This is a genomic window from Aurantibacter aestuarii, assembly GCF_003008425.1.
Lineage (GTDB): Bacteria > Bacteroidota > Bacteroidia > Flavobacteriales > Flavobacteriaceae > Aurantibacter > Aurantibacter aestuarii.
Genome location: NZ_PXOQ01000007.1, coordinates 922,742 through 1,153,427 on the forward strand (window position 1 = coordinate 922,742; position 230,686 = coordinate 1,153,427).

Annotated in this window: 217 protein-coding genes, 4 tRNA genes and 1 riboswitch (1 of these 222 only partly in view); of the genes, 111 read left to right on the top strand and 110 right to left on the bottom strand. The window is 32.6% G+C overall.

Annotation, left to right across the window (positions count from 1 at the left end; genetic code table 11):
- The 19 genes from C7H52_RS05265 to C7H52_RS05360 form a co-directional block, all read right to left on the bottom strand.
- Positions 1-51 carry the 5' end (the start) of a hypothetical protein gene (locus C7H52_RS05265; RefSeq protein WP_106462830.1) on the bottom strand. 402 nt of this gene lie to the left of the window's left edge, so only the first 51 of its 453 coding nucleotides appear in the window; its start codon is at positions 49-51; its stop codon lies off the left edge, out of view.
- Between the two features lie 451 nt (positions 52-502).
- Positions 503-949, bottom strand: a complete 447-nt coding sequence (locus tag C7H52_RS05275; RefSeq protein WP_106462832.1) for a hypothetical protein — start codon at positions 947-949, stop codon at positions 503-505.
- Positions 950-1,026: 77 nt separating this feature from the next.
- Positions 1,027-1,986 (bottom strand): tRNA dihydrouridine synthase, encoded by a 960-nt coding sequence (locus C7H52_RS05280; RefSeq protein ID WP_106462833.1) that lies wholly within the window; start codon positions 1,984-1,986, stop codon positions 1,027-1,029.
- Positions 1,987-2,061: 75 nt separating this feature from the next.
- On the bottom strand, positions 2,062-2,751 hold the full coding sequence (locus C7H52_RS05285; RefSeq protein WP_106462834.1) for a TIGR04283 family arsenosugar biosynthesis glycosyltransferase: 690 nt from the start codon (positions 2,749-2,751) through the stop codon (positions 2,062-2,064).
- A 27-nt stretch (positions 2,752-2,778) separates the two neighbouring features.
- A complete protein-coding gene (locus tag C7H52_RS05290) occupies positions 2,779-3,582 on the bottom strand; it encodes a DUF547 domain-containing protein (RefSeq protein WP_106462835.1) in 804 nt (267 codons plus the stop codon).
- Between the two features lie 51 nt (positions 3,583-3,633).
- Positions 3,634-4,536, bottom strand: a complete 903-nt coding sequence (locus C7H52_RS05295; RefSeq protein WP_106462836.1) for a sterol desaturase family protein — start codon at positions 4,534-4,536, stop codon at positions 3,634-3,636.
- 114 nt (positions 4,537-4,650) lie between these two features.
- Positions 4,651-5,619, bottom strand: coding sequence for an arsenosugar biosynthesis arsenite methyltransferase ArsM (gene arsM / locus C7H52_RS05300; RefSeq protein WP_106462837.1), 969 nt, complete (start codon positions 5,617-5,619; stop codon positions 4,651-4,653).
- A 76-nt stretch (positions 5,620-5,695) separates the two neighbouring features.
- Positions 5,696-6,508 (bottom strand): purine-nucleoside phosphorylase, encoded by an 813-nt coding sequence (locus C7H52_RS05305; RefSeq protein WP_106462838.1) that lies wholly within the window; start codon positions 6,506-6,508, stop codon positions 5,696-5,698.
- Positions 6,505-7,110, bottom strand: coding sequence for a TIGR04282 family arsenosugar biosynthesis glycosyltransferase (locus C7H52_RS05310; RefSeq protein WP_106462839.1), 606 nt, complete (start codon positions 7,108-7,110; stop codon positions 6,505-6,507). The genes C7H52_RS05305 and C7H52_RS05310 overlap by 4 nt, the downstream gene beginning before the upstream one ends.
- Complete coding sequence (locus tag C7H52_RS05315; protein WP_106462840.1) at positions 7,107-7,616, bottom strand: rhodanese-like domain-containing protein; 510 nt, start codon at positions 7,614-7,616, stop codon at positions 7,107-7,109. Before C7H52_RS05315 ends, C7H52_RS05310 begins: the two co-directional genes overlap by 4 nt.
- Positions 7,617-7,619: 3 nt before the next feature.
- Complete coding sequence (locus C7H52_RS05320) at positions 7,620-8,444, bottom strand: metallophosphoesterase family protein (RefSeq protein WP_106462841.1); 825 nt, start codon at positions 8,442-8,444, stop codon at positions 7,620-7,622.
- Positions 8,429-9,766 (bottom strand): sodium:solute symporter family transporter, encoded by a 1,338-nt coding sequence (locus C7H52_RS05325; RefSeq protein WP_106462842.1) that lies wholly within the window; start codon positions 9,764-9,766, stop codon positions 8,429-8,431. The genes C7H52_RS05320 and C7H52_RS05325 overlap by 16 nt, the downstream gene beginning before the upstream one ends.
- Positions 9,767-9,815: 49 nt before the next feature.
- Positions 9,816-11,255, bottom strand: a complete 1,440-nt coding sequence (locus tag C7H52_RS05330; protein ID WP_106462843.1) for a SusD/RagB family nutrient-binding outer membrane lipoprotein — start codon at positions 11,253-11,255, stop codon at positions 9,816-9,818.
- An 11-nt stretch (positions 11,256-11,266) separates the two neighbouring features.
- Positions 11,267-14,455, bottom strand: coding sequence for a SusC/RagA family TonB-linked outer membrane protein (locus C7H52_RS05335; protein ID WP_106462844.1), 3,189 nt, complete (start codon positions 14,453-14,455; stop codon positions 11,267-11,269).
- Positions 14,456-14,524: 69 nt separating this feature from the next.
- Positions 14,525-15,205 (bottom strand): DUF2064 domain-containing protein, encoded by a 681-nt coding sequence (locus C7H52_RS05340; RefSeq protein ID WP_106462845.1) that lies wholly within the window; start codon positions 15,203-15,205, stop codon positions 14,525-14,527.
- Between the two features lie 15 nt (positions 15,206-15,220).
- Entirely contained in the window at positions 15,221-16,276 is a 1,056-nt protein-coding gene (gene arsS / locus C7H52_RS05345) for an arsenosugar biosynthesis radical SAM (seleno)protein ArsS (protein ID WP_106462846.1), read from the bottom strand.
- 56 nt (positions 16,277-16,332) lie between these two features.
- Positions 16,333-16,668 (bottom strand): arsenosugar biosynthesis-associated peroxidase-like protein, encoded by a 336-nt coding sequence (locus C7H52_RS05350; protein WP_106462847.1) that lies wholly within the window; start codon positions 16,666-16,668, stop codon positions 16,333-16,335.
- Between the two features lie 73 nt (positions 16,669-16,741).
- Positions 16,742-17,548 carry a T9SS type A sorting domain-containing protein gene (locus tag C7H52_RS05355; protein WP_106462848.1) on the bottom strand — a complete coding sequence of 269 codons (807 nt, stop codon included), beginning with the start codon at positions 17,546-17,548 and terminating at the stop codon, positions 16,742-16,744.
- Positions 17,549-17,589: 41 nt separating this feature from the next.
- Entirely contained in the window at positions 17,590-20,865 is a 3,276-nt protein-coding gene (locus C7H52_RS05360) for a M43 family zinc metalloprotease (protein WP_106462849.1), read from the bottom strand.
- 137 nt (positions 20,866-21,002) lie between these two features.
- Here C7H52_RS05360 and C7H52_RS05365 point away from each other — a divergent pair, with 137 nt between their 5' ends.
- The gene (locus C7H52_RS05365) at positions 21,003-23,651 is read left to right on the top strand and encodes a zinc-dependent metalloprotease (RefSeq protein ID WP_106462850.1); all 2,649 of its coding nucleotides are present in this window, start codon (positions 21,003-21,005) and stop codon (positions 23,649-23,651) included.
- Between the two features lie 116 nt (positions 23,652-23,767).
- On the opposite strand, the gene C7H52_RS05370 is transcribed toward C7H52_RS05365, so the two are convergent.
- Positions 23,768-23,840: transfer RNA gene (locus C7H52_RS05370), tRNA-Phe, on the bottom strand.
- A 99-nt stretch (positions 23,841-23,939) separates the two neighbouring features.
- On the opposite strand from C7H52_RS05370, the gene C7H52_RS05375 reads away from it, so the two are divergent.
- The 7 genes from C7H52_RS05375 to C7H52_RS05405 all read left to right on the top strand — a co-directional run bounded on the left by C7H52_RS05375 (position 23,940) and on the right by C7H52_RS05405 (position 33,442).
- Positions 23,940-24,665, top strand: coding sequence for a type III pantothenate kinase (locus C7H52_RS05375; protein WP_106462851.1), 726 nt, complete (start codon positions 23,940-23,942; stop codon positions 24,663-24,665).
- Positions 24,665-25,969, top strand: a complete 1,305-nt coding sequence (locus tag C7H52_RS05380; RefSeq protein ID WP_106462852.1) for a hypothetical protein — start codon at positions 24,665-24,667, stop codon at positions 25,967-25,969. The genes C7H52_RS05375 and C7H52_RS05380 overlap by 1 nt, the downstream gene beginning before the upstream one ends.
- A gap of 20 nt (positions 25,970-25,989) precedes the next feature.
- Positions 25,990-27,342 (top strand): tetratricopeptide repeat protein, encoded by a 1,353-nt coding sequence (locus C7H52_RS05385; protein ID WP_106462853.1) that lies wholly within the window; start codon positions 25,990-25,992, stop codon positions 27,340-27,342.
- A gap of 6 nt (positions 27,343-27,348) precedes the next feature.
- Positions 27,349-27,903 (top strand): LPS export ABC transporter periplasmic protein LptC, encoded by a 555-nt coding sequence (gene lptC, locus C7H52_RS05390; protein WP_106462854.1) that lies wholly within the window; start codon positions 27,349-27,351, stop codon positions 27,901-27,903.
- Between the two features lie 227 nt (positions 27,904-28,130).
- Positions 28,131-29,417 (top strand): hemolysin family protein, encoded by a 1,287-nt coding sequence (locus C7H52_RS05395; RefSeq protein ID WP_106462855.1) that lies wholly within the window; start codon positions 28,131-28,133, stop codon positions 29,415-29,417.
- Between the two features lie 191 nt (positions 29,418-29,608).
- Complete coding sequence (locus tag C7H52_RS05400) at positions 29,609-31,732, top strand: peptidylprolyl isomerase (protein ID WP_106462856.1); 2,124 nt, start codon at positions 29,609-29,611, stop codon at positions 31,730-31,732.
- Positions 31,733-31,900: 168 nt separating this feature from the next.
- Positions 31,901-33,442, top strand: coding sequence for a tail fiber domain-containing protein (locus C7H52_RS05405; protein ID WP_106462857.1), 1,542 nt, complete (start codon positions 31,901-31,903; stop codon positions 33,440-33,442).
- A 32-nt stretch (positions 33,443-33,474) separates the two neighbouring features.
- Here C7H52_RS05405 and folK read toward each other — a convergent pair whose 3' ends face one another.
- Positions 33,475-34,611, bottom strand: coding sequence for a 2-amino-4-hydroxy-6-hydroxymethyldihydropteridine diphosphokinase (gene folK / locus C7H52_RS05410; RefSeq protein WP_106462858.1), 1,137 nt, complete (start codon positions 34,609-34,611; stop codon positions 33,475-33,477).
- Between the two features lie 70 nt (positions 34,612-34,681).
- On the opposite strand from folK, the gene C7H52_RS05415 reads away from it, so the two are divergent.
- The 3 genes from C7H52_RS05415 to rpsU all read left to right on the top strand — a co-directional run bounded on the left by C7H52_RS05415 (position 34,682) and on the right by rpsU (position 38,479).
- Positions 34,682-35,386, top strand: coding sequence for a queuosine precursor transporter (locus C7H52_RS05415; RefSeq protein WP_106462859.1), 705 nt, complete (start codon positions 34,682-34,684; stop codon positions 35,384-35,386).
- A gap of 77 nt (positions 35,387-35,463) precedes the next feature.
- On the top strand, positions 35,464-38,160 hold the full coding sequence (locus tag C7H52_RS05420) for an AsmA family protein (RefSeq protein ID WP_106462860.1): 2,697 nt from the start codon (positions 35,464-35,466) through the stop codon (positions 38,158-38,160).
- A 124-nt stretch (positions 38,161-38,284) separates the two neighbouring features.
- Positions 38,285-38,479 carry a 30S ribosomal protein S21 gene (rpsU, locus tag C7H52_RS05425; RefSeq protein WP_106462861.1) on the top strand — a complete coding sequence of 65 codons (195 nt, stop codon included), beginning with the start codon at positions 38,285-38,287 and terminating at the stop codon, positions 38,477-38,479.
- Positions 38,480-38,535: 56 nt separating this feature from the next.
- On the opposite strand, the gene C7H52_RS05430 is transcribed toward rpsU, so the two are convergent.
- Complete coding sequence (locus tag C7H52_RS05430) at positions 38,536-39,330, bottom strand: DUF2797 domain-containing protein (protein ID WP_106463084.1); 795 nt, start codon at positions 39,328-39,330, stop codon at positions 38,536-38,538.
- Positions 39,331-39,406: 76 nt separating this feature from the next.
- On the opposite strand from C7H52_RS05430, the gene C7H52_RS05435 reads away from it, so the two are divergent.
- Together C7H52_RS05435 and C7H52_RS05440 are read left to right on the top strand one after the other, a co-directional pair.
- A complete protein-coding gene (locus tag C7H52_RS05435; protein WP_106463083.1) occupies positions 39,407-40,915 on the top strand; it encodes a GH3 auxin-responsive promoter family protein in 1,509 nt (502 codons plus the stop codon).
- A gap of 215 nt (positions 40,916-41,130) precedes the next feature.
- Complete coding sequence (locus C7H52_RS05440) at positions 41,131-42,720, top strand: OmpA family protein (protein ID WP_106462862.1); 1,590 nt, start codon at positions 41,131-41,133, stop codon at positions 42,718-42,720.
- Between the two features lie 53 nt (positions 42,721-42,773).
- Here C7H52_RS05440 and clpX read toward each other — a convergent pair whose 3' ends face one another.
- The 6 genes from clpX to C7H52_RS05470 all read right to left on the bottom strand — a co-directional run bounded on the left by clpX (position 42,774) and on the right by C7H52_RS05470 (position 48,375).
- Complete coding sequence (gene clpX / locus C7H52_RS05445; protein WP_106462863.1) at positions 42,774-44,006, bottom strand: ATP-dependent Clp protease ATP-binding subunit ClpX; 1,233 nt, start codon at positions 44,004-44,006, stop codon at positions 42,774-42,776.
- A gap of 71 nt (positions 44,007-44,077) precedes the next feature.
- A complete protein-coding gene (clpP, locus tag C7H52_RS05450) occupies positions 44,078-44,755 on the bottom strand; it encodes an ATP-dependent Clp endopeptidase proteolytic subunit ClpP (protein ID WP_106462864.1) in 678 nt (225 codons plus the stop codon).
- A 203-nt stretch (positions 44,756-44,958) separates the two neighbouring features.
- Positions 44,959-46,287: a trigger factor gene (gene tig, locus C7H52_RS05455; RefSeq protein ID WP_106462865.1), complete on the bottom strand. Its 1,329-nt coding sequence runs from the start codon at positions 46,285-46,287 to the stop codon at positions 44,959-44,961.
- Positions 46,288-46,371: 84 nt separating this feature from the next.
- Entirely contained in the window at positions 46,372-46,725 is a 354-nt protein-coding gene (locus tag C7H52_RS05460; RefSeq protein ID WP_106462866.1) for a phage holin family protein, read from the bottom strand.
- Positions 46,726-46,740: 15 nt separating this feature from the next.
- Positions 46,741-47,508 carry an alpha/beta fold hydrolase gene (locus tag C7H52_RS05465; protein WP_106462867.1) on the bottom strand — a complete coding sequence of 256 codons (768 nt, stop codon included), beginning with the start codon at positions 47,506-47,508 and terminating at the stop codon, positions 46,741-46,743.
- 138 nt (positions 47,509-47,646) lie between these two features.
- Positions 47,647-48,375: a pyridoxine 5'-phosphate synthase gene (locus C7H52_RS05470; protein WP_106462868.1), complete on the bottom strand. Its 729-nt coding sequence runs from the start codon at positions 48,373-48,375 to the stop codon at positions 47,647-47,649.
- A 90-nt stretch (positions 48,376-48,465) separates the two neighbouring features.
- Here C7H52_RS05470 and C7H52_RS05475 point away from each other — a divergent pair, with 90 nt between their 5' ends.
- The 8 genes from C7H52_RS05475 (at position 48,466) to murI (ending at position 56,684) form a co-directional block, all read left to right on the top strand.
- Complete coding sequence (locus tag C7H52_RS05475; protein ID WP_106462869.1) at positions 48,466-49,125, top strand: CBS domain-containing protein; 660 nt, start codon at positions 48,466-48,468, stop codon at positions 49,123-49,125.
- A 16-nt stretch (positions 49,126-49,141) separates the two neighbouring features.
- On the top strand, positions 49,142-50,011 hold the full coding sequence (locus C7H52_RS05480; RefSeq protein ID WP_106462870.1) for an NAD kinase: 870 nt from the start codon (positions 49,142-49,144) through the stop codon (positions 50,009-50,011).
- 100 nt (positions 50,012-50,111) lie between these two features.
- The gene (gene porG, locus C7H52_RS05485) at positions 50,112-50,804 is read left to right on the top strand and encodes a type IX secretion system protein PorG (protein ID WP_106462871.1); all 693 of its coding nucleotides are present in this window, start codon (positions 50,112-50,114) and stop codon (positions 50,802-50,804) included.
- Positions 50,805-51,545, top strand: a complete 741-nt coding sequence (locus tag C7H52_RS05490) for an isoprenyl transferase (protein ID WP_106462872.1) — start codon at positions 50,805-50,807, stop codon at positions 51,543-51,545. It begins immediately after the preceding gene.
- Between the two features lie 10 nt (positions 51,546-51,555).
- A complete protein-coding gene (gene bamA, locus C7H52_RS05495; RefSeq protein ID WP_245918546.1) occupies positions 51,556-54,156 on the top strand; it encodes an outer membrane protein assembly factor BamA in 2,601 nt (866 codons plus the stop codon).
- A gap of 153 nt (positions 54,157-54,309) precedes the next feature.
- Complete coding sequence (locus tag C7H52_RS05500) at positions 54,310-55,293, top strand: OmpH family outer membrane protein (RefSeq protein ID WP_106462874.1); 984 nt, start codon at positions 54,310-54,312, stop codon at positions 55,291-55,293.
- Positions 55,294-55,326: 33 nt separating this feature from the next.
- Positions 55,327-55,836, top strand: a complete 510-nt coding sequence (locus C7H52_RS05505; protein ID WP_106462875.1) for an OmpH family outer membrane protein — start codon at positions 55,327-55,329, stop codon at positions 55,834-55,836.
- Between the two features lie 68 nt (positions 55,837-55,904).
- Positions 55,905-56,684: a glutamate racemase gene (gene murI, locus C7H52_RS05510; protein WP_106462876.1), complete on the top strand. Its 780-nt coding sequence runs from the start codon at positions 55,905-55,907 to the stop codon at positions 56,682-56,684.
- 5 nt (positions 56,685-56,689) lie between these two features.
- Here the strand turns inward: murI and C7H52_RS05515 are convergent, their stop codons facing one another.
- Entirely contained in the window at positions 56,690-57,223 is a 534-nt protein-coding gene (locus C7H52_RS05515; protein WP_106462877.1) for an RNA methyltransferase, read from the bottom strand.
- 149 nt (positions 57,224-57,372) lie between these two features.
- Between C7H52_RS05515 and mutS the strand changes: the two genes are divergently transcribed.
- The 4 genes from mutS to C7H52_RS05535 all read left to right on the top strand — a co-directional run bounded on the left by mutS (position 57,373) and on the right by C7H52_RS05535 (position 61,318).
- Positions 57,373-59,988: a DNA mismatch repair protein MutS gene (mutS, locus tag C7H52_RS05520; protein WP_106462878.1), complete on the top strand. Its 2,616-nt coding sequence runs from the start codon at positions 57,373-57,375 to the stop codon at positions 59,986-59,988.
- Positions 59,989-60,072: 84 nt separating this feature from the next.
- Positions 60,073-60,144 (top strand) — tRNA-Gly (locus C7H52_RS05525).
- Between the two features lie 29 nt (positions 60,145-60,173).
- Positions 60,174-60,258 (top strand) — tRNA-Leu (locus C7H52_RS05530).
- Positions 60,259-60,478: 220 nt separating this feature from the next.
- Positions 60,479-61,318 carry an alpha/beta hydrolase family protein gene (locus C7H52_RS05535; RefSeq protein ID WP_106462879.1) on the top strand — a complete coding sequence of 280 codons (840 nt, stop codon included), beginning with the start codon at positions 60,479-60,481 and terminating at the stop codon, positions 61,316-61,318.
- Here the strand turns inward: C7H52_RS05535 and C7H52_RS13415 are convergent.
- From C7H52_RS13415 to tamL, 7 genes are all read right to left on the bottom strand, one after another.
- Positions 61,308-61,922 carry a hypothetical protein gene (locus C7H52_RS13415; RefSeq protein ID WP_221405030.1) on the bottom strand — a complete coding sequence of 205 codons (615 nt, stop codon included), beginning with the start codon at positions 61,920-61,922 and terminating at the stop codon, positions 61,308-61,310. The genes C7H52_RS05535 and C7H52_RS13415 overlap by 11 nt on opposite strands.
- A gap of 67 nt (positions 61,923-61,989) precedes the next feature.
- Complete coding sequence (locus tag C7H52_RS05550) at positions 61,990-62,523, bottom strand: hypothetical protein (RefSeq protein ID WP_106462881.1); 534 nt, start codon at positions 62,521-62,523, stop codon at positions 61,990-61,992.
- 241 nt (positions 62,524-62,764) lie between these two features.
- A complete protein-coding gene (locus tag C7H52_RS05555; RefSeq protein WP_106462882.1) occupies positions 62,765-65,002 on the bottom strand; it encodes a polyribonucleotide nucleotidyltransferase in 2,238 nt (745 codons plus the stop codon).
- 191 nt (positions 65,003-65,193) lie between these two features.
- Positions 65,194-65,463 carry a 30S ribosomal protein S15 gene (gene rpsO / locus C7H52_RS05560; RefSeq protein ID WP_106462883.1) on the bottom strand — a complete coding sequence of 90 codons (270 nt, stop codon included), beginning with the start codon at positions 65,461-65,463 and terminating at the stop codon, positions 65,194-65,196.
- A 169-nt stretch (positions 65,464-65,632) separates the two neighbouring features.
- On the bottom strand, positions 65,633-66,490 hold the full coding sequence (gene accD / locus C7H52_RS05565; protein WP_106462884.1) for an acetyl-CoA carboxylase, carboxyltransferase subunit beta: 858 nt from the start codon (positions 66,488-66,490) through the stop codon (positions 65,633-65,635).
- A 63-nt stretch (positions 66,491-66,553) separates the two neighbouring features.
- Positions 66,554-67,621 (bottom strand): class II fructose-bisphosphate aldolase, encoded by a 1,068-nt coding sequence (fbaA, locus tag C7H52_RS05570; RefSeq protein ID WP_106462885.1) that lies wholly within the window; start codon positions 67,619-67,621, stop codon positions 66,554-66,556.
- A gap of 69 nt (positions 67,622-67,690) precedes the next feature.
- Positions 67,691-70,213, bottom strand: a complete 2,523-nt coding sequence (gene tamL, locus C7H52_RS05575) for a translocation and assembly module lipoprotein TamL (RefSeq protein ID WP_106462886.1) — start codon at positions 70,211-70,213, stop codon at positions 67,691-67,693.
- Positions 70,214-70,333: 120 nt separating this feature from the next.
- Here tamL and C7H52_RS05580 point away from each other — a divergent pair, with 120 nt between their 5' ends.
- Complete coding sequence (locus C7H52_RS05580; RefSeq protein WP_106462887.1) at positions 70,334-71,056, top strand: RNA methyltransferase; 723 nt, start codon at positions 70,334-70,336, stop codon at positions 71,054-71,056.
- Between the two features lie 2 nt (positions 71,057-71,058).
- Here C7H52_RS05580 and porT read toward each other — a convergent pair whose 3' ends face one another.
- Positions 71,059-71,781, bottom strand: coding sequence for a type IX secretion/gliding motility protein PorT/SprT (porT, locus tag C7H52_RS05585; protein WP_106462888.1), 723 nt, complete (start codon positions 71,779-71,781; stop codon positions 71,059-71,061).
- 5 nt (positions 71,782-71,786) lie between these two features.
- Positions 71,787-72,512 carry a bifunctional demethylmenaquinone methyltransferase/2-methoxy-6-polyprenyl-1,4-benzoquinol methylase UbiE gene (ubiE, locus tag C7H52_RS05590; protein WP_106462889.1) on the bottom strand — a complete coding sequence of 242 codons (726 nt, stop codon included), beginning with the start codon at positions 72,510-72,512 and terminating at the stop codon, positions 71,787-71,789.
- A gap of 143 nt (positions 72,513-72,655) precedes the next feature.
- Here ubiE and trkA point away from each other — a divergent pair, with 143 nt between their 5' ends.
- From trkA to C7H52_RS05625, 7 genes are all read left to right on the top strand, one after another.
- On the top strand, positions 72,656-74,005 hold the full coding sequence (trkA, locus tag C7H52_RS05595; RefSeq protein ID WP_106462890.1) for a Trk system potassium transporter TrkA: 1,350 nt from the start codon (positions 72,656-72,658) through the stop codon (positions 74,003-74,005).
- A gap of 3 nt (positions 74,006-74,008) precedes the next feature.
- On the top strand, positions 74,009-75,514 hold the full coding sequence (locus C7H52_RS05600; RefSeq protein WP_106462891.1) for a TrkH family potassium uptake protein: 1,506 nt from the start codon (positions 74,009-74,011) through the stop codon (positions 75,512-75,514).
- Positions 75,515-75,517: 3 nt separating this feature from the next.
- On the top strand, positions 75,518-75,682 hold the full coding sequence (locus C7H52_RS13420; RefSeq protein WP_181256208.1) for a hypothetical protein: 165 nt from the start codon (positions 75,518-75,520) through the stop codon (positions 75,680-75,682).
- 3 nt (positions 75,683-75,685) lie between these two features.
- On the top strand, positions 75,686-76,291 hold the full coding sequence (locus C7H52_RS05605) for a hypothetical protein (RefSeq protein ID WP_106462892.1): 606 nt from the start codon (positions 75,686-75,688) through the stop codon (positions 76,289-76,291).
- A gap of 325 nt (positions 76,292-76,616) precedes the next feature.
- The gene (locus C7H52_RS05610; RefSeq protein ID WP_106462893.1) at positions 76,617-77,165 is read left to right on the top strand and encodes an REP-associated tyrosine transposase; all 549 of its coding nucleotides are present in this window, start codon (positions 76,617-76,619) and stop codon (positions 77,163-77,165) included.
- Between the two features lie 362 nt (positions 77,166-77,527).
- Entirely contained in the window at positions 77,528-78,328 is an 801-nt protein-coding gene (locus tag C7H52_RS05615) for a hypothetical protein (protein WP_146130008.1), read from the top strand.
- A 459-nt stretch (positions 78,329-78,787) separates the two neighbouring features.
- The gene (locus C7H52_RS05625; RefSeq protein ID WP_106462895.1) at positions 78,788-79,051 is read left to right on the top strand and encodes a hypothetical protein; all 264 of its coding nucleotides are present in this window, start codon (positions 78,788-78,790) and stop codon (positions 79,049-79,051) included.
- Between the two features lie 56 nt (positions 79,052-79,107).
- Here the strand turns inward: C7H52_RS05625 and C7H52_RS05630 are convergent, their stop codons facing one another.
- Both C7H52_RS05630 and C7H52_RS05635 read right to left on the bottom strand, forming a co-directional pair.
- On the bottom strand, positions 79,108-80,301 hold the full coding sequence (locus C7H52_RS05630; RefSeq protein WP_106462896.1) for a pyridoxal phosphate-dependent aminotransferase: 1,194 nt from the start codon (positions 80,299-80,301) through the stop codon (positions 79,108-79,110).
- Between the two features lie 10 nt (positions 80,302-80,311).
- On the bottom strand, positions 80,312-81,412 hold the full coding sequence (locus tag C7H52_RS05635) for a fatty acid desaturase family protein (RefSeq protein ID WP_106462897.1): 1,101 nt from the start codon (positions 81,410-81,412) through the stop codon (positions 80,312-80,314).
- A 128-nt stretch (positions 81,413-81,540) separates the two neighbouring features.
- Between C7H52_RS05635 and rsmG the strand changes: the two genes are divergently transcribed.
- Entirely contained in the window at positions 81,541-82,173 is a 633-nt protein-coding gene (gene rsmG, locus C7H52_RS05640; RefSeq protein ID WP_106462898.1) for a 16S rRNA (guanine(527)-N(7))-methyltransferase RsmG, read from the top strand.
- A 345-nt stretch (positions 82,174-82,518) separates the two neighbouring features.
- On the top strand, positions 82,519-83,175 hold the full coding sequence (locus C7H52_RS05650; protein WP_106462900.1) for a hypothetical protein: 657 nt from the start codon (positions 82,519-82,521) through the stop codon (positions 83,173-83,175).
- Between the two features lie 53 nt (positions 83,176-83,228).
- Here the strand turns inward: C7H52_RS05650 and metK are convergent, their stop codons facing one another.
- Positions 83,229-84,518 (bottom strand): methionine adenosyltransferase, encoded by a 1,290-nt coding sequence (gene metK, locus C7H52_RS05655; protein WP_106462901.1) that lies wholly within the window; start codon positions 84,516-84,518, stop codon positions 83,229-83,231.
- A 415-nt stretch (positions 84,519-84,933) separates the two neighbouring features.
- Between metK and C7H52_RS05660 the strand changes: the two genes are divergently transcribed.
- The 19 genes from C7H52_RS05660 to C7H52_RS05750 all read left to right on the top strand — a co-directional run bounded on the left by C7H52_RS05660 (position 84,934) and on the right by C7H52_RS05750 (position 108,157).
- The gene (locus C7H52_RS05660; protein ID WP_106462902.1) at positions 84,934-85,824 is read left to right on the top strand and encodes a branched-chain amino acid transaminase; all 891 of its coding nucleotides are present in this window, start codon (positions 84,934-84,936) and stop codon (positions 85,822-85,824) included.
- Complete coding sequence (gene ilvD / locus C7H52_RS05665; protein WP_106462903.1) at positions 85,817-87,490, top strand: dihydroxy-acid dehydratase; 1,674 nt, start codon at positions 85,817-85,819, stop codon at positions 87,488-87,490. The genes C7H52_RS05660 and ilvD overlap by 8 nt, the downstream gene beginning before the upstream one ends.
- A 27-nt stretch (positions 87,491-87,517) precedes the next feature.
- A complete protein-coding gene (gene ilvB, locus C7H52_RS05670; protein WP_106462904.1) occupies positions 87,518-89,230 on the top strand; it encodes a biosynthetic-type acetolactate synthase large subunit in 1,713 nt (570 codons plus the stop codon).
- A 53-nt stretch (positions 89,231-89,283) separates the two neighbouring features.
- A complete protein-coding gene (gene ilvN / locus C7H52_RS05675) occupies positions 89,284-89,811 on the top strand; it encodes an acetolactate synthase small subunit (protein WP_106462905.1) in 528 nt (175 codons plus the stop codon).
- An 11-nt stretch (positions 89,812-89,822) separates the two neighbouring features.
- Positions 89,823-91,298: a ketol-acid reductoisomerase gene (gene ilvC, locus C7H52_RS05680; protein WP_106462906.1), complete on the top strand. Its 1,476-nt coding sequence runs from the start codon at positions 89,823-89,825 to the stop codon at positions 91,296-91,298.
- Between the two features lie 9 nt (positions 91,299-91,307).
- Positions 91,308-92,573, top strand: coding sequence for a threonine ammonia-lyase IlvA (gene ilvA, locus C7H52_RS05685; RefSeq protein ID WP_106462907.1), 1,266 nt, complete (start codon positions 91,308-91,310; stop codon positions 92,571-92,573).
- A 158-nt stretch (positions 92,574-92,731) separates the two neighbouring features.
- Positions 92,732-92,856: riboswitch (SAM riboswitch) on the top strand.
- 125 nt (positions 92,857-92,981) lie between these two features.
- Complete coding sequence (locus tag C7H52_RS05690) at positions 92,982-94,274, top strand: O-acetylhomoserine aminocarboxypropyltransferase/cysteine synthase family protein (RefSeq protein WP_106462908.1); 1,293 nt, start codon at positions 92,982-92,984, stop codon at positions 94,272-94,274.
- 65 nt (positions 94,275-94,339) lie between these two features.
- Positions 94,340-95,266, top strand: coding sequence for an alpha/beta fold hydrolase (locus C7H52_RS13565; protein WP_317045562.1), 927 nt, complete (start codon positions 94,340-94,342; stop codon positions 95,264-95,266).
- A gap of 3 nt (positions 95,267-95,269) precedes the next feature.
- Positions 95,270-97,690 carry a bifunctional aspartate kinase/homoserine dehydrogenase I gene (gene thrA / locus C7H52_RS05700; protein ID WP_106462910.1) on the top strand — a complete coding sequence of 807 codons (2,421 nt, stop codon included), beginning with the start codon at positions 95,270-95,272 and terminating at the stop codon, positions 97,688-97,690.
- Between the two features lie 191 nt (positions 97,691-97,881).
- Positions 97,882-99,048 (top strand): trans-sulfuration enzyme family protein, encoded by a 1,167-nt coding sequence (locus C7H52_RS05705; protein ID WP_106462911.1) that lies wholly within the window; start codon positions 97,882-97,884, stop codon positions 99,046-99,048.
- Positions 99,049-99,182: 134 nt separating this feature from the next.
- Positions 99,183-100,184: a homocysteine S-methyltransferase family protein gene (locus C7H52_RS05710; protein WP_106462912.1), complete on the top strand. Its 1,002-nt coding sequence runs from the start codon at positions 99,183-99,185 to the stop codon at positions 100,182-100,184.
- Between the two features lie 2 nt (positions 100,185-100,186).
- A complete protein-coding gene (metH, locus tag C7H52_RS05715; protein WP_106462913.1) occupies positions 100,187-102,979 on the top strand; it encodes a methionine synthase in 2,793 nt (930 codons plus the stop codon).
- Positions 102,980-103,107: 128 nt separating this feature from the next.
- Positions 103,108-104,064 carry a methylenetetrahydrofolate reductase [NAD(P)H] gene (metF, locus tag C7H52_RS05720; RefSeq protein WP_106462914.1) on the top strand — a complete coding sequence of 319 codons (957 nt, stop codon included), beginning with the start codon at positions 103,108-103,110 and terminating at the stop codon, positions 104,062-104,064.
- A gap of 31 nt (positions 104,065-104,095) precedes the next feature.
- A complete protein-coding gene (locus C7H52_RS05725; protein WP_106462915.1) occupies positions 104,096-104,500 on the top strand; it encodes an RrF2 family transcriptional regulator in 405 nt (134 codons plus the stop codon).
- A gap of 33 nt (positions 104,501-104,533) precedes the next feature.
- On the top strand, positions 104,534-104,854 hold the full coding sequence (locus C7H52_RS05730; RefSeq protein ID WP_317045563.1) for a DUF2061 domain-containing protein: 321 nt from the start codon (positions 104,534-104,536) through the stop codon (positions 104,852-104,854).
- A 5-nt stretch (positions 104,855-104,859) separates the two neighbouring features.
- A complete protein-coding gene (locus C7H52_RS05735; RefSeq protein ID WP_106463086.1) occupies positions 104,860-105,471 on the top strand; it encodes a phosphoadenosine phosphosulfate reductase domain-containing protein in 612 nt (203 codons plus the stop codon).
- A gap of 9 nt (positions 105,472-105,480) precedes the next feature.
- Complete coding sequence (cysD, locus tag C7H52_RS05740) at positions 105,481-106,371, top strand: sulfate adenylyltransferase subunit CysD (RefSeq protein WP_106462917.1); 891 nt, start codon at positions 105,481-105,483, stop codon at positions 106,369-106,371.
- A 102-nt stretch (positions 106,372-106,473) separates the two neighbouring features.
- Positions 106,474-107,721, top strand: coding sequence for a sulfate adenylyltransferase subunit 1 (locus tag C7H52_RS05745; RefSeq protein WP_106462918.1), 1,248 nt, complete (start codon positions 106,474-106,476; stop codon positions 107,719-107,721).
- 106 nt (positions 107,722-107,827) lie between these two features.
- Positions 107,828-108,157 carry a 2Fe-2S iron-sulfur cluster-binding protein gene (locus C7H52_RS05750; protein WP_106462919.1) on the top strand — a complete coding sequence of 110 codons (330 nt, stop codon included), beginning with the start codon at positions 107,828-107,830 and terminating at the stop codon, positions 108,155-108,157.
- 59 nt (positions 108,158-108,216) lie between these two features.
- On the opposite strand, the gene C7H52_RS05755 is transcribed toward C7H52_RS05750, so the two are convergent.
- Complete coding sequence (locus C7H52_RS05755) at positions 108,217-108,633, bottom strand: hypothetical protein (RefSeq protein WP_106462920.1); 417 nt, start codon at positions 108,631-108,633, stop codon at positions 108,217-108,219.
- 27 nt (positions 108,634-108,660) lie between these two features.
- Positions 108,661-109,074, bottom strand: coding sequence for a hypothetical protein (locus C7H52_RS05760; protein ID WP_106462921.1), 414 nt, complete (start codon positions 109,072-109,074; stop codon positions 108,661-108,663).
- A 150-nt stretch (positions 109,075-109,224) separates the two neighbouring features.
- On the opposite strand from C7H52_RS05760, the gene C7H52_RS05765 reads away from it, so the two are divergent.
- Together C7H52_RS05765 and C7H52_RS05770 are read left to right on the top strand one after the other, a co-directional pair.
- On the top strand, positions 109,225-110,337 hold the full coding sequence (locus C7H52_RS05765; protein WP_106462922.1) for an acyloxyacyl hydrolase: 1,113 nt from the start codon (positions 109,225-109,227) through the stop codon (positions 110,335-110,337).
- A 4-nt stretch (positions 110,338-110,341) separates the two neighbouring features.
- Entirely contained in the window at positions 110,342-111,091 is a 750-nt protein-coding gene (locus C7H52_RS05770) for a head GIN domain-containing protein (RefSeq protein WP_106462923.1), read from the top strand.
- 28 nt (positions 111,092-111,119) lie between these two features.
- On the opposite strand, the gene C7H52_RS05775 is transcribed toward C7H52_RS05770, so the two are convergent.
- Positions 111,120-111,965: a hypothetical protein gene (locus tag C7H52_RS05775; RefSeq protein WP_106463087.1), complete on the bottom strand. Its 846-nt coding sequence runs from the start codon at positions 111,963-111,965 to the stop codon at positions 111,120-111,122.
- Positions 111,966-112,026: 61 nt separating this feature from the next.
- Complete coding sequence (gene gldA, locus C7H52_RS05780) at positions 112,027-112,920, bottom strand: gliding motility-associated ABC transporter ATP-binding subunit GldA (protein WP_106462924.1); 894 nt, start codon at positions 112,918-112,920, stop codon at positions 112,027-112,029.
- A gap of 234 nt (positions 112,921-113,154) precedes the next feature.
- Between gldA and C7H52_RS05785 the strand changes: the two genes are divergently transcribed.
- The 15 genes from C7H52_RS05785 (at position 113,155) to C7H52_RS05855 (ending at position 126,772) form a co-directional block, all read left to right on the top strand.
- Positions 113,155-113,979, top strand: coding sequence for a prephenate dehydratase (locus C7H52_RS05785; protein WP_106462925.1), 825 nt, complete (start codon positions 113,155-113,157; stop codon positions 113,977-113,979).
- Complete coding sequence (locus tag C7H52_RS05790) at positions 113,976-115,118, top strand: pyridoxal phosphate-dependent aminotransferase (protein ID WP_106462926.1); 1,143 nt, start codon at positions 113,976-113,978, stop codon at positions 115,116-115,118. Before C7H52_RS05785 ends, C7H52_RS05790 begins: the two co-directional genes overlap by 4 nt.
- A 2-nt stretch (positions 115,119-115,120) precedes the next feature.
- Complete coding sequence (locus tag C7H52_RS05795; protein WP_106462927.1) at positions 115,121-115,969, top strand: prephenate dehydrogenase; 849 nt, start codon at positions 115,121-115,123, stop codon at positions 115,967-115,969.
- Between the two features lie 69 nt (positions 115,970-116,038).
- Complete coding sequence (locus C7H52_RS05800) at positions 116,039-117,115, top strand: bifunctional 3-deoxy-7-phosphoheptulonate synthase/chorismate mutase type II (RefSeq protein ID WP_106462928.1); 1,077 nt, start codon at positions 116,039-116,041, stop codon at positions 117,113-117,115.
- 78 nt (positions 117,116-117,193) lie between these two features.
- Complete coding sequence (rsgA, locus tag C7H52_RS05805) at positions 117,194-118,144, top strand: ribosome small subunit-dependent GTPase A (RefSeq protein WP_106462929.1); 951 nt, start codon at positions 117,194-117,196, stop codon at positions 118,142-118,144.
- Between the two features lie 3 nt (positions 118,145-118,147).
- Positions 118,148-118,600, top strand: coding sequence for a D-aminoacyl-tRNA deacylase (gene dtd, locus C7H52_RS05810; protein ID WP_106462930.1), 453 nt, complete (start codon positions 118,148-118,150; stop codon positions 118,598-118,600).
- A 302-nt stretch (positions 118,601-118,902) separates the two neighbouring features.
- Positions 118,903-119,229 carry a nucleotide pyrophosphohydrolase gene (locus tag C7H52_RS05815; protein WP_106462931.1) on the top strand — a complete coding sequence of 109 codons (327 nt, stop codon included), beginning with the start codon at positions 118,903-118,905 and terminating at the stop codon, positions 119,227-119,229.
- 13 nt (positions 119,230-119,242) lie between these two features.
- On the top strand, positions 119,243-120,481 hold the full coding sequence (locus C7H52_RS05820) for a 3-phosphoshikimate 1-carboxyvinyltransferase (RefSeq protein ID WP_106462932.1): 1,239 nt from the start codon (positions 119,243-119,245) through the stop codon (positions 120,479-120,481).
- Between the two features lie 63 nt (positions 120,482-120,544).
- A complete protein-coding gene (gene queA, locus C7H52_RS05825; RefSeq protein WP_106462933.1) occupies positions 120,545-121,594 on the top strand; it encodes a tRNA preQ1(34) S-adenosylmethionine ribosyltransferase-isomerase QueA in 1,050 nt (349 codons plus the stop codon).
- A 150-nt stretch (positions 121,595-121,744) separates the two neighbouring features.
- On the top strand, positions 121,745-122,785 hold the full coding sequence (rlmN, locus tag C7H52_RS05830) for a 23S rRNA (adenine(2503)-C(2))-methyltransferase RlmN (protein WP_106462934.1): 1,041 nt from the start codon (positions 121,745-121,747) through the stop codon (positions 122,783-122,785).
- Positions 122,786-122,816: 31 nt separating this feature from the next.
- Entirely contained in the window at positions 122,817-123,227 is a 411-nt protein-coding gene (locus C7H52_RS05835; protein ID WP_106462935.1) for a PKD domain-containing protein, read from the top strand.
- 64 nt (positions 123,228-123,291) lie between these two features.
- A complete protein-coding gene (locus tag C7H52_RS05840; RefSeq protein ID WP_106462936.1) occupies positions 123,292-124,269 on the top strand; it encodes a polyprenyl synthetase family protein in 978 nt (325 codons plus the stop codon).
- A gap of 159 nt (positions 124,270-124,428) precedes the next feature.
- Positions 124,429-124,992, top strand: a complete 564-nt coding sequence (locus C7H52_RS05845; protein ID WP_106463088.1) for an RNA polymerase sigma factor — start codon at positions 124,429-124,431, stop codon at positions 124,990-124,992.
- Complete coding sequence (locus tag C7H52_RS05850) at positions 124,979-125,680, top strand: hypothetical protein (RefSeq protein ID WP_106462937.1); 702 nt, start codon at positions 124,979-124,981, stop codon at positions 125,678-125,680. Before C7H52_RS05845 ends, C7H52_RS05850 begins: the two co-directional genes overlap by 14 nt.
- Before the next feature lie 24 nt (positions 125,681-125,704).
- Positions 125,705-126,772: a hypothetical protein gene (locus C7H52_RS05855; RefSeq protein ID WP_106462938.1), complete on the top strand. Its 1,068-nt coding sequence runs from the start codon at positions 125,705-125,707 to the stop codon at positions 126,770-126,772.
- A 65-nt stretch (positions 126,773-126,837) separates the two neighbouring features.
- Here C7H52_RS05855 and C7H52_RS05860 read toward each other — a convergent pair whose 3' ends face one another.
- On the bottom strand, positions 126,838-128,505 hold the full coding sequence (locus C7H52_RS05860) for a hypothetical protein (protein WP_106462939.1): 1,668 nt from the start codon (positions 128,503-128,505) through the stop codon (positions 126,838-126,840).
- Positions 128,506-128,676: 171 nt separating this feature from the next.
- On the opposite strand from C7H52_RS05860, the gene dnaG reads away from it, so the two are divergent.
- Positions 128,677-130,644: a DNA primase gene (gene dnaG, locus C7H52_RS05865; RefSeq protein WP_106462940.1), complete on the top strand. Its 1,968-nt coding sequence runs from the start codon at positions 128,677-128,679 to the stop codon at positions 130,642-130,644.
- A 158-nt stretch (positions 130,645-130,802) separates the two neighbouring features.
- Here the strand turns inward: dnaG and C7H52_RS05870 are convergent, their stop codons facing one another.
- Both C7H52_RS05870 and nadE read right to left on the bottom strand, forming a co-directional pair.
- Entirely contained in the window at positions 130,803-131,426 is a 624-nt protein-coding gene (locus tag C7H52_RS05870; RefSeq protein ID WP_106462941.1) for a response regulator, read from the bottom strand.
- Positions 131,423-132,211, bottom strand: coding sequence for an NAD(+) synthase (gene nadE, locus C7H52_RS05875; RefSeq protein WP_106462942.1), 789 nt, complete (start codon positions 132,209-132,211; stop codon positions 131,423-131,425). Before nadE ends, C7H52_RS05870 begins: the two co-directional genes overlap by 4 nt.
- A 95-nt stretch (positions 132,212-132,306) precedes the next feature.
- Here nadE and gldB point away from each other — a divergent pair, with 95 nt between their 5' ends.
- The gene (gene gldB / locus C7H52_RS05880) at positions 132,307-133,269 is read left to right on the top strand and encodes a gliding motility lipoprotein GldB (RefSeq protein WP_106462943.1); all 963 of its coding nucleotides are present in this window, start codon (positions 132,307-132,309) and stop codon (positions 133,267-133,269) included.
- Positions 133,269-133,601, top strand: a complete 333-nt coding sequence (gene gldC, locus C7H52_RS05885; protein WP_106462944.1) for a gliding motility protein GldC — start codon at positions 133,269-133,271, stop codon at positions 133,599-133,601. The genes gldB and gldC overlap by 1 nt, the downstream gene beginning before the upstream one ends.
- 127 nt (positions 133,602-133,728) lie before the next feature.
- Here gldC and C7H52_RS05890 read toward each other — a convergent pair whose 3' ends face one another.
- The 15 genes from C7H52_RS05890 to C7H52_RS05960 all read right to left on the bottom strand — a co-directional run bounded on the left by C7H52_RS05890 (position 133,729) and on the right by C7H52_RS05960 (position 151,384).
- Positions 133,729-134,295, bottom strand: coding sequence for an SRPBCC family protein (locus tag C7H52_RS05890; RefSeq protein ID WP_106462945.1), 567 nt, complete (start codon positions 134,293-134,295; stop codon positions 133,729-133,731).
- Between the two features lie 178 nt (positions 134,296-134,473).
- Positions 134,474-134,923, bottom strand: coding sequence for an SRPBCC domain-containing protein (locus C7H52_RS05895; RefSeq protein WP_106462946.1), 450 nt, complete (start codon positions 134,921-134,923; stop codon positions 134,474-134,476).
- Positions 134,924-135,203: 280 nt separating this feature from the next.
- Positions 135,204-135,812 (bottom strand): hypothetical protein, encoded by a 609-nt coding sequence (locus C7H52_RS05900; protein WP_106462947.1) that lies wholly within the window; start codon positions 135,810-135,812, stop codon positions 135,204-135,206.
- 149 nt (positions 135,813-135,961) lie between these two features.
- Positions 135,962-136,675 (bottom strand): DUF4240 domain-containing protein, encoded by a 714-nt coding sequence (locus C7H52_RS05905; protein WP_181256209.1) that lies wholly within the window; start codon positions 136,673-136,675, stop codon positions 135,962-135,964.
- Between the two features lie 338 nt (positions 136,676-137,013).
- Positions 137,014-137,568, bottom strand: a complete 555-nt coding sequence (locus tag C7H52_RS05910; RefSeq protein ID WP_106462949.1) for a DUF2199 domain-containing protein — start codon at positions 137,566-137,568, stop codon at positions 137,014-137,016.
- A 235-nt stretch (positions 137,569-137,803) separates the two neighbouring features.
- Positions 137,804-139,642: a PLP-dependent aminotransferase family protein gene (locus C7H52_RS05915; protein WP_106462950.1), complete on the bottom strand. Its 1,839-nt coding sequence runs from the start codon at positions 139,640-139,642 to the stop codon at positions 137,804-137,806.
- 83 nt (positions 139,643-139,725) lie between these two features.
- Positions 139,726-140,865 (bottom strand): PepSY-associated TM helix domain-containing protein, encoded by a 1,140-nt coding sequence (locus tag C7H52_RS05920; protein ID WP_106462951.1) that lies wholly within the window; start codon positions 140,863-140,865, stop codon positions 139,726-139,728.
- Positions 140,866-140,924: 59 nt separating this feature from the next.
- Positions 140,925-143,348, bottom strand: coding sequence for a TonB-dependent receptor (locus C7H52_RS05925; RefSeq protein ID WP_106462952.1), 2,424 nt, complete (start codon positions 143,346-143,348; stop codon positions 140,925-140,927).
- A 181-nt stretch (positions 143,349-143,529) separates the two neighbouring features.
- Positions 143,530-144,816 (bottom strand): rod shape-determining protein RodA, encoded by a 1,287-nt coding sequence (gene rodA / locus C7H52_RS05930; protein WP_106462953.1) that lies wholly within the window; start codon positions 144,814-144,816, stop codon positions 143,530-143,532.
- Complete coding sequence (locus tag C7H52_RS05935; RefSeq protein ID WP_106462954.1) at positions 144,809-146,740, bottom strand: peptidoglycan D,D-transpeptidase FtsI family protein; 1,932 nt, start codon at positions 146,738-146,740, stop codon at positions 144,809-144,811. Before C7H52_RS05935 ends, rodA begins: the two co-directional genes overlap by 8 nt.
- Complete coding sequence (locus C7H52_RS05940; protein WP_106462955.1) at positions 146,740-147,246, bottom strand: rod shape-determining protein MreD; 507 nt, start codon at positions 147,244-147,246, stop codon at positions 146,740-146,742. The genes C7H52_RS05935 and C7H52_RS05940 overlap by 1 nt, the downstream gene beginning before the upstream one ends.
- Positions 147,236-148,054 (bottom strand): rod shape-determining protein MreC, encoded by an 819-nt coding sequence (gene mreC / locus C7H52_RS05945; RefSeq protein WP_106462956.1) that lies wholly within the window; start codon positions 148,052-148,054, stop codon positions 147,236-147,238. Before mreC ends, C7H52_RS05940 begins: the two co-directional genes overlap by 11 nt.
- An 11-nt stretch (positions 148,055-148,065) precedes the next feature.
- On the bottom strand, positions 148,066-149,094 hold the full coding sequence (locus tag C7H52_RS05950; RefSeq protein ID WP_106462957.1) for a rod shape-determining protein: 1,029 nt from the start codon (positions 149,092-149,094) through the stop codon (positions 148,066-148,068).
- Positions 149,095-149,258: 164 nt separating this feature from the next.
- Positions 149,259-150,791: a bifunctional phosphoribosylaminoimidazolecarboxamide formyltransferase/IMP cyclohydrolase gene (gene purH, locus C7H52_RS05955; RefSeq protein WP_106462958.1), complete on the bottom strand. Its 1,533-nt coding sequence runs from the start codon at positions 150,789-150,791 to the stop codon at positions 149,259-149,261.
- 137 nt (positions 150,792-150,928) lie between these two features.
- On the bottom strand, positions 150,929-151,384 hold the full coding sequence (locus C7H52_RS05960; protein ID WP_106462959.1) for a GAF domain-containing protein: 456 nt from the start codon (positions 151,382-151,384) through the stop codon (positions 150,929-150,931).
- 64 nt (positions 151,385-151,448) lie between these two features.
- On the opposite strand from C7H52_RS05960, the gene xrtF reads away from it, so the two are divergent.
- The 7 genes from xrtF to C7H52_RS05995 all read left to right on the top strand — a co-directional run bounded on the left by xrtF (position 151,449) and on the right by C7H52_RS05995 (position 156,711).
- Complete coding sequence (gene xrtF / locus C7H52_RS05965; protein ID WP_106462960.1) at positions 151,449-151,988, top strand: exosortase family protein XrtF; 540 nt, start codon at positions 151,449-151,451, stop codon at positions 151,986-151,988.
- A gap of 4 nt (positions 151,989-151,992) precedes the next feature.
- On the top strand, positions 151,993-152,427 hold the full coding sequence (locus tag C7H52_RS05970; protein ID WP_106462961.1) for an exosortase F system-associated membrane protein: 435 nt from the start codon (positions 151,993-151,995) through the stop codon (positions 152,425-152,427).
- 38 nt (positions 152,428-152,465) lie between these two features.
- Entirely contained in the window at positions 152,466-152,882 is a 417-nt protein-coding gene (locus C7H52_RS05975; RefSeq protein ID WP_106462962.1) for an HYC_CC_PP family protein, read from the top strand.
- Between the two features lie 67 nt (positions 152,883-152,949).
- On the top strand, positions 152,950-155,220 hold the full coding sequence (locus tag C7H52_RS05980; protein ID WP_106462963.1) for a TonB-dependent receptor: 2,271 nt from the start codon (positions 152,950-152,952) through the stop codon (positions 155,218-155,220).
- A 17-nt stretch (positions 155,221-155,237) separates the two neighbouring features.
- Positions 155,238-155,585 carry a heavy-metal-associated domain-containing protein gene (locus C7H52_RS05985; protein WP_106462964.1) on the top strand — a complete coding sequence of 116 codons (348 nt, stop codon included), beginning with the start codon at positions 155,238-155,240 and terminating at the stop codon, positions 155,583-155,585.
- A gap of 16 nt (positions 155,586-155,601) precedes the next feature.
- A complete protein-coding gene (locus C7H52_RS05990) occupies positions 155,602-156,030 on the top strand; it encodes a heavy-metal-associated domain-containing protein (RefSeq protein ID WP_245918550.1) in 429 nt (142 codons plus the stop codon).
- 78 nt (positions 156,031-156,108) lie between these two features.
- Positions 156,109-156,711: a hypothetical protein gene (locus tag C7H52_RS05995; RefSeq protein WP_106462965.1), complete on the top strand. Its 603-nt coding sequence runs from the start codon at positions 156,109-156,111 to the stop codon at positions 156,709-156,711.
- A gap of 81 nt (positions 156,712-156,792) precedes the next feature.
- Here C7H52_RS05995 and groL read toward each other — a convergent pair whose 3' ends face one another.
- The 7 genes from groL to miaB form a co-directional block, all read right to left on the bottom strand.
- Positions 156,793-158,427 carry a chaperonin GroEL gene (groL, locus tag C7H52_RS06000; protein ID WP_106462966.1) on the bottom strand — a complete coding sequence of 545 codons (1,635 nt, stop codon included), beginning with the start codon at positions 158,425-158,427 and terminating at the stop codon, positions 156,793-156,795.
- Positions 158,428-158,531: 104 nt separating this feature from the next.
- Positions 158,532-158,810: a co-chaperone GroES gene (locus C7H52_RS06005; protein WP_106462967.1), complete on the bottom strand. Its 279-nt coding sequence runs from the start codon at positions 158,808-158,810 to the stop codon at positions 158,532-158,534.
- Between the two features lie 149 nt (positions 158,811-158,959).
- On the bottom strand, positions 158,960-159,310 hold the full coding sequence (secG, locus tag C7H52_RS06010) for a preprotein translocase subunit SecG (RefSeq protein WP_106462968.1): 351 nt from the start codon (positions 159,308-159,310) through the stop codon (positions 158,960-158,962).
- Between the two features lie 2 nt (positions 159,311-159,312).
- Complete coding sequence (locus tag C7H52_RS06015) at positions 159,313-160,266, bottom strand: hypothetical protein (protein WP_106462969.1); 954 nt, start codon at positions 160,264-160,266, stop codon at positions 159,313-159,315.
- A gap of 1 nt (position 160,267) precedes the next feature.
- Entirely contained in the window at positions 160,268-160,771 is a 504-nt protein-coding gene (locus C7H52_RS06020; RefSeq protein ID WP_106462970.1) for an LptE family protein, read from the bottom strand.
- A 49-nt stretch (positions 160,772-160,820) separates the two neighbouring features.
- The gene (locus C7H52_RS06025) at positions 160,821-162,092 is read right to left on the bottom strand and encodes a sigma-54 interaction domain-containing protein (RefSeq protein ID WP_106462971.1); all 1,272 of its coding nucleotides are present in this window, start codon (positions 162,090-162,092) and stop codon (positions 160,821-160,823) included.
- Between the two features lie 81 nt (positions 162,093-162,173).
- Positions 162,174-163,619: a tRNA (N6-isopentenyl adenosine(37)-C2)-methylthiotransferase MiaB gene (gene miaB, locus C7H52_RS06030; RefSeq protein WP_106463090.1), complete on the bottom strand. Its 1,446-nt coding sequence runs from the start codon at positions 163,617-163,619 to the stop codon at positions 162,174-162,176.
- 157 nt (positions 163,620-163,776) lie between these two features.
- Between miaB and topA the strand changes: the two genes are divergently transcribed.
- The 6 genes from topA to porN all read left to right on the top strand — a co-directional run bounded on the left by topA (position 163,777) and on the right by porN (position 172,280).
- Positions 163,777-166,296 (top strand): type I DNA topoisomerase, encoded by a 2,520-nt coding sequence (topA, locus tag C7H52_RS06035; protein ID WP_106462972.1) that lies wholly within the window; start codon positions 163,777-163,779, stop codon positions 166,294-166,296.
- A gap of 40 nt (positions 166,297-166,336) precedes the next feature.
- Positions 166,337-167,503 carry a formimidoylglutamase gene (locus C7H52_RS06040; protein ID WP_106462973.1) on the top strand — a complete coding sequence of 389 codons (1,167 nt, stop codon included), beginning with the start codon at positions 166,337-166,339 and terminating at the stop codon, positions 167,501-167,503.
- Between the two features lie 166 nt (positions 167,504-167,669).
- The gene (porK, locus tag C7H52_RS06045; RefSeq protein WP_106462974.1) at positions 167,670-169,025 is read left to right on the top strand and encodes a T9SS ring complex lipoprotein PorK/GldK; all 1,356 of its coding nucleotides are present in this window, start codon (positions 167,670-167,672) and stop codon (positions 169,023-169,025) included.
- 61 nt (positions 169,026-169,086) lie between these two features.
- Entirely contained in the window at positions 169,087-169,722 is a 636-nt protein-coding gene (porL, locus tag C7H52_RS06050; RefSeq protein ID WP_106462975.1) for a type IX secretion system motor protein PorL/GldL, read from the top strand.
- 46 nt (positions 169,723-169,768) lie between these two features.
- On the top strand, positions 169,769-171,340 hold the full coding sequence (gene porM, locus C7H52_RS06055; RefSeq protein WP_106462976.1) for a type IX secretion system motor protein PorM/GldM: 1,572 nt from the start codon (positions 169,769-169,771) through the stop codon (positions 171,338-171,340).
- 43 nt (positions 171,341-171,383) lie between these two features.
- Positions 171,384-172,280, top strand: coding sequence for a type IX secretion system ring subunit PorN/GldN (gene porN / locus C7H52_RS06060; protein WP_106462977.1), 897 nt, complete (start codon positions 171,384-171,386; stop codon positions 172,278-172,280).
- Between the two features lie 446 nt (positions 172,281-172,726).
- Here the strand turns inward: porN and C7H52_RS06065 are convergent, their stop codons facing one another.
- The 5 genes from C7H52_RS06065 to C7H52_RS06085 form a co-directional block, all read right to left on the bottom strand.
- Positions 172,727-175,486, bottom strand: a complete 2,760-nt coding sequence (locus C7H52_RS06065; protein WP_106462978.1) for an outer membrane beta-barrel protein — start codon at positions 175,484-175,486, stop codon at positions 172,727-172,729.
- 174 nt (positions 175,487-175,660) lie between these two features.
- Positions 175,661-176,968, bottom strand: a complete 1,308-nt coding sequence (gene der, locus C7H52_RS06070; RefSeq protein WP_106463091.1) for a ribosome biogenesis GTPase Der — start codon at positions 176,966-176,968, stop codon at positions 175,661-175,663.
- Positions 176,969-177,137: 169 nt separating this feature from the next.
- On the bottom strand, positions 177,138-178,658 hold the full coding sequence (locus tag C7H52_RS06075; protein WP_106462979.1) for a choice-of-anchor I family protein: 1,521 nt from the start codon (positions 178,656-178,658) through the stop codon (positions 177,138-177,140).
- Between the two features lie 92 nt (positions 178,659-178,750).
- Positions 178,751-179,632 carry a GTPase Era gene (gene era, locus C7H52_RS06080; protein WP_106462980.1) on the bottom strand — a complete coding sequence of 294 codons (882 nt, stop codon included), beginning with the start codon at positions 179,630-179,632 and terminating at the stop codon, positions 178,751-178,753.
- 27 nt (positions 179,633-179,659) lie between these two features.
- Positions 179,660-180,118 carry an RNA methyltransferase gene (locus C7H52_RS06085; RefSeq protein ID WP_106462981.1) on the bottom strand — a complete coding sequence of 153 codons (459 nt, stop codon included), beginning with the start codon at positions 180,116-180,118 and terminating at the stop codon, positions 179,660-179,662.
- A gap of 107 nt (positions 180,119-180,225) precedes the next feature.
- Between C7H52_RS06085 and C7H52_RS06090 the strand changes: the two genes are divergently transcribed.
- Positions 180,226-180,822 carry a methyltransferase domain-containing protein gene (locus C7H52_RS06090; protein WP_106462982.1) on the top strand — a complete coding sequence of 199 codons (597 nt, stop codon included), beginning with the start codon at positions 180,226-180,228 and terminating at the stop codon, positions 180,820-180,822.
- A gap of 53 nt (positions 180,823-180,875) precedes the next feature.
- On the opposite strand, the gene C7H52_RS06095 is transcribed toward C7H52_RS06090, so the two are convergent.
- The 3 genes from C7H52_RS06095 to C7H52_RS06105 form a co-directional block, all read right to left on the bottom strand.
- On the bottom strand, positions 180,876-183,716 hold the full coding sequence (locus C7H52_RS06095; protein ID WP_106462983.1) for a trypsin-like peptidase domain-containing protein: 2,841 nt from the start codon (positions 183,714-183,716) through the stop codon (positions 180,876-180,878).
- Between the two features lie 110 nt (positions 183,717-183,826).
- Positions 183,827-184,192: a rhodanese-like domain-containing protein gene (locus tag C7H52_RS06100; protein WP_106462984.1), complete on the bottom strand. Its 366-nt coding sequence runs from the start codon at positions 184,190-184,192 to the stop codon at positions 183,827-183,829.
- A gap of 1 nt (position 184,193) precedes the next feature.
- Positions 184,194-184,502, bottom strand: coding sequence for a rhodanese-like domain-containing protein (locus tag C7H52_RS06105; RefSeq protein ID WP_106462985.1), 309 nt, complete (start codon positions 184,500-184,502; stop codon positions 184,194-184,196).
- Positions 184,503-184,818: 316 nt separating this feature from the next.
- Between C7H52_RS06105 and C7H52_RS06110 the strand changes: the two genes are divergently transcribed.
- From C7H52_RS06110 to C7H52_RS06150, 10 genes are all read left to right on the top strand, one after another.
- Positions 184,819-186,213, top strand: coding sequence for an anthranilate synthase component I family protein (locus C7H52_RS06110; RefSeq protein WP_106462986.1), 1,395 nt, complete (start codon positions 184,819-184,821; stop codon positions 186,211-186,213).
- A gap of 235 nt (positions 186,214-186,448) precedes the next feature.
- Positions 186,449-187,015, top strand: coding sequence for an anthranilate synthase component II (locus C7H52_RS06115; RefSeq protein ID WP_106462987.1), 567 nt, complete (start codon positions 186,449-186,451; stop codon positions 187,013-187,015).
- A 148-nt stretch (positions 187,016-187,163) separates the two neighbouring features.
- Positions 187,164-188,156 (top strand): anthranilate phosphoribosyltransferase, encoded by a 993-nt coding sequence (trpD, locus tag C7H52_RS06120; protein WP_106462988.1) that lies wholly within the window; start codon positions 187,164-187,166, stop codon positions 188,154-188,156.
- Between the two features lie 78 nt (positions 188,157-188,234).
- Positions 188,235-189,020 (top strand): indole-3-glycerol phosphate synthase TrpC, encoded by a 786-nt coding sequence (gene trpC, locus C7H52_RS06125; RefSeq protein ID WP_106462989.1) that lies wholly within the window; start codon positions 188,235-188,237, stop codon positions 189,018-189,020.
- A 96-nt stretch (positions 189,021-189,116) separates the two neighbouring features.
- Positions 189,117-189,761, top strand: coding sequence for a phosphoribosylanthranilate isomerase (locus C7H52_RS06130; RefSeq protein ID WP_106462990.1), 645 nt, complete (start codon positions 189,117-189,119; stop codon positions 189,759-189,761).
- The gene (gene trpB / locus C7H52_RS06135) at positions 189,751-190,932 is read left to right on the top strand and encodes a tryptophan synthase subunit beta (protein ID WP_106462991.1); all 1,182 of its coding nucleotides are present in this window, start codon (positions 189,751-189,753) and stop codon (positions 190,930-190,932) included. Before C7H52_RS06130 ends, trpB begins: the two co-directional genes overlap by 11 nt.
- 293 nt (positions 190,933-191,225) lie before the next feature.
- The gene (gene trpA / locus C7H52_RS06140; protein WP_106462992.1) at positions 191,226-191,993 is read left to right on the top strand and encodes a tryptophan synthase subunit alpha; all 768 of its coding nucleotides are present in this window, start codon (positions 191,226-191,228) and stop codon (positions 191,991-191,993) included.
- 95 nt (positions 191,994-192,088) lie between these two features.
- Positions 192,089-192,232, top strand: a complete 144-nt coding sequence (locus tag C7H52_RS13425) for a hypothetical protein (protein WP_181256210.1) — start codon at positions 192,089-192,091, stop codon at positions 192,230-192,232.
- Positions 192,233-192,300: 68 nt separating this feature from the next.
- The gene (locus C7H52_RS06145; protein WP_106462993.1) at positions 192,301-192,753 is read left to right on the top strand and encodes a tRNA (cytidine(34)-2'-O)-methyltransferase; all 453 of its coding nucleotides are present in this window, start codon (positions 192,301-192,303) and stop codon (positions 192,751-192,753) included.
- A gap of 428 nt (positions 192,754-193,181) precedes the next feature.
- Complete coding sequence (locus C7H52_RS06150; protein WP_106462994.1) at positions 193,182-193,523, top strand: EF-hand domain-containing protein; 342 nt, start codon at positions 193,182-193,184, stop codon at positions 193,521-193,523.
- A gap of 28 nt (positions 193,524-193,551) precedes the next feature.
- On the opposite strand, the gene C7H52_RS06155 is transcribed toward C7H52_RS06150, so the two are convergent.
- Genes C7H52_RS06155 through C7H52_RS06170 form a run of 4 tightly spaced genes read right to left on the bottom strand, consistent with a single transcriptional unit; the run spans position 193,552 to position 195,501 of the window.
- Positions 193,552-193,788, bottom strand: a complete 237-nt coding sequence (locus C7H52_RS06155) for a VF530 family protein (RefSeq protein WP_106462995.1) — start codon at positions 193,786-193,788, stop codon at positions 193,552-193,554.
- Entirely contained in the window at positions 193,788-194,498 is a 711-nt protein-coding gene (gene lipB, locus C7H52_RS06160) for a lipoyl(octanoyl) transferase LipB (protein ID WP_106462996.1), read from the bottom strand. Before lipB ends, C7H52_RS06155 begins: the two co-directional genes overlap by 1 nt.
- 3 nt (positions 194,499-194,501) lie before the next feature.
- On the bottom strand, positions 194,502-195,314 hold the full coding sequence (locus tag C7H52_RS06165; RefSeq protein ID WP_106462997.1) for a hypothetical protein: 813 nt from the start codon (positions 195,312-195,314) through the stop codon (positions 194,502-194,504).
- Between the two features lie 28 nt (positions 195,315-195,342).
- Complete coding sequence (locus C7H52_RS06170; protein ID WP_106462998.1) at positions 195,343-195,501, bottom strand: YqaE/Pmp3 family membrane protein; 159 nt, start codon at positions 195,499-195,501, stop codon at positions 195,343-195,345.
- Between the two features lie 100 nt (positions 195,502-195,601).
- Between C7H52_RS06170 and lysS the strand changes: the two genes are divergently transcribed.
- Together lysS and C7H52_RS06180 are read left to right on the top strand one after the other, a co-directional pair.
- Positions 195,602-197,296, top strand: coding sequence for a lysine--tRNA ligase (gene lysS, locus C7H52_RS06175; protein ID WP_106462999.1), 1,695 nt, complete (start codon positions 195,602-195,604; stop codon positions 197,294-197,296).
- 143 nt (positions 197,297-197,439) lie between these two features.
- Positions 197,440-198,495 carry an NAD(P)/FAD-dependent oxidoreductase gene (locus C7H52_RS06180; protein WP_106463000.1) on the top strand — a complete coding sequence of 352 codons (1,056 nt, stop codon included), beginning with the start codon at positions 197,440-197,442 and terminating at the stop codon, positions 198,493-198,495.
- Between the two features lie 3 nt (positions 198,496-198,498).
- On the opposite strand, the gene C7H52_RS06185 is transcribed toward C7H52_RS06180, so the two are convergent.
- Positions 198,499-198,891 (bottom strand): DUF983 domain-containing protein, encoded by a 393-nt coding sequence (locus C7H52_RS06185; RefSeq protein ID WP_106463001.1) that lies wholly within the window; start codon positions 198,889-198,891, stop codon positions 198,499-198,501.
- Positions 198,892-198,990: 99 nt separating this feature from the next.
- Here C7H52_RS06185 and C7H52_RS06190 point away from each other — a divergent pair, with 99 nt between their 5' ends.
- From C7H52_RS06190 to C7H52_RS06220, 7 genes are all read left to right on the top strand, one after another.
- A complete protein-coding gene (locus C7H52_RS06190; RefSeq protein ID WP_106463002.1) occupies positions 198,991-200,901 on the top strand; it encodes an ABC-F family ATP-binding cassette domain-containing protein in 1,911 nt (636 codons plus the stop codon).
- A gap of 82 nt (positions 200,902-200,983) precedes the next feature.
- Positions 200,984-202,123: an efflux RND transporter periplasmic adaptor subunit gene (locus tag C7H52_RS06195; RefSeq protein ID WP_106463003.1), complete on the top strand. Its 1,140-nt coding sequence runs from the start codon at positions 200,984-200,986 to the stop codon at positions 202,121-202,123.
- Positions 202,123-205,320, top strand: coding sequence for an efflux RND transporter permease subunit (locus C7H52_RS06200; protein WP_106463004.1), 3,198 nt, complete (start codon positions 202,123-202,125; stop codon positions 205,318-205,320). The genes C7H52_RS06195 and C7H52_RS06200 overlap by 1 nt, the downstream gene beginning before the upstream one ends.
- On the top strand, positions 205,310-206,623 hold the full coding sequence (locus C7H52_RS06205; protein ID WP_106463005.1) for a TolC family protein: 1,314 nt from the start codon (positions 205,310-205,312) through the stop codon (positions 206,621-206,623). Before C7H52_RS06200 ends, C7H52_RS06205 begins: the two co-directional genes overlap by 11 nt.
- Before the next feature lies 1 nt (position 206,624).
- Positions 206,625-206,807 carry a CPXCG motif-containing cysteine-rich protein gene (locus C7H52_RS06210; RefSeq protein ID WP_106463006.1) on the top strand — a complete coding sequence of 61 codons (183 nt, stop codon included), beginning with the start codon at positions 206,625-206,627 and terminating at the stop codon, positions 206,805-206,807.
- Positions 206,808-206,913: 106 nt separating this feature from the next.
- Positions 206,914-206,986, top strand: a tRNA-Met gene (locus tag C7H52_RS06215).
- A gap of 48 nt (positions 206,987-207,034) precedes the next feature.
- Positions 207,035-208,366, top strand: coding sequence for a site-specific integrase (locus C7H52_RS06220; RefSeq protein ID WP_146130010.1), 1,332 nt, complete (start codon positions 207,035-207,037; stop codon positions 208,364-208,366).
- Positions 208,367-208,582: 216 nt separating this feature from the next.
- On the opposite strand, the gene C7H52_RS06225 is transcribed toward C7H52_RS06220, so the two are convergent.
- The 19 genes from C7H52_RS06225 to C7H52_RS06315 all read right to left on the bottom strand — a co-directional run bounded on the left by C7H52_RS06225 (position 208,583) and on the right by C7H52_RS06315 (position 222,609).
- Positions 208,583-209,239, bottom strand: a complete 657-nt coding sequence (locus tag C7H52_RS06225) for a hypothetical protein (RefSeq protein ID WP_106463008.1) — start codon at positions 209,237-209,239, stop codon at positions 208,583-208,585.
- 157 nt (positions 209,240-209,396) lie between these two features.
- On the bottom strand, positions 209,397-212,036 hold the full coding sequence (locus C7H52_RS06230) for a zincin-like metallopeptidase domain-containing protein (protein ID WP_106463009.1): 2,640 nt from the start codon (positions 212,034-212,036) through the stop codon (positions 209,397-209,399).
- Between the two features lie 2 nt (positions 212,037-212,038).
- Entirely contained in the window at positions 212,039-212,506 is a 468-nt protein-coding gene (locus C7H52_RS06235; RefSeq protein WP_106463010.1) for a hypothetical protein, read from the bottom strand.
- Positions 212,503-213,132, bottom strand: a complete 630-nt coding sequence (locus tag C7H52_RS06240) for a hypothetical protein (protein ID WP_106463011.1) — start codon at positions 213,130-213,132, stop codon at positions 212,503-212,505. The genes C7H52_RS06235 and C7H52_RS06240 overlap by 4 nt, the downstream gene beginning before the upstream one ends.
- 2 nt (positions 213,133-213,134) lie before the next feature.
- The gene (locus C7H52_RS06245) at positions 213,135-213,641 is read right to left on the bottom strand and encodes a M23 family metallopeptidase (protein ID WP_106463012.1); all 507 of its coding nucleotides are present in this window, start codon (positions 213,639-213,641) and stop codon (positions 213,135-213,137) included.
- A gap of 2 nt (positions 213,642-213,643) precedes the next feature.
- On the bottom strand, positions 213,644-214,195 hold the full coding sequence (locus tag C7H52_RS06250) for a hypothetical protein (RefSeq protein WP_106463013.1): 552 nt from the start codon (positions 214,193-214,195) through the stop codon (positions 213,644-213,646).
- Between the two features lie 12 nt (positions 214,196-214,207).
- On the bottom strand, positions 214,208-215,374 hold the full coding sequence (locus C7H52_RS06255; RefSeq protein ID WP_106463014.1) for a leucine-rich repeat domain-containing protein: 1,167 nt from the start codon (positions 215,372-215,374) through the stop codon (positions 214,208-214,210).
- 2 nt (positions 215,375-215,376) lie between these two features.
- Positions 215,377-215,745: a hypothetical protein gene (locus C7H52_RS06260; RefSeq protein ID WP_106463015.1), complete on the bottom strand. Its 369-nt coding sequence runs from the start codon at positions 215,743-215,745 to the stop codon at positions 215,377-215,379.
- Complete coding sequence (locus C7H52_RS06265; protein ID WP_106463016.1) at positions 215,705-216,376, bottom strand: glycoside hydrolase family 108 protein; 672 nt, start codon at positions 216,374-216,376, stop codon at positions 215,705-215,707. Before C7H52_RS06265 ends, C7H52_RS06260 begins: the two co-directional genes overlap by 41 nt.
- Positions 216,377-216,379: 3 nt before the next feature.
- On the bottom strand, positions 216,380-216,802 hold the full coding sequence (locus C7H52_RS06270; RefSeq protein ID WP_106463017.1) for a peptidase associated/transthyretin-like domain-containing protein: 423 nt from the start codon (positions 216,800-216,802) through the stop codon (positions 216,380-216,382).
- 11 nt (positions 216,803-216,813) lie between these two features.
- Positions 216,814-217,359: a hypothetical protein gene (locus C7H52_RS06275; RefSeq protein ID WP_106463018.1), complete on the bottom strand. Its 546-nt coding sequence runs from the start codon at positions 217,357-217,359 to the stop codon at positions 216,814-216,816.
- 6 nt (positions 217,360-217,365) lie between these two features.
- Positions 217,366-217,560: a hypothetical protein gene (locus tag C7H52_RS06280; protein WP_106463019.1), complete on the bottom strand. Its 195-nt coding sequence runs from the start codon at positions 217,558-217,560 to the stop codon at positions 217,366-217,368.
- Positions 217,547-218,365, bottom strand: coding sequence for a hypothetical protein (locus C7H52_RS06285; protein ID WP_106463020.1), 819 nt, complete (start codon positions 218,363-218,365; stop codon positions 217,547-217,549). The genes C7H52_RS06280 and C7H52_RS06285 overlap by 14 nt, the downstream gene beginning before the upstream one ends.
- Before the next feature lie 15 nt (positions 218,366-218,380).
- Positions 218,381-218,650, bottom strand: a complete 270-nt coding sequence (locus C7H52_RS06290) for a hypothetical protein (RefSeq protein ID WP_106463021.1) — start codon at positions 218,648-218,650, stop codon at positions 218,381-218,383.
- Positions 218,632-219,000, bottom strand: a complete 369-nt coding sequence (locus C7H52_RS06295; RefSeq protein ID WP_106463022.1) for a hypothetical protein — start codon at positions 218,998-219,000, stop codon at positions 218,632-218,634. The genes C7H52_RS06290 and C7H52_RS06295 overlap by 19 nt, the downstream gene beginning before the upstream one ends.
- 75 nt (positions 219,001-219,075) lie before the next feature.
- Positions 219,076-219,663, bottom strand: a complete 588-nt coding sequence (locus C7H52_RS06300) for a hypothetical protein (RefSeq protein ID WP_106463023.1) — start codon at positions 219,661-219,663, stop codon at positions 219,076-219,078.
- Positions 219,664-219,724: 61 nt separating this feature from the next.
- Complete coding sequence (locus C7H52_RS06305; RefSeq protein WP_106463024.1) at positions 219,725-220,198, bottom strand: hypothetical protein; 474 nt, start codon at positions 220,196-220,198, stop codon at positions 219,725-219,727.
- A 48-nt stretch (positions 220,199-220,246) separates the two neighbouring features.
- Positions 220,247-221,143, bottom strand: coding sequence for a hypothetical protein (locus C7H52_RS06310; protein WP_106463025.1), 897 nt, complete (start codon positions 221,141-221,143; stop codon positions 220,247-220,249).
- A complete protein-coding gene (locus C7H52_RS06315; protein ID WP_106463026.1) occupies positions 221,143-222,609 on the bottom strand; it encodes a hypothetical protein in 1,467 nt (488 codons plus the stop codon). Before C7H52_RS06315 ends, C7H52_RS06310 begins: the two co-directional genes overlap by 1 nt.
- Before the next feature lie 183 nt (positions 222,610-222,792).
- Here C7H52_RS06315 and C7H52_RS06320 point away from each other — a divergent pair, with 183 nt between their 5' ends.
- A complete protein-coding gene (locus tag C7H52_RS06320; RefSeq protein ID WP_106463027.1) occupies positions 222,793-223,776 on the top strand; it encodes a hypothetical protein in 984 nt (327 codons plus the stop codon).
- A 161-nt stretch (positions 223,777-223,937) separates the two neighbouring features.
- On the opposite strand, the gene C7H52_RS06325 is transcribed toward C7H52_RS06320, so the two are convergent.
- From C7H52_RS06325 to C7H52_RS06350, 8 genes are all read right to left on the bottom strand, one after another.
- Entirely contained in the window at positions 223,938-224,204 is a 267-nt protein-coding gene (locus tag C7H52_RS06325) for a hypothetical protein (RefSeq protein ID WP_106463028.1), read from the bottom strand.
- 58 nt (positions 224,205-224,262) lie between these two features.
- Entirely contained in the window at positions 224,263-224,433 is a 171-nt protein-coding gene (locus C7H52_RS13430) for a hypothetical protein (protein WP_181256211.1), read from the bottom strand.
- Positions 224,434-224,620: 187 nt separating this feature from the next.
- On the bottom strand, positions 224,621-225,394 hold the full coding sequence (locus C7H52_RS06330) for a DNA methyltransferase (RefSeq protein WP_245918553.1): 774 nt from the start codon (positions 225,392-225,394) through the stop codon (positions 224,621-224,623).
- A 2-nt stretch (positions 225,395-225,396) separates the two neighbouring features.
- The gene (locus C7H52_RS06335; protein WP_106463029.1) at positions 225,397-225,588 is read right to left on the bottom strand and encodes a hypothetical protein; all 192 of its coding nucleotides are present in this window, start codon (positions 225,586-225,588) and stop codon (positions 225,397-225,399) included.
- Positions 225,585-226,382 (bottom strand): hypothetical protein, encoded by a 798-nt coding sequence (locus tag C7H52_RS06340; RefSeq protein WP_106463030.1) that lies wholly within the window; start codon positions 226,380-226,382, stop codon positions 225,585-225,587. The genes C7H52_RS06335 and C7H52_RS06340 overlap by 4 nt, the downstream gene beginning before the upstream one ends.
- A gap of 105 nt (positions 226,383-226,487) precedes the next feature.
- Positions 226,488-227,402 carry a DUF1376 domain-containing protein gene (locus C7H52_RS06345; protein ID WP_106463031.1) on the bottom strand — a complete coding sequence of 305 codons (915 nt, stop codon included), beginning with the start codon at positions 227,400-227,402 and terminating at the stop codon, positions 226,488-226,490.
- Positions 227,403-227,594: 192 nt separating this feature from the next.
- The gene (locus C7H52_RS13355) at positions 227,595-227,804 is read right to left on the bottom strand and encodes a hypothetical protein (RefSeq protein WP_146130011.1); all 210 of its coding nucleotides are present in this window, start codon (positions 227,802-227,804) and stop codon (positions 227,595-227,597) included.
- Between the two features lie 3 nt (positions 227,805-227,807).
- Positions 227,808-228,068: a hypothetical protein gene (locus tag C7H52_RS06350; protein WP_106463032.1), complete on the bottom strand. Its 261-nt coding sequence runs from the start codon at positions 228,066-228,068 to the stop codon at positions 227,808-227,810.
- A 165-nt stretch (positions 228,069-228,233) separates the two neighbouring features.
- Between C7H52_RS06350 and C7H52_RS06355 the strand changes: the two genes are divergently transcribed.
- Genes C7H52_RS06355 through C7H52_RS06365 form a run of 3 tightly spaced genes read left to right on the top strand, consistent with a single transcriptional unit; the run spans position 228,234 to position 230,587 of the window.
- Complete coding sequence (locus C7H52_RS06355) at positions 228,234-228,878, top strand: S24 family peptidase (RefSeq protein WP_181256212.1); 645 nt, start codon at positions 228,234-228,236, stop codon at positions 228,876-228,878.
- Positions 228,879-228,894: 16 nt separating this feature from the next.
- On the top strand, positions 228,895-229,278 hold the full coding sequence (locus C7H52_RS06360) for a hypothetical protein (protein WP_106463034.1): 384 nt from the start codon (positions 228,895-228,897) through the stop codon (positions 229,276-229,278).
- Positions 229,271-230,587, top strand: coding sequence for a hypothetical protein (locus C7H52_RS06365; RefSeq protein ID WP_106463035.1), 1,317 nt, complete (start codon positions 229,271-229,273; stop codon positions 230,585-230,587). The genes C7H52_RS06360 and C7H52_RS06365 overlap by 8 nt, the downstream gene beginning before the upstream one ends.
- Positions 230,588-230,686 lie beyond the last annotated feature (99 nt).

The window sequence follows — 230,686 nt, forward strand, 5'->3', positions numbered from 1 at the left end:
GTCTGTTTCAAAGATTACTTTCGGATTATATGTGAATTCGGTTTTTCTCAAATTGATTATGACTACTTGTTAGGGTTATAAAGTTTAGGATTCAGTCCAGTAATTGTTGAAATTACTATAACTGTTATGATTAAAAATCCAACGCCTAAATAAAAGGCTTTATAATAGTATTTTTTAATTCCGCTTTTAGGGTCAATCTCATTTAGAATTTGGTCATATGTTATTCTCTTGCCTTTGAGTTTATAGTAAATCATTAAAAGTGAGGCTCCAATGCAACCAGTAATAAATTGTTTAATTAAAATGTTGAAAAGTTGATTCACTCGGTTTTCTCAAATTGGTTACAACTCGTTATATAATTAATTTTATTACTTATATCCCGTAAATAAGTTAGGATATCGTAAAATTTGAGTTAGTGTTATCCCGTAAAGATAAATTTTTTAAAGAACAAATACATATTGGTACAAATGCTAATTCTTTTTAACCTTTTGCTTAAATAAAGATACTATTTTGTTATTCTGGTATAAGGAATTCCAGGTTTATTTTTAGCGTATATCATAAATAACGTATCTGCTTTTATTACAAATGGGCTACAAATTTTTTTATCTTCTAAAATTATATAGTTTTGTTGTAAGTCTTTAGAGGTATTGTTGGTAAATGGACAGATTTTAAAAAAACTAAAAGGCTCAAATTCTGCTGGTTTTACAGCGCCTTCACCTGGGCTAATTTTAATTTTCGTGTCTTTCACTTCAATTGTTCCGTAAGGATATGTGGTACGTTTCCATGTGCCTTGTAAGGTTAAAATATAACTTTCGGCAGTATGACTTTCAGCATCAATCTCGGGTACAATTTCTATGGATTCTTTAGGGAGATTTTCTACCTCATTTTGCTTGTTGTTTTTACAAGCGGTTAAAAGTATAAGTAAAGCAATAGTTGGGATGGATAGTTTCATGGTTCTGTTTTTTTCTAAATTAAATAATTATAAGAAAACAGCGTTGGGCTTTAACTTTTTTTAGGAAAGCTTAGAGACTAAGGGGTAAGTTTCATTTCATTAGAAATAATAGAGTCTACTGCTTTTCTGTATTTAACGGGATTTGTTGCTTTCTTTATAGCTTTATATGTTTTTTGTGGATTAGTAGTGCTCTGTGAGAAAAATTCCCAGAAGCCGAGCATTTTCATTTTTATAGGAGTGGGACCAGATAAGTAAGCGTCATACTGTTGGTAAATGGTATCGTGAAATTCCGCGAAAACAGACCAGCGATTTTCAGGATATTTTGTGCTATTGTTTTTTATCATGGCTGGTAAAAAAGGATCTGCTATTAAACCACGTCCAATCATAAAATGGTCTATGTCAGGAAAACGGGTTTCTATGGCTTTAAAAACAGAAACGCTGGTGATGTCGCCGTTATAATATAATTTATGCTTAGTTGAGGTAATGCATTTTTCAAAAGCATCTAAATCTACTGGACCTTTGTACAGCTGTTTGCCAATTCTGGCGTGTATAGCAATATTTTTTAGCGGATATTGGTCCAAAACAGAGAAAGCGTCTAAAATCTCTCCCGCATGTTCGTAACCCATGCGCATTTTCATAGAAACTACAATATCAGACTCGTTATGGGCTTTGTGCAGTACGTCGTTAATTCTAGTTGGATTACAAATTAAACCAGAACCCATGCCAGATTTTGTAACCATTGGATAAGGGCAACCTAAATTCCAGTTTAGTTCTTTATACCCTAAACTTTGAACGTATTTTACCACAAATAAAAATTCGTCAGGATCATTAGTCATAACCTGCGGAATCACATTTAATGTGGTATTGTTTTCGGGTTGTAAATCGTTTTGATAGGATTGTTTAATTTTTAACTTCCCATTAAGCCTAATGTATGGTGCATAAAAAGTGTCTATGCCGCCAAAGTAATGTTGAAACGCATTACGAAATCTAAAGTCTGTAAAGCCTTGTAAAGGCGATGAGAGTAATGTAACGGACATAGTAATGTTTAGAGCCGTAAATATAGACGATTTTTAATTTGGAGGCTTTTCATTTTCATCTCAAAATTAAACAGACTAAGCAATATGTTTTTTATAATAGGACAGTAGGTCGTCTGCACTTGCTCCAAACCATTTTTTTACATAAATGGTCCAAAAGTGGTATTGTAATTTCCAGACACCATGACGCTCGTATAAACGTGCAGAAGTTCTAATTTCTTTATTTATAACTACAAACTCTTTACGTGCAAAAAGCTCGTTTATTAAAATATTGTCTTCATAAATAATATAGCTTTCATCAAAACCGCCAATATCATTAAATAAATCTTTGGTAATAAATTGGCTTTGGTCTCCACCGCGACACGCACGCCATGAAAATTGAGTTAGCCAGCTTGCTAGACGTAACCACCAATGATCATTATCAAAACGTAAACGAAAACAGCCTGCTAAATTATTTTTATGATATTCTTGTATAATAAAAGCATCATATCGATTTGGAGGAAAAGAATCGGCGTGTAAAAAATACAAAATGGTACCTTTAGAGGCTTTAGCTCCTGTATTCATTTGTTTGGCGCGACCTTTTTGAGATGAAATAAGTCTGACGTTTAAACCTAGATTTATAACTAAATCTTGTGTTCCATCGGTACTACCGCCATCTACCACAATAATTTCAGTTATATTTTCTAGAGAAGCGTTGTCTATTAAATGATGGAGTAACTCCTCAATAGTTTCAGCTTCGTTTAAAACAGGAATAATTATACTTATCATATAAATTTATACGAAAAAAGAGCGAAATTAGTTTTTATCATTTAAACTCCAGTCGTAATCTTTATAATTAATTTCTGTATTAGCATTTATTTTTGTTTTGCTGAATTGATTGATGTAATCTATAAGCGTTCCATTCTCGGTAAAGTCATTTTTATACCATTTAAAAATTTCTGAGATTTTTATGTTGCTTGATGCAATCTCGTTTTTATCAGTATTATTTATAAATTCGACAGTCGCTTTTTCCATTAAATCCATAACATTTTTAGCGGTATAAGCTTCGTTTAATAATTTTGGACAAGAAGCTGAAGCGCAATTAATGGCAAAGTGAATACGAGGTTCATTCATTTTACGTAAGATACCATTTTCAATATCTGCTAACGAAAACTCTTCATCACCAATTTTAATGCGGTTTTTTAACCATGGACTGCTTATATCTTTTATACTTTTTAAAGGATAGTTGTCTATAATTAGTTTAATGGTGTTGGCATTATAAACGTTTATAAAATAAGCCAACTGTTCTTGTACTGTCCATGTTTGTTGAGGCACTTGTTTAGAAAGATAATTAACGTAATCTTCTAAAGCTATTTTGTCGGCTTTAAAACCTTTGTAGTCCACGTCGCCATTTTCTTGTACATGTTTTTTTAATAATTTATTCCATGCCGAGTGATCTAAATTAGCATTAGAAACCATTTTAGGTTTAATGACTTCATTTTCTTCCATTGTAGGATTATCCATTGGCTCTGAATCTGGAACCGATTTTACGGGTAAGCCTTTAGAAGAAAAACAGCCTGAAAGACTTATTGATAATACAAAAATGATGATATATTTCATAGTTAGTTTTTTAAAAATTCGCTTTTAAATATTTACGAATTATAGAGTGGTTTAGTTTTTAGGAACGTTCTTTTTAAAGTGTAAAGGGTAAATTTCCTGAGAGAAAAATCCTGTTGGAAACTCTTCGTCTTTAACAAATCCTAACTCTATATCCTTTCCACTGTAAGGTACATAATTGGTTTTAAAAAGATAGTCCCAAACGCTTAACGTTAACCCAAAATTAACACCTTTAGGCAGGTGTTTGGGTAAAGTCTTTGCATGATGCCAGATATGCATTTTAGGATTGTTAAATACATATTTAAAAAAACCATAATCCCAGCCCAGATTAGCGTGATTTAAATGCCCTATGGTAATTGCAAAAAAATGCACTATAGCCACATCTTTTGCGGTAAAACCTCCAATTATGGCTATGGGAATATAAAGCAAGCTCTTATAAACAATTGGTTCCATCCAGTGGTAACGTAAATGCGCAGCAAATCCCATTTGTTTAACACTATGGTGTACTTTATGAAAATTCCATAGAAATGGTACTCTGTGTAACACATTATGTGTGCACCATTGTACAAAGTCGCTCACTATAAAAAATATAAATAAACTCCAGAATTTTGGTAGTGTATTAATGTCTACTAATCTAAAGGTGTTTAAATCCAGACCAATGTGTAATAATATGCTGTTAACTACACTTGCTGTGGCGTTAGACAAAGCAATTAAAACAATAAGATTAAGTAAAAAGAAATTAAAAAACATGTAGAAGGTGTCTAGCCAGAAATCTTTTCTAAATACCGGTTGATTTTTTCTCCAAGGAAAAAGTAATTCCAAAACAAACACCAACAACGAAATAGCAATTAACCCATAGAAGTAATTGTCCCAGTTAGACTGAAATAAAATCTGATTTTTAAGATAATTCCAATAACCAGAATAGGATTGAGATATGTTATTTAAAAAATCCTGCACGTTTTTATTTTTAGGTCGATCGTATTTTAAAAACCTTTCAATTTGCAGGTTTAAAATAAAAACTCCCGAGTTATTAATTTCATCGAGAGTTTATTTTATTAAAATAAATTTTGTTTAACAGCAACCGCCACCATCATAATTAAAATTAGAACCACTAATATAAATATCGTCTCTATGTAACGCGGTTAGGGCTAAAGCCGTTTTATCGCAAATAGCTAGGGGCTGATTATTTAAGAGAATATGACCGTTGTTGTCATCAAAATAAGGTTCTGTACCATAATAAATTGCTGTACGGCCTGTAAATACACATGGACCGTCTTCTGGCATTGGATCTTTAATAGCCGCTACCTCAATAGATTCAATAAAAATAAGTTCGTCTGTAGGATAGTGTTCTGGATCTAAAATACGGTAGGGTTTACGTGCTCTAATTTCAATAGTTCCAAAACCAGCATCGGTTAAAATCTTCACATATTCGGCAATTGGAATACTTCCACTAAGACATAATGCTCTTAATCTATCGTCATTTCGTAACTCATCATTCATGGGTTGCTCGCAAGTGGGATCGCTCATTACTAATTTGCCATGAGGTTTCAAAACGCGATACATTTCAGCTACAGCTTTTTTAAGATCGTCTAGTTTAAAAATATTAAACAAACAATTTTGAGCCGCAACGTCAATAGAACTATCTGCTACATTTAAGTTTAACGCATCACCTTTTACAAGTTCAACAAAGTCGCTTTTAAACCAGTCGTTTTCTTGCTCTGCAACTTTAAAGTTTTTGCGAGAGGCTTCCAGCATTTCATCGACTACATCTACACCAATAACGCCACCTTTTGTACGGTTAAAATAAGAGAATTGTAATAATTCCATACCGCCACCAACACCAACATATAGCATTTTAGGGTTATTAGATAAATCCCGAGCATGAACTGTAGAACCACAACCGTAATTCATTTCTTGCATAATTTTAGGAATTTTTAAGCCTGGCAATTCCCAAACAGGATTTGTAGTACAGCATAAACCTACGTCTGGTGTTAATGCAGCTTCTTTGTAAAGGTTATGTGTTTCGTCTAAATAGCTCATATGTTTAGTTTTTAGTAATCAGTCTTCAGTCTTCAGTAGGCAGTACACAGTCAGTAGTTAAACTTACTGCAATTTGTTAAATGCTTTTAATAATCTCTTTAAAAAGGGTAATCATTTCAGGTTCTGCTTTTGCGGCCATAGCTATAATTTCCGAGATATCTACAGGTTTTAAATGGTCTGGATCACACTCGTCTGTTAATACAGATACTGCTGCAACGTTTAAGTTTAACTGGTTGGCTACAATAATTTCTGGAACTGTACTCATTCCAACCGCATCGGCACCAATAATTTTAAGCATTCTATATTCGGCACGAGTTTCTAACTGCGGACCAAAAACACTTGCATACACTCCTTCGTGTAAATTAATGTTATTCTTTTTTGCAATAGATCTAAACTTGGCATTTAAATCGGCATTGTAAGGCGCACTCATATCTACAAAACGCTCTCCAAATTCTTCCACACCTTTAAAGGCTAATGGCGAATTTCCTTGTAAATTAATATGGTCTTCTATTAGCATTAATTCTCCCTTTTTAAAGTTTAAATTAATAGCTCCGGAAGCATTGGAAACTAGTAAGGTTTTAATCCCTAATTCTCCCATCACACGAACCGGATACGTCACGTCTTGTAACGTATAGCCTTCATATAAATGAAAACGACCTTGCATTACCACTACTTTTTTACCTTCAATTTTTCCAAAAATTAGTTTTCCCTTATGAAACTCTACCGTAGCAGTTGGAAAATTTGGAATGTGGTTATAGCTTACTTCTGAAATGATATCAATTTCATTAACCAGTTGTCCTAATCCTGTTCCTAAAATAATTCCTATTTCGGGCTGGTCGAAGCCTTTATCTTTTAAATAATCTGCGGTTTGATCGATGTATTTTTTCATTGGTATAAATATTCTAATGCTTTATATGGTTTGATATCTTCAAAAGTATCAATATCATTTAAAGCTTTGGTTAAATGAATGTTATAATTTTCTAAGTCTTTTAAGGTGTCTTCAAATACAGTTTCTGTGCCCCAATCTTTTTGGTTAAATACATTAGGTAACACTTTTTTCATTCCAAATAAATAGTAGCCACCGTCTAAAGCGGGACCTACGACAGCATCGTGTGTGTCTAATTTTTGGTAAGCTTCTTCAATATATTTGGCATCTAAGTCATATAAATCACTTCCAATAATAACTACTTTTTCATGACCTAAATCGAAAAGCTCCTGAAACGCATTTTGCATGCGTTCTCCCAAATGTTCTCCTTTTTGTTGTTTTTTGCTGAAGTATTCCTGCTCCCACAAATCATTTTCTTGAATGTTTACAGAGTAATACGCATAGCGTGACGCTTCTACTTTTTTTGCCACATTTGCCGTGTGCTGAAGTAAAAACTTATAAACACGTAAAGCTGCCTCGTCACCAATAGTTTTAGCAAGACGGGTTTTGCATTTCCCTAATTCTGGATTTCTGGTAAAAATAATTAACGCGTTTTTGGAACTCATTTTTTGTCTTTTGTTGAATATATTTTTTCTCCGTTTTTAAGCCACTTGCTCCATGATTTTGAAAAGGCATGGACTTTTTCTGTAGCTTTATTATTGGAGTCTATTATTATAAATTCTTTGTTTTTCCACTCAAAAATGCCACCATATAAATTTCTCACATTAGTATAACCAGCGTCTTTTATTTTTTCTCCAATAGTCTCGCTTCTAATACCCAAAGAGCAGTATACTACAATAGGTGTATTTTTGTCGCTAATTAACTCGTCTATTTTTTTAATATCAAAATCTGAATAGCCTACATAAATGGCATTTTCTAAGTGGCTGATTTCGTACTCTTCAAACTCTCGACTATCTAAAATAATGGCATTTGTTTTTGGCATAGCCAATTCTTCCACCGAAATATATGGCACACCATTATTGTTATATTTTTTTAATAACTGGTCTAAGTCTTTTTGTGCCCAAACATTTGCACAGAACAAAAAACTTAATAAAATTAATAGATGTTTCATGTGTTATAAATTTATGCCATAACCTTGTAAACCACTTTCTACGGGTGGTAAAATTTCGCAATTATCCCATAACCCAGTTACTAAAGTTCTGGCATATTCCTGTGGTAATAAACCGTTTTGCATGAAAGCACTTGCAGTCTTATAGTCGTAATCGTAATGGTGATGTTTAAATGACAATGAGCCATTTTTTTCATCTAAAATTAGATACCAAACTCTAGGAGTTCCATCGTTTGCAGGCATACCTATTACACCAGCATTAATCCATAATTTATCATCTTTTTCATGATAAAAAGGCAATCCACAATGTCCACCAACAATTACATCGGCTTTGGTTTCTATAAAATTAGGTAATTTCTTTTTCCAGGCGGTCGATTTAAAAATAAATTCAGACACCTGAAAATATGATCCGTGTAATATCATAATGTTTTTCCCACCATAGTTGAAGCTAAAGTGGTCCGGTAAAGTTTCCATAAATTCTAAGGAATCTTTAGATAGTTTACTTTGCGCATAAGGATACCATAATTGAGAAAAACCATCACAACGTGACCCTTCTCTAAAATCGCAACCACAATTTTCGGCACCTTCCCGTAATTGAATTTCGACATTCCCAGAAATCCCTCGCGCACCCCAAGACTTAAACAACTGAACGGTTTCTTCGGGTTGCGCACAATAGCCAACCAAATCTCCGGTGCTAATACAGTTTTCTGGCGCAATATTTTGCGCATCTGCAATTTGCTTTAATGTTGTTAAAGCCTGATAGTTGCTATAAGCACCACCAAAAATAAGGACTTTTCCTTTTAACTTAAGATGTTCTATTTTTTTATCCATAATGGTAATACATATAAAATAATACACGATAAAATACCCCAGACATTTACCCATAATAAGTCGGCATATTTTCCTGTGGTAAAAATCAATTGTTCCGGGAAGCTATTAAATACTAATAAAAAACCAAAAACAATACCACAGATTACACTAAGGTAAAAACTAATTTTTGGTGTTTTTAAATTCCAAAATAAAAATATAGGTGTTAAACCAATAACCATAGTTCCTGAAACTGTTGTTGCCGATAAAATCTCGGCACCTAAAAAAATAGGAATCGTACCTAAAATAGCAACTGCTACCATAACTAAGCGACCTGTTTTAAGATTTTTTCCCAGTTTTAAATCGATAGCAACCAGTTTTGAAGATGATGAAAACGTAGAGTCTAGTGTTGATGCAGCTGAGGTAACCATAATAAAATTTATGACCAATAAAATGACCACACCAAAAGCTTTACCTACTTCTACCGCAGCCTGACCTTCCATATTTTGGGTTTTGGCGTAAACACCAATGATACTAAATAGAACAATACATAAGGCGCCAAAAATACTAGCCCAGAAAAAACTTTGACGCGTTGTTTTTGGATTGCTAATAAAGGCTCTGTCGGTTAATACAGGATCGTGAAAAGGATAAGAAAAGCATTGTAACAATGCTGCAAATAATAAGTTTAAACCCATTTCAAAACTCCATGTGCCTGTACTTACTGCTTTTGAAACGGTAAAGTCTTCCGAAGAAAAAATTGCACCTAAAATAACTACAAGTAAAATGGCAAATAGTCCCATTTGAATCACATCGGTAAAAATAGAACTACTTAAACCGCCTTTTAACGCATAGGCTAAAGTTAACACGGTAAAAACAATAATAGCCCAAAAATAACCTTGAGTGCCAATTTCACCAAAATAACTTCCTATAACCATGGTATTACTCCAAACTTCATTAAAAAGACGGATAATTATTAATACAGAAAACAAACGCATGGCGCCCTTACCAAAACGAGAGGTTAAAAACTCATGAATACTATGAAAGCCACCTTTGGTACGAATGTTATAAATGATAACTCCAGCAATTGCAAATGACAGGTAGTAGGCCGCATAGGCGAAGCCACCAACAATCCCAAAGCTTAAGCCTAAATTGGCAGCATTGGTGATGCTTTTAGCCATTATCCACGAGATAATTAAGCTACCCGCAAGCATAAAACCGTTAGGGGCTTTTTTACGATGCGTCGCTTTAAAAAATTCGTTCGTGGTTTTGGCTAATGGTGAAATGAAAAATAGGATTAGACTTGAGCTAATCACTAAAATCCACTGCCATAAATAGATGTCGTCCATATATTGTATAGCACTGTGACGTTGTGGTCGCAGAGCATTGAGTTTTAAATTATTCTGCCCACCACACTGGTACGTTGATGCTATTGTTATTAGTAGCAGCAGCTGCCTGATCGTAATTAGCCGCATTTAAAGCAGCTTCTTCTGCAGGATAAGGCATTCTTACTGGAATTAAATCGTTATTTAAACTGGCTTGCAATGTTTTTAACACGGGAAATCCAGTACGTCTAAATTCTGTCCAACCTTCATAACCATTAATGACATTTCCAATCCATTTTTGAGTGATAATTTGCTCTAAAGGTGTTGTTCCTGCCGCATTAAACGCAGCAGTTCCAGTTAAATAGTTAGCAGGTAAATCGGTTTGCCAATATTCGAATGCTTGTGCAACTCCTGTTTCGTATAGATTTTGGGCATTTGCCGTAATTAGTCCTTTTTGCGCAGCTTCAGCTAAAAAGAAAGAAGTTTCCCAAGCTGTAGAAAAGTTAGCATCTAAAACCGAAGTATCTTCACGAAATGCGGTTCCAGACAATGAATAATCGGCTAAGGTAATTGAGGTTGAAGTCGCATCTACACCATTTAATAAGCCATTAAATTCCCCATTTGTGCTATTTCCAAAAGGTCTAAAGAAAAAACCAATACGTGTATCGTTATAATTAGTTAAGATTTCTTCCATAGTTTCGGAAAGCACATAATTATTGAAATCTCCAATACGTAAACGAGCCATTCTAAAACTGTTTGGCGCGCTATTAGTAAAATCGAATACTGCATTTTCAGCATTAGAACTAATGTAATTTCCTTCATCAAAAATGGCTTGTAATTCTGCCGATACATCCATTTTATCCGAGATACGCATTAAGGCTTTTATTTTTAATGAGTTGGCAAATTTTACCCAACCATTTAAATCGCCATTAAATAACAAGTCGCCTTCTAAAGTTTGGACTCCAGAATAATTATTTATGGCCTCAATACCTTTATTTAGGTTGTCTAAGATGCCGTTAGGATTCAAGTAAATATCTTCCTGCAAATCGTACTTAGGTGTTACGGTCCCATTAACGCCATTAAAGGCTTCAGAATAAGGGACATCACCAAATAAATCGGTTAAGCCTGCCGCTAAATAAGCTTTTAATATAAGAGCCGGACCTTCATAAACTTTAAAAGCTAAGGTGTTTTGAGATTGATTAATAATAATTTGATTATCTCTTAAGTTTTTGTAAAAGATAGGCCAAGGGTTTCCTCCTAATTGAGGCGATTTCAAATCGTGGCGTCCAAACAGATTAAAATCCAATGCCGTACGATATTGACTCAACAAATCTCCTGCAGCAAAACCTTCATAACTCATTTGCTCACCAAAATCGTAAATGACCTGACGTAACAATAGACTTGGTTGCGCATTAATTGGTGCATTTGGGTTGGTGTTAATGTCTTCAAAATCTTTAGTACAACTTGTTAATACAAGTAATACCATGCTTAATATATATAAGATGTTTTTCATTTGTTTATGTATTAAAAGTTAAAACTTGCTTTAAAACCAATGCTTCTTGTGGTGGCATAACTCATGTCTTCCACACCGCTAACAAATCCATTTCCTTGGACAGCTAATTGTTCTGGGTCGAAATGCGGATTTTCTGTAATAACGAATAAGTTATTTCCAATAATTGAAAAGTTTGCTGAAGCACCTTCTTTAAGGCCTAAAAAGCCTGGTTTTAAATCTAAATCATAACCTATTGACAATTGACGTAATTTTAGGTATGAGGCATCATAAACGTTGTTTTCTTCATGATTTCTATCGTAAAACTGTCGGTAGTATGATTCTGCTGTAACAGCAACAGTATTAGGTAAACCTGTATTCACATTTACTCCTTGTGGTATTATGCCTTCTGGTCTAAATTCGGTTTCGGCTAATTGTCCACCAACATTTCCTAAAGCACGCGTACGTGACACAATTTCTCCGCCTTGTCTCCAGTCGAATAAAAAGCCTAAATTCCAGTTTTTATAGTTGAAATTATTAGAGAACCCTAAAGTGAAATCTGGATTGTAATTTCCAATTTTTCTTAAGGTATTATCGGCTATATATCTTCCTGCGTCAGTAATTAAAAAATTTCCGTTGGCATCTTTTTGATAACCCGTACCATAAATGTCTCCAATTTCTCCGCCTTCTTCCACTTGAAACCAAACGGTTTGGTTAGCACTGTCATAAATACGACTGTAAGCTAAAGTTAAGCGTCCGTCATTTTGTGGTAAGCTCTTAATGGTTGATTTATTCGTTGCGAAGTTGAATGTGGTATTCCACGAAAAATTATTCGTTTTAATTGGTGTTAGTCCTAGAATAATTTCAACACCTTCAGAATTAACTTCACCGCCATTAACCACTTGTTGATTATAACCAGAAGATACTGGAATTGGTAAAGAAATAATTTGATCTTTAGTAGTCGCGTTATAATACGTGTAGTCTAAACGAATACGATCTTTAAAAAATCTAAAGTCAAAACCTGTTTCAAAAGACGTGGTACTTTCTGGTTTTAAGTTGGCATTAGAAATAAAGCTCTGGTCACTTAAGGTTGGTTGTCCGTTAACTGGGGTTTGCGATACAAACGCACCTGTAGTTTGGTACGGATTGGTATCATTTCCAACTTGTGCAACGGAAGCTCTTAGTTTTGCAAATGAAATAACTTCAGGTAAATTAAACGCATTGCTAACTACAAAACTTGTAGAAACCGATGGGTAAAAAAACGAAGTGCCATCTACAGAAAAAGGAGTCGCTAAGGCACTAGACCAGTCATTTCGGCCAGTAATATCTAAGAATAAATAATCCTTATAACCAAATTTAGCTAAACCGTAAAGTGAATTAATACGTTTATTAGCTTCATATTGAAATACTTCTAAAGGTGAAGCGGCATTATTCAAATTAAAAATTCCTGGTTGCGCTAAATTAACTGTTTGGGTTTGTTTTGTTGAAGCAAATTGATCAAAACGATTTCCTCCAGCTGAAATATCGAAACTAAAATCGCCAAAGGTTTGATTGTAATTTAAAAGGAAATCAGTATTTACTTCTCTGTACACCACATCATGTTCTGCATAACCTCCATTTTTAAAACGGTTAGAGCTAAAAGCACGACGAAGTTTTCTGGTTTCACTACTATAATCCATTCCGGTTCTAATGGTAGCAGAAAAATGTTCTCCAAATTGTTGTTTTAAAGCAACGTTTCCGAATACACGATCGCGGTTAAACGAGTTTCTGTTTTCGTATAATATAAAATACGGATTATCAAAAAAGGTATAGTTAAATGAATACTGCTGTCTATCTTCAAGTCCAGGTTGCCAATATGCTTTTAAATTATTAATATCTAAATTTCTAGGACCCCAAGCCACTAAAGAATAATTTACGTTTTCACTACCATAGCCGTTTGAAGGTCTGTTGTCACTACTAGAGTTAACATAACTTATGCTAGACGTTACTGTAGTTTTTGTAGTAGGTTCAAATTTTAATTTAGCACTTACTGTTTGGCGATCTAAATTAACTCCTGGTATGATAGATTCACTTCTTAAATCGGTAAAAGACAGTCTGTAATTTCCTTTATCAAAATTATCTCCAATAGAGATGTTATTGATGGTTGTTACGCCAGTTTCATAAAAATCCTTTAAATTATCTGGATTAGATTTAAATAGAGTAGGAGTTATTGCATTTCCAGAATACAATGATGTATCTCCACCACGAACTACTGAGCCATCTGGTAAGAATACAGGACTATCAAATTGCGGAATAAAAATACCAGCATCTAGTCTTGGACCCCAAGAATAGGTAATATTATCATTGGTTCCGCCACCTAAACCATCAACATACTCAAATTGGCCAGAATTTCCCTGTCCATAAGAATTTTGAAAGTCTGGTAATCTAAAAGCGGTGTCTATAAATACAGAGGTGTTTATACTTATGCCTAAACCTTTACTTTTACTTCCGTCTTTAGTAGTAATTACAATGACACCATTGGCAGCTCGTGTACCGTAAAGTGCAGCAGCACTTGGACCTTTTAAAACAGAAACATTTTCAATATCATCTGCATTAACTTCCATTGCACCATTTCCAAAATCAATTTCCTGAAAACCTGCAGCAGCTTCACTGGTGTTATTAAATACTGTGTTATTATTTATAGGAATTCCATCTACCACAAATAGCGGATTATTATTAGAGAAAGATGCTTCTCCACGAATGGTTATTTTAGATGATGAGCCTACACCTGTTGCACCTTGCGATATTGTTACCCCTGCAAATTTCCCTGCTAAATTATCTAAAAAATTAACGGTTTTTACTTCTGTTAATTTATCGGAAGATATGGTTTGAACCGCATAACCTAACTCTTTAGATTCGCGTTCTAAGCCTAAGGCAGTTACAACAACTTCGTCTAGATTAGTCGTATCATCTTCTAATAAAATAGTAATGTTTTTTTTGTTTCCTATAAGAATTGACTGTGTTTTAAAACCTATGGAAGAAATGGTTAGAGTAGTCTCTGTAGTTGCGCTAATTGAGAAATTACCGTCATCATCACTAATGGTATTTTCGCCATTACTGGCTTGAATGGTAGCGTAAGGAATTGGTAAGCCGTCTGTTTTAGACATTACGGTTCCCGAAATAGTAGTTTGTGCATAACTAAAGCCACATAGCAATAGGAATACAACGACATATAGTTGTTTCATATTTATGAATGGTTGCTTCTGAATTTTCTTCAGAAAAAAATAAAAAGGTTAATAAAGTTCTAGCGGAAGTTAGGCTAGAGTAGGAGAACCTTTATTAAAACCAAAGTCGGGAATAAATTGAGAGGTATTACAAATAACATCTGTTATATATATACGAATGTTATTAAGACTTTGTAATATGGATAGTTGAAGTTGTTTTGATAGAGAACCAAAACACGTTAAGAAATAAGATAAGTCTAAAACTGTATTTAAATCTTTTAAACTTTTTAAAAGAATCTGCTTTTTATCGTTTTTAAAACTACTGACAAAACGTTTTCTAATTTTAGAGGTTTGCCAAGGTAGTTTTACAAAAGTCTCAAAATCGAAATTAGATTGATGTAAAGCTAATAAGTAAAAACCACCATTTTGAGATGGGCCAAGCACAAAATTATCTTCTGAAACCTGAGTATTAGCTTTAAGAATTTGAGAGGTTTTAAGTTGAGGTGTATCATTACCTACAGAAATAACCGTGTCATAACCTTTATTATAAATGCCTTGAATGGCATTTGCAAATCGTTCACCAAAGGTTCTACCAATTTGTTCATGCTCATCAACTATAAAATAAGGTAAATTGGTTTTTTTTACCTTAGAAATAATCTCAGAATTTAGGGTGCTAAAAACCGCTTCAGCATTAACAAATGGTTTTAACCGTGCTTCTCTTGCTGAAGAGTTTGCGAAAATTAATATGGCGGTTTTTGGGTTGGTAGTCATTTCAGTTAAAACAAATTAAGCAACCGTACCTTGGCAACTACTACCAGCACCTGCGGTACAACCATAACAATGTTGAGAAATAGTTATATTTCTGCCTTCTAAAAGTTCTTCATTATACTCGCTGATGTGTTTTGCTTTACTATTTACAGGTAATTCTAACATCTGGTTAAAATCACAATCAAATAAATAACCGTCCCAACTTATAGATAAGGTGTTGGTACACATTACATTTTCTACTGCAGAAGGATTATAAGCATCTACTAAAGCATACATATAATCATCATAATTTTCTGAAGCTATTAAATAGTCTAAAAAACGTGCAATTGGTAAATTAGTGATTGCAAAAAGATTGTGGAACTGAATATTAAAATCTTCCATTAATCCTTTTTTAAAGTCTTTTTCCATTGCAGCTTGGTCTCCTGGTAAAAAAGCACCAGAAGGATTATAGACTAAATCTAAACGTAAGTCGCTTCCTGGCATTCCGTAACCACGTTCGTTTAATTCCTGTAAGGCTTTAATCGATTTGTCAAAAACACCATCACCACGCTGTTTATCGGTTTTACCTCTTGTCCAATGTGGCATAGAGCTTATAACGTGTACGTTGTGTTTTTTAAAAAAATCAGGTAAATCGTAATATTTTTTATTGGCTCTAATTATTGTAAGGTTAGATCGTACTATAAAATCTTTAATACCAGCTTTTGAAGCTTCTTCAACAAACCATCTAAAATTAGGGTTCATTTCTGGAGCGCCTCCAGTTAAATCTAAAGTATGTGCGCCCGTATTTTTTATAACCTCTATACATTCCTGCATGGTTTTTTTGGTCATAATTTCTTTACGGTCCGGTCCTGCGTCTACGTGACAGTGTTCGCACACCTGATTACACATGTAGCCAACATTAATTTGTAAAATCTCTAATTTTTTTGCTTTTAAGGGAAACTGGTTCGTTTCAGAAATTTTCTCCTTAAAGGTTGGCAACTCGCCATTTGCGAAAATACCGTTGGATAATAATTCTAATTGTTTGTTTGATTGTGCTAAATCGCTATGTCTTTTTTGTAATGAAGTTTGTGCCATAAATAGATTGTCGGGATGCTTTATAATAACTTACGAAAAATGAGTTGAAATGGTTTTTAAAGATCCAGTTTGTTCACTTTATTCATCATTTGAACGCCATGAACCAATGTTGCTCCGCTTTTTATAGCAGCTCCAACGTGAATAGCTTCCATCATCTCTTCTTTAGTTATGGCTTTTTGTAAGCCGTCTTTGGTGTAAGCATCAATACAGTAAGGACATTGCTCGGTATGTGCTACAGCTAATGCGATTAAAGATTTCTCTCTAGCCGAAAGAGCACCTTCTTTAAAGACTTCACTATAATAGTCGAAAAATTTATTTCCAAGCTCTTCGCTCCATTCTGTTATTTTTCCAAATTTTCTAAGGTCTTTATCGTCGTAGTAATTGCTCATAATTATTTTTTAGCTAATTTAATTCAAAAAAAAAAGCTCGCAATGTTTTGCGAGCTTTTTGTGTATTAAAAAGGTGTTATTCTTTTACAATTTTAATAGTTTTAGAAGCTTCAGTAGTCTCTAAGTTAATAAAATAAACACCTGGAGATAAAGACGACGTGTTAATCGTTTTTAAACCATCTGTTTGAAAGATAACCTTCTGACCAGTTACATTATAGATAGACACTTTTTTAAGTTCATTATCTAAACCTTTAATGTTTAGTTCATTTTTTACAGGATTAGGATAAATATTGATATTTTCTAATCTATTGCTAGTTGTTCCTAATGTTGCAAAATTATAACTATTTTCGCTTGTAGATTGTGAACCGTATCTATCGGTTGTAGAAGGGCCATCCGTCATGTTTATATAATCTGGAAGAAACCCAAGTCTAGAACCGTCTCCTGGTGGCAATAACCTTAAAAAGCCTGATGTTGGAGGTGTGGTTCCAATCACATCAAAAAGAACTAGTTGAATAGCTGTTCCAGTAGTAAAGTTAAAAAAAATGTTTGAAGTTGGAACTTGTCTATTTACATAAAATGTAGGGTCACCAGCGTCAGAATTTAAACCGTAATCGTCAGCTAAAAATTCTGTAGAAGGAATTCCAGAATTTCCATTTTCAAAATTTCCAATACTATAACCTGTAGGTACAGAAATCATAGAAGCCATATCACTTGATAACTGATTAGTTACATCTGCATCAGGCGTAGCTACTAACGCAAATTGATAATTACCTGTACCGCTATTAACTCCTATATATTGTATAGAGAATTCATATTGTTCTGTTTGTGCATATGTTACTACACTTAAAAATAATAGTGCTATTAAGCTATAAAGTTGTTTCATTTTCTTGTTTTAAAATTTATTAATGTTCTTTATTATTCAAATTAAGGCAATTGTTGATTTATAGGGTAAAATACACTTCCTGTGGTGTTTCCAGGGAAATTAGATATTATTGACTTTAATATATTAGAATCATTACCTGGACCCCCAAAACGAACTTGACCATTCATATCTAAATCAAAATTATCATACGCATTGTATGGAAAGAATACCGACCCAGTAGTATTGGAAGGATGATTAACTATGGTAGTTTTTAAGATGTTAGTGTCATTATTTGGACCCGCAAATCTAATAACGTTATCTCCATTTAAATCTCCAGCCCATAATCCAAACACGCCACTACCCATGTCTTTTTGAGCATTAGTTCCGAAAGTCGAAACAGAACCATTAGTGAAATCTACTGTTGTAGCCGTTCCTGATAAAGCAATTGTGTTTAACGACATAGCTCCTAAATGGTTTCTATGGTTAACGACAACAAAGTAGTTCTTTCCAGTAACATTTATTAATACAGGAGAAGTTCCATCTACATCAACTACATCACCATCTCTTTGTAATAAAGCAGATCTGCTAGCTGAAATTGTTGTATTTGTAGCCGCATCTCTAAGTTCTAGCCAAACCCAGTCTACAATAGCATTTGCACCAGTAGTGTTGAAAACAGTTGCGTTAACAGTTAAACCATCTGTGTAAGGAGATGTAGTTGGTAAGTATCCACCTGACCTAAGTGCATCACTCATTAAGCCAGCTGAAAAAGTTGGCCCTGATAAAAACATCTTAGGAGAAATTCTCAATCTAAATGCACCTTCAGCACCTAAATAATAGGTTCCACTTAAATCTGTAAAGTTACCAGTTAATTTAAAATCTGATCCAAAAGCAGAAGTTGTTAGAGCCACAAGATCATTACTACCTTCTCTATACGCAAATAAATCGTTAGATGTTAAACCAGTTGTAGATGTAAACCCATTCATCTCTGCAGCAGTGATATAAAAATCAACAGATAGGTTTCCAGAAGCTGGAGAGTTCGTTGTTGAGATTTTGAATGTTTTGTCTAACACTAAATTAGTACCAGTACTACCATTGTATGTTTGAGTGCTGTTACCTGATCTATTAACTGAAACATTTACACAACCATAATCGTTACCAGTATTATTGGTGATATCAAGCATTAAATCTGTTGTAGAAAGATCAGATGTATAGATCGTTCCTGAACCAGCTAAATTAACCTCGTATGCACTAGTGTTTTCATTAACTGCTGTTTGAATAAATTTAGCTGTTGTAGCTTCTAATAAGATGTTGTCTACTAATAGTAAACCATCAGTTCTACCATTACCTGGATTTGTTCCTGGGCTTAAATGTCTAAAAGCTAAATACCCAGTTTGACCGCTAAATGCATCCATGTTAATAGTTATAACTTGTCCTCCTCCATCTAAAGTGTTTCCAGAGGCAATTTGAGTACCAGTTGTTCCACCAATTATAGTAGCTACTGAAGTATCGTCAGTTGTCCAATAGACTCTATACGGTTCACTATCTTGAAACCCTCCGATACCAAAAGACAAACTAACGTTTGTTGCTCCGTTGGGAATAACAATAGCATCAGATAATAAAAAGTTATCCGGTGTATAGTTTCCAGGTGTACCTAAGGCACTACCGTTTGATGCTGAGTAAAAGAAATCTCCAGTAATTCCTGGGTATGTCAAACCACTAGCACCAGCAAAGTTTCTAGTGTCGCCATCATTATCAATAATAAACCAAGGAGTAGTATCTGTTGCTTCAACATCTGAATTTATAAGTGTTACTGTTTGCGTATTTATTGGGACAGAATCGTCATCATTTATAGTAAATGTTAAATTGTTGTTACCTACAGTAGCATCTCCGCCATTCACGTTTAAAGTAAATGTTAAGTCTAAAGTTTCATTTCCTTCAACAAAGCCATCATTAAAAACCCTAACAGTTACATTTTGATTAGCTGTAGAACCCGCTGCAAAGGTGACACTGTTGTTAATTAACAAATAGTCTGTTCCGCTTGTTGCAGTACCTCCATTTACCGATAAATTAGCTGTAGTATTTTGTGACGCTCCAGAAGCTATGCTTAAAGAGACAGTATAGTCTGTAAAAGAACAATCCGTACTTTCACTAGCAGATAACAAAGAATTTGCAAAAGAAACTACGGGAGATGTAGCGCCTGTATTAGAGTTAGGTAATTCTTGACGACCTGGAGAGTTTGCAAGTACTACAGCCATTCTCGCTACTTGATCAGCGGTGAATAAGTTCATGCAAGTATCATAGCTGTAATCCATAAAGTTTTCTACCATATCTCTACCGCCACCTGCACATGAGTCTTGGGTTGTAGGACATCCTGCACTAGAGGTGCCTTGAGCAGGAGTGTCAGCGCAAAAATCGTCTACATTACAACCACCATCACCCCAGATATGTCTTAAACCAATCCAGTGTCCAATTTCATGTGTTAAAGTTCTTCCTGCTGCATAAACACCACCTTGAGGATGAGGTGTTGCAATTGATCCTATGGATGAGTATAAACAAACAACACCATCTGTTTGAGTAGACCCTCCAGCACCTCCTGGCATTCCTGGAAGCGTTGAGTTGTCAGGAAACTGGGCATAACCTAAAAGTCCTCCACCTAAGTTTCCAGTCCAATTATTACAATATTTTGTTCTATCCCAGATAGTAGCAGGTTTTATTGTGCTATCAAATGTGGTTCTAGCAAGTTGTCCTGGATAACCATAAACACGGTTAATTCCAGGTTCTGCTAGCGGATTTCCATTAGGGTCAATTTGTGCAGGGACAAATACAATTTGAGCGTCTGCAGCAACCGCAGCCCAAGGACCGGTTGCTCCTCCTGCTTGATTACCAAAATCTAAGTTTAATTGATCTATTTGTGCGTTAACATATATTGCATCTAAATCTGCAGCATCTCCGGGCGATCCTGAAACAACATGAAAAATTATCGGAATTTCTACAACTGCTTGTACAAATGTTCCGTTAGATTTCTGTTGTGCAACTCGCTGTTTGTGCTCTTGAAGTAAAGGAGCTAACCAGTTTTCAAATTCATCCTTACTTTGTCTGTTAGGGTTTGAGAGTCTGTAGGACTCATTAACTTCTTCCGTAAGGCATCTAATAACGCCATTTTGGTTATAGAAGTTCTGGTTTTCTTGGTTTAATTGTAAGCCAAGTCCATTAGAATTTTGAGCATTAGTGCTAGATAAAACAGTAGTGCTATTTTTATTTAAAGCTTCCTTATTTTGAGCGGTTGTCAAAAAAGAAAAACAAATAAATAAAAGAAAGCAAAGTGTAATTTTTCTCATATCAAGTTATTTTAATGTTAAAAAATAGTTAACAAATATAATTCAATTATGATTATATGCAAGTTTTATCGGTGAAATATCTTTTTTGAGTTTTGGTTCGATTTTGTATATTGCTTAAAATTTAAAAATAATATAACATGAAAAAAATTATTTTTTCCTTGTGTTTGCTTGTTTTTAGCATAACATTAGGCTATTCACAAAATTTATTAAAAGACGCAAAACTATCTGCGGATGATATTAGATATCTCAATTCTATTGAAGTTCCTTCTGATGGATTTACATTCTCTGTAAATGTTAACGATTTACAGCAATACTTGGCTTTGTCAAATGAAATGACTCTAGAATTACCGTTTAACGATGGTGAAAAAGTGAAATTTAAAGTTAAAGAAGCTTCAGTTTTTGCAGATGAACAACAAGCTTTGTATCCAGAAATTAAAGCTTATTTAGGATATGGAATTGATAATCCAGGAGATTATTTAAGATTTACGGTAACACCATACAACGGTGTTAATGGTATAATTGTAACTGCTGATCGTTCAGAAACACAAGTTATCCAAAGTATAAAAGGAACCAATAAATCTGTTGTTTATAAAAGAAGTAATAGAAAGTTCGGAAAAGATTTTGATTGTACAACCGCTTCTGAGGAATCTGAAGAACTTAACATTTCAGAGTTTTCGGTCGCAGCAGATGACGGTGTTTTAAGAATATTTGATACTGCAATATCTACAACCGGAGAATATGCTGCTTTTCATGGTGGTACTTTAGCAAGTGTAAATGCAGCTTTAGCCACATCTCTAGCTAGAATAAATTCTGTTTATGAAATTGATTTTGCAGTGCGATTAGTTTTAAGAGCAGGAAATAACAGTGTGGTTTTCTTAAATGGAAACACAGACCCTTATGATAGTGCTAGTGATAATAATTATAATACTGCATTAGCAAACACTTTGGATGCAGCTTATCCAGGTGGTGCAGGCTACGATGTGGGGCATTTATATGCAGGAATTGGAAACAATGGAAATGCAGGATGTATCGGTTGTGTTTGTATAATTGGTGGTGGAAATCATAAAGGTAGTGGCTATACAACCAGTACAAATCCAATTGGAGATCGTTGGGATATAGATTATGTAGCTCATGAGTATGGTCATCAATTTGGTGGAAGACATACATTTACCCATGCTAGTGAAGGAAATGGTATTGCTCAAATGGAACCAGGTTCAGGTACAACTATTATGGGGTATGCTGGTATTACTGGAGCAACGGATGTTCAGCAGGTTTCAGACCCATATTTTCATGCTATCAGTATTCAACAAATTACAGCTCATGCGAAATCTAGAACTTGTGATGTAGAGAATCCTACAGGAAATGCTATACCGGTAGCTAATGCGGGAGCAAATTTAACTTTGCCTATAGGTACTGCTTTTATTTTAACAGGATCTGCAACAGATGGTAATACAGGAGATGTATTAACTTACTGTTGGGAACAATATGATGAGAATAATGCAGCTCAAGCTTATCCTAGTTCAACTAGTACAAATAGTAATGAACCTTTATTTAGATCTTATAATCCAACAACATCCACTACAAGAACATTTCCAAAGTTAGAGGATTTAGTTCAAAATGGTGTAAACGGAAACGTCTGGGAAAAAATACCTACAGTAGGTCGATTTGCAGATTTTAGATTGTCTGTTAGAGATAACAGAGCTGGTGGTGCTGGAAATAACTTTGATGATATGAGAGTGACTTGGGACGCTACAAGAGGACCATTAGCAGTGACTTCTCAGAATATAGATGGAATTATGTGGAGTTCGGGTACGACTGAAACAATTACTTGGAGTGTAAACAATACTAATACATTTGCAGGAGCATCGAACGTAAATATATTGTTATCTACAGATGGTGGATTAACCTACTCGACTACTTTATTGTCTAATGTGCCAAATAATGGTTCTGCGACTATTACAGTGCCTAATACACCAGCGCCTTATTGCCGAATCATGGTACAACCAACCTCAGCGCCATTTTTTGCAATTAATACAAATGATTTCTCTATTGACTTTATTGTAACTGAAGATTGTACTGAAGTTTATACTTCTAATGCAAATTTTGCAATACCAGACAATGCTACAGCTTATTCTGGATTAGGTTTAAATATAACAACCTCTGGAGAAACTTTAGGAGGTAATGTTTATTTAAAATTAGGATTAGATGTAACGCATACTTATGTAGGCGATTTGCAATTTTTATTACAATCCCCAGCGCCTTCTCAAATACAAGTTGTTCCTTGGTCTCAAGGAACTTGTGGAGCAAACGATAATTTAAATATACAGTTGTTTGATGAGGCACCTGCCGTAACTTGTGCTACACCAACAGTTGGCGATGCTAAAACAGCAAGTCCATTTACTGCTTATGATGGTGAAGGGGTTAATGGTCAATGGATATTGGGAGTTGTAGATACTGCAGCAGCAGACACAGGAACTTTAAACTCTTGGTCTATAACTGTTTGTAAAAAGACAGAAACACTTTCTGTAAATAGTGTTGAGGCAGATAGCTTTGAGATTTATCCAAACCCAACAACTGGAATTGTAAATCTTAAATTTAATACGAATAGTGATGTTAATGTAAACTTATATGACATTAGAGGTCGTGGTGTCTATAATAAAAACTTCGCAAATACTTCAAATAAGTTTAATCAGCAAATAAACTTCAGTAATTTATCTGCAGGTGTGTATATTTTAAATGTACAGTCCGGAGATAAAAAGTTTGTCAAAAAAATTATTATAGAATAACATAATCATTTTTTATAATTAAAATAAGAAGGCTCTTCATTTGAAGAGCCTTCTTATTTTAATTATAAAACTAAAAAACCCTAAAGCTAGCTTTAGGGTTTTTACATTTTTATTAGTGGTGCCTCCAGGAATCGAACCAGGGACACAAGGATTTTCAGTCCTTTGCTCTACCAACTGAGCTAAGGCACCAGTGCAAATGCGTGTGCAAATATAAACGCATTTTTAATATCTACAAAAGAAATTTTATAATTTTTGATTTACTAAATTTGCAAGTATAAATATAAGACCATGAATTTATGTATTGATATTGGTAACACATTTGTTAAAGCTGCTGTTTTTCAGGATAGTAAACTGTTAAAAGTCTTTACTTTTGAATTAGATTTTTTAGAAAAGTCGGTTAAGAATATTTTACATCTATATAATATTGATTTTATAATAGTATCATCAGTTGCATCAATCTCTATATCACAGAAAAAAACTCTTGAAGATTTTAGGTCTACATTGTTTCTAGATCACCAAAGTAAATTTCCATTTAATAATAAATATCTTACTCCAACTTCAATCGGGATAGATCGATTGGTTTTAGCATCAGCTGCTCAACAGTTTAAAAAATCCGGTAATGTTTTAGTCATAGACGCTGGTACATGTATTACTTACGATTACTTAGATCATGAAAATAATTATTTGGGAGGAGCTATTTCTCCCGGGCTTTTAATGCGGTACAAATCCTTAAATTATTATACTAGTGGCTTACCATTATTAAAAGTTCAAAAACCAAATGCGGTTTTAGGGAATACAACTCAAACTTGTATACATTCAGGAGTGGTAAACGGTTTAGTGTTTGAAATTGATGGAGTCATAGCTCATTATAACAATATATATAAAGATTTAACAGTTATTTTAACAGGTGGAGATACTAATTTTTTGTCTAAACAATTAAAAAGTAGCATATTTGCCAATTCAAATTTCTTACTAGAGGGTTTGAATTATTTATTAAATTTTAATTTAAAATAATGATTAAAAAACTGCTAATAGTTTTTGTATGTGTTTTTTGCTTACAAACCTACGCACAAGATGGTGTTGCTTCACCTTACTCATACTATGGTATTGGAAGTTTAAAATTTAAAGGTACTGTTGAAAATAATAGTATGGGTAGTATGGGTGTCTACAATGATAGTATTCATATGAATTTACAAAATCCTGCAACTTATGGAGGACAGAACCTGCCTATATATAACAATGAATCTCGACCTGTAATATTTACAGTTGGAGGAAGTTCTAATAAAACTTGTTTAGATTCAAATAGCTCTAGTGCAGAAACATCTACTCAAACCTTTGACTATCTTGCGGTCGCTTTTCCTTTAGGAAAACTAGGAATAGGATTTGGGTTACTACCATATACTTCTGTAGGTTATAAATTGGATAATTTTAATTCATTTGGTCAAATAACCCATCGTTACAGAGGTTCGGGAGGAGTTAATAAAACTTATTTTTCTGCAGGATATCAATTTGAAAACGGTTTAAGCTTTGGGGTTACTACAGATTATAATTTTGGTAATATTAAAAATAATACTATTGTATTTCCTTATAATAGTGATGGTACGTCTCTGTCTTATCAGACAAGAGAAGATAATAGGTCCGATTTAAGTGGTTTGAGTTTTAATTTTGGAGCACATTATAAAAAGATGGTTTCCGATAAATTAGAAATTCAAACTTCATTAACTTTTGCGCCAGAAGCGAATTTGAAGTCAATAAACACAAGGTCTTTTAATGCTATTATTTTTGATAATGCGGGTAATGAGGTTGAGGTAAATACAGTTGATGTCGATTTAGATACTAAAGGTTTAAATGAGACCAATCTTACATTACCTTCAAACTTCACCATTGGTGCAGGTATTGGAGAGCCAAGAAAATGGTTTGCAGGTGTAGATTTTAAAACTCAAAACACGAGTGAGTTCTCAAATCCTTTATACAATTATGAGAATACGACATTTGAAAATTCAAATACTATAGCAATTGGAGGATTTTATATTCCTAAATATAATTCATTCTCAAGTTACTTTAAACGAATGGTTTACCGTGCCGGAATGCGTTTTGAGAATACTGGATTAAAAATAAATAATGAGCCCATTAAAGAGTTTGGCATATCTTTTGGATTAGGTTTACCAGTTGGAAACACATTCTCTAATGCTAATTTAGGTTTTGAATTAGGTAACAGAGGAACTACAGATAGTAATCTTATTAAAGAAAACTTCTTTAAAGTTCAGTTAAGTTTATCGTTAAACGACAGATGGTTCCAGAAAAAAAGATATAACTAATTACATTTAAAAATAGAATTATGAAAACTAAAGCAACATTACTACTTGTTTTAATATTTGGATTTAACTTCGGTTTCTCACAAACCGATTGTGCGACTAAATTATCTTTAATGGTTGAGGCTGCAAAAGCTAAATCTTATGATACAGCTTATCCATATTTGATGGAATTAAGAAAAGATTGCCCAACTTTTAATAGAGCGACATATGTTTATGGGGAAAGAATCTTAAACTCTAAAATAGATGGTGCAGAAGGTGAAGAGAAAAAAGCTTTTATAAACGATTTAGTAAAATTGTATGATGAAAGTATGATGCACTTTGCTAGTAAATCGCCTAAAGGAGAGTTTATGGGTAAAGCATGTCAGTTAAAATACGATAACAGAGAGCTGTTAGGTTTAACAGGAGACGTATTATATGAGTGTTTTGATACTGCATACAAAGCAGACTCAGTTTCTTTTGATAATCCTCAAAGCTTATACGTTTACTTTAAGTTAATGGTGGATTTATATGATGAAGGAAAGAAGCCAGCTGCAGAATTATTTAACAAGTATGATGATGTTGTTGAGAAGATTGATGTAGAACTTGAAAAAGCGTCTGAAAAGTTAAATGGCTATGTTGCTAAAGAAGAAGCTGGACAAACCTTAAGCTCTAAAGAAGCAAGTTATAAGCGTTTTTATGAGCAAACTATAGCTGCTTTTGAGAAAATTTCTGCAAGTGTAGATAGTGAATTAGGTGGACGAGCAAATTGTGAAAACTTAATCCCACTATATGCTAAAGATTTTGAAGTAAATAAAAATGATGCTGTTTGGTTAAAAAGAGCAGTAAGCAGAATGTACAATAAAGAATGTACTGATGATGCTTTATACGAAAAGCTTTTAAAAGCTTATGATGCTGCAGAGTCTTCAGCAGATACTAAATATTTCTTAGCAAGTTTCCTTTTCAATAATGGTAAGATTTCAGAAGCGATGACTTATTATAAGCAGTCTTACGACTTACAAGAAGATAAAGTTAAGAAGGCAAAACTAGCTTACAAAATTGGAGCAAACTTGAAGAAAAAAGGACGTTTTGGAGAAGCAAGACAATATTTCGAAAATGCATTAGCTTTAAATCCTTCGGATAAAAACCCTCACTTGCTTATTGCATCTATGTATGCAAGTAGTGCTAACGATTGTGGAGATAGCCGTTTCAATAAACTTGCAGTATTCTGGTTAGCAGCTAAAGAAGCAGCAAAAGCAGGATCGAAAGGATCTAGTTATGTAGAAAGCTATAATGCAAAAGCTCCAACAAGATCTATGATTTTCTCTGAAGGAAATTCGGGACAAACCATTAAAATTGGTTGTTGGATAGGAAGAAGCGTTACTGTTCCTAAACTTTAAAAGTTAATGAAAGCCAAAAGCTTTAAATATATACAATTAAACCTAGTCATAGCTCTTGCTATGACTTTGTTTTTTTCGTGTAATAACGATTATAACACGGTAAATAATATAGATGTTTTGGCTAACGAGCCAGCCGGTATTGCAGATAGTCTGAATTTAAAATATACAGACTCTACGTTTTTAAAAGCTAACTTGCTTAGTCCTAAAATGCATGATTATAGTAACCGGAATTTCCCGTTTACCGAATTTAGAGAAGGTGTTATTCTTCATATTTATGAAGGTAATGAGAAAAACACGGTATTTGCAGACTATGGGATTGTCTATAACGATACCGATATTATAGATCTTAGAGGTAATGTTATTATTGCAATGTCTACTAAAGACACTTTGTTTACAGAGCAGTTGTACTACAATAAAGAAAATAAGTGGTTGTTTAATAATATAAAAGCGACTTTAAAATCTAAAGATTATGTTACCAATGGTGTTGGTTTCGATTCTAACGACGATTTTACAAATGCACAAATTTTGGAGGTTACAGGCCAATTTGCAGTAACCGAATAAAATTTGATTTATTAAATTACGTATCTTTACCATTGTAAATTAATACAAATGACATTTTTTAAATATTTCCATTACGCATACTTAGTTTTTGCTATTTTGTTTTTATATGATGCATTTGCATCATGGGGAGAAACTAGAGCATATGCTTCAATCTTATTAGGCTTAACAGCTCTGTTTATGTTTTTCTTCCGAAGAAAATTCAACAAAAAGTTCGATAAATAATAACGATGTCGTCCATACTAATCATTGTTGTTTCATTACTATTATCAGCCTTTTTTTCGGGCATGGAGATAGCCTATGTATCTTCAAATAAAATTCATATAGAAATTGAAAAAAAGCAAGATGGGTTTTTAGCTAAAATTTTATCTAAAATTACTGCAAAACCATCTAAGTTTATTGCAACAATGCTTATTGGAAACAATATTGCTTTAGTAATATATGGTTTTTTTATGGGTGATGAACTGATGCTTTGGTTTCAAAGTATGTTGCCTACAGAAAATATTGTTATAAATTACTTTTTTAATGACTTAAGTTTGCTAAGTCAAACCATAATATCAACTTTGGTCATTCTTTTTACGGCAGAGTTCTTGCCAAAAGTATTCTTTCAAATTTATGCGAATTCTTTATTAAAAATTTTAGCGTTTCCTGCCTATATTTTTTATGTGGCTTTCTCATGGATTTCAGAGACGGTATTATGGATTTCAAATTTCGTACTTAAAAAGTTTTTTAAAACGGAAGGAGATCAAATTCAATTAGCATTCACAAAAGTAGAGCTTGGAAATTACATTAGTGAACAAATGGAAAGTGTTGAAGAACACGATGAGGTAGATAGCGAAATACAAATTTTCCAAAATGCACTAGAGTTTTCAGATGTCAAGGCGCGCGAGGTAATGGTGCCAAGAACAGAGCTTACAGCTGTAGATTTGAATGATGATATAGAACATGTAAAACAGTTATTTATAGATACAGGTTATTCAAAAATTCTAGTATATAAGGAAAATATAGATGACATTCTTGGTTATATTCATTTGTTTGAGCTGTTTAAAAAACCGAAAAACATTGGGTCTATTTTAATGCCTGTAGAGCTTATCCCAGAAACGATGTTTGTAAAAGATGTTTTGGAGCTACTTACTAAAAAGCGAAAAAGCATTGCGGTTGTGGTAGATGAATATGGTGGCACATCCGGAATTATAACTATAGAAGATATTATTGAAGAATTGTTTGGAGAAATAGAAGATGAGCATGATAGTGACGATTTGCAGGAAACTCAAATAAGTGATACACAGTTTCTGTTATCGGCTAGACTTGAGGTTGATTATATCAATGAGGCTTATAAGTTAGACTTGCCAATAGGCGAAAATTATGAAACTTTAGGGGGATTAATTGTCTCTTATAATGAAGAGATTCCTAAAAAGGATGAAGTAATTACAATAGATAATTTTAGATTTACCATTTTAGAAGCCTCAAACACAAAAATTGATTTAGTCGATTTGAAAATTTTAGAAGAAGATTAGACCGTAACTTTGCATGTTCACTGCCTACAGTTTCCTATAAACAGGTGTGTTTGGCTTTTTTTCAATTTAAGAGGTAAGCCTGTCTCTATTTTTTTAAATAATCCTATCTTTTTAATTAAAAAAGTATTTTTATTATTCCTTTTTAAATGGTATTTTCGCCCACTATATTACAATAAAATATATTCTATAAAATGGCAATTTTAAATAAAATTAGAGAAAAAACAGTAGTTTTAATTTTAGTAATCGCATTAGCATTATTTGCATTTATCCTTTCTGGATTATTTAGTAATGGAGATTTATTACTTGGAAAATCTCAAAATGTTGTCGCTACTATAAATGGTGAAGACGTAACGCGTGAGCAGTTTATGGCTCAAGTAGAACAGCAACAAAGACGTATGGGACCACAGGCTTCTTCAAGCCAGGTTATGAATAGTGTTTTTGAAGCTTTTGTAAGAGAAGCTGTAATGAACACGCAATTTGAAAAATTAGGTTTGTCTGTAGAGTCAGATCAGATGCGTGAATTATTAAAAACAAATTTAGGTAGCAGTCCAGAGTTTCAAAATGAAGCTGGATTATTTGACAATGCTAAGCTAACAGAATATATTGCTAATATTAAAGAAACTTCTAAAGAACAATATGCACAGTGGATAGCTTACGAGCAAAGTGTAGCTAGTTCTGGTTTACAAAACAACTATTTTGGAATGGTTAAAGCAGCAACTACTGCTACGTTATTAGAAGGCGAATTAGAGCATAAGTTAGAAAATGATAAAGTAGATATTAGTTATGTGTCTGTACCTTATTCATCTATTCCAGATGATAAAGTTAAAGTTACAGATGAAGAAATTAAGTCTTATATTTCTAAAAATGAAAAGCAATTTAAGGTAAAAGCTTCAACAGATATTCAATATGTAATGTTTGAGGAAGTTGCTTCAGAAGAAGACAAAACTGAAATTAAATCTAAATTAACCGATTTAATAGATGATAAAGAAGTTTTTGAAAATAATAAGGCAGTTTACAAAAAAGGTTTAAGAAATACAGAGAACATTAAAGAGTTTGTTAATGCTAACTCAGACGATTTTAAATATGTTGATGGATTTCAGACTAAAGCACAATTGCCACAGGTTGCAGCAGATACTTTAACTAAATTAAACGTTGGTGATATTTATGGGCCTTATTTAGATGGTGAGTATTTTAAACTATCTAAATTGGTTGCTACAACTAAATTACCAGATTCTGTAAAAGCAAGACACATTTTAATCCCATTTGTAGGTGCTCAATCAGCGCAACCAGAAGTTACAAGAACAGAAGCTCAAGCAAAATCTTTTGCAGATAGCTTAGTAACGGTTTTAAAAGCAGACAAATCAAAATTCCCACAATTTGTAAAAGATTATTCTTCAGATCAAGGTAGTGTTGAAAAAGAAGGACGTTATGACTGGTACCCATATAACCAAATGGTTCCAGAATTTAGAGATTTTACTTTTGAGAAAAACGTAGGAGATATTGATGCTGTTAAAACAGCTTATGGTTACCATATTATTGAAGTTGAAGGTCAAAAAGGAGAGTCTACACTTTATAAAGTTGCAACTATTGCTCGTAAAATCGAGCCTTCTGATGCAACTGTAGATAAAGTATTTAGAGACGCTTCAAGCTTTGAGGTAAGTTTAGAAAACAAATCTTTTAACGAAGCAGCAGAAGCTTCTAAATATGAATTAAGACCTGTAAAGTCTTTAAAAGTCTTAGATGATAACATAGCAGGTATAGGAAGCCAAAGAGAAATTGTGCGTTGGACTCATAATGAAGACACAAAAGTAGGAGATTATAAGCGTTTTGCTATAAATGGAGGATATGCAGTTGTACAATTAACTCAAAAAAATAAAGAAGGTTTAATGTCTGTTGAAAACGCAAGACCAACTGTTGCTCCTAAATTAATGAAAGAGAAGAAAGCTAAAATGATAATGGATGGCGTTAATGCAACAACATTAGAAGCTTTTGCATCGGCTAAAGGACAACAAGTTAAAACAGCTACAGAGATTAATATGAAAAATCCAACAATAGCTGGAGCTGGTCGTGAGCCATTAGTTGTGGGCTATGCGTTTGGTTTAAAAAATGGAGGAACATCTAAATTAATTCAAGGTGAATCTGGAGTGTTTATGGTTAAACGTAATAACTTTACACCTGCTGTTAAATTAGACAATTATCAAGCGTTTGCAAACCAGGTTGGAGCTCAAAAACTTAGTACAGTACAAAGTAAATTATATGCAGCTTTAAAAGATGCTGCAGAAATTGAAGATTACAGAGCGACTACAGTTCAGTAAATTAAATATTTAATTTTATAAAAGGGCTGGCAATTTGTTAGCCCTTTTTTTGTATTCAATATTTTCGAGTTGTACTTTATCCATTTATAAAAGCACTTAAGCGAATTTATAATTGAAAATTTTCTAACTATTTGATAATTATTTGTTTTTTTTTTTATTTTCAGTACCATGAAAAACATTATATACACCTTATGCTTGTGTTTTACATCTTTAAATTTTTATGCGCAAGTTGGAATTGGAACTACTAATCCAAATGCCAAATTAGAAATATTATCTTCAAACCAGGCTTTGCCAGAGAACACAGATGGGGTTTTAATTCCAAAAATTAACGAATTTCCGACTACTGCTCCAACATTACTTCAAGATGGGTTATTAGTTTATGCTTCAGGACTAGGAAGTATTGCAAAAGGGTTTTATTATTGGAATAATACCACAACTACTTGGGTAGCTTTAGCTGGTGGTTTTGGCTCTGTAAATAACGGGTTAAATATTGCGGGTTCTGGAGATGTTCATTTAGGAGGTAACTTAATAGAAAACACGACCATTGGCCAAGGAATATATGGATTAACTTATAATTTAAATGGTACAGGAGATTTTTCTGTTCAAGATAATGGAGTGGGTAAGTTTCAAGTTTTAGACAATGGTAGTACCCGTTTTGGTGGAGATGTAGAGTGGAGAGATAATGATACTAATGGTATAATTTTAGCTACATTGATAAATGATGGAAATGATGGTCGATTTAGAATTTATGAAAATGGTGGAGTAAGTATAGATTTAGATGCAAATACACAATCGGTATTTAACGAGCAGGGCTTAAATAGAAACTTTAGAGTAGAATCTTCTGGCAATGCTAATATGTTATTTGTAAATGCTACAAATAATCGAGTTGGTGTAGGAACAAATAATCCTCAAGAAACAATTCAAGTACAAGGAGGGGCTAGAATTACTACAGGTTTAAGTATTGGTAACACAACATTTGGCACTTACAAATTATCCATAGTAGATGCAACAATCCCTTCTGTTGTAATTGGAAACACCGCATTTAACAATGTAGAATCTGGACGTTTAACTTTCGATGAAAACGTACCTAATTTCACAAACGCTGGGGATACTTATTGTGGTTTTCAACTATATTACGACGGTGCTCAAGACAAATTTTTTATAACCTCAGGTTGTACAGGTAGAGTAAATAGAATGACTTTTGAAAGAACTGGAAATATTGGAATAGCAACAGATAATCCTACTGCAAACCTGTCGGTTAACGGAACAGCTAATAAAACAGGTGGTGGTGCTTGGGCAGTGTTTTCAGATAAGCGTTTAAAAAAAGATATTAGTAGTTATAGCGAAGGTTTAGACTTAATATTAAAAGTTAAGCCTGTAAACTACACTTACAATAGTAAATTTACAGAGCTATTTGGTGAAGGCAATGGAAATGCTACAACAAAAGTTTTTCAAGGTGTAATAGCACAAGATTTACAAAAAATAGCACCAGATATGGTTACAACTGTGAATACCGATGTCGATAATAGTAATGATGCCGATGGTGGATCTGCAAAATCTAATGGTGGTCAATTTTTGCAAGTAGATTCTAGTAAGTTTACCTATGCTCTTATAAATTCAGTTCAAGAACAGCAAAAACAATTAGATGCTCAACAAAAAGAAATTGATGAGTTGAAACAATTAGTTAAGAAGCTTATTAATAAAAATTAAATGGATTTAAGAAAAATCAGTGTTTTGGTTTTTTATTCTTGTACCTCAAATATTTCATTTAAGAGCCAAAGATAATCGCTACGGTTTTCTATAAAATCTCGGTTTGAAATATCTATGATTTTTACATTAAAATTCTGTTGTGTTTTTAAAAACTCCAAATAACCAATATTAATTTTATCCAGATATTCTGGGTCTATGTTCTGTTCATAATCTCTACCACGTTTTTTAATGTTTTCCTGTAAACGTTCTGTATTTTGGTATAAGTAAACATACAAATCGGGCTTCGGGATGTCTTTATACATTAAATAAAAGAGTTTTTTGTATAAGTTAAACTCATCTTCAGGTAAAGTAATTTTAGAAAAAATTAATGACTTGAAAATGTCATAATCACTAATCATAAAGTCACTAAATAAATCTAGCTGTGCTAAATCATCAGTAATTTGTTGATAGCGATCTGCTAAAAAAGACATTTCTAGGGTAAATGCAAAACGTGCTGCATCTTCATAAAATTTTGGTAAAAAAGGATTGTCGGCAAAACGTTCTAAAATTAGTTTTGCATTAAATTCTTCAGAGATTAAACTGGCTAAACTGGTTTTTCCAGCTCCAATATTACCTTCAATAGCAATGTAATTGTGTTTAGAGGTGTTAAACTGTTGTTTTGGGTTTTTTAACCAAATATTTTGTGGCTCTGGTTGCTCTTTATCTTCACAAAGGGCTATTAATTCTGTTACTGTTTTATTCAGTTTTGGGTGATTTGTCTTTGCAGCAATATCATTTAGCGGTACTAATACAAATAAGCGTTTATGGAGTTCTTTATGAGGCACAGTAAGAAGAGAATGAGAAACAATATCTTTTGCATAAAAAATAATATCTAAATCTATTTCTCGAGCTTCATAAACGTTAGGATCAATTTTTTTACGACCTAATTTGGTTTCAATCTCTTGTAAAACAATAAGTAATTCTTGAGCAGATAACACAGTTTGAAGCGAGATACAGCAGTTTAAAAAATCGTCTCCGTCAAATCCATAGGCTTTGGTTCTGTAAATTTTAGAAATTTGTAAAACCGTCCCTGCTTTTTCATAAATGGCATAAATGGCTTCTTGTAAATGTTTAAATTTATCTCCTTTATTGCTTCCAAGAGCGATGTATACCAATTGTTGTTCTCTCATAATTTTAAGCAAAATAAGTAAAACAATTTAAGTAATTAGTATATTTAAGCTTTCTGTTAATAACTTATTTGTGACCTTAAAAGACCGTTTACTTGCTCAAAAACTATATTTAATTCTTGCTTCGCTGTTTATCACTTCGTTAGTAGTTTCAAATTTAATTTTTCAAAAGTTTTTTTACTGGTATCCATTCGATATTGAATTGTTTGATTCAAAACTTTTTGAAATATCTGTCGGGATATTACCTTACCCAATAACATTTTTAATAACAGATCTCATCAGTGAAATTTACGGTAAGAAAAAAGCCAATCAAGTAGTTTTTGTGGGTGTTTTTGCTTCATTTTTTTCATTGCTTATTGTTTATACTGCTAATAACGTAAGTGCCACTAGTTGGAGTCCTGTAAACGATGCCTTGTTTGACAAGGTTTTTGGTAATACTATTTTAGCAGTTTTTGCAAGTATGATGGCTTATTTGTTTGCGCAATTTGTAGATATTCAAATCTATCATTTCTGGAAAAAGTTAACGCATGGGAAGTATTTGTGGTTAAGAAATAATTTTTCCACCTTTTTTTCTCAGTTTATAGACACAAGTTGCGTATTAATTTTGTTATGCTCTTTTGGTGAAATTTCATGGTCAAAATTTTATGGATTGCTATTAAGTGGTTTTATATTTAAGCTGCTTATTGCTCTTTTAGACACGCCTTTCTTATATTTAGGTGTCTATTTGTTTAAGAAGAGATTTAAATTAAAAAAGTATGAGGAGCTTAGCTTAGATTAAATAACTATTAAACTTATATTAAATAGTTACAGGTGTCGAAACATTTTAATTAATTTGTAATCTAATTCAAATTAATAATGAAAAAAGCATTAAAGATAATAGGTGTTACAGTTCTTGTAATTGTAGTGTTTTTATTAGCAAGTCCTTTTATTTTTCAAAATAAAATTAAAGGACTAGTTAAAGAGTTTATAAATGAAAATTTAAATGCTAAGGTGGACTTTAAAGACGCTAGTTTAAGTTTCTTAAGTAGTTTTCCTAAGGCAAATGTGACTATAGATGAATTAACTATTACTAATTTTGCGCCCTTTGAAAATGAAAAATTAGCAGATATAAAGAGTATCTCGTTTGATTTTGATATAAAAGAGCTGTTTAAAAAGGCGGAAGAAGATCCTATTCAGGTTAAAGAAATATATATTAATGAAGCTTTAATTACCCTTAAAACAAATAAAAACGGACAAGTTAATTGGGATATTGCTAAGGAAAAAGCTACTACAATTAATGAAGAAAATTCCGATCAAAATTTTATTTTCCAATTAGACAAATACGCCATTAATAATAGTGCATTAACCTATTTAGATGAAGCAGGTGATGTTAGCTTTTATGTGACAGACTTAAATCATTCGGGAAGTGGTACTTTCTCAGAAAAATTGTCCGACTTGACAACAACTTCTAAAGCTAAATTAAGTTTGAAGGTAGGTGGCACAGAATATTTAACCCAAAACACTTTGGATTTAGAAGCTGTTATTGGTCTAGATTTAGAAAATAACAAGTATACATTTAAAGAGAACGAAGCTATTATTAACCAATTGCCAGTAACTTTTTCAGGGTATTTTCAACAGTTAGAGAACAGTCAACAAATGGATATCTCTTTTAAAAACAAAGGAGCGACATTTAAAGATTTTTTAGCGGTTTTACCAGCAGCATATTCTAAAGACTTAAACCAAGTAAATACCACAGGTAATTTTGATGTTACTGGTGAAATTAAAGGTGAATTAAGCGAAACAACTATTCCTAATTTAGATATTAATATTATGTCTAATAATGCGTCTTTTAAATATAACACCTTACCAAAAGGTGTAAAAGACATTGTTATTAATGCAACTATAAAAAATACAACAGGAAACCCTGAAGATACGTACGTTGACTTAAAAACTCTAAATTTTAAAATAGATCAAGATCAATTTAAATCTTCAGCTTTAATTAAAAATTTAACTTCAAATATTGCAGTAAATGCAAATATTGATGGTGTTTTAAATCTAGCAAATTTAACCAAAGCTTATCCAATAGATTTAGAAAACGAATTAACAGGTATTTTAAGAGCGCGACTAAATACCAGTTTTGATATGGATGCAATAGAGAAAAACGCTTATCAACGCATCAAAAATAATGGTAATTTAAGTTTAGAAGGATTTAATTTTAAATCTGAAGAATTATTAAACCCAGTACAGATTTCTATGGCTAAAATAGCTTTTACACCAACTGTGGTTAATTTAGAGCAGTTTACTGCTAAAACTGGAAAGTCGGATATTCAAGCTACAGGAACATTAAATAATTTGTTAGGTTTTATTTTAAGTGATAAAAATTTACAAGGTAATTTCAATTTAAACTCTAATGTATTTTCTTTAAATGATTTTATGAGTAAAGAAAGTACGGTAAATTCTGAAACAGATTTGAAAACTGACATGAATAAAAAAGCAGGATCAAATCAAGCCTCAATTAAAATTCCAGCTTTTCTTGATGCTACTGTAAATGCAAAAGCAAATACGGTTTATTACGATAATATTTTATTAAAAGAAGTTAAAGGACAGTTGGTCATTAAAGATCAAGAGGCTAAAGTTACCAATCTAACTTCTAATTTATTTGGTGGTAATTTAAGTTTTAATGGTTTGGTAAATACAAAAAATGATGTGCCAACTTTTAGTATGAATTTAAATGCTAATCAATTTAATATAGCAGAATCATTTAATAACTTAGAGCTATTACAAGCTCTGGCGCCGTTAGCAAAACTTATAGAAGGCAAATTAACAAGTGATATTAGTTTGTCTGGAAGTTTAAACAACGATTTTACACCAAACTTGGCAACATTAACAGGAAATGCCTTAGCAGAATTAATTTCTACGGAGTTCAAGCCTAAAAATGAGAAAGTTTTGGCGGCATTAGAAAATAAATTAAGCTTTTTAGATTTTAGTAAATTAAACTTAAACAATTTAAAAACTAATATTGCTTTTAATGATGGTACTATTGCTGTAGCACCATTTACCGTAAATTATAATGATATTACAGTTGAAATTGGTGGTACTCATAATTTACAAAACCAGTTAAATTATGAGGCTGTGTTGCAAGTGCCTGCAAAATATTTAGGTAGTGATATTAACCGACTGATAGGTAGGATAAACGATAACGAGGTTAATAACTTAACAATTCCTGTAACGGCTAATATTTCTGGTAATTTAACAAGTCCAACAGTTAATACAGATCTAACCAGCGGAGTTAAGAACTTAACAGCACAGTTAATAGAAATTGAAAAGCAAAAATTAATAGGAAAAGGAAAAGATAAAATTAAGGATTTATTGTCGAATACTTCAGGAGGAAATGGAGCTACAAAAGATTCTACAAAGACCTCTACAGGTGGCGCTATTAAAGATGTCTTTAGTAATGTTCTTAATGGTGGAAACTCTACGCCTAAAGATAGTACTAAATCTACCAGTAATACAGTTAAAGATGTATTAAGTATTTTTGGTAAAAAGAAGAAGGCAAAAGATACCTTAAACTAATGCTTATTTTTTTTACTAAAAGTTTTAAAAATTAATTATAATTGTATTACATTTGCAGACCATTATAACAAGTCGTTTTGCTTGTTGTAATTCAATAAGTTACAAACACATTTAAATTACTATAATGTTAAGAATCGAAATCAAAGAAGGAGAAAACATCGAGAGAGCTTTAAAACGTTACAAGCGTAAGCACAGAAACGTAAAAGTTATGCAAACGTTACGTAGCAAACAATACTTTACTAAGCCTTCTGTTTTAAACAGAGCGCAAGTACAGAAAGCTTCTTATATCCAAAGATTAAGAGACGCAGAAAACGTTTAATAACTTTTTTGCCCCAATACTATATAAACACCACGTTAATTTATTAGCGTGGTTTTTTAGTTTATGGTTAATTGTATGACATAGCCCTCATTGCTTCTTATGTTACAAACGGTATCGTCTTCAAAAATTAAATATTGTCCTTTTATACCTTTAAGAACCCCTTCATAGTGTTGTGTTTTTCCAAAATTAAGAGATTTAGGTTTTTTTGGATAATGAAGTACAGGAAACTGTATTTCAGTTTCTTTCTTATTGGTAATAATATAGTCTCTAGCTTCTTCTGGAATGGCAGGGATTAATTTTTCTCTCCAAACACACAAATCTTCATCCTTAATATCATTTTTAAGCATTGTACGCCAATTGGTTTTATCGGCTACAAAATCTTTTAACGCCACTTCAGTAATCCCAGCAAGGTATCTGTTTGGAGCTTCTAAAATTTCTAAAGCCTCATGAGCTCCTTGGTCTATCCATCGTGTTGGTACTTGAGTTTTTCGGGTTACACCAACCTTAACATTACTAGAATTGGCCAGATAAACGATATGCGGTTGTAGCTGGACGCGTTTTTCATAGTCTAAATCGCGCTCTTCTTCGTCTAAGTGTGCTTTACTAAGTTCTGGTTTCATTATCCAGTCTGCTGCTTGCGGGATATCAAAAAAACAACTCTTACAAAACCCTTGTCTAAAAATAGGCTTATCCAAATGGCAGTTTAAACATTCATATTTTACAAATGAAAAACGTATAGTTTTATCCAAAAGTTGATTCATATGGATAAAATTGTCATTAAAAATTAAGTAATAATTTACAGGAGAAGTAAATTCGGTAGTCATTTTAGTTAATACGCCTTCAAATGTCATTTTAATATTTTTTGTGAATAGTGTTTCCTCTATACAAATTATTAGCTTATTTTTAAACTTTAAAGATAAAACAAAAATGCCAATTCCTTTAGTCAATTCAATTGCTTCGTGGTTTTTAAAAAAGCGCTTTCATCAAATTGAATTGTTTTTAAAATACCCAAATGAAGTACAGCAGGAGTTATTATTTGATTTGCTAGAAACTGCTAAAGACACTGAAATTGGAAAGTCATACGATTTTAACAGCATTAAATCATACAGGGAATTTGCCAATCGCGTTCCTATTTCGTCTTATGAAGAAATAGAACCCAATATAGAACGTTCTCGGTTAGGAGAGTCTAATATATTTTGGCCAAAACCTATAAAGTGGTTTGCAAAGTCTAGTGGAACTACAAATGCTAAGAGCAAATTTATACCAGTTAGTCTAGATGCTTTAGAGGACTGCCATTATGCAGCAAGTAAAGATTTGCTTTGCATGTATTTAAATAACAATCCAGAATCCCAATTATTTACTGGAAAGAGTTTACGTCTAGGTGGTAGTAAAGAATTATATAGAGAAAACGGTACAGCATTTGGAGACTTAAGTGCAATACTTATAGATAATATGCCTTTTTGGGCAGAGTTTAGTAGTACGCCAAGTAGTAGAGTGTCCTTAATGAGCGATTGGGAAACCAAAATGGATGCTATTGTAGCAGAAACCATCCAAGAAAATGTAACAAGTTTGGCAGGAGTGCCTTCTTGGATGTTGGTTTTACTAAATAGTGTTTTGGAAAAAACAGGAAAAGAAAGCTTATTAGACATTTGGCCACAATTAGAAGTGTACTTTCATGGAGGTGTTAGCTTTAACCCTTATATAGAGCAATACAGAGCAATTTTGCCTAAAAAAGATTTTAAGTTTTACGAAATTTATAATGCTTCTGAAGGGTTTTTTGCCATTCAAGATCAAAATTTCTCTGGAGATTTACTGTTGATGTTAGATTATGGTATTTTCTATGAGTTTATACCAATGGATCATTATGGCACACCTAAAGAAAAGGTTATACCGCTTTCGGAAGTTGAATTAAATAAGAATTATGCCGTTATTATTACCACTAATGCTGGTTTATGGCGTTATAAAATAGGAGATACGATTCGTTTTGTATCCCTATCGCCTTACCGTATAAAAGTGTCTGGTCGTACCAAACATCATATTAATGTATTTGGAGAAGAGCTTATAATAGAAAATGCTGAAGAAGCATTAAAAATAGTATGCAAACAAACGCAAACTGAAATTATAGATTATACTGCAGCTCCAGTTTTTATGAAAGGTAAAGAAAAAGGTGCTCATGAGTGGCTTATAGAATTTAAAACACCACCTCAGGATATTAATGAGTTTAATAGACTGTTTGACAAAGCACTTCAATCGCTTAATTCCGATTATGAAGCCAAGCGCTTTAATAATATGACCTTAAACCAACCAACCATACACATTGCGCGCTCAGGCTTGTTTTACGATTGGTTAAAAAAAGAAGGTAAGCTTGGTGGTCAACACAAAGTGCCAAGATTATCTAATTCTCGAGATTATGTAGAATCATTATTGAAATTATAGATTTATAAAAATCAACATTCACCTTGCGAGTTTAAAGTGTTGAAATTCAATTATTTATAGATTTGCTTATTATATTTCAATTCAATAAAGTGTATTAAACGATTTATTTTGTAATTCAACTATTAAATATAAATTTTTTCAATAAAAATTACTGAGATATAACTTCTTGCTCTAGCTTTATATGAATTATTTTTTAATTCATTAAATCGCTTAGTATGAAAAATCTCGTTAATATCTTAGTTTTAATTGTTGGATTAAATGTTTTTCCGCAAAGTTCAAATTTATTAGATGATAATTTATATGAAGAGTATTCTAAAACCACTTCTTTAGATGACAATGGTTTTAGGTTTGACGTTTTAGATTCAGGAATCAATACGAAGTTTTTTGAATATGGTTCAGGGTTTTTTATGAATAAGTTTATTGTGGTCACGTCTAGAAAAATTGGTGGTTTAGATAAAACAAATAATGAAACAGGAGAATCGGATAAAAATTTATTTTGTTTTGATTATGATAAAAAAGGTAATTTAAGCTTGCCGCTTTTATTTTCTCACTTTATAAATTCATTGGATCATGAAGATACAGGAACCTTTTCGACTAATGAAAATACTATGTTTTTTACACGAAGTTCTAAAAAAAATCCGATGATTTATGAACTATATAAAGCAGATTTAAAGCCAGAATCTAATGGTGTTTGGGAAAATATAAAGAAGGTGGATTTAGGGTTTAAAAATTGTTCAATCGAAAACCCAACAATGTCACCAGATGGCAAGACACTTTATTTTACATCAAACGTAGACGGAGGATTTGGGGGTTTTGATATATACCGTGTTAGCGTTTTAGAAAACGGACAATTAGATGTTCCTGTTAACTTAGGAGCAGAGATAAATACAACAGTGGATGATAAGTTTCCTAGTTTTTCTAAAGATGGATCTTATTTGTATTTTGCATCTAAAGGGCATCAAAATTTAGGTGGTTTTGATATGTTCCGTTCCAAAATTGGTAATCAAAATTATTCCATGCCCGTAAATTTAGGATCAAGTATTAATACAAAGTATGATGAAATTGCTATGTATTTCGCCTCAAATACTAAAGGTTACATATCTTCAAATAAATCTTATGGTAAAGGAGGATTTGATATTTATAAATTTGAGTTAGATCTTGTTGTACAAAAAATTGAAGGAAAAATTCTAGATAAAAAGTCTTTAGTAGCACTTCCAAATGCCACAATTATTTTAAAAGATTTTGATAACGCAATTATTGAAACCGTAAAAAGTGACAAAGAAGGTACTTATATTTTTAGTGTAATGCCTTTTGAGAAATATGCAATTGAGGTTGAAAAAAAAGGGTTTGAGCCCTCTTTATTTAAATTTGTTTCTAATAAAGGCGATAATAGGACTTATATGAAAAATATACTCATGGAGTCTACTGAAGCAGAAATTATTAAGTTAGAAGACAAAGAAATAATTCAGGTTGAAAATATTTTGTTTGAATTTGATAGGTTTGTTCTTAAAGAAGAATCTAAAGTTACACTAGATAAAGTCTACGTGTTTTTGATAAAGCATCCTGAAATGAGTATAAAATTAAACGCTCATACAGATCAAAATGGACCGGATTCTTATAATCTGAAACTATCAGAACAAAGAGCAGCTTCTGCTAAAAAATATCTTTTGGATAAAGGAATTGAGGCTTCTCGAATACAAAGTAAAGGTTATGGAGCCTCCAGTCCTCTAATAAATTGTAAAGGAGAATGTACCGATGAAGAAAATGCTAAAAATAGGAGGATAGAATTTATAATTATTGATTAAAACAAAAGGCACTTCAAAATGAAGTGCCTTTTATATTTTTTAATATAATCTTTTTAAGAAACTGCTTTAAGTTTTTTAAGCGTAAGTTTACTTAGTTTTTCTTCAGCATATTCTTTGTCTATAGTTATTTCTTTGGTTTCGCTTCCTGGTAACTCAAACATTGCATCGGTTAAGATTTCTTCGCATAATGAGCGCAGACCTCTAGCACCTAATTTGTACTCGACTGCTTTTTCTACAATATATTCTAAAGCATCTTCTGTAATATCTAAACTAATTTCATCCATATCAAACAGCTTTTTATACTGTTTAATTATGGCATTTTTAGGCTCTGTTAATATCGCACGTAGGGTTTTAGTATCTAACGGATTCATATGAGATAATACTGGTAAACGACCAATTATTTCTGGAATTAAACCGAAATCCTTTAAGTCTTTAGGCGTAATGTATTGTAATAAATTGGTTTGGTCTAAGTTGTCTTCACTTATAGAAGCAGCATAGCCAACCGCTTGCATATTTAAACGTTTAGAAATAACTCTTTCTATACCGTCAAAAGCACCACCAGCAATAAATAAAATATTTTCGGTATTCACCTCAATAAATTTTTGGTCTGGATGCTTTCTTCCACCTTTTGGTGGAACATTAACTACAGTACCTTCTAATAGCTTTAAAAGTCCTTGTTGCACACCTTCACCAGAAACGTCTCTGGTAATAGATGGATTATCACTTTTACGAGCAATTTTATCAATTTCATCTATAAAAACAATCCCTTTCTCAGCTTTAGATAGATCATAATCTGCTGCTTGTAGTAATCGGGTTAAAATACTTTCCACATCTTCACCTACATATCCTGCTTCTGTTAAAACAGTAGCATCTACAATAGCTAAAGGAACGTTAAGCATTTTTGCTATAGTTTTAGCAATTAAAGTCTTACCTGTTCCTGTTTGTCCAACCATTATAATGTTAGACTTCTGGATTTCTATATCGTCATCACTTACAGGTTGTAATAGTCGTTTATAGTGGTTATAAACCGCAACCGACATCACTTTTTTGGTAAATTCTTGACCAATAATATATTGATCCAAAAATTCTTTAATTTTTTGTGGCTTCTTCAGCATTAATTCTGCCGAAAGTTCGCTTTTGTCGTCTTGTTTAGATTCTTCTAAAACAATACCATGGGCTTGTTCGATACATCTGTCGCAAATATGTGCGTCAAATCCTGCAATTAACAAATTGGTTTCTGGTTTTTTACGACCACAAAATGAACATTCTAATTCTTCTTTTGCCATTATAATTTCATGTTATAGACTGAAAACTATGTGATAAACACATTGTTTTCAGCCTAAAAATTTAATAAGTTTTATGAGTTACGAGCTAAAATTTCGTCAATCATACCGTATTCTTTTGCTTTATCGGCTTTCATCCAGTAATCACGATCGGAATCCTGATACACTTTGTCGTAAGATTGACCAGAGTGTTTACTAATAATGTTGTAAAGCTCTTCTTTTAAGATAAGAATCTCACGAGCAGTAATTTCAATATCACTTGCCTGACCTTGTGCGCCACCTAATGGTTGGTGTATCATAACACGAGAATGTGTTAATCCGCTACGTTTTCCTGGAGCACCAGCACATAATAATACCGCGCCCATAGAGGCAGCCATACCTGTACAAATAGTTGCTACATCTGGTTTAATAAATTGCATGGTGTCATAAATTCCTAAACCAGCATAAACACTTCCTCCTGGAGAATTAATGTAGATTTGTATGTCTTTAGAAGCATCTGCGCTTTCTAAAAATAATAATTGAGCCTGGATAATATTAGCAACTTGGTCGTTAATTCCTGTTCCTAAAAAGATGATACGATCCATCATTAAACGAGAGAATACGTCCATTGCAAGCACATTCATTTGGCGCTCTTCAATAATATTTGGGGTAAGATTAGTAGGGTACATACTACTAATAATTTTGTTGTAGTAGTTACTGTTGATCCCTTGATCCTTTATTGCAAATTTTTCAAATTCTTTTCCGAAATCCATAGTATAATTTTACGTTGTTATTTGTTATCATTTCTAGTAGTTACACCAGAAGTTTAAAGTTATTATTCTGAAAGCGTTTTATGAAATTTTTGTAATGATTTTAACGCTAAAAAAATAGACCTTGAATTAAAGTAAATTCAAGGTCTAAAGATAATAATTATTTGTTTAAAACGATTATGCCGTTTTAAGTTGAATAGCTCTAATTATTTTTGCTTACCGTAAACTTCGGTTACAAAATCTTCGTAGCTTAATTCTTTAGTTTTCGTGTTTGCTTTTTCTTTATAAAGATCTAGTAATTTTTTACTTACAACCTGCTCAGAAATTTTACGAACTTCATCTTGGTTAGACAGCACACGCGCAGCGATATCATCTAATTCTTTATCTGAAGGATTCATTTGACCAAATTGTGCCATCTGCATTCTAATCATATCCTTTGCAGAAGCTTTAACGTCTTCAAAGTCAACTTTTAAATCGTTGTCTTTCATTAATTTTCCTTCAATTAACTGGTAACGTAAGCTCTTTTCAGATTTTTCGTATTCTTCTTTAGCTTCTTCTAAGGTTAATTGCTTTTCGCCTGCAGTTTGCATCCACTTAGTTAAAAATTCGCTTGGTAAGTCAAATTTTGTGTTTTCAACTAAATGTTCTGTTACATCATTTAAAAACTTTTGATCAGCTTGTTGTACAAACTGTTTTTCAGCGTCTTCTTTAATTTTAGATTTTAATTCAGTTACAGACTTAACTACATCTTTCCCAAATAACTTATCGAATAATTCTTGATCAAGCTCTGCTGCTTCACGTTTGTTAATTTCATTAATTTCAAAATTAACTTCAATATCTAAACCGTGAACTTTATCATGCTCTACTTTTAAAGCATTCTGTAATTCATGCTCGTCATTAAAAAGTCCTTTAGTTTTTAAATTTAATTGGTCTCCAGCTATAGCGCCAATAAATTTTTTCTCGTTGGTTTTACCTTTAATTTGCTCTAAAGTAAAAGTGAATTTATTTTCAATTCCTTCCGCTTCATTTGTAAAAGTTCCTGTTATTTCAGAATCTTTTTCAACTTCATTTTGAGAAATAAGTTTTCCGTATTGTTTTTGGATACGTTCTACTTGCTCATCAATCATTTTATCGTCTGCTACAATATTGTAACGTGTAATGGCTTTTTTAGCATTTAAGTCCACATCAAATTCTGGAGATAAACCTAATTCAAACTCAAAAGAATAATCGTCATCTTCCCATTCAATATCTTTTACTTTTGGTAAAGGATTACCTAAGATATCTAATTTTTCTTCAGATAAATATTTGTTTAAGTTTTCTTGTAAAAGTTTGTTTACTTCTTCCGCTAAAACTGCTTTACCATATTGTTTTTTTACCATTCCCATTGGGACATGACCTTTTCTAAAACCAGGGATGTTAGCTGTTTTACGGTAATCTGTAAGTATTTTTTCTACTTTAGCGCTATAATCTTCTTTAGCGATATCTACTTTAACGACTGCATTTAATGCATCAATATTTTCTCTTGTTATTTTCATTATGTAAAAATGATATAAAAATTGGAGTGCAAAAATACTCATTTTTTACACGTTTCCAAAGTTTTTAAGTGGTTGAATTTCAGCTTAGTTTTTTGGTTCTTTAAATATGGAATGAAGTATAGATTGCAAAACAGAAAGAAGGATGCTAAAAAGTAATGCAATCCAGATGCTGCTTACGGCAAAACCATCTATTAAATAGTCTGCCAGCATAATAATTAATGCGTTTATAATTAACAGGAATAAGCCTAAAGTAAATATAGTAATTGGTAAGGTGAAAATAATTAAAATGGGTCTTACAAATAAATTTAAAAGGGCTAAAACTATGGCTACAATTAATGCAGAAACTATGGTATTACCGCCTAAAGTTACTCCAGGTAGGAGATAAGCTAATAGTATAACGGCTATTGTATTTATTAAAAGTTTAAGTATGATATTCATGATGTTTGTTTTTAATTATGAATTAATAAAATCCATAGTGTAGTTATAAAATTCCTGAGGATTCTCGGCGTGCAACCAGTGTCCTGCGTTAGAAACAGTGTTTATATGTGCTTCTGGAAAATGGGTTTTAATAAGTGTTTCGTCTGAGCTTGGAATATATTCACTTTTATCGCCTCTTAAAAAAAGCGTGTCTTTATTAAATTGGGCATGTATAGGTAATGCTTCTCCAACTTCCGAGACATTTTCTGTTAATGCTTCCAAATTCATCCGTAAGCCTAAAGTTCCTTTTTTTACCCAATAAAGATTTTTTAATAAAAACATGCGTGTGCCGGCATCTGGAACATAATTGGATAAAGCGTCGTCTGCATCGCCACGCGACTCTAATTTATCGAAATCTAATGCACTTAGCCCTTTTAAAATACTATCGTGATGGATTGGGTAAAAACGAGGTGATATGTCTGCAATTATTAATTTTGATACCAATTCTGAGTAAAGTGAAGCAAATAACATGGCTGTTTTGCCTCCCATAGAATGTCCTAAAAGTATAATATCTTCCAGATTATGTTCTGTGCAATAAGTTTTTAAATCTTCTGCTAATACGTAATAATTAAAATAATCGCTATGCGGACTTCGGCCATGATTTCTTTGGTCTACTAAATGCACTTCTAAATTCTGTTCGGCAAACTGTTTGCCTAGAGTTTTCCAGTTATCGCCAGTACCTAAAAATCCGTGAAGTATAATAAATGGTTTTCCAGAGCCTATAATATTGGAGTGTAATTGCATATTGAGCTTTTTGGTTTGTGAGTTTAAAAGTTTATTTAGTAAAACGTTTATTAATCTTTGGTAATAAAAAGCAGAGGTGTAGATAACGATTTTTTAATTTTGCCTACTGCCTACTGCCTACTGCCTACTGCCTACTGCCTACTGCCTACTGCCTACTGCTAACTTTCCCTTATACATATTAATGACGTTTTCAATTCCTAAATACAAACTTTCGGCAATTAAAGCATGTCCAATAGAGACTTCTAACAAACCAGGAATATTTTCGGCAAAAAACTTAATATTGTCTAAGCTTAAATCGTGACCCGCATTTACACCTAAACCTAGTTGGTTTGCCAATTCGGCACATGCTGTGTAAGGTTTAATTCCTGCTTTATTTCCTAAACTGTATTGGTGAGCAAATGCTTCGGTATACAATTCTATACGGTCTGTTCCTGTTGCTTTGGCTCCTTCAATTTGTTTTAAATCTGGGTCTACAAAAATGGAAGTACGAATGTCGTTTCGCTTAAACTCGGCAATCATTTCAACTAAAAAATCTTTATGCTTAATCGTGTCCCATCCCGCATTACTCGTAATAGCATCAATAGCATCTGGCACTAAAGTAACCTGTGTTGGTTTTAACTCTAAAACCATATCGGTAAACTTTTTAATAGGATTTCCTTCAATATTATATTCCGTATAGACTATTGGTTTTAAGTCGTAAGCATCCTTGTAGGTTATATGTCTTTCATCTGGTCTGGGGTGAATGGTGACACCTTCAGCTCCAAAACGCTGTACATCTTTTCCAAATTGAACCACGTTAGGAGTGTCTCCACCGCGGGAATTTCTTAAAGTGGCTATTTTATTTATGTTTACGCTTAATTTTGTCATGGTTTTTGTGTTAAATAAAGCAAAAATACAAAGTGTAAGAACTTTATTGAGTTAAAAATTGATTAATTTGCAGTAAATATAAACGATACTATGCCCTTATCTAATTATATCATAAACGATGTGAAACCTTTATTGGTTACCGATAAAATAAGTGATTTACAACTCTTGTTTAATCAGTTGACCTATTCTCATATTCCCATTCAAAATGAAGATGGGATATATTTAGGTTGTGTGTCTGAAAATGATGCTTATTGTTTTGAAAGCGATAAAGTCTTAAAAGAGTGTTCTTACGCTACAGAAGGTTTCTTTGTAAGACCTCAGGCTACTTGGTTAAATGTACTAGAAGTTTTTGCTCAAAATAACACCAATATCATGCCTGTTCTGGGAGATCAGAATGAGTATTTAGGTTATTATGAGTTAAATGATATTATTAGCCTATTTAATGAAACGCCATTTTTTGCAGAACCTGGTGGTATTTTAATTGTTGAAAAAGGATTGCAGGATTTTTCCATGAGCGAAATTGCTCAAGTTGTAGAAACAAATAACGGTAAGATGCTTGGAGCATTTGTGTCTAAAATTGAAAATGATTTAGCGCAAATTACTTTAAAAATAGGTAATGCCAGTTTAAATGATGTGATACAGAGTTTTAGAAGATATAGTTATAATATTATTTCTGAAATAGAGGATGATGTGTATTTGGAAAGTTTGAAAGATCGCTCGGATTACCTTAATAAGTATCTAAGTATATAATTTTAATTTACTTATCATGAAAATCGCCATATACAGTCAGTTTCAAAAAAATAAATCTTTAGATTCTTTTGTGAAACTCTTAGAGGTTTTAAACAAAAAGGCGTTTAAGGTTTATATTGAAGAAGAGTTTTACACTAAGATCAATAGAAACTCTTTTCTAGAACTAGAGACGTTTACAGAGCTCGATAACTCTTACGATTTGTTAATAAGTGTTGGCGGTGATGGAACTATTTTAAGAGCAGTAACCTTTTTAAGAAATTTAGATATTCCATTAATAGGAGTAAACACAGGTAGATTAGGTTTTTTAGCGACGATTCAAACCAATGAAATTCAAGATGCTATAGAAGCTATTTTAAACAAGGATTATAATATTTCTGAGCGAAGTCTATTAGAAATTTTGTCTACAGAAGCTACAAAAGGAATTGGGTCTCTTAATTTTGCTTTAAATGAAATTGCAGTTAGTCGAAAGGACACCACTTCTATGATTACAGTAGAAACCAAGTTGAATGGCGAATATTTAACTTCTTATTGGAGTGATGGATTAATTGTATCAACACCTACGGGTTCCACAGGATATTCACTTAGTTGTGGTGGTCCGGTAATTACTCCAAACACATCCAGTTTAATTTTAACACCTATAGCGCCACATAACTTAAGTGCAAGACCACTAGTTATAAAGGACGATACCGAAATTACTTTGAAAGTAAGTGGTCGCGAGAAAAACTATTTAGTTTCATTAGATTCCCGAATTGCTACACTGAAAAATAACACCGAAATAACTATTAGAAAAGCGCCTTTTAAAATTAAGATGATAGAGCTTAATCATGAGAGTTTTTTACAAACACTTCGTAAAAAATTACTTTGGGGAGAAGATAAACGCAATTAACTACAATAATAAGTCTGGATTTTAGTTTTTATGGTAACTATTTAAATCCTATTGTTATAGGCAATTCTTATTTATTATATTTGCAACCCTTAAAAATAATATGAATCGTTTTTTCCTACTTATTAGTGCCTTAATAATTACTCAGTGGAGTTATAGCCAAATTCATGAATTTGGCGTAATGGTTGGCGGAAGTAATTTTATTGGAGATGTTGGTTCTACACGTTATATCGCTCCAAAAAACACAGCATTTGGAGGTGTTTACAAATGGAATAGAAGTCCTAGACATTCCTTTCGTTTTTCAGCATTATTTACAGAATTAGAAGGAATAGATAATGACTCAGACGATCCAAGTAGAAAACTACGTGGCTACGAATTTACAAACGATATTTTAGAATTGTCCTTAGGGATGGAATTTACATTTTTCGATTTTGACTTACACAGACCTGGAAATAAATCGACTCCATACTTGTATACAGGAGTTACCGTGGCATTTCATGATAACTATTTTTTTGATTCCAGAGGTGTGTATACACCAGAGAACACAAAAAGCCAAGCCTGGGGTATACCTGCTGTTGTAGGTTATAAAACTACCCTTACAGATAATCTTATTTTAGCTTTTGAAATTGGCGCCCGATATACGTTTTCAGATGAATTAGATGGTAGTGTTCCAGATACTAAAGAAAATATACCCGATTTAAGTTTTGGAAATATTAATAATAATGATTGGTATATGTTTACTGGTATTACTTTATCTTATACCTTTGGCCGAAATCCTTGTTACTGTAATTTTTAAATGAATTTATTAGAACAGATACATAAAGACCGTTTGCCCAAACATATTGCCATTATTATGGATGGTAATGGGCGCTGGGCAAAAAATAAAGGATTACTACGAGTAGTAGGACACGAAAATGGAACGAAATCGGTTAGGGAAACTGTAGAGACTTGTGCTAAGTTAGGTGTAGATCATCTTACACTATATGCATTTTCAACTGAAAATTGGAATCGTCCAAAACTGGAAGTAGACTCTTTAATGAAGCTTTTAGTGTCGTCTCTAAAAAAAGAAATCAACACACTTCAGGATAATAACATACAGCTTAATGCTATTGGGAATTTAAACGCATTACCAAAAAAAGTGCATAAGGAACTTTTAGATGTTATAGGAAAAACAGCACAAAATACTCGAATGAAGCTTTCTTTGGCTTTAAGTTATGGCTCTAGAGAAGAGTTAATTAATGCCGTTAAAGAAATAAGCGATAAAGTTAAAAATAATATAATTTCATGTGAAAAAATAGATGAATCAACTATAAATGAGCATCTTTACACGCGAAACTTACCAGATGTAGACCTGCTTATTAGAACAAGTGGTGAGCAACGTATTAGCAATTTTTTACTATGGCAAATTGCCTATGCAGAATTGTGTTTTGAAGATGTCCTGTGGCCAGATTTTACACAGGAGCATTTATTAAAAGCCATTATAGATTATCAAAAAAGAGAACGTAGGTTCGGGAAAACAAGTGAACAACTTAGCTAAATTATTACCATTGAAACATATTTTAAAATACATTTTAGTATTACTTATCACATTAACGAGTCCGTTAATTATTGCTCAGGAATTAGACTACGCCAACAGTAAAAAATATACCATAGCAGAAATTACTGTAAATGGTAATACCACATTTAGCGAACAAACCATTATTACTTATTCAGGGTTACGTAAAGGCTCGGAAGTTAAAATTCCAGGAGAAGAAATTAGTGACGCTATAACCAAATTGTGGAAATCTAATTTGTTTTCGGATATAGAAGTTTATTTACTACGTACAGAAGGCAATTTAGCTTATTTAGAAATCCGTCTTTCGGATCTTCCAGAATTAAATGAAGTCGTTATAAATGGAGTAAGAAAAAGCAAAAAAGAAACAATTATAAAAGAAAATAATTTAAAGCAAGGGGTTAAAGTTACCGAAAACTTGATAACTACTACCAGAAACTATCTTCAAAATAAATACAAAAAGGATGGATACCTAGCAGCCAAAGTTAAAATAACAACTACACCTGTAACTAGCGATTCTATTAATAAGTCTCGTGTAAATATGTTTGTAGGAATAGATAAAGGAAGTAAAGTTAAAGTATCTTCTATAGAATTTGAAGGTAACGAAGTTTTAAAAGATAAAAAACTTCGTAAAGCAATGAAAAATACAAAAAAAGTAAATCCATTAAGGGTTTACAAACGTTCAAAATATATAAAAGAAGATTATAAAGCGGATTTAGTAAGTGTTGTAGATAAGTATAAAGAAAACGGTTATAGGGACGCTAGAATTATTTCAGACACCTTAATTGTTAAAAGTGAAGATCGTGTAGACTTAAAAATTAAAGTTGAAGAAGGAGAAAAATATTATTTTGGTGAAATCACTTTTGTTGGAAATACAGTTTATTCAGATGAATTTTTAAGACGCTATTTAGGAGTTGAAAAAGGTGATGTTTATAATGGTATCGAGTTACAAAAACGTATATCAGATAATACAAAACCAGATGCACAAGACATTACCAACTTATATCAAAATAACGGGTATTTATTCTCATCTGTAAATCCTGTTGAAATTAACGCTAACGGTCAGGTAATTGATTTAGAAATCCGAATTTCTGAAGGAAAACCAGTTTATTTTGACAAAGTTTCAGTAGTAGGAAATGATCGTACAAACGACCATGTTATTTACAGAGAGTTAAGAACCAGACCAGGAGAGCTTTACAGTAAACAGAATGTTGTAAGAACGGTTAGAGAACTAAGTCAATTAGGATTTTTTGATGCAGAACAGCTTTCTCCAAACTTTAAAAATCCAAACCCAGAGGAAGGTAAAATTGATATTGAGTATGCTGTTGTGGAAGCAGGTTCAAGTCAAATAGAACTTCAAGGAGGTTATGGTGGTGGAGGTTTTATAGGAACTCTAGGATTATCTTTTAATAACTTTTCCTTAAAAGATATCTTTAAAAAAGAAGCCTATCAGCCGTTACCAACTGGTGATGGTCAGAAATTAGCATTACGTTTACAAGCTAGTCGTTTTTTTAGGACTTATAGTTTTTCTTTTACAGAACCATGGTTAGGAGGGAAAAAACCAGTACAGTTTTCTACTTCATTATCTCAAACGCAACAGTTTCTTTACGATCCTGTATCTAGGAGTGCTGATAAGGATAGACGTTTTAATATTACAGGAATAACTTTTGGTTTAGCGAAACGATTATCTGTTCCTGATGATTACTTTACATTATCTCAGGCGATTAGTTTTCAGCATTATAATTTAAAAAATTATAATACAGGATTGTTTACTTTCGGGAATGGTTACTCTAATAACTTAGCTTACACGATAGGTTTAAGCCGAAACAGTACTTTTAATGATCCTATATTTCCTGTAGGAGGATCAAATTTTTCTGTGACAGCAAAATTGTCATTACCTTACTCTGCTTTTAATGGTGTGGATTATGAGAGTTTAGCTGACGAGAGAGAAACAAATGTAGATATTATAAGTAACACAAATAATACTACAGCAGAGCGTACTGCAGCATCCGAGAGAATTAGTGAAATTGACCAAGAGCGTTTTAAATGGTTGGAATTTTATAAAATTAAATTTAAGGCAGATTGGTACACACCAACCATAGGTAAATTTGTTTTAAAACCTAGCTTAGAATTTGGGTTTTTAGGGGCATATAATCAAGATCGTGGTGTTATACCGTTTGAAAGATTTTTTGTTGGTGGTGATGGTTTAGGTAGTTTTAGCCTTGATGGAAGAGAAGCTATTGCATTAAGAGGTTATCCTAACCAGTCTATACAGCCAGTAGATGATTTAGGTGTGGTATCTCAAGATGGAGGAACTATTTACAATAAATTTTCTTTAGAATTACGTTATCCAATAACACTTAAACAAAGTGCTAAGATATATATGTTAAGTTTCCTTGAAGCTGGTTCTGCTGTTAATGATTTTAAAAACTTCAATCCGTTTCAATTAAAACGATCTGCAGGATTAGGTGTTAGAATTTTCATGCCTGCATTTGGATTATTAGGAATCGATTTTGGACATGGATTCGATCCTCTACCTGGACAGCAAATTAAAAATGGTTGGGAAACGCACTTTATTATTGGTCAACAATTCTAATTAAATAAAATACAACTACTAATTTTAATTTTGGCACGGTATTTTCTTTATGCATAATGTCATTTTATCTAAGAGTTTATAATTTTTAAAATTAAAATTCGTTATTTTGAAAATAATCAGGTATGATTCATTTAAATTTTAAATTGTAAAAAGATGAAATTGAAAGTTCTTTTTTTAATATGTTTTGCCTTTTTTTCACTGCAAAATACTTTTAGTCAGCGTGCAGGTGCAAAGATTGCTTATATAGATACGGAATACATTTTGAAAAATGTGCCAGAATATCAGCAAGCTACAAGCCAATTAGCAACTAAAGTACAAAAGTGGAAAATTGAAGTAGACGCTAAATTAAATGATATTAAACAACGTCGAGAAGCGCTGAATAATGAAAAAGCTCTTTTAACAAAAGAACTTTATGAAGAGCGATTAGAAGATTTATCTTTTGAAGAAAAAGAAATAATAGAATATCAGCAAAAACGTTTTGGACCGGATGGCGATTTAGTTATCCAGAGAAAGCAATTAATGCAGCCAGTTCAAGACCAGATATTTCAGGCGGTACAGGATTTAGCAGAAACAAGAAATTACGATTTTGTATTCGATAAATCTGCAGATGTCGTGATGTTGTATTCTGCTGAAAAATATGATATTAGCGATGCTGTTTTAAGAACCATTACAAGAGCTTCAAAAAGAAAGCAAGCTACAGACAGAAAAGAACGTTTGGAGGCTGAAAAGGAAGATATTGTAGAGGAAGAAGTATCGGAATCTCAACAAGAACGTCAAAGAATTTTAGACGAAAAGAAGGCAAAGCGAGATTCAATTTATGCAGCTAAACGTGAAGCTTTAAAGGCAGAACGTGAGGCTCAAATTGAAGCGAAACGTAAAGAACGGGAAGAGCAATTAAAAGAGCGTGAAGCGGCAAGAAATAAAGTAGACAGCGAGTCTAATGATAATGAAGATGAAGAAAAAGCTTCTGAAGAACCAAAAACAAGAGAAGAAATTTTAGAAGAAAAACGTCAGGCTCGAGAAGCAGATAGAATCAAACGTCAGGAAGCTTTAGATGAAAAAAGACGATTAAGAGAAGAAGAATTAAAAAAAGCTCGCGAAGAGCAAGAATCAAACGAGGATGAGGATCCTAACTAATTATTAAAACAATAAAAATTAAAATAATCTAAAATGAAACACTTTAAAACTTTATTTATCGCAGCGATATTATTTATGTCTGCAACCACTTTGTCAATAGCACAATCTAAAATTGCACATATTAATACTACAGACTTAGTGACTAGTATGCCAGATATGAAAACTGCTCAGGCTCAAATTGAAGAAATTGGGAAAAATTATGAGAAAGAAATTCAGGGCATGGTAAATGAATACAAAAAGAAAATAGAGCAGTACGAAAAAGAAGCTCCAACTAAGACAGATGAAGAAAACCAGACACGTTCTGTAGAGGTTCAAACAATGCAACAGAAGATACAACAGTATCAAGCAAACGCACAACAAGAATTACAGAAAAAAGAAGGTGAGTTGTTAAAGCCAATTACAGAGAAAGCTAAAGCTGCTATTTTAAAGGTAGCTAAAGCACAAGGATTTAATTATGTATTAGATTCTTCTCAAGGTGGAGGCGTTATTATGGCTGAAGGAAAAGATCTTTTAAAAGACGTTCAAAAAGAATTAGGATTTTAATCCTGTGATTACTTTATAATTTAAAAAAAGCTGACTATTTTTAGTCAGCTTTTTGTTTTATAACACTTATGAAAGAAAACCCTATTGGTCTATTCGATTCTGGAATTGGAGGTACGTCTATTTACAAAGCTGTAAATAAATTACTTCCTAATGAGTCTACTATTTATTTAGCAGATAGTGCCAATGCGCCTTATGGTCCAAAAGGACGTGAGTGGATTATTGAGCGCTCAATTATTAATACAGAATTATTACTTGAGCACAATTGTAAACTCATTGTGGTGGCTTGTAACACTGCAACAACCAATGCTATAAGTATTTTAAGGGAAAAATATAAAGTGCCTTTTATAGGTATAGAACCGGCCATAAAACCCGCAAGCCTTAAAACAAAAACTCGGGCTATAGGGATTTTGGCAACTAAAGGGACGTTTAGTAGCGAGTTATTTATGCAAACTTCTAAACTGTATTGTAGTGATGTTTTTCGGGTGGAGCAAATAGGAGAAGGTCTTGTAGATTTAATAGAGTCGGGTAAGCTTAACTCAACAGAGATGACCAGATTGCTTCAAAAGTATTTAAAACCTATGCTTAAAGCTAATATTGATTATTTGGTGTTGGGTTGCACACATTATCCATACTTAATTCCACAATTAAAACAATTACTGCCAAAATCTGTAAAAATTATAGATTCCGGTAAAGCAGTAGCTAAACAAACCAGTGTAGTTTTAAACTCTCATGGTTTACTTTGCGAGAATGACCAGAATGTTTATCATCAATTTTATACCAACGGGTCATTAGATGTCTTAAAAAGTGTATTGCCACAGCATCAACAAGTTGATTTTTTAAACTTTTAATAAAATTAATGCTGTTTTAGCTTAGAGAAAAAATCCCAAATTACAACCCCACAACTTACCGAGATGTTTAAGGAGTGTTTGGTGCCAAACTGAGGGATTTCAATAACAACATCACTTTGGCTTACCACTGTTTGTTGCACACCTTTAACCTCATTACCAAAAACCAGAGCGTAAGTGGTGTTAGTTTCCACTTTAAAGTCATCTAACATAACTGCCTGTTCCGCTTGTTCTATACTACAAATTTTCACTTTCTTGGCTTGTAAGTCTTTAATTAAAGTAAGTGTATCTTCAACATATTCCCAATCAACAGCATCTGTACTACCTAATGCGGTTTTGGTAATATCCTTATGCGGAGGTTGAGCGGTTATACCGCACAAATAAATTTTTTCAATTAAAAAAGCATCGCTGGTTCTAAAAACAGAGCCAATATTATTTAAACTTCTAATATTATCTAAAATAATTATTATAGGTGTTTTTTTAACGTCTTTAAATTCTTTAACACTTAAGCGTTCTAATTCGCTATTTTTTAATTTTCTCATGGAAAGACTTTCAAATCATTTATAAAAAAGAGATTAAAGTTGTGAATAAATCACTATAACTTCAATAAAATTCCTTGTTTATAAGTTTAAATATTAATTAACTTGCGGTATGCAATTAGTTACAAAAATAACATATAATACTTAACAGCTTGGCAAAGAAAACGAAAAAAGAAACGCCTTTAATGAAGCAGTATAATGCTATAAAAGCAAAATATCCAGACGCTTTGTTATTATTTCGTGTGGGCGATTTTTATGAGACTTTTGGAGAAGACGCCATAAAAACAGCAGGAATTTTAGGTATTATTTTAACTAAAAGAGGCGCGGGTAGCGAAAGTGAGATTGAATTAGCGGGATTCCCACACCATTCTTTAAATACCTATTTACCAAAACTGGTTAAAGCTGGAGAACGTGTAGCAATTTGTGATCAGCTGGAAGATCCTAAGCAGACAAAAAATATTGTAAAGCGTGGAGTTACAGAGTTAGTTACACCAGGTGTGGCTTTAAATGATGAGGTGCTTCACTCTAAAAGTAATAATTTTCTTTGTGCACTATATTTTGGCAAATTAACTATTGGTGTATCTTTTTTAGATATTTCGACTGGTGAATTTTTAACGTCACAAGGAAACGAGGATTATATCGATAAATTATTGCAAAATTTTAATCCCAGTGAGGTTATTGTAGCTAAACAAAAGCGACAACAATTTAATGAGGTGTTTGGTAAAGATTATCATACATTTAATCTGGAAGATTGGGTTTTTAAAACCGATTATGCCAATGAAACACTATTAAAACATTTTGAAACAAAATCTCTTAAAGGTTTTGGGATAGAAGACTTAGATGAAGGTATTATTGCATCGGGTTCTATTTTACATTATTTAGCCGAAACACAACATCATAAATTACAGCATATTTCTTCCATAGCACGAATTGCTGAAGATGATTATGTTTGGATGGATCGTTTTACCATTAGAAATCTTGAGCTATATCATTCAACAAATAATAATGCGGTAACGCTTTTAAATGTAATAGATAAAACCATCTCGCCTATGGGCGGACGTTTATTAAAACGTTTGTTAGCCTTGCCTTTAAAGGATATTTCTAAAATTAGACAACGTCATGATGTGGTGTCTCATTTGAAAAATGAAACATCGCATTTACAGCAGCTTCAAACACAAATTAAACAGATTGGAGATTTAGAGCGTTTAATTTCTAAAATAGCGACTCAAAAAGTGTGTCCGCGTGAAGTGGTTCAACTTAAAAATTCATTAGAAGCCATTATTCCTATTAAATCACTTGCGAGTCAATCTAAAAATGAAGCGTTAAAAGTGATAGGCGAACATCTTCAGGCATGCGATTTACTAAGAGAAAAAATTAAAGAAACTATAGCTGAAGAAGCTCCGGTAAATATTTTAAAAGGACAAACCATAGCTGAAGGATTTTCGGAAGAATTGGATGAGCTTCGGGATTTATCGAAATCAGGTAAAAATTATTTAGACCAGATGCTGGTTAGAGAAAGCGAGCGAACTGGAATTACATCACTTAAAATTGCTTCCAATAATGTCTTTGGTTATTATATTGAAGTCCGTAATACGCATAAAGATAAAGTTCCGGCAGAATGGATTAGGAAACAAACTTTAGTTAATGCAGAGCGATACATTACTGAAGAATTAAAAGAATACGAATCTAAAATTTTAGGAGCTGAAGAACGCATTTCCGAAATAGAACAGCGTTTGTTTTTAGATCTAGTCCTTTGGATGAATCAATATATTAAAGCTGTACAACAAAACGCCTATTTAATTGCAAAAATAGATGTGCTTTGTGGTTTTGCTCAGTTAGCTACTGAAAACAATTATGTCTTACCCGAAATAAATGACTCCTATGCTCTGGAGATAGAAGATGGACGTCATCCGGTAATTGAAAAACAACTACCTATAGACGAACCTTATATTACAAATAGTGTGTCTTTAGATACAGAAACCCAACAATTTATCATGATTACTGGGCCAAATATGTCTGGAAAATCGGCTATTTTAAGGCAAACTGCATTAATCGTGCTATTAGCACAAATAGGATGTTTTGTTCCTGCAAAAGCGGCTCATATTGGTGTGGTAGATAAAATATTTACAAGAGTAGGCGCAAGCGATAATATCTCTATGGGAGAATCGACCTTTATGGTAGAAATGAATGAAACCGCCTCTATTTTAAATAATATAAGTAAACGCAGTTTGGTGCTTTTGGATGAAATAGGAAGAGGTACTAGTACTTATGATGGTATTTCAATAGCTTGGGCGATAAGTGAGTATTTACATGAACATCCACAACGTCCAAAGACTCTATTTGCAACGCATTACCATGAGTTAAATGAGATGACGGAAACCTTTAAAAGAATAAAGAACTTTAATGTTTCGGTTAAAGAAATTAAAAATAACGTGCTTTTTCTAAGAAAATTAGTAGAAGGTGGCAGTGAGCATAGTTTTGGAATTCATGTGGCTAAAATGGCAGGAATGCCTCAAATAGTAATACAACGTGCAAACAAAATTTTAAAAAAACTAGAGAAGTCTCATTCCAGCGAAGAACTTACCGATAAAATGGCATCTCTTAAAGATGACGATTTGCAATTAAGCTTTTTTAATTTAGACGATCCTTTACTTGAAAAAGTCAAAGAAGAAATTACGTCGCTAGATATCAACACCTTAACGCCAGTTGAAGCCTTAATGAAATTAGATGTGATTAAGCGAATGCTTACTAGCACAAAAAAAGTGTAATTTTTTTTTAAAAAAGGCTTTGCAGATTTAATAAATAGTTTAAATTTGCACTCGCAACACTAAGTTGCACGTTCATTTAAAACTGCGAAAGTAGCTCAGGGGTAGAGCATCACCTTGCCAAGGTGAGGGTCGCGGGTTCAAATCCCGTCTTTCGCTCTGAGACTTTCTTAAAAATAAATTCCAATGCTGAAGTGGTGGAATTGGTAGACACGTTGGACTTAAAATCCAATGTCCGTTTAGGACGTACGGGTTCAAGTCCCGTCTTCAGTACAAAGCCTTGTTAATCAATAGATTAGCAAGGCTTTTTTGTTTTATAATGAATTGTTAAATCAAGCTCGTATTATCCTAAATTTTGTTGTTAAAGTGAGAGTTGATTTTTAATTAAATATGGCAAAGTTAAATCAGGTATCTACTATGAAAGATGACTTTTGTCAGCTTATATAAATTTCTTTCAATAGTTTACTATAGTTTATTTCTGTATTTTTAAACTATGATTCTTAAAAACCAAGTATTAAACAGGCATCATAAAAAACCTATCGTTTATGATGTGTTTTATAATGACAATAAACAGAAGAGACCATTGGTTTTGTTTTGTCATGGCTATAAAGGGTTTAAAGACTGGGGTGCATGGCATTTGGTGGCTGAAACTTTTATGAAAGCCAACTGCGTGTTCTTAAAATTTAATTTCTCTCATAATGGAGGCACTGTTAAACAGCCTATAGATTTTCCAGACCTAGAAGCTTTTGGACATAATAATTATAGCAAAGAGCTTGAAGATTTAAACGATATGATTGGTTTTGTTTTAAGTGATAAAAATGAATTTTCCCAAGAAATAGATTTAGGTCAAATCATTCTTATTGGTCATTCCAGAGGTGGAGGTATAGCAACGTTAAAAGCTAGTGAAGATTCTAGAATTAGTAAGTTAATAACTTGGGCATCTGTATCAGATTTTAAAAGTCGATTTGGTTCGGAAGATGAGATTGAAATATGGCGAAAAACGGGAGTTAAAACGGTTTTAAATGGCAGGACTAAGCAAGAAATGCCTCATTATTACCAGTTTTATGAAGATTTTAAAGCTAATGAAACACGTTTAGATATTGAAAGAGCTGTAAAATTATTAAAAATACCACATTTAATAATTCACGCTAAAGACGACTTATCGGTTTTATATGAAGAGGCTTTAAACTTACACGAATGGAATCCCGACAGCAAATTATTAGCTCTAAAGGATTCTAACCATGTGTTTGGCTCAAGTCATCCTTGGGAAGAAGATATGCTTCCAGAAGTTTTAAACCAAGTTGTAGAAGCTTCTATTGAGTTTATAAATTAAAAGTTTTATTGCTTATATTTTGTTGTTGTACTGCGTTTTTTAATTCAGTTGACATATACTTTTTTATTTTTCCAAAAAGCGACTTTTCTTGTAATCTGTATATGAACCAAAACCATAAAACAATAAATGGAAATAATAAAATACTCCATATTGGAATTTCTTTTCCTGTTAGGTAAGCGACCGTTATCGTGAGAATTGGAATAATAGATACGATATACAATTCAATTCGTAATTTAGTTCTTAATTCAATTTTGGTTTTTCTGTTATTTAATTCAGTCAGTTTTCCGTATGCTTTAATTCCATCGGCTGCTCCATGAAATCCATCTATAATTAAAGTTCCCAATGAGAATTTAGATAAAGCTTTAAATTCATTTTCCGAAATCCAATCGAGATTAAATTTTCTTTCTTTTTTAAAACGAATTTGTTCTTTCAATTCAGATATTGATCCATTGAATTCGGTTGATTCTTTCAAAAGTGCTTTCTCGATAATTTCTTTCATCATTTTTTTTTGAATACTTTGCTTAAATGCAGTACAACTGTTTTGGCTATGGTTTCGTTGCGTGAAAATCCGCGAAGATTTTCCGCCGTAAACCGAAGATAGCAAATTTGCGAGGACTTATCGAGAGGAAAGTCTGAAGCAATGGACTATAGTCGTTGTTGTGCACTATTTTTTATTTTAAATATTTTTCTATTTCAGAAAGTTCCAAAATGATTGAACTTGAACTTATATTAAAGCAAGCACTTCCAATTCCGTAATCAACGCTAAATTCCACTTGATTTTTGTCGGTAAATGAAATTCCAAATTCGTTTAGTTCATAATATCTAAAGTCAATCCATTTCATACAGTCGCTGATTTCAGGAATTTTGGAATTTGATTCGTATCCAGTTTTGAGTTTCTGGTTTATTAATTTTTCCAATCTGATAGCCTTTTGATTAAAAAAGTCAGAGTTTTTTACTTTTATAGTATCCTTTTTGTCAATCTGAAACAGCTCATACTTATAAGAGTATCGACCTTTATAATCAGCAATTCCAGTTGATTTGAATAAGTGATTTTTAAATTCACAAGTTTTTATAATAATGTCATCTGAATATTCAGGGTCTTTTTTAGTCGATTCGTTACAGACTATTTTTAAGTCCGTTTCTTGAGCTTTGACTTTAAATGAAAAAGTCAAAAGAAGAGTCAAAATTATTAATGTATATTTCATTTTCTCAACTTGTGCACAACTTGTTATATCATAACTTTTATTAACGATATCCCGTTAATAAGTAGGATGTAGTAATATTTGAGTTACTGTTATTCCGTAAAGATAATTTTTTTAAAGCATTATCCAACGGACTATTAATTTGTTGCAAATCTTCTCTGATACTGTGTGGCGAATTTAGGAATACAGTATAAAAAAGCCCAACATTGCTGTTGGGCTTTTAAGATTTATAAAAGAGATGTTCTTAATCTTCTTTTCTGTCTTGTCTTGGTTTACGGTCGTCACGTCGGTTATCTTTACCTCTGTTATCGCGTCCGCTACTACGTTTATCGTCTCTTGGTGGTCTTTCAACAAAACCTTCTGGTTTTGGCAAAATAGCTTTACGAGACACTTTTTCTTTACGTGTTCTTGGGTCTACACCAAAGTACTTCACATCAAACACGTCACCCATGTTCACCACATCGGCTACATTTTCTGTACGTTCCCATGCTAATTCACTTACGTGTAATAACACTTCGTTTCCTGGTGCTTCTGTATATTCTACAACTGCTCCAAAGTCTAGCATTTTAATAACTTTTACTTCGTAAACACTACCTTTTTCTGGTTTGAATAATAATGCATCAATTTTAGCAGTCACGGCTTTAATACCTTCTTGTCCTACACCTAAAATTTCTACAATACCTTCTTCGGTTACTGGATCTTCATTTATAACAATTGTCGTTCCAGTTTCTTTTTGCATTTCTTGGATTACTTTTCCACCTGGTCCAATTAAAGCTCCAATAAATTCATTTGGAATTCTTCTTGTTATCATAGTTGGTGCGTGTTCCTTAACGCTTTCTGCAGGTGCAGCAATAGTATCGGTAATTTTACCTAATATATGTAAACGACCTTCACGTGCTTGCTTTAAAGCATTCACTAAAATCTCGTAGCTTAATCCTTTAACTTTAATGTCCATTTGGCAAGCTGTAATACCTTCAGACGTACCTGTAACTTTAAAGTCCATATCACCTAAGTGATCTTCATCTCCTAAAATATCCGATAATACTGCATATTTTCCAGATTCTGCATCAGAAATTAATCCCATTGCAATACCAGATACTGGTCTAGTCATTTTAACTCCGGCGTCCATTAAAGCCATAGTTCCTGCACATACGGTTGCCATAGACGATGAACCGTTAGACTCTAAAACCTCAGACACTACACGTACTGTGTAAGGGCAGTCTTCAGGAATCATACCTTTTAAACCACGTTGTGCTAAGTTACCATGTCCAACTTCTCTACGAGAGGTTCCTCTAATTGGTCGAGCTTCTCCAGTACAAAAAGGAGGGAAGTTATAGTGTAAATAGAAATTTTCTTCACCTTCAAAAGATGGCATATCAATTTGATTAGCATCTCTAGAGGTTCCTAAAGTAACTGTAGCTAATGCTTGAGTTTCTCCACGTGTAAATATAGACGATCCGTGTGTAGATGGTAAATAGTCTACCTCACACCAGATTGGTCTAATTTCGTCTGTTTTACGTCCATCTAAACGTAAACCTTCATCTAAGGTTAAATTTCTTATGGCTGCTTTTTCAGCTTTAGCGTAGTACTTAGATACTAAGTCTCCGTAATCTTCTAATTCTTCTTCTGTAAAAGTTGCTTTTACGTCTTCTTTAATAGCAGCAAATGCTTCACCACGCTCTTTTTTAGAAGATCCGTTTCTAGCAATTTCATAAACTTTATCGTAAGCTAAATCTTTAATTTTTTTAGCTAACTCTTCGTCTTCACGTTCTGGTGTGTACTCACGAGTTTCTTTTTTACCAAATGCTTCGGCTAATTTAACCTGAGCAGCACATTGTACTTTAATAGCTTCATGAGCAAATTTAATAGCGTCTGCCATTTCTTCCTCAGAAATTTCATTCATCTCACCTTCTACCATCATTACAGAATCTGCAGAAGCACCAATCATCATGTCGATATCCGATTCTGCTAACTGAGCTCTAGTAGGGTTAATAATGAATTCTCCATTAACACGACCAACTCTAGCTTCTGAAATTGGACATTCAAAAGGGAAATCTGATAATTGAATAGCGGCAGAAGCAGCTAATCCAGCCATAGCGTCTGGCATAACGTTTTCGTCATGAGACATTAACTGTATCATAACCTGAGTTTCTGCGTGATAATCCTTTGGGAATAACGGACGTAACACACGGTCTACAAGACGCATGGTTAATACCTCACCATCACTTGGTCTTGCTTCTCTTTTAAAGAAACCACCTGGGTAACGACCTGCAGCAGCAAATTTTTCACGGTAGTCTACCGTTAAAGGTAAAAAATCTACATCACTTTGCTTGTAGTTAGATACTACAGTACATAATAACATACATTTTCCAGATTGAACAACAACAGAACCATGCGCCTGTTTTGCTAACTTTCCTGTTTCGATAGAAATTTCTCTTCCATCTCCAAGGTCAATGACCTCTTTAAATACTTTTGGAATCATAAAAGTTTTTTAATTTTAATTAAACAATGGTCGTTGTGTTGTTGTTGTAGTTGTTGTGTGTGTGTCTTAGTTAGAGACGGTGACCAATGAAAAACTATAATTTAGCTTCTTCTTTACGAGTGTTATACTCTTACGTTTGAGTAGTTTTATATCAAAAAACCACGCTATAAAGCGTGGTTTTTTTAGTAAGATTATTTTCTTAATCCTAACTCTTTAACAATAGCACGATATCTTAAGATATCTTTCTTAGTTAAATAATCTAGTAAAGCACGACGCTTACCTACCAATTTAACAAGAGAACGCTCTGTGTTATAATCTTTATGATTTTTCTTTAAATGCTCTGTTAAATGGTTAATTCTGTGAGTAAATAAAGCAATTTGTCCTTCTGCAGAACCTGTGTTTGTAGCTTTCTCTCCGTGTTTTTCGAAAAGTTTAGCTTTTTCTTCTTTAGATAAATACATTCTAATATTATTGTAAATGATTGTTATGTACACGAAAGTGTTTCTTTCGAGCTGCAAATATAGACAATTATCTGATATGGAAACTGTTTATTGTATAAAAAAGGTCTATCAAAATTATATTTTTTTTTGATAGACCTTAGTCAATAAATATCTAATAGCAATTAATTACCTATGCTCTTAAAGGCGCATTTGTAATTAAATCTATATATTGATTTACTTTGTCTTTAAGCTCACTTCTTAGTGTGATAAAATCCAAGAAACCATGTTCTAATAAAAACTCCGACGTTTGGAAGCCTTCCGGTAATTCCTGACCTGTAGTATCTCTTACCACTCGTGGTCCTGCAAAACCAATTAAAGCGCCAGGCTCTGCAATATTAATGTCGCCTAACATCGCAAAAGAGGCTGTGGTACCACCTGTTGTTGGATCTGTACACAAAGAGATGTAAGGGATTTGAGCGTCTGCTAACTGCGCTAATTTAGCACTGGTTTTAGCTAATTGCATTAAAGATAATGCTGCTTCCATCATACGGGCACCTCCAGATTTAGAGATAATCATAAATGGGACATTGTTTTTTAATGAATAGTTGGCTGCACGAGCAATTTTTTCTCCTACAACAGAACCCATAGAACCTCCAATAAATGAGAAATCCATAGCTGCAACCACTAAATCTTTACCTTTAGATTTACCAACAGCAGTTCTTACTGCATCTTTAAGCTTTGTTTTGTCTTGAGCGGCTTTTAAACGATCTGGATACTTTTTAGTGTCTTCAAAACTTAAAGGATCTTTAGAAGTTAAATTTTCGTCTAACTCTTTAAACTTATTATCATCAAAAAGGATTTCAAAATATTCTTTACTTCCTATTCTAACATGATATCCGTCTTCTGGACTTATATAAAAGTTTTTTTCTAACTCTTTAGTATCTACTATTTTACCAGTAGGCGATTTATACCAAAGTCCTTTTGGAGTGTCTTTTTTATCTTCAGTAGAGGTATGAATACCCTTTTCTTTTCTTTTAAACCAAGCCATATAAAATCCTAATTAAATAGTTTTATTGTTGCAGCAAAAATACAAAATAGATTTTTGAAGTTTTTATAATGTGTTTACATTATTTAAGTCTTCAAACGCTTTTTCTAATCTTGCTACAAAAGTTTCTTCTCCTTTACGAATCCAAACTCTTGGATCGTAGTATTTTTTATTTGGTACTTCTTCGCCTTCAGGGTTACCTATTTGCGATTGTAAGTAATCTGTTTTGTCTGCAAAATAATCTCTAACACCAGTCATAAATGCATATTGCATATCGGTATCAATATTCATTTTAACTACGCCATAACCAATAGATTCTCTAATTTCTTCAACTGAAGAACCAGATCCACCATGGAATACAAAATCGATATGATTGTGTTTCACACCATATTTTTCTGAAATAAATTCCTGAGAATTTTTTAAGATTTTTGGTGTTAGTTTTACGTTTCCTGGTTTATAAACCCCATGAACGTTTCCAAATGCCGCAGCAATGGTAAATTTATCACTTACTTTGCTTAATTCTTCATAAGCGTAAGCAACTTCTTCTGGTTGTGTGTATAATTTAGACTCGTCTACATCGCTGTTGTCTACACCATCTTCTTCACCACCGGTAATACCTAATTCAATTTCTAAAGTCATGCCCATTTTAGACATACGCTTTAAATACTCTTTACAAATTTCTATGTTTTCTTCTAAAGGCTCTTCACTTAAATCTATCATATGAGAAGAGAATAACGATTTTCCAGTTTCTTTGTAAAATGCTTCACTAGCATCTAATAAACCATCAATCCATGGAAGTAGTTTTTTTGCAGCATGATCGGTATGTAAAATAACCGGTACGCCATAAGCTTCTGCCATAATATGTACGTGACGTGCACCTGCAACAGAACCTGCAATTGCAGCTTTTTGGTTCTCGTTACTTAAACCTTTACCTGCATTAAATACACCACCACCATTTGAAAATTGGATAATTACTGGAGCATTTAATTTTGCAGCCGTTTCTAGAACGCCGTTAATAGAGCTAGATCCAGTTACGTTTACCGCTGGTAAAGCAAAACCTTTTTCCTTTGCTAATTTGAAAATTTCTTGAACTTGATCTCCAGTTGCAACGCCTGGTTTGATGTTGTGAGCCATGTTAGTTTTGGGTTTTAATTAAGCCTCAAATGTAATGATTTTTTAATAAAACCCTAAATCGTAAACTAATTAAAACGGATAGTTGATACCAATGTTATAGACGGCATTTGAAAAATTATAGTCATTAAACCATCTATTTTGTTCTTGGTAAGAGGGATCATAGGTTTTAAAACCAATGTCAAATCTTAACAAGAAGAAATTAAAATCGTATCTAAATCCAAAACCAGAACCTATGGCTATATCTTTTAAATCGTTAAGATTTGTAAAAGTTGCTTCTTCCTGATCTACGTCGTCTAAAACATTCCAGATATTTCCAACATCTACAAACAAAGCACCATTTAAAGGTCCTACTATGTTAAAGCGTTGCTCGGCGCTTAAGGTAATTTTTAAATTGGCTTCATTAAACTCGTTGTTACTTTGTAGGCTTCCAGGTCCTAAATTATAAGCGGTCCATGCTCTGTTATCGTTTGCACCACCAGCAAAAAAACTTTTAGAAAATGGAATGCTTGAGGAGTTTCCAAAAGGAACGGCAATACCTAAAAAACTACGTATGGCAAAGACATTCTTTTCTCCTAAATCCCAGTACTTAACATAGTCAAACTCTGTTTTTACATATTGCGAATAGGCTACATTTAAAATTTCATAATTGTTTTCGCTATTGCTATTTAAACCTGCACTATTTGCTAATAATGAGATAAGATTACCTGCAGCTTCTACTTTAAACCTGAAGATTGAAAAATCATTATCAAATAAATTATCTCTTTTATCTTTAGTATAACTAAAATTTGAAGCTATAATTAAGTTGTCTTCGGTTAAACGGTCTTTACGTTCGTCTATACTATTAACCGTTGAGAAAGTTTCTCCAGTTAACGGGAAAGCCCCGCTAGTGACGTCATCTAAAAACTGATCGGCTTGATTAGGAATACTCAATTCACTATCGGCAGGAATGTAGTTGGTGTTAATAGCAATTTGATTTAGTACATCATAGGAGTTTTCATAGACGTTAAAATAATTAGAGGTATTAAGGTTTTTTACATATTGTATATTAAAAAGGTCTACCCTGTTTGTAACAGATTTATTCGGAAACCAAGTATAATTAAAACGACCGTTAAAAGTCTGTTTGTCTAAACCAATATTGGTTTGGCTAGATGTTGAAATACTAATTAATGTATTTGGGAACATCTCTTTAGGAATAATTTTATCTGCTTTAAATGGGAAAAAAAATCGTGGGATGTTTAGTCTTAAATTGGCACCAACTTCGTTAATATCGAAAAAACTGTCGCTATTATCTGCTGCGTCTTTTGACGCACCAATAGAGGTGAAGCCGGAAAGCTCTAAAGTTTCTGCGCCTTTAAAAACATTACGCATGGTTAAACTGGGGTTAATTGTAAATCCAACAGTTTGTATGTTACTTTGAAAGACTTCGCCGCTAAAACCCAACGTAAATTTTTTATAAGGATTTAAATAAATATTTGTAGTAAGTGTGGTATCTGGATTTTCAATATATTCTATCCTTGGGTATTTAAAGGTTTTTAAATCACTAATTTTCCTCGAAGTTAGTGGTCTGTTTTTATCTTTAAAAATACTGTTTGGGGTAATAAATACAGGATCTGTAATGGCTTTTGGATAATATTTTAATTTCCCTTTACTATAGATATTAAAACCGTTATAGATAGTCGTATCTGTGTATATAGTGTTTCTGTCTTCAAAAGAACTATTTGTGTAGATATTTACATCTTTAATTTTATAAATTTTAAAAGGCTCTTTTAATGTGCTGTCTCCGTTTTTAATAGATCTATTGGCAATTTGAAGCTCAACATTAATTTTATTGTTTGTGCCAATGGTATCCATTTCAAAGTAGAAGTAATCTTGAGAGAAGTGGTATACGCCGTTATTTCTCATAACATCTGTAACACGCTTTTTCTCGTTAAGAGTGTTATTAGTTTTGTACTGTTCTCCTTTTTTTAAATATGAATCAGCTTTAGTCTTTTCATATAGTGAGTCTACTATTGGTGAAGCAATTTTTGTAGAAATAGAGTCTATAATAAAAGGTGATCCTGAATTTATTTTATATATTACTTTAGCGCGTTGAGTGCTATCTTTATCTGTTTCCACATCTGTTTTTACGTTAAACCAGCCATTATTCCAATAATAACTTTCTAGTCGCTTTAATGATCGTTTTGTTAAAGAATCATTTACAATTTGCGGGGCTTCTCCGACACTTTTTAACCAGGCATTAAAGTTTAATTTAGATTCTACTAATTTATCAACTTGTTTTCTGGAATATAAATTTGTTTTTTTTCTTAACTTTTCAGGGTTTTCATAAATACGTTCGTTTAAGATGGAGTCTAAATTTGGTCTTGCCAAATTGTAGATGTGCAATCTTAAAGGAAACCCTAAAAGGTTTTTATTTGGTTGCTGGTAAAGTAAATTTTTTAGGACAACTGTTTTGTTCTCTTCTCCATTTACTTCAATACGATTTTCGTCCAGTAAATGTTCATCATCTCCCACACGTTTTAGGGCATCGCAAGAGGTGACAGAAATCAGAATAATTCCTAAAATAAGAAGGTAAAAGTTTTTATTTAACAACATAGTTGGCTAAAAAATTTCCGCTCAAAAATACATATATTATTTGCGTTTTTATCTTTTTTAAACGATAAGCTACTTATTTTATTGACTTTTTTCTTTTCTTTATCAAAAAAATGAAACTTAATGCTTTCTAAAAACGATATAAAAAGTATAACTCGTTTAAAACAAAAAAAGTATCGTCAGCTAGATGGTGTTTTTGTAGTTGAAGGTATTAAAACGATAAATGAATTTTTAAACTCTTCATATTCTTTAAAACATTTATATACTACGTCATCATTTCATTTATCTGAAAAAGAAGAAACTATTATTAGTGAATCAGAATTAAAAAAAATTAGTTTTTTATCTAATCCTAATACAGCTTTAGCTTTATTTCATATTGAGAAAAAAGAACTAAGCTTTACCGATAATTTTACTCTAGCTTTAGATGATGTTAACGATCCTGGTAATTTAGGAACCATTATAAGATTGTGCGATTGGTTTGGAATATCTCGATTGGTTTGTAGTGAACATACAGTAGATTGTTATAACCCAAAAGTAATTCAGGCTACTATGGGGTCTTTAACACGTGTACATGTTAGTTATTGTAATTTACCTGAGTTTTTAAAATCCACTAATTTACCTGTATATGGTGCATTTATGGACGGAGAAAACGTTTATAAATCTACCTTAACAAAGTCTGCTGTTTTAGTTATGGGAAATGAAGCTAATGGCATTTCTAGAGAAGTTGAAAATTTAATATCAAATCGTACAAGCATACCACGTTTTGGAGACTTAAAAGCAACTGAAAGTTTAAATGTGGCAACCGCAACATCTATTCTATTAAGCGAATTTTTTAGAACGTCTTAAAATTACTGAAAGGTAAAATTAATAAAAATACCTCGGGTCTGCTGGCTTTCAATATTTCCTGTCCATGGACTATTTGGGTCTATGTCCGGAACTAGTTCGTTTGTGGTTGCAAATACACCACGAATACTTGGTGTAAATTTAAAATAAGACAGATAGAAATCTATTCCAAAACCTACTTCATAAAACGATACGTTTTTTTTGGTTCTGTAATTTCCGCTACTATTATCTTCTGGGTTATCTTGATTACTGGATAGGTTTAAAGCGGTACTTAATCCGGCTAAAATGAAAGGTCTGAAGTTATTGATTCTTGTAGTAGATAGTTTTAAAAGTAATGGTATATAAACGTAAGTGGATTTTACTTCACGCATAAAATCGCTATTCTTTATATCTTCTTCGGGAATACCGTCAAAATAAGATTCGTCAAAAAATAAAGTTCTGGTAGAAATGACTAGTCCAGGCTCTAGACGAACATCTATATGGTCTGTAATTCTGGCATTACCAATTAAACCAACGTTAAAACCTGCAGATTTTTCTGTAATTATATCTTTAACAGGTGTTTTATAATCAAACTTAAAATCTAAATTATTAAAACCTATATAGTAACCCCAGCTTAATGGTTTTTTATCTACAGATTGGTGGTTTTGCACCGCTTCTTTTGTAAACCATTGTGCGTTAGCGGTTAAACCAGAAATTAATATAACAAATAGGAGAATCTGTTTTTTCATAAAAATTATTTCGATGCTTTATAAATGGTGGCAACACCAAATGTTTGTGGTAAGTCTTCCACATTTATAAACCCAACTTTTCGTAATATATTGTTTAACTGCTCACCAAAAGGGAAAACATTAGCAGAGTCACTTAAATAAGTGTAGGCTGTTTTATCTTTAGAAAACAGTTTCCCTACCATAGGTAAAATGACCTTAGAGTGAAATGCATAACCTTGTTTGTATGGTGTTTTAGTAGGGACAGAAGTTTCTAAAATTACAAACGTTCCTCCAGGTTTTAAAACACGTAAAATGTCTGCCAGCCCTTTTTCTAAGTGTTCAAAGTTTCGAATACCGAAAGCTACAGTAATGGCATCAAAAGTATTATCGTCGAAAGGTAAGTTTTCTGAATCGCCAATAATCATTTCAATTTTATCGTCTAATTTTTTAGACTTAATTTTGACTTTGCCTACTTCAAGCATTCCAGCACTTATGTCTAAACCAATAATTTTTGTAGCTGAAGTTTTAGCCAAACTAATAGCTAGATCTCCTGTCCCTGTAGCAATATCTAAAATATTTTCTGGCTGGGCATCTTCAACAATTTTAACCACTTTATCGCGCCATTTAATATCTATTCCAAAAGAAATAACCCGATTTAAATTATCGTATTCTCCAGAAATGGTGTCGAACATCTTGGTGACTTGTTCCTTTTTGCTAAGATCGCTGTCTTTGTAAGGTTTAATTTTACTCAAAACAATTTTTTTTACAAAATTAGAGGTTTTTTTTATATCATCGTAGGATAAGACTAATAATTAAAAATGAAAGAATACCTTTTATTTGCTCAAGCTCAAAATATTAAAATTTAGTATCTTTGTAGCCTTATCTCAAAACTACTATGAAAATAATAATTGCAGGCGCTGGTGAAGTTGGATTTCATTTGGCTAAATTATTATCTTACGAATCTCAAGAAATCACTTTAATCGATACAGATCGGGAAAGTTTAACTTACGCAGATACACACTTAGACATTAAAGTTTTAAAAGGAGACGCAACTTCTATAGCTATTTTAAAAGATGCTAGAGTAGAGGATAGTGATCTGGTTATAGGTGTTACCGCTGCCGAAACTACTAATATCACCTTTTGTGCTATTGCAAAACAATTAGGTGCCAAGCGTACCATTGCACGAATTAGTAATACAGAGTTTATTACCAATAAAGATGAGGTGGGATTTACCCGTTTTGGTATTGATGAATTAATTTCCCCTGAAAGTCTGGCAGCTTCAGAAATTGAATTATTATTAAACCAATCCGCTTTTAAGGATAGTTATGAATTTGAAAATGGAGCACTAACTATGGTAAGCTTAAGCTTATCTCGTACAGCTTCATTTGTAGGAAAAACGGTAAAAGAAGCTGCACAGTTGTTTTCAGAATTTCATTTTGTTCCTATTGCAATTCAACGTTTTGGTACACAGTACACTATTATTCCTCGAGGTGATACAGAGTTTCGAGAAGGCGATAATGTCGTATTCATAACCAGTAAAGGTGGCGGGAATGAGTTATGTAAAATGACAGGTAGAACTAATGATCCTATAAAGGATGTTATGATTTTAGGCGGTAGTAAAATTGGTTACAAAACATCTCGAGATTTAAGCAAAAACCATTTTAATGTTAAGCTTATTGAAAAAAATAAAGACGTGGCTTTTGATTTGGCAGACCGCTTAGATAAAGTACTCGTGATTAATGGAGATGGACGAAATGTAGAGCTTTTAGATGAAGAAAACGTGAACCACATGGATGCTTTTATTGCGGTTACAGGTAATTCTGAAACCAATATCATGTCTTGTTTGGTTGCAAAATCTAAAGGGGTTAAAAAAACCATTGCTCTTGTAGAGAATATGGATTATTTTGAATTATCTCAGTCTATTGGAATTGACACGTTAATTAATAAGAAACTTTTAGCAGCTAACAATATATTTAGATACATCCGTCGTGGTGAGGTTATCGCGATGACTAAGTTAAACAACATGAATGCAGAGTTGTTAGAATTTAAGGTGAAGCGAAGCTCCTTAGTTTGTAACAAAAAAATTAAGGATATCGATTTTCCGCGTTCTGCAATTATTGGAGGTGTTATTAGAGGAACTGAAGGTTTTATTGCATTAGGAGATTTTAAAATTCAGGAAGGCGATTATATGGTAGTTTGCTGTTTGCCAAAATCTATAAAAGAAGTAGAAAAACTATTCTTATAGAGCATGAGAAAATCCCTGAAACTTAATTATAAAATTATCTTCCATTTTTTCGGACTGCTGTTATTGTTTAATGGTGGTTTCATGTTATTATCTTCGCTCATAAGCCTTATTTATTGTGATGGAGTAACTCTTAATTTGTTTCTATCTGGTTTTGTAACGCTCTTGGTTGGTGGCATTTGTATGTTTTTTACAAAAGACCATCAAAAAGTCATGAATAAGCGGGAAGGTTATATTGTTGTAACTTTTGGGTGGATTGTTATGACGCTTTCAGGAACTTTACCCTATTTGTTTACAGGAAGTATTCCCGATTTTACCAACGCATTTTTTGAAACCATGTCTGGTTACACCACAACTGGAGCTTCTATTTTAGATGATATTGAAGCGGTGCCTTATGGTGTGTTATTTTGGCGTAGTTTAACGCATTGGATTGGTGGTATGGGAATTATTGTATTAGCAGTTGCCATTTTACCTTTACTAGGAATTGGTGGGATGCAGTTGTTTGCTGCTGAAGCTCCTGGTCCTAGTGCCGATAAATTACATCCTAGAATTACAGATACAGCCAAGCGTTTATGGTTAATCTACTTTGCTTATACTGTAGCGGAAACGCTATTGCTAAAGCTAGCAGGGATGAGTTTTTTCGATGCTATAAACCATGCGCTCTGTACCTTATCTACAGGGGGTTTTTCCACTAAAAATGCCAGTGTAGCGTTTTGGAATGATAATCCGCTAATTCAATACATCATTATCTTTTTTATGTTTTTGGCGGGAACCAATTTTGTATTAAGTTACTACTTGTTTAAAGGGAAGTTCTCAAACATTATAAAGGATGATGAGTTTAAGCTGTATGTAAAATTTATAGCAGTGTTTACTTTAATAGCTGCAGTTATCATCTATTTCAGAGCAGATGTGTCTTTGTCCAGTATTAAGCATCCAATGGTTTTTGGTGAGGCGGAAAGTGCTTTTAGACATGCGTTGTTTCAAGTAATTTCTGTTATTACCACTACAGGTTTTGTTACTGCAGATTTTACCTTATGGACGCCATTTTTAGTGGTATTCTTTTTTGGGTTGATGTTTTTAGGAGGTTCTGCTGGTAGTACCTCTGGAGGTATTAAAGTGGTTAGACATTTAATTACCATTAAAAACGGTTTTTTAGAGTTTAAGCGCGCGCTCCATCCTAATGCTATTTTACCAGTACGTTATAATAAGCGGTCGGTTTCGGGAGAAATTGTTTTTAACATCTTAGGCTTTTTTATTCTTTACTTTATCTCGTTTATTATTGGTGCATTAGGTTTTTCCATGATGGAGATTGACTTTGAGTCTTCTATAGGTATTGCTGCATCAAGTTTAGGTAACGTTGGTCCTGCTTTGGGTGATTTTAGCCCGGTAAACAATTATAATTCTTTACCTGCCATAGGGAAATGGTGGTCTGCTTTTTTAATGTTTATTGGTCGTTTAGAATTGTTTACGGTTCTGGTTATTATGACGCCATTCTTCTGGAGAAATAGGTAATTTATGAGAAATGATTACTATCCTTTTGGTTTAGACCATAATTATGCCATAAGTAGCCCTATGAGTATAGTAAATGGGGCTCGTCTGTTTTCGATAAATAGTGTTTTAAGTGGACAAGAATCTATTATTTCTCATGCAAAAAGTATATTTAATAGTGTAAACCAATAAATTATGACTAAAAATATTTTACTCTTATTATTTCTTATATTGCTTTTTTCTACTTCTTGTAAATCTTATTATTTAAGTAATCGTGAAGTTAATAAGTTAGAATTAAAACAGATTTCAAATATTAAAATTCTTAATAGTGTAAAAGATTATAGATCTCATTACAAATCGAAAAGCGTCTTGTTTATTTTTTTAGGAAAAAATGAAGACGTATATATTAGAAGAATAGTTAATTTATCCCATGTATATAATTATTTAATTTCTTATTACTCTATTATAGATGAAGTCCCAGTTATTATTTTTTCTAAAAAAGAGGGTTATGTTGCTCCAAAAAACTATAGTAGTAACTTCATAAAATTATTATCTAATTTTTTAAATGATGATATGCTAATGAAGGAAATAAAAAAAGATAAAGCATCTAATCAATATCTAATGATACCAAACTCTCAAAAAGATTTAATTAATCACTCAAAAATTATTTCTTACACCTCTGAAAAAAATGAAATTAATTATAATTCTTTTTATAAGAAAATGGTTTATGAAAATCCAAATAGAGGTTTGTTTTCTTATTATAGGATAATTGAAGGAGGAATTGACGAACGAAAACCCTGATAGCACGGACTTGTAGTCCGTGAAATAGAATAACAAATACATTCATACAAATACAACGGTAAAGAGCAAGAAAAAGCATTAGGTCTAAACATTACCGAAATGGACTGGAGGCAATACGACATGGCTTTAGGACGTTTTCATGGTATAGATAAACTAGCCGCTACAGAGCCATACAGAACACCTTATCATTTTGTAGGAATAATCCTATTTTATTTAGTAATCGCCCACGCTGGCGCGAGCATCATGCTCCCCACGCTGGCGCGAGCATCATGCTCGTGCTTTTATATATTTTTTAAGATTAAATAATTTCAGCTAACTTTATTGTATGTGTAGAAAATATAAATTTCATAATGAGCTCGGCGCATATTTTATCTCGTTCGCTACAGTAAATTGGGTAGATGTTTTTACCAGAATAAATTATTTCGACATAGTTATAGAATCTCTAAACTATTGTAGGAAATATAAAGGCATGGAAATTTATGGGTATTGTTTAATGACTAATCATGTACATTTAATTTTTAGAGCGTCAAATTCTAATCCTTCAGATTTAATAAGAGATTTTAAAGGCTTTGCTTCCAGAAAAATACTAAAAACCATTAAAGAAAACCCTCAAGAAAGCAGAAAAGAGTGGCTGTTGAATTTGTTTTTTAATGCTGGACAATCAAAAAGCAACGTTTCTAACATGCAGTTTTGGCAACAAAACAATAAGCCTATAGAAGTTTGGAGTTTAAAAGTTTTTGAGCAAAAATTAACTTATATACACGAAAATCCTGTTAAATCTGGATTTGTTACAAATCCAACAGATTGGAAATATTCGAGTGCTAGAAATTATGCAAATAATGACCAAACTGTTATAGAAATTGATATAAATTAATATTTTTGAAATTAGAAATCTGAGACACGAGCATGATGCTCGCGCCAGCGTTGGGGAAATAGATAATACTAGTTATTATTCACCAGATAGGCATGCGGTAATAATAGTTCATACTATAGATGAATATAGTGTTTATAAAAACATATATCAAGTTGTCTCTACTTTATGGCATGAAATTAATCATGCATTTCAACATAAATCAGGTTGGTATGAAACTCTATCTGAAAAATATAATCAAACAATAGTTGAATACATTTTACAAAGAGATTCATATCAATTACAGATAGATTTAGGGGATAAGGATTATGAAAGAGTAGTCAAATATTACAATTACCTTAATAACCAATTAAAATCTTATAATTATGATGAATAAGTGTTTTATTTTATTTATTTTATTTTTTTCTTGTAAAAATAGAATACAAGAAGAAAGTATTCAAATAAGCATCTTAAATGATGAATTATATTCATTGTGCTCAAGTAATGAGTGTAAAATTCCTTACAGGGACTATTATAGAGACGATTACATTTCAATTTCAACAAATAGGGTTATATTTAAAATAGAGAATTTAACTGATAATAACTTGTTATTATACTCTAAAAACTTTGATGGATTTAAGATTTTTTTGCCGAGCTTTAATACTTTTTCAAATCAGTTAAATGTTAGTTTAAAAAATTTCTTAATTTTTAATTCTGAAAATAAAGTATTGAAGCCTGAGATAATTATGGGTGAACCTAGATCGAAGTATATTGATAGACAAGAATATATTAAAAATGAAGTTTTAAAGTTTTATAACACTTCTGATTATTCAGATAAAAATGATTTATGGAAATTTGAAAATAATAGAATAAGTAATGGTACTCTAAAAATTTATTCAAAACAAACATTATATTTTGAAGCTTTAATATGTTTTCCATTTTCATCGCATAACGAATTAGGATTTGAGACATCTTACATATTAGATAAAGACGAAAATTATTATACTTCTTTGTATTTTAAATTTATAAAACCAGAAGGAGTATTAAGAAAATCACAAAAATTAGAAATTGAAAATAATAAATTTGATTTTTTTGAAGGTGAAATCCGTTCTGTTAATACTGTCCCATTGAAAATCATTAAAGATGGTTCAGATAATAATAGTACAGAAGTTAATGGTAAAGAATAGTTGATAGCCTATTTGTAAGAGTTAAAGTTTTGAAATACAATTACTTAAAAAAAAATTACTAACAATAAAAAGGATGAGCTTCATGTTCATCCTTTATTTCTTAATGCACCTTAAGTATAGTGTCATTTTTATATAGGATGACACTGTATTACACTTGTTTTTAGTTGTTGTAAGTCTTTAACAACATAACGTTCTGTGCTACTAATGTATTTATGTCCTGCAAGATATTGTACTTGTCTTAAATTGTGTTGTTTTAACCAATTTACTATAACACTTTTTCTAATAGTGTTTGTACTTATGTTAACAGATTTACTTAGTCTGCTAAAAGCGTTTTTACAACATTTTCCAATTGTAGGACATACAAACTCATTATCAACGCCAGTCTTCTGGAGAAATAGGTAATTCTTTGTAACATTTTTAATTGTTTGACTACAAATAGTTAACTATAATGATTTGTTTATGAGCTTTGGAGCAGTGCAGCATGCTATTTCTGTAATGAAAAGTAATAGAAATTTGATTAAAAAACATCGTAAAAAAGGTGGTTTAAAAGGTCATTTTGGATTAGAAAAAACAGAGTATAATTTACCTAAAGCATCTCCAAAACAATTAAGTGAATTACGTAACAAATTAAAGTCTGAAAAACGTTTACGAAACTTAAAGATTTATTTGTTTGTAGGTGTAATAACAAGTGCTATAATTGGTGTACTTGTTTATTATGCATAAAAAAAGCGATTCCCTTTAAAAGAAAATCGCTTTTAATATTTATGGGTTTTAGTTATTTATGAAACTGCTTCAGCAATTCGCTTAATAGCTTCTTTAATTTGGTCTTGACTAGCTGCATAACTAATTCTTATGCAATTAGGGTTTCCAAAAGATTCTCCAGAAACGGTTGCAACTAGAGCTTCTTCCAATAGAAATAATGATAAGTCACTTGCTGAATTTATGGTTTTTCCTTTTAAGGTTTTTCCGAAGAAAAAAGACACGTCTGGAAATACATAAAATGCACCTTCAGGGATATTGGTTTTAAAACCTTCAATTTTACCTAATAAATTTAAAATTAAGTCGCGTCTTACTTTAAATTCATCAATCATAAATTGCACTTTGCTAGGCGATTCGTTTAAAGCAGTAATGGTGGCACGTTGCGCAATACAATTGGCACCACTAGTAATTTGTCCCTGCATTTTATTACAAGCACGTGCAATCCAGTCTGGAGCACCAATGTAACCTATACGCCAACCGGTCATGGCAAATGCTTTACTTACGCCATTTACAGTAATGGTATTGTTAAACATCCCGTCAATTTCTGCCATACTAATATGACCTTTTGTGGTATAGTTAATATGCTCATAAATTTCATCAGACAGCACATAAATATCTGGGTAATTTCTTAATACCTTAGCCAAGCCTTCTAATTCCTCTTTACTGTAAAGTGAACCACTTGGGTTACATGGAGAACTAAACCAAATCATTTTTGTTTTTGGAGTAATTGCAGCCTCTAATTGCGCAGGAGTCATTTTAAAATCGGTATCGATAGAAGTTTTAACTTCAACAGGAACACCTTCGGCTAATTTTACAATATCTGCATAGCTTACCCAATATGGGCAAGGAATAATGACTTCATCTCCCTGGTTAAGCATAACCAAAGCTACGTTTGCTAGCGACTGTTTTGCTCCCGTAGATACTACTATTTGTGGTAACGTATAAGTTAAATTATTATCACGTTTAAATTTAGTAATAACAGCCTGTTTTAACTCGGTATATCCATCTACAGGTGTGTAGGAGTTATAATTTTCATTAATCGCTTCTATAGCCGCGTCTTTAATATAATCGGGCGTGTTAAAGTCAGGTTCACCTAAACTAAGTCCTATAATGTCTTTGCCTTCTTCTTTAAGTTCTCTGGCTTTTGCTGCCATAGCTAAAGTGGCAGAAGTTGACATGTTTAAAATACGTTCAGATAATTGATTTGTGCTCATTAAATTTGGGTTAGGCTTGTAAAGCAGGATTCATTCCCATTTCTTTTAAATATCTAAAATGAGCAATAATAGCTTTACGTGTGGTTTTATATTCGTTATAGGGTAAATTAAATTCGTTTGCTGTGTTTTTTACAATTTCAGCTATTTTAGTGTAGTGCACATGACTAATGTTTGGAAAAATATGGTGTTCTACTTGGTGGTTTAATCCGCCAGTATACCAGTTAATAATTTTACTTTTTGCACCAAAATTAACTGTAGTTTTTAATTGGTGAATTGCCCAAGTGTTTTTCATGGTTCCGTTTTCTTCAGGTAAAGGCATTTCAGCTTCATCCATCACATGTGCTAATTGAAACACCACACTAAGAATTAATCCAGCCGTATAATGCATAACGAAAAATCCTATTAAAATTTTCCACCAAGCGACGTCCATAAAAACCATAGGGATAACAATCCATATTGAAACATAAACAATTTTAGAAATTACTAGCTTACTCCAGTTCCATACAGGATTTGGAAATTTACCGTAAGATAATTTACGGCTCATATAGCGTTTCATTTGTTGCCAATCGGTTGTAATAGCCCAGTTTATAGTTAATAATCCGTATAAAAGTACTGAGTAATAGTGTTGAAATTTGTGGTGTTTATGCCATTTTGCATGCTTAGAAAAACGTAAAATACGTCCAGCTTCTAGATCTTCATCATGACCATGAATGTTTGTGTATGTATGGTGTAATACATTGTGTTGAACTTTCCAATTGTAAACATTTCCAGCAAGAATATAAATACTACTTCCCATTAAATTGTTTACCCAATCTTTGTTAGAGAAAGAACCGTGATTTCCGTCATGCATCACATTCATCCCAATACCAGCCATTCCAATTCCCATAACTACGGTTAACAGGAGCTGGATCCACTCATTAATATTTAAGGTTAACATTAAAAAATAGGGTGCTAAAAATAGCGTAAACATTACGATGGTTTTTAACCAAATACGCCAGTCGCCTGTACGTTTTATTTTGTTTTCTTTAAAGTAGGAATTAACGCGTTTATTTAAGGTTCTAAAAAAATTTGCAGAATCCGTTCTTGAAAATGAAAGGGTTTTATTTGTCATAATAATCAATATTTATAAACGCTATAGCCGTTTAAATATTTGCGGTAAAGATAAATAATAAACGCCTGTTTTAAATTATTATTTGATGTTAAAATGATATTTTTGTGGAAATTAACATATTTGTACTCATGGAGCTCATTTTAAAATATTTTCCGGATTTAACTCAAGATCAAATTGATAAATTCTCAAAACTAGAAGCATTATATCAGGACTGGAATTTGAAAATTAATGTTGTTTCCAGAAAGGATATAGATGAGTTGTATTTGCGCCATGTGTTGCACTCTCTGGCAATAGCGAAGGTTATACAATTTAAGGATGGAGCTAAGCTAATGGATGTTGGTACAGGTGGCGGATTTCCAGGAATTCCCCTAGCTATTTTGTTTCCAGAGTGTCAGTTTCATTTGGTAGATAGTATTAATAAGAAATTAAATGTGGTACGAGAAGTAGTTGCTGGATGCGATTTACAAAATGTTAAAGTAACACATACACGTGTAGAAGAAATCAAAGAAACTTACGATTTTATAATAAGCCGTGCTGTTGCAGCTATGCCAACATTTGTTCATTGGGTAAAAGGAAGAATCGCAAAAGACAATAATCATGAGTTGCGAAATGGGATTTTATACTTAAAAGGTGGCGACTTGACTGAAGAATTAAAAGATTACATAACCACTACTATTTATAATATTCCAGACTTTTTTGAAGAAGATTTTTTTGAAACTAAAAAAATAGTGCATTTACCAATGAAGTATAAGGTGAAGTAGAATGCAGATAGATCAAAAGAGAATTGAAAGCGGTTTAAAAAAGCTTTGTGTTCTTAAAAAGTATTGATATAAAAACAATTAAAGTGGTAACTAAAAATATAATATTAATTATTCTGGCAAAAGGTGGAGCACCTTCTGGCCAGATTTGACCTAATAATACCGTACAATTTGTAATAAGTAAAATGCTTAAGAAGGGTTTACTGATTTTTTTATTTGTGTTCATCCCAAAATATTTTACAAAATAAAATATTAAAAAAATAAATACTAAAATGATTTTCTTTCCGTTTTAGAGAAAAACCAAACCGCCATAAAACACCTCTACTTTTTAATTTTAAATTATTTTGTATGAAATCTTTAGTGTTTTATGTGTCTCTTTTATTTGTTTTTGTGGCCTGTTCAGAATCAAATTCAGAAGATTTGGAGCATCAGGTTGTTAATTTAGAAAACCCCAATAATTTTTATGCCTTAACTGTTGGTAATTCTTGGGTTTATAAAAATTACAAATACAACAATTTTACACAAGACTACGATGAAACCACTGTAATTGATTCGGTTAGTATTGTTGGTACAGAACTTATTTCAGGTGTTAAGTATTTTAAATTTAGACGGTTTACCACTGGTAATGATAACAATATAACTTTTTGTAATCAAAATGGAGAGTATTTTGAATATTTACGGGAAAATGATGGTAATTTGGTTAATGATGCCGGAAAAGTTAAATTTTCCAATAGCGATTTTAGTCAGCGTTTAATTTTAGATGCCGATTGGGGTACTATCTATGAAAATTTAATCTCTGGAACCAGTCAATTAAATGTTGAAGCAGGAACTTTTACTTGTATTAATTCCGAACGTTATGCTATTACAGAAAATGGAGATCAACTCGCAGGTCTAGATAAATTTTATTATTCTGATGGGTTTGGTCTGATTTACGATACTCAATCTTTTGTTGTTTCAGCTTATCCTTACATCATAAGACGTTTAGATTCATATGACATTCAATAAAAAAAAAAGACCTTTCAATTGGGAAAGGTCTTTTTTAAATTATAAGTAATTAATTATAAGCCAAAAGCAGATTTAACCTGCTCTACATAATCTAATTTTTCCCATGTAAAGGTCTCTACAGTTTCGGTAACTGTTTGTCCCATTGGGTTAGAAAATGTAACTTCTTTAGTTTCTGGTGTGCGTCCCATGTGTCCATAGGCTGCGGTGTCAGAATATATTGGCGTTCTTAGTTTTAAACGTTGTTCTATAAAGTAAGGACGCATATCAAATATAGATTCTACAATTTTACTTATTTCACCATCTGTTTTATTAACGGTAGCAGTACCATAAGTTTCTACATTAATACTGGTTGGTTTTGCAACACCAATTGCGTAACTTACCTGCACTAATACTTCTTTACATAAGCCTGCTGCTACTAAATTTTTTGCAATATGTCTTGTTGCATATGCACCAGAGCGGTCTACTTTACTTGGATCTTTACCAGAAAATGCACCACCTCCATGGGCACCTTTACCACCATAAGTGTCTACTATAATTTTTCGACCCGTTAAACCAGTATCGCCGTGTGGTCCACCAATAACAAAAACACCTGTTGGATTAATGTGGTAGGTAATTTGGTCTGTAAATAATTTTTGAATATGCGCTGGTAAATTCTCTACAACACGAGGAATTAAAATGTTTTTAATGTCAAAATTAATTTTTTCTAACATTAACTCATTGGCTTCCTCTCGATCTTCTTTAGAATTAGATTTTGGCTTTATAAAGTCATCATGTTGGGTAGATAATACAATTGCATCAATACGTTGTGGTACATTATCATCACTATACTCAATAGTAACCTGAGACTTAGCATCTGGACGTAAATACTTTATCTCATTATTTTCTCGTCTAATTGCTGCCAATTCCTTTAAAAGTCTATGAGATAACTCTAAGGCTAAAGGCATATAGTTTTCGGTTTCATCAGTAGCATAACCAAACATCATACCTTGGTCTCCAGCACCTTGATCTTCTGGGTTACCTCGGTCTACACCTTGATTAATATCTGGAGACTGCTCATGAATGGCAGAAAGCACACCACAAGAGCTTCCATCAAACATATAGGCTCCTTTGGTGTAGCCAATTTTATTAATAACGTCACGTGCAATTTGCTGTACGTCTAAATAGGTGTCCGATTTTACTTCACCAGCAAGTACGACCTGTCCGGTTGTTACTAAAGTTTCGCAAGCAACTTTAGAGTTTTTATCGAATGCTAAAAAATGGTCAATTAAAGCATCACTAATTTGATCGGCTATTTTATCTGGATGACCTTCAGAAACACTTTCGGATGTAAATAAATATGACATAATTGTAAACTTAATATTGTTTGTAATTAAAAAAATTAAGATTGCAATTGCTAGAGGAGTAGTTTACTGCTTTAGCATTTTTTTAAAGAGGTTGCAATCAGATCAAATCATTCCTCTGTAATAGATTGCAAATATAGAAGCTTTAAAATACATAACCAAAAGATTCAATCTTAAAGAAATCAAAAAAAAGTATATGTAAAATTATCATATTCGTAAAAGTTTGCGTTTTATTAAAAATAATTTGGTCAGGTAATGCTATTGTTACACTTTTGTCTAACACATATGAAAAACAACAACATCATTTTTATCATTTCTATTATTGCTTTTGCAAGGCGATAAGGAATGGTATATATAACATTAAGTTAAGCCTTCCTTTTTTGGAAGGCTTTTTTTTTGAATTTAATTAAGGTAAATTATGTATTACAACGAGAGCAGTGTCGTATTCCATAACGGAGCATTTAAAAACCCAAAAGAGGTTTTGTTAGAAACTTACGGACAAACATTACATTATGGTAATGGTGTTTTTGAAGGAGTTAGAGCTTATAAAACAAAAAACGGAACTCGAATTTTTAAGGCAGAAGACCATTATAAGCGCTTAAAATATGGTGCAGAGGTCATGGGTATTCCTTTTAATTATTCAGTAGAAGAACTGGTAACTTTAACCTACCAATTATTAGTAAAAAATAATCTGGAAGACGCTTATATCAGACCATTAATTACAGCTGGAGCCGATATGAGTTTGCGGACTTCTACAGAAGCCAATCTAACCATTCAATGTTGGGCTTGGGGAAAATATATGGGCGATAAATTACTACGTGTAAAAACCTCTTCTTTTGAAAGACCAAACCCTAAATCTTGTTTTGTTGATGCTAAAATTACAGGTCACTATACCAATTCAATCTTAGCTACTAACGAAGCTAAATCTGCTGGGTTTGATGAAGCTTTACTTTTAGACATGCATGGAAACGTAGCAGAATGTTCTGGTGCTAATGTATTTATGGAAAAAGATGGGAAACTATATACACCTAAAAAAGGAAATATAATGCCTGGTATTACGCGTCAAGTCATTATGCAAATTTGTAAAGACGAAGGTATTCCGGTAGAAGAAAAACTATTTACCATAGATGAATTTAAAAATGCAGACGCTGCCTTTTTTACTGGAACTGCGGCAGAAGTAGTTGGGTTAGAATCTATAGACAATTATAAATTCCCTAAAGATTTTGAAACCACTTTCGGTGCAAAATTAATGAAGCTTTATCAGGATGAGGTTTTAGAACAACGCCAAAAACAACCACAACATGCTTAATAAATATAGCAAAACAGTAACACAAGACGATACGCAACCTGCAGCTCAAGCCATGTTGCACGCTATTGGTTTAACTAAAGAAGATTTTAAGAAACCCATTATTGGCATTGCAAGCACAGGTTACGAAGGTAATCCGTGTAATATGCACTTAAATGATTTAGCTAAACTGGTTAAACAAGGCACCAAAAAAAAGGATATTGTAGGTCTTATATTTAATACTATTGGCGTTAGCGATGGAATTTCTATGGGAACACCAGGAATGCGGTATTCATTACCTTCAAGAGATGTTATTGCAGATTCCATGGAGACTGTAGTGCAGGCGATGAGTTACGATGGTTTAGTTACTGTAGTAGGTTGCGATAAAAATATGCCAGGTGCGTTAATTGCAATGATTCGTCTAAATAGACCTAGTATTTTGGTGTATGGTGGAACAATTGATTCTGGTTGTCATAACGGACAAAAACTAGATGTAGTTTCTGCTTTTGAGGCTTGGGGAAGCAAAGTTGCTGGAACCATGAAAGAAGACGAATATCAAAGCATTGTAGAAAAGGCATGTCCTGGAGCTGGAGCTTGTGGTGGTATGTATACTGCGAATACTATGGCGTCTTCTATAGAGGCTTTAGGAATGGCTTTACCATTTAACTCTTCTAATCCTGCTTTAAGTAATGCTAAACAAGAAGAAAGTGTTAGAGCTGGAGAAGCATTACGTTTATTGTTAGAAAAAGACATAAAGCCATCAGATATTATTACACGAAAATCTCTTGAAAATGCTGTTAGGTTAGTAACAATTCTTGGCGGATCAACAAATGCAGTATTACATTTTTTGGCTATAGCTAGAGCTGCTAATATAGATTTTACATTAAAGGATTTTCAAAAGATTAGCGATACAACTCCATTTTTAGCAGATTTAAAACCTAGCGGTAAATATTTAATGGAAGATGTTCATGCGGTTGGCGGGATTCCTGCAGTAATGAAATACCTTTTAAGTAAAGGGTTATTACACGGAGATTGTTTAACCGTAACAGGTAAAACCGTAGCCGAAAATTTAGCTGAAGTCAATGATTTAACTTCTGGTCAAGATGTTATTAAGCCTGTAGAAAAACCAATTAAAATCTCTGGACATTTAAGAATGTTATATGGTAATTTAGCTCAAGAAGGTAGCGTAGCTAAAATAACAGGAAAAGAAGGATTAAAATTTTCTGGAAAAGCAAAAGTTTTTGAAGGTGAATATGCTGCAAATGATGGTATTCGTGACGGAAAGGTAACTAAAGGTGATGTTGTAGTTATTCGTTACGAAGGTCCAAAAGGCGGACCCGGAATGCCAGAAATGTTAAAGCCTACTGCTGCTATTATGGGAGCAGGTTTAGGTAAAGATGTCGCTTTAATTACAGACGGAAGATTTTCAGGTGGAACGCACGGTTTTGTTGTTGGACATATCACACCAGAAGCTCAAGAAGGAGGAACCATTGCTTTAGTAAAAGATGGCGATGTTATTACTATAGATGCCGAAACAAATTCTATTATTCTTGAAGTTTCGGAGGAAGAATTAAATAAAAGAAAAGCGTCTTGGAAAGCTCCAGAACTAAAGTTTAAGCGTGGTGTTTTGTACAAATATGCAAAAACAGTTTCGTCTGCGTCTAAAGGTTGTGTAACTGATGAATTTTAAAAATGAAAGCCTTTTAAAATATAAAATATGGCAAATCAAAAAAACATAAAAACACAAAGATTATCTGGAGCAGAAGCTATTATTAAATGTCTTTTAGCTGAAGGTGTAGATACCATTTTTGGTTATCCTGGTGGCGCAATTATGCCACTTTACGATAAATTATACGGTTATCAAAATGAGCTTAAACACGTTTTAACGCGTCACGAGCAAGGAGCAACTCATGCAGCACAAGGTTATGCACGTATTTCAAATAAAGTTGGAGTGGTTACAGCAACATCTGGTCCAGGAGCTACTAATTTAGTAACAGGTTTAGCAGATGCGCAAATAGATTCTACTCCAATGGTATGTATTACAGGTCAAGTAGCATCCCATTTGTTAGGGACAGATGCATTTCAAGAAACCGATATTGTTGGTATTTCTACTCCAGTAACTAAATGGAATCACCAAATAACAAAAGCAGAAGATATTCCTTCGGTTTTAGCTAAAGCATTTTATATCGCCAAAAGTGGTCGTCCAGGTCCTGTTTTAATAGATATAACTAAAGATGCTCAGTTTGAAGAATTTGATTTTTTATATAAAAAATGTAATCACATTAGAAGTTATGTGCCAGTTCCAGAAACCAAATCTGGCTCGGTAAAAGCTGCTGCAGAGCTAATAAATAACGCAAAAAAACCATTAATAGTTTGGGGACAAGGTGTTATTTTAGGAGAAGCTGAAGCAGAATTTAAAGCCGTAATCGAAAAAGCAGGAATTCCTTCGGCTTGGACTATTTTAGGTGCTTCGGCATTAGAAACATCTCATAATCTAAATGTTGGAATGGTTGGTATGCATGGTAATTATGCACCAAACAAATTAACTAACGAGTGCGATGTTTTAATTGCTGTGGGTATGCGTTTTGACGATAGAGTGACGGGCGATTTAAGCCGATATGCTAAACAGGCTAAAGTTATTCATTTTGAAATTGATTCTGCAGAAGTGAATAAAAACGTAAAGGCAGATGTGGCAGTTTTAGGTAATGTAAAAGATACTCTAACTCAATTATTACCAGAATTAAGGGCAACAAATCATGACGCTTGGTTACAAGAATTTAAAGATTTATATCAAATTGAATTAGAGAAAGTCATTAACGACGACTTAAAGCCAAAAGTAGCTGAAATTACCATGGCGGAAGTTATTGAGCAAATCAATATACAAACCAATGCTAAAGCGGCTATTGTGAGCGATGTTGGTCAACACCAAATGGTGGCTTGTCGTTATGCTAAGTTTAAAGAAACCAAAAGTAATATTACTTCTGGCGGATTAGGTACTATGGGTTTTGCATTGCCAGCAGCAATTGGTGCTAAAATAGCAGAACCAAATCGAGAAGTCGTAGCTATTATTGGAGATGGTGGTTACCAAATGACCATTCAGGAGTTAGGAACCATTTTTCAAACTAAAACGCCAGTTAAAATTGTGGTGTTAAATAACGAGTTTTTAGGAATGGTAAGACAGTGGCAGCAATTGTTTTTTGACAAACGCTATGCTTCAACAGAAATGGTAAATCCAAACTTTGTTAAAATTGCCGAAGGTTATTCCATTGAAGCTAAAAAAGTAGTTAAGCGAGAAGATTTAGCACAAGCTGTAGAAGATATGATAAAAAGTAAAAACGCTTACTTTCTAGAAGTTATGGTAGGTAAAGAGAATAATGTTTTCCCAATGATTCCTACAGGAGCAAGTGTTTCAGAAATCCGTTTAGAGTAAATGATAAAGCTGTCTGGTCGAGTGCAGTCGAGGAGACATAGATACATAAAACAATGAGTAAAGAAATAACATATACAGTATCAATTTATACCGAAAATAACATTGGATTATTAAACCGAGTTTCGGCTATTTTTCAAAGAAGACATATTAATATTGAGAGTATAAATTCTTCAATTTCTGAAATAGAAAACGTCACCAAGTGGACTATTTTAGTTATAGTGACCGAAGAGCAAATGAAAAAGGTTATTGGTCAAATTGAAAAACAAGTAGAGGTGATTAGAGCCTATTATCATACCGATGATGAAATTATTTATCAGGAATCATGCTTGTTTAAAATGAAATCTGATTTATTGTTCGAAGCACCTCAAATTCAAAATCTTATAAAAGACCATAATGCCCGGTTAGTCACTGTAAATAAAGACTTTTTTGTCATTGAAAAATCGGGTAGAACAGAAGAAATAGAAACATTATACCAAACATTAAAAACCTACGGAATTTCTCAATTTACACGTGCAGGACGCATTGCAGTATCTAAAGAACGTATGGAAATTTCAAAACTGTTGAGTTTATTCAACGCCTAAAAAATATAATCATGGCAAATTATTTTAATACATTATCCTTAAGTCAAAAATTAGAGCAATTATCTAAATGTCGTTTTATGGGACAAGACGAGTTTAAAGATGGTGTATCAGTTTTAAAAGACAAAAAAATCGTAATTATTGGTTGTGGAGCGCAAGGTTTAAACCAAGGTTTAAATATGCGTGATTCTGGTTTAGATATTTCTTATGCTTTAAGAGATGCAGCTATTTCAGAAAAACGTCAGTCATACAAAAATGCAACCGAAAATAACTTCAACGTAGGTAATTACGAAACTTTAATTCCAACAGCAGATTTGGTATTAAACCTAACGCCAGATAAGCAACATGGTAATGTGGTTAAAACCATTATGCCACTAATGAAAAAAGGAGCAACCTTATCGTACTCTCACGGTTTTAATATTGTTGAAGAAGGCGAAGAAATTCGTGAAGATTTAACGGTAATCATGGTAGCGCCTAAGTGTCCTGGAAGTGAAGTTCGAGAAGAATATAAGCGAGGATTTGGAGTGCCAACATTAATTGCAGTTCATCCAGAAAATGATCCAGAACAAAAAGGTTGGGAACAAGCTAAGGCTTATGCTGTTGCAACTGGTGGACATAAAGCTGGGGTTTTAGAATCGTCTTTTGTTGCTGAGGTAAAAAGTGATTTAATGGGCGAACAAACCATTTTATGTGGTGTGTTACAAACAGCTTCTATTTTATTATTCGATAAAATGGTAGAGAAAGGAGCAGACCAAGCGTATGCGTCTAAATTAATACAATACGGTTGGGAAACTATTACCGAAGCATTAAAGCATGGTGGAATTACAACCATGATGGATCGATTAAATAACCCTTCAAAAATTAAAGCATTTCAGTTAGCCGAAGAATTAAAGGATTTATTAAAACCTTTATTTAATAAGCATATGGATGATATCATGTCTGGTCATTTCTCTAAAACTATGATGGAAGACTGGGCTAATGACGATAAGAATCTATTAACTTGGAGAGCTTTAACCGAAAATACAGCTTTTGAAAAATCTACAGCGACAGAAGAAACAATAAATGAACAAGAGTATTTTAATCATGGTGTTATTATGATTGCTTTTGTAAAAGCTGGTGTAGAATTAGCGTTCGATACCATGGTGGCTTCTGGTATTGTTGAAGAATCTGCGTATTACGAATCACTTCACGAATTACCATTAATAGCAAATACCGTAGCACGTAAAAAGTTATACGAAATGAACCGCGTTATTTCTGATACCGCTGAATATGGTTGCTATCTATTTGATCATGCCTGTAAACCATTATTAGAAGATTTTATGGATTCTGTAGAATTAAATGTTATTGGCGAATCATTTTCGACATCAAATGATGTGGATAATTTAGAACTAATTGCTGTAAACGATGCTATAAGAAATCATCCTATTGAGAAAATAGGAAAAATCTTACGTGCTGCTATGACAGCTATGAAAGCAATAAAAACAGCATAAGAATTTATTATGAGTTTAAAACAAACTTACTTACCTCAATTAAAAGATGTAGAAACTGCAGCACAACGTTTAAATGGCATTGCAGTTTTAACACCTTTAATGGAAAACCACTTATACTCTAAAACTTTTGAGGCTTCCATTTATTTTAAACGTGAAGATTTACAACCTGTAAGATCGTATAAAATTCGTGGCGCTTATAATAAAATGGCGTCTTTAGATACTCATTTAAGTCAAAATGGAATTGTTTGTGCAAGTGCAGGAAATCATGCGCAAGGTGTGGCTTTATCATGTAAGTTGTTAAAAATTCATGGCACTATTTATATGCCAACACCAACACCAAATCAAAAAATAAATCAGGTTAAAATGTTTGGTGAAGACTTTGTAGATGTGGTTTTGGTGGGCGATACTTATGATGATGCTTACGATGCTGCCATTATAGAATGTGAGCGTTTAAAGAAGGCGTTTATCCACCCGTTTGATGATAAAAAAGTTATTGAAGGTCAGGCAACCGTAGGATTAGAGATAATTGACCAAGCAACAATACATCCCATTCATTATGTAATTGTTCCAGTTGGTGGTGGCGGATTATCTTCTGGATTAGCATCGGTGTTTCATTTGTTATCTCCAAATACAAAAATTATTGGTGTAGAACCCCAAGGTGCGCCATCTATGTCTACATCAATTCAAAATAATAAAAACACAACAATTGAGGATATAGATAGTTTTGTAGATGGTGCTGCGGTTAAACGTGTAGGCGATTTAAATTTTGAAATTTGCAAGTCTTTTCTAGATCAAGTTATAACCGTTCCAGAAGGCGAAATTTGTCAAACTATTTTAGATCTATATAACAACGAAGCAATAGTAGTAGAGCCAGCAGGTGCATTAAGTATTACCGCTTTAAATCATTTAAAAGATGAAATTAAAAGTAAAAATGTAGTTTGCGTGGTTAGTGGAAGTAATAACGATATCGTTAGAACTGCCGAAATTAAGGAACGGGCTTTATTACAATCTAATCTTAAGCATTATTTTATTGTGAAATTTCCTCAACGTGCAGGTGCTTTAAAAGAATTTGTGGTTAATATTTTAGGTCCAAATGATGATATCACACACTTTGAGTACACTAAGAAAACAAATCGGATTAATGGTTCTGCAGTAGTTGGTATTGAATTAAAATTTGCTGAAGATTTTGAGCCATTAGTGCAAAAAATGAAATTACGTAAGTTTTATGGCGATTACTTAAATAACAAACCCGACTTGTTTGATTTTTTAGTGTGATTTAGAAAATAAATCTTTTAAATTTTATTATTTTAGATATAATATCTATAAAAATTGCTCAGAATGTATGGCTTTAGAAAAATTATCTAAAATAAATTTGGATACTACATTTTAAAATTGCAATATTTGCACTCAATAAAGTTCAAAAACTTACTGAAATGTTATCAAGAAAGGCTGAGGGAATAGACCCGGTGAAGCCTTAGCAACCCTTTACACATTGTAATGAAGGTGCTAAATTCTACTTAAACTTTTATTCATTAATACTGGTTTGGATAGATAACTTAATGTAATTGTTCATCTACAATTACTCATTTTCTTATAACATTTTTCTAAAAGGTACGCTTCAGCATTGAGGCTTATTTGACTTTTTGTTTTAATTTTTTATTTAACTCAAAAAAACTTAGAAAAATGAGTACACAAAATTTTGCAACCAAAGCGTTGCACGCAGGACACGATGTAAATGCTAACGGCGGTACAAGAGCAGTGCCAATCTATCAAACCACATCTTATGTGTTTGACGATTCAGACAATGCAGCAGGTCGTTTTAATTTAACAGAGCCTGGTTACATTTACACTAGACTTAACAACCCAACAACCGATTTTTTAGAACAACGTATCGCCGCTTTAGAAGGTGGTATTGCTGCGGTAGCTACAGCTTCTGGGACTTCAGCAATTGCTACAACATTATTAACCTTACTTAGAGCAGGAGATCATATTGTGGCGTCAAGCAGTTTGTATGGTGGTACCTTTAATTTATTAAATGTGACTTTACCAAGACACGGTATTACAACCACTTTTGTAGATGCCTCAAATCCGGAAAACTTCAAAAACGCTTTTCAGGAAAACACTAGAGTGGTGTTTGTAGAGTCTTTAGGAAATCCAAAGTTAGATGTCTTGGATCTTGAAGCAATTTCTAAAGAAGCTAAAGCTTACAATGTACCACTAATTGTAGATAATACAGTAGCTACGCCATATTTGTTAAATCCTATTGAATATGGTGCCAATATTGTGATTCATTCTTTAACCAAATACATTAATGGAAACGGAACGGCTTTAGGAGGAATTATTGTAGATGCAGGAACATTTGATTGGACCAATGGTAAATTTCCTGAATTTACCGAACCATCTGCTGGTTACCACGGTTTAATATATAGTGAGGTTTTAAAAGAAGCCGCCTTTATTGCCAAAGTTAGAATTGAAGGCTTACGTGATTATGGTGGAGCTTTAAGTCCGTTTAACGCCTTTCAAATTATACAAGGTTTAGAAACCTTAGAATTACGTATTAAAAAACATAGTCAGAATGCACTTGAATTGGCTAAATGGTTACAAGAACAACCAGAAGTAAATTGGGTGAATTATCCTGGCTTAGAAACTAGTCCATATAAAGCTTTAGCTAAAAAATATTTGCCTAAAGGTCAAAGTGGTATAGTCACTTTTGGTGTCGATGGTGGTTATGACTCTGCTAAAGTCATAGCAGATAAAACCAAGTTGTTTTCATTATTAGCAAATATTGGGGACACTAAATCTTTAATTATTCACCCTGCAAGTACAACGCATCAACAATTAAGTGATGCCGACAAAGAGCGTACAGGCGTGACTAAAGATTTAATTAGATTATCTGTTGGGATTGAAAATATAGAAGATTTAAAAGCGGACTTAAAAAAAGTTTTTGCTTTAATAAATAAACCAGTAAGAGTTTAATGTTTTATAGATCTACAAGGTGTTCAGCATCTTGTAGATTTTTAATTATAATCACAAAAAAAGAAGTGAAACCATTACATCACATATCTGTAAATCATAACAATAAAACATTTCAATTGTCTTACGAGACTTTTGGTAAAGCGTTATATACTGCTCCAATTGTGTTGGTTAATCATGCCTTAACAGGAAATTCTACGGTTTGCGGAGAACAAGGTTGGTGGAATGATTTAATAGGAAACGGTAAAGCTATCGATACTAACAAGTATACGGTTTTAGCTTTTAACATTCCCGGAAATGGATTTGATGGTGTTTTAGTTGAAGATTATAAAAACACAACTGTTACGCAGGTAGCAAATCTATTTTTGTTGGGACTAAAAGCCTTAAAAATAGATAGGTTATTTGCAATTATTGGCGGTTCTTTAGGTGGCGGGATTGCTTGGCAAATGGCAACGCTTCAACCGGAACTTACAACACATTTAATTCCTGTGGCATCGCACCACATATCATCAGACTGGATTATAGCAAATACTTTAATACAGGAACAAATACTATTAAATTCAACCAATCCGGTTCACGATGCACGGCTTCATGCTATGTTGTGTTACAGAACACCAAAATCGTTTCAGGCACGCTTCAACAGAACAGTAAATCAGGATTTAAAAATTTATAATGTAGAAAGCTGGTTGTTACATCATGGTAAAAAATTGCAAGACCGTTTTCAGAAATCGGCTTACTTGCTAATGAATCATTTACTAAAAACAATAGCAGTAGAAAATTTAGAAGCTATTCAGGCTCAAATCACTTTAATTAGTGTAGATACAGATTTATTTTTCACGGCAGACGATATTAAAGACAGCTACCAAACACTTAACAAGCTAAATAAAAAAGTAAGCTACCACGAAATCACATCTATACATGGGCACGATGCTTTTTTAATTGAATACGAACAACTTAAAACCATAATCGCGCCTATTTTTAATGGGAGCAACTAAGATATGAAAGTACTTAAATTTGGAGGTAAATCTCTAGCAAACGGAAAAGGATTAGATAGCGTAATTGCTATTATTGAAGATAAAGTAAAAGCAAAAGAACAAATTGCAGTCGTGGTTTCGGCGCGTGGTGGAGCTACCGATGAGTTAGAAGTTATTCTTGAAAAGGCAGTAAATAATCAGCATTATTTAGATGATTTTGAAAGCTTTAAAAATTATCAGGAAGCTGCAAATGCAGTTGTAGATTTAACTGAAGAATTTAAAACACTTTTAAAAATTTTTGAAGGTGTAAAATTGTTGGGCGATTACAGTAAAAAAATTAAAGATGAAGTTTTAGCACAAGGCGAATTAATTTCGGTTAAAACAGTCGCTTCTTTATTAATTGAAAAAGGAATAAAAGCCAATGCAACCGATTCACGTTTACTTATAAAAACCGACGATGTTTTTGGAAATGCACAACCTAATACCAAAGCATCCAAAGAGCATGTAGTTAATTATTTTAAAGCGCATAATGGCACTACGGTTAATATTGTAACAGGATTTATTGGTTCTAATAATGCTAATCAAACCACTACGTTAGGTCGTAATGGTAGTAATTATACTGCTTCACTTTTGGCAAGTTTTTTAAATGCTGAAGAACTGCAAAACTATACACATGTTAATGGTATTTATACGGCTAATCCAGATCTGGTAGCAGATGCCAAAAAAATAAGCGAATTATCTTTTACTGAAGCTAACGAACTTGCCAATTTTGGAACAACTATTCTACACGCCAAAACTATTATTCCTTTATTGGAAAAAAATATTCCATTACGTATTTTAAATACCTTCAACCCAAACGACCATGGAACCTTAATTACAGGGAATTCAACCAAAAAAGGGATTAAATCTCTGTCTGTTTTAGATGATGTGGCATTAATAAATATTGAAGGACGCGGATTACTGGGGAAAGTTGGTGTCGATGCTAGATTATTTAATGCTTTAAGCATCAATAATATTAGTGTTAGTATTGTTTCACAAGGATCTTCAGAACGGGGAATTGGTTTAATTATACCATTAGAAGATGCTACGAAAGCGGTAATAGCGTTAGAAAAAGAGTTTGAAACCGATTTCTATTCTCAGGATATCAATAAAATTTCTGTGATAGATGATGTGTCTGTCATCTCAATAGTAGGGCAAAGTCTTAGGTCTTTTCATAAACCATTTAATGCTTTAATTAAAAATCAAATTGAGCCTTTATTATTTAACAATACGATTACAGGCGAAAATGTAAGTTTGGTGATTAAAAAGCATCAATTACACAAAGCTTTAAATGTAATTCACGGAGAAATCTTCGGAATTTCTAAAAAAGTCAACTTGGCTATTTTCGGACACGGAACTGTTGGTGGTACTTTAATAGAACAGATTATTGCTTCAGCCGAAAAAATTGAAAAACGAAAAAGTATTAAGCTGAATATTTTTGCCATAGCTAATTCAAAAAAAGTGCTTTTAAATAAAGATGGTATTTCCGGAGATTGGAAATCACAATTAACCGAAAACGGAAAAGCATACGAATTAAACGACATTTCTAACTATGCAGAAACACATCATTTAGAAAATTTAATTGCTATAGATAATACGTCCAGTTTGGAATTTGTGTCTAATTATTTAAAATTAGTAGAGCAAGGGTTCGACTTAGTGTCGTCTAACAAAATTGCCAATACCATCGATTTTAATTTTTATAATGAATTGCGAGCGTCGTTAGCAAAATATAATAAGAATTATTTATATGAAACTAACGTTGGTGCAGGTTTACCTTTAATTGATACCATAAAGTTATTACATCATTCAGGAGAAAATATTGTAAGAATTAGAGGTGTGTTTTCTGGTTCTTTAAGTTATATTTTTAATACGTTTTCAGCTGAAGAAGTTCCGTTTTCAGGAGTCTTACAAGAAGCTTTAGATAAGGGTTATACAGAACCAAATCCGCGTGAAGATTTGAGTGGAGCAGATGTCGCACGAAAATTATTAATCTTAGCCAGAGAATTAGATTTACACAATGAATTGGAAGATGTAAACGTAGAAAATTTAATTCCTGTGGGATTAAGAGAAGTAGAAACAGCTGAGTTTTTAAAGTCTTTTAACCAATTAAACGATTCATTTAAAACCACGAAATTATCTCAAAAGGAAGGTCATGTATTGCGCTATGTAGGAGATTTATACGGTGATTTATCCGATGAAAACGGTGCTAAATTAGATGTTAAATTAGTGTCGGTACCAAAAGAATCGCCATTAGGTGCTTTAAAAGGCGCAGACTCTTTATTCGAGATTTACACAGAATCTTACGGAGATCAACCTATAATTATTCAAGGCGCTGGTGCAGGAGCAGAAGTGACTGCAAGAGGCGTTTTTGGAGATATATTAAGATTAACAGATAAGAATAATTAATGTAGCAATGTGTTAATTTGAAAATGTATCAATTTGTGATAATTTGAACATTTAATATTTTAACATATTGTAATTTTTTGAAACCAGAATCTAATAAAAAGTAACGTCAGTTCGAGCCTTTCGACTCCGCTCAAGACAGGCTAGAGTCGAGAACTAATAAGCCTAAAATACTAACGACAAAATAAAAAAATATGTCATTCGAAAACTTTGAAACAAACGCCATTCGCACACAAGTTGAACGTTCGCAATACAAAGAACATTCTGCACCATTATATCTAACTTCAAGTTTTGTATTTGATGATGCTGAAGATATGCGTGCTTCGTTTGCTGAAGAAAAAGAACGAAATATTTACAGTCGTTTTACCAATCCTAACACGTCTGAATTTGTAGATAAAATCTGCAAATTAGAAGGTGCAGAAAGTGGCTATGCATTTGCGACAGGTATGTCGGCAGTGTTTTCAACCTTTGCTGCTTTACTTAATGCGGGCGACCATATTGTATCTGCTCGTTCTGTGTTTGGGTCAACACATACCTTGTTTACTAAGTTTTTACCTAAATGGAATATAGAAACCAGTTATTTTAAGGTAAATGAAGTCGATAAAATTGAAAGCTTAATTCAACCCAATACAAAAATATTATATGCTGAAAGTCCAACAAACCCAGCAGTCGATATTTTAGATTTAGAACGGTTAGGGCAAATAGCTAAAAAGCATAATCTTATATTAATAATAGACAACTGTTTCGCAACACCTTACTTACAAAACCCTATTAAATTTGGAGCCGATTTGGTGATTCATTCAGCAACAAAATTAATAGATGGTCAAGGTCGTGTGTTAGGTGGTGTAACGGTTGGGCGAGCCGATTTAATAAGAGAGATTTATTTATTCTCACGAAATACTGGACCAGCCTTATCGCCATTTAATGCATGGGTGTTATCTAAAAGTTTAGAAACCTTGCATGTTCGTGTGGATAGACATTGTGAGAACGCCTTAAAAGTCGCTGAGTTTTTAGAAAACCATTCGCAAGTTGAAAGTGTGAAATATCCATTTTTAAAATCGCACCCGCAATATGACATTGCTAAAAAGCAAATGAAATTAGGTGGAAATATCGTCGCGTTTCAAATAAAAGGCGGATTAGAAGCCGGAAGACAGTTTTTAAATAAATTGGAAATCATATCATTATCAGCTAATTTAGGAGATACAAGAACTATTGCCACACATCCGGCAAGTACAACGCATAGTAAGTTGGCTTTAGAGGACCGTTTGGAAGTTGGAATTACAGATAGTTTGGTGAGAATTTCGGTAGGTTTAGAACATACAGAAGATATCATTAAAGATTTAGATAAAGCGTTGAATTAAGAATTGAAATCGGCTGTCAGTTCGAGTGATTTCGAGGAACGAGAAATCGTATCGAGAATTATTAAGAAAACAGTAAAAGAGTAAGTGTCAGTTCGAGCGGAGTCGAGAACTAAAAAGATAAAAAAGCATAAAAAATGAGTCACATCAACGAAGAACTAAAAAAGCGCATTCTTGTATTAGATGGAGCCATGGGAACCATGCTTCAGCAATATAATTTTACTGAAGAAGATTTTCGTGGGGAACGTTTTAAAGATTACCCAAGCTCATTAAAAGGGAATAACGATTTATTGTCGTTAACCCAACCCAAAGCTATTGCCGAGATTCACGCAAAGTATTTTGAGGCAGGAGCCGATATCGTGGAAACCAATACATTTTCAGGAACCACCATTGCTATGGCAGATTATGACATGGAAGATTTGGTTTACGAATTAAACTTTGAATCGGCTAAAATTGCTAAAAAAGTTGCGGATGAATTCACAGCAAGAGAACCCCACAAACCTCGTTTTGTTGCTGGAAGTATTGGGCCAACCAACCGAACTGCCAGTTTAAGTCCAGACGTGAACAGACCAGAATATCGTGCGGTCACTTTCGATGAATTAAGAATTGCTTACAAACAACAAGTCGAAGCTTTAATAGATGGTGGTTGCGATTTATTATTAGTGGAAACTATTTTCGATACGTTAAATGCTAAGGCTGCTTTATTTGCTATTGAAGAAGTTAAAGAAGACAGAGATATCGAAATTCCAATTATGGTTTCAGGAACAATTACAGATGCTTCAGGAAGAACTTTATCGGGACAAACCGTTGAAGCTTTTTTAACTTCAGTGTCACATATTCCACTATTAAGTGTAGGTTTTAACTGTGCTTTAGGCGCGCAGCAATTACAACCGTATTTGCAACGTTTAGCACACTTAACCGATTTTTATACCTCGGCGCATCCCAATGCAGGACTTCCAAATGCGTTTGGAGAATACGACGAATCGCCTAAGGAGATGCAAGGCTATATCGAGTCCTATTTAAAAAATAATCTAATAAATATTATTGGTGGTTGTTGCGGAACAAGTCCTGCGCACATTAAAGCAATTGCAGAAGTAGCTTCTAAATACAGTCCAAGAACTTTAAATACAGTGGCGTAATTATGGAAAGCAACAACCCAAAATCAAACCAAAATAAATACTTAACCTTATCAGGTTTAGAACCTTTGGTGGTTACTCCAGAATCTAATTTTATTAATGTTGGAGAGCGAACAAACGTGACAGGATCGCGTAAGTTTTTACGTTTAATAAAAGAAGAAAAGTACGACGAAGCTCTAGATGTGGCAAGAGACCAAGTGGATGGCGGCGCGCAAATTATAGATGTGAATATGGACGAAGGAATGTTAGATGGCGTTTATGCTATGACAACGTTTCTTAACCTTATTGCGTCAGAACCAGACATTTCTCGTGTGCCTATCATGATTGATAGTTCTAAATGGGAAATTATTGAAGCAGGTTTAAAAGTTGCTCAAGGAAAATGTGTGGTAAATTCTATCAGTTTAAAAGAAGGCGAAGCCGAATTTAAACGACAAGCCAAGTTGGTAAAACGTTATGGAGCAGCTGTAATCGTGATGGCGTTTGATGAGGTGGGACAAGCCGATACCTATCAGCGTAGAATTGATATTTGTAAGCGCTCTTACGACATTTTGGTGAACGAAGTTAAATTCGCACCTCAAGACATTATATTCGATCCTAATATTTTTCCTGTAGCAACAGGAATGGACGAGCATCGTAAAAATGCAACCGATTTTTTTGATGCCACCAAATGGATTCGAGAAAATCTGCCTTATGCTAATGTTTCTGGAGGCGTAAGTAACGTGTCTTTTTCATTTCGAGGTAACAATGTAGTTCGAGAAGCAATTAATTCAGCATTTTTATATCATGCCATTAAAAGTGGGATGAATATAGGTATTGTAAATCCAACGATGTTAGAGGTTTACGATGAAATACCAAAAGATTTATTAGAGCATGTAGAAGATGTTTTGTTCGATAAAAGAGACGATGCTACCGAACGTTTATTAGATTTTGCTGAAACCGTTAAAGGAACTTCAAAAGAAAAAGAAGCCACAGTTTTAGAATGGCGAGAAAAACCAATCCAGGAGCGTATCACCTACAGTTTGGTTAAAGGTTTAGATACTTTTATTATTGAAGACATTGAAGAAATTCGTCAAACTTTTGACAGACCCATAGAAGTTATAGAAGGACCTTTAATGGTTGGAATGAATGTGGTGGGCGATTTATTTGGAAGCGGAAAAATGTTTTTGCCACAAGTAGTGAAGTCTGCTCGTGTAATGAAAAAAGCGGTCGCTTATCTTCAACCTTTTATTGAAGCTGAAAAAGACGGAAAACAAGAATTTGCTGGTAAAATTTTAATGGCAACCGTAAAAGGCGATGTACACGATATTGGTAAAAATATTGTGAGTGTGGTTTTAGCTTGTAATAACTACGAAATAGTCGATTTAGGTGTTATGGTTCCACCAGAAAAAATTATTCAAACAGCTATAAAAGAACAAGTTGATATTATTGGCTTAAGTGGATTAATCACACCATCGCTAGACGAAATGGTTTACATTTCAAAAGAAATGGAGCGTCAAGGTTTAGATATTCCTTTAATGATTGGTGGTGCCACAACTTCCAGAGCACATTCTGCTGTTAAAATTGCACCACATTATAACAATACAGTAATACATGTTAACGATGCATCTCGTGCGGTTACTGTGGTTGGTGATTTGTTAAATAAAGACAACTCTATTTATAAGCTGAAAATAAGAGAAGAATACGATAAGTTTCGCGATCAATTTTTAAGTAGAACACGTAAAAAGGAATACATTTCCATAGAGGAAGCACGTCAGAATAAATTTAAAATAGATTGGGAAACTACCGAAATCACGAAACCAAACCAATTAGGTGTTCAGGTTATTGAGACTTTGGATTTAAACAAGTTAGTCGATTTTATAGATTGGTCGCCCTTCTTTAGAAGTTGGGATTTACATGGTAAATATCCAGATATTCTAACCGATGAAGTCGTAGGTACTCAAGCCACAGAGTTATTTGCAGATGCCAAAAAGTTACTTCAAAAAGTGTTAGATGAAAAACTTTTAAAAGCTAAAGCTGTTTTTGGTTTGTTTGAAGCTAATACTGTAAATCATGATGATATTGAGGTTGTCAAATTAGTGGAAACTACAGAATCATTAGGTCTCGACTCCGCTCGACCTGACAGTGATACTAATAACAATATGTCTCCTCGAGCGGAGTCGAGAGGTTCTAATGAAAACGAATCTCAAACCTACAAGTTCTTAAGTTTACGTCAGCAATTAAAAAAACGTGAAGGAAAACCCAATTTTGCTTTAGCCGATTTTATTGCACCAAAAGACAACAGAATTCAAGATTACATGGGATGCTTCTGTGTGACTACAGGATTTGGGACTAAAGAATTAGCAGAACAGTTTGAAGCTGAAAATGATGATTATAACAGTATCATGATAAAAGCTTTAGCCGATAGATTGGCTGAAGCTTTTGCAGAATATTTACATAAAGAAGTTCGTGTGAAACATTGGGGTTATGCACAAGATGAAAACTTAACCAACGACGATTTAATAAAAGAAAGTTATAAAGGTATTCGTCCTGCGCCAGGTTATCCAGCTTGTCCCGACCATTTAGAGAAAAAAACGATTTGGAAATTATTAAAAGTTGAAGAACGCATTGGCGTGGTATTAACGGAAAGTTTAGCTATGTGGCCTGCAGCAAGTGTAAGTGGGTATTATTTTGCTAATCCAGAAGCCAAGTATTTTGGTTTAGGAAAAATAACTCAAGACCAATTGGAAGATTATGCTAAACGTAGAGGTATAAGTATTGAAGAAGCGGAAAAATGGTTAAGCCCAAATTTAACAGATTAGTGCGTTAGGGTTTGAAATGAAAATCCTTTTTGTTAGGTTGAGCGTAGTCGAAACCTAAGACAAAAAGATTGGAATGTAAAGCCCCGACCTTTAGGTAACGCCAAAAAAAACAATAAGAGATTTAAAACATGAAAGTTACAGACCATATAAAAAACGCTAAAGGAAAAACATTGTTTTCTTTTGAAATTATTCCGCCTAAAAAAGGAAATAGTATACAAGAGTTATATAGCAACATAGACCCGTTAATGGAATTTAATCCGCCATTTATTGATGTTACAACCTCTCGGGAAGAATATATTTATATCGATAGAGAAGATGGGTTGTTAGACCGGAAAATTACCAGAATGCGTCCTGGTAGTGTTGGGATTTGTGCGGCTATTAAGCATAAATACGATGTAGATACAGTACCCCACGTACTTTGTGGCGGCTTTACCAAAGAAGAAACCGAATATTTGTTAGTCGATTGTCATTATCTGGGTATTGATAACGTTATGGCGTTACGAGGTGATGCGATGAGCCATCAGAAATATTTTGAAGCTTGCGATGGTGGACACCACTATGCTAAGGGTTTAGTAGAGCAAATTCAGAATTTAAATAAAGGGAAATATTTACATGATGTAGTGGAAGCTTCTAGTCCTGCTAATTTTTGTATTGGAGTAGCAGGTTATCCTGAAAAACACATGGAAGCACCATCTTTACAAACAGACTTAAAACGCTTAAAAGAAAAGGTAGATGCTGGTGCAGATTATGTGGTGACTCAAATGTTTTTTGATAATAAAAAGTATTTCGAATTTGTAAAAAAGGCGAAAGATTTTGGTATTGATGTGCCTATTATTCCGGGCATAAAACCTTTAGCTACCAAACGTCATCTTCAACTATTACCACAAGTGTTTAAAATAGATTTACCAGAGGATTTAATTACTTCTGTAGAAAATTGTAAAGATAATAAAGCGGTACGCCAAGTTGGAGTAGAGTGGGCCATACAACAATCTAAAGAATTACAACAAGCAGGTGTGCCAGTATTACATTATTATTCTATGGGAAAAAGCGATAATGTAAAAGCTATAGCGTCAAAATTATTTTAATTGTTTACTTTTAGAATCCCAAATTATTATTATGCTTTCTAAAAAAACAAAATACGGCATTAAGGCATTGGTGTATATTGCAAAGCAAGAAGCCAAAATTATTTCTATAAGAGACATTGCAGAGCAGGAACATATTTCTCAAAAGTTTTTGGAGAGTATCCTATTGTCATTAAAAAAAACCGGTATTGTAGGTTCTAAAAAAGGGAAAACTGGAGGTTATTATTTGCTAAAGGACCCTTCAGAAATTAGTATGACTGCTGTTATGCGTACTTTGGAAGGACCCATTGCCATGCTACCTTGTGTAAGTTTAAATTTCTATGAAAAATGCGAAGACTGCCCGAGTGAAGAAACCTGTTCTATACATACTGTTATGGAAGAATTAAGAGATGCCAGCCTTTCTATTTTAAATTCAAAATCGTTAAAAGACTTAATTTAAGTTATTTTCTTGTAGAATTAAATCTGCTGTCTTATGTTTGCAATTCCTATTAAGTCGATAGGAATTATAATAATTATGATTTTAGATATTTTATATAAGGAAACTCATTCTAAAGTTCAAAGCGAACCAACTGTAAATCCTCATAAAAGTACGAGTAGTGAAAGGGTTAAACGTAGTTTAGTTAAAACCATTAGCTGGCGTATCATAGGAACAGTGGATACTGTGATTATCTCCTATCTAATTACAGGAGGCATCGATAAAGCTTTGGCTATTGGAGGTGTAGAACTTGTATCTAAAATGATATTATACTTTTTTCATGAACGCACTTGGAATAGTATTAAATGGGGAAAATAATGAAGATGGATTTAACAGAAATAAATAAACAATTATCAGGTAAATCACCAGAGGAAATTGTTAGTTGGGCATTAAGTTTTGCTAAAAAGCCTATTATCACTACCAATTTTAGACCTTTTGAGGCTGCAATTTTGCATTTAGTTTCTAAAAAGAAGAATGATATTAATGTGGTTTGGTGCGATACAGGTTATAATACACCTCAAACCTATAAACATGCAGAAGAAATCATTAGTCGATTACAGCTAAATATAGACTTATACGTCCCTAAGCAAACTGTGGCTCATCGAAATAGTGTATTAGGGTTACCTGATGTTAATGATTCAAAACATGAGATTTTTACAGAGCAGGTAAAGTTAGAGCCGTTTACGCGTGCCATGAATTTCCATGAACCAGATGTTTGGTTTACTAACCTTCGTAAAGGTCAGACAGCTTTTAGAGATAGTATAGATGTCGTTTCTCAAGACGCAAAAGGAGTTGTTAAGGTGAGTCCGTTTTATCACTATACCGATGAGGCATTAGAAGCCTATTTAGAAGAACACAATTTACCCAACGAGTTTAAATATTTTGACCCAACCAAGGTTTTGGGTCATAGAGAATGTGGTTTACACAGCAAATAAAAAATAAATATGTCAATTAATCCCTTAGAAAGCGAAGCTATATACATTTTTAGAGAAGTAGCAGCGCAATTTGAAAAACCAGTCTTACTATTTTCTGGAGGAAAAGACTCTATCACCTTAGTTAGATTAGCTCAAAAAGCATTTTATCCAGCTAAAATTCCGTTTCCTTTAATGCATATTGATACAGGACATAATTTTCCGGAAACGATTGAATTTAGAGATCGGTTGGTTAAAGAATTAGGATTAGAGCTAATAGTACGACACGTTCAAGATGACATAGATAAAGGTAAAGTGAAAGAAGAGCAAGGTCGTTACGCCAGCCGAAACAGTTTACAAACCACTACGCTTTTAGACGCTATTGAAGAATTTAAATTTGATGCCTGTATTGGTGGTGCACGTCGTGACGAAGAAAAAGCAAGAGCGAAGGAACGTGTGTTTTCAGTTCGTGACGATTTTGGGCAATGGGATGAAAAAAATCAAAGACCAGAATTGTTTGATATGTTAAACGGACAGATAGAATTAGGCCAAAATGTACGCGTATTTCCAATTTCAAATTGGACCGAATTGGATGTTTGGTCTTATATAGAACGTGAACAAATTGAAATTCCTTCCATTTACTTTGCACACACCAGAGCTACTTTTTTAAGAGATGGATTGATTTGGTCTGCAGATGATGAAGTAGTTTTTAGAGATCAAGATGAAGTTGTAGAAGATCGTTTGGTGCGTTTTAGAACCGTTGGAGATATGTCTTGTACCGCAGCAGTACTTTCCGATGCCACCACAATAACAAAAGTAGTAGAGGAAATTAGAAGCTCTACCATTTCCGAGCGTGGCGCTCGTATAGACGATAAACGTAGCGAAGCCGCAATGGAAAAACGTAAACAACAAGGGTATTTTTAAAATATGCCTTTAGCTTTTGGCTTATAGCCTTTAGCAAACTCACAATTTAAGATTAACAAAAAGCTAAAAGCCAAACGCTAATAGCTAACAGCCAAAATAACAATGGACGTATTAAAAATAGCAACAGCAGGAAGTGTAGACGATGGTAAAAGTACTTTAATTGGTCGTTTATTATATGATACGAAATCGCTAACTTCAGATAAATTAGAAGCTATTCAGAATAAAAGTAAACAATTAGGTTACGATTATTTAGATTTTTCTCTGGCGACTGATGGGTTGATAGCAGAGCGTGAACAAGGTATAACTATAGATGTAGCACATATTTACTTTTCAACTCAAAATAAAAGTTACATTATTGCAGATACGCCAGGTCATGTAGAGTATACACGTAACATGGTTACTGGTGCATCAACATCACAAGCGGCTATTATTTTAATAGATGCGCGTAAAGGTGTTATTGAGCAAACCAATAGGCATTTCTTTATTAATAATTTGTTGAGAATAAAAAATGTTGTAGTAGCCATAAATAAAATGGATTTGGTTAATTATTCTGAAGAAGTTTATGAAGGTATCAAAGCGCAGTTTGAAGTTTTAATGGCTAAAAGAGATTATAAAGAACAGAACATTACATTTATACCTATAAGTGCTTTAAAAGGAGATAATGTAGTGCATAAATCTGAAAATACTATTTGGTATACAGGAAATACAATACTAGAGCATTTCGAATCGTTAGACCAGGCAGCTGTTTTAAATACGGGGACACCACGGTTTCCCGTTCAATATGTTATTAGGCCAAAAACTGAAGAGTTTCATGACTTTAGAGCTTATGCAGGTAAGGTGTATGGAGGAGAATTAAAAGTGGGCGATGCTGTAGTAGTATTACCATCATTAACTAAATCCAAAATAAAAGACATTTTGTTTTACGACCAAAAACTCGAAAAGGCAGAGCGTCGCTCGTCTGTAGCAATTACTTTAGAAGACGATGTTAATATTTCTAGAGGCGATATGATAGTTTTGGAAAATGACCTGCCGCAAATCGACAAGGATTTTACAGCAACCATTTCTTGGCTAGATCAGGAACCCTTACAGACAGGAAATAAATATGTTTTACAACATGGTGTTCATAAAGTTTTAGCAAAAGTAGAAGCAGTCGCTCATAAAATTCATCCGGATTATTCAGGTGTTGAGACAGGAATATCTACTTTAAAGATGAATGATATTGCAGAAGTGTCCTTTAAAGTTAATAAGCCCATTTTTTTTGATGCTTTTAAAAAGCATAGAATTAATGGTTCGTTTATACTTATAGACTCAAACTCCAATCATACGGTTGGCGCAGGTTTTATCCAATAAAAAAGGTGGCATTATTTTAGCAGCTTATAAAACACAGCTTTAAATGGCTTTTTACTATTTTTGCAAAAGCTGTAAAAGAAATTTTAACCATTTTTTTACTTAAATAATGCAAGACGTAACTTTATATATAACCGATCGTGACGGAAAAAAACACGCAGTACAAGCACCAACAGATATGGCTATGAATGTCATGGAAGTGATCCGTTCTTACGAGTTGGCACCAGAAGGTACTATTGGGATTTGTGGCGGTATGGCCATGTGTGCATCCTGCCAATGTTATATAGAAAATGACGTGGATTTAAACCCAATGGAGGATGATGAGGACGCGATGTTAGCTGAAGCTTTTAATGTTAAAACCAATAGTCGTTTAAGCTGTCAAATTCCTGTAAGTGAGACCATTCATAATTTAGAAATTACATTAGCTCCAGAATATTAAGACTAATTTATAAACAAAATAGCCTCTTCATTTTATTTAAGAGGCTTTTTTGCTAGTGTTTAGTCTTCTAAAACAAACTTATTCATAAGGTAAGTTCCTGGCTTTTCTAAATCTTTTACTTTTCCAACCAATACATTGTCAGACTCCAATGCTTTAAATCTAAAAGTATAATTTTCTAAATCATTTTTTATTGGGTTAATTGAATCTGACATAGAAAATACTTTTTTTGGCTTTAAAATAATACTATCATTGTTAAAAATCCAGTTACCATAAGACAGTAATCCACAGCTTTTATAAAGATATGTACTGTCTTTATTTAAAGAAAGTTTAGAGTTTGTGATATATAAACTTGATTTTGTTTTAAAAGACTTAAATTCTTGTTTACTAGGTTTCACGTTTACATATTGCCCTATATAGTTTTTGTTGGTTTTGCAGGAGCTTACAACAATAAAAAGTGCCAATAAAAAAAGTTTCATTAATATAAATCGTTTAAAATTTTCTATTTATTGAAGTACAAATTTATTTAAAACGTCTGTTTTATTGTCTTCAAATAATTTTCTTTTAGCAATTAACGAGTTTTTAAAAATTTTAAAATTATAGTTAAAATCTTTAACATTATTTTTTATTGGTTGTATTGTATCACTTAAAGAAAATGCTTTTGTTGTATTTAATGATAAATTATTACTGTTTACACTCCATTTCCCATAACTAATCATACCACAGCTTTTTAAAATAAAACTACTATCCTTATTTATAGCAAGTGTTGAATTAGTTACGCTATATTTAGAATTTGTCTCAAAAAAAGCATACTCTTTAATCGTTGGTTTAGAATTTTTATATAATCCAGTAACAGATTTTTCTGACTTACAAGAAAAAATTAATAAGATTAAAAAAATATATATAAATAAAAGTTTCATTAATTTAAATCGTTTAAAATTTGTCCTTTTGTGTTTTATCAACTAAAATACAATTATTAACGCTGCATTATAAAAATAAACTATTTTCTTATTTAACTTAATATAGATACTAACTTATTATAAGTATTTTAGCGACTTCAAAATTTCAATATGAAGTCGTTTTTTTATGTTCTTTTATTATGCGTAAGTTTAAATCTCTCTGCACAAGAAGAGGGCAACGCATTTACAAAAACACACACCACACGTTTTGATGCCAATTATTTCTACGGAAGTATTTTGTTGCACAATCCAGATATTACCCATTTAATTACAGATCATCCTACAGGATTTATAGCATCTTACAACAAGCAAACCTATGGGTTCGAAGGTTGGGAAAGTCGTTATAACTACCCAGATTATGGGGCATCTTTTATTTACCAGGATTTAAAAAATGTTTTTTTGGGAGAAAATTATGGACTTTATGCACACTTTAATTTTTATTTTTTAAATCGTAATTTAAAATTTAGAATTGGTCAAGGTATTGCATACGCTACAAAACCATACGATAAAAAAGAGAATTTCAGAAACAATGCTTATGGTTCAGATTTACTAAGTTCTACATATATAATGCTTAATTACGATAAGCCAAATATATATAAGGGGTTTGGTTTACACGCAGGTTTTTCAATAATACACTACTCTAATGCTAATGTAAAAGCACCAAACAATTCCACCAATACATTTGTTTTTAATGCAGGGGTAAATTATAATTTAGATTACGACGAAATTCCAGAATATCAGGCAGATACTATTGGTAAAAAATTTACTGAAAAAATTAAATATAATATTGCATTTCGTGGTGGTATAAATGAGAGTGATGTAGTTAATTCCGGTCAATATCCATTTTATATTTTATCTGCATATGCCGATAAACGCATTAATAGGAAATCAGCAATTCAGGCAGGAACAGATTTGTTTGCTTCTACGTTTTTAAAAGAATTAATAAAGTATTACTCTATTGCTTTTCCTGAAGATAATGTGACTGGAGATGAGGATTTTAAACGTGTTGGGGTTTTTGTGGGTCATGAATTGTTTATCAATAAAATGTCTTTTATAACACAATTGGGTTATTATGTCTATTACCCTTATGATTTTGAAGGTCGCGTTTATAACCGTATTGGTTTAAAACGTTATTTTGGAGATAAAGTTTTTGGGGCGATAACCTTAAAATCGCATGGCGCAAAAGCAGAAGCAGTAGAATTTGGAATAGGTGTAAGATTATAAAAACATGAAGAATTATATATATATCATACTAGTTATTTTATTATGTGCTTGTAATGGCGAAAATGTACCCGATTGTTTTCAGAATTCGGGCGATGTTGTAGTTAAAGAATTTCCAGTGTCAGAATTTACAAAAATCACAGTTTTTGAGCATGTAGAAATGATTTTAAAAGAAGCAGCAGAGCATAAGGTTACGGTTTCTACAGGTGAATTTTTAATGGATGAGATTGAGGTTATTGTTGAAAACGGAAGGTTAAAACTTTACGATAATAATGGCTGTAATCTAACCAGAGATTATGGGATTACTAAAATTACCGTAGAAGCACCAAATGTAGAAGAAATTAGAAGCAGTACAGGACTACCAATTCGTAGTGAAGGTATTCTAAATTATCCTAATTTAAACTTAATTAGCGAAGATTTTACAGAGCCAGAAGCTATTACCAGAGATGGATTGTTTGATTTAGAAGTAAGCACAATAAACCTTAGCGTAACTGTTAATGCATTATCTAGCATGTTTATTAAAGGAGCTACAGAAAACTTAAACGTGAACTTTGTTTCTGGAGATGCTCGTTTTGAATCCCGTTTTTTAATTGCTGAGAACGTAACTATATACCATCGTGGTACAAATGATATGACTGTTAATCCACAACAAAGTTTAAACGCTAATTTGGTAAGTACGGGAGATGTTATTGTAGTTAACACACCGCCAGTTATCACTGTGCAAGAACAATATTCTGGGCGAGTTATTTTCGAATAGTAATGTCTGCGCCTGTAGGAATTGTAACTTAAGGTTTAAAAACGTCTTTTGACAAACCGTTGTTAAATGTAATATTAGTCCAATTTACTGTAATCCAAGGTTCATCCGTTACATCGGCATTCCAATTAGAGGCTTTGTATTTGCGTTTCGTAGGAATTAATATACCATCAACAGTTTCATATTCTAAAACCATTAAAAAAGGTTCTGTTTTATTATAGTCTACTACCGTAAATAAAAACTGATCTACTAAGTTAGTTTTTTTATTAATGTAAAGTTGGTAAGTGTCTTTGGGGTGATTGGTATCAGACTCAAAAGTTACTGCAACCACTTCGTATGGTGTCTTGTCAATAATCGTAGTGCCAACATGCTTATAAATTAAATTTGGATCTAATAATTTTTGCATCATTGTAAACCAGTAGTAATTTGTTGGTCTGTTAAAAGCGACACGTTCTAGCATTTTGTCATCTTCTACAAGTTGGTTGTTATGTTTTAACCAATACGTTTCACCATCATAACCTTGCTCCATTAAACCTTCTAATTCTGGTAATGTACGTTCGTGTTTTTGGTAAGCACCATAAGACAACTCATTTTTAAAAATATACTTTTCAGTTGAAATGTCTTCTTTGCCGTCTGGTGTTCGATAAGTATAAGTGTAGATAACATCTTTTTTTTGAGCTAAAGTCTTATAGTTGCCAACATTTTGAACCATGTTAAAAACGAATTCATGTCCTTTATTACTGAATTTTGCAACAATTTTTTGCTCTGTTGTCTCTAACTCTTGGTTTTCAACATTTGTCTTGGTTTCATGGTTCTTACAAGATATAAGTGTTATAAATAAACACGAAAGCACAATAAGACATTTTAATCTTTTCATAAGTTTAATTTTAAATATTTTAAAAGCCAAAAGCCAAAAGCCAAAAGCCAAAAGCCAAAAGCTAACTCGTTAATTCTCTAAATAAACTCTCTAAACTGGCGTTTTTTTGGTTGAGCTGAAGAATTTTTAGTTTATTATCATGTGCAAAATCAAACACATGAGAACGCATGTCGGTTTTTGTATTAAAAGTAATTTCATATATAAAACCATGCGGATTTTTAACCTTAGTTACATTAGGTAATTTTAATAAAAAAGCATCTTCAACACGATAATCAAACTCCACAATAACAATTTGTTCTTGGTCTTGGCGTAAATCTTCCAAACTCTTGTTAGCAACAATTTCACCTTTATTAATAATAATTACACGGTCGCACATCGCTTCAACTTCTTGCATAATATGTGTGCTTAAAAAGACGGTTTTTTCTTTACCTAAAGTTTTTATAAGCTGTCTAATTTCTATTAATTGGTTAGGATCTAATCCTGTAGTTGGTTCATCTAGAATCAACACATCTGGATTATGCAAAAGCGCATTAGCTAAGCCCACACGTTGGCGGTATCCCTTAGATAGTTCTCCTATTTTTTTATGAGATTCTGGCTGCAAACCAGTTTGGTTAATAACATCGTCAATACGGGACATATTCACATTGTAAAGTTTTGCATTGTAAGCCAAATATTCACGAACATACAACTCTAAGTGTAGCGGATTATGCTCTGGTAAGTAACCAATGCTGGCTTGAACTTGTTTTTCTTGTTTAATAACATCAAACGTATTAACTTCGGCTTGTCCAGAAGTTGCAGGAATATAAGTGGTTAATATTTTCATCATTGTAGATTTTCCAGCACCATTAGGACCAAGAAAACCAACAATTTCCGGCTTGTTTACTTTAAATGATACATTTTTTAAAGCAAATTGTTTCCCGTAAACTTTTGAAACCTCATTAACAACAATAGACATATAAACTTCTTTTTATCAAAAATAGACATTTAAATAAACGTAAAAAATTAAATTATATGTTTGCTGTCTCAATTATTTTTATAATTTAGCTTCATCAAGAAACAATGAACACAATTAAAAACACATATTTTAACTATTATTATTTTTTTAGCCCGCTAAAAGAAGAGGATGTTTGTGTGTGATATTTTATAATCATATTTAAAATTTAAGCCTCGTTTTTTCGAGGCTTTTTTTATGGGAAAAATTATAGCAATACAAGGAGGCGCTTGCTCTTATCATCATATGGTAAGCGATGCCTATTTTAAGGAGAATTACAAAATTAACGAATGCTTGACATTTGATGCTTTGGCAGACAGTTTATCGGCCAAAACATCGGACTTTGCTGTAATGGCAATAGAAAACTCTATAGCAGGTTCAATTATTCCAAATTATGCTATAGTGGACCAAAATAATTTCTCCGTAGTTGGGGAGCATTATTTGGATATTCAGCATCAGTTTATGGTGTTACCAGGTCAGACTATAGAAGAAATTACTGAAGTCCATTCACATCCTATGGCATTGTTGCAATGCAAAGTTTTTTTGAAGCAATATCCACACATCAAGTTGGTAGAAGCTGAAGATACTGCACTCGTTGCACAGCGTATTTCAGAACTAAAAATAAAAGGTATTGCGGCTATTGCAAGCGTATTAGCAGCAAAAACCTATGGCTTGGATATTCTAGCAGAAAGTGTTCAAACCATTAAACACAATCAAACCCGTTTTATGGTGTTAAGTAATACGCCAAATACAGATGGTAATTATTATGATAAAGCTTCAATAAAGTTTGAATTAGACCATAAAAGAGGCAGTTTAGCAGCTTTGTTAAATGTTATGAGTGATTGTAAACTTAGTTTAACTAAAATACAATCACTACCAAAAATTGATACTCCATGGCGATACTCTTTTTTTGTAGATGTTACTTTTGATGATTTAAACGATTTTAAAAAAGCTGAACAACTCATACAAATTATGGCAACACATTTTAAAGTTTTAGGCATATATAAACAAGCAACATTATGATAGAAGTAGCAGATAGATTACAAGAGGTACAGGAATACTACTTCTCCAAAAAGCTTAAAGAAGTCGCTCAGTTAAAAGCGGAAGGGAAACCTATTATAAATCTAGGTATTGGTAGTCCAGATTTACCACCAAACCCATTAGTGGTTCAGGCAATGGTGTATAGTTTAAATGATGAAAAAGCGCACCAGTATCAAAGTTATGTAGGCTTACCAAAACTAAGAGAAGCAATTGCTCAATTTTATAAAAAACATTTTAGCGTTGAAGTAAATCCGGAGACAGAGACACTTCCGCTTATGGGAAGTAAAGAAGGTATTTTACATATTAGTATGGCATTTTTAAATAAAGGCGATCAGGTTTTAATTCCAAATCCAGGATATCCAACCTATGCTTCAGTATCCAAATTGGTTGAAGCAGAAGCCGTTTTTTACAACTTAAATTTAGATAACCATTGGTTTCCAGATTTAGAAGCTTTAGAGAAACAGGATTTAAGCAAGGTAAAGTTAATGTGGATTAATTATCCCAACATGCCAACCGGAGCAAATGCGACTAAGGATCATTTAGAGAAATTGGTGCAATTTGCCCTAAAACATAATATTTTACTAGTTAATGATAACCCATATAGTTTTATTTTAAATGAAAATAAAATCAGTTTACTAAGTATTGAACGTTCAAAAGACTGTTGCTTAGAACTAAATTCATTAAGTAAAACCTTTAACTTATCAGGATGGCGTGTTGGTTTCGTTTTAGGAAAAGCTTCTTTTGTAAATGCTATTTTAAGAGTAAAGTCTAATATGGATTCCGGAATGTTTTATGGCATTCAAAAAGGTGCTATTGCGGCTTTAAGCGCACCAACAGATTGGCTGGAAGTTTTAAATGAAATCTACAAAAAAAGACGTGAACTAGTTTGGCAAATAGCTAATAAATTAAACTGCAGATATACTAAAGAAAGTTCTGGGTTATTTGTTTGGGCTAAACTACCAGAAGGCAAAACAAGCGAAGCTTTTACAGATGATTTACTATACAATAAATCTGTTTTTGTAACTCCGGGAACCATTTTTGGCTCACAAGGCGAAGGTTACATTCGTTTTTCGTTATGTGCCAATGAAGCAGATTTACAAGAAACTTTAAACCGATTATAATTATGAAAGTAGCAGTGATAGGTTTAGGTCTTATTGGTGGTAGTTTAGCTTTAGATATTAAAAAAGCATTTCCAACCTGTCAAGTGGTTGGGTTAGATAACAACAAGCAAAATGTTAGTAAAGCCTTAGAACTAGGAATTATTGAAGCAGAAACATTGTTTGAAGATTTAAACTCTGCCGATGTGGTCATTGTTTCTATTCCTGTAAATAGCGCAATGGACTTAATCCCTAAAGTTTTAGACGTGATAAACGAGACGGCAGTGGTTATAGATGTAGGTTCTACAAAATCACCTGTTTGTAATGTGGTAAAACAACATAAAAACCGCAGACAATTTTTAGCAACGCATCCTATTGCCGGTACCGAGTTTTCTGGACCAGACGCAGCGCTTTTGGGTTTGTTTAAAAACAAAACGAATATTATATGCGATGTAGAAAAAACAGCACCACAACTACAAAAAAGAGCCTTGAAAATTTTCGAAGCCATAGGGATGAATTTAAGATATATGAATCCTGAGGCTCATGATAAACACATTGCTTACGTATCACATCTATCTCATATCAGTTCATTTATGCTGGGAAAAACAGTGTTGGAAAAGGAAAAAAATGAACGCGATATTTTCGATATGGCAGGAAGTGGTTTTGCTTCAACCGTAAGACTAGCTAAAAGTTCGCCTAAAATGTGGACGCCAATTTTTCAACAAAACAAAACCAATGTGATAGAAACTTTAGAAGAATACATAAATAATCTAAATCACTTCAAAACACTGCTTCAAAATGACGATTTTGAAGGCGTTTTTAAAGAGATGGAAGATACTAATTATATTAAACAGGTATTAAAAGGTATTTATTAACGAAATATTATTGGTTTTAATAAACCGAATAAGCATTCAATTATTAAATTTGCCACGATTAAATGAATTATGGAAAACAAGAAAGAATTAAAAACATGGTTAAATAACTTCGGTTTAGATCACCCACTAGTTATTGCAGGGCCATGCAGCGCAGAAACTGAAGAGCAAGTTTTAAAAATTGCACACCAGCTAAAAGATACAGATACTACTGTTTTAAGAGCAGGTATCTGGAAGCCAAGAACGCGACCAGGAAATTTTGAAGGTGTTGGAGCTTTAGGTTTAAAATGGCTTCAAAAAGCGAAAGAAGAAACCGGCTTATTAACCACAACGGAAGTGGCTAATGCTAACCATGTTGAGCTGGCTTTAAAACATGATATTGATATATTATGGATTGGTGCAAGAACTACGGTAAGTCCTTTTATTGTACAAGATATTGCAGATGCATTAAAGGGAACCGATAAAACCGTTTTAATTAAAAACCCGGTTAATCCAGATTTAGCATTGTGGCTAGGAGCGGTAGAGCGTTTTTACACTCAGGATGTTAAGAATTTAGGGGTAATTCACCGAGGGTTTTCAACGTATGAGAAAACGAGATATAGAAATAATCCAGAATGGCAAATTGCTGTAGATTTACAAACGCAGTTTCCAGACTTACCTTTAATTTTAGATCCGTCTCACATTGCTGGTCGTCGTGATATTATTTTCGATTTATGTCAAACGGCACTGGATTTAAATTACGATGGTTTAATGGTTGAAACGCATTTTGATCCAGATAAAGCGTGGAGTGATGCAGCGCAGCAAATTACACCTGCAGCTTTAGACCAGATGACTAAAGATTTACGTATTCGTAAAACCACTAGTATGGAAAGCGAATTTAACAATAAGCTAAATACGCTAAGAACTAAAATTGATGTAGTCGATCATCAAATTATAGAACAGTTAGGTAAGCGTATGCAAATTGCAGATGACATAGGTGGTCTTAAAAAAGCCAATAATGTAGCGATTTTACAAGCGAAACGCTGGAACGAAATTCTAGGTAAAATGATTCTTCAAGGCGAAGAAAGAAATCTAAGTGAAGAATTTATCTTAAAAGTGTTTAAAGCGATTCATCAAGAGTCCATTCAGCATCAAAAAAATGTAGAATAAAAAGTTTCAAAAAAGGCTGTGCTAAAACACAGCCTTTTTTGTTGTTTTCCTTGTTAATAATTTTCATCTTTGTTTGACATGACAGGACGCGTTTATAAATCTACAGGAAGCTGGTACACCGTAAAAACGCCTTTAGGGCAAACTTACCAGTGCCGTATAAAAGGTAAGTTTAGATTACAAGGTATAAAGAGCACAAATCCTATTGCGGTTGGCGATTTTGTAGACTTTGAACTAGATACAAAAAGTGATGAGGAAACCGGTGTTATTAACCATATTCATGACCGTCATAATTACATTGTCCGCAAATCTGTAAACCTATCCAAGCAAACTCACATTATTGCTTCAAACATAGATGTGGTGTTTTTATTGGTGACTATAGATAATCCTCCAACATTTACCAGCTTTATAGACCGCTTTTTAGTAACAGCAGAAGCTTACGCTATTAAAACAGTTATTCTTTTTAATAAGATTGATGTGTACGATGAAGCCACTTTAGACGAAGTACGTTATCTCGCTCATGTCTATAGAACTATTGGTTACGAGTGTATAGGAATATCGGCACAAACCGGTAAAAATTTAGAGCAGGTAAAAGATTTAATGCGTGGTAAGGTAAGTATGTTTACTGGGCATTCTGGTGTAGGGAAATCTACCCTAGTCAATGCAATAGAGCCAGATTTAGATTTAAAAACCAAAGCCATATCCTCACAACACATGCAGGGACAGCATACCACAACTTTTGCTGAAATGTTCGATTTAAGTTTTGATGCTAAAATAATAGATACACCAGGCATAAAAGGGTTTGGGGTGGTCGATATGGAAAAAGAAGAAGTAGGCGACTATTTTCCTGAATTTTTCGCTTTAAAACAAGAGTGTAAATTTAATAACTGTCTTCACGTCGAAGAACCAAAATGTGCGGTAAAGGAAGCTTTAGAAAATGATGAAGTAGCTGCGTCTCGTTACCGTAGTTATCTCCAAATTTTAAATGGAGAAGAAGAACATTACAGGACCGATGTGTGGGATAAAGAGTAAATTATGAGAGCCGTAATACAGCGCACCACTAAAGCAAGTGTGACAATAAACCAAAAAAAAGTAGCTGCCATTAATAATGGTCTGGTCGTTCTTTTGGGTATTGAAAATGAAGATACAAGCGAAGATATCGAGTGGTTGAGTCGTAAGATTACTAATCTAAGAATCTTTGAAGACACATCTGGTGTTATGAATGAGTCGGTAATTTCTGTAAAAGGTGAAATCATTCTAGTAAGTCAATTTACACTTCATGCCAGTACGAAAAAAGGAAATAGACCAAGCTACATTAAAGCAGCTAGACCAGAAATTTCGACACCAATTTATGAGGAGTTTAAAACGCAATTGGAAAAAGATTTAGGAAAACCAATACAAACTGGAGAATTTGGGGCAGATATGCAGGTGGAATTAACTAATAATGGTCCGGTTACTATTATATTAGACACAAAAAATAAAGAATAAGCATTTTTTGGAGCTAATCTCGCTTTCGGCAGTCGCTTTAATTTTTTCATAAATTAAAAAAAAATTAAGAGCTCCAACAAAATACCTCAATCAAGGCTAAAAATTATGAAAAGAAAAACTCTTACTTTTTTAATAGCATTTACAGTATATAGCATACTGTACTTTATCATATTATTAGTAGTTGAGAATGATTATAATTTAGAAAGCAAACTTATACAATGCTTGTTTTTTGGGGTTGGAATGGGGATTTTTGAGACTTTTTTACGATCATTATTAATTAAAAGTTTAAAAAAATAAACTAAATGGACATCAAGAACGCACAACAAGACGTCGATAATTGGATTAAAAATCATGGTGTTCGTTATTTTAACGAGCTTACCAATATGGCGCAATTAACCGAGGAAGTAGGAGAAGTAGCCCGTATAATAGCTAGGCGTTATGGCGAACAAAGCGAAAAAGAAAGTGATAAAACTAAAGATTTAGGAGAAGAACTGGCAGATGTAATGTTTGTGGTATTGTGTTTAGCCAATCAAACAGGTATTAATCTGCAAGAGGCTTTCGATAAAAAATTGGATCTAAAAACCAGAAGAGATCACGACAGACATCATAATAACGAGAAGTTAAAATAGCTAACAACTAAGCATGGATATTTTATTACATCAGTCTAAATTATCAGATAAATCATCTAAAATTCAAATTACAGGTTCAAAAAGCGAGTCTAACCGTTTATTGTTATTACAAGCATTATATCAAGGAATTTCATTAGAAAATGTTTCAAATTCAGACGATTCTGTTTTAATGCAAAAAGCTCTGGCTTCAAAAGAAAATGTCATAGATATACATCACGCCGGTACAGCGATGCGTTTTTTAACGGCCTATTTTGCAACACAAATAGGAAGAACTGTGGAGCTTACAGGTTCAAAACGTATGAAAGAGCGACCTATTGGTATTTTGGTGGAAGCCTTAAAACAATTAGGAGCAGAAATAAACTACATAGAAAATGAGGGTTTTCCTCCATTACTAATAAAAGGTAAAACCTTAACAAAACATAAAGTAACTCTTAAAGCAAATGTAAGTAGTCAATATATATCTGCCTTACTCCTTATAGCTCCAAAATTAGAGAATGGTTTGGAATTGACTTTAGAAGGCGAAATAACTTCTGTGCCTTATATTAATATGACTTTAAGTCTTTTAAATGAAATAGGTGTCGAGACTTCTTTCAATAAAAATACGATTATTGTTAAGCCAAAAGAATTAAATAAAAATAGTCAAAATCATTTAACCGTAGAGTCAGACTGGTCCTCTGCAAGTTATTACTTTAGTTGTGCAGGTTTGTCTGAAATAGGCACGCAAATTGAAATAGCATCTTATAAAAATAAAAGCCTTCAAGGCGATTCTGTTTTAGTAGAACTTTATCAAAATTTTGGGGTTAGTGCTCAATTTTCTGGGCATACGCTTCAGTTAAAAAAAACGAATCATCCAGAATCAAGCATAAATTTTAATTTAAAAAATGCACCAGATATTGCACAAACTATCGTGGTTACTGCTTTTGGTTTAGGATTAAAGTGCGATTTATATGGATTACATACCCTGAAAATTAAAGAAACCGATAGGTTAGTGGCTTTAAAAACAGAATTAGAAAAGTTTGGAGCTAAGGTAGAAATCACTAAAGATTCTTTACATCTTGAAGCATCAAATCATATAAAGTCAAATGTTTCTATAGAGACCTATAACGACCATAGAATGGCTATGGCATTTGCACCATTGGCGCTTAAAACTAATCTAGTAATTAAAGATGCCGAAGTGGTTTCCAAATCTTATCCAACATTTTGGAGAGACTTCAAAAATATAGGTTTTTTAACAGAATCTAATAATAATTAGCAAAACACTTGACAACGCCTATCTTGAGATTGTATATTTGCACACAGAAATTAAAATAGCTATATGAAATTATCACACTTCGAGTTTAATTTACCAGACGAATTATTAGCCGAATATCCTGCAGAACATAGAGATGAGTCTCGTTTAATGGTTTTAAATAGAGAAAAGCAAACCATAGAACACAGACAATTTAAAGATATTATTGAATATTTTGATGAGAAAGATGTCCTGCTTTTAAATGATACCAAAGTATTTCCAGCTCGTTTATTTGGTAATAAAGAAAAAACCGGAGCAAGAATTGAAGTATTCTTATTGAGAGAACTAAATGAGGAGCAGCGTTTATGGGATGTATTGGTAGATCCGGCACGTAAAATCCGTATTGGTAATAAATTATACTTTGGAGAAGACGAGAGTTTAGTAGCAGAAGTTATAGATAACACGACATCAAGAGGACGTACATTACGTTTTTTATATGATGGATCTTATGATGCATTTAGAAAAAAATTAACTGAGTTAGGAGAAACACCACTTCCTAAGTACATCAAAAGAGATGTTCAGCCAGAAGACGAAGAACGTTACCAAACTATTTTTGCTAAAAATGAAGGTGCTGTGGCGGCTCCAACAGCAGGATTACACTTTTCTAAACATTTATTAAAGCGTTTGGAAATAAAAGGTGTAGACTTTGCAGAAGTTACTTTACATGTGGGATTAGGAACGTTTAATCCAGTAGAGGTGGAAGATTTATCTAAACATAAAATGGACAGCGAAGAAGTGTTTATTGGTCCAAAAACAGTTGAGACAGTAAATAAAGCTTTAAAAGATAAACGCCGTATTTGTGCAGTAGGAACTACAGCAATGCGTGCAGTAGAAAGTGCTGTGTCGTCAAGCTTAACGCTTAACGAAATTGATGGTTGGACAAATAAATTTATATTTCCTCCATACGACTTTAGTATTGCCAACTGCATGATTACTAATTTCCATACGCCAAAATCTACTTTATTAATGATGGTTTCTGCATTTGCTGGTCATGATTTTATTATGAAGGCTTACGAAGAAGCGGTTAAAGAAAAATATAAATTTTACAGTTATGGAGATGCGATGTTAATCATCTAATCTCTACTAGTAGTATTGAAGAAAGCCTCAACCTATGTTGAGGCTTTTTTATGCTTAAAGCATAAATTAATAAAAGGTCGTAAGGAGTATTTATGACTTTAAGAGTAATTATATTTAGAAGTGAATCTGTTTAACTATTTTTGCACTATAATGGCAGATACAAAAAAAGACATTAGGGCATTGACGAAAGAGCAAATTCGCGAATTTTTCGTTAAAAATGGCGACAAAGCTTTTCGTGGTAATCAGGTGTATGAGTGGTTGTGGCAAAAGGGAGCGCATAGTTTTGCAGACATGACCAACTTGTCTAAAGAAACCAGACAAATGCTAGAGGATGGCTTTGTGATAAATCACATCAAAGTCGACCAGATGCAACGTAGTAGCGATGGTACCATAAAAAATGCTATAAAACTTCATGACAGTTTAATTGTAGAATCGGTATTAATACCAAACCCAACCAGGACAACAGCTTGTGTGTCCAGTCAGGTAGGTTGTAGTTTGGATTGTAAATTTTGCGCAACTGCACGCCTAAAGCGTATGCGTAATTTAAATCCGGATGAAATTTATGATCAGGTAGTGGTTATAGATAATGAAAGTAGATTATATCACAACCGTCCATTAAGTAATATTGTATTTATGGGTATGGGTGAACCGCTAATGAATTATAATAATGTACTTAAAGCTATAGATAAAATTACAAGTCCCGAAGGTTTGGGCATGTCACCAAAACGGATTGTGGTTTCAACCTCTGGTGTGCCAAAAATGATAAAAAAAATGGCAGACGATGAGGTTAAATTTAAATTGGCGGTCTCTCTTCATAGTGCTATAGATGAGGTAAGAGACACCATTATGCCATTTAATAAAACCTTCCCGCTAAAAGACTTACGAGAGGCATTAGTGTACTGGTATGAAAAAACAAAAAACCGAATTACATACGAATATGTAGTTTGGAAAGGTATAAATGACCAACGTAAAGATGTGGATGCTTTAGTGCAGTTCTGTAAATTTGCACCAAGTAAAGTAAATATTATAGAATATAATCCAATTGATGATGGTATGTTTCAACAAGCCAATTCCGAAGCTATAACTATGTATCAAAGAGTTTTAGAAGAAAATAATATTACGGTAACCATTAGACGCAGTCGAGGAAAAGATATTGATGCAGCTTGCGGGCAATTAGCAAATAAAAATTAGTATCTTTATATAGATTACAAAACTTTATATTATGAAATTAAATTATTTATACTTGGTAATTGTTGTTTGTTTATTCTTTTCATGCAGTCAAAATGAAGAAGAATTTGTTGAAGATTCACCATTAACTATAGAAAAACCAACAAATAATTTAGAAGAACCTCTAACAGCAGATTTTGACTTTAATGCATTAATAATAAATGAGCAAGATGATATAGGTGTAACAAATTTATCAACAGGAGCTACAAGTTATGAATGGGATTTCGGTAACGGGACTAAGTCTTACAACAAAATTCCGGACTTTAAATACTTAATCCATGGTACATACTATGTTAGATTAAAAGTTAAAAATGATAAAGGAGAAGAAGCTTCAGTTAAAAAATCTATTGAAGTATTATGTTTATTTGGAGGTGGTATCCATACTACTGAAGAATCAGAAATTTAAATAGTTGTTTTACTATTATCATGCAGGTTATAATTAACCTGCATTTTTTATATCACCTAATTAAGTGAAAATAACCGAACAAATAAAACAGCCTATAGCTTACGAAATGGAACTTTTTGAAAAAAAGTTTCGTTTAGCGATGTCGTCTAAAGTGGCGCTGTTAAATCGTATTACTCATTACATTGTAAATCGTAAAGGCAAACAAATGCGTCCAATGTTTGTTTTTTTGGTGGCAAAAATGGTTAATAATGGCGAGTTAAGTGAACGGACTTACCGCGGAGCTTCAGTAATTGAACTTATCCATACAGCAACTTTAGTTCATGACGATGTTGTGGACGATAGTGACCGCAGACGAGGTTTTTTCTCTATAAACGCCCTTTGGAAAAATAAAATAGCCGTTTTAATTGGAGACTTTCTACTTTCAAAAGGTTTGTTGCTATCCATCGATAATAACGATTTTGATTTATTAAAAATCATTTCGGTAGCTGTAAGAGAAATGAGTGAAGGTGAATTACTTCAAATAGAAAAAGCCAGAAAGCTTGATATTACAGAAGATGTTTATTACGAGATTATAAGACAAAAAACCGCAACGCTAATTGCGGCTTGTTGTAGTTTGGGTGCGGCTAGTGTAAAACCAGAAAGCGAGCATATTGAAAAAATGAGAAAATTTGGAGAGCTTATAGGTATGGCTTTCCAGATTAAAGACGATTTGTTTGATTATGGTACACAACGTATAGGTAAACCAACCGGAATAGATATTAAAGAGCAAAAAATGACTTTGCCTCTAATTTATGTTTTAAATAACTCATCAAAAAAAGATAAAAGCTGGTTGATTAACTCTATCAAAAATCATAATAAGGATAAAAAACGGGTTAATGAACTTATTGAGTTTGTAAAATCTAATGGCGGATTGGATTATGCAGTTACCAAAATGAAATCATTTCAACAAGACGCTTTACAAATCCTTAATACTTACCCAGAATCTGAATTTAAGGCCAGTTTAGAACTTATGGTTAATTACGTTATAGAACGTAAAAAATAATCATATTTTATATTGAGTAGTAATAAGTTGATTAACAGTGACTAAAAGTGGTTTTGTAAGCTTATTAAATAATATCTTTATTTTTTTTTACTGTTGAAGCAACTATTTAAACACATTTTGCGTCTTTAATAATAGAAGCAAATAGTGTTACAGCATATTTTGAAAATTATCCAATTACATACTAATCAAACCGACTTAATAAAAAAAGCGGTTAAACAAGATCGAAAAGCGCAGCACGTGTTATTTGAGACTTACGCGCCTAAAATGTTAAGTGTGTGTAGATATTATGTAAGTGATCTTCAAAAGGCTGAAGAAGTCATGTTAAATGGTTTTTTTAAAGTTTTTAAATACTTAAAAGATTATAAAAACGAAGGAAGTTTTGAAGGTTGGATAAGACGAATTATGGTTCGAGAAGTTATTTCATTTTATAGGCAAAAAAAACAAATTCAGTTTGCAGACGAAGTTGAAAATTATACGGCAGAGTTTCATAACGATATAGATTCGTCTATTGAAGTCGCACAAATTCAAGCTTGTATTGACAGTTTACCGGAAGGTTACAGATTAATTTTTAATATGTACGCCATAGAAGGTTACAAGCATAACGAAATTGCTAAAATGCTGGATATCAATGAAGGCACAAGTAAATCTCAACTCTTTAAAGCAAAAAAAATGCTTCAGGAAAAAATTAATACCCTAAATAGTGTACAAAATGGAGTCAAATAAGTTCGATGACCATATAAAAAATTTGTTGGATAAACGTTCTATAGAACCTTCAGTAAACGCATGGAGCAATCTAGAAGAACGATTAAATTCTACAAAAACTGCTAAGAGAAATTGGATGTTATGGTCTGGTGTGGCAGCTAGTTTTATAGGAGTTTTAATAACTATTAGTGTTTTAAATACCAATACTAAAGTGATTACTGTGGTAGAAGCTCCAGTAGAGATTAAAGAAGATATAATTAATTCTAAAGAAAACAGTAAAGAGAATACGGTTGCAACGCCAAAACCTACTATAGAAAATAAACAGGCAACACCAATTTATGTAAGTCAAACAAAAAATAATTCTAAAGCAACACTTAATAAAGCATCGCTAACACCAGAAACAGATCAACTTATAAACAAAGAACCTAAAATGGCTGTTGTGGAAAAAGACTTACAGGAAATCCCAAATAGCACATTAGAAAAAGCAAACTCTATAAAAATTACTTATAAAGACGAAGCGGAATCTTTATTAGCTCAAGCGTTACAACAAACGACTTCGTCAGAGCCCAAATCTTCAACTATTGATGCTGCCTCATTACTTTATGATGTAGAGGTAGAAGTAGAGCAGAGCTTTAGAACCAAACTTTTCGCCACCATAAAAGAAAATTTATCCGATATCAAAACGGTTATAGTAGACCGTAACAAATAATACAAACTTTAAAAACGAACCCTCATGATTAAATTAACGAAATTCTTCGTAGGAGCAGTCATATGCTTAATTGTAACTAAAAGTAATGCTCAAGACAGCTTAAAGGTGTCTGGTAAGAAAGCTGAAATAGCGCGATATGAATCTTACAAAACTCAGGTAGAGCTTAATGAAAAAGAAGCTTTAACTGTAGAGATTGAAGCTATTAATGAGCAATTGGAATCTAATAAAATTACAGCAGCAGAAGCGGAACAGCTAAAAATGCAAGCTGCAGAAAAACGAGCGCTAAACATAAAAAATAAAGCTGCTATTATTGATAACCAAATAGCATTAATTGAGCGAGATGATAATTGGGAAGAAAACACAGTGCCAGAAAATAGGATCGCAATTTTAGTTGGTGGTGGAGAGAAAGAATTGTTAGGTATTAAAGGAAAACGAATGCCACCTAAATATGATATTAGAACTACTAATCAATTTTTATTTGCAGCTGGTTTTAACAATGCTATTATTGAAGGTCAATCTTTTAATCGTACACCATACGAAAATTTGGGTTCTGGATTTGTAGAACTTGGATGGAATTGGCAAACCCGATTAGCAAAAAATTCGCATTGGGCAAGAGTTAAATACGGATTTTCTTTTCAATGGAATAAGCTTAACCTAAAAGAAAACTTATATTTTGAACAAGATGGTAATCTTACTACTGCAGAAACTTTCCCTGTTAATTTAGATAAATCTGAATTTAGAATTACTAATTTAGTCTTACCTGTTTATTTTGAGTTTGGACCTTACAATAAAATAGAAAAAAATAATACGGTAAGATACCAAATATGGGATAAGTTTAAGTTTGGTATTGGTGGTTATGGTGGAGTAAGGATTGGTACGCAACAAAAATTAAAATATGAAGAAGATGGCGATCGTGTAAAGCAAAAAATACGTCGTAATTATAATGCGTCTAACTTTGTTTATGGTGTTGGTGCCTATGTTGGTGTGGGTGATATTGCTTTGTATGCAAAATACGATTTAAATCCTATTTTCAAAGATCAAGCTGTAAAACAAAATAACATCTCTTTAGGTTTACGTTTTGATATAGATTAGATTTTTAATTTGAATTGTTGTTAATCAAAAACGCCTCATGCTTAATTGTATGAGGCGTTTTTTGTTTAAATTTTTACTAAAGTTATAGCTTCGCTTTCAGATTCGCTAGCTTGAAAGCATTCACTATAAGTGGGGTTTTGATAACCAGTTGATGTAGAGCTTAAAGTGCCTTCAAAAAGATTTTCATTAACTCGTGTTAAGGTCAAGGTATCTGTATAGTCCCTTACATAAAAATATGTGTTATTATCTGTATCACAAAAATATTCAACATTATTATTTCTAACTGTAATATTAACAGTTAAACTCCCGTTATCTAAAGTGTAATTATTAACAATTATTTCATCAAATTGACTAGTGCCAGGAGTACTAATTGTTCCGTTAGAGTTAAATGTTAAAGTATCCGTATCTTCACAAAAACCATCACTAACGTAGCAATATTTCCATACTCCTGAAATACTTTCAGTTGAAACCTCAATATCAAAACTTCCAGAAAAGCTATTGAAATCATCTTGATAAGTAAAATTAAGAGTTCCAGTTTCCAAGCCTCCTACAACAGCAGTTTCATCTATAATTTTTACGTTTAAATCTAATCCTCCATTAGCATAATCTAAACTTTCTAAAGTTATATTGGAGCCTGAGACGCTAAATGTAAAATTGTTAAAGTCTTCTTGGGTCATCCCGTTTGTATCTGTTACCGCAGTATCATTTACCAAAACTTCATCATATGGTGTAATGTCAAAAAATAACGACCACTCTGTATTTAAGTAATTTATGGCAACGTTCATTTTTTGTATTACCAATTCGTTGAAGCTAGTGGTGGCAGAAAAATACGTGCTTATAATGGTGTTTTCGTCTCCATTATCACTTGGTAGCATAGTTCTATTCTGTAATTGTATAGAAACATTACTTACAACGTCAGAGCTTAAACTTATGGCAGATGCATTTGTGGTTTTAGAGTTGAATATTTGGTCATCGGCTTGTACAAATACATTTTTAATGGATGCTTGTGCAAGTGGAATACAGTGCTCATAAGTTTTAGCTAATAACACGCCAGTACTTACTGCTAAAAGAGGTGTTACAATTTGCGTTAATGGCAAAGTTGTAGATATGGTAGTAAATACACCTAAAACACCTGTAAAATATATAGATGCTTCACAACGAGCAAACTGTGTTACTATGTTAGAATTCATTTTGCTACCATCACCAGTAATTGTCGCATCAATTAAATTCTTATTTGCTTTATAGAATATAGACAAATCTCTTTTTTGAGTGTCATTTAAGCTTGCATACATATTGTTAAAACCATCTATTAGCAATAATGCTTTATCTCCATTAAAATCTGGAGTTAGGGCTTGTCTTTCCAGTTCTAATTGATCAAAATAAGGTTGTATGGTTTCTTCTACAGTTTGGGTTAAACTAGTTTCTTCAATAACATAATTTACTTTTAAATTATTTAAAGCTTCCACTGTTAATGTTGTACTTCCTAAATCAAAATCTGGCTCTACAAAGAAAGCAACAGAGTTTTCTGTTGTACGTCGAAGTTCAATCTGATTGTCTCCCAAAAAACCAGTATAGTTTTCTTGTGATGCATTTTCAATTTCGACTTCAACTATTTGATACCCATAAATTGTCCCACCTTCTAAGATGATGTTCTCTGAGGTTTCCGAGCTACTATCGTCTTTAGAACATGTAAAAACAAGTGTACAGACTAGCAATAAAAGTAATTTTTTCATAAGGAAATGTTTTATATCACAAAATTACAACTCACATAAGGTTTAAAAAATACCTACTTTTATGTATTTTTTGTAAAATTCAAGTAGTGATCTAAAAGATTTCTATTTTAAAAACTTTAAATTATTGTTTAGTTTTATGGTACTTTTACGTTTTATAAAATAGCTTTTCAATTGATTTCAAAAACAACCATAGACCAAGTATATGAGACTGCTCGATTAGAAGAGGTGATTGGCGATTTTGTACAGCTGAAAAAATCGGGTTCTAGTTTTAAAGGCTTGAGTCCGTTTAGTGAAGAGCGTACACCAAGTTTTATGGTGTCTCCGGTTAAGCAAATTTGGAAAGATTTTAGTACAGGAAAAGGCGGAAATGTGGTAGCGTTTTTAATGGAACACGAGCATTTTACCTATCCTGAAGCTATAAAATACCTTGCTAAAAAGTACGGAATTGAAATTGAAGAAACCCAACAAACCAACGAGCAAAAAGAGGAGCAAAGTTTAAAAGAAAGTTTATATCTGGTTAGTGAATATGCCAGCAAATACTTTCAGGAAACCATGCATAATACCAATGCAGGGAAAGCAATTGCTTTAAGTTATTTTAAAGAGCGTGGGTTTACTTTGGAAACTATTAAAAAATTCGATTTAGGCTATTGTTTAGACGAGTGGAGTGCGTTTACAGACACTGCTCTTAAAAAAGGTTATAAGTTAGAATTTTTAGAAGGTACAGGATTAACTATTGTAAAAGGCGAAAAACAATTTGACAGATTTAAAGGTCGTGTGATGTTCCCTATACAAAGTATGAGTGGTCGTGTACTGGGTTTTGGTGGACGTATTTTAACTAACGATAAAAAAGCAGCCAAGTATTTAAACTCGCCCGAAAGTGATATTTATCATAAAAGTAAAGTGCTATATGGTATTTTTCAGGCAAAGCAAAGTATAGCTAAAGAAGATAATTGTTTTATAGTTGAAGGTTATACCGATGTCATTCAGTTTCATCAATCCGGAATTACCAATACGGTTTCCAGTTCTGGTACCGCGCTAACTAGCGATCAAATTCGATTAATTAACCGGTTAACTAAAAACATTACTGTACTTTTTGATGGCGATGCTGCAGGTTTAAGAGCTTCCCTTAGAGGAATAGATTTAATTTTGGAACAAGGTATGAATGTAAAGGTTTGTACATTTCCAGAAGGTGAAGATCCCGATAGTTTTGCAAAGTCGAATACTGAAAACGAATTACGTGAGTATTTAGAAGAACATTCTCAGGATTTTATTCAGTTTAAGGCATCTATATTATTTGAAGATTCAAAAAACGACCCTATAAAAAAGGCAGAAACGGTTAGAGATATTGTAAATAGTATTTCTAAAATTCCCGACCGTATAAAAGCCGAAATTTATATTAAGGAGTGCGCCAGAATTATGGATGTAAGTGAAGGTGTTTTATTTTCCACCTTAGCGCAACTTAACCAAAAAGAAAATAACGATACTAAAAAAGCAAGTTCTAACCAAAATCAAAAACCATTTCAGGTCTTAAAGACTGAACCAGTAACCGCACGTAAAGTTGATGTACAATACGAGTTGGAACGAAAAATAATAAGTTTATTGTTGCTTTACGGGAATAAAACCGAAGATTTTGAAGATTTGGTTTTAAAAGAAGATGAAGAAACTTCAGAGTTAATTTTGGAGCCTGTAGTACAACAAGCTAGAGTGTTTGAAAAAATTTATCTAGATCTTCAGGAAGACGAAATGGCATTTACCAATCCTTTATTTAAGGATTTATATTATACCATTGTAGAAGCTTTAAATAGAGATCCAGATTTTAAAATTGAGCAAATTATAAACTCTGTAAATCCCGATTTAGCAATGGAAATGTCCAGTATTTTAATGGACGATGAGCGTTATAGTTTATCAGACTGGGAAAGCAAAAACATTTTTCCAAAGAAGAAAAATGAAACCATTGCGCAATTAGTAAGTGAAACTATATTAACCTTACGTTGGCATTTAATAGAGCAAAAAGTAAAAATTCTGGGCGAAGAAGCCATGAAAAATTTAACCGACACCAACCGTGAGGTTTTAGAAGAAGTCATGGATTATACTAAGCTTAAAACCCTATTATCTAAGAAATTGAAAAGGCCTCTTTAGTCTACAGTCCTCAGTCTTCAGTTGGCAGTCCGCAGTCTGCAGTCTTAAAAAATCAGTTTAAATTTAAAGTTTTATAAATTTATACTTATTATTAAAACTTAAAGAAATTACTTACTGCCTATTGCTTACTGTATACTGTGGACTGCCTACTGAAGCCACTAAAACTCCTGCTTCGCTTTTTTAATAAGTTCTACAAGATTAGATACGTTTAACTTTTTCATTAATCGTGTTTTGTAAGTACTTACTGTTTTTTCATTTAACGCCAGTTCTTTGGCTATGTCTATATTACGCTTTCCGTTTGAAATTAAATTTAAAACTTCTAACTCACGACTCGACAACTTTTTAAAATCGTTAGAAACCGATGTTTTTTTAGGTCGTATGGTTAATTGTTTAGCTAAACTTTCGCTAATATAAATGGCATTATTAAACACGTTTAAAATAGCCTGATCCAGTTCGCTTAAGGCTTGTTTTTTAGACACAAAGCCAGAAGCACCAGCTTTTATAATACTAGAGCCATAAACATGTTCGGCTTGACTGGTAAACACAATAAGTTTAAGTTCTGGAAAGTTTTTTTTTATCCGTTTTATTAACGTAATTCCATTGAGTTGGTTTAACTCAATTTCGGTTAAGATAATATCTACTTGGTGGGTTTCTAGATAGCTGTTAATATTAATTTCGTCTGTCGTATGACCAACAATTTTAATATTTCGAGAGTTTTTAAAGTAGGCGTCTAGACCACTAAAAATAACAGGATGTTTATCTATAACTAAAACTTTAATCATTTTAGTTCACTTGGTATTTCACAAATAGGAATAGGAATCATTTTATGCTGATTGTTTCTATTGTAGCGCATAAAAATTTTAAATACCGTTTTTTCTCTGCCTTTAAAATCACGTTCGGTTTTACCTTCATCCTTCATTTTCATTGCCCATTCCAGTTCTGGATAACTTGCACCAATCTGGTCTTCATCACTTCTGGCATCTCCAAATAATCCGTCACTTGGAGCCGCTTCAATAATAGATTGTGGAACGTTTAATACTTTTGCTATGGCATACACTTCACTTTTAAGTAAATCGGCAATAGGACTTAAATCGACACCACCATCGCCATACTTGGTGTAAAAACCAACACCAAAATCTTCAACTTTATTACCTGTTCCAGCAACTAATAAGCCATATAGTCCAGCATGGTAGTACAAAGTAGTCATACGTAAACGAGCACGAGTGTTTGCTAAAGCCATATCTACAACCTCTTCTTTGCCTTCCAGAGATACTTCAGTAGTAAACTCGTCAAAAACAGGTGTTAAGTCGGTTATGGTATTTTGAACGTTTTCAAAACGTTTAGACAATTGCTTAATATGCTCTTGTGCTCTGGACACATGACTTTCTGCTTGGTGAATTGGCATTTCAATACATAAAACCTCTAAGCCTGTCATAGCACAAAGGGTTGAGGTTACTGCAGAATCTATGCCACCAGAAATTCCCACCACAAAACCATTTACTCTGGCGTTAGTAGCGTAATCCTTTAACCAGTTTACAATATGATCAATGACTTTTTCTGTTTGCATAATAAAGAGAATTTAATGAAAGTATAGTACCTTTGCCCAACAAAAATAAATGAAATGCGTTAGTATAAAAAATAACGCGCTTTTAAATTTTTAATATGAGAACATATCTGCTTTTAATTGGGATTAGTTTAATGGTTTTATCTTGTAAAAAGGATAAAGAAATAGACGATGCTATACTTAATTTGGAAGTAGATGTTAAGGTAGAACGTTTCGATAGGAAATTTGCCGAAGCAAAACCAAAGGATTTAGCAAGTTTAAAAGCAAACTACCCGTTTATGTTTTCTAATCGGTTTCCAGATGAATTCTGGATTAATCGATTAACCGATACTTTGCAGGTCGAATTAAATACTGAAACCAAAAAAGCTTTTCCAGATCTTAATGAGGAAGAAGAAGACATAACTTTATTTTATAAGCATTTAAAATATAAGTTTCCTGAAACTAAAATCCCAAGAGTTATTACTGCAACTTCTTCGGTAGATTACAGGAACAAAGTAATTGTTACCGATACTATTGTGTTAATCTCTATAGATACCTATTTGGGAGAAAATCATTTTTTCTATGAAGGTATTCAGAATTACATTAAATCAACAATGAAACCAGAGCAAATGGTAGTCGATTTATCTAATGCTTATGCGGAAAAATACATTTTTCAGCCTAAAAGAAAAACCTTGTTAGACGAAATGGTGTATTATGGTAAGCAACTATATTTTAACGATGTGATGATTCCTTTTAAAACCGATGCACAAAAAATTGGCTATACCGAAGCACAATACGATTGGGCTAAAGTAAATGAGCCTAATGTTTGGAAGTATTTTGTAGAGCGGGAATTACTATACAGTACAGATGCTAAGTTGCCTAACCAGTTTATTAACCCAGCACCATTTAGTAAGTTTTATTTAGAAGAAGTCGATGCCGATTCTCCAGGAATGATAGGTCGTTACATAGGTTGGCAAATTGTAAAATCTTACATGGAAAATAACGATACGAGCTTAGAAAAATTATTAGAAACCGATGCAGAAACTATTTTTAATGCATCACGCTATAAACCACAATTATAATGTCAAAAAAAACATCTCAAATAGTTTTAACCGTTGGGTTAGATGAAAATAAAGTACCAGAAAAATTAAATTGGACTGCCGAAGATGGCGGAATTACGAACGCCGAAGCTAAAGCCATGATGTTATCGGTTTGGGATAGTAAGGCTCAAGAATCTTTACGTATCGATTTATGGACTAAAGACATGCCGGTAGATGAGATGAAGGTGTTTTTTCATCAAACACTTACGGCTATGACGCAAACCTTTCAACGTGCTACTCAAGATGAAAAAATGGCGGCTACCATGCGCGATTTTTGCGACTATTTTGCTGAAAAATTAGAGCTTAAGAAATAATTTTTTGGGTTAGAACTGTTTAATGGTTAGGATTGGGTTTTAGATAATTAAAAAGACAGTTAGATAAAATAGTTTTAAACTAGCTTACTAATATCTAGGTTTTGGTCCTAGTTTTCTTTTAAATAATTTAGTCCTCGTTAGTTTTAACAACTGTTCCTTCTACAGGAAAATAGTTTTTTGTGTTAGCCTCAATGGTTTTCTTTAGGTTAATAAGATTTGTTTCTTCTTGTGTTTTTAAAGAACTTCCTATTAAAGCCATTATAGATTTGGAAAGCATGCCATTTCCTTTAGCATTTGTGTTTGAGCTAATTTTAGTTTTGCCATTAATAGGAGTCATTTTAAGTTTATAATTCATATTCATAAAATCAGATTCAAATAGCATTTCTATAGATTCGTTTTGCTTAATGCTTGTAATTGTTTCTTTAATGACCATCTCTTGTCCGTCTGTAACAAAATATACATTTGTTACTGCTCCAACAGTTTCAGGTGTACCACTTACGTGTTCAACTTTTTGAAATCCCTCTAGCCATTCGGACATTTTGGTCTCATCTTGTGTTACTTTCCAAGATTCTTCTATAGGTTTATCGACCATTATTTCACAATCATAAGTAACGTTTGGTTTTATAAAACCAATAAGTAAAAATATAATTACTAATATGAAAATAATTCCAAGTCCGTATTTTAAGTATTTCATAATTTCAATATTAATGTTTTTAGTTGATTAATTTTTTCGTTTCGATATTAATAAATTTAGGTAGATAACTCGGCATATAGTTTTTTGCTACAATTTCATCTTTATAAAGATCTGTTTCTTCTCTAAAAGAAATTCCCATTTGACCTGCCGTATAATTCACTGTTCTTTTAACTTTAGATTATTTATTAGGTTTTTCTTTCATAAAATCAAATGCACCTTTTCGAAGCTGTATGCCATATTCTAAAAACGCTTTCATACAGGCTAGGAAATTTGCCCAACCTCCAGAGTTTTCTAATGCCCATTTTAAATTATCTGCATTAAGTTCCTTTCCGTTTTCGTTTACTCTTACTATGGTACTATTGTCTGGTAATTTTTCTAAAGTAATATTTACAACAGTTTCTGGATCCCATACAAAAGAAATTGAACGATTAGTTTCTATTTTAATTTCGCTAATAGGAAATCTCTCATTAAATTCAGGAAATTTCCAAATGACGTTTTTCCCCGTTTCCAATCTTCCACTACTTTCTGAAATGAAATATTTGGTCATTTTTTCTGGATTTACAATCCCTTCAAAAACTTCTCCTACTGGTTTTTGAATTTGAATAGTGGCATTAGATTCTAGTCTCATAAAATTCCTTTATGTATTAAGTAGTTTTAAATATACACATTTAATAATTTATGCTAAAGAAGATGTTTCGATGACTAATGAATAGGCTTTAAAAGCTTATATAAATGGAAACCCACAGCAAATTACGAGCTTTAGAATGCTCTAACCATGTGTCTGGGCAAGTTGCCCTTATAAAGCAGATATGCTTCCGAAAGCTCTAAATCAAACTGTAGAAGCTTCTATAGGGTTTAGAGTTGCAGAATAAGATTTTTTATTACTTATATCCAGGTGTTGTACATAGTTATTTTATTCTTTCGTAAATATCTCGTTCATCTTTTGGTTTTCGACCATCTCTGTAATTTGGATAGTGTTTTATACTGTAATCGCCTACTTTGTTGGTTTTAGATACGAATAAAATGTTTTCGTCTATTTCATCGATGATATTAAAGTTCCAAATTTGATTGTCAGAAAATATCAATTCCCAATAAGTTGGATATGAACCATAGTTTATTTCATTGAATAAAATCTTTTCTGTTTTGACCAATTTTTTTTCTGAACTTCCATTTTTCTTTTCATAGAATTTTATTTCAGTTTCTGAAATTTCTAAAAAGTATTCCTCTTCAGATTCTTTATTGGTTAATTTCCAAGTTCCTTTCCATTTATCTATCTGTTCTTTCCTAACTAATGGTTTTAAACTATCAATTTTTTTCAAACAAACTTTTCCTAGTTCACTTTCCGTATTGTTTTCGTATGCCCAATAAAACATTATTAAAGCACCAACTAAATCAGGTTTTTTTATCTCAATTTTAGCCTTTTCAAACCATTCATTTTGATATTCATCAGCATCATTTTTTTGCCCAAAAGATTTTAGATTAATTAAAATAATTATTATAAAAATACTGTTTTTCATAATTGTGTACAACGTGTTTGGTATAAGAAAAGTTGCGATTTTGTCAGCGAGGATTTTCCGCAGGAAAATCAGAAGTTGGCAAAAGGAGCAACGTACTTTGGTTAAGCCTAAAACTAGCAATTTTTTTATACTTTGTTAGCCACAGTTATTTATTCCATTCCGAATTTTGCGTATAATTTCGGAAATCTGTTTTTCAAATCATTTTCATCTTCTTCCCATTCCTCTCCAGTTATTTCAAAATTTTCCTGAACTCCTTGAGGTATGTCTTTTCCTGTCTTATTTTCATAAATATCAGTTGCAATATAGCTCAAACCTTCCCAATCTCCATCATTAGTTTCTTTCAGTTCTGTTAGCGTTTCAATATTCTGAATTGCATTTTCAAATATTGATTGTCCTTGTCCGATTAACCAACCTCGAAAATCAGAGAAACAGTCATCAGAACATCCTCCATTTATTATATAAGCAGCAGCCCAAAAATCCCAAGTATAAATTTCTCCTCTTAATGTTCTAAATTTATTGTCAAATTCTAAAACTTCTGTTGCAGTTAGTTTTAATAATTCTCTTTTAAGTAGAGATTGTTGTTTTTCATAATCTCCATAACTTTCAGATTTAGTAACCTCAATAATTTTCCAGAATTTTTCTGATTCCATAACTTCTTTAGAATCTTGAATGGATTCTGAAATTTCAGTATTCTGAAATTTGAAAAACTCTTTAAAACTTTTAGCAAAACCAAAATGATAAATTGCCATTGAATAGACAAAAATCGCGACTATTATAGGAATTTTATTCATAAAAGGTGTGTCTAAAGTTCCTAAACCAATTAATGCTCCAAGAAGTGCTAAAGAAAATAAAATTAACGACACAATTTTCGCCCAATTCTTTCCTTCATAAACCAAAATTAAAAGTCCGATTGTCAATGAAAACCTGATTAATTGTTGTATTAGTTTTTTTAACTCAATTTCTGGTCTCACAGAATGATAAAAATATATCGTATGAATTGAAACTAATAAAATACTTATTGAAAGTAATATTGTTCTTTTTTTTCCAATTTTAGTTAATTCGTTCATTATTTGGTTTAATTATGGCTAACGGTCTCGTATAAGAATAGTTGCGGGTTTACGTGCGAGGATTTTCCGTAGGGAAATCAGACGTAGTAAACTTGCAACTACCATTGGTTAAGCCCAAAATTGAGCAATTATTTTTATACATTGTTGTGCAACGTTTTTTTCATTCGTTCTATTCTTTTTTCGGCTTCCTCAATTGAGATTCCATTTTCTAAATCCGAAATTATATCGTGTTCAATTCTGTGAACAGATATTTCAGGTCTCATTCCGCCACTTCGTGTATTCACATTTACGTGAAGTCCTAAAGTACTTTCTTTATAGTCTGGAATTTCATTACTAATCATTCCAAAATATGTTTTTCCGTCAATATTATTTTTAAATTCAGACTTGTATTCGTTAAAACTCTTTTCACTTAAAGAAACCCAAATTCCGTAATCCAAATCTTCGTAAATATCATTAACTGGAATAGTCAAAGTTGTTCTTATAAATCTATCAGTTTGATCTTCGTGAGTTATTACACAAAAATCACTAGATAATTCAGCAATCTCTTTTTTGTCTTTTTCGTTTAAAGTATCGTAATAAAATGGGGATATAAATCCGAGTGCAGGTAATTCATCGTGTATTTCTCCACAAGTCGAACATTTAAACTCGGTTGTTTTTAGTTTTTTCTTAAAAAGGTCAAAAATTCCCATATTTCAATTCAGTTCGATGTTTTTTTCAAATGTTGCACAACTCGTTATATTATAACTTTTACTATCGATATCCCGTAAATAAGTCAGGATATCGTAAGATTTGAGTTACTGTTATCCCGTAAATATAATTTAATTATTTTTATCAATTCGGACTTTATTTGTTCTGTTCTCTAAAACATAAAAAGTCTCAAAATATATTATATTTTGAGACTTTTTAACTGCTAACTTGCTAATATTACAAACTTTCAATAAACTCCATAAACACGTCTTTATGACGCTGTAAATCTAAATTTGGAGAAAGAGAAGCTCTTACAATATAATCTTTATCGCCTTCTTTTGTGGTGCCTTGTGTTGAGGTAGCTGGAATGGTCCAGTAACAACCTTTAAGTTGCCCGTAACTTACACAAAACTTGCTTTCGTCTGGAATATTTGTAATCATTAAATTAATGAGTTTTAAATTTAATGCACGTTTATAGGCTTCACGTTCTTCATGCGTATCGCCTTTTGTTGGTAAGTCTAAAGAAAAAACGGAAGGCGTAAAACCTTGTTGGGCTAATGCTTCAGAAACAAAATTAATTTTTGCTTCAGGTAAGTTGCGTTGTATAAAACTAACAAAATCTCTGGTGTTTACATAAGCATCGTCTATACGTTTTAACATAGACGGTAAATGTTCTGCCAGCATTTTGTATTGAAAAGCGGTAGCTTCATTATCGCATAGCGTTAAATGAAATTTAATAGGTTCAAGTAACGCTTTTGTTTTTTCACTTCCGGTACAATATCCCGCAGTACAGGTTCCTCCACTTGGGAATTTTGAGCCACTTGCATAAGAAATGGTTTTAATATCTGAAAGTATGGCGTTTTGCCCTAAAAAGTTAACATTAGGACAAAAGGTTTGGTCTAATATAAAAACAGGTTCTGTTGCTTTTTCCCCTTTAGAAGTCAAACGTGGTTTACTCAAAGCTTCTTTTAAATGCTCTAAATTAGGTACTTCAACTCGTGGGTTGGTTGGTATCTCAGCAATAATAAAAGGTACAGCATTTTCTTTAGCTATGTTATCTAATACAGAATTAACGCTACTAACCATATCATTGTTACCATCAACCGGTAAATCTACAATCTCTACAAACTCTAAACAAGCGGCTACACGTCTTGCTTGGTCGTTTGTCCCGCCATAACAGTTTGGAGGAACAATAAATTTAATGGCTTGTCCTTTGTGATGTTTTAAAGCATAATCGACTAAGCCCATCATGATGGCATATTGTATAGATAATCCGCTAGAACCTACTAAAGGCGTTAAATTGCTATGGGTAATGGTTTTAATTTCTTCCAGAACAAACGCTTTATGTTTTTCAACCGCATCATCTTCAAATGAAATTGAAGATTCTTCAACAAAAGATTCTAACGCTTTTAATGTATTATGAGGTGTCATCGCAACGGTTTCACGACGTCTTACGTGTTGTATATCCGAAACATATGAAGTCTCTACAGTTTTATTGATAACTAAAATACTACCAAGCGGTCCATAAGTTGTTAAATGGAAATCTGCTTTCACAGAACTGAATTGTACTTTCGATTTGTTTGAAATATAAATAACCGAACCATTAAATGGTTTGATGTCTTCTACAGTATTTACTTTTTGAGTTTCAAAACGATAGTTGTAAACAGATTTTAAAACTTCTTCATTAAAACTTTCCGGAAGCTCACTTGAGTAACATATTAAAGTATTGGTATTTTTTAAAGTGTTGGTTCTTAAAATAGCCAGAACAGGCATAGTTTGAGAGCCAAAACTAATCACGTTTTGAGTGGGTACATCTAAATGTTTTGCAATGCCCCATTCTAATATTGAAGATAACGGGTGCCCCAAACGTATATAATCGTATGCAGTTGGAAGTTGATTTAAGGCTTCTGTTGTTGAAGTACCTTTTTTGTAAAGCAACTCAAACTGGTCTAAAAACTCTGTTTTTGCAAGACGTTCATCATAAATATCTAACCTGTGTGTGGTTAAACTTAACCAGTCGCTAGGTCTGTTTTTTAAAACGTCTTTAAGATATGTTGCTATATTTATGTCTTGCATGAGAGTTTGTTTTTTATGACTTGCAAGGTACATTAATTCGTTTTTTCTTGAAAGTAATGTGCTGTTAGGATATTGCTAAAGTTTTAAGAATTTAATGACTTTATGGACTTCTTCTTTTTATAAGTTCTCCCATACCACAATAAAGTCCCGGTTACTGGAAGACTTGCTACAAGTAAACTGGCTAAGAAGGCTATAATTTTACCTGCAATACCACCAATTGCACCTATATGAATATCATAATTCATGCGCTGTATTTTGTCTGCTATTTTAGCATTTTTATACTTCCCATAAATACTAGGTGTTTCAATCTCTTCTAAAGTGTTCTGGTCAAAAAATCGAAAATCTGAATCGTAATATAACCCTTCACTATTAGAGACTTCTACATAAATACTTTCATCTTTGGTTTTAGGATAATGTAATTCAAAAGACTTTGCTTCTGGGTTTTCTTTAAACAATTTCACAATTAAAAAATCCATAGGTAGAGTCGATTTGTCTAAAGTAACGTCGGTTATATTATCCGGAATTATAAAACGGGCTTCTTTTTCGCCTCCTGTAGACTTATACACCACATATTTTAGCCAATTATAGGACATCATAGAACCTGTAAATGCTAAAATTAAAGCCAAAAAACATACATAAAACCCTACTACGGTATGCAAATCGAAATTTTTTCTTTTCCAACGGGTAGATTTTTTCCAATCGAATTTAAGTCGCTGTTTTAGGTTTTTACGCTTTTTGGGTAACCAAAGAATAAAACCTGAAATAATTATAAGTATAAACATAAGAATTGAAACACCAACAACTTGTTCTCCAATTTCTTTTGGAAGCCACAAGCGTATATGTCCTTTTAAAATGAAAGCAAAAAACCCTGAGAAATGATTGTCAATTTGTATAACTTCACCGGAATATGGATTTAAAAACACACTTTGATAAAATTCTGGATCTGCATCATAAAAAATAACTTCAACTGCATGTCCTTCTTTTTTAAATAAAGTGCCATGAATGGTTTGGTCTGGAAACACATTTTGAGCAATTTGTTTAGCCTGAGTAGGAGTTAAAATAGGATCGCTTTTTGGACTAACCGTTTCATAGTCGTCATATAGACTTTCAATTTCATCTCTAAATGCCCAACAACATCCTGTAATTGCTACAATAAATACAACTATTCCTGTTAGTAAGCCTACTATTTTATGGATTTGAAAAATAATTTTTTTACTGGTCATTTTATGTAATGTATAAAAAAGAGCAACCTTGTATAAAGCTGCTCTTTAACTTGGACTGTTTAAAATTGATATGAAACGTTAGCAAATAAAGCTCTTGGCATTTGAGGATTTATGGTTGTCCAGCCTTTATAATACTCTTTGTTAAATGCATTATTTAACTTTAAGCCTATTCTATATTTATCAGCTTGATAGAAAACGGAAGCATTTGCTATAGTGTAGCTGGGTAAAATAAATTCGCCAGTAGATGTGTAATTAATAGCAAATCGTTCGCTTGCACCATTAATACCAAATCCAAGACCAAATCCATCTAAACTACCTTCTTGAAACTCATAGTTTGCCCAGAAATTATAAGTGTTTTTTGGTCCAGCTTCAAGAGGTCTTTTATTTAATATTTCGTTATTGTCAGACTTTGTGGTTTCGCTGTCATTAGTACTAAAACCAGCTCTAATATTTAAGCCGTTTACTGGGTTTGCACTTAATTCAATTTCAAAACCTTTACTTACAACTTCTCCACCTTGAATTTTATTAAATGGAGAGGCAGGATCTGTAATTACTCTGTCCTTAACTTTAATATTGTAATAACTTAAGGTTGCATTTAATCGGTTATTAAATAAATTTGTTTTTACACCAAACTCTAATTGATTAGCTTGTTCAGGATCAAAAGTTTGTAAAGTCTGCGGTCCATTATCGGGATTACCTACAAGCTGTGGAGATACATTAGTAAATCCATTCTGATAATTTCCAAAAATAGATAGCTGATTTAAAATAGGCTGGAATACAATTCCAAATTTCGGAGATAAGGTGGTCTGGTTATAATCATCCTCAGTGTCTGTTACATCTCCTTCATTATCAAAATGATCTAAACGTAACCCGACCATAGCAGAAAGCTTATCAGTAAAATTTATTACATCTGAAGCATATAAACTATATATGTGAGATTTAGATTTTGTATTTCCCACACCTTGCGTTTCTAAAACAGCATCTACTCCAGAGGTAGAAAGAGGAAATGTATCGGTTTCTACAGCAGGGGTAAACGGATTGTCTCCATTGGCACCTCCACTTGGAGTAATATTTCCATAAAACGCATAACCTGTGCTGTTATTAGTTTGTGTTTCATTAAAATAGTCTAAACCAATAACCACTCTGTTTCTTAAAGAGGCTATTTTAAAATCTCCTATAAAGTTTTGCTGAATATCTGTGGTTTGTGTATTTGCATTTTGTTTGTTAATAAAGCGTGTAAAGGTGTTGTTTCCCAATAAGCCATAATCAAATAAATAAGAGTAATATCCTTTTGTAGAAGTTGAACTTTTAGAAAGTAGGGTTTGGGACTTCCAAGTGTCGGACCATTTGTAATCCATTTCAACTCTATAGTTTTGTGTAGGATTTAATAGGCTTAAATCGTTACTGGTGAAAGATAATTTATTATTATAACCTAGTTCCTCCAGATTAGCTGCTTCTGTTGGAGCACTTCTGTTTAAGAATAAAAATGTTGGGTTGGTTTGCTCTGCCTTAGTAATTTCTCCATAGAAAGAAAATGAAAGTTTATTGTTTACTTTGTAAGATAAAGACGGTGCTACAAAAAACGATTTTCTAAATCCTGCATCCTGAAAACTTTGTTCTGTAGTGTAAGCTGTATTTAATCTGAAATAAATATTATCCTCTTTGCTTAAAGCTGTGTTGAAATCGCCAACCATTTGATTAAATCCATAAGTTCCAGAGGTAAACGATAATTCTCCACCTGTCCCAACATAGGGTTTTTTAGTAACTACGTTTATAAGTCCCCCATAGGAGCTTACGGCATTGCCAAATAATGTTGCAGATGGTCCTTTTAAGACTTCAATACGTTCAATATTAGCTGGGTTAATTGTTCCGTTAGTTAATCCAGGTAAACCATTAACCAATTGCGGCTGCACAGAAAACCCACGAAGCGCAAAATAACCGGCACCATCACCACCACGTCCAGTAGACGTCCATAATTGCTCTACACCTGTAGCGTTTTTTAAGGCATCATCAAAGTTAGTAACCATTTGAGATTTTAAAAGCTCGTTGGTAACCGTGCTATATACCTGAGTGTTTTCGATATCTTTTAACGGTAGTTTTGCTACATAAGCAGTGGTTTTTCTGGAAAACTTATTACGACGATTGCTTTCTACAGTTACTTCGTTTAAAATTTCATTTCCTTCATAAAGAACGATGTCTATAAGATTTAGCTTAGAGTTAGTTTCTATGGAAAACGGGATTTCTTTCGTTTTAAATCCCAAATAGGACACAGATAATATATAGTCACCTTGGTCTAATCGTGATAGTTCAAAAAAACCATTTTCGTTAGTTTGCGTGCCTTTTGATTTAGTTTTTAAATAAACGTTAACCCCAAAAAGCGGTTTTAGATTGTGGTCTGTAACAGTGCCAGTTATAGTGGCATTCTGAGAAATAATTGATTGTGAAAATATTAATACAATGAGGAAAGAAAATAAATGTTTCATTTGTTTTTATTTAGACTTAATATAAATAGTTTGTTTTCGGCAAAAATATATGCCTAATTTGTATTGACCAAATTATTTATAATAAATCTAAATAAGGTTTTTTTAAAGTGTTGGTTATCTATATTTTAAGAGATAACTTTTTAAATAAAAATAGTTTTCGTGGTGATATATTAACAATAAACTACCACTCATTAATACGATTTGAGTCTAATTTTATAAAAATAAAGACCAAAATGGTAAAGCCCCAAAGTCCAGAACCACCATAACTAAATAGAGGTAAAGGGATACCTATAGTTGGTATTAAGCCCATAACCATACCAATGTTAATAAGAAAATGAAAGAATAAAATAGAAGCCACAGCGTAACCATAAATACGACTAAAGCTGTTTTTTTGCTTTTCTGCCAGAAATAGAATACGCAGCATAAGTAATACAAAAACAATAACTACAGCAGTGCTCCCCAAAAATCCCCATTCTTCCCCAACGGTACTAAAAATATAATCGGTATGCTGTTCTGGAACAAAATTACCTGTGGTTCGTGTACCTTCTAAAAAGCCTTTTCCAGAGAAGCCTCCACTACTAATAGCTTTTTCAGATTCATTAAGGTTGTAGGCTTCAAGCTTTTTCATGCGCTCCAGCTTTTCTGGATCTTTTTCTAGGCTTAACCAAATGGTAATACGATCTTTTTGGTGAGGTGGTAATAACTCGTTAAAAGTATAATTGACAGCAAAAGCAATGCCCACATAAATTAGACTTATTCCTAAAATTTTAGCAATCTTATTTCTGTTTTTTTTCTTACCATTCATAAAAAATTTAGCAGCTATAATAAGTACAGCAGAAAGCCCAGCTGCAATAACACCAAACTTTAAAGAAATAATGGCTACTATAATAAGTAAGAAAACGCTATGCAAATAGTTTTGTGGCAAACCTTCACGATACAACACAAATGCAAAAGATCCGTAAACTAATGCACTTCCGGCATCTTTTTGTAATACAATTAAAAGTGCTGGAATAACTAATATAAGTACCAGATTAAATTGATGTTTTAAATGTTTAATGTCGGTATTTAAGTCGCTTATATATTTAGCAATTGCCAGAGCAGTTGCAGCTTTAGCAAATTCGCTGGGTTGTAAAGTCATACCGCCAATACCATACCATGAAGTAGCTCCATTTACGTTTTTTCCAAATATAAATAGCCCTACAAGAGAGAGCATAGAAATGACGTAAATGATACTAGAAAAACGCTCATAGAACTTACTTTCTAACGAGAGGAGAAGTATAATTAGGACTACAGATAATACAATGAAGACTAATTGTTTCGTATAGGGTTTGCTGAAATCTGTCCAATCTAGAGCCTCACCGCCTTGAGAAGCTGAAGCAATATTAAAAAGTCCAAAAAGCATGAGTGCAACAAATAGAATGATAGTCGCCCAGTCAAATTTATAATATCTGTCTGTAGCTCTATTCATCTTCTCTTAAAGCTTTAATTTTGTCAATAACCGCTTGGTCTTTTTCTATAATTTGAAATTGAGACTGCCTGTTTATACCGAAAGGTTCGTTTGAATAAGGTTTTTCGTATTCGTTTTCCAGACTATGGGTTAAAATCCAATCTTCAAAATCTGTTCTAGATACTTTACCATTTAGATACTGCTCAATCATTAAAGTTGCAATTTTACCGGCAAAACGACTTCCGAAATAACCATTTTCAACAAAAACAGCAATAGCAATTTTAGGATTATCTTTTGGTGCAAATGCTACAAAAATGGAGTGGTCTGTTAATTGTGTTTTAACTCCGTTAATTTTCACAAAATTTTCTGCGGTACCTGTTTTACCACAAATATCAATACCTTCAGCACCTAAATATTTTGCAGTACCTTTATTAAACACGTCATACATTCCTTCAATTATAGGCTCAAAATGTTCCTTGTCTATAGTAGTGTATTTTGGTGTGGTGTAATTTTTATCAATGTCTTCACCTTCAATTTTTTTAATAATATGAGGTGTGAAATAATAACCTCTGTTGGCAATAGCAGCTACCATATTAGCTAATTGTATTGGCGTAGCCTCAACTTCACCTTGTCCAATTGCATTAGAGATGTTATATGTTGCAGACCAGCGTCCTTTACCATACCATTTGTCGTAAAAATCGCCATCTGGGATACGACCCGGCCGACCAATATTTAAATCGTATCCTAAATAACCGCCCAACCCAAAACTTTTAATATGATCACTCCATATTTCGGTGCTTTCGTAAGCACTTTTTTTACTTTCTATAATACGCTTGTAAACATTTGCAAAATAGGCATTACAAGATTCATAAATACCAATATTCATATTTACAGGATTGACATGACTATGGCAACCTGTAAGTTTTCGACTTCCATAATAATACCCCATTCTACAAATAAAACGGTCTTCTGTAGTCACAACGCCTTCTTGTAAGCCAACTAGTGCATTTAAAATTTTAAATGGAGAGCCTGGTGCATATTGTGCTAATAAACCTCTATCATACAAAGGTTTTGCGATACTGTCATTATATAATTTTGTAAAATTCTTACTACGTTGTCTACCTACCAATGCATTAGGATTGTAAGATGGTGCAGAAACCATAGTTAAAATTTCTCCGGTACTAGGCTCTATTGCAATTATACCACCACGCTTGTTTTGCATTAATAACTCTCCATATTCTTGAAGTTTGGAATCAATGGTAATGGCTATATCTTTTCCAGGGATTGGTAAGGAATCAAAACTCCCATTTTTATATGGGCCAATATTTCGGTTGAAGCGATCTTTCTGAATAAATTTAATGCCTTTTTTACCTCTTAAAATATGTTCATAAGACACTTCCACACCTTGTCTTCCTATTAAATCACCTTGCCTGTAATAATCATCCCGAGTAATGTCACGCTCATTAACTTCTCCAATGTCGCCCAATACATTCGCGCCAATAGTGGTTTCATATTGTCTTAAAGAACGCTGCTGAATAAAAAAGCCTTCATATTTACGCATTTTTTCTTGAAGATAAGCGTAATCTTCTTTAGACAATTGAGAGACTAAAACAGATGGTAAACGTGGAGAATATATTTTGGCTTTTAAAAAACGTTTGTTTAAGGTTTCCTTATCAATTTTTAATAGATTACAAAACTCTAAAGTATCGAATGGTTTTACTTCTCTTGGAATTAACATCACGTCATATGTGGGCTGGTTGGACACTAAAAGTGTTCCATGCCTATCAAACACAAAACCACGTTTAGGGTACTCATAAACCTTACGGATAGCGTTATCATCTAAAATGGACGTTTCATGATCTGAATAAACCTGAAGATAAAATAAACGACCAATAAAGATAAAACCTACTAAAATAATTATAAGTGCAAGTAAGATTTTTCTCATTATTTTTTACTGGAGCTAAATATGGTTGTTATTAATAAAATAAGAATTATTGTGAAAATCCCTGAGAATAACGTGAGTTTTAGACTGGTTAGTATATGGCTCATGTTAAATACTTCTAAATTGAAAACGACAAAATGATGAGTAAATACTAAAAGTGAAACATAGGTTAAGCGTCTTAAAAACTCAATATTATTAAACTTTATGGAGTAGACTTCATTTAAAGCTCCAAAACTAAATTTGCTTATAACGGGTCTTATGTAAGCAATAAATACGGAAGCAGCTGCGTGGATTCCACCTGTATCACTAAACATATCTACGCTTAAGCCTAATAAAAAAGCAATAAAAATAAATAGATTTCTATTGTTTCTTAGTGGATAGAGTACAATAAAAATAATGTATGGATAAGGATTAATAAAGCCTAAAAAATTGACATAATTAAAAATAGTCACCTGAAAAAGCACTAGTAAAATAAATCTCAAAGGATGTTTTATAAGACTATTGGTCATTCGAGTTGTTTAGTAAATTTTCAATTTGCGTTTTGTCTTTATTATCTATTATATATACATGATCTAAGCTAGTCATATCGTTAAATAGTTCTACTTCTACAGTATAAAAATTTTCAGCTTGATCTAATTGATAAGATTTTACTTTACCAATTAAAATATCACTTGGAAATATAGCTGATCGCCCTGAAGTGACTATGGTATCTCCTTTCTTTATTTGAGCAATTTTAGGTATTTCGGTAAGTTGAACAAATTTAGGTGATTTTGTATTCCAACTAATAGTACCAAAATGATTAGATTTTTTAAGTTTTGCACTAATTAAGGTATTCGTATTTAAAATAGAAAGTACGGTTGTGTATTTAGAATTGAATCGGTCTGTGATTCCTACCACACCTTTAGGTGAAACTACTGCTAAATCTTGTTTTATATGGTGTTGTCTGCCTTTATTTATAAGTAAAACGTTGTTATTTAAAGCATAATCATTTTTAATTACTAAAGCAGGAATAGTTTTGTAATTTGTTTTTGTAGTAGTATCTACAGCTAAATTAGTTTTAATATTATTGTTGTAAACTAGGTCTCTGAGTCTGTTATTTTCAGCCTGTAATTTTAAGTTTTCTTCTTTTAAATCAAAATATGTATTGATATCATTTACGGTGCTGTAAACTCCGCCAGATAAAAAATTGGCGGAATTAATGTAGCGACTTTTATGAAATGAATGAGATTGTATCGTAAAAACTATTGCCAAACTAAACAACAATAAAAACAGTAAGAAGGTTTTATTTCTTAAAAAGAAGTTTATTATTTGTTGCATGGTTTAGTTAGCTATTTTATCAATACATTTTTAAATTTAGCTAAGTTTTTAAGGGTGATACCTGTGCCACGTACTACTGCTCTTAACGGATCTTCTGCAATATATACTGGTAAATCTGTTTTTTGAGATAAACGTTTGTCAAGACCTCTTAACATTGAGCCTCCACCTGCTAAATAAATTCCAGTATTATAAATGTCCGCAGCTAGTTCTGGTGGAGTTTGTGATAAAGTCTCCATGACAGAATCTTCAATACGTAAAATAGACTTGTCTAGTGCTTTAGCAATTTCTCTATAGGAAATTTGCACTTGTTTAGGTTTACCAGTAAGTAAATCTCTACCTTGAACATCCATGTCGTCTGGCGGTAAATCTAAATCTTCTGTTGCGGCACCAATTTGAATTTTAATTTTTTCGGCTGTACTTTCTCCTACATATAAATTATGCTGTGTACGCATATAATAAATTATATCATTGGTAAACACATCTCCTGCAACTTTAACCGACTTGTCGCAAACGATACCACCTAAGGCTATTACAGCAATTTCAGTTGTTCCACCACCTATATCAACAATCATGTTACCTTTAGGTTGCATAATATCTACCCCAATACCAATTGCAGCAGCCATAGGTTCATGAATTAAAAATACTTCTTTACCGTTAACACGTTCACAAGATTCTTTAACCGCACGCATTTCTACCTCTGTAATTCCAGAAGGAATACAAACCACCATACGTAACGTAGGAGAAAACATTTTCTTTTTTAGTGCAGGGATTCCTTTTATAAAACGGCTTATCATTTGTTCCGAAGCATCAAAATCGGCGATAACCCCATCTTTTAAAGGACGAATAGTCTTAATATTTTCATGGGTTTTACCTTGCATTAAGTTGGCTTCGCGTCCGACAGCAATAATTTTTCCTGTAATACGATCTCTTGCAACAATAGAAGGAGCATCAACAACAACTTTGTCGTTATGAATAATTAATGTGTTCGCGGTACCTAAATCGATTGCGATTTCTTCCGTTAGGAAATCAAAAAAGCCCATTTTTTTTGAGGAATTATTGGTGTTAATAAAAAGTGTTGTAAAAGTAGCAAAAGTTAAGGTATTTAATTCATTTTATTTGGTTTGAAATAAAAAAAAATCAGTTTAAGATTAAATTAAACTGATTTTTATATTATTTATTCTATTTATTTTAAAATAAAATTGCATTAATGTTTGAAATGACGTGTACCTGTCATTACCATTGCCACATTATTTTCGTTACAATAATCGATACTTAATTGGTCTTTTATAGAGCCTCCAGGTTGAATAACTGATGTGATTCCCGCATTTTTTGCGATCTCTACACAGTCCGGAAATGGAAAAAACGCGTCACTAGCCATAGCTGCTCCATTTAAATCGAAATTAAAAGACTGTGCTTTATGAATAGCTTGGTTTAAAGCATCTACACGACTGGTTTGTCCTGTTCCAGAAGCACAAAGTTGTTTGTTTTTAGCTAAGATAATGGTGTTAGATTTAGTATGCTTACTTAATTTAGACGCAAATAATAAATCTTCAATTTGCGCATCTGTTGGAGCAGTCGTTGTTGCTGTTTTTAAATCTGCTTTAGCATCTGTAATAAAATCTTTATCTTGTACTAAATAGCCGTTTAAACAAGTTCTAACTGTGGTTTGGGCAAACGCAACATCATTTAAAACCAGTAAAATTCTGTTTTTCTTTTCCTGTAATAAATCTTGAGCTTCTTTTGAGAATGAAGGTGCTATAACCACCTCACAAAACAATGTGTGAATTTTTTCAGCTGTTTTTAAATCTATTTCTGTATTGGCAATTAAGACACCACCAAAAGCAGAAACAGGATCTCCAGCTAATGCATCTACATAAGCCTGGTGAATTGTATCTCTTTGTGCCAAACCACAAGCGTTGTTGTGTTTTAAGATAGCAAAGGTTGGTGCTTCGCCTTTAAATTCGTTTATTAAATTTACTGCCGCATCGACGTCTAATAAGTTATTGTAACTTAATTCTTTACCATGAAGCTTTGTAAATACCGCGTCAAAATCGCCATAGAAAAATCCTTTTTGATGAGGGTTTTCCCCATATCTTAACGTTTTGCCATTATTCTCACTTAATTTTAAAGCAGTAATTGTATGGTCGCTATTAAAAAAATTGAAGATAGCCGTGTCATAATGCGAAGAAGTATTAAACGCTTTAGCAGCAAATGCTTTGCGGTCTTCCTCGGTTAATAAACCTCTTTTATTTGTAATTAAATCTAAAAACTGTTGGTAGTCGTCTACAGAAGAAACACATAAAACGTCTGCAAAGTTTTTTGCAGCAGCACGAATTAATGAAATGCCTCCAATGTCAATTTTCTCAATAATATCTTGATGTGAGGCTCCAGAAGCTACTGTTTTTTCAAATGGATATAAATCTACAATCACCACATCTATTTGTGGGATATCAAATTCTTTCATTTCCTTAACATCGCCATCATGGTTTTGTCTGTTTAGAATACCACCAAATACTTTTGGGTGAAGTGTTTTAACGCGACCACCTAAAATTGAGGGATACGATGTGACATCTTCAACAGGTACGACTTTTATACCTAAATCGGTTATAAATTTTTCAGTTCCGCCAGTAGAATAAATAGTAACGCCTTGTGCGTCTAATTCTTTAACAATAGGCTCTAATCCGTCTTTAGAAAAAACAGATATTAATGCAGATTTAATTTGTTTTGGGTTGCTCATTATAGTTGTGTTAATAAGCATGCAAATTTACACAAAGTAGATGTAAAATGAGCTTTTTTTTTAATTAAATCCTATCAAATAAAAAAGAGGTTTCATTGTAGTGAATGAAACCTCTTTAAATTAGATAACTTATAGGTTTAGAGAATGGTAGCCACTTGTGCACAAACAAACTCTAGAAAATCTTCGTCTTCTTTTGTAAAAGGATTTATAGTATTAGAGTCAATATCGATTTGCCCGATATTTTCACCATTAACAAAAATAGGAATAACTATTTCTGCTTTAACGGTAATACTACAGGCTATATAATTGTCTTGTGCTTTGACATCTGGTACTACAAAATTAGCATTACTTTCGGCTACCTGTCCGCAAATTCCTTTTCCAAAAGGGATAATCGTATGGTCTGTTGGTTCGCCTACGTATGGTCCTAACTTTAATTCATTTTTGTCTCCATTTTTAAAATAGAAGCCAACCCAATTGTAATAATCTACATTACGTTCTAATACTTCGCAAATTAATTTAAGCTTAGAATCTTTATCTGTATCTGGCTGATTTATAATTTTTTCAACCTCTGGTTTTAAGTCTTGTAATAGCATTGTCTGTTTTTTTTGCAAAACTAATTTAAAAAGATGTAATTTTAAGGACTTAAACAAAAATTGTTTGGCATCATTACTTAAAGAATATCGCCCTGTTTTAAAATTTATAGCTACGTTTTTAGGAGTTTATTTCCTTTTTACTTTGGCCTATAAGTTTTATTTAGACTTTTCTGATGGTAGTTTGTATTACCCAGATTATTTTTCGAACCTAGTAGGGCAACAAACCGTTAAGTTACTTGAAGTGTTTGGTTATGACGCTAGCTTGATAAAAAGTCATGAACCTGTTTTAAATCTGGTAATTAATAATAAAAATCTAGCGTTTATAAGTGAAGGTTGTAATGGGATTTCTATCATTATATTATTTGCGTCTTTTATTATTTCATTTTCAAAAGACTTTAAAACCACGTTTATTTACATTATCTCAGGTAGTGTTTTAATTTATATTGCTAATCTCATAAGAATTGTAATTATTGCAATTGCACTTTATCATTATCCTTGGCGTGAAGAGATTTTGCATAACGTAATTTTTCCGGGATTAATTTATAGTATGGTGTTTGTGTTATGGATGTTTTGGGTGTATCGATTTAATAAAACAAAATCGTAAAGAGATGAAAGTTAAATACCTTTGGATTACACTGCTCTTTATATTCTTATTGTTAATAAGACTTTTTGAAGATGTCTTGTTTTATGACCCATATCTTGTTTTTTTTAAAAGTGATTTTTTAACGTTGGATTCACCAAGACGAGAAATTGCAAAATTAATAAGCTTTACGGCTTTAAGATATTGGTTAAATAGTATGATATCAATTGCAATTTTATATGCTTTTTTTAAAGATAAAAATCTGGTTAGATTTTCTATTTACCTTTATAGCATCGCGTTTATAATTCTTAGTGGTTTGTATTTGTATTTTGTTTACAATCCAAGACAAGAAGATTATTACATTTTCTTCAATATCCGTCGATTTTTAATCCAGCCACTATTGTTATTGCTATTATTACCGGCTTTTTATTACAATCGTTTAAACGTTAAAAAATCTTTATAATTTAAAGTGTCGTTTAAAATTTTGTAACTTTGCACTTCATGATTAAATTAGTATTACATAAAATAATTTCTTTAACTTTTATAGTTTTAGTCCTTTTTTCTACAGCGTCTTTAACTGTGGAAAAACATTTTTGTGGAGATAATTTAATCGATTTATCATTGTTTTTTTCTACTGAAAAATGTGGTGGAGATGTGCAACAATCTTCTGAAGATCATGAGGTTTTAGAAAAATCCTGCTGTAAAGATGTTGTTGAGTTAATTTCTACTCAAAATCAACTAGATACAAATTCAAAAAACGACTTTTCTCAATTTCAAAAGCAATTTGCAGCAGTATTTGTTTATACGTATGCAGGACTTTTTGAAGAGAAAGCGTCCACCCAAAACTCTTTTTTAAATTATAATGCGCCCAGGCTAGTCTACGACCTAAATATTCTGGAGCAGGTTTTCCTGATTTGATAATTAAATAGTTAATTCAAATTCCATTTTGGAACTTTTTTTAAACGTTTAATTAGTATATAAAATCATGAATAAAATCTTTTTAAATTCAGGTTTTACCTGGATTATTACAATGTTATTAGTGCCTTGCACTTTACTTGCTCAAGATACGATATCCGGAAAAATTATTGAGAACACAGAAAATGCTTTGCCTTTACCAGGAGCAAATGTGTATTGGTTAGATACGAATGTTGGAGCGGTGACTAATTTTGACGGTGAGTTTGAGCTATCTTATAAGCCCGAGTATAATAAGCTTATTATAAGCTTTGTAGGTTATACGTCAGATACTATAGAGGTAACTTCGCCTAAGTATATAGAACACAAATTAAGTCCTTCTAGCAATCTGGATGAGGTTACTTTAGAAGCTAGGAAAAAGTCTTCAAGCTTATCGTATGTCACACCACAAAATACAACGTTTGTGAGTAGCGATGAGTTGTTAAAAGCAGCTTGTTGTAATCTCTCCGAGAGTTTTGAAACTAATCCTTCTATTGATGTTAATTTTGCCGATGCGGTCTCAGGAACCAAGCAAATAAAAATGCTGGGTTTGACTAGTCCATATATCCTAATTGCTACAGAAAATATACCAACCGTTCGTGGCGCTTCTCAATCTTATGGGATGAGTTTTATTCCTGGTACTTGGGTAGAAAGTATTCAAATTACCAAAGGTGCGGGAAGTGTAGTGAATGGCTATGAAAGTATTGCTGGTCAAATTAATGCAGAATTGGTAAAACCAAAAACCGATAATGCACTTTTTGTAAACTTATTTGCTGCGGCTAGTGAGCGTGTGGAACTAAATACTCATATTAATACAGATTTAAATGAAAAATGGAGTACAGGTTTATATCTGCATGGAAACATCCACCAACAAAAACACGATAGAAATAATGATGGGTTTTTGGATATGCCACTTTATAAGCAATACAATATCATGAATAGATGGCAATATCTGGATTCTGAAAAAGGATGGGTGGGGTTTTTAAATTTGAATTATTTACAGGACGAAAAACAATCAGGACAAGTTAATTTTAATCCCGATACAGATAAGCTAACCACCAATTTTTGGGGAAGTGAAATTTTTACAAACCGATTTCAAGCATCTTCTAAAATTGGATATGTAGATCCTGAAATCCCATGGCGAAGTGTAGGGTTTCAAAACGCGTTTAGTTACCATAAACAAGACTCTTATTATGGATTAAATGTATATAACATTACACAAAATAGTTGGTACTCAAATTTAATTTACAATAGTATTATTTCAGATTCGAGACATAAGATAAAAACAGGATTAAATTATACCTTCGATTCGTACAAAGAAGATGTTGGCACAACTAATTTTAGTAGAACTGAATACGATTTAGGTGCTTTTTTTGAGTATGCTTTCGATAACCTTGAAGCCCTAACATTAACCGCAGGATTACGTGTAGATTATAATAATTTGCTGGGTACTTTTATAACACCTCGCTTTCATGCCAGATATACACCTTGGGAAAAATCTGCATTACGTGTGTCTTTTGGAAGAGGTAAGCGAAGTGCTAATATTTTTGCAGAAAATCAAAATATATTTTCTACAAACAGAACCATTTCTATAGAAAATACTGGAGGGAATATTTATGGATTAGACCCTGAGATTGCTTGGAACTATGGAGTTTCGTTTTTACAAGGCTTTAATTTATTTAACCGTAAAGGAGATGTTGCAGTCGATTTTTATAGAACCAATTTTACAAATCAGGTTGTTGTAGATTACGAAAATCCTCAAGCCATACAATTTTATAATCTAGATGGAGAAAGTGTTGCGAATAGTTTTCAAATAGAAACCTCTTACAATCCGTTTACGCATTTTAATATGAAACTGGCTTATAAAAATTATAAAGTCACTACCGACTATAAATCAGGAAACTTTCAAAAGCCATTAACCCCAGAACATCGGTTTTTTGCAAATGTTTCTTATGAATTGTATTCAGAAGAAAAACCAACTGCACCTTGGAAATTTGATGCGACATATAATTGGTTAGGAAAACAACGTTTTTCTAATACAAGCTCTAATCCACCAGAATTTCAGCTAGGAGAATTTTCTAAAACTGTGGGAACGTTAAATGCACAAATAACAAAAGTGTTTAATAATTCGTTTGAAGTGTATGTAGGTGGAGAAAACATCACTAATGTAAGACAAAATAATCCTATATTAGGGGCAGAAAATCCTTTTGGGACGTATTTTGATACTGGGTTTGTTTATGGTCCAGTATTTGGTAGTAATTATTACGCAGGATTAAGATATAAAATCCCTTCAAAAAACAACTAATTTTTAATTTATATATAATGAAAAAAATCTTATTTATACTGGCACTAGTAACTTCTATAGGTAGTTTTGCTCAAAATAAAAACGCAAAAGCTACTTTAGAGGTAGATGGCATTTGTAATATGTGTAAGGACCGTATTGAAAAAGGCGCACTAAAAACTAAAGGTGTAAAAAGCGCTATTTGGAATCTAGAAACTAAAAAATTAAGTGTTATCTTTAATGAAGAGAAAACTTCTGTCGATACTATTTCTAAAAAAGTTGCAGCTGTAGGACATGATACAAAAATAGTAAAAGCTACTGATGAAGCTTATGCTTCAGTTCACCCATGTTGCAGATATAGAGACCAAGAAGTTATAGATGAACATTAATTTAAAACGTTTAATTATGAAAAAAACAGGTTTAATACTGCTAGCCTTAAGTTTAGGAGTTATGTTTGGTTGTAAAACCGACAACAACAATAAAAAAGATGAAGTTACAGTAATGAATGAAGTGACCGAAGAGGTGTCTGATGATGTCGAGTTAAATGATGTCGCTATTGTTGAAGCTACATTTGGAGTGCGTGGTAATTGTGGGATGTGTAAAAACACTATAGAAAAAGCGGCTAAAAGTGTTGAAGGCGTGAAGACAGCCAACTGGGATATGGATAAAAAGATGATTACTGTTAAGTTTGATAATGATGAAACAAATACAGACGATATTCAAAAATCTATAGCAGCTTCTGGGTATGATACTTCAGATTTTAAAGGCGATGATAAGGCGTACGCAAGCAATGCCAAATGTTGTCAATACGACAGGACTATGGAGATTAATTAATTTATTAAAGTTTTATATTGTTAAAAAACCTAAACCTGTGTTTAGGTTTTTTTGTTTCTTTACCAAAAATCAAAAAAAATGAAATTATTTACACTAGCCGTACTTTTATCTTGTTTTAGTCTAACTGCACAAAACGATTATATATTAGAAGTGGACGGAAAAACGTATGAGGTGGCTTTAGATGCACCTCAAAAACTAACTATTAACGGCAAACAGGTAAATATATCTGTTAAAAAAAAGGATACCTTACTGTTTAATAATCCTTATTTTAGTTTTAAGCATTTAAAAAAACACGACATCTCAAATACCAATTTAGATGAAGGTATTCAACAGTTTATGATGATGACTGCTGCAGGTTCTGGAGTTATTATACAAACTTATAACGATATGGATCCTGCTATGTTAAAGGAATTAATGTTAAATGAAATGACCAAAGAAAGTATAGGTTATGGGTATTCTGTTAAACGAGAGGATTATACCCGTACATTGTCTAATGGTTTAGAAATGAAAGTTTTAAAGGCTGTATTGGAATATAAAGGCGAAGTAGAAACCTACGAAGTTGCAACTTATTCCAAAAAAGATGAAGGATTTTTAATAGTTACCATGAATACGGTGGACGACTTTGATGTGGAAGGAAAAGACATGATTAAATTAGTGTGGAATACTTTAGTGACCAATTAAAAACTAATCATCTTAAATAGATTACAACAAAAAACGCCAAACATTAAGTTTGGCGTTTTGCTTTTATATTAAGATTGATTTTTACATCATTCCTGGCATTCCTCCGCCCATAGGAGGCATTCCTCCACCTGCAGATTCTTCCTTAATGTCTATTAAAGCACATTCTGTAGTTAAAATCATTCCTGCAACCGATGCTGCATTTTCTAATGCAATACGAGTTACTTTCTTAGGATCGATAATACCAGCTTTTAACATATCTACGTAGGTTTCAGATTTGGCGTCATAACCAAAGTCTTTTTTACCTTCTGTAACTTTATTTATAACCACACTACCTTCGCCACCAGCATTTTCTACTATAGTACGTAATGGAGCTTCTACAGCTTTTGCAATAATTTGTACACCAGTTGTTTCGTCTAAATTAACTGTGCTTAATTTTTCTAAAACTTTTTTAGCACGAACTAGCGCCACACCACCACCAGCAACAATACCTTCTTCTACAGCCGCTCTGGTTGCGTGTAAAGCATCGTCTACACGATCTTTTTTCTCTTTCATTTCAACTTCACTAGCAGCACCCACATAAAGTACAGCAACACCACCAGCTAATTTAGCTAAGCGCTCCTGTAATTTTTCCTTATCATAGTCACTAGTCGTAGTTTCTATTTGAGATTTAATTTGATTGATACGGTTTTTAATTAAACCCTTGTCTCCAGAACCATTTACAACTGTAGTGTTATCTTTATCTATAGATACGCGCTCGGCAGTTCCTAACATGTCAATTGTTGCGTTTTCTAAAGTGAAACCTCTTTCTTCAGAAATAACGGTACCACCAGTTAAAATTGCAATATCTTCTAACATAGCCTTACGTCTGTCTCCAAATCCTGGCGCTTTAACAGCGGCAATTTTTAATGATCCACGTAATTTATTTACAACTAAAGTTGCTAATGCTTCACCATCAACATCTTCAGCAATAATTAATAATGGTTTTCCAGACTGTGCTACGGGTTCTAATACCGGTAGTAAATCCTTCATTGTCGATACTTTTTTATCGAATAATAAGATGTAAGGGTTTTCTAATTCCGTTACCATTTTCTCACTATCGGTTACAAAGTAAGGCGATAAATAACCTCTGTCAAACTGCATACCTTCAACCACATCTACATAAGTATCTGTTCCTTTAGCTTCTTCAACAGTAATAACACCTTCTTTTCCAACTTTTCCAAATGCGTTTGCAATTAAATCTCCAATAACGTCATCGTTATTAGCAGAGATTGATGCGACTTGCTTAATCATTTCAGAAGAGTTCCCTACTTTTTTAGTTTGCTTTTCTAAATCTGCAACAATAGCTTCTACTGCTTTATCAATCCCACGTTTTAAATCCATTGGGTTTGCACCCGCAGCTACGTTTTTTAAGCCTTCTTTTACAATAGCTTGAGCTAAAACAGTTGCTGTGGTTGTTCCGTCTCCAGCTAAATCGTTGGTTTTAGAAGCAACTTCTTTAACCATTTGAGCTCCCATATTTTCTAATGGGTTTTCTAACTCAATTTCTTTTGCTACAGAAACACCATCTTTAGTTACGGTTGGTGCTCCAAAGCTTTTACTAATAATTACATTACGACCTTTTGGTCCTAAGGTTACTTTTACTGCATTTGCTAATGCATCTACACCACGTTTTAATCCGTCGCGAGCTTCAATATCAAATTTTATATCTTTTGCCATGTTTTTTTACTTTGCTTTCAGCCTTTAGCAATTCGCTTTAGGCTAAAATGATTAATTAAATTTTAATAAGAGCTAAAGGCAAATGGCCAATAGCTAAAAGCTATTTATATTATAGCCATAATATCATCTTCACGCATCATTAAGTACGTGTTACCATCTAATTTTAATTCTGAACCAGCATATTGACCGTAAAGAACTTTATCGCCTACTTTTACAGTTAATGGTTCGTCTTTCTTACCGTTACCAATAGCGATAACAGTACCTTTTAATTGTTTTTCTTGTGCGCTATCTGGAATATATAATCCTGAAGCGGTTTTTGTCTCAGCAGGCATAGGTTCTACCAAAACTCTATCTGCTAGAGGTGTAATGTTAACTTTACTCATTGTTTTAATATTTTATGGTTAATAAACAATTTAATTTGTTTAGGTAATTAATGACTAAAAATGTGCCATGAAGCTTACACTGACAAACTTTCAGAAACAAAAAATGCCAACTTAAAGCTGGCATTTTTATTTATAATTTTAAAAAGATTTTACTCTTCGGTATTTTCTGTGTTTTCTGCAGGTGTAGTTGCTGGTGTTGGAGCTGGAGTAGAAGGTAACTCAATATTTTCTCCTTCTAAAGCTTTAGATTCTGTAGCGACTCTTCCGCCGTCAATAGCAACATTAGATAATAAAATTAAAGCTAATAATACGGTTGCTAACGTCCATGTACTTTTATCTAAAAAGTCCGTGGTCTTTTTTACACCACCTAATTGTTGTGTACCACCGCCACCAAAAGATGAAGATAATCCGCCACCTTTAGGGTTTTGTACCATAATTACTACGATTAATAGAAATGCAACGACTACTATTAAAACTAAAAATATTGCAAATGTATTCATTATTAATTATTATTTTTTTCTTGTATTTGTTTAACTGCTTTAATTTGGTCAGCAAAGAAACCACTTTTTTCTGGATATTTCAAACTTAAAATGTTGTAAGATTGAATGGCTTTCTTATAATTTTTTTGCTCCACATAAATTCGTGCTAAAGTCTCTGTCATAAGTTCTTCTCGCGGAATCATTTGTGCTTTAGCTAGATTTACAGTGTTTTCGGCATTTTTTTTAGGTTCTAGCTTGTGATTTTTTGCAATAAAAGCTTCTATTAATTTGTTTTTTTTGGCTATGCTGCGCTCAATTCTGGAAGGTTTTTTCTCAGGCAAACCTTGAGTTTCTTCCACCTTATTTTTAGTAATACGTTTTATAGGTTCTGCTTTAGAAAGGCTTAACCACTCGCTAAAGGAATGTGTTTCGTTTTTATCAAACTCTAAAGGGCTGCCAATTTTTAGTTTAGCTTCGGCGTCTTTTGGCTCGTTGCTAGAAGAATTGTTATCTATACTTTCAATTGAAGAAAGCTCTTGTTTTGTTGTGTTGTCCTCTAGTGTTTTATCAGACTTTTCTTCAAATAAATCTGAATTTAAAACAGCTTTCGATGCAGTCAAATGGTTTAAAAACTCCGTTTCATCTGTTTTAGTTTTTGCTGAAACATCTTCAAAATCTACAGTAATATCATGCAGTCGTAAGTTGTTTAACTTGATGTTTTCAGAAATACTATTTTGGTTAAATTCTTTAGTCGTTATAAAATCAAAAAGAACACTTCTGTCAGAGGTGTAAGCAGCAGTTACTTTTAGATTATGGTTATATTTAAAACTATTACTCAACTTTAAAGCTTTTAAATAAAGCGCTCGTGCCGATTGAAAATAAGGGTAATCGTCAATAATTTGTTTTAAATCAACGACATGCTCTTCTAAGAGTCTATTAGGGTTTTGTAATATGTAATGAAAAGTTTCGCTGTTCATATTACCAGTCTGCTAAAGAGGCATTAAAAATATCTTGGGTTAAACGTTCAAAAATTTCTTCAAAAGCGGTGTCTTTTTGAGCGCCAACTAATTGGCCGGTTCCTGCATAATCATAAAAGAAAGAAAAGTTTTTTTCAAAATCTGCATCTTCCTTTTTAGTATTAATGAAATTAACCTTAACCGAAATGGTTAATCTGTTTTGAGCAGCGGTACTATTGGCTTGCGCAGTTGTTGGTGATATACGGTATTCTGTAATTTCACCTTCATAAATTAAATCGCCACCAGAATTTACTAAACTTAAATTAGTTTGATTTTGAATAAGATCTTGTAATGCCAAAGTGAAATCTCTATCTAAACCAGGCTCTACAAGTAGTGCATTATTTTGAAAATAATTAACCTGAAATGTTTTTGCGTTACCAACATCTGCCCCAGTAAAAGAGTAGGCGCCACAACCAAGGACAGTTATGGATGTTAGTATTAAAAATATATATTTTAATTGTTTCATATATGAAGGTGTTTGGAAACACACATTTTTGATTTGCTTAAAGCTAAAATTACAAGTCAAACTGTTTTATTTTACGATATAATGTACGCTCGCTTATGCCTAATTCTTCAGCAGCAAGCTTTCTTTTGCCGTTATGCCTTTCTAAAGATTTTTTTATTAATTCCAGTTCTTTATCATGTAAAGATAAGGTTTCTTCTTCTTCAATTTCTTCAGCAAAATGATATTTGTCTTCTTTTGCTTTTTCGGCTGTTGTTTTTTCAGGAATAGATAAAACCTCTAAAGTGTCTTTGGATAAATCTTCGTACTCATATTCAGCTTGAGAATTTTCATCATCTTCACCATAAATTTTTTGTATTAAACTCTCATTATCTTTTTGAATATCCTTGGAGCTGCCATTTTTCATTAACTCCATGGTTAGCTTCTTTAGATCATTTAAATCGGCTTTCATGTCAAATAAAACCTTATACAGAATTTCGCGTTCACTGCTAAAATCACTTTCAGATTTAGATTTGTTTATAACAGCAGGTAAGTTAGAGCCTCCAGAAGGTAAATATTCACTTAATTTTTGAGCGGTAATTTGTCTGTTTTCCTCTAATACCGAAATTTGTTCGGCAACATTACGTAACTGTCTAATGTTACCATTAAAACGGTAATTTTGCAACATTTTAACAGCCTCGTCATCTAATTTAACGGTTGGCATTTTATATTTTAATGCAAAATCGCTTGCAAATTTTCTAAATAAAATATGTATGTCTTCCTTACGTTCTCGTAATGGTGGTAAATTAATTTCTATAGTGCTTAAACGATAGTACAAGTCTTCTCTAAACTTTTCTTTTTTAATGGCTTCAAACATGTTAACGTTTGTAGCAGCTACAATACGAACGTTTGTTTTTTGTACTTTGCTGGAACCTACTTTAATAAATTCACCATTTTCCAAAACACGTAATAAACGTACTTGTGTGGTTAGTGGTAATTCGCCTACTTCATCTAAAAAAATAGTACCACCATCTGCCACTTCAAAATAACCTTCTCGGGTTGCGGTAGCACCTGTAAAAGCCCCTTTTTCATGCCCGAAAAGTTCACTGTCTATAGTGCCTTCTGGTATGGCTCCACAGTTTACAGCAATATATTTGCCGTGTTTTCTGTGCGACAAGGAGTGTATAATTTTAGGAATACTTTCTTTACCAACACCACTTTCTCCTGTAACCAATACAGAAATGTCTGTAGGAGAAACCTGAATCGCTTTTTCTATAGCACGGTTTAGTCCTGTGCTATTCCCTATAATACCAAAACGTTGCTTAGTTGCTTGTATAGATTCCATATGTTTTTTAATTCTGAAGTCAAAACTTATAAAAGTTCTAACTATTTATTATTAATGCGATATCATTGGTAAATAAACCAATTAATTATTTGAAGAATAGCCTACAGCTTCTCCAATTAAAGTCGCTTTGGTGCAATCTGTAATTTTTACATTTACAAAATCGCCTACTTTATAATTCTCTTTAGGAAACACAGCTACAATATTATGCTCACTACGTCCAGACCATTGGTCTTCAGATTTTTTCGATTGCTTCTCAATTAATATTTCTATCGTTTTTCCTAAATGTTCACGAGTTCTAAACTCACTATGTTCTAATTGTAAAGCAATTATTTCACTAAGGCGTCTACTTTTAATTTCTTCTGGAATATCATCTTCCAACTTACGTTCGGCTAAAGTCCCTGGACGTTCAGAGTATGTAAACATGTAACCAAAGTTGTATTTTACATAGCGCATTAAACTTAAGGTGTCTTCGTGATCTTCTTCGGTTTCTGTAGGGAAACCAGCAATCATATCTTGACTAATGGCGCAGCCCGGAATAATTTTTTTAATGTTATCTATTAATGTAAAATACTCTTCACGGGTATGTAAACGATTCATTTCTTTAAGAATACGATTACTACCACTTTGCACTGGTAAATGAATGTGATTACAGATATTTTGATATTTCGCCATAGTTTTAATCACATCTATATGCATATCTTGCGGATTAGAGGTCGAAAAACGAATACGCATTTTAGGCTGTGCTTCTGCCACTAAACTTAATAATTTAGCAAAATCTACAGCAGTAGCTTTTTGCATATCGGTTGCTTTTACGAAATCTTTTTTAAGACCACCGCCATACCATAAATAACTGTCAACATTTTGACCTAATAAGGTAATTTCTTTAAACCCACGATTCCAAAGGTCGTTAACTTCTTCAATAATACTTTGTGGGTCACGACTACGTTCTCTTCCACGGGTAAAAGGTACCACGCAAAATGTACACATATTATCGCAGCCACGCGTTATACTTACGTAAGCTGTAACACCATTACTTTGTAAACGAACGGGCGAGATATCGCCATAAGTTTCATCTTTAGATAAAATGACATTAATAGCATCACGACCTTCGTTAACTTCTGCTAAAAGGTTAGGTAAATCTTTATAAGCGTCTGGTCCTACAACCAAATCGACTATTTTTTCCTCTTCTAAAAATTTACTTTTTAATCGTTCTGCCATACAGCCCAGAACTCCAACTTTCATTTTAGAGTTTATACGTTTAACTGCATTATATTTTTCAAGTCGTTTGCGTACCGTTTGTTCTGCCTTATCTCGAATAGAGCAGGTATTCACTAATACTAAATCTGCCTCTTCTAGCTTATTTGTTGTATTGTAACCTTCTTTATCTAATATGGAAGCCACAATCTCACTATCGCTAAAATTCATAGAACAACCGTAACTTTCAATAAAAAGTTTTTTAGTGTTTTCTTTTTTGGCTTCTAAAATCAGAGCGTCGCCTTGTTTGCTTTCATCTATTGTTTTTTCCATAGGATCGGTAAAAATCAAAATCATTTCAATTAGTATGCAAAGATAGAATTATTTTAAGATTATGACAATATGACAGTTGGTTAAAAAAACCTATTTAACATATTTTTTGGAGCATAAATTTTTTTTGATATACCTTTGCACTCACAAAAACTGTAAAATGGCGAAAAATTTAGTAATAGTAGAGTCACCTGCAAAAGCGAAAACGATAGAGAAATTTTTAGGTAAAGATTTTAAAGTCGAGTCCAGTTTTGGGCACATTGCAGATTTACCTTCTAAGGAATTAGGGGTTGATGTTGAAGGTGATTTTGATCCTAAATATGAAGTCTCTACAGATAAAAAAGCACTGGTTAAAAAATTAAAAGCACTTGCTAAAAAGGCAGAAACTGTTTGGTTAGCGAGTGATGAGGACCGTGAGGGAGAAGCAATTGCTTGGCACTTAGCGGAGTCTTTAGAACTTGATAAAGCCAAGACCAAACGTATAGTGTTTCATGAAATCACCAAATCGGCCATACAAAAAGCAGTAGAAAACCCGAGAACGATAGATTATGATTTAGTCGATGCACAACAGGCAAGACGCGTGCTAGATAGAATAGTAGGTTATGAATTATCTCCAGTATTGTGGCGTAAAGTTAAAGGTGGTTTATCTGCTGGACGTGTACAATCTGTTTCAGTACGTTTAATCGTAGAGCGTGAGCGCGAAATAAACGATTTTAAGCCAGAAGCATCATATAAAGTAGATGCAGAGTTTACAACTACCGAAGGAGTTTCGTTTAAAGCACGTTTGCCAAAAGCATTTTCAACCAAAAAAGAAGCGCAGGATTTTTTAAATAAAAATGCAGATGCTAAATTTAATGTTGGGGATTTAACACAAAAGCCAGCTAAGAAATCGCCTGCAGCTCCATTTACAACATCAACATTACAGCAAGAGGCATCTCGTAAATTATATTTTTCAGTAAGTAAAACTATGACTATGGCGCAACGTTTATACGAAGCCGGTTTAATTACTTATATGAGAACAGATAGTGTAAACTTATCTGATGAAGCTAGAAAAGGGGCAAAAAATGAAATTGTTTCAGCTTACGGAAAAGAATTTGCTCAAGAAAGAAATTATAAAGGGAAATCTAAAGGTGCTCAGGAAGCTCACGAAGCCATCCGTCCAACCGATTTTGCAACTCACTCGGTAAATATAGATAGAGATCAAGCTAGATTATATGATCTAATTTGGAAGCGTGCTATTGCATCGCAAATGAGTGACGCTAAACTAGAGCGTACTAATGTAAAAATTGATGCAAATACGCATAATGAAAACTTTACCGCTAATGGAGAGGTTATTAAGTTTGAGGGTTTCCTTAAAGTGTATTTAGAAGGTACCGATGATGAAGATTTAGAGCAAGAAGGTATGTTGCCTGCAATGAAAGTTGGTGAAACTTTACTTAATAAATATATTACGGCAACAGAGCGTTTTACTCGAGCTCCTTACAGATATACAGAAGCTTCTTTAGTTAAAAAATTAGAAGAGTTAGGTATTGGACGTCCGTCTACTTATGCGCCAACCATTTCTACTATTCAAAATAGAAATTATGTAGAAAAAGGAAGTGTCGATGGTGTAGAACGTGACTATACTCAATTAGTTCTTGAAGATGGTTCTGTAAAAGACAACACGCTAACAGAGAAAGTAGGGTCCGATAAAGGAAAATTAGTACCAACAGATATTGGTATGATTGTAACGGACTTTTTAGTGAATCATTTTGAAAGCATTTTAGATTATAATTTTACAGCTAAGGTAGAAGATGAATTTGATGATATTGCTGAAGGAAAACAAGATTGGAAAAAGATGATGAAGTCTTTTTACACTAAATTTCATCCTGTAGTGGAAGATGTTCGTGAAAATGCAGATCGTGAATCTGGAGAGCGTATTTTAGGTGAAGATCCAAAAACAGGAAAACAAGTAAGCGTAAGGTTAGGTAAGTTTGGACCAATGGTACAAATGGGTACGGTTGATGATGAAGAGAAGCCTACTTTTGCAAGTTTAGGACCAGACCAACAATTAGGAACCATAACCTATGAGGAAGCAATGGACTTATTTAAACTTCCAAAGGCTTTAGGTCAATACAAAGGTGAAGAGGTAGAAGTTAATAATGGTCGTTTTGGTCCATATGTAAAATATGGTAAGAAATTTATTTCATTAGCGCCAGGACAAGATCCCTTAAGTGTGGAAATGGACGATGCTATTGAGTTAATTAAAGAAAAAGAAATTGCAGATGCTCCTATATACGAATATAAAGGTCATGGTGTAACTAAAGGAAAAGGTCGTTTTGGTCCATTTATTAAATGGAACGATTTATTTATTAATGTAAATAAAAAGTATGACTGGGATAATTTAACCAATGCTGAAATTGAAGAGCTTATTGATGCTAAAATCCAAAAGGAAATAGATAAAGTTGTTCATAATTGGGAAGAAGAAGGTATTCGAGTTGAAAAAGCCCGCTGGGGTAGGCATAATATTCTAAAAGGTAAAACAAAGATTGAATTGCCAAAAACAGTAGATGCTGCTGCTTTGACTTTAGAAGAAGTAAAAGATATTATCGAAAAAAACGCACCAAAAAAGAAAACAAAAAAGTCGGCTGCTAAAAAGAAACCAGCCGCTAAGAAAAAAACAACTACAAAAAAGAAATAACTCGTAAGAATTTTTTACTTTCGAGGAAAGTATTTTTTCAATGAATTTTAGTTTCTTAACTCCTGTTTCAGAGGATGTTCTTATTTATAGGCAATTACTGTCGCCTCAAACGGTAGGCAAGAAACTACAAGTTCATACTAGTGAAGATGGTGTGCCTAGTTTATCTGGAGGGGAAATAGCCTTGTTAGGCGTCTTAGAAAATAGGAGAGATGCGTCAAAAAAAAACAATCGGCTAAATTTTGACGAAATTAGAAAGTCTTTTTACGCGCTTTTCCCAGGAAGCTGGAATACAACTTGTGTAGATTTAGGTGATTTAGAACCGGGTGAAACAGTCGAGGATACTTACTTCGCGCTAAAGGAAACAATTTCAATTTTATTAAGTCAAAAAGTAATTCCTATTGTTTTAGGTGGAAGTCAAGATCTAACCTATGCTAATTATAGGGCTTATGACGCTATTTTACCAATGGTAAATATTGTAAACGTAGATGCAAGATTCGATTTGGGGGAAGTATCGGAAGCTATTACCAGTAAAAGCTTTGTAGGTAAAATAATATTAGAAGAACCTTATAATTTATTTAACTATGCGACTTTAGGTTATCAAACCTATTTTAATTCTCAAGAAGAAATAGATTTAATGAAGAAGTTGTATTTTGAAGCCTACCGTCTAGGAGAAGTTTCTAAAGATATTACTTTGGTAGAACCAGTGTTAAGAGATGCGAATATTGTTTCTGTTGATATATCTTCTGTTGAGTCTTCTATTTTAAGTGAAAATCAAAAAATAAGTCCAAATGGTTTTAGTGGGAAAGAAATTTGCGCAATAGCTCGTTATTCAGGTATTAGTAATAAAGTGTCATCCTTTGGTATCTTTGATTTAAATACAACGGGGAACGAAAGTCAAACCGCAATGTTAACAGCTCAAATCCTTTGGTATTTTATTGAAGGTGTAAATGCTAGGATTATTGAAAGTGATTTTGTAGATGATAAAACCTATCAAAAGTATATTACTTTAGTCGATGATTTTGAGTTAATTTTTTATAAAAGTTTAAAATCTGGACGTTGGTGGATTGAAATTCCTTTTTTATCAAATGTTAACAATAAGTTAAAAAAACACACGTTATTACCTTGTGCAAAAAACGATTATGACATGGCAATCAACAATATAGTTCCAGAAAGATGGTATAAGGCGCATCAAAAAAATATATTGTAAATTAGCAAATCGTTAACATTTCCGAGCGATTTCGTTTAAATGCATAATTTTGTCGATTAAAAGATTGTTTTTTAAATAAAAAGTTGTTTTTGAAGAATAAAATAAATATGTTTACGCTCTTAAAAAATTAAGAAGCATATAATTTAACCTCGAGTTTTATAAGATTATGAAGAAATTTGTATTATTAACAGCAGTTTTAGCGCTATTAGTTAGTTGTGGGAAGTCTAACGACAAAGGACAATTAGTTGGTGTTAAAGGTAAAAAGTGGCATCCAGAAAAGCCTTATGGAATGACGTTAGTTCCAGGAGGTGCTTTTATTATGGGTAAAGCAGACGACGATTTAGCAGGTGTACAAGATGCTCCAGCTAAAACCGTAACTGTTCGTGCTTTTTACATGGATGAAACTGAAATCACAAATAGTGAGTACCGTCAGTTTGTTAACTGGGTAAGAGATTCTACAATTAGAACTGCCTTAGCAGAAATGGCTGATATAGAAGGTAAAACTCCTGGGTCAGGAGATATTGGAGAATTTGCATATAAAGATGCAGGTGATGATGATGATTTGACTCCATACGAGGAATACATGCGTGATAATTACGGAAATGATCAAAGAAAATTAAACAATGAGGTTGATTTAATTTTTGAGACAGGAGAATATCCTGATGTTCTATATGCAGAGGTTATGGATGGAATGTATATTCCTTTAGAAGAATCATATAATGGACAAAGAACTTGGGATGTTAAAAAATTCAAGTTTCAATACTCTTACATGGATATAGAGAAAGCTGCTCGTGATAAGAAATTATCTCGTAAGGATGTAATAATTAGAGAGGAAGTTGAGATTTATCCAGATACAACTGCTTGGATTAGAGATTTTTCATATTCTTATAATGAGCCAATGCACAATGATTATTTCTGGCATGATGCTTACGGTGCATACCCAGTAGTTGGTGTGTCTTGGAAGCAGGCTAAGGCTTTTTGCCAATGGAGAACTATGTATCATAATGCTTATAGAAAAGAGAAGAAAAGACATTTCGTGAATTCTTACCGTTTACCAAACGAAGCAGAATGGGAATATGCTGCTCGTGGAGGTCTTCAAGCAGCAACGTTCCCTTGGGGTGGACCTTATGCTAAAAACGATAGAGGTTGTTTTATGGCCAACTTTAAACCTTTAAGAGGAGATTATGCTGCAGATCAAGCTTTATACACAGTTGAAGCAGATGCATTTGAGCCTAATGATTTTAATCTTTATAATATGGCAGGTAATGTTTCAGAATGGGTTAACTCTTCTTACGATCCTGCTTCATACGAATTTGCTTCAACAATCAATCCTAATGTAAATGATCCTCGTAACGAACGTAAAGTTGTTCGTGGTGGTTCATGGAAAGACGTGGCTTATTTCTTACAAGTAAGTTCAAGAGATTACGAATATGCAGATTCTGCAAGGTCATTTATCGGTTTCAGAACTGTTCAAGATTACATGGGGACTGAAGTGACAGCAAATTCAGCTGGAAGACGATAATTTTAAATTAAATCTACTAATAATTAATAATTAACTTAACAACTAAAAAATTTAAACAATTATGGCAACATCAAGAGGTTACAAAAAAGCAATGGGATATGCATACGGTATCGGTGCAGCAGTAGTAATATTAGGAGCATTATTTAAATTAATGCACTGGCCTGGAGCATCTATCATGCTTATCGCAGGTTTAGGAACTGAAGCATTAATTTTCTTTTTATCGGCATTCGAACCAGTAGGAGAAGATTTAGATTGGTCTTTAGTATATCCTGAATTAGCTGGAGGACAAGCTAAAACTAAAAAATTAAAAGAAGAGCCTAAAGATGCAGAAGGCTTATTATCTAAAAAATTAGATAACTTATTAAAAGAGGCTAAAATCGATGGAGAATTAATGGCAAGTTTAGGAACTAGCATTAAAAACTTCGAAGGAGCTGCTAAAGGAATTTCTCCTACAGTAGATTCTATTGCAGCAACTAAAAAATATGGAGAAGAGATGACAGTAGCAGCAGCTCAAATGGAGTCTTTAAACTCTCTATATAAAGTACAAATGGAGTCTGCTTCTAAGCAAGCAGCTATAAATGCTGAAACTGTTGAAAATGCAGCTAAATTAAAAGAGCAAATGCAATCTTTAGCTTCTAACTTATCTTCATTAAATGGAGTATATGGTGGTATGCTATCTGCAATGAACAAAAAATAATTAGTTTACTAATTAATATTTATTAACTAAAAAAACTAATTAAATTATGGCAAGTGCTAATGAATCACCAAGGCAAAAGATGATTAACTTAATGTATTTAGTTCTAATAGCAATGTTAGCATTAAATATGTCTAAGGAAGTTCTTTCTGCTTTTGGTTTAATGGACGAAAAGTTCGAAAATGCGAATGAATTAATCGCAACTAATAATGAAAAGACTTTAGCTTCTTTAAAATTAAAGGCTGAAGAAAAACCTAAAGAGTTTGCTGTAGCAGCTAATAAAGCAGAACAAGTAACTCAGCTTTCAAATAAGTTTTATTTATATCTTGAAGGTGTAAAAAGAGACATTATTAAAGGTGGAGGTTTTGAAGTTGATCCTGAAACTGGACAGTTACCATTTGATCAAATGGACAAAGGAGACTATATTGATGAAAAATGGTTTTCTGGAGATCGTTTAAGTAAAGATGGTCAAGCTGTAATGGAAGCTATCAATAAGTATAAGGCTGATGTTAAAAAAGTAGTTGGAAATGATGTAAAGTATTCTAAAGCTTTAGAAAACTTTGAGAAAAAATTCAACACAGATAATATTAAAGCTAAAGATGGTGCTAACAAATTATGGTTAGATTATCACTTTAAAGGTTTCCCTGCAATTGCTTCTATCACAAAAATAACTGCTATGCAGAATGATGTGAAAACTACTGAGGCAAACATGTTTAACTTGTTTTTAGGTAATACTTTAGACGAGGCAGTATCTTTAAAAAATTACCAAGCTATTGTAATTGCTGATAAGTCTGCATTTTTTGCAGGTGAGAAATTCCAAGGTAAAGTAGTATTAGGTAAATATGCAGACGTAACTCCTACTAAATTAGTAGTTAACGGTCAGGAAATAGATTTATCTAAAGCTATTGACTCTACGGGTGCAGCACGTTTAGACTTTAATGTTGGTAACGTTGGAGAACAAAAAATAGATGGTGAATTTACATTCTTAGAAGATGGTAAACCATTACCAATTAAAATTGTAGGTAACTATGTAGTAGTACCAAGACCAAATTCAGCTACGATTTCTGCAGATAAGATGAATGTTGTTTATAGAGGTTTAGATAACCCAATGACTATTTCTTTCGCAGGTGTACCAGATAATAAAGTATCTGCATCAGGTGCTGGTTTATCTAAAGGTTCTGGAACTGGTAAATATGTAATGAGACCTCAATCTGGTAAAGAAGTAACTATTAATGTTAATGCTACTTTAGATGATGGTACTGCTGTTGCAGACAGACAAGTATTTAGAATTAAAGGTATTCCAAAACCAACAGGATCTATTAACGGTCAAACAGGTTCTGCTAACCTACCAAGAAACAATGTTTCTATTGGTAAAGTAGGTGCAGAGTTAGAAGACTTCGTTTTTGACTTAGATATTCAGGTAACTGAATTTAAAGTTAAAGTTGAAGGACAAGCAACTATTAACTGTTCTGGAAACCGTATGAGTTCAAGAGCTAAAGAGGCTTTACGTAAAGCTCCAAGAGGTTCTTCTGTAATGATTTTTGATATCAAATCTAAAATCCCAGGAAACTCTATTAAGTTACCTAACGTATCACCAGTAGTTGTTAATTTAACAAACTAAAATCAACCATCTGATTCTATCATTAAATAAAAAATTAAAACAGATGAATTTAAAATCATTATTAATTACAGCTTTTTTTACCGTATCATTTAGTGGATTTGCTCAGTCAAATTTATTAAATGCCAAAGATCCTTCGGAAATTGGGGTAAAGACAGCAGAGCAAATAGCTTTAGACAACGATCACCCTTTAGAATATGGATATGTTGGTGATAGAGATGTGTTATTTTCTCGAATGGTTTGGGAAAAAGTCGTTCTTGATGAGCGTGTTAATTTCCCATTATATTATCCAATCGATACAAACAATATTGGTAGTGATAGAAGAAGTCTTTTTGATGTATTATTTAAAAATTTTAAAGAAGGTAAAATAGAAAGTGCTTATTCTGACTCATACTTTACAGGTAAAAGATCTTTTAAAGAAGTTAGAGAAACTATGGTTGATGTAGATACATTAGATATAGGATACGAGCAATTTAACAGTGAAGGAAAAGTAGATCCAGAGTATATTGTTACTACTGAAATCCAATCTGCTAATATTTCAGCTTACTTTATTAAAGGATTATGGTATTTTGACAAGCGTCAAGGAGAATTAAAATATCGTTTACTTGGGATAGCTCCGGCTGCTCCAGACGTTAACTTTATAAATTCTGATGATGCTGCTAGTAAAGAACCAATTCCGATGTTTTGGGTATTTTATCCTGATGTTAGAGATATTTTACATGAGGCTAAAACTTTTAATACAAAGAATAGCGCAATGCCTTTTTCTTTTGACCATGTTTTAAATTCTAGACGATTTAATGGTGTGGCATATCAAGAAGAAAATGTATATGGCGATCGTAAAATTGAAAGTTATATTCCAGAAAATTCTTTAATGCAACTTTTAGAATCTGAACGTATCAAAGAAAAAATTAGAAATTTTGAATTAGATATGTGGCAATTTTAAGGTCACCTATAAATTATAAAACCCACTTTTTAGTGGGTTTTTTTATGCCTTTTATTTTTTGTTAATAGTTAAGTACGTTATAACTTTTTACATTACATAAAATAGTATTTAATCAATTACTATTTTATGTAATGTACATTTAAAACAAAAATCTGTTTACTGCTATTACTTTGATTTTAAAACTGATTAAATTAATTCTAAAGGTTTTGTTAACAAGATTCCCAAAAGTAATTTAAATCAGTTTTAAATGTGGTTTAAAGTTGTAGTTTGAACCACTCATATATGAGAAGTAATATTAGTTCTTACTCTAATAAGGTTTTAACCCATTTTCTTAATTTTATAGTAGTTCTTCTTCAGAAGGTAGAAGCTTAAGCTTAAAATCTTTTAAATCATAAAAAAAGGAGCTAGATTAAATCTAACTCCTTTTTATTTTACGTTCTAAATTTTTAATCTATATAATATGGTCCATTACCTCTAGTTTCTCCTTTAGAACCTAGGCTATTAAACTTCCAGCTAAAATTCAACATGAAATACTGTGTTAAAACAGTACTCTGTCTGTCTTCTAAATAATCTTGTGAAGCTTGTCTGGTTGCGTTTGTATTTTGGTTTAATAAGTCATAGACCTTTAGTGTCACTAATCCTTGATCTTTTAGCACAGCATAAGAGATTGAAGAATTCCAAAATAGAGCACTTTTTTGGAATCCATCGGCTATATTAGTGTTATAGGTATAATTTATATCATTTCGCCACTCAAATCTTTTTGGAAAAAAGGTTGCTGTTTCTATATTTAATCTATGAACAGTAAAATTAATATCTTCAAATGCATCAATATCATAAGTGTTATTTGTTAGACTTAATGTATATCTCGGCTTAATTTCAAACAACTTTAAATAGGAATATTCAAAACCAATATTAGGTGCATAGCTTATATTTTTACTGGAGTATTGAACGTCGTTATTAAAATTAACATTCTTATTAAAATTACCATAAATTCCACCTCTAAGACGGATTGATTGTAAACTATCAATTTTTATGGTTTTACTATAACTTCCTCCTGCATAACCATTATAATTTCCGTTTACGTTATCGTAGGTCGTAGTTCTTTTTAACGTTGTTGGGTCTACAAAGGTTCTTGGGACAATATTATTCTCAGTTAATGTTATTCCAGAGTATGTGTAAAAGCCCGAGCGTTCTTTCCAATCGTAAGCATTATACCCTAAATACATTCTGTGCGAGTTTGTAGGCTCTAAATCTGGATTACCAACAATCGTGTTTAATGGATTAGAAACATCATTAAAAGGTTGTAATTGAGTTAAATTGGGCGGATTATTATCTAAACCATAATTAAAGTATAAATTAGATTTTCTAGAAATGTTATAATTAAAATAATAATCTAATTCTATAGCTTCAAAATCTCTTTTGATATCTATTAACCTTAAATTGTCAACATTTTCTAAAGTTCTAAATACATAGTTTACCCCAAAGGTTGAATTAAATTTTTCACTCTTATATCTTATTGAGGCACCAGGACTATTTCTCGTATCTGTATATTCAAAATCCGTACTTAAATCTGGATTAAAGGTATTATTTAAGTTTCTATCGAATGTACTTTTTACATTTTCATCATTATTTTTTTGAAATCCATATTCTAAATTAAAATACCATTTATCTTTTACAAGTGGTATACTACCTGAAAGTTCTGTTTCATAATTATTAGATTTACGATCCTCATCTGTAAACTGATCTCTCACAACATCTGGGCTACTTCCAAAAAATAGTGTATTAGAGGTTAAAATATCCTCACCGTTAAATGATGAGATATCATTATTAATTTCAGCTTTAATATAAGCACCTTTTGCACCTATTTTTTTGGTTAGCTCCATTCTGTTTCTAAAAGATTTTGAAGCATTATCTACAAATGAACTAACTGTAGATTGGTTGGTTAAATTTCTGTTAGCGTCTAAACTAGATTGATTACTAGAATAGGTAGTTTGAGATGTAGAATAACTAAATGAAGGTCTGATATTTAAAAATAGTGTTGTGTCTATCTTAATTTCATAATCTAAATTGGCAACATGACTTTGTGTATCATTCTCGGAATTAGAATCTGTATTAGAAAAGAATGTACCGTCTGAAAGGAAAGTTTGTCTCTGTGAAGATGATGCATCTACAGAATTACTGTTAGAATAAAAATAATCTCCAGAAATGTCTCCTTTTTCTCCAACCTTATCTGCATAATTTGCTCCGGCATTTTTAGATGTTGTAATACCTTGACCACCTCCAAATGATCTACCATCAATTGTAAAAGTTCCATTACTGCTAAAGCTGCTACTGCCTCTTCCAAACATTTTAGAAATCTCCCCAAAACTAAATCCAGGCGAATTAATGTTATTTCCTCCTGCTAAAACACTTATGCGTTGGTCATTATCAAACCTATTAAATAAACCAGCAAATTCCCATCGTTTATCCGTGCCAGCACCAGCTGCTACACGTCCAAATACCCCTTTATTATTTTCTTCCTTAATGGTTAGGTTAATAGTTTTGTTTTGAGTGTCTCCATCTTCTCCAGCATAAGCTTCAGATTTTGTTTTGGTGTCTACAATCTGAACTTTTTCTATAATTTCTTTAGTTAGATTTTTAGTCGTTATGGTTGGGTCGTTACCAAAAAAGGGCTTCCCATTTACTAAAATCTTATTGACGTCTTTACCATTAATTTTTATTTTACCTTCGGAATCAATTTCAACACCAGGTAATTTTTTTAGTAAATCTTCCACAGTGGCATCTTTTTGTGTCTTAAAAGATTTCACATTAAACTCTAAAGTATCTTTTTTAATAGTAACTGGAGCGGCAGTTTTAATAACCACTTCGTCTAATGCATTACTAACTTCTAGGCTTATTTTACCTAATTCTACGATAGGATTAGTTAGATTAATTTTTTTCTTTAGTGTTTGGTAACCAACATAAGAAACAAATAAGTTCAATTCATTTAGTCCTGTTTTGTCTTCTAATACGAAGGAGCCATCTCGCTCTGTAATTGAATAGGTAACTAGAGTTGAATCTTGTAATGTTTCAACATGAACGGTTGCGGCTTCAAGTGGTAAATTCTCATCTGCAGAAAATAATGTACCTGAAATTTTAAATGCTTTGGATTGACCAAAAAGAGTTGTTGCAAACAACAAGGCTAAAATAAAAATGCTATTCTTCATAAAGGAAAGAAAATTGAGGTAAACAAGTACCTCTTTAATTGGTTTATTGCTAAAAACGCAAAACTATTTTGTTTAGTGTGAAAAACTGTTAAACAAAACTTAAAGATATGTTATATTAAAGGTCTAACGCCTACTGTGACAGTAGGCGTTAGGTTTTTTTTATTTAAATGAAAATTATTTTTTACGCATATATATGCTAATAGGTACGCCGCTAAAATCATAGATCTGTCTCATTTTATTTTCCAAGAAACGTTTGTAAGACTCCGATACATATTGTGGTAAGTTACAGAAAAATGCAAACTGAGGCTGCGGTGTTGGTAACTGCATAACATATTTGATTTTAACAAATTTACCTTTTAATGCAGGTGGTGGATAATTTTCAATTATAGGTAAAAGCGTGTCGTTTAACTCGCTGGTTTTAATTTTTTTACTACGGTTGTTATATACTTCTACAGCAGTTTCAATTGCTTTATAAATACGCTGCTTGGTTAAAGTAGACATAAAAACAATAGGCACGTCTGTAAAAGGTTCTAATTGCTTACGAATATGTTTTTCATATTCTACAGTGGTTTTATGGTCTTTTTCAACCAAATCCCATTTATTAACCAAAACAACAATGCCTTTACGGTTGCGTTGCGCTAACCAAAAAATATTTTGCACCTGCCCGTCAAAACTACGGGTAGCATCTACGACCAATAAACAAACATCTGCATGCTCAATAGCTCGAACACTTCGCATTACCGAGTAAAACTCTAAGTCTTCTTTAACTTTATTTTTTTTACGAATTCCCGCAGTATCTACTAAATTAAAGTCGAAACCAAATCGGTTGTACTTAGTATCAATTGCATCTCTGGTAGTTCCAGCTATATCGGTAACAATATAACGATCTTCTCCAATTAAGGCGTTTATAAAAGACGATTTTCCTGCATTTGGACGACCAACTACAGCAAAACGTGGTAACTCATCTTCAGCTTCCTTTTCTTCTAGCTCTGGTAAAGCTTCTACTAAGGCATCTAACAAATCTCCGGTACCACTACCATTTATACTTGCAATGGTAAAGTAATTACCAAGACCTAAACTGTAAAATTCAACTGCATCTTCTGCGCGTTTGCCATTGTCGACTTTATTAACCACCAAAAAAACAGGTTTGGTAACTTTTCTTAGTAAGCGGGCTACATCTTCATCCATTCCTGTCACGCCACTTTCTACATCGACCATAAAAATGATAGCATCTGCTTCATCTATAGCTAATTCAACTTGTTTATCTATTTCAGCTTCAAAAACGTCATCACTACCTTTAACATATCCGCCGGTATCAATTAAAGAAAATTCTTTACCATTCCAGTCACTTTTTCCATAATGACGGTCACGTGTTACACCGCTAACCGCATCTACTATGGCTTCACGACGTTGAATTAATCGGTTAAAAAAAGTGGATTTACCAACATTTGGTCTTCCTACAATAGCTACTATATTATTCATAAGTTTATATATTATCTGCATTACATCTCCTGTAAGCGCTTGCAAAGATAGTTTTTAGGATTGATATTGTACTATAATGCTTAAGTTTCTTTAAAATAGGAAGTTAAGCAAAAAAAAACTCTAAAATAAATTAGAGTTTTTTGGTTGGGTTGGTTAGAGGTAAAGTTTGTTAGTTTTCATAAAAACTAACTGTACCACTATCTTCATTAGAAACCACTAAAAGATCCTTTCCAGTAGGACTTTGTAATGCAGGAATAACTAATAAACCTTCTGGAGCTTCGTCTCCCGTATGTGATAAAATGGTTAAAAATTGTGGAGCAATTGGGTTTGTAACATCGTAAACCATAATCTGGTCTGTACGTTCTAAACCAACAAATAAGATATAACGTTGATTTCCTAAATTTAAAATCTCGACACTTTCAGGTTCCGCTCCTTTATCATCACTGCGTTTATCTTCATCATTAAATAGAGTAGAAGAGAAAGCTAATGTTTCGGTAGCAATACTGTTTCCACTATCGTGTAATAAATTCCCGTTGGCAGACCAAACACTAAACGAGCGTGCTCCATAGCTGTAAATCTGGTCCACATCTCCATCATTATCAGTATCTCCTAGAGTTGTTGTCGTTTTTAATCGACCTAAATTAATTTCATTTTGAAAATCTCCAGATAACGGATAAACTGTAGGATCTAAAGTTAAATCCTCAACACGAACCTCTTCACTAAACCCACTATAATCTCTAGAATCGCCTTCATTTGCAGAAAATATGTAATCTGTTCCGTTTATATTAGCATAAGCAATTGCATCTGGTTGGTAAATGCCTTTAACGTTCCAGTTTTTTAATTGTGCAACTAAATCTCTATCACTAGCATCTAAACTGTTTTCTGGTAAGTTGTAATCTTTAAACCCTAAAGGGTAAATCGCTTCTATGGTTTTGGTAGCTAAGTTTACTTTAGCCATTCCATTATTTTCTTGTAAGGAAACCCACGCAAACATAGAATTTTCTGAAACCGTGATATATTCTGGTTCTACGTCTTGAGCTAATGAAGCGTTTGGACCAAATACTCTAAAACCTTGAGCCTCTAAGTCTGACTGCTGGCTATTAAAAGCAGTAAAATCTAAAGTAGTGACTTGGTCTGTTTCTAAATCTATTATACTTATAGTTCCTAAAGGATCTATAGTATAATCATCATTTGGCTCTCCTTCATTTGCAGAAATAAGTAGCTTCCCGTCTTTAGAAAAAGTTACCATATCTGGTAAAGCACCAACGGTATAGTTGTTAATTAGAGTATTATCCGCAGTATTATAAACTAAAATTTTTCCTGGATTTTGTTTTACAACAGCTTCTACAGCAACAGCCAGTTTGCCATTATAAATAGCTACACTGTTTGGAGCTCCAAAAGCCGATAAGTTTATAGGAGTTTCTTCAACAGGAGCTTCAATATTTGTAATGGTGTAGTTTGAAATTTGATTGCTTTCAACATTTACAACATATAATTTATTAGTTGTTGGATCGAATGCTGAAATTTCTGAAGCACCTTCGCCACCAACATTTATGGTCGATTTGTAATTGAAATTAACAGATGTATTTACCGGAGATTGATCTGGTATGGCAACAGTATCGTCATCATTTTGACAATTGAAGAGTACACCTAAAGTTAATGTTAAGGCAATTTTACTAAAATGTTTCATTTTTGGTTTTTTAAGTTATTTAGAACTCCAAAAATGAACTTTGTATGTGAAGTAAAAGTTAACTAAAAATTATATAACCTTTACTAAATGGTTTAGTTATTGTAACCAAACCGTTTTAATTGTCTTTCATTACTACGCCAGTTTTTATTCACTTTAACGTATAATTCTAAATGCACTTGTTTGCCGAAGAATTTTTCTAAATCAAGTCTAGCTTCAACACCAACACGTTTTATAGCTTCACCTTTATGGCCTATAATGATGCCTTTTTGTGTTTCTCTTTCTACCATTATTACCGCACGCATACGGATAATGTTTTCTTCTTCAAAAAATTCTTCTGTATCGACTTCTACTGCATAAGGGATTTCTTTTTTGTAATGCATTAAAATTTTCTCACGAATTTTTTCATTTACAAAAAAGCGTTCTGGTTTATCTGTAAGCTGGTCTTTAGGATAAAAAGCTGGGGACTCTGGTAATAACTCGATAATTTTATCGAACACTTCTTTAACGTTAAAACCTTCTAAAGCAGAAATTGGATAAATTAATGCATTTGGAACTTTCTCTGCCCAAAGTTGAACTTGAGTTACTAATTCTTCTTGATTTGATTTGTCTATTTTATTTAAAAGTAATAAAACGGGTATTTTAGAATTTACTATTTTTTTGAAGAATGCCTCATCTTTTAATTCTTTTTCTCCAATCTCTACCATATAAATTAATAAGTCTGCATCTTCAAATGCCGACTTTACAAAATCCATCATAGAGGCTTGTAACTCGTAAGCGGGTTTTATAATTCCTGGAGTATCGCTTAAAATTACCTGAAAATCTTCACCATTTACAATACCAAGAATACGATGTCTTGTGGTTTGTGCTTTAGAGGTAATAATGGAAAGTTTTTCACCTACAAAAGCATTCATTAAAGTGGATTTTCCCACATTAGGGTTACCAATAATATTTACAAAACCTGCTTTATGACTCATAATTCTAATATTTAATAGGTTGCAAAGTTACGACCTTGGTTTGTTTATTCCTCTATCGTACATCACAATACTTCCTGCAACCGCAACATTTAAGCTTAATTGTGATTTAAATTTAATTAAAAAATGCGATTTTTCTATGGCTAGACTAGACAATCCGTGATCTTCAGCCCCTAAAAGATAGACACAGCGTCTGGGATGATGAAAAGTTTCTAAAGATTCTGCCTGTTCTGTTAACTCTACACCAACTATACGTGCCCCTTTTGGGATGTTATTTAAAAACTCTTCAACTGTATCATAATGAAAATAAGGCATAGATTTTACAGCGTTATGTGTGTCGCAAGCTTGTTTTGCATATCTGTTTCCAATAGTAAATATAAAACTGGCACCTAAATTTTGAGCGCTTCGCCATAAAACACCTAAGTTTTCCGGAGTTTTTCCATTTTGAATACCTATTCCAAAATATTCGTTTTCGAAATTATCTATCATTTTACAAAAATATATTATTAATTGAATAAGTTCCTTGGCATATGGCAGGTTTTCGTTTGAATTTTTTAAATTACAATGATAGAAACTTTTAACGAATTGAAATTTATATGAGTACTGAAACTGAAAACTACTGGTCTAACAGATATACCGAAAATGAGACCGGTTGGGATATTGGTTATGTGTCTACACCATTAAAAACCTATTTTGATCAGTTAGAACATAAAACGTTAAAGATTTTAATTCCTGGAGCAGGAAATGCTTACGAAGCAGAATATGTTTTTAAGCAAGGTTTTAAAAACGTTTTTGTGTTAGATATTTCTGAGATTCCGCTTAATGATTTTAAAAAAAGAAATCCAGATTTTCCTGAAGCACAACTTATACACGAAGATTTTTTTGAACATAAAGCAACTTATGATTTGATTATTGAACAAACCTTTTTCTGTTCATTTCCACCATTAAAGAAATCTCGAGCATCTTACGCCAAACAAATGTTTAATCTTTTAAATCCGAAAGGAAAATTAGTTGGTTTATGGTTTAATTTCCCGTTAACCAACAGTCTAGAAAAACGCCCTTTTGGAGGAGATAAAAACGAATATTTAAGTTATTTTAAGACTTATTTTAAGGTGAAGACGTTTGAACTGTGTTATAATTCTATTCCAGAAAGAAAAGGGAAAGAGTTTTTTGGAGTATTAAATAAAAAATAAAAAAAGGCTAAAACAATCGTTTTAGCCTTTAGTGGTTTGGTTAATTAATTAAACTATTTCTTTAGAAACTTAATAGTTTGATTACTTTGATTTGATTTTAAGCTTAAGAAATACATGCCATTGGATAAGCCAGATACATTTAGATTTAAATCATTTTTGGAATTAATTGATTTTGAAAAAATACGTTGACCTAACATATTTGTAATGTATAATTGAGTTGGTAGTTTTCCATTTTCAGTTCTAATAAATAGTTCGTCTTTAACTGGGTTTGGAAAAACATTAAAATTTTGACTCAATTCATTTTCTTCTACACTTAGCGTATTTTGTGTTCCAAATTGATAAGCACCTTGAATACCCGTAAAATCTCCTGTTAAAGTCACATGATTACCAAAAGCACCAACGGTTAATGGTACAATATCTACAGCAGGTAAAATGCTTTGAGGTCCAGAATTAGAATCTCTTATAGCAAATAAATCGGCTCTAGTTTCGGTGCCTCCAGCATTGGCAACAGCAGTTTCCCATCCAGCAATTTCAGCTTCTGTAAAGTAAAAAGTAATGGTGTTATTTCCACTTGTTGTTGCGTTGTCTGAAACTATATAGAATGATTTATCCATGACCAAAGATTGGGCAGACCCACCATTATAAATTTGTGCACTTGTACCAGCTCTGGTAAGTGTTGTAGTTACACAGCCATAATCAAACCCAGAGTTGTTACTTAAAGTAGACATTACATGTCCTGAAACGGCATCAAATAGATGTATAGTACCAGAGTTTGTTAAACTTGTAGTTGTAGAATTACCTGTATTTACAGTGGTTTGTATATTTGCGTTACCTTGAGCAGTTACGCTTAAGTTATCTATAGCAGCACCGTAACCCCAGTTTGTAGTATCTGTATAGAAAAAAGAAATTAAAACATTGTTTTGTCCTGCGTAAGCCGATAAATCTACAGCATGACTAGTCCACCCTGTAACAGGTAGTTCTCCACCTACAGTGGTCCAGGTTGCTCCATTATCTGTAGAAGCCTGAACAAATAAATCGTTGTTATACGTACCATTATCATCTTCATAGTTATAATCAAAATTTAAACTTGCACCAATGTAGTTTGTGAAATCAAACGTGGAAGTTATAGCAATACGTTCAGAACTCATATCACAATTACAATTATCGTCATTTACATACACAAAATTTGTAGCGTTTCCAGAAGCATCAAAATATTGTGAAGATGCAGTTGTAGCATTGCCTATGGCAAAATCATCTCCAGTAGCAGCACCACTAGTTACTGTAAAAGCAGATAAATCACCTTCAAAATCATTACTAAATAAAGTAAATGTTGTATTGTTTGGTGTGTAATCATCATCAATTATAGTAAGGTTGTAAGTCGATTGAGTTCCTAATTGAGCGTCTCCACCATTAGCATTAAGAGCTAAAGAAATTTCAATGGTTTCATTACCTTCAACAAATGAGTCATTATAAACTCTTAAAGTAACGTTTTGATTTGTTCCATCGTTAGCTAAAAAGGTCACAGCATTACTTAATAATTCAAAGTCTTCATTATTTGTAGCTGTGCCACCAGTAACACTTAATGTAACATCGGCATTTTGCGAAGCAGGTTGAGCAATTCTAATTTCTAAAGTGATATCTTGAAAACTACAATCAGTACTTTCGTTAATAGGCTGAGAATAGCTTACGGCATTTACATATGGCGCGTCTGGGTTATTATCGTCAACACCACAATTTGGCATATTTGCACCTATTGCTGCAATTAATTGATCACTTCTTCCATAAGAACCATTATCACAACCACCTGTATTATGAATAGCAACTACTAAATGGTCTGCAAATCTAATTACAGGAGATCCTGAACTTCCGCCTTCAGTATCGGCTTGGTATTCTACTCTTGAGCCTGGAGCGCCAGTACCTGCACTAGATATTCTTGCAAACCCATTTGGATCTGGATCAACATCAGAAACTACTGCAATTTCTTTGCGTCGTCCTCCTGGATGCTGTGGAATATAAATACGCTCTCCTGTAGTTACAGGAACAGATGATAAACTTAAATAGCCGTAAGTTGGTACAGGATTAACTGGTAAGGTTACTAAAGTAAAGTCTAAAGTTGCGTCTGTTTGCACAAATGCTGCAGAAGTAGCCACTAGGTCAGATGCTTCATCTACAGTTCCCGTGCAAGAATTGTACTGAAAATTAAATAAAAAGTCAGTGTTGTTTGCATCAGCTGCGCTTCCAATACAGTGGTTATTTGTCATGACACTTCCATCACAACCTAATAACCAACCGGTACATAAACCGCCACCGCCAATTAATAAACGGCAAACAGCTTCTGCTTTTCGTCCCATCTCTGTTCCATCATAACAAACAATAGCTTCTTTATCGTCTGCACTACAAATACTTTGCTGGTATAAGGCATTATCTAATTTTTCAAAAGCCGCATTAATTTTTTCTGGAGTATGACCGTAGGCTACTCTGTCTATATTAAATCCATAGTTTGATGATGTATTAGAAGTTTTAAACAATTGTAAAACTATGGTGTCTCCCCATAACGTTCCAGTCCAAAATTCACTAATCATTTCTTGGTTAGCACCAACAATTTTTCCTTTTTCAGAATAGATATATTCTTCTTTAGTTGTTGGGTTATATATTTTTAGGAAATCTCCTTTTGCTAAATCAAAATCGGTAATATGTAGTTTGATGTAGGCAGAACCTTTGTTGGTGAAGGTTTTAGAGAATACTTTACCAGACGATTTCTTAATATAATCTTTAGTGACAGAAATATTAATAGCAAATTCATCTGCAATCTGTAAGCGTTTTTGTCCATTTTGTGAGATGGCTAAATGCACTGAAAAAGCAATTAAACAAGTAAAAAGTAATTTTAGTTTCATAAATTAATAGGTTTGGGATTTATTAAAATTTTGTTAAAAATAACTAAAAAGATGAATAAAAAAAAACCGAAACACATGTTTCGGTTTTTATAATTGCTTAGCAATCAATACTAGTTACTTATCCATTTAGAATAACCACCATCTAAATCATAAATTTTAGTAAACCCTAAATCTTTCATTTTTTTAGCACACTTAGCACTTCGTCCACCTTTTTGACAAAACAAAATCACAGGTTTAGACTTATCTAATTCCAATACTTTTGTGTCAAAATCTTCATCAAAAAAATCTATATTTTGTGCGTCGTATATAGAACCCGCTATAAATTCTTCTTTAGTTCTAACATCTAACAGTTGTACATTATCTCTTTTTAGAATTACTTCTACCTCATCTTGCGAGACCAAGTGAATTTCACCTTTAGATAGATTCGAACAAGAAATTAAAGTAATGCAAATAACAGAATAGATATAATATTTCATTTTAAACTGTCGTTTTACCTTTCCATTCCATAAAACCACCTAATAGATTGTAAGTGTTTTTAAATCCAATCTGATTCATTACAGCACATGCCTGAGCACTTCTGGCTCCGGAGCGACAATACACAAAATAGGTTTTTGTTTTATCTAAAGTCTCCACATCGTCTATAAAACCTTGTCCTTTATGTATATCTATATTTTTGGCATTAGGAATAAACCCTTCATTTACTTCATCTTCAGTTCTTACATCTAAAATAACTGCATTTTCTGTGTTGTTTAACTTTTCAGCCCACTCGTTTTGACTTAAATCCATCGTGATATTTTTATTTCATTTTTAATGATTGCAAAAATACATTAATTATACCAAAATGTTAAAAAACATACAATTTTGATTTTTTCTTTCGAAAAAATTTGAAAACCGAACCAATCGTCAGTATATTTGTCACTAACTATGAAGAACATTTTTTTAAATAACTGGTGGTGGAACTTTCGAAACTAACGATTCGTGAGTAAAACCATTGTATACTATATATAAGGCTTATCTTTCACGATAAGCCTTTTTTGTTTTACAATTTAAAAAGAAATAAAGGTTCTATATTTAAAACTAATCTGAAATAAAATCAGAGAAAATGAAAACATTTCAATTAAAAACACATTTTAAAAAAATACTTGCAGACACCATTACGCCAGTAAGTATCTATTTAAAAATACGCGATAAATTTCCTAATAGTATATTATTAGAAAGTAGCGATTATCATGCTAACGATAATAGTTTCTCTTATATATGCTTTAACCCGATAGCGACTATTAAAGTGGAAAACGAAGAGGTTACTCAAAATTTCCCAGATCATAGTACAACTACGGTAAGTGCAGACAATGTTACAGCGCAAATTCAGGAGTTTACCCAGCGTTTTAAAGCAGATGATAGTCAGGATTTTAAATTTATAAATAATGGTATTTTTGGCTATACCGCTTATGATGCTGTAAGATATTTTGAAGATATCTCTATCTCAAAAAAAGCCAACTCTATTACAATTCCAGACATGCAATATGCGGTTTATCAAAACATTATTGCCATTAATCACTTTAAAAATGAAGCCTATATTTTTTCTCATACCTATCAAGGAGAAAGTAATGTAGAAGAGGTCTTTCAACTTATTAAATCTAAAAACTTTGCCACTTATAATTTTGAAACTAGTGCAGAGATTCAATCTAATTTAAGTGATGCCGAGTATAAATCTCATGTAGAACAAGCTAAAAAACATTGTGCACGTGGCGATGTATTTCAATTGGTGTTGTCGAAAAAATTTAGTCAAGAATTTAAAGGTGACGAGTTTAACGTGTATCGCGCTTTAAGAAGTATTAATCCATCGCCGTATTTGTTTTATTTCGATTATGGCAATTTTAAGATTTTTGGAAGTTCGCCTGAAGCGCAATTGGTCGTTAGTAAAGGTATTGCCGAAATTCATCCCATTGCAGGAACCTTTAAACGAACAGGAAACGATGAAAAAGATGCTGAGCTTGCTAAAAAATTAGCCTCAGACCAAAAAGAAAATGCAGAACACGTCATGTTGGTGGATTTAGCACGAAACGATTTAAGTCGTCATGGCAGCAATGTCAAGGTAGAAACCTATCGCGAAGCGCAATTTTTCTCTCATGTCATCCATTTGGTAAGTAAAGTAACAGGAAAAGTACATGCAAACACACCAACTATGCAGGTCGTGGCAGATACCTTTCCAGCGGGTACCTTAAGTGGAGCGCCAAAACATAAAGCTATGCAGCTTATAGAAAAGTATGAAAAAACAAATCGCGCATTTTATGGTGGAGCTATAGGGTTTATGGATTTTAAAGGTAATTACAATCATGCTATAATGATTAGAACATTTTTAAGTAAAGACCACCAGTTACATTGGCAGGCAGGAGCAGGTATTGTCTCAAAATCCAGTCCGGAAAGTGAGTTACAAGAAGTCTATAACAAATTAGGCGCATTAACTAAAGCTATAGATTTAGCAAAAGATATTTAAATTTATGGCGTTACCACAAGGGTCAGGCTTCCGGCTATATCTTTTTTAGGTTTACCCCATAAAAAAGGATACCGCCTTAATCCTTAACGCAAGTTTTAAGTTTAAAAGTAAAAAAGTTTGTCACTTCGAGTGAATTCGACGATAGGAGAATTCGTATCGAGAAGTAATCAAAAGCATAATAATTTAGATAAAATAATAGTTTTCTTTCCTTAGGAAAGTGTTAGATATAGAAAAAATGACAAAAGTATTAGTTATAGATAATTACGATAGTTTTACCTACAATTTAGTCCATTATTTGGAAGATTTAGATTGTGAAGTAACCGTAATAAGAAACGATAAATTAACTTTAGACGAAGTGGACACTTACCAAAAAATCCTACTATCGCCAGGACCAGGTATTCCTGACGAAGCAGGACTTTTAAAAGCCATTATTAAACAATATGCCTCTACAAAAAGTATCTTAGGTATTTGTTTAGGGCAACAAGCTATTGGTGAAGTTTTTGGAGGGACACTCATAAACTTGGAAGAAGTATATCATGGTGTGGCCACATCAACCGAAGTGATTGTTGAGGATGAAATCTTATTCAAAAACATGGATAAAACTATTGAAGTTGGACGTTACCATTCTTGGGTTGTGCATCCAGATTTACCAGAAGAATTAGAGGCTACTTCAATAGACAGTAATGGGCAAATCATGTCTTTACGTCATAAAATTTATGATGTACGTGGCGTTCAATACCATCCAGAAAGTGTTTTAACCCCAAATGGAAAACAAATTTTAGAGAATTGGGTAAACAGTTAATGTAAAAATTTGAAAATGTGCTATTGCAAGAATGTCTTTCTAAAAATTAATAATAAACCAATTTAAAGTAATTGTTATTATGAAATAAGTAAGAGTTCAAATTAATTAAAAAGCCAAAGACATACTGCCAAAAGCTAACAGCAAAATAATGAAACAGATATTAAATAGACTTATAAATCAAGAAAGTATTTCGGCAGAAGAAGCCAGAAATGTCTTAGTTAATATTTCAGAAGGACAATATAATCAAAGTCAGATAGCCTCATTTTTAACCGTTTACATGATGCGTAACATTACCTTGGAGGAACTTCAGGGTTTTAGAGATGCGCTTTTAGACCTGTGTATCCCTGTAGATATTTCAGAGTTTAACGCAATCGATTTATGTGGTACAGGAGGCGATGGAAAAGATACCTTTAATATATCAACCTTAGCCTCGTTTATTACGGCAGGTGCAGGTGTAAAAGTTGCAAAACATGGTAATTATGGAGTGTCGTCAGCATCAGGGTCATCAAACGTTATGGAAGCTTTAGGTGTAAAATTCACTAATAATATAGATGTTTTAAAGAACACTATAGATAAAGCTGGTATTTGTGTCATGCATGCACCACTTTTTCACCCAGCTATGAAAAATGTGGCGCCAATCCGAAGAGAACTTGGTGTAAAAACATTTTTTAATATGTTGGGACCTATGGTAAATCCTGCATTTCCAAAAAATCAAATGGTTGGTGTTTTTAATTTAGAATTACAACGTTTGTATGGGTATTTGTACCAGAATACAGATAAAAATTACAGTATTGTTCACGCTTTAGATGGTTATGATGAAATCTCATTAACCGGAAAAACTAAAATTATTACCAATAGTTCTGAAGTTATGTTAGAACCTTCAGACTTAGGTTTAAAACAAATACAACAATCCGACATATTTGGAGGAGATTCTGTAGAATCTTCAGCAAACATATTTAAAAACATTATTTCAGGGCAAGGTACAGAAGCGCAGAATAATGTGGTGTGTGCTAATGCTGGTTTAGCTATTGCAACTGTAAACAACATTTCACATAAAGATGGTTTTGAATTAGCTAAACAAAGTTTAGAAAGTGGAAGAGCAAAACAGAGTTTAGAAAAATTAATAGAATTAAGTAAATAAGTAGTCGGCAGTAAACAGTACACAGTTAGCGGTCAAATTGCAACTGAGTGCTGAAGACTGAAGACTGAAGACTGAATCATGGATATATTAACAAAAATAGTAAACGATAAACGCATAGAAGTTAATTTGCGCAAGGCGTTAATTCCAACCAAACAATTGGAGCAATCCATTTTATTTGAGCGTGAAACTGTATCGTTAGCCCAAAACTTAAGAGAAAGTGATACTGGAATTATTGCAGAGCATAAACGTAGGTCGCCATCAAAGCAAGTTATTAATCATAATTTAAATGTTTTTGATGTGGCTAAAGGTTATGAAAAAGCAGGAGTAAGTGGAATGTCTGTTTTGACCGATGGAAAATACTTTGGCGGAAGTTTAGACGATTTACTTACCGCAAGAGCCAGTTGTAACTTACCTTTGTTGCGTAAGGAGTTTATAATAGACACCTATCAGATTCTAGAGGCGAAAGCTTATGGTGCTGACGTTATTTTATTAATTGCAGCAATTTTAACAAAAGAAGAAATTAAAACATTTTCAGAATTTGCAAAAAGTTTAAAATTAGATGTTCTTTTAGAAGTTCATAATTTAGAAGAATTGCAAAAATCGATTATGCCAAGTTTGGATATGTTAGGTGTAAATAATAGAAATTTAAAAACTTTTGAAGTGAGCTTAGATACCAGCAAACAAATAAGTGAGCATATACCAAGCGACTTTGTAAAGGTGTCTGAAAGTGGTATTAGCAGTATTGAAGCAATTAAGACTTTACAACCATTTGGGTATAAAGGATTTTTAATTGGAGAAAATTTTATGAAAACCGATAATGCAGGACAAAGTGCTTCAGATTTTATTTCTGAATTAAGTAAATAGTCCTTTGTAGGTAGTTGGCAGTATTCAGTAAAAATTACCAGGTTAAAATCATTTAAAACCTATAACAAAACGAAAAGACCTTAAATAATAAAAACTATGAAACTAAAAGTATGCGGAATGAAACAAGAGAACAACATCTTAGATGTTGCAGATCTTCAACCAAATTATATGGGCTTCATTTTTTATGAAAAGTCACCAAGAAATTTTAACGATGAAATTCCAGAGTTGCCAGATGGCATTCAAAAAATAGGTGTATTTGTAAATGCCACTTTAAACTTTGTGGTTTCAAAAATTGAACAACATCAATTACAAGGCGTTCAGTTACATGGCGACGAATCTCCAGAATTCTGCGAGCAGTTAAAAGCATACGATGTTTTAGTGATTAAGGTGTTTTCAATGAAAAATCAATTCGATTTTAAAGTGGTAGAACCATATCAGGAATTTTGTGATTATTTCTTATTTGACACTAAAGGAAAAGAACCAGGTGGAAATGGCTATACCTTTAATTGGAATTTATTAAAGAAATACAATTTAAAAACACCATACTTTTTAAGCGGAGGTTTAGGTATGGAAAACATGGACGATTTATTATTATTTCTAAAACGCCCAGAATCTAGATTGTGTTGTACTTTAGATATAAACAGTAAATTCGAATCTGTCCCTGGATTTAAAGACATTACAAAAGTGAAGGCATTTAAAAACATGTTAATTAAAAACGGTTATCAAAACCATGACTTATAATATAAACGATAAAGGCTATTATGGCGAGTTTGGCGGGGCTTATATTCCAGAAATGCTCTATCCAAATGTAGAAGAACTTCGTCAGAATTACTTAAAGATTATGGCAGAGCCTTCTTTTAAAGAAGAATTTGATCAATTATTAAAAGATTATGTCGGTCGCCCGTCACCTTTATATTTCGCCAAACGCTTAAGCGAAAAATACAACACGAAAATCTACTTAAAACGGGAAGATTTAAATCATACCGGAGCACATAAGGTCAATAATACCATCGGTCAAATACTAATGGCACAGCGCTTAGGTAAAACCCGAATTATAGCTGAAACTGGTGCAGGACAACATGGTGTTGCCACAGCAACTGTTTGTGCGCTTATGGGTATGGAGTGTATTGTGTATATGGGAGAAATTGATATTGCCAGACAAGCTCCTAATGTGGCGCGTATGAAAATGCTTGGCGCTAAAGTAGTGCCTGCAACCTCAGGTAGTAAAACGTTAAAAGATGCTACTAATGAGGCTATTAGAGATTGGATTAATAACCCGGTAGATACACATTATATTATTGGTAGCGTTGTAGGACCGCATCCATATCCAGATATGGTAGCGCGTTTTCAGGCGGTAGTTTCCGAAGAAATTAAATGGCAATTAAAAGAAAAAGAAGGTACAGAAAAGCCGGATTATGTTATTGCTTGTGTGGGTGGCGGTAGTAATGCAGCAGGTGCCTATTATCATTATTTGGAAGATACCGATGTAAAACTTATTGCAGTAGAAGCTGCAGGTAAAGGAGTTCATTCTGGAGAAAGTGCTGCTACATCTGTTTTAGGTAAAGAAGGTATTATTCACGGAAGTAAAACCTTATTAATGCAAACCAAAGACGGACAAATTACAGAACCATATTCTATTTCGGCAGGGTTGGATTATCCTGGAGTTGGTCCTATGCATGCTCATTTATACAAAACTGGTCGTGCAGAATTTGTGGCAATAACAGATGATGAAGCGATGAGTTCTGGGTTGGAATTAAGTGCATTAGAAGGCATTATTCCAGCTATAGAAACCTCACATTCTTTAGCCGTTTTTGAACAAAAGACATTTAAACCAGACGATATTGTTATTGTTAATTTATCTGGTCGTGGCGATAAAGATTTACAGAATTATATTGATTATTTCAAATTATAGCGTCATGCTGAACTTGTTTCAGCATCTCAACAAATTATGAAATCAAATGAAACATATCGTTTTATCAAGCCATTTCATGAGAAAAGCTTTTAAAATTTGGCTTAAAGATTGGACATTAAATTTAGTAAAAGAGAAGACTGCAAATTTAGAAACTAAAATACTTAATAAGAACCTGAAACAAGTTCAGGTTGACGAAAATTGAAAAAACGTTAATCTCAACTTGTTTATTCAGTATTAAATAAAACTAAAATAGATTCCTAATCTTGTTTTTTAAGACAGGAACAACAAATAAAATGAACAGAATTAACCAAAAATTACAAGAAAACAAAAAACTATTATCCATATATTTTTCTGCAGGTTATCCAAACTTGGATGATACAGTTTCCATTATAGAAAACCTAGAAAAAAATGGTGTAGATATGATAGAAATTGGCTTGCCATTTAGCGATCCTTTGGCAGACGGACCAACCATTCAAGAAAGTTCTACAGCAGCATTAAAAAATGGTATGACAACCGAAGTTTTGTTTGATCAATTAAAAGATATTAGAAAAACGGTTACAATTCCATTAATCATTATGGGCTATTTTAACCCAATGTTACAATATGGCGTTGAAGCTTTTTGTAAAAAATGTCAGGAGATTGGTGTAGACGGATTAATTATTCCGGATTTACCGGTAGATGTGTATAATGAACAATACAAAGCTACTTTTGAAAAATATGGATTAATTAACGTGTTTTTAATTACGCCACAAACCAGCAATGAGCGTATTCATTTTATAGATTCCATTTCAAATGGCTTTATTTATATGGTAAGTAGTGCAAGTGTAACAGGTAGTGGTTCTGGTTTTGGTAACGAGCAAACCGATTATTTTAAGCGTATAGCAGAATTAAATTTAAATAACCCGCAAATTGTAGGTTTTGGTATTAAGGATCACGATACATTTACTCAGGCCACTAAACATGCTAAAGGCGCAATTATAGGTTCCGCTTTTATTAAACACTTAACACAGCATGGAGCAATTAAAATAGATGCATTTACAAAATCTATTCTAAAGGCTTAACAAAGTTTAACAGATAAGGTGCTGATTTTAAGATGGTTTTCTGATAATTCTATAAGTTTATTTGTAATTTAGAGTAAACAATAAAAAGAAAAATTATGGGAACTATAAAAGATAATAAAAAGTTTAAAACGAAAGTAGAACAAACCAATCCAACCAACCCTACAGCAAACGTTAACCAAGAAACAAACAAATTTGATATAGATAAGGCAACTATAAAAAAGCAGCAAAATAAAAGCTAATCTTTTTTTGCCTCAATCTAGAAAAAGCCTAAATTATTAAGTAATTTAGGCTTTTTTATATAAAAAATATGGCTTTAAATATTGTTTTAATAGAACCTGAAATTCCAAACAATACCGGAAACATAGGAAGACTGGCATTGGCTTCTGGAAGCAATCTTCATTTGGTGAAACCTTTCGGTTTCGAATTAAGCGATAAACGTTTAAAACGTGCAGGTTTAGATTACTGGCAACATCTTAATGTCATTTATTACGAAAACACCGAAGCGTTTTTTGCTAAAAATAAAGATGAAAAAATGGTATTTCTTTCCAGTCACGGGACAAAGCACCACTGGGATATTCAATATGAAGATGATTTGTTCTTAATATTTGGAAAAGAATCTGTGGGACTACCAAAAGAACTCATTCAAAGTCAATCCGAACATTTATTTAAAATTCCATTATATAGTAAAGAAATTAGAAGTTTAAATTTAGCCAACGCTGTTGCTATTTGCGTTTATGAAGGATTAAAAAAAATTAGGTAGATATAACCTGCCTAATTTAATTGTTAAGTCTTTTTATTTAAAGTGTTCTTTTTAAAGCTTTATATAAATTACATAACAAAATTATGCTTGAAGGAAATAAAACAAAAATTTTTACTGGTACTGAATTAAAGTCCGCATCAATTATATAAAAATATAATATGGTGAAAAATGCAATTAAAATTGATTTGTTTTTTTTCATGAAAATCTCTTAATTTTAAATAAACCTGAATAAAATATCACCTACATCAAATATTTTTCAAATGCTAATATAATTAAGAAGTGTAAATATCACAAACGGACTCTTTTATGAGTTATAAAAGATTTCAAGTTTATTTTAAAAATAATAAATTTTTATATTAAACCTTTTATTACATTTAATGTCTTATTGATATAACAAAAGGTAAAACTTAATTAAAAAACTTATAAAGATGAAAAACGTATTAAAATTTGGAATTTTTGCTTTGGCTTTATCTGCTATGACATTTGCTAACGCTCAAGAAAAGAAAAAACCATCTCCAGAAAAGGTATTTAAAAAAATCGATGCCGATAATAATGGTGAAATATCATTAGAAGAATGGAAAAATAAAAAAATGAAAAATGAGACTAAAGAAGAGATGGTAGAGAAGCGTTTTGCTAAAATGGATGCAGATGGCAACAAATCTTTATCTATGGACGAGCTTAAAAAGGCTATGGCTAAAATGGAAAAGCAAAAAATGAAGCGTCAGGCTAAAAAAGCAAAAGAAGAAATGAATGATGAAGACGACGAATAGTCTAAATCTTAATTTTATAAAAAAAGCATCACAATTTATGTGATGCTTTTTTGCTTTTTAGATAGCGTAGATAAAAATTTTCAACTTTGGTTCGAGCCCAAGGTGTCCGTCTTAAAAATTTTAAACTAGATTTTAATGTTGGATTGTTTTTAAAACAATTTAAATTAAGTTCTAATCCAAGGTATTCCCAGCCATAAAATTCATGTAATTCTGTTAGCATATCGGCTAATTTAATACCATGAAGCGGATTGTTTGGCTGAGTCATTAAGCGTTTAGAGATTTAAATTCTGCTTCAAAAAGTGTCGCAAAATGTTTTAATAATTTGGCTTTTACATCTTCTTCGTCAACGCTTTCCACGCCTAATTCAACATTTAAAGACGCTACAGCTTTCCCTCTAATACCACATGGGATAATGTTATCAAAATAGCCCAGATTAGAATTTACGTTTAAAGCAAAACCATGCATAGTAACCCAGCGACTTGCTCTTACGCCCATAGCACAAATTTTTCGAGCAAATGGCGTGCCTACATCTAGCCAGACACCAGTTTCTCCTTCGCTTCTGGTGGCTTTCAAACCATAGTCATTTAAAGTTAAAATAATCACTTCTTCTAAAAACCGAAGGTACTTATGGATATCTGTAAAAAAATTATCCAAATCTAAAATAGGATAGCCCACAATTTGTCCTGGTCCATGATAAGTAATGTCACCACCACGATTTATTTTATAAAATGTAGCACCTTTTTCGGCTAGCTGTGCTTCGCTTAATAATAAATTAGAAAGATCGCCACTTTTACCTAAAGTATATACATGAGGATGCTCTACAAAAAAGAAATAATTTGAGGTTTCTAAACCCGCATTTTCTCTTCTGTTTTTTATTTTAGTGTCTAAAATAGATTTAAAAACAGCTTCCTGATAATCCCAGGTCTCTTTAAAATCTTTAGATCCTAAATCTTTTATGTAAATTGTTTTATTCAAATTTTATTGTTCTAAAAAAACATTAAGACTAGAGATGTCAGGGTTTTCTATTAATTCTAAAAACTTTAATTTTAAGGTTAGTGTTTTGCCATCTTCACTTATAACAGCATCTTTGTGAGTAGTAGAGGTTATTTTTTTTGGAAAATGATAAACGATATTATAAGTCATTAAATCAAAAGCTTCTTTAAACGCGTCACCCATTTCAGAAATTTCGGCATTAACATCTTCAATATCTGTGGTGGTTTGCTCTTTTTCTTCATCGTTTTCAGGAGCGGTATAAATTCTTGAAAACGTATTGTTTTTGTAAGTGAAAGTAACATGTTCTAAAGCACCTTCAGAAGATTTTGCAATCGCACTTTCATTTATTTTGTCGTACTGCGGATTGTCTTTATTACTAATAGCTTTTGCTGAGTTAATGCGTTCTAAAGCATTAGGCAAATCTTCAATTGTTGTAAATGTGGAGCCAAAACCCATAATCATTTCATTGGTGGCTTCATTCATTTTTATTTTTAAAATGATGTCTTTTAGTTTTTTAATTTTCTCTTGTTCTTCAAGAGGTAATTTTGAGATGCTGTCTTGTTTTCCAACAATTAAATCGTTGTAATATAATACACTATCTACTGGAGCGCTCATTTTTTTATTAGGATCTCTTTTTTTTCCTTCGGCTTCTTGAATAGTTCTTAACATGGTAGACATGTCATAACTCATAATAAACTCTCCAGAACCATCTGGTTTTATAGTAATTTCTTCAGTAAAACTACAGCTAGACATTAATACAATTACTAAAATGCCAAATAGAAGTTGAATTTTTTTCATAAATACATCGTAAAATACAAAGATACAATTATCTATTGGGATTATTTAATATGATGAGTGCAGCAATAACTCCGGGAATCCAACCCAAGCACCATAAAATAAAAACAATTAATATAGAACCACAGCCTTTATCTAAAACGGCTAAAGGTGGACAAATTATAGATAGAATGACGCGCCAAAAACTCATAAGGGGTTTGTTTGATGTTGAACAATTGTTGGTCTACAAAAGCTTAAATATGTTACAAAATACTATCTTTGCCTCTTATTTAAATTTTTATTTTTAACACATGTCGCAATTATCTGAAGTTGAATTAGTAAGACGAGAAAAATTAAAGCAATTAAGAGTTTTGGGGATCAATCCTTATCCAGCCGATTTATTTCCAGTAAAAGATACTTCCAAACAGGTTAAAGAGCAGTTTGAAGAAGGAAAACAGGTTACTATTGCTGGTCGTTTAATGACACGTCGTATTCAGGGAAATGCAAGTTTTGCAGAACTTCAAGATAGTGAAGGTCGCATACAAGTATATTTTAATAGAGATGAAATTTGTCCAGGAGACGATAAAACCAAATACAATACCGTTTATAAAAAATTATTAGATATAGGTGATTTTATTGGTTTAACAGGAGAATTATTTACCACTAAGGTTGGTGAAAAAACGGTTTTAGTTAAAGAATTTACCTTGTTAAGTAAAGCTTTAAAGCCCTTACCACAACCACGTGAAGATGCAGATGGAAAAGTACATGATGCTTTTACAGATCCTGAAGCAAGATACAGACAGCGTTATGTGGATTTAGTGGTTAACCCTAAAGTCAAAGACGTTTTTGTAAAGCGTACGAAGTTATTTAACGCCATGCGTGACTTTTTTAACACTGCAGGATATTTTGAAGTTGAAACACCTATTTTACAACCTATTCCTGGTGGTGCAGCAGCACGTCCATTTATAACACATCATAACAGTTTAGATATACCGTTATATATGCGTATTGCTAACGAGTTATACTTAAAACGCTTAATTGTTGGCGGATTTGATGGGGTTTACGAGTTTTCTAAAAATTTCCGTAATGAAGGGATGGACAGAACACATAATCCAGAATTTACAGCAATGGAAATTTATGTAGCGTATAAAGACTACAACTGGATGATGGATTTTTGTGAGCGTTTATTAGAATATTGCGCAATTGCTGTTAACGGAACTGCCGATGTAACTTTTGGAGAACATAAAGTTAGTTTTAAAGCGCCGTATAAGCGTATTACTATGGCAGATTCTATTAAAGAATTTACTGGATTTGATATTACAGGAAAAACAGAAGATGAAATTCGTCAGGCAGCTAAAGATATGCATATTGCTGTAGATGAAACTATGGGTAAAGGAAAGTTAATAGATGAAATTTTTGGCGAAAAATGCGAAGGAAACTACATTCAGCCAACTTTTATTACCGACTATCCAAAAGAAATGTCGCCACTTTGTAAAGAGCATAGAGATAATCCAGAATTAACCGAACGTTTTGAATTGATGGTTTGCGGTAAGGAAATTGCCAATGCTTATTCAGAATTGAATGATCCTATAGATCAACGTGAGCGTTTCGAGCACCAATTAAAATTAGCTCAAAAAGGAGACGATGAGGCTACTGAATTTATAGACCACGATTTTTTAAGAGCGCTAGAATATGGGATGCCTCCAACATCTGGTATGGGAATAGGAATGGACCGTTTAATCATGTATTTAACAAACAATCCGTCTATACAAGAAGTCTTATTTTTCCCGCAAATGCGACCAGAGAAAAAACCATTACAAATTAGTGAAGATGCGAAAGCAGTATTAGAAATGCTTAAAAAATCTGGTCAAACAGAATTAGATGTTTTAAAAACAGCATCTGGTTTAAGCAATAAAAAATGGGATAAAACCATTAAAGAATTAACCAAAAACAACGTTGCAAAAGTTGAAAAAACAGATGAAGGGTTGTTCGTGGAGGTCATTTAAATAAATTCCTGCGCAGGCAGGAATCTCATGTTAAAAAAAAGGAATTACTTATCGTAATTCCTTTTTCTATTCTAAAAACAAATCCTACAAAACATACAATTATTCTATTTCAAAACGCTATAAACTTATTACCTTTACATGTTATGAATGTAGATTACATTATTGTTGGTTGCGGTTTAGCGGGAATAGCATTCTGTGAGCAGTTAAAAACGCATCATAAATCGTTTGTGGTTTTTGATAATGATTCACAACAAGCTTCAACTGTTGCTGGTGGACTTTATAATCCGGTGGTTTTAAAACGTTTTACGGCGGTTTGGAAAAGCGAAGAACAATTAAAATTGGCGTTACCGCTTTATGCAAAAATTGAAAAGGACTTACAGCAAACATTCGACTATAAAGTACCTGTACATCGCTTATTTAAAAATCTTGAAGAGCAAAATGATTGGTTCACAGCTTCGGACCAGCCGCGTTTAGAACATTATTTGTCTACAACCTTAATAAAAAATAACAATAACTCAATTAATGCAGATTTAGGATATGGTGAAGTGCTTCAAACGGGTCGAATAGATACTAAAGCATTAATTTCAGCTTATAAAAAAGATTTAAAACAAAAAGAGATTTTAATAGAAGAAGCTTTTCAATATGAAAAATTAGAATCTGATGGACAAACTGTTCAATATAAAGACATAACTGCCAAACAGATAGTATTTGCAGAAGGTTATGGTTTAAATCACAATCCGTTTTTTAATTATTTACCATTAAACGGAACCAAAGGAGAATTGTTAACTATCAAAGCACCCGATTTAAATTTAAACGAAGTCGTAAAATCTAGTGTGTTTTTAATTCCATTAGGAGAGGACCTATATAGGGTAGGATCTACCTATAACTGGAGCGACAAAACCAATTTACCAACCGAAGAAGCTAAAACTGAATTGCTGGAAAAATTAAAATCGATTATAACTTGTAATTTTGAAGTGGTAAAGCAATCCGCAGGAATTAGACCAACTACTGTAGACCGAAGACCTTTTGTGGGCGAACATTTAGAGTTTAAAAACCATTACGTATTAAACGGTTTAGGTACGCGTGGTGTTATGATTGCGCCTTTCGTCGCTAAAGCCTTATTTGACCATATCGAGCATGGTAAAAAAATAGACCAAGAGATATGGATTCATCGGTTTAAGAAGTATAAATATGTTTAGAGTTTAAGCTTTATTAGTTTTGTCTAAATTTTTATCATAACTCATAAATAAGTTAATCCAAATATTTCTTGATAATCTTATAATAATAGGATACAATACAATCATAGTGGCAACAATTACTATAAATGCGGTAGTTAATGTAGAATTTAAAAACAAGTAGCTAATTACAAAAGCAGCCACAGCAAACGCAATTCCAACGCCATAACTTACATACATAGAGCCATAAAAAAAAGAAGGTTCAATTTTGTATTTGGTGTTACAGTGGCTACAACGCTCATGCATTTCAAAAAGTTGAGTTACCGCATAAGGGTTTGGATTTTTATACATGGATTCGTTATGACATTTAGGGCAAACCCCTTTTATAATTCCGTAAACTTTAGACCCTTTTTTAAACATATAATTTATGTACTTTTGCAAACTTAAATACTAAGTTTTTAACCATTACAAAGTTACATAATATCAAAATGCTATTAGGTAACAAAAGTCACCTTTATTATGTTAAACATTCATAATTTATCTATTTCATTTCAGGGCGAATATTTGTTCGAGGATATTACCTTTAAATTAGTGCCTGGTGATAGAGTAGGTTTAATTGGTAAAAATGGGGCAGGGAAATCGACCATGCTAAAAATTCTGTCGAAAGAACTGGAACCCGATACGGGGCAAATTGCTGGCGATAAAGAACTAAAAATTGGGTTTCTAAAACAAGATATCGACTTTGTTTTAGGTCGAACGGTTCTAGAAGAATCTTATCAGGCATTTACTGAAATTAAAGCTTTAGAAAAGCAGTTAGCTGAAATTAATACACAATTGGCAGAACGAACCGATTATGATAGCGAAAGCTATAATCAGTTAATGATAGATTTAAACGACTTTCAGCACCAATATGAAATTTTAGGTGGTTACAACTACCAAGGTGAAACCGAAAAGATTTTACAAGGTTTAGGTTTTAAACGTGAAGATTTCGATAAATTGACGGATACTTTTTCAGGTGGATGGCGTATGCGTATTGAGCTGGCAAAACTGTTACTTCAAAATAACGACTTATTATTACTCGATGAGCCAACCAACCACTTAGATATAGAAAGTATCATTTGGTTAGAAGGGTTTCTAAAAAACTATTCTGGAGCGGTAGCCATAGTATCTCACGATAAAATGTTTTTAGATAATGTAACTAACCGTACTATAGAGATTTCTTTGGGGCGAATTTACGATTATCCAAAACCTTATTCTAAATATTTAGTGTTGCGTGAAGAGTTACGCGAGCAGCAATTGGCTTCTCAAAAAAATCAGCAAAAACAAATAGAACAAACCGAAAAACTTATTGAGAAGTTTCGTGCCAAAGCCAGTAAAGCAACTATGGCACAGTCGCTTATAAAAAAACTAGATAAAATAGACCGTATAGAAGTCGATGAGGACGATAATAGTGTCATGACTTTAAATTTTCCTATCTCGGTAACTCCAGGAAAAGTTGTGGTAGAGGCTGAAGGCGTATCTAAAAGCTATGGAAAAAAAACGGTGCTGTCTAAAGTAGATTTAATGATAGAACGCGACATTAAAACCGCGTTTGTGGGGCAAAATGGACAAGGGAAATCAACATTAGCTAAAATTTTGGTGGGCGATTTGGATTATGAAGGTGAACTAAAACTTGGTCATAATGTGCAAATAGGTTATTTCGCTCAAAATCAAGCTGAATATTTAGATGGTTCTAAAACCGTTTTAGATACGATGATTGACGCCGCAAATGAAACCAATAGAAGTAAAGTTCGTGATATTTTAGGGTCATTTTTATTTAGAGGTGACGAAGCCGAAAAATACGTGCGTGTACTTTCGGGAGGAGAACGTAACCGCTTGGCTTTAGCAAAACTAATGCTTCAGCCATTTAATGTGTTGGTTATGGATGAGCCAACCAATCACTTAGATATTAAATCAAAAAATGTATTAAAAGATGCCTTACAGCGTTTTGAAGGGACTTTAATTTTAGTGTCTCACGATCGTGATTTTCTTCAGGGATTAACACAAACAGTTTATGAGTTTAAGGATAATAACATTAAGGAATACTTAGGTGATATCGATTTTTATTTGGAACAACGTAATGTGGAGAACCTTCGTGAAGTTGAAAAACGAACCGTTATAAAGGAAACACCAAAAGAAAAAAACAAGCAATCTTACGAAGACCAGAAAAAGCTTAAATCTTTAAATAATAAATTAAGCAATACCGAGTCTAAAATCAATCAACTTGAAAAAGAAATTAAAGAAATTGATGTAGAATTGGCAACCAATTATGATGAGGTGGTTTCCAGACCCGATTTTTTTGACAGCTATCAAGCCAAGAAAAAAGACTTGGAAGCACTAATGGCTTCTTGGGAAGAAATTACTTTGGCCTTAATGGAACTGGAAGACTAAGTCTTTAAATATTAAGGTTTCTTTAACGTTTACGCTTTAAACTATCGGTAATTTTGTAGTCTAATACTTCAAAAGACCATTCATGCGTAAAATCATACTTTCAGTTCTTGGAATACTATTTATTATAGGTGCTTTCTATGTAGCAAAATCTTTAATTTCAAGCAAAAATAGACCGAAACCAGTCGTACAAAAAGTAGTAAAAACGGTATTTGTAGATACGGTAAAAAATAAAACCATTGAAATTGTAATTCCCGCAAATGGTAGCTTAGTCGCTCAAAATCGTATCGAATTATTTTCTGAAGTGCAAGGTGTTTTTAATGGCGGTAGTAATGCTTTTAAGCCTGGTCAGAAATTTTCAAAAGGACAAGCTTTAATTCGTATTAATTCTGGCGAATATTACGCTAGTGTACAATCCGCAAAAAGTAATCTATACAATTCTATAGCCGCTATTATGCCCGATTTGCGTTTGGATTTTCCTAATGTATTTCAAAAATGGCAAAACTACTTGAATCAATTCGATTTAAACAAAACAACTCCGGCATTACCTAAAGTCGATTCAGATAAGGAAAACTATTTTATTACAGGTCGAAGCATTGTAAGCAATTATTATAATGTGAAAAATTTAGAAGAGCGTTTATCTAAATACAACATTTATGCACCTTTTAATGGTGTTTTAACCGAAGCATTAGTAACTAAAGGAACTTTAGTGAGAAATGGTCAAAAATTAGGTGAATTTATAGATCCTTCAGTTTATGAAATGGAAGTGGCTATAAGTAAAACTTATGCCGATTTATTAAAAGTAGGAGAAACAGTTCAATTAAATAATATTGATACTAATAAGACTTACAAAGGTGAGGTTGTTCGAATTAACGGTAATATAGATGCCACCACACAAACCATTACTGTTTTTATTGAAGTTAAAGATGAAGGTTTAAAAGAAGGCCAATATCTGGAAGCTAAGTTAAATGCAAAAGATGAGCCGGATGCTATTGAAGTAGACCGTAATTTGTTATTAGATAATAACAAAATGTTTGTGCTAAAAGACAGTTTGTTAGATGTCATAGAAGTGAAACCAGTACATTTTACAGATACCAAAATGGTTGTAAAAGGTATTCCAAATAATACCATTATTTTAAAACGACAAGTGCCAGGTGCTTATGCAGGGATGTTAGTAACACCTTATGAAGAGAAAAAGAACGCCACTAAACCTGCTAAAAACTAATGAGGAAAATAATAACATATTTTATAAAACACCATGTCGCGGTAAATATCTTTATTCTGGCATTTGTGGTTTTTGGTTTAGTGGGTTGGTTCTCATTAAAATCGTCTTTCTTTCCATTAGTAGATTCTAAAATTATAAATGTAGCCATTACCTATCCGGGAGCTTCTCCTCAGGAGATTGAAGAAGGTATTGTACTTCAGATTGAAGATAATCTTAAAGGTTTGGAAGGTGTCGATCGTGTCACTTCAGTATCCAGAGAAAATAGCGGAACCATTACCGTAGAAATTGAAAAAGGCGAGAATATAGATTTCATGCTTTTGGAAGTTAAAAATGCGGTAGATCGTGTGCCTTCATTTCCAACAGGCATGGAGCCTTTAGTGGTTTCAAAACGTGATGAGGTTAGACAAACCATTTCATTTGCTATAAGTGGGGACAATATTCCTTTAGCCACATTGAAACAATTAGGGCGACAGGTTGAAAATGATTTACGGGCAATAGATGGTATTTCTCAAATTGAAGTTACTGGTTATCCTGCAGAGGAAATTGAGATTGCTGTAAATGAAACCGATTTACTGGCTTATAATATTACGTTTAACGACGTGTCACAAGCGGTTAGCACGGCAAATATTCTGGTTACTGGAGGAACTATTAAAACCGATGCTGAGGAGTTTTTAATTCGTGCCAATAACAAATCTTATTATGGCGATGAATTGTCAAACATTATTGTTAAAGCAAGTGCAGATGGAAAAGTAGTACGTTTAAAAGACGTTGCTGTGGTTAGAGACCGTTTTTCAGAAACACCTAATGCGACTTATTTTAATCAGCAATTGGCAGTTAATGTCACCGTAACAAGTACAAATAATGAAGACTTGGTGTCTTCGGCAGAAAAAGTAAAAGAGTATATAGAAACCTATAATGCCAAATATAACAACGTACAACTTAATGTGGTAAGAGATTTATCTATCACACTTAAACAACGAACAGCACTATTAGCAGAAAACGCTGTTGTTGGGATGTTGTTGGTATTATTATTTTTATCCTTGTTTTTAAATACTAGATTGGCTTTCTGGGTAGCTTTTGGTTTGCCAATTTCATTCTTAGGAATGTTTATTTTTGCAGGTCAGTTTGATGTAACTATTAACGTATTGTCGCTTTTCGGGATGATTATTGTTATTGGAATTTTGGTCGATGACGGGATTGTTATTGCCGAAAATATTTATCAGCACTACGAAAAAGGAAAAACACCTATTCAAGCAGCAATAGACGGAACCATGGAAGTTATTCCTCCAGTGGTATCTGCTATTATTACAACACTCTTAGCCTTTTCATTATTTCTCTTTTTAGATAGTAGAATTGGGGAGTTTTTTAGTGAGGTTTCGGTAATTGTTATTTTAACCTTAGTCGTTTCTTTAGTCGAGGCTTTAATCATTTTACCAGCGCATTTAGCACATTCTAAAGCATTAAGAAAACAAACGGTTGAGGAAAATCCTTCTAAAATTAAGCTGTTTTTTAATAAAATGCGAGTTGTAAATCAATTCGGAGACTCTATTATGAGTTTCCTAAGAGATAAAGTGTATTCTCCAGCTTTAAATTTTGTATTAAAGTTTAAAATGTTGTCTTTAGGCATATTCGTCGGGCTTTTAATCTTAACATTTGGCTCTATGGGCGGTGGTATTATTGGGGTGACGTTATTTCCAAGTATTGCAAGTGATACGGTAACTATTGAGTTGGAAATGCCAAACGGAACCAACGAAAAAGTGACCGATTCTATCATTTCTATGATTGAAGAAAAATCGTTTATCGTTAATAAAGAACTAACGGAAGAATATTTAAAAGGTACTGGAAAAGAGTTATTTGAAAATACCATTTTAACCTTAAGTAGTAGTTCTAGCGCACGTTTACAAATAAATATGTTGCCAGGAGAAGAACGCCCGGATGCCATAAAATCCGATTTAGTAGCTAACCGATTACGGGAACTAGTTGGTCCGGTTATAGGTACAGAACGTTTAAATTTTGGTTCTGGTGGGAATTTTGGAGGTAGTCCGGTTTCAGTATCATTACTAAGTAATAATATAGATGAATTAAAAGCTGCAAAAGTAGAGTTAAAATCGGTTTTAGAGAGTAATCCGCTTTTAAAAGATGTGTCTGATAATGATCCTGCAGGAATTAAAGAAATCAGACTTGAGCTAAAAGAAAGCGCTTATTTATTGGGCTTAGACTTAAGAACTATTATGTCTCAAATTCGTGCTGGATTTTTTGGTGTTCAAGCACAACGTTTCCAGAGAGGACAAGATGAAATTCGTGTTTGGGTTAGGTATGATAGAGAAAACAGATCTTCTATTACAGACTTGGACGACATGAGAATTGTTGCGCCAAACGGCGAGCGTGTTACTTTAAAAGATATTGCAACTTACGATATTGTTCGTGGTGATGTAGCTATTAATCACTTAGAAGGACAGCGTGAAATACAAGTGTCTGCCGATTTAAAAGATCCTAGTTCTAGTGCAACCGATATTTTGGCAGATATTAAATCGAACACCATAAAAGACATTCAATCGAAATATCCAACCATTACAGCGTCTTTTGAAGGGCAAAATCGTGAAGCTAGTAAATTATCAAGTTCTATTGGTTATGCGGGATCTATCATTTTAGCTTTAATATATATAACTATTGCTTTTACATTTAGAAGTTATAGTCAGCCTATTTTATTGTTGTTATTGGTGCCATTTAGTTTAACTGCGGTAGCTTGGGGACATTGGTTATTAGGTTTTCCTGTAAATATATTATCGTTGTTAGGTATTATCGCTTTAATAGGGATTATGGTTAATGATGGCTTAGTGTTTATAGGTAAGTTTAACACCAATTTAAAAGAAGGCTTAAAGTTTGATGACGCTTTGTTGGAGGCAGGAAAATCTCGATTTAGAGCTATATTTTTAACCTCTTTAACTACTATTGCAGGGTTAGCACCATTATTATTAGAAAAAAGCCGACAAGCACAATTTTTAAAACCTATGGCTATTTCAATATCTTTTGGTATTGCTTATGCCACAATACTAACCTTGTTGGTTTTACCTTTATTTTTAGCTTTCAGTAATAACATTAAAACTGGTGCTAAATGGTTAGCTACCGGTAATAAAGTAACAAAAGAAGAAGTAGAACGTGCTATTAAAGAACAAAAAGAAGATGATGAACATTAGGACTTTTTTAATTTTATTATGCAGTTGCTTTTTGCAAATAGGTATTGCTCAAGAATTAATTTCGCCACAGCAAGCGGTAGATTTAACATTAAGCAACAATTACGGCATAAAAATTTCAAATCAGGATGTGGAACTGGCAGAAAATAATGCAAAATTGTTAAACTCAGGGTTTTTGCCAACCCTAACAGGAAATGCGGGATCTACTTTTAATATTGACAATACCGAAGCAGAATTTTCCGATGGTCGGGTAACAAAACTAACCAATGCTGAAAGTTCTCGTTATAATGCGTCATTAAACCTAAACTACATCTTATTTGATGGTTTGGGGAGAGCTTATAATTATAAGAGATTAAAAGAACAGTATAACTTAACGGAATTACAGGCAAGAGAGACTATAGAGAATACCATTATCCAGCTATTTACAGTCTATTACGATGTGGCAAAATTTTCGGAAAACTTGGAGGCACAAGAGGAAACGTTATTAATCTCTAAAGACCGTTTAACTAGATCCGAATATCAGTTTGAGTATGGGCAGAATACCAAATTAGTTGTTTTAAATGCTCAGGTAGATATTAATAATGATAGTATAAGCATTATAACCACAAGACAACAACTTAACAACACTAAAAGAGATTTAGCTTTTATTTTAGGGCAAAGTGATAATAATTTCGATGTTTCTACCAATTTTGAACTGAATGGACTTTTAGATAAAAGCACACTTCTAGAGCAAAGTAAAACTAAAAACATAGCACTATTACAAACCGAAAAAAATATAGATATTAATGAGCTAACTATTAAAGCCAATCGTTCTGGGTATTTGCCTACGGTAGGTTTGGTGGGGACTTATGGCTGGAATAGAAATAATAACAATGCAGCTTCGTTTGTGGCAGTATCTACTAATACAGGTCTATCTGGAGGCATAAATTTAAGCTGGAATTTATTTGATGGCGGAACAACCATCACACAAGTAAAAAATGCTAAAATCAATTTAGATACTCAAAAGCTGTTAAAAGAGCAATTGCTTCTGGATATTGAGCGTAATTTTAATAATGCGTGGGACGATTATACCAACAAGCTTCTTATTTACAAAGTACAATCTGAAAACATACGTACAGCAAAAAGTAATTTTGAGCGTACCGAAGAAAAATTTAAAATAGGACAAGTTAACTCTATCGAATTTAGACAGGCACAATTAAACTTATTAAATGCAGAGCTCTTACAAACTCAGGCAAAATATGATGCTAAACTGTCGGAATTAGTCGTGTTGCAATTAAGTGGGGAATTATTAAACACAGCGTTTTAAGATGTTAGAGCATTTTTTTCAGTGTCCATATTGTTGGGAAGATATTTCGATGCTTTTAGATCGAAGTGTTCGAGTACAAACCTACGTAGAAGATTGTGAGGTATGTTGTAATCCTATTGAGCTAACACCTCAATTTGAAGACAACGAGTTAGTTAGCTTTAGAGCCGAAAATATTGAGCAATAATTTAGTAAAAATATTTGTTTTTTTAAAAAAGCATCGTATATTTGCAGTCCACAATAATCGTATCGGCATTATGAACCGAATTAAAAACAAAAATTGTGATATAAATCGCGAGATAGAGCAGTAGGTAGCTCGTCGGGCTCATAACCCGAAGGTCACTGGTTCGAGTCCAGTTCTCGCTACAAGGTTGAAAAACAGCGTTTTAAGAGCAATTTTAAAACGCTTTTTTTATGAGTAAATATTTGATTGAGTACACAATTGAGGACAATATTATGAGTGACCCTATTCGCTTTAAATACAACAACATAATTGACAGCTTAGTTAAAAAAGTAGATATTTCCCCTAAAGATTACAAGGATAAAAAAAACTTAAATAAACGCTGGGTTGTATATTTTCGATACCAAACAGCTAGTTCTGATAAGAAAAAAAAATATTCTAAAGCTAGTTATAAAATAAACAGCCAATACATTGAAGTTAATAGGATAAACGACCATAAAGAAAAAATTAAGCATATAGAATTTTTGAAAAATGCTATAATTTTTCAATTGAAAAACGATACACGTTTTGTATTAACACTTGTTTACGGAAAGGAAGAAGCAATTAAGCGTTATCCTAATGCTTTTAGTAAACATAGTGATGTTACTGAACCTACAACAGTAGAAAATGCCTTAGAAAAGGTATTAGCCACTAAAAAAGACTTATCAAGCACATACTACAACGACCTTAAGTCTATTAAAAACAGATTTATTAAATATGTTGGTTCTAATAAAAATGAGCCGACCAGCTATTTAACCAAAAAAATAATTGTGAGTTTTTTAAACGATGTTACAGTTGGTAAGTCTTCAAGAACTTACAATAATATTAAAACTAATTTAAAGACACTTTTAGAGGGGTTAAAAGACTTAGATTATATCGAACGTAATTTTTTAGACGGTGTAAAGAACAAACAGACAAAAGCAAAACGTAATGTAGCATTTACTATTGAACAAAAGGAATTTATTTTTAAAGAAGCTAAAAAACATGATGAACTATTATATTTTTTTCTGCTACATGTATATTACGAATTAATGCGCCCTCAAACAGTTGTTAGAATTAAAGTAAAGGACATTGACTTAAAGAGCATGATGTTTAAAACTAATACTAAAACTGGTAAATTTAATAAGTTAATATTAAAGCCACTACATGACGAATTTTACAGTAAACTAAATCTATCTAGCGCAAACAAAGAACATTATATTTTTGGCTTAAATAATTTTATTACTGAATGGAGTGCTAAAGATGAAAACAGACGACAAAATTATACAGACCGATTTAAGAAAATAATTAAAGATCCTTATTTTAAAAATTCTGAATACACTATTTATAGTTTAAGGCATACCGCTATTGGCGTTGCGTTTAAAAATAAGTGTCAAGAACTACAGCAACAAAAGGTTTATAATTATAAAAAAGAAGCTGTTAAATGGATCATGCAATTTACAGAGCATAAAACAGAAGATGAAACTTTAATTTATTTACGTGGTATTAGTACAGATATTGTAGAGGATTGGAGTAATTATTTGTGATATTTTAATTTTTTATTAATAAAAAAACGCCGTTTAATTTAAACGGCGTTTTTAATTATTTTTTATTTTTCTTAATTAAATATAAAACTGCGCTTATACATCCAAAGGCTAAAATTAAATACTGTACAATTAAGAACTTATCTTCTTTATCTAAGATTTGAATTAGTATCAAAATAATGAACAGCACTACAATAATAATTCTCATAAATTAATCTTTTAGTGGTTGCCTAGACAAGCGTCATAATCATGAAATGCATCTTCTGAGCACATTATAAACAATACCATGGCTGACCCAGCACCAGTTACTAGACCTACACCACTTGTAAAAACGCCAACAACGGCAGACATTCCCATTGATACAACCCAATTTCTTTTACATCTACCAAGGGCTGAATCATAAGCGTTTTCACAAGGTCCAGCTGGAACATTTGCAGAAAGTCTGTTGTATTCGTTATTAACCTCTCTGATAAAATCATCTTCAATTTCCTCTATACTCTCAAATCCAGAATCAATTATAAATTGAGAAATGATATCCTTACTCTCAATCATTAACGTTGATATTTCGACTGATTTTACGATATTTGAATCTGATAAAAATTGTTCTAGTTGAGAGTATTCTAAGTCAATAGGAATGTTAGACAAATAATTCATATCAATAGATTTTTCTTCTGATATTAATGAATAAACTTCCAAGCTTTTTGCTACGTGAATTTTAGCAACTTCTTGCAGAGTTAAAGTATTTCTCTGGTTAGCATTGAATAAATTTATCTTATCATTAGAAATAACAGATTCATTTTGTAAAACATCATCGTTTTTACTACAAGAAATAAATAAAGTTAAAATAATTAACAAAGAGCTAAATTTTGTTTTCATAAATTATATATTTTAAAATTCATTTAAAATTAAATTTAGGAAAATAATTAAATTTGTTTTTAACAAAAATTTAATATTATGCTTTTAATAATTTTTTGAAGAAAAAAAAATACCGCCCATTACAGGCGGTTTTTAACAAACTAATCAAACTAACAAACTATACGATTTCGTAATTAATTTCTTTTAATGGTATAGCGTTGCTATTTTCGTCTATAAGCGAGAAGCTGGCAACGTTTAATTTTGTTTCATGTATTGGCGTTGTTGCATATCTGTTTTTATCATGGTACAGATAATTTTCGGTAAAATCGTTTTCTTTTTCAATAAACGTAATTATATCGCCGTCAAACTCTGCGTCGCTTCCACCTCGCATTTTACCGCTACTGGTTAATTGAAAAATGATAACGAATAATTTACCTTTAAACTTTTTGCGTAAATCATTATCCAGATCAAAACCTTTTAGGTATTGCCAAAGCTTTTTCATACTATCAACAAAAATGACATCTGCATTTTCAATATCTTTTAAAAAATCGTTTATATTTTCCCTTGAATAGTTAGGCGCATAAATTAACTCTTTTGCTTTATCACTTAAAAATTGGTCTGCCTTTTTTTCAAACAAATAACTTTCTGGGTGTTCCTCTAATGAAGCAAAGAGCGTTTTATAACCACTTTCAGAAAAGGCGTTCATCATTTTAAAAACTGCTGTTGTTTTACCAGAACCAGCTGGCGCACTTAAAGTCATAACTGCGCTTTCATGTTCTTGTATTTCAACTTTACCTAAAAAATCTTGTAAATCTTTGTGTTCCGGTAACAACTCAAAAAATTGGCGTTGTTGGTTGTTACTTCTATTAGATAAAGAGCCGTTTAAACCTTTTTTAAGATTATTTTTAGGAACTGAATTTGATTTTTTTGTATTTTTGTTTTTAGAAAGTGATATTTTTCCACCGTCAGATGTTTTGCTGATTACCAGCGCATCGGGAGATTTATCACTTTCTTTTTTTGTTTTACCTATTTCGTAAGTTTTAAAATGAGTTTCACGATTTTTGTAAAGAACTATTGAAATTCTTACGTGTCGTTGTTTGTTATCAATTACAACTTTCGATTTAAAGTTTAGGTACCCTAAAACGTCTTTTTTATCGGTTGGTTTTGGGTTCCCGAAATTGTTGTATGTCGAACTTTTTATTAATTCTTCTATTTTTTTAACTACAACAACTTTTTCCGAATAAATAGGCTTTAATAATTTGCCTTTAGCTTTACTTACAAACTCAATATTTTTAAGGAAGTTTGAAGCTGGAATTTTTTTGCCTTTTAAATGTGTTTCGTAATACGTTTTTAAAAATTCTCGTAATTCTGAAACCGTCATTTTTTTAAAATCTTCAGTAGAAAAATTTAATTGTTTGTTAGCACCAAATAAGCCGTATTGCCCATTTTCATCTACTTTTGTTTTTTTCTGTTTTAGTTTGCTTGCAATTTTTTTTGAAGCTTTTATAGTCGCCTTTTTAACTGGCTCAGGTTCTTTTTTTTCTTTTGCTGAAGCTTTTAAACTTTCTAAATATTTTGGGTTTCCGTTTTCGTCGTACTGGAGAATAAAATCTGTTAATTTTTGAGCCTGTGTGCAAGCACGCATTACGAACTTATTATCGTCTTTTATGTGTGTTAAGACGCTGTTCCAATTTTTAATGTATTCAGCATGATTTTTGTTATTATGAAAAATAATACCAGCTTCTGCACTTAAAAAAACTGCGCCCCATTCGGCTATTAATTCTTCAAAAGCGTATTTTTTAGAGCCAAAACGACCAGTAAAATCTCTATCTAATCTGCTGGCTAATCCTGTAGAGTGAGATAATTCATGTAAAAATGTTCTGTAATAGTCTTGCGGTGTTTCAAAATCTACCAAATGTGGCATTTTTATTAAATCTCGCATAGGACTAAAACTAGCCTTGTCGCCACCAAAACTATAGCTAGGTGCTGGTTTCGGATAATTTTCTATAATAGCTTCTGGAATTTCTAAAACTTTGTTGTTTTTGCTTGTTGGCAATTCTTCTTCTATATATCCAATTTTAAAATTATCTAAATCAAAATCAATATTTTCAATGTCTGAACCGTTAAAAACATTATAATATTTAAGTATTGGTAATTCTTGAATAAGCATAGGGTTTATGTTATTCTTTTTAGCAAATTCACTAGCTTTTTTTGCGTTGTAAGTTCCAAAGTCTATATTTCTATCTGCTAATTGTATTTTGTATAAAACAGTAAAATAAACAACTGGAGAACCTTTTGAGCCTTTTTTTAGTTTACCGTTGTGTTTTTCTATCTGTTTAAATGTTAGAAAAAATGGATTTGGTAAAGGCTCAAAAGTGCTTAACAAAAACACGTTTACACCTCTATATCTTTTTTTGCTATCAAAATTAAATGGTATTAAATATCCAGTACCGTAGGCTTTAGCTTTCCACTTTTTTTTGTAACCAGTTCCAGAAGCTTCTTTTATTAAATTAAGCATACGTTTAGTTATCATATCGTAAATTTCAGACGGCGAAACTGCTTTAGCTAAACCAAAATCTTCATCTTCTTTGTCTGCTTTAGCTAAACCACTTAAAACATCTTTACTAGGGATTTCAAAAGCTTTGTTTATGGTTTCAATTTCAAACTTTTTAGCATCTGGATTTTTTTCTAAAAGTGATTTAATTTTATTACTATAAAAAAATTGTTCGTCGGTTTTAAGTTGTTCGCATAATTCAATAAGATCTTCTCTATTTATTGCGCCGTTTAAACTGTTGTATTTTGAAATCGAATTTAGCATGATTAGAATGTGTAGTTTTTGCCTAAAGCGTTTATAGTTGGTTTGATTTGTATGTTTTGGTAATTACTAAATAGTTCAGTTATTACTTTAATAGAAACAGAAGTTAATGGAACATTAAAATCTATTTCTGGTGTTGTGTATGTAGAGTTTGCTAATATTTCTATCTCGCTTAAATTTGGTGTTGCGTAACCTATATACAAACCTTTTGGTGTATAAAAGTCTAAGCGAGTTAAAGTAATTTTACCAGCGGTTTTAAGTACTAAATCTAATGCGCTGTTGTTTGTTATGTTTAAACTTACTTTACCACGTATAAGCTGGCTGTTAAAACCTAAATTTGAAAGTTTATTTAAGTTATAGGTTAAGTTGTTTAAGGCTAATTTATAGTCGTTTATTACTCTTGAAACTTTGTTTTTTGCTAAAAAATAAACTCCAGAAACCGTAAGCGCAGATATTATTAAAATATTTTTCATAAAAACAAGTTTTTTAAATAATGTCTAAGCAATAAATAAATAGCAAAAACAACTATTAAGATGATTAAGGTTTTAGTTAAAAATGGCGAACCACTTTTTTTTGTGGTTTTTGATTTACTATTTTTTTGTTGTTCCAGAACAGTTTTAAATTGTTTGTTTTGAGTTTCTAATGCTTTTAGTTTAACTTCTATAGCTTCGGTTTGCTTCCTGGTTATTTCCAATTGACTTTCAAAAAAACTTATTTTTGTTTCTAATTCTTTACTATAGGTTTTAACGTTGCTAGTCTGGAAATTTACGTTTGCACCATTAGTTTTAATTAAAGTGTTGCCAACTTGCACAAATTTTTCTTTTCCAAATTCCGCAGTAATAGAACCGTCTATAGTTGTGTTTTCGGTTTCGTCTGTTTTTTCTGTTGTTGTTGCCTGTTGGTTTGTAGAAGCTTCGTACTTTTTAATTGAATTTTCAATTTTTGTTAATTCATTTAAAAAGGCTTCGTTTTGCTTCGTTTCATTTGTGTTTACGGTTTCTTTAGTATAGTAATTTTCTTGTAACCAGTCTTTTTTTACAGTCTTACAACTGCAAAGTAGAAGCAAAGCTGAAAGCGTTATTTTGGATAGATTTTTCATAATTAAGAAACAAAAGGTGTTGGATCAATTAAAACGCCTTTTTTATAAATTTCTACGTGTACGTGTGGCGTTATTGAAGTACCGTATTTTTGCTTAATATCGTCTGCATAACAAACAATTTCGCCTTTAGAAAATGAAACGTTAACGTTGTTGTTGTATTTAACATACATTATCTTGGCTTTGTAGTCTTTAAATCCACCAACGCCTTGTAATTCTATTAATTGGTGTGCTTTATCTCCAGCAACATAGCCGTAACGATTTACAACGCAGTCAAACGGTGTTTTTATAGCGTCGTTTTCATTAGCCACTAAATCAATACCTCTATGGTAGCGTCTTGTACCGTCTGCGTTATAACCTCTATTTGCGCCAAAGTGTCCGCAACCTTTAGGGTCGCACTCTCTTATATCGTTATTAGCTGTTATATTCGCGAATTTTGCGCTATTGCTTTTTGAAAATGCTTTTTTCATAATTAATAAAACTAATGCTGTTGTTATTATTGCTTTTTTCATAATTAATCGAAAATTGGTTCGTTAGGTATCCATATTCCAGCAGTTCCAATAACATAACCAGAATTACCAAAAAGCGGATATTTATACGATTTACCCCAGCCAAAATCTTCTATATATTCGTCGAAAATGATTTTTTTTCGAGCCTTTATAACTTCAAAGTCATTATCTAAAATCATTTGTATAAATTTTTCGTCGCCTAAAGCTTCTCCACGAGTACCAATAAAAGTGATTGGATTTATTTTTAATGGGTTTAAAATTTTGGTTTTAAACTCTTTATTTACAAACAAAACTGTACTATTAAGGTCTTTTATCCAAAATGGAAACGGTATGTCTGACGATGCTAATTCTATTGTATTTAACCTATTTTCGACCTCGCTTAGTTTGGCTCTTATTTCGGTTTCTGCATCTTTACAACCTACGTATTTGTCGATATAATTATCTTCACGTTTTACCGTTAAATCCCAAACGCCGATAAATTGACCTAAAGCACCAGCTGTTATAAGTACAATTACAATTTCTTTCCAATTAGCAATAAGACTTTCTTTAAATGTCATGTAATTTGTTTTTTAAAATCCACCGCTTTGAATTACCCAGCCTTTAGCTTCTAAAGACGTTTTAAATGCTGAACTAGGAAATGAAAACCCTTTATAAGTATATATCCCATTTGTTAAACCATTGGTGTCTAATATTTCTAAATTTGCTGTGTGTTGGGCAGAGTCAATAACTGTAGCTGTGAAATTTAATGACTTTAGATTAGGACAATTACTAATATCTATTAAGTTTCCAGATAGATTAAGGTTTCTAGCGTCTAAAGCTTCTAAACTTGGTAAACCAGATAAGTCTAAGCTAGTTAAACCAGTAGCAAATAAGCTTATTGTTTTAACTGTATTGCTATTAAGGTTTGTACCGTCTAAAGGGTTTGCGTTAAGTATTATTGTTTCTAAATTTGTGTTTTGTGAAAAATCTAAATTTGGAATACTGTTACTGCTTAAATCTAAAGTCTTTAATGAGGCACAAGGACTTGGATCAAAATTGGTTAAGTTTGTTGATATTAATGATAAATCGACTAATTGATTAAAAGGTGTGATGTTAAAGGTGTTTAGTGTTACCCCTGTAATATTTAATTTTTCTAAATCTGTACAGTTAGAAATATCTAAATTATTAAGAGTTGGAATATTGGCTAAATTCAATGTTTTTAAAACGGTTTGACTTGTTAAATCTAAATCCGTTAAACCATTAATACTGTAAAGCTCTAATTTATCTATAACGGTACAGTTTGTAAGGTTTAAGCTATTTATTAAAATTGTGTCTAGGACAACATTTTTTAAAGCTGTATTTGAAGAAAGATCTAAACTATAACCATTTGTAAAGTCTGAAAAGCTACTTAAATCTATTTCTTCTAAATTGGGTTGATTGCTTAAATCTAGTCCTGTGTTAAGTTCGCAACTTGATAAATGTAAAACCTTTAAAGCAACAGCGTTACTAAAGTCTAAAGAAACAAAAGGATTGTCTTTAGCATAAAGCCGTTCTAGGTTTACATAGTTAGTTAGGTCTAAACTTGTAACGCCATTATTTCCCATAAATAAATCTTGTGGAGAATAAAGGTTTTGAACAGCTAAACCAATTGCACCAGCTACAACGCTTGGTGTTATGCTTTCTGGAGTATTATATTGTGATAAATTATCAAATACTCTATCTACAATAGCCTGTATGTTTGGGTTCTGTGTACTCATAATTAATTAAAATTTTGATTAAATTCATTAGAAAACAAACCGCTTAACTCGATTATAGCGATTTTTACGGTAGTTTCTTTTAAACTGTTGTCTGGTGTGGTTAATTTTATTGTAGAACTGTTTAAACGTTCTAATTTTGTTTCTGGTAGTGGTTTATTAATTAGCAAAACCGTTGCGTTTGCTGGAAACTTAAAATTTGCAATTCCATAAAACACATTTTCGCTTTGTCTTATCCATTCAATACCAAAACCTAAATCGTTTTTTAATACTGTTACGATAGGATTTTCTTGATTTTTTTGCGTTAAGTTAGCAACGTAATCGGCTGTTTGCTTAACTGTTGTTGCTTTGTTGTTTGTTACTTTTCCTATCATTTTTTTGCTTGTTAATCATGTATAAACTGAAACCCACGATGCCTAAAAAAAAAAGTCCGTAACTGGCTTTTTTTCCGTACTTGCTTGATAGGTTTATTAAATCTTCATAAAATGGCTTTAATCTATTGAGCCAACCCTGTAAAAATTTTGGTTGGTTTAAATTTTTATAAAACCGCTCTCGATTACTTAAAATGCCGTCAAACAACTTGTATTGGTTAACCGAATTAATGGCACTTACTGTTTGGTTTCCTATTATTCCGTCAACACTTAGTCTTAAATTAAAACGCTCGTTTAAGGTTTGTTGCGTTATTTTACCAGCACTATAAACGCCAGCGTTAACTGCATGGTCGGCAATAATTGTGGCTACTTCTTCATTATTGATCTGGTCGCCTTTTATTTTATCCCAATAATTAGCTTTGTAGATGCTTATTGCGATTTGGTCGGTTATGGCTTTCATGTCTGAAACGCTTGGCGGATAACCTAACCATGTTTCGTAAACTTTGGCTGAAATACCTTTATTAGTACCTACGTTTTGCCCTAAGCTGTTGTAGTTTCCTGTATCGGCAGTTAAGTTTTGATAACCGCCCTCTAATCGTAGAACAATTGAAATGAAACGGTTAAAATTTGCCATACCTTACAATTTAGCTTTTACAACGTTTCTTTTTTCTTCCTTAGCTACTAAAGCTACAGAACCAACCAGTAATAAAGCGCAAATGCCTAAAGGTATCCAGATGTTTGGTTTACGTTTAGTGTAATTTAGTTCCACTTCGTCTAATTGTTCTACTGGAAAAACAATTTGCTCTTTAGCTGGATTTGCTTTTACCTCAATAGTTTTATTTTGATACGTTACACTTACTGGCGACGCATAAACAATATCTTCTATTGTAAAAACTCCGTCTATGTCTGTATAAGCATATCTATTGTTTTCAATTTTAGAAACTAATGTTGCGCCTACTGCTGGCGTTCCGTCTGGGTGTATTAATTGACCTTTAAATGTTCCTCTAGGTAATATACCTACTCCAGTATTTTCTGTAAAACTTGCTGTTGTATTATTCATGTAAAATTTATTTAAAATGAAAATCCAGATTGATTGACAATAGCTTTAACTACTTGGTAAACTTCTCCGTCGCTTGGCGATAATTCAGATTTTAACCAATAGACTAAATTCCTTTTTTCGTAACTATCAAACCACGACCACGCACCAGTTGGTGGCGAATTGTTACCGTTATAATCTTTAGTTCCAAAAGCATTATAAACTCTTATAAAATCGGCTGTATTTACCAGCTTTTTAAATACGTTTAAAACCGCTTCTTCGTCTGTACCATATAACGGCTCTTTAGAGTTAAAAGCGTCTAAAAGCTGTTGTGCATAGTTGTTGGCTTGTTGTTGGCTAATTGTAGCACCGTTGGTACTTCCGCCTGTTCCGTTAACTTCATCGTCTATTTCTTCTCCAGCAACCTTGTCGGCTACCTTATTAACCACTTTATAACCTAAATAGACAAGTAATAAAGCACCAGCAACCTTGTAGGTATTTGGGTTTGAAAGTAGATTAACCGCTTTATCTCCTGTTTTTTTTGCGGTTTCTTTTAGTTTTTGCTTATCTATTTTTTTCATAATTGGTTAAAAGAATTTTTTAATTAAGCCCCAATGTTTATTAAGCTGTGTATCGGCTTTAGTTGGGTTTTTTGCTAATTCCGCTAACTTTTTTAAAGTGCTTGGATTTAGATTTTTTATAACGTTTAAGGCGTTTGCCTTGTCGTTAAGTTCAAGCTGGTTTTCAGCTTCAATTTCAATAGTAATATTAGTTTGTGGCATGAGTTTGTTTATTTGTTAATTGCTTAATTAAAACATCTAAAAACGCTTCGTCCGAATAAAGTTTATCTAAAACTCTATGAACTATTGTACAGTAACTGTCGTCTATTCCGTCGTTTTTAATGTAGTTTAAAAGCTTCGTTTTAGCTTCTGAATAATGTTCTAAAGGTGCTTGTTGTTGGTGCTGTTGTTGCGAACCGTTTAAGCCTTTTCTATTTATTATTTTGTCGCCTAATTCTGGTAAAATTGTAGCAAAAATTGAAGCGACACTATCTGAAATAACTGGCTTGCTGTTCATGGTAATTTGATTGCTCAAATTCATATTTTCACGTTCCAGCCGTTTAATTTCAGTATCTTTATTTATCGCTTCTAACTCTAATTTTGCAACCTTTCGTTTAGCATCTTCAAATTGTACGGATTTGCTATACATATCCATAACTTGCATATTCATACCGCCTAACATACCGTTGTTTTCATTTGCTTGCATAGTGTTGTTGTTTGTGTTGGTAGTTGTTAAAGCTGTTGTTGGCTCGTTGTTGGTTTTTAGCTTACTTTTTAGTCTTACTTCGTGATTATCTACATAAACCGAACTAGAACCGTTAGAACGCTTTAAATAAACCGTTATATCTGGATAACCTTTTTCAGAAATATGGTTTAAATAATCTTCAACCGTTTCAAAACCCAAAGACTTCATTTCGCTAAGGCTTGTAAATTTACACGCCCAACAGTCATTGGTATTGTCTTTTATAGCAATACCTAATTTGTTGTTTTTGGACTCGTTAACTTTTTTGATTATTTGTTCTAACATAATTACAGTTGGTTATTAGCAGTTTTCAGCCTGTAGGGTCTGGTATGCTATAGAAACATTGTTTTGCGTTGCGTTACCGCTAGTCAAAAAATGGATCTGTTCTAATTCTAATGAGAAAACGGTGTTACTGGCGTCAATTCTAAAAATTTCATTGGTTTTAAGGGTTTGACCAAAAACAACAACGTCGTTTGTACCGTTGTTTACAATTGAAGCCTGTAACACGTTTTCAATAAACTCATTAGAGTTATTATAAATTCTGTGTGTATTTAAACGTGATTTTCGCATATACAGTCGTCTGATTTGTGAACTAAAACCACCTCTAAAACTAAGTCCGAAGCTAAAGCCGTATTTGTACTTAACTTAAATAATACTCTACTATCTTTAACTTTTAAAGGCGAAATACCTCTTTTAGTAAATTCTAGTTCTGGCGAAGCTTCCCATTGTTTTACGTTAATACCAACAAACGGTTTACCGTCTATATTGGTTAACTCTGCCTTAACATTGGCATTATCTAAAACCGATTTGTCCGCAATTGTTACCATTGCCGAAATTATTTCGCCATTATTATTAACAATTGACTCGGACAATTGTGTTTGACCAGCCGTTAGGGTTACATTTACATTTGTTGTTTTCATGTGATTTGAGATAAAAAAAAGCCTACCTATACAAATTATAGATAGGCTTTTTTAATTATTGATTGGTCTTTTGGTTTACGCTTGGATTGTATAACCTCTTAATGCTATACGCACAAAGTCATCGTTTCCAGCTGTAGCAATAGCTTCTGGAAGTTTACCTACAATATCAATTTCAGTTTCCGATTTGATAATTGGCATATCTGCAATATCAAATTCTTGGTCTAAATTGTTTTGAGTTGCGTTTTGGTTAATTAATGCGCTAAATTGAGCATCAACTAAATTACCTCTACCTTGTTGCGAGATTGTTAACTCTCCGTTTACTAAACCAGCTGGCGCAACGTCGCTATAATCTGCGGTTGCTACTGTTTTGTTGTCTGCTGTAGCTTCTTTAGCATAATGAGCCGACACAGCACATAAGATTAAAGGCTTACCAGCTTCTAAAGCTTTGTTGTTAAACGTTTTTACGCCAACTTCTTTAGTTATTCCACTTTTAACGAACTCTATATTCGTACCAGTTACTTTTGCTGTTACTATGTGAGTAACAGGAACTAAACGCACTTCGCCACCACTTAAACCTAAAGTAGATTTGTATGTAGGATCTTTTTGTAAAAATTTTTCAATAGCCATTCCAGCCATTAATTTTTCATCTTGTAAATTTTTCATCTTTTATTGTGTTAAATTTTTTATTGGTTAAATTTTGGGTTCTCTTGTTTTTAATTTGAGTTTATACAAACTTCAATTTTGGCTCATAAGCATTTTGCGCAACTTCTTGCATCTGGATAATTTCTTCTTGATGCGCTTGGTTTAAAGCTGGAAAAACTAAACGTTTAACTTCTGCTGGTTCTCTAGGTGGTTCAGTACCTACGTACGTTGGCATACCTAATGCTCTTTGTGCAAATTTTGTAGCTTCGTCGTCGTCTGCTTTTGGCGATAACATGGCGTTATCTTCCATTAAATCTGAAACTCCAGATAAAAGTTTTTCGCCACCAAAACCGCCAGCAAAACCTTTAATAGCTTTACTAGCCATATCGTCGCCTTTTACAGAAGCAACAACTGCAACTGCAAGAGCAAACGTTGCTATTTTAGCTAAACCGCTTGTTTGTTTTTTTTCTGGATACATTGCGTTTACGCCACGACCTGTAGCAAATCCAGCACCAGCACTCCCAACCATAACTAAACCGTCGGTTGCTGTTTTCATATTGGGTTTTTTAAAGTCCATAATTGAATTGTTTTTAATTGATTTGGGTTATTTTTTATTTTTAGATTTTTTTGGTTTTACCACTTGTGCAACAGCTAAAGCAAATAAGCCTAAGCCTAACCATTTTAAGCCGTTACTTTTGTTTTTATCAACAACCGTTGCTGGCGTTGTTGGCGTTGCTGGTTCTGTGCTGTTTTGATCTGTATTAGTAATTATAACATCTGCTTGACCGTTGGTATTTATAGCGTCTTTAGGTACAAATGTTTTAAAGTTTTGTTCTACAGTAGTTTTTTGATATTCTAGCAACAGATTGTCTATTTGTACGTTTTCTGAAACTAAAAGTGTTTCACTTACTAACTTGTAGCCAGTTGTATTTTGTTCAGCATAAATTATTAATGCCTTTTCTACATATTCAACAATTTTTAATATGATTTCTGCTTTTTGCCTTGAGTATGCAAGAGAAAAACCATTTTCGCCTTTTTCCTTAATAACAAAGCCATAAGCCTGTATTAAGTATATTTTGTTTAAAGCTTCGTTAATGCTTTTTATGACGGTTTCTGTACTGGTTCTTCCTGTATTAATAGTTACCACAATATCAAATGCAGAAACTATTTTGTTTACTGTAGCACCTAACACATTTTTTAACCATGCGTGCAAATTTTTTGTTTCCGCTAAACTTAAAGAGTCGAATGTTTGAGCGTTTATATCTATATAAACTCCAGTTCCTCTATTAACCGTAACATTTACACCAGCTTCTATTAAGTTCATTAAAATAGCACCTAATGGACCACCTATTGCTGTACCTAAAATTGAAGCTGCATTATTATAAATTGCTATACCAGCATTACGCCACGCTCTACCAAACCATGACATTTCTGGGTTGGTTTCTTTTGTTAAATATGGCTTAGCTTCTATACGGCTATTTGTTTGAGATAAATTGCTCATTATTTTTGATTTTTGTTTTTTGATTTTTTAGAATTAGCTATTGCCTTACCGCCATAATAAACCGCAGTTCCTAGCAATACACCGCCAAAAAACAAATTAGCTGTAGATGCTTTTTTTGGCTCGTTGTTATTGTTGCCTATTGGCTCGTAAGTGTTTTGGTTTCCAGTACCGTCGTTACTTGTGTCGTTGCTTCCGTTGGTCTGGCTTGTAACTAGAGGAATTAAAACAGTAGATAAACTATTTAAAAATGACGTTTCGTTAATCTGTGCTGGACTGTCTATAGACGTTAAATAATCGTTATAAACAAACGCCTTTACTTCTTCATTTGGATTTTTTCTAACAAGTGTATATTCTCCTGCCCATTGAGTGTTATCTGTAGGACTCATGTACCCTGCCCAAAGAGCATTAAAAATAGAAGATGAATAATATCTTTTAGCATTTACATTAAATGTTACATCATAGTAACGGTCAAACCAAACAATTAAGGCTTTACCACCTACATATCTAACTTTATGCGACCAATCTATAATTGAGTTTAAAGCTTTCGTAGTACAAGAGTTCCAGCCGTTTGAGTGTTTTTTTTCTATAAAAATATGGTTCATTGTTGCTACAAAACCAAAGAAGTTTTGTACTTCCTTACCTAAAGAAACCATGTCATTGTTGAATGCAGACTCGTTAATAGCCTTAATTCTTTCGCTTATAATTGCAGATGCTAAATTAATATCTTGTTGTAATCTTGCGCTACTATAAGCCGAACCACCTAAACATGACAAACTTTTAAAAATGGATTTAAGGTCACCCCAATCTACATCTTTAAACATTTCTCCAAAATCAAAACTGTTGTTTAAACCGTTGGCGTTGTTGTTTGCGCCATTTAGTCCGTTATATGGTAATTGTTTCATAAAAATATCGTGTTTTTCAATAAATAAAGGCTCGGTATTACTAGACAAAGTGGCGTCTAAAACATAGTAACCACTAGCTAAGTTTGCTGTTTGTTGGTCTGTTGGTACTACTATGTATATGTGTGAAAATTCGTCTGGTCTATCTGCAAACTGTTTGATTTTTCTTAAATAATGCTTAACATTATTAACCAATAAAAATGTAGAAGCTAGTATTGTAAAGCTTTTACAATCCATACCAACGTGTCTATTGTGAAATGCATAATTTGGCGACTGTAAATCTTGGTCGTAACCGTCAGCTACATAAGTGAAATTATTATATAAAGTGCTATGTATTTTCGATACCAGTTCCTTTAAACTGTTGCTTTTAAAGAACTCTACAGCCTTTTTACTATCTACTTCTTTAAGGTTTGAGTAAATCCAGTCTTTTATGGCATTAATACCAAAGTATGTATCTCCAGTTCCTAATGACTGCTTTTTATTTGAAGATTTACCAAACAACGAAGCCAACGCTATTACTTCACGTTTGCGTTGGCTTGTTGTTGGTCTGTTGGTTAAGTTTTTCAAATTGCAGATTTGAGGGTTACTGGTTTAATTGGTCTGCAATATGTGTTGTTTTTTTATTGGGTTTCCTCTAAGAACCTATTAACATGATGTTAAGTGTTTCTATTTAGTGGTCAAGCACTCTCAATGCCATCTAATTTTGATAAATAAAAAATAGTATTTTAGCAAATATTTTAAAATTATATTATGTCGAATTTTGTTGATAAATTTAAATCAGGCTCCATTCAAGCTCTTAAAGATTATGCATGGATACCTTTATTATTATTGGGGTTTTTATTATATGCTGTTGGAGCATTTTTAGAAGCATTAAAAAATTGGGAGATTATATCATCAGCATTTCATTCTATAGGGACTACAATTGTAACAGCAACTGTTTTTGTGACAATTGTCAAATCAAAGCAATTTTCAGATATATTTAATGAACAATTAAGAAGTATCATCTATTGTACAGAATATATGAAGAACAGAAAAGATATAAAAAATCTATGGATAACTACTTCAAAGTCAATGTATAAGGAAAATTTCCCAGATTTATGTGATAAAATAGAAGAGAATTTGGAAAAATATATACCTATGGATTCAAATAAATACTATGAAGATTATACATATAAAGTTGATATAGAGTTTGATAAAAATAACCCAGACTTTATAATTCTAAATGAAAGGGAGACTTTTATTTTACATGCACATACAATAGAAAAAACCGATTATATTTCATCATGTATTTTTAATAAAAGTGATTATAATGAAGATGTTTCGGATTACAGTATGGTGTCATTCAGGGTAAATGGAAAAGATTTACAAATAACAAATAAATATTTGCAAATTGACAAAAATTATAAAGGTAATAAGATTCTTGTTCAACATAAAAGAACTTTATCGGGTGATAAAAAATATAAAATAGAAAAAATTGAAAGAAAAAAATATTCTTTAAATGTAGAGAACACAAAAGCACATAGTTGTATGCATATTTTTAAGAATTACAATTTAGAGGTTTCTCATCCAGCTGATTTAGAGGTTAAATTTTATGAAAATGGTACTTTAAATAATTTCACTAAATTACCTGAACGAAGTTTTAATGGAACAGGAAAAATTCAGAGGTTTGAATATGAGGGTCTTATGTTTAAAAATCAAGGCACTAGAATAATTTTTAGAGATTTAAGAAAATAATTTTATATTTGTAACGTTATAACAATGAATATAAAACACAAATAATATGACACTATTTAGAAAGACAATTCATCTTATTGATGAAGAAGAGTACACAGGATAATCATTTGTTTAACATTTAAAATATTTGAAAGCAACTCTAATGAGTTGCTTTTTTTTATTTAGTCAATTAGTTTAATTGGAACATTATCTAAAAAAGGAAAATCAGATTTTTTATATCCATGCGGAATACCCAATTCTATTATAAAATTTACAAATTGAGGATTCGTTAAGCTTTTCGGATTACCGCTTTTTATAGGGAATTTTTTTCTTACATATTTAAAACTTTTATTTATTTGAGTTTTGCTTACTCCAGTGTATAAATCATACAATTCAGTTCTACTCGGTGCAAATGGCACGTCTTTTGGTTTATTGGTATTATCACTCATAACAATTATAAAATATTAAACAACGGTTAAGCTGGAACTTAACCGTTGTTGTTGGTTATTATTTTTCTACAAATACAAAAAGCTTATCGGTATGAGCCGTTTTAAATGCTTTAGGTTGTAGGTTTGTTTTTTCGCAAACTTGCTTTAATGCTTTTTGCTCGTCGTTGCTAACTATGTTTTTAACGAATTTGTGTGTTGTTGGCTTGTTGCCTTTTCTTCTAATACTCATTTTTATAATTGTTTAAGGGTTAACGATTGTTTTTTTTAAGACGTTTTCGTTTACGTCTATTTTTTAATCTTGTTAATTTTGATTTATTCCTAGATTTTCTAGTTTTATTATCTATAAAATCAAGTCTTATTCCGTATCTCATACACCTAATTATTTTGTTGTTGCATTGTTGTTGTTATAATCTATTTTATAATAAGTGTAGTTGCTTATTAACTACTTTAGTTTCTTCAGTAAAATTTCTAAACTGATCGAGTGAATGTCTAATATTTTCAAATCTTTTATTTTGAGCGTCGTAATAGGTCTTATCAATTTCAAAACCATAAAAATCAAATCCATTTTTATAACAAGCAATTCTATTGCTACCACTACCTAAATGTGTGTCCAATATTTTATCTCCAGCTTGAGCGTATTTCATTAAAATCCACTCATAAAGTTTTACTGGTTTTTGGGTTGGGTGTATTTTTAATTCCGAAATATTACCACCTTTATTTGAACACTTAAATATTGACGCAACTTTATCAAAAGAAGTCCAAGCCATTTCCCATTGAGAAAAATTTTGCCAAGGTTGAACTTTATCCCAACAAATAACACATCTTGTTGGTGGTAGGTTAAAATAGTTTCCCCCGAAGATTATTTGGTTTTTAGAAACTCTAAAAAGTTCATCAAAATATGCTTTTTTGGGTTTAATATCCCAATCCAAGCGCATACTGTTTAATGCTCTATTTTTAAGTTTTCCAGAACCTTTACTAAACCTTGCTTTTTTTAATCTATTGGCAACACTATCTGAAGTATTAGACTTATTCTTTTTGATATTTGCGCCCATTGACATATTAGGTGCATCAATTCCATAAGGTGGATCTACTATTGCTAGGTCAAAAAAATTGTCTGGATATTTTTTCATACCCTCAACACAATCACTATTTATAATTTTACTTATAATTAAGTTTTTTTCTAAATCCATAACTAATTTATTTGTTGTTGCATTGTTGTTGTTACGATCTGGTTTGTATGAGTATTTTTAATAACATAAATTGCTTTATCCTTACTTATTAATTCCCAAACGCCTAAAGTGTCGTAAAGCTTAAATTTGTAGCCTATTGGTTTGTCTTTAAAATAAAGCACAATACCAGTTAGAGTGTGATTGGTAATGCTCATTTTAAAAATTGTTTTATGTGAGTATTTTTAGCAATTAGCTTATTAAAAAAATCTTCTAAAAGCATTTTTTTAGCTTGGTCTATAACAAGCGTATTTTCGTTTTTCTGGAGAAACTTTAAATCTTTTACTTTTTTAAAATAGCTTTTGTTTAAGCCAGCTTCTTTGTATAAAAAATCTTTAGCTACTTTATATTTTTGTTTCTTTTGTTGATCCGAAAACGATACGACATTTATATCGCACAAATGCTGGTAAATATGGCTTGATATGCCTATAATTGTTCCGTTAGATTTATAGTTTTCAAAACAATCTAAAACGGCTTGATACATGATTAAATCTTTTTCGTCTTGGGTTAACTCTTTTTGTTTTTCTACTGGTGCAATTTGTAAGTTGTTGTTAACTCTAGTCTGCTTTAACCACTCTTTATATTTAGTTAATACTTCCGAAACATAAGACGCATTAAAGTTTTGGTAGTGTTGTGTTTTTGGGGTTAATACGCCAAATCTTTCCAGCTTAAAAGCATAATCTATTTCTTCTAAAGAAAGGTTTAAAAAACGCATATTTATAAGCGTTTTAATGTCGTCTATATTTACTTTTTCTAAAGGATTTTTAATACCTAACAAGTTTACTATTCTCACAAAAAGCAAGGCTAAACCATTTTTAAAAGTTTGCTCTGGAAGATCTCTAAGTTTTACAAACTCTATAGTTTTTTTGGCAAAAACTAACTCTTTATGCTCACTTGTTTTAATTACATTTTGCAGTAATTGGTCGTTTTCAACTTTTAATAATTCACTCATAATAAATATTTATTTTAAAGCGATTTAAACGCTTATTTTTTTAGTTGCTTAGGATTCATTTATTTCTACTCAAAAGTTTCTAAAACCCATCTTAAAATCATCTTTTCAAGCATCGTTTAGCCAGTTGTTTAAATTTGTTTCAACCGTTTCTTTGGTTTGACCGTTAACTGTTGGTTTGTTGTTGGTTGTGTTTTTAGAGTAATTGCCCTCTAAAACTTTTAGAAAATTATTTGGGTTTAATAGCCAGTCAAAACTTGCACTCCAGTTGTCTTTGTTGTTGCCGTTTAAAAATTCGCTTTGGCTGGTAATTTTAAAAACATTGCCTATGGTTTCTAGGTTGTGTTTTTTTGCGAGGTTTAAAATGCTCTTTTTTCGTTTTTCTGTAATTTTTTGAATGCTAGGAAGATCTTTACAAACCGAATTGAAAACATTTTTAATTTCTTCAAAATCTGAATCTTTTATTTTTACAATTATATTTTCATTTTCATTTTCATTTTCATTTTCTAAATTGTTGACCATGTGGTCAACCATTTGGTTAAATTGGTCTTTAACATTAGATTTTATAAGGTCTAAGTCGGTTATTAAAACACCCTTTTTTTCAATTATTTTTGAAAAATTGAAATCTTTTTTAATCTTTTCTTTCTGTTTTTTAGTCAATTTAGACTTAGAAATTAAGCCAGCAAATGTGCCACTAGCTACTTTTTGAGGGCGATACTTATCCCTTTTGGTTGTTTCTTCGGTTAGCCGTTTGTTTAACCATACGGTTTCTGTTTGGTTAGTTTTTTGGTTAACCAAATGGTTAACCACTTGGTTAAACTTTGTATTTAAAACCGTTTCGACCACTTCTAAAGAACAGCCAGAGCAAAACATTTGCACACGTTTTAAATCTGTTGGTATGTAGCCGTTTTGGTGCTGATATATTAGTAAGTCTATATAACACGCTCTTTCTTCTGGTAGCATTAGTCTTGTACCAGTATAAAAATCTTGTGAATAGAATAAAAAAGCAGGATCTTTGCTCATAAAAAATGTAGTTAATACAACGGTTCTACCAACGCATATAAATTTTGCTTTTTTGGCTTAACTGTTGTTGGTTTTGCTTGCTTGTTTAAATAACTGCGCAACTCCTTTAGTTCGCTTTGTGTAAGCGTACTGGTAAGCGTTATTATGGCGTTGAGTTGCGAGGTCATTTTTTAAATACTTAACCTAATTGATTTAATAAGTAATTATTAAAGGATCGTTTACAGGAATTTGTTTTAGTCTACAATCTTGTAGTTGTATTAGTTGTTTGTTATAGCTTTCCAGTAATGTTTCTTTATCTTCTGTAGAGTAGGCACAAAGACTACTTTTTACATAAGTAATTGTGTTTTTAAGTATGGCAATTTTTTTATTGCAGTCGTGAAGTGTTAGCTTTGAATAGTCCATTTTTTATGCAATTTTTTTAAGTTGTTGTTTAATTTTTAATTGCTCCTTTTCCTTTATATCAAACAATTCTAAAATTTTTTTATAGGCTAACTCATTGGTAGTTTGAGAGTTAAATAAAACTCTAATATTTGCTTTAGAGAATGGCTCGTTGTTTGCGTTGGTAACGTTGTTGTTGTCGAAGTAAGATTTTATTTTACCAACATAACCGTACCCCAAAACTCTTTTAATAGCCTTTTTTTGTGTGGCAGTAAAACTGTATTTCATTATATTGCGATGTTTTACGGATTTTTTACAAATCCTTTACGTTTGCTTTACAAATATATAGAGAAATACTCTAATAAATAAAATAAATTAGAGAAAAAATCTAATTTATTTCATAACACATTGATAATGAGTGTAAAAGAGAGGTTGAAAAAGTTTATTAAGGTCTTGAAAATTACTAATTCTGCTTTTGAGCAATCCATAGATGCTTCTAATGGCTATATAAATTCTATATCAAAAAGTATTGGTATTGATAAAGTTGAATCTATTTTAGAGAAATACCCTAATCTTAATATTGAGTGGCTTTTGACAGGTAATGGCGATATGATGAAAACTAACGCTAATAACGAAGCTGTAATAGCAAGTACACAACTAAAAAAAGTATCAAAAGTTCCTATTCATGCTCAAGCTGGATTTTTAGCTGGTTATGGAGATACAGAGTTTATGGATAATTTACCAGTAGAGTACTGGGAAGTAGACCAAGAATATAAAGGCGACTATATTGTCTTTGAAGTTAAAGGAGATAGTATGGATAATAACTCTGATGAAGCAATTAAAGAAAATGATCGTTTGTTGTGCCGTGAAGTACAACGCCACCATTGGCAAAATAAGTTACACATTAATAAATGGGATTTTGTTATTGTGCATAAAAATGACGGTATATTAGTGAAGCGTATTATAGATCATAATTTAGAAAATGCAACAATAAAATGCCATAGTCTTAATACTTATTACGATGATTTTGAGCTTAAATTGAATGATGTTATAAAACTATACAACGTTGTTGATTTAAAACGAAATCGTAGGAGATAACTTAAAATATAAATAGATGTCTTTAAAATACCAAGAAATTATAAAAAGCATAGATAATTGTCCTTTAGAAAATGAAGATGGTACGGTGGCATTATATAGGTATGTAAACAAGCCGTTCTTGAAAACCGATTTTGAGCCACAAGCAGTAATAAGAAAACCAAAGTTTAGTAAGGATTGTAATGGGTGGGGTTTATCTACATTTAAAAGCACTAAATCTGCACATGCTATTTTAAATTGTATGCCTAAGTTTATGAGAAAAAAGTTTAATGCAGTTGCAAAAATGGAAGTAGCTAATAAAGATGGAGTAAAGTATCAAACTTCTGGAGATATTAATCATTATACCTACTTTCCTAACGACTCTATAGATTTATTTAGTAAATTTGTTATAGAAGATGAATAACAAAAACAACATATTAGATCTAAGTAAATTCGATAAGATAGAGGATATTATATTTTATGATGAACCTATCCTAACGCATTTAAAAAAAAATGAAGAAAATTATTTAATGTATCTTGTAGATACAGTAGAGGATACAGATATTTACTTAATTTATAAAATCCAAGAAAGCGAATTATATAGTTATTTAACCAGTAACATTTCTTTATATGAGTTGTTTTCAAAAAATAGTAATCCTATTTTCAAAATTAAGCAAAATTTTAATGGAGAAGTTATTGAGAGCAATGTTGTTTTTATAGAAAATATTGATGAAAAATATTTACCTATTTCAAACTCATTTTTAGAATTTAAACCATCTGAAAAATCATATTATAAAAAATTCATTGAAAATTATAACAATAACATTTATCTAGAAAAACTTAGAAATGAAGCTTTTTATGTGAAGTTCTCTTCCAATTCGGCAATGTATGGAGATACTATTGGGTTGATTGAATTATCAAACGATTTTTTAACAAAGATTAGTTCTTCTTTCAAAAGTTTTATTAAGGCTGATTTTAATGTGAATTTTAGGGAGAAAATAACAGACAAAGTAGCTTTAAGAAAAACCATAAGTGCGATACAAGAATATTTAGATTACAGGATAGTTGATTTGAACTTTGGAAGTTTTGAAATGGGATTAGCTGTAGATACAGTAATGAAAAAAAGTATTGAAGATAAAGAAGTTAATAAATGGGCGACTAATATTGGTTTTAAATTTAAAAATATAGTGTTAGATAATAATTTTGATTCTGAAGAATTAGATGCAATTTCTAATAGTTACAGTAAAAAGGAGAGGAGAGAAATATTTAAACCTATTTACGATATATCCAACAACCCTAATTATAGACTACAAATTAAAGACCGCAAAACAGAGAAATATTCAAATATTAAATTTAAAAGCTCTAAAGAAAGAGAAATACTTATACCTAATATACCTGTTGAAGAAAATAAAATTTCTAAAGATTTACAGATTGTACAAATAACTACAGTTTTAGATAAAAATAAAAATACTAAAACCGTAAAAGTCATAGAAGATTTGTTTAGTACAAAACAAGATGTAGAATATATAATTGATAATACAAGGTTTGAAAAAAATGGTCTGTATTTAGATAAAGACATATCTTTTAAAGTACATATTAAAACTGAATCTGGTTTAATACATGTTTCAACAAGAATTGGAGAAATTGGAATTCATAAAATTTATGACACAGATAATTTGGATGATATTCTAAATAATTTCACTAAAATTATACATTCAAGAGTGATAATTTAACTTTAATTATGATCTCATAATTAAAACGTAACATTTGATTATTAATAGTAGTTTATTAAGGACAAAATTGAGTACAAAACGCTCAAAAATTCAATAAAA

What these genes read in the sequence shown, in the direction of transcription:
- C7H52_RS06040 (WP_106462973.1), top strand. Translation starts at nt 166,337, where the DNA reads ATGAATTTTAGTTTCTTAACTCCTGTTTCAGAGGATGTTCTTATTTAT.
- purH (WP_106462958.1), bottom strand. Translation starts at nt 150,791, where the DNA reads ATGAGCAACCCAAAACAAATTAAATCTGCATTAATATCTGTTTTTTCT.
- C7H52_RS06365 (WP_106463035.1), top strand. Translation starts at nt 229,271, where the DNA reads ATGAATAACAAAAACAACATATTAGATCTAAGTAAATTCGATAAGATA.
- C7H52_RS05275 (WP_106462832.1), bottom strand. Translation starts at nt 949, where the DNA reads ATGAAACTATCCATCCCAACTATTGCTTTACTTATACTTTTAACCGCT.
- queA (WP_106462933.1), top strand. Translation starts at nt 120,545, where the DNA reads ATGAAATTATCACACTTCGAGTTTAATTTACCAGACGAATTATTAGCC.
- C7H52_RS13420 (WP_181256208.1), top strand. Translation starts at nt 75,518, where the DNA reads ATGAGAAATGATTACTATCCTTTTGGTTTAGACCATAATTATGCCATA.
- C7H52_RS05760 (WP_106462921.1), bottom strand. Translation starts at nt 109,074, where the DNA reads ATGAAACTTTTATTTATATATATTTTTTTAATCTTATTAATTTTTTCT.
- C7H52_RS05915 (WP_106462950.1), bottom strand. Translation starts at nt 139,642, where the DNA reads ATGCAAGACATAAATATAGCAACATATCTTAAAGACGTTTTAAAAAAC.
- C7H52_RS05490 (WP_106462872.1), top strand. Translation starts at nt 50,805, where the DNA reads ATGAATTTATTAGAACAGATACATAAAGACCGTTTGCCCAAACATATT.
- C7H52_RS05365 (WP_106462850.1), top strand. Translation starts at nt 21,003, where the DNA reads ATGAAAAAAATTATTTTTTCCTTGTGTTTGCTTGTTTTTAGCATAACA.
- C7H52_RS06015 (WP_106462969.1), bottom strand. Translation starts at nt 160,266, where the DNA reads ATGAACAGCGAAACTTTTCATTACATATTACAAAACCCTAATAGACTC.
- C7H52_RS05770 (WP_106462923.1), top strand. Translation starts at nt 110,342, where the DNA reads ATGAAGAATTATATATATATCATACTAGTTATTTTATTATGTGCTTGT.
- trpD (WP_106462988.1), top strand. Translation starts at nt 187,164, where the DNA reads ATGAAACAGATATTAAATAGACTTATAAATCAAGAAAGTATTTCGGCA.
- miaB (WP_106463090.1), bottom strand. Translation starts at nt 163,619, where the DNA reads ATGGAAAAAACAATAGATGAAAGCAAACAAGGCGACGCTCTGATTTTA.
- C7H52_RS06075 (WP_106462979.1), bottom strand. Translation starts at nt 178,658, where the DNA reads ATGAAACATTTTAGTAAAATTGCCTTAACATTAACTTTAGGTGTACTC.
- C7H52_RS06235 (WP_106463010.1), bottom strand. Translation starts at nt 212,506, where the DNA reads ATGAAAAATATTTTAATAATATCTGCGCTTACGGTTTCTGGAGTTTAT.
- C7H52_RS05280 (WP_106462833.1), bottom strand. Translation starts at nt 1,986, where the DNA reads ATGTCCGTTACATTACTCTCATCGCCTTTACAAGGCTTTACAGACTTT.
- C7H52_RS05555 (WP_106462882.1), bottom strand. Translation starts at nt 65,002, where the DNA reads ATGATTCCAAAAGTATTTAAAGAGGTCATTGACCTTGGAGATGGAAGA.
- C7H52_RS06245 (WP_106463012.1), bottom strand. Translation starts at nt 213,641, where the DNA reads ATGAAAAAAGCAATAATAACAACAGCATTAGTTTTATTAATTATGAAA.
- topA (WP_106462972.1), top strand. Translation starts at nt 163,777, where the DNA reads ATGGCGAAAAATTTAGTAATAGTAGAGTCACCTGCAAAAGCGAAAACG.
- C7H52_RS06270 (WP_106463017.1), bottom strand. Translation starts at nt 216,802, where the DNA reads ATGAATAATACAACAGCAAGTTTTACAGAAAATACTGGAGTAGGTATA.
- C7H52_RS06250 (WP_106463013.1), bottom strand. Translation starts at nt 214,195, where the DNA reads ATGACATTTAAAGAAAGTCTTATTGCTAATTGGAAAGAAATTGTAATT.
- clpP (WP_106462864.1), bottom strand. Translation starts at nt 44,755, where the DNA reads ATGGATTTCGGAAAAGAATTTGAAAAATTTGCAATAAAGGATCAAGGG.
- C7H52_RS05375 (WP_106462851.1), top strand. Translation starts at nt 23,940, where the DNA reads ATGAATTTATGTATTGATATTGGTAACACATTTGTTAAAGCTGCTGTT.
- lptC (WP_106462854.1), top strand. Translation starts at nt 27,349, where the DNA reads ATGAAAGCCAAAAGCTTTAAATATATACAATTAAACCTAGTCATAGCT.
- C7H52_RS05860 (WP_106462939.1), bottom strand. Translation starts at nt 128,505, where the DNA reads ATGAAAAAATTACTTTTATTGCTAGTCTGTACACTTGTTTTTACATGT.
- C7H52_RS06300 (WP_106463023.1), bottom strand. Translation starts at nt 219,663, where the DNA reads ATGAAAAATTTACAAGATGAAAAATTAATGGCTGGAATGGCTATTGAA.
- C7H52_RS05820 (WP_106462932.1), top strand. Translation starts at nt 119,243, where the DNA reads ATGGATATTTTATTACATCAGTCTAAATTATCAGATAAATCATCTAAA.
- C7H52_RS06020 (WP_106462970.1), bottom strand. Translation starts at nt 160,771, where the DNA reads ATGAAACAATTAAAATATATATTTTTAATACTAACATCCATAACTGTC.
- C7H52_RS05605 (WP_106462892.1), top strand. Translation starts at nt 75,686, where the DNA reads ATGACTAAAAATATTTTACTCTTATTATTTCTTATATTGCTTTTTTCT.
- C7H52_RS06225 (WP_106463008.1), bottom strand. Translation starts at nt 209,239, where the DNA reads ATGAAAACAAAATTTAGCTCTTTGTTAATTATTTTAACTTTATTTATT.
- porL (WP_106462975.1), top strand. Translation starts at nt 169,087, where the DNA reads ATGGCAACATCAAGAGGTTACAAAAAAGCAATGGGATATGCATACGGT.
- C7H52_RS05355 (WP_106462848.1), bottom strand. Translation starts at nt 17,548, where the DNA reads ATGAAACAACTTTATAGCTTAATAGCACTATTATTTTTAAGTGTAGTA.
- arsS (WP_106462846.1), bottom strand. Translation starts at nt 16,276, where the DNA reads ATGGCACAAACTTCATTACAAAAAAGACATAGCGATTTAGCACAATCA.
- C7H52_RS05285 (WP_106462834.1), bottom strand. Translation starts at nt 2,751, where the DNA reads ATGATAAGTATAATTATTCCTGTTTTAAACGAAGCTGAAACTATTGAG.
- C7H52_RS05480 (WP_106462870.1), top strand. Translation starts at nt 49,142, where the DNA reads ATGAAAATCGCCATATACAGTCAGTTTCAAAAAAATAAATCTTTAGAT.
- C7H52_RS05400 (WP_106462856.1), top strand. Translation starts at nt 29,609, where the DNA reads ATGGCAATTTTAAATAAAATTAGAGAAAAAACAGTAGTTTTAATTTTA.
- arsM (WP_106462837.1), bottom strand. Translation starts at nt 5,619, where the DNA reads ATGAGCTATTTAGACGAAACACATAACCTTTACAAAGAAGCTGCATTA.
- C7H52_RS05950 (WP_106462957.1), bottom strand. Translation starts at nt 149,094, where the DNA reads ATGGGCTTTTTTGATTTCCTAACGGAAGAAATCGCAATCGATTTAGGT.
- C7H52_RS05790 (WP_106462926.1), top strand. Translation starts at nt 113,976, where the DNA reads ATGATAGAAGTAGCAGATAGATTACAAGAGGTACAGGAATACTACTTC.
- ilvN (WP_106462905.1), top strand. Translation starts at nt 89,284, where the DNA reads ATGAGTAAAGAAATAACATATACAGTATCAATTTATACCGAAAATAAC.
- C7H52_RS06100 (WP_106462984.1), bottom strand. Translation starts at nt 184,192, where the DNA reads ATGAAATATTATATCTATTCTGTTATTTGCATTACTTTAATTTCTTGT.
- porM (WP_106462976.1), top strand. Translation starts at nt 169,769, where the DNA reads ATGGCAAGTGCTAATGAATCACCAAGGCAAAAGATGATTAACTTAATG.
- rpsU (WP_106462861.1), top strand. Translation starts at nt 38,285, where the DNA reads ATGTTAAGAATCGAAATCAAAGAAGGAGAAAACATCGAGAGAGCTTTA.
- C7H52_RS05925 (WP_106462952.1), bottom strand. Translation starts at nt 143,348, where the DNA reads ATGAAACATTTATTTTCTTTCCTCATTGTATTAATATTTTCACAATCA.
- C7H52_RS06185 (WP_106463001.1), bottom strand. Translation starts at nt 198,891, where the DNA reads ATGTTTAAAAAAGGGTCTAAAGTTTACGGAATTATAAAAGGGGTTTGC.
- C7H52_RS06230 (WP_106463009.1), bottom strand. Translation starts at nt 212,036, where the DNA reads ATGCTAAATTCGATTTCAAAATACAACAGTTTAAACGGCGCAATAAAT.
- C7H52_RS05705 (WP_106462911.1), top strand. Translation starts at nt 97,882, where the DNA reads ATGTCATTCGAAAACTTTGAAACAAACGCCATTCGCACACAAGTTGAA.
- C7H52_RS06310 (WP_106463025.1), bottom strand. Translation starts at nt 221,143, where the DNA reads ATGAGCAATTTATCTCAAACAAATAGCCGTATAGAAGCTAAGCCATAT.
- rsmG (WP_106462898.1), top strand. Translation starts at nt 81,541, where the DNA reads ATGGAGCTCATTTTAAAATATTTTCCGGATTTAACTCAAGATCAAATT.
- C7H52_RS06165 (WP_106462997.1), bottom strand. Translation starts at nt 195,314, where the DNA reads ATGAAAAAAATTCAACTTCTATTTGGCATTTTAGTAATTGTATTAATG.
- der (WP_106463091.1), bottom strand. Translation starts at nt 176,968, where the DNA reads ATGAATAATATAGTAGCTATTGTAGGAAGACCAAATGTTGGTAAATCC.
- rodA (WP_106462953.1), bottom strand. Translation starts at nt 144,816, where the DNA reads ATGAATAGAGCTACAGACAGATATTATAAATTTGACTGGGCGACTATC.
- C7H52_RS06105 (WP_106462985.1), bottom strand. Translation starts at nt 184,502, where the DNA reads ATGGATTTAAGTCAAAACGAGTGGGCTGAAAAGTTAAACAACACAGAA.
- C7H52_RS13355 (WP_146130011.1), bottom strand. Translation starts at nt 227,804, where the DNA reads ATGGACTATTCAAAGCTAACACTTCACGACTGCAATAAAAAAATTGCC.
- C7H52_RS05550 (WP_106462881.1), bottom strand. Translation starts at nt 62,523, where the DNA reads ATGAAATATACATTAATAATTTTGACTCTTCTTTTGACTTTTTCATTT.
- C7H52_RS05785 (WP_106462925.1), top strand. Translation starts at nt 113,155, where the DNA reads ATGGGAAAAATTATAGCAATACAAGGAGGCGCTTGCTCTTATCATCAT.
- C7H52_RS05870 (WP_106462941.1), bottom strand. Translation starts at nt 131,426, where the DNA reads ATGATTAAAGTTTTAGTTATAGATAAACATCCTGTTATTTTTAGTGGT.
- C7H52_RS05360 (WP_106462849.1), bottom strand. Translation starts at nt 20,865, where the DNA reads ATGAGAAAAATTACACTTTGCTTTCTTTTATTTATTTGTTTTTCTTTT.
- C7H52_RS06090 (WP_106462982.1), top strand. Translation starts at nt 180,226, where the DNA reads ATGAGTACTGAAACTGAAAACTACTGGTCTAACAGATATACCGAAAAT.
- porN (WP_106462977.1), top strand. Translation starts at nt 171,384, where the DNA reads ATGAATTTAAAATCATTATTAATTACAGCTTTTTTTACCGTATCATTT.
- gldB (WP_106462943.1), top strand. Translation starts at nt 132,307, where the DNA reads ATGAGAACATATCTGCTTTTAATTGGGATTAGTTTAATGGTTTTATCT.
- C7H52_RS06180 (WP_106463000.1), top strand. Translation starts at nt 197,440, where the DNA reads ATGAATGTAGATTACATTATTGTTGGTTGCGGTTTAGCGGGAATAGCA.
- C7H52_RS05900 (WP_106462947.1), bottom strand. Translation starts at nt 135,812, where the DNA reads ATGAAAAACAGTATTTTTATAATAATTATTTTAATTAATCTAAAATCT.
- C7H52_RS06265 (WP_106463016.1), bottom strand. Translation starts at nt 216,376, where the DNA reads ATGGCAAATTTTAACCGTTTCATTTCAATTGTTCTACGATTAGAGGGC.
- C7H52_RS05600 (WP_106462891.1), top strand. Translation starts at nt 74,009, where the DNA reads ATGAGAAAATCCCTGAAACTTAATTATAAAATTATCTTCCATTTTTTC.
- C7H52_RS05995 (WP_106462965.1), top strand. Translation starts at nt 156,109, where the DNA reads ATGAAATTATTTACACTAGCCGTACTTTTATCTTGTTTTAGTCTAACT.
- metF (WP_106462914.1), top strand. Translation starts at nt 103,108, where the DNA reads ATGAAAGTTACAGACCATATAAAAAACGCTAAAGGAAAAACATTGTTT.
- C7H52_RS06170 (WP_106462998.1), bottom strand. Translation starts at nt 195,501, where the DNA reads ATGAGTTTTTGGCGCGTCATTCTATCTATAATTTGTCCACCTTTAGCC.
- C7H52_RS05835 (WP_106462935.1), top strand. Translation starts at nt 122,817, where the DNA reads ATGAAATTAAATTATTTATACTTGGTAATTGTTGTTTGTTTATTCTTT.
- C7H52_RS06335 (WP_106463029.1), bottom strand. Translation starts at nt 225,588, where the DNA reads ATGAGCATTACCAATCACACTCTAACTGGTATTGTGCTTTATTTTAAA.
- C7H52_RS05975 (WP_106462962.1), top strand. Translation starts at nt 152,466, where the DNA reads ATGATTAAATTAGTATTACATAAAATAATTTCTTTAACTTTTATAGTT.
- C7H52_RS05320 (WP_106462841.1), bottom strand. Translation starts at nt 8,444, where the DNA reads ATGGATAAAAAAATAGAACATCTTAAGTTAAAAGGAAAAGTCCTTATT.
- C7H52_RS06280 (WP_106463019.1), bottom strand. Translation starts at nt 217,560, where the DNA reads ATGCCACAAACTAATATTACTATTGAAATTGAAGCTGAAAACCAGCTT.
- murI (WP_106462876.1), top strand. Translation starts at nt 55,905, where the DNA reads ATGAAAGAAAACCCTATTGGTCTATTCGATTCTGGAATTGGAGGTACG.
- C7H52_RS06275 (WP_106463018.1), bottom strand. Translation starts at nt 217,359, where the DNA reads ATGAAAAAAATAGATAAGCAAAAACTAAAAGAAACCGCAAAAAAAACA.
- C7H52_RS05960 (WP_106462959.1), bottom strand. Translation starts at nt 151,384, where the DNA reads ATGCTATTACAAGACTTAAAACCAGAGGTTGAAAAAATTATAAATCAG.
- C7H52_RS06005 (WP_106462967.1), bottom strand. Translation starts at nt 158,810, where the DNA reads ATGAGTAAAGTTAACATTACACCTCTAGCAGATAGAGTTTTGGTAGAA.
- C7H52_RS06260 (WP_106463015.1), bottom strand. Translation starts at nt 215,745, where the DNA reads ATGATAGGAAAAGTAACAAACAACAAAGCAACAACAGTTAAGCAAACA.
- gldC (WP_106462944.1), top strand. Translation starts at nt 133,269, where the DNA reads ATGTCAAAAAAAACATCTCAAATAGTTTTAACCGTTGGGTTAGATGAA.
- C7H52_RS05690 (WP_106462908.1), top strand. Translation starts at nt 92,982, where the DNA reads ATGAGTACACAAAATTTTGCAACCAAAGCGTTGCACGCAGGACACGAT.
- C7H52_RS05630 (WP_106462896.1), bottom strand. Translation starts at nt 80,301, where the DNA reads ATGAGCACAAATCAATTATCTGAACGTATTTTAAACATGTCAACTTCT.
- C7H52_RS05910 (WP_106462949.1), bottom strand. Translation starts at nt 137,568, where the DNA reads ATGGGAATTTTTGACCTTTTTAAGAAAAAACTAAAAACAACCGAGTTT.
- tamL (WP_106462886.1), bottom strand. Translation starts at nt 70,213, where the DNA reads ATGTTGTTAAATAAAAACTTTTACCTTCTTATTTTAGGAATTATTCTG.
- C7H52_RS05725 (WP_106462915.1), top strand. Translation starts at nt 104,096, where the DNA reads ATGCTTTCTAAAAAAACAAAATACGGCATTAAGGCATTGGTGTATATT.
- C7H52_RS05625 (WP_106462895.1), top strand. Translation starts at nt 78,788, where the DNA reads ATGAGCTTTGGAGCAGTGCAGCATGCTATTTCTGTAATGAAAAGTAAT.
- cysD (WP_106462917.1), top strand. Translation starts at nt 105,481, where the DNA reads ATGTCAATTAATCCCTTAGAAAGCGAAGCTATATACATTTTTAGAGAA.
- C7H52_RS06150 (WP_106462994.1), top strand. Translation starts at nt 193,182, where the DNA reads ATGAAAAACGTATTAAAATTTGGAATTTTTGCTTTGGCTTTATCTGCT.
- C7H52_RS06200 (WP_106463004.1), top strand. Translation starts at nt 202,123, where the DNA reads ATGAGGAAAATAATAACATATTTTATAAAACACCATGTCGCGGTAAAT.
- C7H52_RS05395 (WP_106462855.1), top strand. Translation starts at nt 28,131, where the DNA reads ATGTCGTCCATACTAATCATTGTTGTTTCATTACTATTATCAGCCTTT.
- thrA (WP_106462910.1), top strand. Translation starts at nt 95,270, where the DNA reads ATGAAAGTACTTAAATTTGGAGGTAAATCTCTAGCAAACGGAAAAGGA.
- C7H52_RS06065 (WP_106462978.1), bottom strand. Translation starts at nt 175,486, where the DNA reads ATGAAGAATAGCATTTTTATTTTAGCCTTGTTGTTTGCAACAACTCTT.
- C7H52_RS05430 (WP_106463084.1), bottom strand. Translation starts at nt 39,330, where the DNA reads ATGACATTTGAAGGCGTATTAACTAAAATGACTACCGAATTTACTTCT.
- C7H52_RS05385 (WP_106462853.1), top strand. Translation starts at nt 25,990, where the DNA reads ATGAAAACTAAAGCAACATTACTACTTGTTTTAATATTTGGATTTAAC.
- C7H52_RS05420 (WP_106462860.1), top strand. Translation starts at nt 35,464, where the DNA reads ATGAAAAAAGCATTAAAGATAATAGGTGTTACAGTTCTTGTAATTGTA.
- C7H52_RS06025 (WP_106462971.1), bottom strand. Translation starts at nt 162,092, where the DNA reads ATGGAATCTATACAAGCAACTAAGCAACGTTTTGGTATTATAGGGAAT.
- C7H52_RS05935 (WP_106462954.1), bottom strand. Translation starts at nt 146,740, where the DNA reads ATGAGAAAAATCTTACTTGCACTTATAATTATTTTAGTAGGTTTTATC.
- mreC (WP_106462956.1), bottom strand. Translation starts at nt 148,054, where the DNA reads ATGCAACAAATAATAAACTTCTTTTTAAGAAATAAAACCTTCTTACTG.
- C7H52_RS06295 (WP_106463022.1), bottom strand. Translation starts at nt 219,000, where the DNA reads ATGAAAACAACAAATGTAAATGTAACCCTAACGGCTGGTCAAACACAA.
- nadE (WP_106462942.1), bottom strand. Translation starts at nt 132,211, where the DNA reads ATGCAAACAGAAAAAGTCATTGATCATATTGTAAACTGGTTAAAGGAT.
- C7H52_RS05735 (WP_106463086.1), top strand. Translation starts at nt 104,860, where the DNA reads ATGGATTTAACAGAAATAAATAAACAATTATCAGGTAAATCACCAGAG.
- rsgA (WP_106462929.1), top strand. Translation starts at nt 117,194, where the DNA reads ATGACAGGACGCGTTTATAAATCTACAGGAAGCTGGTACACCGTAAAA.
- C7H52_RS05650 (WP_106462900.1), top strand. Translation starts at nt 82,519, where the DNA reads ATGAAATCTTTAGTGTTTTATGTGTCTCTTTTATTTGTTTTTGTGGCC.
- C7H52_RS06325 (WP_106463028.1), bottom strand. Translation starts at nt 224,204, where the DNA reads ATGAGTGATAATACCAATAAACCAAAAGACGTGCCATTTGCACCGAGT.
- C7H52_RS05460 (WP_106462866.1), bottom strand. Translation starts at nt 46,725, where the DNA reads ATGAATATCATACTTAAACTTTTAATAAATACAATAGCCGTTATACTA.
- C7H52_RS05795 (WP_106462927.1), top strand. Translation starts at nt 115,121, where the DNA reads ATGAAAGTAGCAGTGATAGGTTTAGGTCTTATTGGTGGTAGTTTAGCT.
- C7H52_RS05535 (WP_106462879.1), top strand. Translation starts at nt 60,479, where the DNA reads ATGATTCTTAAAAACCAAGTATTAAACAGGCATCATAAAAAACCTATC.
- lysS (WP_106462999.1), top strand. Translation starts at nt 195,602, where the DNA reads ATGTCGCAATTATCTGAAGTTGAATTAGTAAGACGAGAAAAATTAAAG.
- trkA (WP_106462890.1), top strand. Translation starts at nt 72,656, where the DNA reads ATGAAAATAATAATTGCAGGCGCTGGTGAAGTTGGATTTCATTTGGCT.
- C7H52_RS06130 (WP_106462990.1), top strand. Translation starts at nt 189,117, where the DNA reads ATGAAACTAAAAGTATGCGGAATGAAACAAGAGAACAACATCTTAGAT.
- C7H52_RS05745 (WP_106462918.1), top strand. Translation starts at nt 106,474, where the DNA reads ATGGACGTATTAAAAATAGCAACAGCAGGAAGTGTAGACGATGGTAAA.
- C7H52_RS05635 (WP_106462897.1), bottom strand. Translation starts at nt 81,412, where the DNA reads ATGACAAATAAAACCCTTTCATTTTCAAGAACGGATTCTGCAAATTTT.
- C7H52_RS06155 (WP_106462995.1), bottom strand. Translation starts at nt 193,788, where the DNA reads ATGACTCAGCCAAACAATCCGCTTCATGGTATTAAATTAGCCGATATG.
- C7H52_RS06115 (WP_106462987.1), top strand. Translation starts at nt 186,449, where the DNA reads ATGACAAAAGTATTAGTTATAGATAATTACGATAGTTTTACCTACAAT.
- C7H52_RS05335 (WP_106462844.1), bottom strand. Translation starts at nt 14,455, where the DNA reads ATGAAACAACTATATGTCGTTGTATTCCTATTGCTATGTGGCTTTAGT.
- clpX (WP_106462863.1), bottom strand. Translation starts at nt 44,006, where the DNA reads ATGGCAAAAGAAGAATTAGAATGTTCATTTTGTGGTCGTAAAAAACCA.
- C7H52_RS05775 (WP_106463087.1), bottom strand. Translation starts at nt 111,965, where the DNA reads ATGAAAAGATTAAAATGTCTTATTGTGCTTTCGTGTTTATTTATAACA.
- C7H52_RS05710 (WP_106462912.1), top strand. Translation starts at nt 99,183, where the DNA reads ATGAGTCACATCAACGAAGAACTAAAAAAGCGCATTCTTGTATTAGAT.
- folK (WP_106462858.1), bottom strand. Translation starts at nt 34,611, where the DNA reads ATGAGAGAACAACAATTGGTATACATCGCTCTTGGAAGCAATAAAGGA.
- C7H52_RS05505 (WP_106462875.1), top strand. Translation starts at nt 55,327, where the DNA reads ATGAAACACTTTAAAACTTTATTTATCGCAGCGATATTATTTATGTCT.
- C7H52_RS05310 (WP_106462839.1), bottom strand. Translation starts at nt 7,110, where the DNA reads ATGAGTTCCAAAAACGCGTTAATTATTTTTACCAGAAATCCAGAATTA.
- C7H52_RS05895 (WP_106462946.1), bottom strand. Translation starts at nt 134,923, where the DNA reads ATGAGACTAGAATCTAATGCCACTATTCAAATTCAAAAACCAGTAGGA.
- C7H52_RS05305 (WP_106462838.1), bottom strand. Translation starts at nt 6,508, where the DNA reads ATGAAAAAATACATCGATCAAACCGCAGATTATTTAAAAGATAAAGGC.
- C7H52_RS05940 (WP_106462955.1), bottom strand. Translation starts at nt 147,246, where the DNA reads ATGACCAATAGTCTTATAAAACATCCTTTGAGATTTATTTTACTAGTG.
- metK (WP_106462901.1), bottom strand. Translation starts at nt 84,518, where the DNA reads ATGTCATATTTATTTACATCCGAAAGTGTTTCTGAAGGTCATCCAGAT.
- trpA (WP_106462992.1), top strand. Translation starts at nt 191,226, where the DNA reads ATGAACAGAATTAACCAAAAATTACAAGAAAACAAAAAACTATTATCC.
- C7H52_RS05890 (WP_106462945.1), bottom strand. Translation starts at nt 134,295, where the DNA reads ATGAAATACTTAAAATACGGACTTGGAATTATTTTCATATTAGTAATT.
- C7H52_RS06085 (WP_106462981.1), bottom strand. Translation starts at nt 180,118, where the DNA reads ATGATAGATAATTTCGAAAACGAATATTTTGGAATAGGTATTCAAAAT.
- C7H52_RS06195 (WP_106463003.1), top strand. Translation starts at nt 200,984, where the DNA reads ATGCGTAAAATCATACTTTCAGTTCTTGGAATACTATTTATTATAGGT.
- ilvB (WP_106462904.1), top strand. Translation starts at nt 87,518, where the DNA reads ATGGCAAATCAAAAAAACATAAAAACACAAAGATTATCTGGAGCAGAA.
- C7H52_RS05980 (WP_106462963.1), top strand. Translation starts at nt 152,950, where the DNA reads ATGAATAAAATCTTTTTAAATTCAGGTTTTACCTGGATTATTACAATG.
- C7H52_RS06255 (WP_106463014.1), bottom strand. Translation starts at nt 215,374, where the DNA reads ATGAGTACACAGAACCCAAACATACAGGCTATTGTAGATAGAGTATTT.
- C7H52_RS05475 (WP_106462869.1), top strand. Translation starts at nt 48,466, where the DNA reads ATGCCCTTATCTAATTATATCATAAACGATGTGAAACCTTTATTGGTT.
- C7H52_RS05435 (WP_106463083.1), top strand. Translation starts at nt 39,407, where the DNA reads ATGCCAATTCCTTTAGTCAATTCAATTGCTTCGTGGTTTTTAAAAAAG.
- C7H52_RS05990 (WP_245918550.1), top strand. Translation starts at nt 155,602, where the DNA reads ATGAAAAAAACAGGTTTAATACTGCTAGCCTTAAGTTTAGGAGTTATG.
- C7H52_RS05750 (WP_106462919.1), top strand. Translation starts at nt 107,828, where the DNA reads ATGCAAGACGTAACTTTATATATAACCGATCGTGACGGAAAAAAACAC.
- era (WP_106462980.1), bottom strand. Translation starts at nt 179,632, where the DNA reads ATGAGTCATAAAGCAGGTTTTGTAAATATTATTGGTAACCCTAATGTG.
- C7H52_RS05800 (WP_106462928.1), top strand. Translation starts at nt 116,039, where the DNA reads ATGGAAAACAAGAAAGAATTAAAAACATGGTTAAATAACTTCGGTTTA.
- C7H52_RS06285 (WP_106463020.1), bottom strand. Translation starts at nt 218,365, where the DNA reads ATGTTAGAACAAATAATCAAAAAAGTTAACGAGTCCAAAAACAACAAA.
- C7H52_RS05970 (WP_106462961.1), top strand. Translation starts at nt 151,993, where the DNA reads ATGAAAGTTAAATACCTTTGGATTACACTGCTCTTTATATTCTTATTG.
- C7H52_RS05730 (WP_317045563.1), top strand. Translation starts at nt 104,534, where the DNA reads ATGTTTGCAATTCCTATTAAGTCGATAGGAATTATAATAATTATGATT.
- C7H52_RS06190 (WP_106463002.1), top strand. Translation starts at nt 198,991, where the DNA reads ATGTTAAACATTCATAATTTATCTATTTCATTTCAGGGCGAATATTTG.
- accD (WP_106462884.1), bottom strand. Translation starts at nt 66,490, where the DNA reads ATGGCTTGGTTTAAAAGAAAAGAAAAGGGTATTCATACCTCTACTGAA.
- C7H52_RS05290 (WP_106462835.1), bottom strand. Translation starts at nt 3,582, where the DNA reads ATGAAATATATCATCATTTTTGTATTATCAATAAGTCTTTCAGGCTGT.
- C7H52_RS06145 (WP_106462993.1), top strand. Translation starts at nt 192,301, where the DNA reads ATGGCTTTAAATATTGTTTTAATAGAACCTGAAATTCCAAACAATACC.
- porK (WP_106462974.1), top strand. Translation starts at nt 167,670, where the DNA reads ATGAAGAAATTTGTATTATTAACAGCAGTTTTAGCGCTATTAGTTAGT.
- C7H52_RS05340 (WP_106462845.1), bottom strand. Translation starts at nt 15,205, where the DNA reads ATGACTACCAACCCAAAAACCGCCATATTAATTTTCGCAAACTCTTCA.
- C7H52_RS05920 (WP_106462951.1), bottom strand. Translation starts at nt 140,865, where the DNA reads ATGACCAGTAAAAAAATTATTTTTCAAATCCATAAAATAGTAGGCTTA.
- tig (WP_106462865.1), bottom strand. Translation starts at nt 46,287, where the DNA reads ATGAAAATAACAAGAGAAAATATTGATGCATTAAATGCAGTCGTTAAA.
- C7H52_RS13425 (WP_181256210.1), top strand. Translation starts at nt 192,089, where the DNA reads ATGGGAACTATAAAAGATAATAAAAAGTTTAAAACGAAAGTAGAACAA.
- fbaA (WP_106462885.1), bottom strand. Translation starts at nt 67,621, where the DNA reads ATGGCTCACAACATCAAACCAGGCGTTGCAACTGGAGATCAAGTTCAA.
- C7H52_RS13430 (WP_181256211.1), bottom strand. Translation starts at nt 224,433, where the DNA reads ATGAGTATTAGAAGAAAAGGCAACAAGCCAACAACACACAAATTCGTT.
- C7H52_RS05405 (WP_106462857.1), top strand. Translation starts at nt 31,901, where the DNA reads ATGAAAAACATTATATACACCTTATGCTTGTGTTTTACATCTTTAAAT.
- C7H52_RS05765 (WP_106462922.1), top strand. Translation starts at nt 109,225, where the DNA reads ATGAAGTCGTTTTTTTATGTTCTTTTATTATGCGTAAGTTTAAATCTC.
- porG (WP_106462871.1), top strand. Translation starts at nt 50,112, where the DNA reads ATGAATCGTTTTTTCCTACTTATTAGTGCCTTAATAATTACTCAGTGG.
- dtd (WP_106462930.1), top strand. Translation starts at nt 118,148, where the DNA reads ATGAGAGCCGTAATACAGCGCACCACTAAAGCAAGTGTGACAATAAAC.
- C7H52_RS05660 (WP_106462902.1), top strand. Translation starts at nt 84,934, where the DNA reads ATGTATTACAACGAGAGCAGTGTCGTATTCCATAACGGAGCATTTAAA.
- C7H52_RS06330 (WP_245918553.1), bottom strand. Translation starts at nt 225,394, where the DNA reads ATGGATTTAGAAAAAAACTTAATTATAAGTAAAATTATAAATAGTGAT.
- C7H52_RS05465 (WP_106462867.1), bottom strand. Translation starts at nt 47,508, where the DNA reads ATGCAATTACACTCCAATATTATAGGCTCTGGAAAACCATTTATTATA.
- C7H52_RS06095 (WP_106462983.1), bottom strand. Translation starts at nt 183,716, where the DNA reads ATGAAACTAAAATTACTTTTTACTTGTTTAATTGCTTTTTCAGTGCAT.
- porT (WP_106462888.1), bottom strand. Translation starts at nt 71,781, where the DNA reads ATGAAAAAACAGATTCTCCTATTTGTTATATTAATTTCTGGTTTAACC.
- C7H52_RS06305 (WP_106463024.1), bottom strand. Translation starts at nt 220,198, where the DNA reads ATGAAAACAGCAACCGACGGTTTAGTTATGGTTGGGAGTGCTGGTGCT.
- secG (WP_106462968.1), bottom strand. Translation starts at nt 159,310, where the DNA reads ATGAATACATTTGCAATATTTTTAGTTTTAATAGTAGTCGTTGCATTT.
- C7H52_RS05855 (WP_106462938.1), top strand. Translation starts at nt 125,705, where the DNA reads ATGATTAAATTAACGAAATTCTTCGTAGGAGCAGTCATATGCTTAATT.
- C7H52_RS05850 (WP_106462937.1), top strand. Translation starts at nt 124,979, where the DNA reads ATGGAGTCAAATAAGTTCGATGACCATATAAAAAATTTGTTGGATAAA.
- C7H52_RS05580 (WP_106462887.1), top strand. Translation starts at nt 70,334, where the DNA reads ATGCTTTCTAAAAACGATATAAAAAGTATAACTCGTTTAAAACAAAAA.
- C7H52_RS05515 (WP_106462877.1), bottom strand. Translation starts at nt 57,223, where the DNA reads ATGAGAAAATTAAAAAATAGCGAATTAGAACGCTTAAGTGTTAAAGAA.
- groL (WP_106462966.1), bottom strand. Translation starts at nt 158,427, where the DNA reads ATGGCAAAAGATATAAAATTTGATATTGAAGCTCGCGACGGATTAAAA.
- C7H52_RS06205 (WP_106463005.1), top strand. Translation starts at nt 205,310, where the DNA reads ATGAACATTAGGACTTTTTTAATTTTATTATGCAGTTGCTTTTTGCAA.
- C7H52_RS05755 (WP_106462920.1), bottom strand. Translation starts at nt 108,633, where the DNA reads ATGAAACTTTTTTTATTGGCACTTTTTATTGTTGTAAGCTCCTGCAAA.
- ilvD (WP_106462903.1), top strand. Translation starts at nt 85,817, where the DNA reads ATGCTTAATAAATATAGCAAAACAGTAACACAAGACGATACGCAACCT.
- C7H52_RS06210 (WP_106463006.1), top strand. Translation starts at nt 206,625, where the DNA reads ATGTTAGAGCATTTTTTTCAGTGTCCATATTGTTGGGAAGATATTTCG.
- C7H52_RS06220 (WP_146130010.1), top strand. Translation starts at nt 207,035, where the DNA reads ATGAGTAAATATTTGATTGAGTACACAATTGAGGACAATATTATGAGT.
- C7H52_RS05440 (WP_106462862.1), top strand. Translation starts at nt 41,131, where the DNA reads ATGAAAAATCTCGTTAATATCTTAGTTTTAATTGTTGGATTAAATGTT.
- C7H52_RS06350 (WP_106463032.1), bottom strand. Translation starts at nt 228,068, where the DNA reads ATGAAATACAGTTTTACTGCCACACAAAAAAAGGCTATTAAAAGAGTT.
- C7H52_RS06320 (WP_106463027.1), top strand. Translation starts at nt 222,793, where the DNA reads ATGTCGAATTTTGTTGATAAATTTAAATCAGGCTCCATTCAAGCTCTT.
- ilvA (WP_106462907.1), top strand. Translation starts at nt 91,308, where the DNA reads ATGAGTTTAAAACAAACTTACTTACCTCAATTAAAAGATGTAGAAACT.
- C7H52_RS06345 (WP_106463031.1), bottom strand. Translation starts at nt 227,402, where the DNA reads ATGAGCAAAGATCCTGCTTTTTTATTCTATTCACAAGATTTTTATACT.
- C7H52_RS05330 (WP_106462843.1), bottom strand. Translation starts at nt 11,255, where the DNA reads ATGAAAAACATCTTATATATATTAAGCATGGTATTACTTGTATTAACA.
- trpB (WP_106462991.1), top strand. Translation starts at nt 189,751, where the DNA reads ATGACTTATAATATAAACGATAAAGGCTATTATGGCGAGTTTGGCGGG.
- C7H52_RS05615 (WP_146130008.1), top strand. Translation starts at nt 77,528, where the DNA reads ATGATGAATAAGTGTTTTATTTTATTTATTTTATTTTTTTCTTGTAAA.
- C7H52_RS06360 (WP_106463034.1), top strand. Translation starts at nt 228,895, where the DNA reads ATGTCTTTAAAATACCAAGAAATTATAAAAAGCATAGATAATTGTCCT.
- trpC (WP_106462989.1), top strand. Translation starts at nt 188,235, where the DNA reads ATGGATATATTAACAAAAATAGTAAACGATAAACGCATAGAAGTTAAT.
- ilvC (WP_106462906.1), top strand. Translation starts at nt 89,823, where the DNA reads ATGGCAAATTATTTTAATACATTATCCTTAAGTCAAAAATTAGAGCAA.
- C7H52_RS06110 (WP_106462986.1), top strand. Translation starts at nt 184,819, where the DNA reads ATGAAAACATTTCAATTAAAAACACATTTTAAAAAAATACTTGCAGAC.
- C7H52_RS05315 (WP_106462840.1), bottom strand. Translation starts at nt 7,616, where the DNA reads ATGAAACATCTATTAATTTTATTAAGTTTTTTGTTCTGTGCAAATGTT.
- C7H52_RS05985 (WP_106462964.1), top strand. Translation starts at nt 155,238, where the DNA reads ATGAAAAAAATCTTATTTATACTGGCACTAGTAACTTCTATAGGTAGT.
- C7H52_RS05325 (WP_106462842.1), bottom strand. Translation starts at nt 9,766, where the DNA reads ATGGACGACATCTATTTATGGCAGTGGATTTTAGTGATTAGCTCAAGT.
- C7H52_RS06290 (WP_106463021.1), bottom strand. Translation starts at nt 218,650, where the DNA reads ATGCGAAAATCACGTTTAAATACACACAGAATTTATAATAACTCTAAT.
- rpsO (WP_106462883.1), bottom strand. Translation starts at nt 65,463, where the DNA reads ATGTATTTATCTAAAGAAGAAAAAGCTAAACTTTTCGAAAAACACGGA.
- gldA (WP_106462924.1), bottom strand. Translation starts at nt 112,920, where the DNA reads ATGTCTATTGTTGTTAATGAGGTTTCAAAAGTTTACGGGAAACAATTT.
- C7H52_RS05815 (WP_106462931.1), top strand. Translation starts at nt 118,903, where the DNA reads ATGGACATCAAGAACGCACAACAAGACGTCGATAATTGGATTAAAAAT.
- C7H52_RS06340 (WP_106463030.1), bottom strand. Translation starts at nt 226,382, where the DNA reads ATGAGTGAATTATTAAAAGTTGAAAACGACCAATTACTGCAAAATGTA.
- C7H52_RS05610 (WP_106462893.1), top strand. Translation starts at nt 76,617, where the DNA reads ATGTGTAGAAAATATAAATTTCATAATGAGCTCGGCGCATATTTTATC.
- C7H52_RS05380 (WP_106462852.1), top strand. Translation starts at nt 24,665, where the DNA reads ATGATTAAAAAACTGCTAATAGTTTTTGTATGTGTTTTTTGCTTACAA.
- C7H52_RS06240 (WP_106463011.1), bottom strand. Translation starts at nt 213,132, where the DNA reads ATGAAAAATCTATCCAAAATAACGCTTTCAGCTTTGCTTCTACTTTGC.
- C7H52_RS05500 (WP_106462874.1), top strand. Translation starts at nt 54,310, where the DNA reads ATGAAATTGAAAGTTCTTTTTTTAATATGTTTTGCCTTTTTTTCACTG.
- metH (WP_106462913.1), top strand. Translation starts at nt 100,187, where the DNA reads ATGGAAAGCAACAACCCAAAATCAAACCAAAATAAATACTTAACCTTA.
- rlmN (WP_106462934.1), top strand. Translation starts at nt 121,745, where the DNA reads ATGGCAGATACAAAAAAAGACATTAGGGCATTGACGAAAGAGCAAATT.
- C7H52_RS05470 (WP_106462868.1), bottom strand. Translation starts at nt 48,375, where the DNA reads ATGACAAAATTAAGCGTAAACATAAATAAAATAGCCACTTTAAGAAAT.